The sequence below is a fragment of the Rubritalea sp. genome (assembly GCF_051252225.1).
In the GTDB taxonomy this organism is placed as follows: Bacteria; Verrucomicrobiota; Verrucomicrobiia; order Verrucomicrobiales; family Akkermansiaceae; genus Rubritalea.
The window spans coordinates 115,344-297,296 of sequence record NZ_JBPOGE010000003.1 but is presented as its reverse complement, the minus strand read 5'-3'; the positions used below and the strand labels follow the sequence as shown (position 1 = coordinate 297,296).

Here is a 181,953-nt window from a genome sequence, read left to right as displayed (position 1 = left end):
AATAACTGCTCTCTCTCAGGAAATTCGGCAGACTACGACGGCGGGGCGATTTATAATCGCACCTACTCCTCACCAACACTAAATAACTGCTCTCTCTCAGGAAATTCGGCAGACTACGACGGCGGGGCGATTTATAATCGCACCTACTCCTCACCAACGCTCACCAACTGTATCATCTGGAACAACCAAGCATCCGGCAGCGGCGACACCAACTCGGCCTCGGTTATAAACTACAGCGACGCCTCTGCCCCCAGCTACGGCTACTGCCTGATTCAGAATATTGACCTCTCAGCTTCTGGGAATAATTTCGATGGAACCGACCCGGGCAACAATCCACTCTTCATCCTTGATGTTGACCCAAGCTTAGCCCCCACCACTGCAGGAGACCTGCGCCTGAGAACCGGCTCTCCTGCAATCAACGCAGGTGACGGCATCAGCGGGTTCAGCACAAACACTACAACCTACGATCTTGTCGGCAACACGCGCTTCGTAGGCACCATCGACCTCGGTGCCTACGAAGGCGCCTACACCACCTTCGCCAACGACTTCCCCGCACTCAATGCGAACGACGACGCCAACGGCAATGGCCTCTCCAACTACCTAGACTACGCGATGGGCGTCGATCCCACGACCATAGCCGACTCAAACAGCGGCACTAAACTCATCGGGGACCGACTCACCTTCAACAGTCGAGCCTACGCAGCCGACGTGCGCTCAACCTTCAAAAAATCCACCGATCTAAGCACTTGGAGCCCAATGGTTGAAAACGTCGATTACACACACGTCCAAACAAACAACAACGGCGTGCAAGACCAAGTCACCATCCAATTAACCAACGAACTTCTAGCAGAACCAACGCTATTCTTCACAGAAGAGTTCACCACAGAGTAGTCTAAGCGAGAATGAAAAATACGGCGAGGAGCAGGCATTCAAGATGGCGGTTGAGCATCGCCGCAAAATGATGCGTGCGATCCACGATCAAGTCGCCTCCACCGATAGTCAGCGGATGCGCTCTGATTACATTTAAGGAGAGTTTGCGATGGAGTGAGTCTCCACTCCGAACTGAATGGGAGGTCGTGAGGCTCTGATGAACCTAAAAACAGTAGCTCCTGAATATAGGTTGAACGGTTCGATTCACCTTTTTATACGAGCACCGTAACTGAGGAATAACACAGATTTAACAGGATAGCGCCCAGCCCTCACTTCTTCCGCAACCCGCTATTCCCCAAGCTTCATTAAAATCACATTTGTCTCTTTTGGAACTCAGTTTGGTATTATATGCGCTCCGCTAGTGATAACAAAAACAAAAGCCAGACCCTAAGGCCTGGCTTTGTGTGTATAGATGGCATCCCGTAGGGGATTATCTTCGCTCCGCTCAGGGTCTACATGTTGCATTTTGCCCGCTGCAAAATGAAAAGAGGTCGCGTGAGGCACGCTGGGCAGTCGAACTGCATTCTCATCTCCAAACGCAAAAAAGCTCATCATTGCTGATGAGCTTTTTGTTAATTACATTTCTTAGAAAAGAAATGGCATCCCGTAGGGGATTCGAACCCCTATTGCCGCCGTGAAAGGGCGGAGTCCTAACCATTAGACGAACGGGACGCTTAATGGTTGCGCTGAGCGCGGGCGCAAAGAATCATGCTATAGCGTGCGGTGCAAGGTGAAAGTGGCATGAAATGTCTTTTTTTTAGATTTATGTGTTTCTAGGCGGTTTGGAGACAGTGATTCGCCTTGACCTTCCGCGAGGGAGGGGTTGTTATCCCCCGTCTGAAATTTTCAGATTTTCTAACTTAACTAACTACTCAACAATGACCAAAGTTCATTCGTCTTTCCGGGCCTTACTTAGGAGTTGTACCGCCATATTGCTTGGCGTGGCTTCGATTGCGCTCGCGCAAGATTTCACCGACAAGAAGATCAATTCCGTGCAAGTGCGCTATGCTGGTGCAAAAACAGTAGATGAGGCACGGATTCGTAATTTGATGTCAGTCAAGGCTGGTCAAAAGTTTAGTGCTGAAAAGCTAGATGATGATATCCGTTCGCTCGTGAATTCTGGTTTAGTTGATGATGTGACAATGTCTGGTGAAGAGCAAGGCTCTGGGATGAACCTCATAGTGAAGGTTGAGACTCGACCAGCTCTAGCGGGTGTTGGATTTGCTGGGAATGCTAAGTTTTCAGACGGAAAACTGGCGAAGCAAACCGAGCTGAATCCTGGCTTACCAATCAATGATGTGGCTATATACGAGGCTCGCAAAAAAATTGAAGAATACTACCAAGGCTATGGTTATTCAGATGTGAATGTGTCTTACCGACTTCAGAAAACAAACCGCACAGGATTTAGCGATGTGATTTTTGTGATTCAGGAGGGTGACGCCATTGTGGTGGAAGATATCAAATTTAACGGGAACAATGCTTTTTCTGATGCCGACTTACGCAGGGAGATGGAGACTAAGAAGAAGGATATCCTGTCCTTTATCACGAAGTCTGGTCGTATCGAGGCTGGTGCGTTGGAAGGTGATGAGGATCGCATTATCGATTTCTACCGGAATAAGGGTTATTTGAAGGCTCAGACATCAGGCTTTAAGCGTATGATGAGAGAAGAGGGAGGAAGTGAGTCGAGACTCTTTAGTAGTAAAGGTAAGGATAAGATTGAGCTGGAGATGGATGTTTATGAAGGTGTTCAGTATTCCATCAATCAGGTTAGCTTCGCGAACGGCATGAAGGTATTTGCTCCGGAAGATCTGATGCCTGTAATGACTCTGAATGATGGAGATACGTTTTCTTCTAGCAAAATGCGTGCGGACATTCGCACTATCCGTAGCTATTACGGTTCACGCGGCTACGCTGATGCCAATGTGGATCCAGATATCCAATACGCGAGTGGGAATACAGTGAACATCGTGTATTCAGTTTCAGAGGGTCGTCCTTATAAAGTTGGGCGTGTCACTATCGAAGGGAACAATAAGACGAAGGATAAGGTAATTCGCCGTGAAATCCCTCTTAAGCCTGGTGATAACTTTAATACAGTCGATGTGGAGACGACTCGCAAGCGTCTCGAGGGGCTTAACTATTTCTCAAACGTAGTGACGGAAGGGGCTCCATCTGATCAAGATGGCTACCGGGATATCAATGTGTTGGTTGAAGAGAAGCAGACTGGTCAGCTTAGTTTTGGTCTTGGTTTCAGTTCTATTGATAATATAGTGGGTTACGTTACAGTAGAGGAAACTAACTTTGATATAACTAATCCTTGGAAATTCCGTGGTGGTGGGCAGCGCATGAGCTTAAACCTTCGCCTTGGTACTGAAACTCAGGATTTCAGCCTTTCTCTTACTGAACCATGGTTCTTAGGTCGACGTCTGTCACTAGGTACAGAGATTTTCTATCTTGGTGCTCAAAATCTTTCTGATTACTATGATCAGCGTAATGTAGGTGCAGCTATTTCACTGCGTAAGCCACTTGGTAATCGTTCTTATCTGAATGCTTCGCTGCGCTACGAGAAGATCCGTGTTGATGTTGATGATGATGTGCCGTCGGACTCTCTCTTCCAGGATGTGGGGGGGCGCTTCACTCGCCCAGCGCTAAGCTTAAGTTATGTCTATGATAGCCGTAATGCGCTGCAGACTCCACGGAGTGGGCATAAGCTCGAAGCAGGAGCTACGACTATTCTTGAAGCGCTCGGTGGAGATTCAGACTCCTTTATTTTAGAGTTCGCAGCTCAGAAATACTGGAACCTTTGGTATGATTCTATTTTAGAAATCGCAGGGGAGATGAATTTGGTGGAAACCTCAGATGGTCCTACACCTATTTATGATCGCCAATTCCTAGGTGGTGCGCGTAACCTACGCGGTTTCGAATACCGTGATATTGGACCGCGTGACCCAGCTACTGAAGGTGTGATAGGGGGTAATACTGCTGCCTATGTCACAGTGGAGGTTACTTTCCCGCTTATTTCTTCAGTTCGAGGCGCAGTATTTACGGATGCTGGCTTTGTGAATCTCGATAGTTATGATTTTGATGCGAGTGATTACCAATCTGATGCAGGTCTTGGTCTGCGCATGAACTTACCATTTGGGCCAATTGCTCTAGATTATGCGATCCCAGTGCGTTCTCCTGACTCTGATGCTGACAAGGGTGGTCAGTTTAACTTCTACGTGGATTACGCGTTTTAGAGTTAGCTTTAAACTAATTTTAAAAGCTCACAGTTGTTTGGTTGTGAGCTTTTTTGTTTCTCTTTACAACGCAAAAAGGCGCAGCTGTGATGGCTGCGCCTTTGGCGGTATGATTTAGAAAATGTGTTTAGAAGCGGATAATGATGCCGAGTTCGACCGCGATGTAGTAGAGCTGTTGCGGCTAATGTCTGCGTTATATAGATTGATATTCAAGATCCCTTATGGACGGGATATTTCAAAGAGCTTTTCGGTGGTGCAGTACCAGTCAGGTGAAGCCATACGACCGATAGGGTGGTAGGATTCTTGATCAATGTGGCAAGTGGTGGGATCCATAAGTCCGGTGCGGACGTGGACTTTATGTACGATGCCGAGGACGAGACGGTTTGATCCTATTTCGATGGTACTGTGCTCAGTGCATTCGAGGGCGACTGGAGCTTCAGCTATGCGTGGTGTGGAGATGCTGGAGGAGTCGAGGAGGGTGAGAGTGTCTGTGTCGATTTCGCTTTGGCCGTAGGGTAGCGTGGCCGCGCTTTGGCTCATGGCTTCCATAACTGAGGCGTCGACTGTGTGGATAACGAATTCGCGTTCGCGGCGTATATTGCGCGCGGTGTCCTTAGGTATTCCAGGTTCTTTATTGCCTGGGGCGAAGATTACGAGAGGCGGACGAGAGCCGAAGCAGTTGAAGAAGGAGAAGGGGGCTGCATTGATACTGCCGTCTTCATTTTTAGTGGTGACCCATGCGATGGGTCGTGGAGTGATGACTCCTGCTAGGATAGAGTACGCTTTTTCACGGTGTTCGCCGTCGAGATCAAATTCAGTGGACTGCATGTAGAAGTGATAAGGAATCAGTGTGATGTAGCAAGTCACTAGAGTTCCAAAAATGCAGGGATGTTAGGAGTAGTGGATGAGGTCGTATATCTAGATTGTTTTCTGATTATCAATGACTAGCGGCTAATTTTAGGGTGGTCTGTCAGCATGTGGCTTTATTTTTTCTGTAAAAACGTATGCTTTTTCTCTTGCGCGCCGTCTGAGATTATGCATATTTCCGCCGTCGCCGAGAGGCAACACGACACAAGTGAAAGCAGGAATAGCTCAGCGGTAGAGCATCTCGTTTACACCGAGGCGGTCGGGGGTTCAAATCCCTCTTCCTGTACCACTTGTTCATTAAGCCAGCCTGTTATAAGGCTGGCATTTTTTTTAGCGACTTATCACACGCAGCGCACTATGGCACGGTCTATCAAACTCGGGGTTCTAGGTTCTGGATCTGGATCGAACATGCAGGCGATTCTGGATGCTATCGATGCGGGTACCTTGAATGCTGAAATCGTGATCGTCTTGAGTGATAACCCTGATGGTTACATTCTCGAGCGAGCAAGGAGGGCGGGGATTCCTGCAGGTGTGATAGATTGCGGTGGGTTTATGTCTAAGTTTCCGGATGAAAAGCAGGCTGAAGCGGCGCAACGGCTGAAAGAGGCAGGTGTGGAGCTGGTGTGTCTGGCAGGTTTTATGCGCTTAGTGAAGCAGCCTATGCTGGATTATTTCCCTCAACGTATTCTTAATATTCATCCATCATTGTTGCCGGCGTACCCTGGACTGATGGCGTGGAAGCAGGCGGTGAAAGATGGGGCCACTGAGAGTGGCTGCACAGTGCACTATGTGGATGCTGGTATGGATACGGGTCCCATTATTAAGCAGGTGCGTGTGCCGGTATTGGCTGATGATACTTCAGAGTCATTGCACGAGCGCATTCAAGTTGCTGAGCATAAGCTCTACCCTGAGGTTATCACAAATGTAGCGATTGGCTTGTAGTCGAGAGGCATTGGAGGGGGCTAGGGAATGTGTCGAGAGTAGGTGAGGTGAGTCAGAGCTTCTCAGACTTGGTATGCGTGTGGTAGCTTATTTGGCATGTTAGCAGGCATTGAGCTCGGAGGAACAAAGACTGTAGTTGCTGTTGCGGATGTCGATGGTTCGATAGCTGAGCAGTACAGATTTCCAACCACTTATCCAGAAGAGACGCTGAATGTGGCGACGCAGTGGCTGAAGCAGCGTGGGCGAGTAACTCGGCTCGGTGTTGCGGCTTTTGGGCCTGTTTCTGTAAACAAAGCGCGCGCTGATTATGGTCAGATTTTAACAACCCCGAAAGTGGGGTGGGTCGGTTATGATCTTGTGGCGCATTTAGAGGCTAGTTTGACTGGTGTGTCTATCGTACTCGATACTGATGTGAATGCCGCAGTTTTTGCTGAGGTTCGCTTAGGGGTGGCTAGAGGGCTCGAGAATGTGGCGTATATCACAATTGGTACTGGCGTGGGTGCAGGCTTTGTCGTGGATGGTAGCGTGCTTCACGGGGCGATTCATGCAGAGTTCGGGCACCTTCGTGTGCCGAAGCATCCTAAAGATGATTTCGAAGGTGTGTGCCCGTTTCATGGCGATTGCTTGGAGGGGCTTGCATCTGGAACTGCAATCAGGTCGCGGTGGGGAAAAGGTGGTCACGAGATAGCCGCTGCCGATAAAGCGTGGGATGTCGAGGCCTGGTATCTAGCGCATGGGGTGCAGGCTATCATGGCTGTGACAAGTCCAAGCCTAGTGATTGTAGGCGGTGGAGTGTCACAGGCTCTGGGGTTTCACGCGAAAGTGGAATCTATGCTGCGTGAATTAGCTGGCGGGTATTTTCCTGTGTTAGAGGAGGTGAAGCAATACATAGTTGCTCCGGCCTTAGGGCAAAACGCCGGCATTTATGGAGCTTTTTTGTTGGCTCAGCAATAGTGGTGAAATCAAACAGAAGGTTAGAGCTTCTCATCAGCCTACGCTTAATAGCCCTTGTTGAAGCGCTGCATTTCGCGTTGGGCTTCGCGATTTTCGACGTTTTCTTTGAGCGTATTACGCTTGTCGGCGTGGCTTTTGCCTTTGGCTACGCCAATTTCTACTTTGACTCGGCGGTTCTGCCAATACATGCGGAGGCAGATGAGCGTGCACCCTTTCTGCGATGTTTCTTGGTCAAGTTTAAGGATTTCCGCTTTGTGAACGAGGAGTCGACGCGGGCGGCGGGTTTGGTGCTGGAACCAAGTACCTGCGGTTTCCCATGGCTGGATGTCACAGCCAAAAAGAAAAAGCTGACCCTTTTCGATACGAGCGAAGGAGTCAGCAATATTGACTTTTCCGGCACGGATGGATTTCACCTCCGTGCCTTTGAGTTCTAGTCCAGCTTCGTAAGTATCGAGAATATGGTACTCGTGACGGGCTTTTCTGTTTTTAGAAATCTCGGCACTCATGTACTTTTCTCGATCTGGATAGCTGGTGAGAACGACTTATAGCTCAGTCGGAGCTTGAACTTTGATCTTACCTTCGATGATTTCGGTGAGAGCAATGTCTGCTGTGCCCATACTTGGGAGAGTATCAACGAGTGGTGCGCGGCCGCTGTTTAGTTGGCGTACGCGTTGTGATACTATATTAATGAGGACTTGTGGATCGGTGACGATCTCTGCTGCTTGTTCGACAAGTTCGCTTTTCATAGGTGTTCCTGGAAGTCGATTCACTGGCTTTGGTTGTTCAAACGGTATGATGTTTGATGGTTCCATAAGTCAGTTGTTCATTTGGTTGAGGCTTTTGCCTCCGGTGTGGAGAGAAGCTCGTTTCTTTAAAGAAATCAAGCCCAATCTGCGATTTACTCAGCATGATTGGGCTTGATTAGTAAAGTTAGGCACAGAACCGGAAAATTCCCCCCGAAATACCGGTCCTGGCCAGACGATCAACTTGCGTTGTGTCGTGGAAGAAACATGCATAGGAATCATTGTTTGTGCAAGTTCTTTTTGAACATTCCTGCTATTTTTTGTAACATTTCACCTAATCATTCGTTTGAGTCATGCGTCTCAATTCATTGATTCATATCGATTTCAGAGGATTAAGGAGTGGCTTTATGTTAGATTGAAAAAAGTTACAAAAAATAAAAATGCCGAGAGGTTACTCGGCATGAAGGTGTGCTTACGCGGTATTTGGCGGCTGTGAAGCTCTTTACTTTGTGATTTCAGTACCGATTCCGGACTTAGTGAAAATTTCAAGTAGTAGTGAGTGTGCTTGGCGGCCATCGATGAAGTGGACTTTTTCTACGCCGTTCTTGAGGGCGTCGAGCGCTGAGTTTATCTTAGGAATCATACCTCCTGAAATCGTGCCGTCAGCCATGAGTTGGCTTGCCTGCTCAGGGTTAATTGATGGAATGAGAGTTTCTGGGTCGGATGGGTCCTTCATTAGGCCTGGGACATCTGAAAGATAGATGAGCTTTGCGGCGCGGAGGTCTTTTGCTAGAGCTGCCGCTGCGAGGTCTGCATTTACGTTGAGGGGCTTTCCTGTGCCGAGCTCAGTTGCAAGCGGGGAGATGACTGGGACGATATTAGCATTGAGTGCTTCCTGCATTTTCTCTTTCTGAGAGCCCACAACTTGGCCAACTCGTCCGATATCAACTCGTTCGCCTTCATCGTTGGTGCCTTTGATGCGCTCTCCGATAAAGACGTCGGTTCCGGGGACTCCAACAGCTTTCCCTCCAAATTCGCGAAGCATTTCAACCAGTCTAGGGTTGAGGGTGTCACTCAGTGTTTTCTCAACGATCTCGATGGCTTCCGGGCTGGTGACACGGAAGCCGCCGACGAACTTCGCTTCGAGCCCCGCTTTTTTCATCGCAGCAGAAATGGCCTTGCCGCCGCCATGGACGACGACTGGGTTTACGCCAACTACCTCAAGGAAGACGATGTCACGCATGACCTTTTTCACCAATTCTGGGTTTTCCATAGCTGATCCTCCCATTTTTATGAGAAATGTTTGACCGCGGAATGACTGCAGGTAGGGCAGTGCTTCAATGAGTGTTGCGGCTTTTTCGGTGTATGCTTCGATGGACATAGTCTGTTTAAGGTTGCGAGTTGATTACTCTGCGAGCGGGTTTAGCTAGGATCATACTGAGTGTCCAGCCCGCCAGCAGTGTGAGTAGGTAGATAGAGATAGGGCTCCAATAGTGGGCCGTGTGGTAGAGAGTTAGAAAGAGAAGGAGCATCGCCATAGTGGAGATGACGAACGCGATATTTCTGCGCCATGCTGGATAGGCCAAGAGCCAGGCGCAGAGACATGCAATATCGGCAATCAGAATGCACTCTAGCCAAATAGGAATGCGGTGAAGGGTTTCTGCGCCAGCGGCGCGGGGGGTATACGCTAGTCGAGAAAGTTTCTGGTACGGGTTTCCGATAGCTTCGAATTGAGAGGACTTGCTGCCTGTAGCGCTGAGGATCGCTTCGGTCTGGGTCGCGCCGATGATGCTGGCTTCCCCGCTGAGTGCTGAGGTGAGTGTGCGTGGTGGGGAGTGTTCTTTCGGATTAATAAAATCCGGGTCTGGTGAGAATCTGCCAAATTGGTCGATAGGGATGATATTTCCTGTGTTGCCAATCCGAATCCAGGAGCCGAGCTGTACTTGCAGCTGGTCAGGTGTGATGCGGCAGTGCTGCATGAGTGCGAGGAGGGTGGAGGAAAATACGATACGCTTATCCCAGCGGGCTAGGAGTGGTGGGTTCTCGCTCACTTGTTCTGATTCGAGCTCGCTGAATCCGGCGTAGGTGTTTTCCGGGAATAGAACATTGGGAGCTACGGCGAGAGAGTTTACTACTGGGATTAGCTCGGTTTGACCGATGACTTGATCGAGAGGAATGGATGCGCTGAGAAATTCAGGTGGGATCGGGTCACTTTTAAAGTTTCGGCGTAATGGTGCGGTGACGACGACGCTTTCAAGGCCTCTCATTGCCGTGGCAAGGGTGTTCGTTTCTTCCAAATCCTTATCGGGCCAATGAAGGTGAGTGGTGATGAAAAGGCGTTGAACGCCTTGCTGTTTTAGGTTTGTCAGTGTGATAGCTAGATCCGCTGGATGATAGATCCCGAATGCGTTTACTTGTTCAGGATCGTCATCGATCTCACAGAAGACATATTCTAGCGCTGTATGCGAGGGGGGGGCTATTTTGCGGGTAATGCGGTCGCGTGAGCCAGCGGGTACTTTATCTTCGATTTTAGCTCCAATGCGGAAGCTTTCATTTTGAGCTGGAGAGAAAACAGAGTCAGCCCAATCGAGCTTGTGATTGGGCTGCCATAGAAAAAGTCCAAGCAGGCCTACCCCAAGAGCGATGAGGAAGAGGAAGACTTGGAATATTCGAAGCTGCTTCAACCGGCAAAGACTAGAAGTTGTATTTTTGTTTGGCCACATCGAGGACGGGCTGAATGGCATGTTCCACATCTGAGCCGGAAATCACTCCAGAAAGGAGGCGGCATGCGGGAGGAATGTGCTGAGCAAACCACTCTTCTCCCTTATTGGAGACGAGATTTCCATAGGCGCCGAGGGCCTGTAGCAAGCGCTGAGTCGCACATTTTTTGAAGATGTCATCAATGGGGCGCTCTTCGGAAATATCTTCCCATAGATCGAGTAGCTTTTCACGTTCTTCCTCGCTGTGTTCCATGTATGGATCATAGATCAGTGAGGCTAGATCGTATTCTTGACGGCCACGGCGCATACCTTGGAAATCAATGAGGAAGGCTTTATCATCATTGACGATGATGTTCTGTGATTGGAAGTCGCGGTGAACCAAGTGGCGGGCAGCAGCTCCGAGTGAATCTGCCATTTTGAGTATGGCAGGATCGTTACGAAGTACTGCTGTCTCACCGCTGCTCATGCCGAGGTGGATTTCGGCAAAGTTGTCATAAAAGTAGTCTTGTTCCCAGCGATAGAGTTCAGCATCAAACTGAGGTTGGAATTCGAGGTCTTTCGGTGCACGGGTGTAAAAGAGTTTATCGAGCTGCGTGAGAGCTGAGCGATAAATCGGCTCGCGGACTTCCCAAGGTTCATTCTTGAGGGAGAGCAAGTCTACTTCACCGAGGTCTTCGATTAATGCACAACGGCGTCCGGTGTTGTCATAGAGCACTTCCGGGACGTTGAGCTTTGCTGTCTTGAGGAATTTAGAAACTGGTAGGTAATTCGCGTTGTCGGCGCGTTCAAGGGTGTAGTAAATACCTATGTAGGTAGGGAATCCAGCTGGCTTAATGCGCACGATGGTGCGACCCGACCCACCTTTGACGATAGGCTCAATAATAACCGAATGAGTCGGTTCTAAGTTGAGGTGGGCGCGTGTGGCTGTGAGGAGGGTGTCGGTAGGCATCGTCGTAAATAGTTTTCAGTTAGCAGTGTTCAGTTGGCAGGCTGAAGTGGTGCGAGATTCAAGTTTCGAGATTTAAGTGTCAAGATCTACGTAGAAAAGCAAGCGGTAGTTTGTTGTTACTTTTCTGTATGTCGGAAGTGAGGCGCCTGTTTACAGGTCTTTGTGGCTGTGGGATCCAGTGGCAAATTCCCTGGCGACGCAGTCATTGAGCTCTGAGTTTGCGGCGACTCTAGCTCCAGGCCATATGATGGAATTGCGTATTTGTGCGCCCTTTTCGATAAGGCAGTCTGGGCCAATGAAACTGGATTCTATTTGGCAGTCAGCCGCTATTTGAGCACTGGGGTGAATCTGCGGGGTGTCATCGACCTGATTGAAGTGGGCTGAAAAATATTCTTCGCGGGTCCCCAGATCCTTCCAGCTTGCTCCATCGGCGATGTGTGCACCGAGCTTGCCTTGCTTAGCCAGTTCAAGAAAGGCTGGAACAATGGAGATTTTTTCGTTGGCAGGGATGAGTTCGAGAATGGCTGGCTCGATAATATAAATACCTGTGAACTGGTGCGTTCCCGGGTGGATACCCAGAGTGTGGCGCATGTCAGTGATCTTATCTCCATCAACTGCGACGTTACATGTGGGGCCATCTGAAAAGAGAGCGAGAGTAGCAATGTTGCTAGATTGCTGGTGTGTTTTCATTAGAGCTCTGAGGTCCAGGTTAGTGAGTATGTCGCCGTTGTAGACAAGAACGGGATCGGTGCCGATCCACGACTCTATATTTTTGATTCCACCACCAGTTTCTAAAAGTACACTTTCCTGAAAGAATTGAACGGGTGATGTACCAAATTTTTTGTTTGGGAATGTGTCAGTCCAGCAATGGGCTAGATAATGGGTGTTGATGGCAAAGGAATCAATGCCTGCAGTCTGGCAATGGCGCAGCACATGGTGCGCGAAAGGTTCATGCTTAAAGGGAATAAGCGGCTTAGGGACGCTTTCCGTGAGGGGGCGAAGTCGGGTGCCAAGGCCGGCGCCGAGGATGAAGGCTTTGTGGATGTCGCTCACTGGGGCAGAGTGTGGAACCCTGCTCCTTGTTTGTGAAGTGGGAATTTGCCCTATTAGCCATAAATAAAATAGCGAGTCAGGTCACTCTGCCGCTCTATTTTTATTTAACGTACCATGAATTCAAATTTTTAGTATCTGTGTCTGCGACGAAGGTTCATTAACGAGCCAACAGATCCGAAGGTGGAGGTGTTGGGTTCGGGGGCGACGTTGACATTGACGTCGAAGTCCAAGCCATTGATCCAGATCAGGTCACCTGTCCCACGAATGACTAAGCTTTCAATGAGTCAGGCATTTGTAATATTACCTTGTCCTGCGAATTCACTAAATTCGTCATCATAGCTAAATCTATCTGCTGAGATATCAGAGCTAAGCAGATATGTAGCATGAAACATATATTACATGAGATGGTTAACGCATGCTAAGGAGGTTGTTGCGGTCGTGGATTCGGTTCTTGTGTTTGTGACGCTGAGAGTTTACCTCGTAACCATGGCTCAAGCATTGTGGATGCGGCTGCGTGAAGTGCAGTGGAAGGATTATGATGTTTCGGAAGGATCTGCTGATCGTTTAGAGAAGGTTCTTCAAGATTTGGCTTCTCGTAAAAGAGCGAGAGCGATGAAAGCGAGTCACGATGTTTGGCGACTACTTTGCCGCAACGGGACTCATTCTGCCGCGGTTGTAGCACTTCCTTATTTGGCCGAGATTATTGAGATTTCGACCGAAGATGTGCAGATCGAGATCGCGGATTGCATCAAGTCGTGTGCGTCTGGTCTTCCTAGTGACTGTGTGTGGCGTGAGCGCTTTAAGTGCGTAGCGGGTAAATCTTTGCCGCACTTAAAGAGATTGAGAAGTAAAGGTGATTTAGAAATAGCATTGAAATCGGCGATTGAAGCACTTCAATGTCTATGAAAATGTGGGGGGAGTGTTGAATGGTTAAGCCGTTGTGACATTTTTTGTCAGATTAATATTCTAACACCCGTGTCTCATAGCTTTTCATCTTGTGTGGATGAGTGGTGAAGTGGTGTGATAAGGCAAGTGGATTTAAATGGAGGTAGTACCATTAGCTCCTTTCATCTGGGTCAAGGAGCCGACTCTTCTGACCTCGCGGCTAATTCCACACTTGTTCCGGAGCCTCCAGTTTTCTCTCTTTTGGGAATGACAGGGCTGGCGCTTATTCTTAGTAAGCGTGGAAGCTAGTTCACCCTCTCATTGTATGCGTTGCTCACATTTCTGGGTGGCGCATTTTTTGTTCGATATCACATGTGATTAATGGGAGTTAATAAAATAAACACATGTCCTAACATATATGTAGTATAAGTTTTGTTTTTTAGTTTACGAACGTTGTGGAGTTATTTTGTTTTTTAGGTAATACTGATCATTAGCGTAATTTTGATTGAGCAATTATTTGATCAGGATTTATCATTCCAAACCCTAATAACCTCCTAAAACAATGAAAAATAAAATCCTTCCAACAATTGTAGTGGCCATATGTGCTGGCTCCGCTCAAGCGGACTTACTGGTCACTGCCCCAGGTCTAGCTTCAGCTCGGTTTATAGCGTCATCCTCCACTTCTAACTCTATAACGCTAAATGTAGCTCCTGCTTCTGACCCTAGCGGTACTTACAGTGAATATAGAATCACAGGCATTGAATATGTTCTGAAGGGCGGGATTCCAGTTGGTGGTTCTTCTAAGAATAGTGGAGCTATCCTCGACTCTGAAGGGAAATCTGTATCATCAACGAATAAGGTGGATGTAGTAATATCTACTGACGGCAGCCAAAAGTATAGTGGTGAAGCTTCATTGAATGTAAGTTCCTATAAAGATAGCGCGAGTGGTAACTTTAGTTTCGGCAGTGATATTGTAGCAAATGATGAGCCTGTAACCATTACCGTAACGCAAAGCTTTTCTAATGATCAAGTACTCGCAGGAGATTATTCATATATCGTGATTGAGGGGAGTTATGTGGAGGATGGTACAAGTCCTGAAGGCTATATTAATCGTAAATCCTCAACAATGTCCCAGGTTTTGACATCCTCTGACAATGCCTCCATCGAATTCGGTGTGAGTCTGGCTTCATTGGACTCAGGAGATGAGGGCGAAGCTGGTGGCAACAATGGCTTCGGTAACAACGAAGACTTTATTGACGGAGGTAACGTAAACGCGATGGCTAATGCTTCCAAATGGGCGCGAAGTGGCAAGATCAATATCACTACTTCTGGTGAGGATATGGCGAGTCTCATGGATGATGATGAAAAATAATTACTAAAGGAATAATCTGATGAAAAAATTATTTTTAACAATCGGTGTGGCCATTAGCTCATGGAGTTCTCTTCAAGAGAATGTAAGAGCAGAGGCTTCTCAAATGGATGTGTTCAGTGTGTATAATATTTCGGATATACTGCACGATAGAGGGGTCTATACCATGGTTCCTAAAAGTGCGGTGATGCATGTCCCGCGTGGGATGGAGAAAAAACTGATTCGAAGCGGTGAAAGCCAATATGTGAGCTTTGATCAGTTCATGATAAAGAACAGTGTCTGGGTACACAGGATGAATGTGAGTGTGAATGAAGCTACAGGGAAATCTCCCATTGATCCTATTCGGCTCGAAGGGATGAGGAAATTAGGAAAGGTAGTGATCGCAGTGCATAAAGGAGAGCCGATTTCTCTGAAGCTCACTCCAGTTGAACCCATAGCGAAAGCAAACTAATGAAAGCAGCAAAAATATCAGGCCTTATGCTCCTCTCGATTGTAGCCTCGGCATCTGCTGAGCGTACTTACAGTGCCTTCGTGCGAGAAATCACCATTGAGTCAATCAACTCTGCTCCAGCAGACCCAAGTCAATGGGTGCAGACTCAGCATGATTCCATCACCATATCAGATCAAGATACTGAACCTGTACTAGGGGACTTGGTGTCCACTTACTCTATTGGTAAAGGTCTCTGGTTCGGGCTCTATGCTGAGAACTCTAGTGGAGACATTGAGCTTGTAGCTTCCAGAATTATTGGGGCGCAGCCAAGTGCCGCGATAACCGTGACTTCGCTAGATACGGCAAGTAATGCTGGAGGCGTCTATACTGAGCCTATTACACGTGCAGATATCCCATTTACTGTGTCTATTGATGTCACGAATATTAGTGATGACTCTCTATTACAGCAGACCTCCAACGGGGTGGATGTCGTGGAGGATTTAGTAACTTTCACTGAGTATCCTCCAGCCACCAAGTATATGAAGCTTACGCGTCATGTGGAGGTGCCTGATGAGTCTGACTCTAGCGTACAGATAGAGACGCTGACTGACACTGCCTACACGCATGGTGCCGGGCAGGTTTTTTTGACCCGTACTGACGACTCTGCAGATGTGACAGCACAGTCGTATTCTGACACTCAAGTTTTGAGTGAGTTGTCTGTGGGAGTCACTGACTATACCTCCGTAAGTGGTCGAGAAATTTACAAAGCACATGTAGTCCCCGATTATTCGTGGGATGGGAGTAATATTGAGGGTACAACATTTATAGAAAATGAAGCAGTAAGTATTCGTGTGTTGCCAACGGCCTACGCCGATGACCCTGTTGATGCCAATGATCGGCCAGTTCAGGGCGAACTTTACTTCTCATTACCGAATATAGAGTGGGCCGTGAAGCAGCTTTATCCGAGAAGTGAGACACGCATCGCTCTTTATACGGGATCTGTTTCGGGAGCTGCTGTAGCTTACTCAGATACCTATTTAAATCCGTCCAACGATAATATTCAAGATTACCCATTAGTGTGGGATCTCCAGCAAGAGGGAAGTGTGGTGGATCAAGATGGAATCACCTATACTGCTGTTATAGAAACTAAGACACCAATGGACTTGGATGGTAATGGCTCAGCCGATGACTGGGAAGAATTAGGGAGAGTTTCGTTTTCGTATAATCGAGTAATTAATATCAATGCTGTCATAGTATCTGGCGAATGATTCGAATATAAATTGGTTTCTGAGAATCATGGCTTTTAGGGGGGTAATGAGCTTCAGCTCAATTGATTGTCGATATGTTGTCACTGAGGGTGATTAGTCATCTTAGATCAGTCCTAGCACATCATGTCTTGAGGCATAGGATTGCGGTTTTCCGGAAACTCACCTCGCCAAATTCCAGGAATTGTGTTAATAGTCTAGCATCATGCGCGCTCTCCTTATTCTTCTCCCACTTAGCATCTTATCCCTCGTTGCCGCATTAGTTTCCTGCTCATCTCCGTCTCCTGAGGTGGTGATGGTAAAGCCCGTTTCTGGTAACGCCCAATTAGGCTCTACAGCGACTTACGTGAGCGGAGGGGAAAGTGGGGCTTCAAAGAAACGACCTGATGATTTGCTGAAGGAGGTGAATCTTTATAAAGACTACATTCCTAAGGGTACTCATGCGCGCCAGTATCGCCGCTCGATGAATCCTCGTTATATCACCATCCATAGCACACAAAATTTTTCTACAGGAGCAGACGCTCGGAGGCATTCGTTGGCTCTTAAAAACGGAAAGTTAAGAGCTTACAAGCGCAAGGGGGGAAACCGTATTGGTTACCTTGTCTGGCATTTCACCACTGACCAGGATATGGCTATTCAGCATCTGCCGACTAATGAGCAGGGGGAGCATGCCGACTTCAGTGGTCCGGGAAACCGTTTATCGATAGGCATCGAGATGTGTGAAAACCGTGGAAATAGTCGCTCAGAGACTATTGAGCGCACGGCGAAGCTGACTGCGTATTTGATGCATGAACACCACATCCCACTAAAGAATGTCGTGCCGCATTATCATTGGGCGCGTAAAGGGCTTTCTACCCCTCACAAAAACTGTCCGCACTATCTTATGGATAATGGGAAGCCTGGAGCAAAGTGGGCATGGTTTCAGGGACGTGTGAACCACTATTATAAGCAGATTTCAGGTAATCACCGTTACGTGAGCCTTTAGGGATCGAGAGGTAGAGGCTGCTGATCGTAGCGTGAGTGGTTATTCTAGACGGTGTGAGCTGAAGTTTGCTCTTCCAATTTGATGCAGCGTGGTTACCGAGAGCTATGGAGAAGGATATTTGGTATCAATGCGATCGTTGCTTAGCCTGCTGTAAATGGCCAGGGGATGTGCGAGTGGAAGACCATGAGATTGATGCCATAGCTGGTTTCCTAGAGCTAGAGGTGGATGACTTTATTCAAAAGTATACCCGACTTCGTATGAATAGGACTGGGCTTTCTCTAATCGAGAAGGATAATCATGAATGCATCATGTTGGAGAATGGTGGCTGTAAAATTCAGTCAGTGAAGCCTTTTCAGTGTAAGGGGTTTCCGAATCGTTGGAACTTTGATGGGTGGCAAAAAGTGTGCCAAGCTAAGGCCGTGCCGATGAATGAAGCGATTAGCCTGGGCTTAGTAGAAGACGAAGACCTTTCAGCAAATCATGTTTTACGTGGGAGCGATCTACCCTAGCTAAACAGGTGTTTTCTAAAAAAAATATAAAAAGCCTAAAAAGATCTTGCGCATAACGAAGGAGTGTGGTTTTTTGCGCCCGCGCTAAGCACTAACCATATGCGTCCCGTTCGTCTAATGGTTAGGACTCCGCCCTTTCACGGCGGCAATAGGGGTTCGAATCCCCTACGGGATGCCATTTTCTATATAAGAGAATGTTTATTAAAAAAAGCTCACTGGAAACAGTGAGCTTTTTTGTTTTGATTGAGAATGGAGTTCTAATGCTCAGTGGGTATTACGCATTGGATTGGAGTAAACCGTGTCCCTCAATCGCATTATTGATTGGGGTATTTCTGCTGGAGGATTTTTTTGTAGTCGGTGGCTTCTTGGCTTTTTCCGGCCTTGGTGAGTGAGTCGATGAGTTTATCGAGGGATGCCTTGTATATGCCGAGCTCGGGGAAGTTTTCTACGATGAGAACATAGTGTTCTGCTGCGGAAGTGAAATTGCTCTGTTGGTAGGCCGTATCACCGAGTGAGAGAAGTAAGCCGGCTTTTGATTGGCCAGAGGGACGCATGGCAAGGGCTTCTTCACCAACAGCTTTTGCGTCGTCAAGCTGTTTGAGGCCAATGAGGATGTTGGTTTTATCGAGCATGGCTTCTACCTTACGCGCGTCTTCGTCTTCTAGGGTCAGGAGGTTGTCGACTGACTGGAGGGCTTGCTTAAAGTTGCCGGTTCTGAGCTGAGATTTTGCGAGTAGACGCCAGACGACAGCTGGAGTTTTCTGGGGGACACCTTTTTCGCAGCCTTTCTCAAGGTATTTGGAGGCATCTGCGTAATCGCCAGCTTTATAGCGCTGGCTGCCTAGCCATCGGTAAACTGGGAGTGGGATCTGGTCGTTGAGTTCGATGCGCTCTGCGCTGTCTAGCGCCTTTTTAAGGCCGTCCACATCTTTGAGCGTGTAGCGGGCTAGGACTAGCAGCATGGAGGTCTGCTTACCATAGGCTGCGGCATCCATCTGCTTAGCTGCCTCTAAGTGTGGGATGGCATTTTTGAAATTGTCTTGTTTAAAATAGGCGGACCCGAGCCAGTAGTGGCTGTTCGCTTTGGTGCTTTCTTCGAGCTTAGGGTAATCCTTGAGCAGGTTTTCGAGACGGTCGATGACGTCATCGTAGTTTTTGGCATCGCGCTGAATACGAGCGCTGAGCTGGAGTGCCATGGCTGCGATTTGGCTCTTTGGAGCAGAATTGATTACTTTATCAAAATCGCGGAGAGCATTGACTCGGTCTCCGAGCTCCATGTTGGCTTGACCTCGTTTAGCGTAGGCATTGAAGATACGCTTATCTTCTGGAGCTAGTTTGATGAAGTCGCCAAAGGCGTCTCGTGCACCTTCGTAGTTGTTTGTTTCGGCGAGACACCATGCTTTTTTATAGAGCATGGATGGGCGGTTTTTATCGTCGATATACTTAGGGTTGATCGCATTGTAGGCCTCTGCAGCTTCTTTATATTCTTTATCTGCGTAGAGCGATTCGGCTTTCATGAGAAGCGCTTGGTGAATGTACTTACTGGTACCACGGCCTACTGCGTAGTTTTGGACAAACTGGTCAACCATTTTGGGGATGCGCTCAGCATCGATATTATAAAGGCTGAGGAGTTTGTAATACGCGGCTTCAAAGGCTGCGTCGCTCCCTGGGGTAGAGCGTTCGACATCGAGAAAGAAGTTAATCGCTTCTGGGTAATTTTTCTTTTGGAAATAGACTTGGCCCACGATGACGCCTTGCTTGCCGAGCTGCTCTTTGTCTAACTCTACTTTGGAGGAATCAAGTTGCTTGAGCACAGCGTCAAAATCCCGCTCTTGGTAATGGAGGCCAAGTAAGGCGATGTGTGCATTAGATTTCCAAGGAGACTGCACGCCTTCGATAGTGGCTTTAAAGTGCTTCTTTGCTTTGCCGTTCTCTTTGAGAGCAGCAGCAGCGACACCGGCATGGTAGTGGGTTTCAGCGGCTAGTTCGGGAGGTTGGTTTGGAGTGAGGAAGGCTTCATAGATGGGGAGGGCCTCAGCGTATTTTTTGTCAGCTAGGAGGATGTGAGCTTGGGCAATTTTCGCCTGATTTTTGTAGGGGCTATCAATCGGGCTGTTCGCTACTTCTTCGAGAAGTGGAAGCGCGCGTTTTTGATCGTTGAGTAAGAGGTAGCATTGAGCTCGGAAGTAGACGGAGCGCAGTTTGTCTTCAGGTTTGCTGGCGTTGTCAGCTGTGAGACCAAAGAGACGTGCTGCGCGCTGGTATTGTTTCGCGTTGTAGTTCTCATAGGCTAGGCGGTAAGCGGCTGCCGCGACGTATTGACCAGTACGGAACTTCTGGATGATCTGGTCGTAGATCATGCCTGCTTGCCTCGGCATGCCTGTATTGTGGTAGCATTCAGCGAGGTAGTATGTCGCAGCCTCTGCGTGTTTGTGACGAGGGTAGGCGCGGAGGTAGTCCTCGAGGATGGGGATGGAGCGCTCGAAGAGTGCCTTCTGCTGAAACTGGTCCTGTTCTACGACTGCTGCGTCGTAAAGCTGGCGAGCACGGATGAAGTAATCACTACCCGGATCCGTTTGGAGAGTTCGCTGAGCTTGCTGCGAAAAGGCGATGGCTGGGGTAAGGGCAATACCGAGACCGAGAAAAAGTGCGCGCATAGGACGGAGTGTGGAGTGAGATGTGGAAAGTGTGAAGTGCGAAAATGAGCCTGAAAGCAAGTGTTCTACCGCTCTGGTTGAGGCTTTTGGGTGGCGAAGGAGACGTTCCAAATGCCAGCTTTACGGCAGCGATCAATGACATTCACGATAGCTTGGTATCTGGTGTCGGCATCGCCTCGGATACGAATGGGTTGGTTTTTATTCACGCGAGCGAGTCGCTCCATTTTAGCCTGGAGTTCATCGAGTGTGTAGATGGTTTTCTCCATCACGATGGTGCCATCGCTGCGAATATTAACGAGCTCTTCAAGGTATCCACGAGTGGAGGTGGCGCCTTCTTCGGCAGTGGGGACGCTGACTTCTAGCTCGGTCTCGTAGTCGGAGAGCTGGTAGGTGACGATGAAGAAAATCAACAGTAAGAAGACCACGTCGATCATCGGCGCGAGCTGAAAGCCTGCTGGAGGCGGCTGGTTGTTACGAAATTTCATTTCTTCTGTGGGAAATGTGAACTGCTGTAAGCGAGTTTAAATGCCTTCAACGTCTGGACGAGTGGCATCGATAGGTGAAGGTACGGATTGTCCTTGGCGGCTAGTAAAAGCGAACTCTTCTTCTACAGTGCCGGTCTGAGCTTCAGTGTCGGCATAAACAGGTGTCGGTGTGGCACCTCTCCCTTTATTGTATTGAGCAGAAAGAATAGCCATGAGGTGGGTAGATGCAGCTTCGAGCTCGGCAATATATTTTTGTACTCGGCCTCGGAAAATTGAGTAGAAGATGAGTGCTACGATGCCGATGACAAGGCCGGATGCCGTGGTGATGAGAGCTTCTGACACGCCGCCCGCGAGTTCCATTTGTTTCACACCTTCGAAGTTGCCGGCTGAGATCTGATAGAATGATTTGATCATGCCGATGACGGTGCCGAGTAGGCCGATCATGGGCGCGATGGCACCAATGTCTGAAAGGTAGGAGATACGCTGGGTGAGGATGCCAGCCTGGCGGGAGCCTTCGGCTTCAGCGACTTCACGCACTTCTTTAAAAGAGACCCCAGAGTTTTGGGTCATGAAATCGAGGGATTTTTCGGCAACGCGTGAAATGGATTTATTCTCGCGGTGGCACTGTGCTACGAGACCGAGGTAGTCGCGTTTACGGATCATGGCCTCTGCTTGACTCATGAAGCGGTCACTGACCACAGAGTTACGACGGATGGTAATGAAGTAGAAAAAGACTAGAACCAATGTCATGATCGAAATCAGTGCCAATGGGTACATGACAATACCGCCCTTATCGACGACTAGGTCGTAGACGTCGAGTTCGACTGGGGCTTTCGGGGCTGCCTCCTGCGCTTGTGCGCTGATGGTAAGGAGGCTGAGAAAAGTGAAAATGTACTTCATCATTATGTGTGGAGTGTAGCGAGGCTTACGGTTGGTGCAAGTGCGGGCTTACCCACAGCGCCAGAGTATTTCGAGAGTAGTGGGTAATTCCCTGGATGAGTTTGAAAGCAAGTTGCTGGATAGTTTATGTGAGTGGCTGGATAGTTTATGTGAGTGGCTGGATAGTTTATGTGAGTGGCTGAGGAACTTAGCGGATGAGACTTCACATTTCACCAGTTGCCCAAATTTCAGTTGGCTGTATGCTGAGTATACGTTCACGGGAGATGCTGTCTTTCGTGAGAGGTGAGATGATGGATAAGAAGCCAAATTTTCGTGAGCGCATGCGCCAGATGACTACCGAGCCGGGAGTCTATCTGATGAAAGACCGTATCGGGAACACAATCTATGTGGGGAAGGCGAAGAACTTGAAGAAGCGGCTCTCGAGTTATTTTATGCCGTCGCGCAAGGTGAAGGCTGACTTAAAGACACGGTCATTGATCGAGTCGATCTGGGGTTTTGAGACTCACGCGGTAAGAAACGAAGAAGAAGCGCTGATTCTAGAGAGTAAACTGATTAAGCAATATCGGCCGCGGTATAATGTCAGTTTGCGCGACGATAAACGATTTTGGCTGGTGAAGGTGCAACTGCGCTTGGAGTTGCCGAAGTTTGAGCTGACGCGGCTTCGTAAGGAAGATGGGGCGAAATACTTTGGCCCGTTTGTGCATTCAGGTGCGTTGAAGGCTACTCTAGAGTGGTTAAATAATGAGTTTGGCCTGAGGACATGCGGTCAAAAATCTCCAGGGGCGCACGAGTATAAGCATTGTCATGCCGATGTGATAGCCAACTGTTCTGCGCCCTGTGTTGGGAAAGTGAGCATTGAGGAGTATCGTGCAAGGGTGATGGAGGCTGTGGATTTTCTGGACGGTAAAGGGAAGCGCTCTCGTTTTTCTGATTTACGGGAGCAGATGCAGACGGCGGCGGAGAAAATGGATTTTGAAAAAGCCGCAAGCTTACGCGATGTGATTCAAAACCTGGAGAAAACGCTCAGTCCTGCACGGCAGTTTTCACGCGGTAGGGGGGTGCCGACGACGGTAAAGCCTGTAGAGGATTTAGCGGAACTAGGCGATTACTTAGGATTGGCTAGGGCTCCTGTGGTGATGGAGTGTTTTGATATTTCAAATGTGAGTAGTACCCACATTGTGGCGTCTATGGTGCGTTTTCTTGAGGGAGCTCCGGATAATCAGAACTACAGGCGTTACCGGATGAAGACGGTCACTACTCAGGATGATTTCGCAAGTATGGCGGAGGTGGTGCGTAGGCGTTATAGTCGGATCGTGATGGAAGCACAGAAGGCCAATCAAGATTTTTTCGAAAGTAATCAAGAGCCACTTGTTCAAGCGCTGCACCGTCTAGGTGATGAGGGACTGGCGCCCATACGTTTGCCTGACTTAGTAATTGTTGATGGTGGTAAAGGTCAGCTTTCAGCCGCCTATGCAGAGCTGAAGGTTTTAGGCTTAGGTGAGCTTCCCATCGTTGGTTTAGCAAAGCAGCATGAGGAGATTTTCTTTCCAGGGGAGAGTGAATCATTACGGATCGACCACAGCCAAGGGTCTCTAAAGCTGATGCAGCGGATCCGTGACGAAGCGCACCGATACGCCAATAATTATAATGAATTATTGCTAAGGAAGCGAATGAGCGAGAGCTTATTAGATGATGTCCCAGGGATGTCTGAGCTGCGTAAGCGGGCATTGTTGACGCATTTTGGGTCGATCACTGAGGTCAAGAAAGCGAGTGAACGGGAGCTTCAGCAAGTGAGCGGTATTGGGCCGAAATCGGCGGAGCGGATAGCTGCGTGGTTCTCAGCTCATTAGAAAGAATACACAAGAATATGAATATCAAATCCCTTATGTCATCAGGGGTGTGAGTTATATTTGCGCGATGGCTATTTCAGCCGCGGCGGCAATGGCTAGTGACCAGTAGGTGATTAATGCACCACTTCAAAAAATGTCTCCGGAAATGCTTATTCCGATTCCCGAACCGTCTATTGCTGCGATGGTGGGTTTACTCTGATTAGGCTTAAGTTTTCGAAATAGGAAATGATTCTTAAGTAAATTTGATCAACCCTCATGCTTACGTTGCGGGGGCTTTTTCTTTGCTGGCACAACGGAAAGTGGGCTAACAGTTAGCAATACTTGGATTCACGATTGTACGTATCTTTTGAAGATGTGTATTTTGTAATACTACTTTCAGAGCCGTTTTTTTAGGATGAAGGACCTTAGGGGTCGCGGTGATGAAGCAGCCACACAGAATTAGATGATGAGACTAAAATCCCCTTATAGAGTCACGGCCCAAACCATGGGTCCCCCCAAGTATGAACGATTAGCGTCAGATGTAATAGACGTTGAAGAAAACCAAGCAGGGGGGGCAGACCGGCTTGTTATCGAGCAATCTAGTTCTACTCGACCAGGTGAGATCCCGACTATTGCTATGCCTAGGCAGGAGGCAGAGCCTAGCTTGACGAGTTTAGCTTTAGTTCTTCACCGGATATGACCTCTAAAAATCATGTAGTAATGAGCAGTCCTCTGTTTCGTTAGAAGCAGGGGGCTTTTTTACTTGGGGGTTAACTCAAACTTGGTGAAGAAGCGAGTAATCCCATCAGGAAAAAATTCCTCAAGAGCATTGGCGTAGTCTTCCGGAGAATCGAGTATGATATCGCCATGTGGACCCACGAAACGGGTGAGAGTGAGAGTGTCGCTTTGGCGACCATTAAAATACTGAGGCCATGTGAAATAAGCTTTGAAGCCATCGCGAGTGAGGAGCATGGCTTCCTTCGTGAGTCCGCCTTGTGCTGTGGTTGATATGGATGTGTGTGGCTCTTGCTGGCTAAGAAGAGATACTCCAGCGGTGTCAATGGGGAGACTGCCTCCGTGGAGGTATTCGAAGAGGCTGGGCATGAGGTCGAGGTGGTTTGCCTCGGATATTTCTGGGCCACGTCCCATGCTTTTGGGCCATTTAATTAGCATCGGAGACTGTACTTGTTCGTCTTCCAGCGAGGAAACGTGGAGCCAGCCACCGTGCTCTTGAAACTCTTCTCCGTGATCTCCCATGAAAATCACTATAGAGTCATCGTATTTACCTATTTTTTTGAGGTGTTCGCAGAAGTCTTTGGCTAGATGATCACCCCAAGCGAGAGCGTTGAAGTACTGATTTTTAATCAAGCGCGTGTCTTCTTCTGTGGGAGAAGATGGGAAAAAAGCGTGTTCGTAGTAATCTGGAAATGGAATATCAAAATCAGGGTGCCAGCTGTATTTGAAGTGCGGTGAGTCGATTGTGCTAATAGTAAAATGACCGCCTGGAGTTTGTTCGCTGATCTGTTTTTTGAGGTCTTCAAATACTATCACTTCACGTTCCGGGTAGCTCAGTCCAAAGGTAGCATCTCCTTCGACGCATTCACGTATCACGCTGAATGGCGTTTTTCCGTAGCCTATGAAATGGCAGCCCATGTCGCGAAATTCTAGGCTCTTTGCTGTGTGGATTTGGAGGTCGTAGCCCGAGTTTTTGAGGAGATGAAAGACGTCGAGGCCTGGCCATTGCTTGGCATGGGCAACATCGCGACTGTGCTCGCGCGCTGTAGCCACGCGGCTGGTGAAGGTGCTGAACCAGCTGAGATGAGTGCCATTGGACGCAGTCCATGTGTGGTCAATAGGCTGGGCTTCATTTTGAGCAAATTCGTAGAGGAAGGGCGTGATCTCAGAGAGTAAGGCATCCTGTCTGAATGATTCAATGAAGATGAGGTAGATGTCAGGCTTATGCTTAAATTCTATGGATTCGTGTTGTGTCTGCCAATGGTGCTGTCTGAACTCGACATCAAAATGGGCAACTCCATTTTCCGGACGTATCGGGGAGAGCTGGAGGCCGAATTCCTGGTATTCTTGCATCCAATTGCGACGCGATTTCCAGCTCATCCCAATTGCTTGCTCGATGGTGGCGCCGGTGAATCCTAGGACGATGAGTAAACTCATCCACATGGGCGCGAATTTCCACTTGCTGCCAAGTTTTGAGCACAAATAGGTAATACCGCAGAAGAGTAGAATAGTCCCACTGATGATGCCGAGGAGGCTTACAATGCTGAGGTCTACACCGCCGCCTCTAAGTTCACGGTCGAAGTTGAGTATCCCATCTGTCCCTAAGTTATTGAGGAAGAATAGGAAAGTTTGGTTCCAGAAACTGTGCATCACCAGATCGAGTACTATTGTGATAGGGGCGATGGAGATGATGGCCCAAATCCATGGGCGACTCCACCGCGGGCCGTTTTCAATCGAAAGCTGGATGATAAAATAGAGGATTCCAGTCAGTGCAAGTTGTGTGCACATGCGGTTGATGATGAGGCTGAACTTATGCATCGGTTCGAGCTCTTGCATGGCGTTTATCAGAGTGATGTTGTGCCAGGCTAGAAGGGAGTAGAGCGCTAGGAAAAAGGGACCGTTCGATGCTTGTGGGTGCTTGAGCCATTGCCAAATCTTGGATAGTTCGGTGCGTTTGGGGGCTGGGTGGTGAGAAATACGGATCGCGCCGAAGAGTACAATGGCTAATAGCGTGGCAGCCACGAGGAGGTACGCCCAACTAGAGAGAATGCCGAAATAGCCAAGGGCGATGATGACCCACAAACCGAACAGTGAGGTGAGCATCCAAGTTTTAGCTTTGTGTTGGATGAAGTCTCCAGAGCTGAGCCAGCGTGATAGCCCTCCCCAGATAGTGGAGCCTATAGCGGCTGAAATGAGCACGATGAGTACATGCGTACCGAAATTGTTTTCTCCTAGGTAGGGGGAAATTTCTCCATAGCTGTGATGCATGAAAAATGGCAGGACGCCAAAAAGTAAGCCGCTAAGCCAAAGTAGAGAGTGGAGAATTTTGTAGGGCATTATTCTTTTGGGTGTGGAGCCCCTTGTGCCCTTTAAAAGAGGATGTTCAAGAAGTTTGTCAAAAATGTCACCTGCTCTCGTTGTCGGCGCTTAATGAAAGAAAAGAGCTAAACATATAAGGATTCCTGGAAGTGCTTAATGTTAGTGTAATGTATAATTGGATGATATCTTATTGTGGTCTTCATGGTTGTTGACTGTTATCTGTTTGTGTGGTCTTATGGTTTGATTGATACCCCCCCTAATGTCATGCAGTATTTTTATGATCTATCTCTCTTAGATGTGCGAGGTGAGCTCGCTTCAGCGATTACAATTTTGTACCACGGCGAGGAAACTGGAGCCTTCAGTGGCAAGGTGACTAGCAAAACAACCGACCTCAAGAAGCTCTATGCTATCGAGATTGACCTAACAATGTATGCGATCCAGAACGATGGCGTGCATTCGTACTCGTTAATGCTCTTTGAAAAGGGGTGGAAAGAAGGTGTGTGGAAGAAGAAGTTGCTAGAGAAAAAAAGGTCTCTAGAGAGGATCACCACCAGGGTGAAGCTCAGTGCGAAAATGACGACTAATCCACCACACGAGCACCATCTATCCACCGCTTCTAATCGCTATATAGACTTTGCTCCGTACCCTGAATTAGCTGTCGGTCATAATGTTCCAGATGCTTATGTGCGAGAGTTTAATCAGCGTTTTGAAGGCTACTTGATGCGTAGCGAGCGCTCATTTGAGGACGTGCGAGCACTATTGAAGTCCTACGACTTGTCTGACCCTATTGACCATAGTTACGAGGATGTAGGAACGCGTGCCGCTGTTAAAATGGCAGCTTACAGTTTAGAGGACCAACATGCTGTCGCCTAGAGGCGAGATAGGGTCTATGGATTGACTTTTTTGAGAGCGGCTTTCAGTTTTCCTCCAATGGCTGATTCCATCACGCTGTCCCAGTTTTGTTCGTCATGGATATGAACGAGGGGCGGGAGTTTGATTAATTCAAGTGAGGCGTCTTTAATCGCCTTTTTTGTGGCTTCAAGTGTTTCGCTGCTGTTCCATGGAATGCCATCGAAAAACTTCGGTGCCGCTTTAGCTGTTGAAATAAGATAGAACCCATTGCTCTCGTTTGGTCCGATTACGCAGGTGTTTGTTTTTGTTTGCAGGAATGCGGCATTGATCCAGCGTGCGCCACAGTGGATACAGTTGGAGCCAATTACTGCGACTTTTTTATATCCCTCACTGAAGGCTTGATTAGTAGCCCTCTGTAACTTTTCTCCTAAATCACCATCTCCTTGTGGTTTAAAATCGATGGTGAAGGGGGGGGCATTTTTCTTTGGGGTAAAAATGAAGTCACTACTGCGCTTGATGACTTCACCGCGCAGTTCTGGGAGTAGCCAGAATGTCACCGCTTCTCCAGAATCATCTGGAGTGTGGCAAAATCGAACATGGGTGTTGGAGAGCCCTTCGAGCTGTTCTAGTAAGACATTCACCATGGCCTTGTAGCGACGTGCTGCTTCGTCATCTCCGGTGCTCGCGGCAAGCCGTGTCTTAACTTTACCGGCGATAGGTTCTTTGAGGAAAATGAGTAGGGCGTTCATTGTAAAAAAATGGGTGGGTTGATCATGGGAGTAGCGTGAACCTATCACAGAACTTGTTTGAATCTAGCAGCTAGATTTTCAATTTAGAGGGGATGTTTTACGCTCTCTCGAAATGGTGGTAAATTTTCTTGAGTTTGTAGGTGCGCTGACGATGCTGTCGGACGCAGATCATGGAGAGTAAAAAGAAGGTAGTTATCGCATGCGGAGGAACGGGAGGTCACCTATTCCCGGGAGTCGCTGTCGCCCAGGAAATGAAACGTCGTGGACATGATGTACGCCTTCTAATTTCTGAGAAGAAAGTGGATGCCGAGGCGTCTGCTAAATATGGTGATTTAGCTTTTGATACAGTCCCGGCTGTAGCGAAGCCAGCCACGCTGTCACCGAAGATGATTCCTTTTCTATGGAAGCTTTGGAAAACGACAAACAAGTGCAAGGCTCTGTTGAGGGGTTTCGAAGCGGATGCGGTGATTGGTATGGGAGGCTTCACGTCATTACCTCCAGTCATAGCGGGCAAGAAGATGGGAGCGCTTACGTTTGTGCACGACTCGAATGCAGTTCCAGGGAGAGCAAACCGCCTAACGGCGAAGTGGTGTGACAAAGTCCTATTGGGAATGGAGCAGGCACGGGCATATTTCCCGCATTCAGTAGTAGAAATTACAGGCACTCCAGTGCGGGAGGAAATTCATTCTCTGCCAAGTCGAGATGAAGCTTCGAAAAAATTAGGTTTAGACCCAGATCTGAAAACCGTCTTAGTGATGGGGGGGAGTCAGGGCGCGAAGCAGTTGAATAGCTTAGTGGTCGAAGCTTCGAAGGCGATGCCGGCTGTGCAGTTTATTCACATCACAGGCAATTTTGATTATGATCGCGTGATGACTGAGCTTGGTGATGACTCACCGAGTCACCATTTGATTAAATTTTGTGATGATATGGCGAGTGTGTACGCGATGACAGACCTCGCGATCATACGCTCTGGCGCCTCGAGTTTGAGTGAGATTTCGTATCTTGGTCTAGCATCGATCTTAGTGCCGTATCCATATGCTGCGGATGATCACCAAACGAAGAATGCTGAAGTTTTTGAACAAGCAGAGGCTGCAGTTCTTAGACAGGAAGTGGATCTTGATGCTGGAGTGTTAGTGGCAGATGTGACTTCAATTCTAGGAGAGACTGAAAAGTTAGTGAATATGAGTGCCGCGTCAGCTTCTCTAGGAGTGAAAGATGCTGCCACTCGTGTGTGCGCGATGGTGGAGAATGGTTAAGAATTTTTAAAAGGATATGAAGGGTTTTACAGAGAGATTGATGAGGCAAGACGAGCCGATGCGCGTGCACTTAATCGGTGTGGCGGGATCAGGAATGAGTGGTTTGGCTTCTCTGCTGTTAGGTATGGGGCACAAGGTGAGTGGTTGTGATCGTGTGACGAGTGCAGAAACCGGAAGGCTACAGCGTGCTGGATTGCAATTTCATAGCCCACATAGCGCCCACTCGGTCGAAGACGCGGAGGTTGTCGTTTATTCCTCAGCGATTCGTGATGAAAATGTGGCTCTAGCAGCGGCTAGGGAGCTGGGTATTCCTGCTGTTCGTCGAGCCGAGTGTCTCGCCGCGATTTTAGCTACAAAAGATGGAGTTGTAATTTCTGGTACTCATGGGAAGACCACTACTTCCGCGATGAGTGCGCATATTCTTCGTCGTGGAGCTGTTCACCCTTCTCATTATGTAGGTGCTGAAATTCCGGTGCTAGGAGTCAATGCGCATTGGGACCCAACTGGTTCGTTGATGGTCGCTGAAGGCGACGAAAGTGATGGCACGCTAGCTCTTTACCAGCCGAAGCACAGTATTGTTTTAAATGTGGAAGAGGAGCATCTCGACTTCTACAGTGGCATTGGCCATATCAAGGAGGTTTTCACTACCTTGTTAGACCGGACTTCCGGAAGTGTTATTTACTGTAAGGAATGCCCTGTTGCTACTGAGCTCTGCGCTGAGAGAGACGGATCTATTTCATATGGTTGGAGTGACGCAGACTTTGTCGCTGAGAATGTGATGGAACACGGGGGGGTGGTTTCCTTTGATGTGAAAAAACAAGGTGTTTGGATAGGTTCTGTGGAGCTCGGTGTTCCAGGGCGCCACAATGCTTTAAACTCTCTCGCCGCGATAGCTCTAGCAACTGAGTGCGGTGTGGCATTTAGCCATATTTCTCATGCTCTTTCCACTTTCGCTGGGGCGCGTCGCCGCTTTGAGACGAAGTACCTCAGCTCTCGGCTTCGTATAATCGATGACTATGGACATCACCCTACAGAGTTGGCCGCGACATTGCAGACTGCTAGATCGTTGAACCCGAAGCGGATCGTTGTTCTTTTTCAACCACATCGCTACTCACGGACGCAGAAGTTAGCAGATGATTTCGGCAAGGTGCTACAAGGTGCCGACCGAGTTTTTGTGACTGATGTGTACCCGGCGTCCGAGCTTCCAATCGAAGGTGTGACTGGGCAGACAATTGTCGATGCCGTGCACGCGAATGGCAATGTTAGAGCTGAAGTGGTAGGGCAAGTTGCTCAAGCGCACTATGTGGTGGGTAACTCCTTACGAGAGGGGGACATGTTAATTACTCTAGGAGCTGGTAATATTCACGAAGCAGGCACCAAGATCGCGAGAGATCAGAAGGTCGTAGAAGATCTGATGAATGAGTGTGGAGGAGGTAATTCTAAGGTGTCTCTGTATGAAGCCATGCGGAAACATACGACAATGTTAGTCGGTGGGCCTGCACAGTTCTGGGTGGAGCCTGGGACGTTTGATTGTTTCTCTAAAGTGGTAAAGTATTGCCGTGAGCGCGGTATCCCCGTGCGTGTGATCGGTCGTGGTTCTAATTTGTTAGTTCGCGACGGGGGTATACGCGGTGTGACGGTTCATCCATCCAAGGGGGCATTTGGTGAGGTTACGGTGGACGGAGACACTATCACTGCTGGGGCTGGTGTTCGCTTCAAGAAGCTAGCAAGCATTGCTCAGAAATCTGGTCTTACTGGCTTTGAGTGGATGGAGGGTATTCCGGGGAATGTCGGAGGCGGCTTGCGGATGAATGCTGGGGCGATGGGGACGGAGACGTTTGATCAAGTACTGGAAGTGACTTTTCTCGATGGTGATGGAGTGATCCGTACTCGCTCTCGTGAGGAGGTCGAGTCCCACTACCGTAATGTGCCAGAGTTACGCCGTAACTTCGCTCTGAGCGCTAAGTTTAAAGGGGTAAAGGCTTCAGCTGAAGATATTAAGCTCGGTATGGAAATCTCCATGCAGAAGCGCCGCAGCTCACAGCCACTCGCTGCGAGTGCTGGATGTATTTTTAAAAACCCGGAACAAATGCCAGCGGGGATGTTAGTCGATACGCTTGGCTTTAAGGGCGTTTCCGTGGGTAAAGCCCGAGTTTCACTGGAGCATGGAAATTTTATTGTAAACGATGGCAAGGCTAGTGCTAGTGAAGTACTCGAATTGATTGAAAAAATCCGGGCCCAAGCGCTTGCTGAAAAAGGTGTTGAGCTTGAGACTGAGGTTCAGATCATTGGTGAAGATGAATATGTTTTCTAATAACGGATATGAATAAGGAGATTAAAATTGCAGTTGCTATGGGTGGTCCTGGTTCGGAGCACAAGGTTTCAATCGCTACCGGCCAAGCAGTGCTTAAGGCGTTGTTAGACGAAGGTTGTGATGCGGTCGAATTAGTGATCGACACTCCTGAGGTGATCGCTCCTGAGGGAGTGGGCTTGGTGTTCAATACCATTCATGGGACTTTCGGTGAAGATGGCGAATTTCAGACACAGCTCGAGGCTCAAGGAGTCTCCTACACTGGGGCTGGTGCTGTTTCTAGCTTGCTGGCTTTCGATAAAGTGGCGAGTAAGAAGCGCTTTATAGAAAAAGGAGTTCCGACTCCAGCATCAGAGACTGTTGACTGTAGCGCAGGTGTGCAAATGCCCCAAATGCCACTTCCTTATGTAGTGAAACCGCCACGTGAAGGATCCAGTGTTGGTGTTCATATCGTTCATACGGAAGAGGAAGCTAAAGCCGCAATGGCTGATGCAGCTCAATATGGTGATGAGGTTTTAGTAGAACAGTTTGTGGAGGGTAAGGAGCTCACTGTGGGGATCGTGGATGGGGAAGTTTTTCCGATCGTCCATATTGCACCGCGCAGTGGATTCTATGATATGTCTAATAAGTACCCGTGGATGACTGGCGAGGGTGGGACTGATTATTACTGTCCTGCTGATCTCGGCGAGGAACTCACACAGACGGTGAAAGATGCAGCTTTAGCCGCGCACCGAGCATTGGGTGTTGAAGTCTACTCCCGAGTTGATGTACTGTTGGACTCCGATGGGAATCCCTATGTGTTAGAAGCTAATACTATCCCGGGGATGACCGAAAGTAGCCTTCTACCAAAAGCAGCGAAAGAAGCGGGTTACTCTTTCGGTAAACTTTGTTTGAAGATTGCAGAAGTCTCGCTGAATACCCCACGCTAATGTTTAAACGCAAGAAAACGAATACACGCTACACGCGCGCGAAACAGGACCGCATACTCCACTTGCAGGTAAGTTCTCCGCGTATCGTGATGTTTCAGTCGCTTCGTGCGATGCGTGGCGTTTTCAAGCTAGCATTGATTCTAACGCTGTTAGGAGTGGGTGGGGTATATAGCTATAACTATATTCAAAACCATTTTCTTACGAGTCCTGAGTTTTCACTTAGGCATCTTGAACTGAAGACAAATGGCTATTTGAATGAGAGTGAGGTCGCGAAGATTGCTCAGATCGATCCAAGTGGCACGGTCTTCTCTTTTGATATTGATGAAGCAGAAGAGCGTTTGATCGCACGACCTGAGATTGTTACTGCTGCGATTGAACGTCGTCTCCCAGATACTGTGAAGGTAACGCTAACGGAGCGTGTGCCAGTGGCATGGGTGGCGTGTCCTAAATTAGCGATGTCTGGCCGCAACCCTCTATCAGGAATTTTGATGGATGCTGAGGGTGTTATTTTCAAGTGCCAGGGGAATCTCTGGGAAGTGGCGCGCAACCTCCCTGTCATAGAAATCCAAGATGCTGTAAAAGAGGAGTTTCAGTTGGGGCTGCAAATGACGCATAAGGAAGCTGAGCGTGCTCTTTCCTTGGTTAATCTGATCAACGATAAAGTTCAAGGTGAGTGGGATGTGAAGCGAGTGGCTGTGGTTAATTTTTATAGTCTACAAGTCACTAGCAATGATGATGTGGAAGCGACATTTGGGATGTACGATCATGAAAGACAACTCAGTGACCTAGTTGCTGCACGCCGACACTCAGCAGATACGGGCCGCGAGCTTTCATGGATTAATTTGCTGCCCAAGCATAATATCCCTGGAAAATTTAAAGAACCGACGTCTATTTCGGACGACGGACTAACAAGTGTTAACGACTGAAGAGTTGTGAATTGAGTAGATGGCCAAATCAAAGATATACGTGGGTCTTGAAATCGGCACCAGCAAGACATGCATGGTGGTGGGTGAAGTAAAGGCAGACAATTCTGTTAAAATACTCGGTGTTGGTGAAACCAAAACTGCAGGTGTTCGTAAGGGAGAAATCTCTGATATGGCGCATGTGCGTACTTGTGTGCGCGAGGCTCTGTTAGAAGCTGAGGATGTCTGTGATGTAGATATCCGCAGCGTTTTTCTCTCAGTGACAGGAGCACACATTCAAGGGATCAATAACCGTGGAACATTCCGCCTTCCTGATGAGGATCAAGAGATCACTCCTGAGCACATGGGGGAAGCGAAAGAGATAGCGCGCGATATCGCTATTCCTTCGGACAATGTCTATCTGCATAACATCGTTCGGCAGTACTGGATCGATGGTAACGAGCAGGCTAGTAACCCCGTTGGGCTGTTAGGTCGTACGCTTGATGCGGATTTCCATATCGTCCATGGAGTTAAAAATCGGATTCAAAATAGCATCAAGTGTGTTCGTGAAATACCTTTAGATGTAGATGATGTGGTATTTGCCCCGATAGCCTCTGCGCAGATCGCATTGAACCGTCAGGATAAAGATTCAGGCGCGTTAGTGATCGATATCGGTGGAGGCACTACGGATTATGTTCTCTACCTTAACGGCGCTGTGGCTGCATCTGGCTGCATCCCAGTGGGTGGAGATCATGTGACGAATGATATTCACTTGGTGACTCAGATGCCTTTGTCTAAAGCTGAAAAAGTAAAATGCACAGAAGGTGACGCCTCTGGTGATGCTGCGCGCTCGGTCGGAACAGTTACTATTCCAGATGATAAAGGGTTTCCCGATTTGGAGATTAAACGCCAACTCTTAAATGATATTATACGTGGTCGTTTGGAGGAGACTCTGCAGCTGGTAAAAGCCAAGCTTCCTGATGGGGCTCTCGAGAAGGTGCAAACTGGTGTCTTTTTAACTGGCGGCACGAGCTTGATGCGTGGTTTCGGTGAGTTAGCGAACGATGTCTTCCAGCTGCCCGTGTACCGTCCTGAGCAGCCTGAGGTCAGCGGAATTCACGAGTACTTCCGTGATCCACAGTATTCGACCGTAGTAGGATTGATCCGTTATGCGCAACTGATGGATGAAGACCGGCCACGCGAAAAAGGCGGATTTTTTGGAAAACTAGCGAAGGCTGTTTGGCCATTCTAGTGAGGAAGTGATCGAAGCTTACAGGAGCTTCTTTGCTTTCTTAGTCTCTAGTGCCTTTTTGATTCGCTCAGCGTATTCTCCGCTGGGTGCGCCAAATTGAGGGAAATTGCTCAAGTGCTCGTAGATCGCTTGTTGGTGTTTTTCTCTGAGTACGGGATGTTGCAAGATGACTGAATCAAATGCTGCGATGACTTTATTCGCAGTGGTGGTGATGGCTTTGGTTTGAGCAAGGAGGTTCTCTTCTAGCATCTTGCTGTCATAGTTCTCGATAGTTTGCCTCTTATGTCCTGCATTGGCTGCTGAGGAGTGGCTTGCTGAGAGGACTGTTTCAGTTCTTGGGTAGAAGCTGCACATGAGGTTCCATGGATCACCTTTCCCGTCTTGGTCGCCCGCTTCACGGAAATCAGTGCGTAGGACGACGGCGGGGATGTCTGCAAATTTAGCAGTCATGAATTCAACAACGGTTCCTGAATCAAGCTCTGGGCCATCGAAGTGGAAAAGGGCAAGATCCGACTGAATGAGGCTCACTAGATCCTGGTCTCGAATAGCCTGTGGAGAAGTGTCTCGAAATTCTAGGTCTTGCGGGAGGATAGGAAGGTATTTGCCATTGGACTGGTCATAAATCGCTTTGGCGAGCATGGCGTTGCCAAGGAGATGCTTTTGGCTGAAGAGTTCGCCGGCGAAGTAGAATGTATAAGGAGGCATGGTTTTATATAGTTGTTATAGACTGAATAGCAGACTGCTGAGGTAAGAAGCTAGGCGATTTTTTGATTCGTTCTAGATGTCCTTATTATTAAGTTAGTGAGGGCTTGGTTAAGTGGTTTGTTCGTGTCGTGATCATTAATCGTGTTGTTGTAAGGTTTCTAACCCTCCTATTTTAGGTGAGTTAAGTGTTGTTTGCGTGCTTATTTTTGTCAAAATGCGATTAGAAGTGAGTTTGGCGTTGCAATTGAGTGGATTATGGGGATTGTGCGTCCTTTCAAATTCACTTTCTTATGACTGACAAGATTCGAAACATCGCAATTATTGCGCACGTTGACCACGGCAAGACGACGCTAGTGGACAAACTACTTGAAGCTGGTGGCGCTTATGGCGCTCACCAAGAAAAAGTAGAGCGTGCGATGGACTCCATGGATCTTGAAAAAGAGAAGGGTATTACTATTAAGTCCAAAAACACTTCCATTCACTGGAACGATCACACAATCAACATCATCGATACTCCTGGTCACGCCGATTTCGGTGGTGAAGTGGAGCGTGTGATGAAGATGGTAGATGGTGTTTTCCTCGTGGTGGATGCTTACGAGGGGCCACAAGCTCAGACTCGTTTCGTTCTTAAGAAGGCTCTTGCAGAAGGCCTTCACCCAATCGTGGTAGTCAACAAGGTTGACCGCGACTTCGCTCGCCCATCTGAGGTGCGCGACATGGTTCTTGAACTCTTCCTCGATCTCGATGCTTCTGAAGAGCAGTTCGAAGCTCCTTTCTTCTACGGTTCCGCTAAAAACGGCTTCTTCGTATCTGATCTTGAGAACGATGAGCAGAAGGACATGCTTCCATTGCTTCAAGGTATTATTGACAACGTTCCTGCTCCAGAAGCGAAAGCTGATGAGCCGTTCCGTATGCTTGTTTCTAACATTGACTGGGACAACTACGTAGGACGTGTTGCTCTTGGTAAGGTACTTTCAGGTAACATCCAAAAAGGTGACAACGCATGGCTTCTCCGCAAGGATGGTACTAAGGTTCGCAGTAAAATTACACGCGTATTCGAATACGGCGCAAGTGCTTCTGATGAGTCCACTGTCGCTGGAGCAGGTAACATTGTAGGTATCTCAGGTTTTGAAGATATCGACATTGGTGAGACCCTCGCTATCGAAGAAAATGCTGAAGCACTTCCATTCGTAAACATCGATCCTCCAACTATCACGATGCAGTTTAGCATCAACAATGGTCCATTCGCTGGCCGCGATGGAAAGCACGTGACATCACGCGCAATCCGCGAGCGTCTCGATCGTGAGATCAAGACGAACATCTCCATTGAGGTGTCCGATGCTGAGCACGCAGGTGTTTTCAATGTGTCCGCACGTGGAGCGATGCAGATCGCTGTTCTTGTTGAGACAATGCGCCGTGAAGGTTTCGAGCTTCTCGTTTCCCGTCCAAGCGTGATCACAAAGCGTGTTGACGATAAGCTCATGGAGCCGTTTGAAACTCTTTATGTAGAATGTCCTGATGATGCACTCGGTGGTGTCATGAAGACTATTGCTAACCGTAAAGGCCGCGTGGAGAACATGGGTACTAACGCACACGGAGCGACTCTTGAGGCGACTATTTCCACTCGTGGAATCATCGGTTTCGAATTTGAACTTCTTAACCTTACAAGCGGTCATGGCATCATGTCTCACCTCTTCAAGGAATATGCTCCACACTGTGGTGAGATCAGTACACGTTCTACAGGTGCTCTCATTTCCATGGCTACTGGTACTGCAATGCAATACTCCCTCGTTCCGATCACGGATCGTGGTAAGCTCTTCATCGCACCTGGTGATGAAGTGTACGAAGGTCAGATCATCGGTGAAAACCCGCGTAAAGTGGATCTCTCTGTGAACCCAGTAAAAGAGAAGGCTCTCACGAACCACCGCTCTGCTGGTAAAGATAACACGGTTACTCTCGCACCACCTATCGCTATGGGTCTTGAGCGTTCTATCGAATACATCAACGGAGACGAGCTCGTAGAAGCGACTCCTAACTTCCTTCGTATCCGTAAGCGCGTACTTTGTCCGAACGAACGCAAGCGCTCTGAGCGTCAGTCAAAGAGTGTAGAGGCAAACGTCTAGGGTACGTTCCATTCAATTTTAAAAGGCGGAGTCAGTAATGGCTCCGCCTTTTTTGTCTAAAAGTATAATGATCTCCTTTATCTTCTTAGTGGCCTTGGTGTGGGGACCTTATCCAAGGGAGGGTGTATCCCTAGCCCCTAGGAGGATTGCTTTGCTAAAAGAATATATTCATCAGCGTCAGTGGCATTTTGAAAGAAGGTGCAGAGACCGTCATAGAGTTGCCAGAGAGGGGCTGATATCAGTGCTGTGTGCTCGATTTCGAGTGACGATTTCTCCGCTAGCTTTTGTGCATGCGCTTGGAGGATTTCGATAGGGAGGGCGGTGAGTGAGTCATTTATTTCATCGATCAGTGAGGGGAAAAGGACTCGGACGTTTTCCCCGTCGACTCTTACCGGTATCGCTCGGCCCGCTGAAGAAAGTGCTGCGAGGGGGGAGTTTTGATGCTCATCGGTCGAGCTCACTATCTGAGATAGGAGTTCGCCCTGGTCTTCGATAGAGAAAACCTGACCATGGCCATTCCAGCGGTTTTCGAGCGTATGAAACAGCATTTCTGGATCGGCGGATTCAGCATTCCCAGCAAGTTGCTTTAGAATTTTTGGGTCAAAGCCGAGTTCTTTTACTAAGCTTACTACGAGCTCATCATCCTGAATGAGAGCATCAAGGTCGTCAGTTTGTACGCGAGTGAATGTAGTGATCATGAGTTGAGATGGTATTTTGCTGATTGGTGGCTTGCTTGTTGTTATACGGCTCTACATCTTTGTAAATAGATGATCGCTAGTAGAAAGCTGCAATACCCTGTAAATAGTTCACTTCACCAATACCTTTACCATTTCGGGCGGCATGCTGATATACCTCTAGTTTACGATGACTTGGTAAGATTCGTTGGGGCTATTCCTTACGATGATCCTAGTGGGAAGGAGACCTTATGGCTGACCGTGATGTATCCGCCTGAAGAGAATAAAGAAATTTGCGAAAAGCTCATTCGCATTTATACCGCCTTAAAAATTGGTGGGGACACTCCCTTGCACGAGCACCTCTCGGTAGATCGTATCGACTTTGGAGAGTTTGGTAATTCTCGCCCATTTCGGATTAAAATCACCAATCAGTTCAACGATAACTCAGATTACTTTTATGTGAAGGTGGCAGATGCCTCTCGTATTTTTGGGCTAGAACTCGAGCATGTTCTTTCGCCGAACAGAATTAACTACTTAGTGAATGGCAATACCTTGATCGAGGATCATATTGCGGGTGTCCCAGGTGATGCTTTTTTACGTGAGTATTTGGATAATCCTGAACTCAATAGAGTGCGTATTGCGAAAGAGTTCACGAAGTTCAACGAGCGTTGTTTCATTCGTTTACTAGGAGATATGCGTTCCGTGAACTATGTAGTCGATATCACTCCTGATTTTGAGGAAGTACAGTATCGAGTGCGACCTATTGACTTTGACCAACAGTCGTACGAGGGAAGTGGGAAGATTTATTTATCCTATAATTTCCGATCTAACAGGAAAATAACAAAGCTCAGCTTTGCTTCTCTCAATAGGAAGACGATTAGTCAGTATGCCGAGGAAGAACGCTCGCAAATGGCTCGTCGTGCAGCTTCTGAAAATCGGAGGCTTTCAGCTATTTTGAGTATTATGAAGCGGTCGGAGATTTGCCCGTCCGCGCACGTGAAGCGTCTAGGAAGTGAGCTTGATGTCATGCATAATACCAATAAATTTGCAAAAATTTCTACGATGGGTGAGCTAACAGCTGAGCACATATGCCATGTGTTAGGGATGCCCGATTTAAAATATTAGACCAATGGTTATTTTACTTAACAAACCTTACGGGGTTCTCAGCCAGTTTAATCAGAATCCTGATTTTCCGAGCCAGCGGACATTAGGCGAACTAAATCTGCCGCCAGAGCTTCATCCTGTAGGTCGTCTGGATATGGACTCAGAGGGCATGCTTTTGCTGACTGACGATATCAAGCTGGAAGCTACTTTATTAAGTCCAGATAAAGGTCATAAGCGTAGCTATTTAGTGCAGGTAGATGGCTTGCCGACAATGGCATCTATTCATGAGCTGCGCAGTGGTGGGGTCGAAATTAAAGGTCACCTTACGAAGAAGTGTCGTGTGGAGAGTCTTACTAATGCACTTAATCTGGAGGAACGGGAGCCAGCTGTCGATGCTGCGGCTGCGAAGCGCTCAAGTTGGTTAAGAATGGAGCTGAGTGAAGGGAGGAACCGGCAAGTGCGCAGAATGACGGCGAAAATAGGTCATCCCACCTTACGTTTGTATAGGGAGAGTATAGGCGGACTAGGTCTGGGTGATTTAGCGCCTGGTGAGTGGCGGTGTCTTAGTGGGGAGGAAGTTGAGAAACTCTGGGTAAAGTAGATGAAGTCTGAATCAGGGAATTTGGTCGGGATGTCTACCGCTGAGTGAGCTTGTCCGCGTCTTGGGGCTTGCTTATGCTAGATTTAATGTGTTAGACACCTTGTTTACCACTGATTTTAATATGGCTAAAGCACTCATTCTAGGAACTATAGGCGTAGGCATCGCTTTCTTTGTGAAGTATGTCTATAATACGTCTTCTGATAATGATATTTTCTTTAGGCTAGCTGTAACAGTTTTGGCAGGCCTCTACGCCGGGCTGCTATTTTTGATTTTTGTGCTGCCAATGATCTCTGATGGGATTTCTCGCTTAATCTTCAGTGACCCTAAAGGTGGTGCAGATGACGATGATCCGATGAGAGAAGCGAGGTCTTTGATGGCTCAAGGTCAGTATGTGGAGGCTTTGGAGGCGCTTCGCCAAGTCGTGATGAAGGAGCCAGATAACCGCTTTGCCTGGGCGGAGCTAGCTAAGGTTGAGTTAGCTCATTTGAACGATGCTGAGGGAGCTGAAGCTACGTTGAGAGAGGCGCTAGAGAGTCGAGAATGGCCTGAGGAAGATGCCGCATTTTTCATGTTTCGTATCTCTGAGGTGAATCTGGAGAATCTTGGTGACAAGGAAAAAGCGATACATGTGCTGCGCCAAGTGTGTGAGCTATTCCCCGAGACTAAATTTTCTGCGAATGCAACCCATCAACTTCGCGAGTTAGACGCTCTTTAGAATGCGTGTGTTAGGCAGAGTACTTCAATGTTCTGCTCGATTCCCTATCTTGGGGCCAGCATTGGCCGTCATTGCAGCTGTCGGCATAGCTGATAATGGTTTCTGGGGTTGGTGGTTTCTGCTTAGTTTTTCACTGGTTGTTGCATTTTTTGGTAGAAGGAATCTGTTAGGTTTTACGCTCTGTTTTGCTTTGCTAGGCGGAGGTCTGCACTGGAGTCGTCTTGAAAAGCAAAATTCCATAGAGCGTGAATACGGATCTTGGTGGGAGTTTGAGGCTGTTGTGGAGCAGGATCCGACTGGTCAGAGTGTCTTGGTGCGTAGTCTTGATGATGAGTTGGCTCGTGCGCGTCTTCGGGTGTGGTTAGGGCCGCGTGCGCATAGCCTAGAGGTGGGTGATGTGCTTTCGCTGAGAGGGAGAATAGTGGAGCCGAGAGAGAGACTAAATCCTCAAACATTTCCCGAGAAAACGTGGTTATACCGGCAAGGAGTGAGTGCTGCATTTGTTGCGCAGAGCTGGGAAGAAACACAGCACTCAGTATGGAGTCTGAAGCGAACGGCAGTAGAGGTGCGGGATTGGCTAAAGCAGCGCCTTTTAATGGGCGTCGACCCTAACAGTGTAGATTCAAAAATCATTGTGGCGATGGCTCTCGGTGAGCGACCGGTGGATGCGCAGGAGTTACTAGATGCTTATCGCTTGAGTGGGGCCATTCATGTTTTTGCTGTGAGTGGTCTCCACGTCATGATGGTGGGCGGGATGGTGGCTTTTATTCTGAAGATGCTAGGGATGCCTCGTTGGGCGTGGGTGAGCCTAGTTATCATCTCGATGCTTTTCTACGCCTTAGTGACAGGTTTAAGGCCGCCCGCGCTACGAGCCGCTGTGATGGGGGCGATTCTGCTGGGAGCGTGGGTGGTTGGAAGAAAGGTGGTTTTGGTAAATAGTATAGCAGTGGGAGTTGTGGTAGCTCTTTTGATAGATGGGCACATGCTGTTTCGACCTGGATTTCAGCTCTCCTTTGCCGTTTTGCTCGCGATAGCCTTGTTAGGAGAGGTGTTTGGTCGAGTATTTCACTGGGTTAGCTATATGGATCCGTTCTTACCCAGAAGCCTTTATACACGAGTGCAAGAGCTTTGGTTAATATGGAGGCGTAAAATCCAGGCTGGACTAGTTGTGGCGAGTAGCGCGTGGGTGGGTTCTAGTCCGTTTACATTTTTCCATTTTGGAGTGGTCACTCCGATGTCGATTATTGTGTCACTCCCAGTGGTGGCGTTACTTTATTGCAGTTTATGTTTGGGTGCTTTGTCTATTGTTTTGGGGGTGTTGTGGTCACCTCTTGGGGAGGCTTTAAACGTGGTGAACTCGAAGGTGGCTGCTAGCTCTCATGTGTTAGTTGACTTTGCATCTAAAGTTCCAGCGTCTCATTTTAAATCAGCTCCTTGGTCCCATGGTGAGAGGGTTGTTATTTATGCGCTAGAAGATGGGGCTTCGGCAACCTACCTAGGCATAGGAGGAGGTGTGATGTTAGACTTGGCAGATGAGCGCCAGTTTAGGAGAGAGGTTTTACCTAGTTTGGTCAAAAATGGAGCAAGAATTGATAGCGTGATACTGAGTCACGGGGATTATAGGCATATCGGGGGGAGCGCGGTTTTGATGGGAAATTATGCGCCTAAACAGATTTTAGTGGGGGATCGTAGTCGCGGGCTTAATGATGTATTTTCTACACAAATCCTCACCACTGCTGAGGCGGGTGGGAAGTATGCTTTGAGTCAAGAGAGCTATGTCGAAGTGATCCTATGGTCAGATCGAGTGGAGGGGGTGGCGGATGACCGCTGCCCAGTTTTTATGCTTCACTGGAATGGAAAGAGGGTGCTGTTTTTGCAGGATGTGGGATACCGTTTTGAGAATTGGCTTTTAGCATCGGAGCAAGATCTAGCTGCAGATGTGATTGTTTGGAGTGGTCATTCTAAGGATGAACTCTGGGGGGATGATTTAATTCAGAAAGTGCAAGCTAGATGGGTGATTGGTCCTAAAGCTCTCAGCACGAAACTGGCTGTGACTCAAATCGAGTTGCAGCAGTCTGGGGCTATTGAGATCAAAGAAGCCGAACAAGGCTTGAGTGCAGAAGGTTTTCGCAAGGGGCACTGGGAGTTAGATTAGATAGTACATAGTATTTTGGATTGGACATTGGTGGCTGAAATGCGAGTTTTCGCCTCCTAATCTCAAGTATCACTTTGACTAAAAACTTCAGTCTTCTGCTCGCGCTTCGCTACCTTAATCCACTACGGACCCATGTGTCTGTGATTACGCTCATTTCTTTAGCTGGTGTGGCCCTAGGAGTCATGGTGCTCTTGGTCGTTATGTCTGTCATGGCGGGGTTTGAAAACATGGTGAAGGAGCGAGTGCTCGGTGAGTCGCCCCACATTACCATCGCACGTGAAATGCCATGGGATATGCCGAATGCAGATGGCGTGGTGGAATCTCCTGAGCAGCAATGGCGAGATCTAGAGAGTAGGATGGAGGCTCTACCAAACGTAGAAAGCGCCTACCCTTTAGTGCGTGACTACGTCATTGCTTACATCGGCGATAGTGCGATTCCTGTAGCGATGCGAGGGGTGGATACTGAGGATGCTCAGGCCATAGCTGATTTAAAGAAACTAGAATTAGCAGGGGATGTGGATATGGGGATGGGAGATGTGGCTACCATTGGGAGTTCAGAGCATTCTGGCGAAGTCGCGATAGTCTCCTCGATTTTTGCAGATGATCACATGCTTCAAGTTGGAGATATGTTAGAGGTTTTCTCGAATAGAAATATTAAGCAGCTAAAGCCCTTGTTAGAGCGTAAGGGCTCACCCTCAGTGTATGAGCGGTTTTCTGAGGAGTTTGGGAGAGAGCGTGAGCACTTGTCGAGCCAGTGGCTTGAGAAAGACGGTAAAGAGCAAGTTCTGTTTGCTGAGCTTTTGAGCTTCCGTGAATTCATCGATGACTTACAATTCCAAAATGTGCGTAAGGGCGAGAGCGACTTGCTCACCGAGTTAGTCGAGCTGACGGAGTCGAGTGACTACGATGATGACTATAACTATTATGAGCTCGGTCGTCTGAAGCTGTTGATGGAGACTCTGGATGAGTTACAAGCTGTAGATGTCGAGCAACTTGACCGTGATGAAGATCTGCAGATCAACGAACTGGCTTTACCTAAAGAGGTGCGCATAGCGGCGATTTATCGTGCGGACCGTTTCGCGCCAGGTCCGCCATTGTTAGTTCCTCTGCATTTGGCGCAAGAGCTTGCAGGCGTGGGGACCTCCGGAGCTGTGAATGGGGTGGCTTTGCGCCTTAAAGATCCTTACATGGCATCTCAGGTGTTGGAGGGTGAAGTGCAGCCATCGGTGCCTATGGGGTGGTATCCAGTGACCTGGATGAAAGCTTTTGAGCAGCAATTCGCATTGATCAGTATGCAGAAAATCATGATGACTTTGGCTTTGTCCTTCATCATGTTGATTGCGATTTTCTCTATCAGTGCGGTTATGTTTACTGTCACTTTGCAGAAAAAGCGTGAGATTGGTGTGATGAAAGCCTTGGGGGCGACTCCAGGTCAGGTGACGAATGTCTTTGCTTTTCAGGGGGTGATTGTTGGGTTGATAGGTTCTCTTTTAGGTGTTGGTATGAGTTTGTTAGTGCTCAAAAATTTGGGTTTAATTCAGGGAGTTTTGCGTTCCATGGGCTTTGATCCTTTCTCTCAGTCCTTTTATGGAATGGATTCCTTACCTTATGAAATTAATGTGATGGAAATGGTGTTAGTTTCAGTCGGGGCATTTGTTCTCTGCGCGCTTGCCGCGTACGCTCCAGCATACGTGGCCTCTCGAACAGATGCGGCTAAATCACTAAGAAATCTCTAAGTAAGTATGAAAATTTGGTTGATAGAAAATGGTGAAAAGCAGGGGCCATATGAGACCTACGCTTTACGTGAACGTATAGAAGTAGGTGAGATTTCCGCTGATACACTTGCTTGGTATCAAGGGGCTGAGGGATGGGATAGGATAGATACTATCCCACAGCTTTCGCTTCTTTTTGAAGCGAAGAAAGAGGTCACGCCTCCGCCATTACCTGAAGTTACTCAGACTCCGAAACAAGCGCTTAAAGAGGCAATAGCAAGAGAAGTCGCTAAGGCACCACCTCTGCACATGACGCGGCGCCTCTTCGCGAGATTATTCGACTACATGCTTTATATCTCGCTGATATTTGTGTGCTTTCAAGAGCGAGCAATGCAGGCGATGATGGGGGATTCTATGCCTCAGTTTTTGGGGGTGGGGGTAGCCTACGTGATTCTTGACGGTTTGATGACTCACCTATGGAGGAGTTCACCTGGGAAGTTTCTATTAGGATTAAAAATTACAGATCAGATGGGTCATGCCATTCCTCTAAAAGGGTCACTTATCCGCTCCCTTAGGGCATGGGTTTTAGGTCTAGGGATGTGGGTGATGATGCCCTTTTCTCTAGCGATATCAGCCTTTATGGCGAAACGATTTGGCTATTTCCTATGGGATATGCCTCATCGTTATCGAGTATTAGCTCGGCCGTTTTCAGCGCTGCATGTCATCGCTTACATCGTTTGTGTGATCATTGTGAATGTGGTATTTAGCACACTCATTTCAGAGGACGTGATGGTTGAAATGTATAAGGCTGTCGGCTTGGAAGAGTGGATGCGGGAGATGAAACAGTAAACCGGCTTGCAGGGGCGGTTAGGAATCTTTACTTACTAAATGAGCATGCGCGACATTGTATATTTTGACTTAGAGACACAGAAAAGTTTTTCGGCTGTAGGAGGTGCGAAAAATAAAGCGAAGATGGGGGTCTCTGTCGCGGTGACGTATTCTACGAAAACGGAGCAATATCATGTGTATGGTGAAGATCAGATGGATGCTCTGGTTGAGCAGCTGGTTAAAGCTGATCTCGTAGTTGGCTGGAACCATATCCAGTTCGATTACCCAGTGCTTCAGGGGTATACTATCTATGACCTAGAAACTCAGACGATGAATCTGGATATGATGCTGAATCTCGAGCAAGAGGACAAACTAGGTTTCCGCCTAAAACTAGACTCTGCTGCAAAAGTGAGTCTAGGCATGGGTAAGACAGCAGATGGTCTAGATGCCCTCCGCTGGTGGAATGAGTATAAAAAAACTGGCGATAAGACCTTCATGATGAAGATCGCTGAGTATTGCTGCTTTGATGTGAAAGTCACAAAATGTGTGCACGAGTACGGTCTAGAGCACGGAGTGGTTCGCTATGAAGATAAAGCAGGCAACCCAGCAGAGGTTAAAGTAGATTGGAGCTAACAGCTCCTTATTTACTTTTGATGCCTCCGATGGGAAATTTTTCCCATCTTTGTAATGGCGAAACGGACGATTATTTAATTTAGTTGTTTCGTCGTGAAAGAAATCCTCGAATTATCACTAAATCCTTGGGTGTTGCCGTTCTCAGTGATGGTGGTGCTTAGTTGTGTCTATTGGCTGCTCGCCTTATTAGGCACAGTGGATACGGATGCGCTGGATATAGATGCCGATGCGGTCTCTGGTGAAGCTGGAGGGGTGTTTGCAAGTTTACTTCAGTTTATCAACGCCACTGAAGTGCCTTTGATGTTTGTGATAAGTGTGCTGAGTGTGAGTAATTGGTTACTTAATATAGCGGCAGTTCTCACATTTAATTCTGCAGGAGTATGGTGGATCGGACTCCTTACCTGGATTGGAACGTTTATTGTGGGATGTTTAATCGCGGCTGTTGTGACGAAGCCTTTAGTTCCTTTATTTAAATTGTTTAAAGCTGGAGAGGATGACGAGGAAGCTATTATAGGGGCTGAAGCAATAGTGGTAACTAGCAAACTCACAGATGAATTTGGACAAGTACGTGTACTTCGGAAAAAGGGCTCGTCTGCTCAAGTTCATTGCAGGCTTTCAAATGGCGAAGCTCCATTATTTAAAGGCGATACTTTAATGGTAATAGGGAGAGACGATGAAACTCAGTTTTATATTGGGAAAAAGATTTAAGGAAAAACAAAAGATAGTAAAATGATAGATATATATAATATAGCGTTGAATAGTCTGACTATTGCGAGTGTCGCTGACACTATTGGCAAAGGAGCCTTGCTGGGAGTAGGGTTGTTAGTCGCTTGCTTAGGGGCCCTGTTTTGGGCCTTCACGAACTGCTTTCGCAAGGTAGAAAAAGGAACTGCCCTTATCCGAACTGGCCTAGGAGAAACCAAAGTCACCTTCACGGGGATGATGGTGTATCCAGTGGTCCATCGCTCCGAGCAAATGGATATTTCGCTGAAGCGTATCGAGATCGATCGTACTGCTAAGAACGGCTTGATCTGTAAGGACAACATGCGTGCAGATATCAAGGTGGCATTCTTCGTTCGTGTAAATAATGTGAAGGAAGAGGTGATTCGTGTTGCTGAAGCAATTGGCTGTGAGCGTGCATCTTCAGAAATGGAAATCAGAATTCTCTTTGATGCCAAATTCTCTGAAGCCCTCAAGACTGTGGGTAAACAGTTCGATTTCATCCAGCTCTATGAAGAGCGTGATACATTCCGTGAGGAAATCTTGAAGTGTATCGGCACAGACCTGAACGGATTTGTGTTAGATGATGCAGCGATCGATTACCTAGAGCAAACTCCTATAGAGTCTCTAGATCCAGATAACATTCTTGATGCTGAAGGTATTAAGAAAATTACGGAGCTGACAGCAAACCAAGCCAAGCTTTCTAATCACATCCAGCGCGATAAAGAGAAAGTGATTAAACAACAAGATGTTGAAGCGCGTGAAGCTATCTTGGAACTAGAGCGCCAGTTAGCTGAAACTGAAGCTAAGCAGGAGCGTGAGGTGACAATCGCCCAACTTCGTGAGCAAGCCGAGACTGATAAGGTCCGTGAAGAAGAACATCAGAAGTCTGAACATGCCCGCATTTCAGCTCAGGAGGAAATCCAGGTTGCTGAAGAAAATATGCAGCGTCAGGTGATTGTAGCACAGCGTAATAAGGAACGTACCGATGCTGTGGAGCTTGAACGTGTGGAACGTGAGCGTCAGTTAGAAGGAATCGAACGCGAGCGTATCACCGAACTCAAGACTATTGAGAAGGAAAAGGCTGTTGAGATTGAGAAGAAGAATATTCAAGAGGTGATCAAAGATCGTGTGGCTCTAGAAAAGACTGTAGTCATCGAACAAGAGAAGATTAAGGACACCGAAGCCTTCGCAGGAGCAGACCGTCACAAGCAAGTGACAGTCACAACTGCAGAGGCACAAGCTGCTGAGAGTCTCATCCGCGAAGTCAAAGAGGCTGAAGCGCGTAAAGAGGCGGCCATTCTTAAGGCAGATGAAAATGCCTACGAAGTTCAGAAGTCAGCGGAAGCGAGCAAGCTAGCGAGTGAGATGAGGGCTGAGGAGCGCATTATCACTGCGGAAGCGGCTCTCACTGCATCTGAAAAAGAAGCGAGTGCTAAGAAGATGCTCGCTGAAGCTGTTACGAAAGAAACATCAGCAGCTGGTCTCGGTGAAGTGGAAGTGAAGCTAGCAGATGCTGAAGCTCTGAAGAAACAAGGCGCAGCTCAGGCTGATGTAGATTCACTGACCTACGCAGCTGAAGCGAAGGGTATCGAGCAGAAAGCTGCTGCGATGAAGCTCTTTGAAGAAGCCGGTCAGGATCACGAAGAGTTCAAGCTCAAGCTCGACAAGCAGAAGACTATCGAACTCGCAGAGATCGATGTCCAACGCCAAGTCGCAGAACAGCAAGCAGTAGTTATCGGCGAAGCGCTTAAACAGGCTAAGATCGACATCGTCGGTGGTGAGTCTGAGTTCTTTAATCAGATCACTAGTGCTGTTACTAAAGGTAAGGTTGCAGACCGTATGGTGGATAACTCCAAGGTACTCACTGACGTGAAGGAGACTTTCTTCAATGGTGACCCAGAGTACTTCAAGAGCCAGGTGGCAAGCTGGATCGATCAGTTCGGTATCGCTACAGAGGATGTCAAAAACCTCACTGTGAGCGCGCTCTTAGGTAAAATGATCCCAATGGCTGAAGGTGAAACTAGAAACAAGCTCGTTGGCCTTTTAGGTTCAGCAGAACGCTTCGGTCTAGCAAACACCCCAGCCTCAACGTTCCTATAGTTGCGGATAGTTCTTTACCGCGAAATACGCGAAAGTTTCGAAAACTTTGTGTAGAGTAGCGGTAATATTTATCCCACTTCACTGCTGATGAGAAGTCTATGAGCATTATATATAAAGAAGAAAGCTATGCCATTATGGGGGCGGTCTTTGAAGTGTATAAAGAAATGGGGAGTGGGCTGAAGGAGCTTGTGTATCATGAGTGTTTAGTTTGTGAGTTTTTATCTAGGAAGATTTCAGCGGTGCATGAGCCAAAGCTGGAATTGGAATATAAAGGACAGAAATTGCTAAGCTATGCAGAGCCTGATTTTCTTTGCTATGGGAAAATCGTAGTGGAATTAAAATCGGTAAATGGACTCAATGACGCGCATCGTGCTCAAGTGCATAATTACCTTAGAGCTTCAGGTTATAAGTTAGGTTTGCTCATCAATTTTGGGCATTATCCGCAAGTGGAGTACGAGAGGATTATAATAGATCCCCGAACGTTAGATGCGTGAAATGCATCATCCATTTTTCGAAATTTTCGCGTATTTCGCGGTAGAAAGAGCTGTCGGATTATTCCGCGGTTAGAAGAAAATGTCAGAAGATAATAAACAGTTAGAAGGTGGAGCTTACGAAGTGATTCGGGCTCGTTTGGAGAAGCAAGCGGTGGTTCTACGTGAACGACTGGAGGCTTTGAATGCCGAGCGTAAAGAAATCTTCGGTGCAGTAGAGTCGTCATTGATTGCTACTGAGCGAGTGACCACTGAGCACAATTGTGTGCCGCGTGATCTCATCGCTATTGGTAATAATCGCTTTCTTTTTGGCTACAATATCCAGTTTGGCCTTAAGCAAACAACAGATGTCGCCGATGTGTTTGCTGCGTACCAATATAAGCCAGAAGACCACACGTTTCATAAGTTAGATATTGCTGATGTAGTTTCTAATGGGGAGTTCTCTACTGACTTCGCCTATCTTTATAAGTATTACAAACAGACTGTCTTCGCGAAGTCGATGGTCATTGGTCCTAACCTATACATCGCTGTACGCGTGGGTAAGGAGATTAATGATATCAAGACCTTTAAGTTTGTTATCAAAGGTGATGGTACGCTGGATTATCTAGGGAACCGCTTTGATCATGAGTATGTTTTCCCTGAACAGCACGGATTTACTTGGAAGCGCGCGAATCGCGACATGCATCGCGCTGGCGAGCACCCACATATCTCGATTGAAGATAAAGTTTTTGTCGAAACGGTTGGCGGCGATCTAACCATCAAGATCGAAGACAACACAGCTGACGGTAAGGGGATCTATGAGGAAGAAGTTGAGGATCTGGACCAGACACTCGATGATGCGGATGTTTCTTATGCTATCGTCGGTCCACTGATAATCTTAAAAATTCTCCCTTACCGTGAGAAGCAATACCGCTACTTGGTATTTAACGAGAAAAACCAATCGGTGGATCGTATTGATGCGATTGGGGAATCCTGTGTTCTTCTACCAGAGGATCAGGGGATCATTTTTGCGAATGGTTATTACCTGCTGACTGGTGAGCTGAAGACCTTTGATCACGGGATCGAGCATATGCGTTTTGAGCGCAAGGTTAGTTCAGCGAATGGTGAAGATACTCTCTTTGCTTTTTATAACAGAACCAGTGGTGACTATGTGCTGCTCAATTATAATTTTATTGAACAAACTGTCGGGACACCCGTTCTCTGTAATGGGTATTCGATCTTTGATAATGGTGAACTGATTTATTTCAAAACTGAGGCTGAGGCACAAAAGCATCATACTCTACAGGTATGGCAGACGCCCATTCTTAGTGCTGATGCTGTAGCTGCTCAGGAACAAGATAAGACGAGTTACCTTTATAAAATTGGTAACCCTGGCTTGGTTTCAGCAATGGCAGAATGTCGCGAACTTCTGACGCTGTTAGATAAGGAGGATAACTACGCCGGTCTCTACATTGATTTAGTGAAGCAATCGACGATTTTACTCGATGGCTATTTCTGGATTTCAAATGAAGAAACCAAGAATCTAGCTGAGCCTTTAGCAGGGATTCAGCAGGCGGCGAACTCTGCGATTGAGGAATTTGATAAGGTTCAAACTTTGCGCAAGACTGCCGCGGAGCGGATAGAAGATATATCTGGGCGCTGTGAGCGTCTACTGCGCGATGCCGAGCATAGTCCACCAGATGACATTCTTGGGTTTGTAAAGCAGCTCGCTGGGCTGCGTACGATCCGAGGTGAGGTGATAGGGCTGCGTGAAATGCGCTACATGGATCTGCCTCGGGTAGAAGCGTTAGAAGAACGCCTGATTGCGGCTACTGAATTAGTCTCAGGGAAGACAGTGAGCTTCTTGTTAGAGCCTCAAGCTCTTGATCCATACCGCCTGAAAGTGGAGGAACAGCGCAAGGTGCTTGGTGCTCTTTCTAAAGTAACAGAGGCGGATGAGCTGGCAGAGTCGATCACTGAATCTGGGCTTGAATTGGAGATGCTGATCGATGTGGTTTCGAATCTAAAAATCGAAGATTCGACACAAACAACCGCGATCATTGAAAGTATTTCGAAGATTTATTCGATACTTAACGGTGTAAAAGCAGAGCTTAAGAATAAGCGCAAGGATCTATCTAAGAATGAGGGAGTAGCCCAGTTTGGAGCGCAGATGAATTTGCTCAGCCAGGCTGTGGTAAACTATCTCGACCTTTGTGATACTGCTGAAAAGACTGATTCTTATCTGACCAAACTCATGGTGCAGATCGAGGAGCTTGAGGGCAAGTTTTCCGAGTTTGATGAATATGTAGAGGAGCTCTCGACTAAGCGAGAAGAGGTTTACAATGCTTTCGAAGGGCGAAAGCAACAGCTGCTAGAAAAGAAAAGTAAGCGTGCGAATAGCCTGATGAAGTCTGCGGAGCGTGTGCTCAGTGGTATTTCTAACAGAGTTTCCGGGTTTAAAGAGATCAACGACATCAATGGCTACTTCGCTGGTGATTTGATGATTGAAAAGGTGCGCGACATCATTGCAGAGCTCATAGACTTAGGCGATAGTGTTAAAGCTGATGACATTCAGACTCGGCTTAAGACTGTCCGCGAGGACGCTGTCAGGGCGCTGAAAGACCGTAATGAGCTCTATGTCGATGGGGAGAATATTATCCAGTTCGGCAAGAATAAGTTCAACGTCAATACGCAAGAGCTCGAGCTTACGATCGTCCCACAGGATGAGGCGATGTGCTTCCACCTCAATGGTTCTGATTTCTTTGAGGAGATTAACGATCAAGAATTTCTCTCGACTCGTGGAGTTTGGAACCAGGAAGTGATTTCTGAGAATGCTTCGCTCTATCGAGTTGAGTACTTAGTGTACAAGTACCTTCAGTCTGATGCTGGTTCACAGTTAGCTGCTTTGGAGCCGGCACAATGGAAGGCAGATCTATTATTAGATGAAGTGCAAAAGTTCATGCAGCCTCGTTATGCCGAGAGTTATACCAAAGGAGTGCATGACATTGATGCTGCAAAATTATTAGAAGCTATTTTGCCGATTCACACCGGTGTTGGATTGTTGGCATATGAAGCCAAGGATCGTGCCCTTGCTATTCTGTTTTGGAATGCATGGAACGGAGAGCAGAAAGAGGTGCTTGCTGGTAAAATAAGAGCACATGCTAAGCGGAGAGAGATTTTTGGAGACAAGGCAGAGGGGCGAGAAGCGCAGTCGCTTGAGAATGAAATTCTTGAGTCACTTTCGAAATGGTCAGGGATCAGCTTGATCGCAGATGCTATTGCTGAAAATGCGGCAGCGTATTTGCTTGAGGAGCTATCAGGGAGTGAACATTTCGTTGTGGCTCCTGAGGCTGCTGACTTAGTGAAAAAATTTAAACATGGTCTGACCGTCAAACACGCAGAGAAAGCGTATCAAGAGACGTTGTTAGATTCTATTGTCGCGAATTATCAGATCAATAAGGATTGGTTAGAAGGGTTCTTATCTGATGCTGGCGATGTGAAAGAGTCTACTCTGATAGAGGCTGCGGCGCATTTAACCCGTGGAGGATTTGAGCAACGTGATGTGCTGAGTGTGCGTATTGGGGCTGAACTTACTGGAATGATTGGAGATCACGCACGCATCCAAGGCGGCATTTATCATCTCAACTATAATGATTTCACAGATCGACTTCAACGCTTCGAGCGCAAGGATGTTCCAGTCTATGAGTCCTACCAAAAACTTAAACAAGATTTGGTGGAGGAAAAACGTGAGAAGATGCGCCTCAATGAGTTCAAGCCAAAGGTCATGAGTTCCTTTGTTCGTAACAAGCTTCTTAATAATGTGTTCCTTCCACTGGTAGGAGACAATCTGGCTAAGCAGATTGGAACAGCGGGTAAGGACACTCGGACGGATCGCATGGGCTTGCTCTTGCTTATCTCACCGCCAGGTTATGGTAAGACGACTTTGATGGAATACGTGGCGAATCGCCTCGGGTTGACGTTCATGAAAATCAATGGTCCGGCGCTAGGGCATAATGTTGTCTCACTAGACCCAACTGAGGCTCCAAATGCTACAGCTGCGGAGGAGGTGAAGAAACTCAACCTCGCGCTGGAAATGGGTGACAATGTGATGATCTATCTGGACGATATTCAGCACACACATTCTGAATTTTTGCAGAAGTTTATCTCCCTGTGTGATGGACAGCGCAAGATCGAGGGTGTCTATAATGGTGTGGCTAAAACGTATGACCTACGTGGTAAGAAAGTGGCCGTAGTGATGGCGGGTAACCCTTACACAGAGACTGGAGGTAAGTTCCAGATTCCTGATATGTTAGCGAACCGTGCCGACACTTATAACCTAGGTGACATCATTGGTGGCCATGCTGAAGACTTTAAAGCATCCTACGTTGAGAACTCGCTTACTTCTAATACTGTGCTGAGTAAGCTCTCTAGCAGAAGTCAGAAAGACGTTTATGCAGTGATGCAAATTGCTCGTTCAGGTAGCCAGGAGGGTGTCGACTTCGAAGGGAATTACACTCCAGCAGAGATCGATGAAATGGTGCGTGTCACCAAGCATCTCTACCGAGTACGTGACTCCATTCTCCGAGTAAATCTCGAGTATATTCGTAGTGCCGCGCAAGAAGATGCCTATAGAACTGAGCCTTCCTTTAAGCTTCAGGGATCCTACCGAAATATGAACCGTATTGCCGAAAAGGTATTGCCGCTGATGACTGATAAGGAAGTTGAGGATCTGGTTCTTGATCATTACCAAAACGAATCGCAGACACTTACGACTGGCGCTGAGTCTAACTTACTCAAGTTCCGTGAAATGGAAAATCTTCTCGATGTTGAAGAACAGAAACGCTGGGAAGACATTAAGAAAGGCTTCAAGAAAAACCTCTTGTTAGGATCTGCTGGTGGCGAGAATGATCCAGTGGCGCGTATCGTAGCTCAGCTAACTCAGTTCAACGATGGCTTAGATTCTATTAAAAATGGTATCGTTAGTGCTGCTTCTCATTACGCTCAGCCTCAGAGCCTAGGTGAAACGACAATTTCGCAGCTAGAAAGAATTATTGCAGGGCTCAGAGCTGTTCCTGTGGAGGTAGATATCAAGATCGTTCCCGTGGAAGATGCTGATGGAGACGGTCAAAATGACGGGCGTATTTCTAACATGGAAAAGAGCCGTAAAGCTCCGATCGATATTGAGCCAGAAGTTAGACAGGGTGAATAAATTGAAGCTTGTGTGGCTTAATAAATAACGAGATAAGAAAAAAAATATGGAGTCTAACTTTTTTAATAACCAAGACACTTTTCGTCGTGGGGTTGTGTTGTTCTTAGCATTAGGGATTTCCGTGCTGTTTCTGTTCATGGTGAAGGACTTCATCATGCCGCTTTTGTTGGCAGGTATTTTTGCCGGCTTGTTAAGACCTGTGTACCGCAGAGTCAGAATTCTGTTTAAGGGGAAGGAAGCTCTCTCATCGATTGTGACCATTATTCTAGCGATGTTGCTCGTAGGGCTGCCATTGATTGCTCTTGGTAGTGTGGTGGTAGGCCAGGCGTATAAAGTGAGCGAGTCAGCATTTGAATGGCTCCAATCACAGGCAGAGCACACCAGTATCGAGGAGCGGGGGGCTTGGTTTGTACATAAGTTCCCAGAAGCTGCAGAGTTTCTACCTGAGCAGGAGAAGCTCGTAGGAATGTTAGGCCAAGCTGCTAGCAAGGTGGCAACGGTGTTTATGAAGAGTCTGACGAGCATGACTACAGGCGCCGCGGCATTTTTTCTGAACTGTTTCGTGATGCTCTATGGGATGTTCTTTTTCATCATCGACGGTCCGAAGCTCGTGAAGAAGATGATGCATTTCTTGCCGTTAAGCGCAGAGCACCAGGAGGCTATGTTAGGTCGCTTTTTACAGGTCACACGCGCAACTCTGAAAGGCTCGGTAGTGATCGGATTCATCCAAGGCGCGATGGGAGGGGTCGGACTTTATTTTGCAGGCATCGAGGGCGCCGTATTTTGGTCAGCCATCATGATGGTACTCTCTGTGATTCCTGGGATAGGAACACCGCTCATCTGGGGGCCAGCAGTTATTTGGCTGCTTATTCGTGGAGATTACACGGCAGGAGTTCTACTCTTCGCCTGGAGTGCAGGAGTGGTGAGCTCTGTGGACAATGTGCTTCGCCCAGCACTTGTCGGTAAGGATGCGAATCTACCAGATATTTATATTTTGATAGGTACTCTGGGAGGGATTTTCATGTTTGGCGCAGTAGGCCTTATTATAGGGCCAATTATTTGCGCACTCTTTGTGACCGTATGGAATATTTACGGTGTGGTGTACGAGGGTATGTTAGAAGAAAACTCAGAGCAGTCTGAGACTTAATCTTGAGTGATTTCTAATAGCTGAACTTCAAAGCATAGCGTGGCGAATGGTGGGACTTTTGAGTCAGCTCCTCTATCGCCATATGCGAGTGCTTGTGGGATGAAGAATTGATATTTAGAGCCTGGAGACATGAGCTGAATACCTTCTTTCCATCCAGCGATCACTTTCTTGACTGCAAAGCTTGCTGGAGTTCCCCGCTCGACGGAGCTATCGAAGACGCTGCCGTCAATGAGCGTGCCGTGGTAATGGACTGTCACTGTGTCAGCTGAGCTTGGCGTTTTGCAGTCGGTTGACTCTATGACTTTGAACTGAAGGCCTGACTCGGTTTGCTGCACGCCTTCTTTTGTTAGGTTGTTCGTTAGAAATTCCTCACCAGCAACTCGCAGGAGGCGCAGGCGCTCTTCTTTTACAAGCTTCATCGCCTGCATGTAGGTTTTCGCGTCGATCTTGCGGAGGGAATCGTTAGCCTTATCCGCGATGGCTTGTTCGACATGTTCCTTAAGTAGAACCTTATCGTTAAGGGCATCTGCTCCATTCTTCGCGCCGAGCTTGTAGCTCACGACTTCGAGTGCTTCTTGAGTAGTCATAGTGTGAAAAGTTACTGATCTAAGAGGAGGTCTTGGAAATAGAATTGTGTGTCCCATGCTGGTTTGGCTCCGCATTCTGGCTCATCTTCTTCATTGCTTGCTGGAGTGTAGAGCTTATCTACTTTTTCACCAAGTTTGATGGGTATAGCAGAGCTGAAATTTGGTGAGTCGTAGACGAAGGTGTGGAATTCTCCATTTTCGCCACAAGGGTCAACCTCTGAAGGAAGGTCGTTGAGGAAGTCTGCATCGTATTTTCTGCCTAGAAAACTCTTATCGAAATGCTTTCCATTGACGCAGACTACTATGGCTTTGATGCCAGACTCGATGATGCTTTTCGCCATGGTGCGCGTGTCCGCTTCCTTCCAAATGGGAAATGAAGTCTCTAGTTTTACGGCGTCCATTTGCTTTTGGCGGTAGGCTCTGAGGTCTTCTAGAAAGATATCACCGAAGGCGCAACGAGTGGCTCCCATAGTCTTGAGGTGCTCCATTTCAGTGGACAGAACTTGGTCATAGTCCTGCATATTACAGTCGCGCGGGATGAGTACTTTATGCAGTGGAAGACCGATTGCTTCGGCTTGAGCGTCGAGTAATTCTTCACGCACCCCATGCATGGAAATGCGACGGAATTCAGCGCTGAGGGAGGTCACTATTCCACCCAATTTTTCTTTTTGAGAAAGCTTGGTGAGCGCGTAGGCAGAATCCTTTCCTCCACTCCAGTGTAACCATGTGGTGTGCATGATTACTTTTGTGTGGCGCAGGATGCGTATGGTCAATCATTTTGAACTAGAGGAACTGGCGGATGCGTTCGCTAAATCTGTTATAGAGGTAACCCGTGGCGATGAGTGTTAGGCCCAGAGCGATGAAACTCAGGATGCGACCGAGAGTATTAAGCTCCATCACATCGACAAACATGACGTGGCAGATAGTCATCGCAAAGAGAGCCAAGCCACTGAGTCTGTAACAACGATCTTTTAGTAAGAGACCACCACAGAGCAGTGAAATAGCTAGTAGCGCCCAGCATACGGAGAGGCCATTCCCGTGGAAGTAATCTACCGTGTCTTGCGATGCGAAGATGACTAACAGCAGTAAGGTGAGTAACTTGCCAATGCTCTTCAGAGTTGCCCAGAATGGATGGGCTTTGAGGTCTGTAATGCGACCCATAGAGTAAAGAGGGATGGCTGAAAGCAGAGGGACATACTTGATGATGTCATGCTGTAGATCCATTGCGAGGAGCGAGGCGATGGGGAGTAAAAGATAGGTCGTACAAACAGCAAATCCGTAGGAGCGGAGACGCATTGCCCAGATGTAAGAAACGACCGCAATGATGGTGAGGAGGAGAGGATACTCTGCACATGCAAGAGCGAGCTGGAGAGTAAGTAGAACGCCAAGGAAGTTTCTAACTCCACCACTCCATTCAGTCTTCAGATAGCTGTCCGCAAGATAGATCTGAATACCAAGGAGACACGGAGCTATCCAGAGGTGGTTCGGAGAGCCGCAAATGAACCCGCTTAGTAATGCTTCTAGGGAGACGAGGTGAAATCCCTGAGTAGCTGTGGTGATGCTTACTCGTTTGGTAAGCCAGCCGATGGAGTTTCCTAATAGAGCGAGAGCTGCCCCCCAATAAATCCATGAGTCATTAGAAATATGTGGAGTGATGCTCTGATAGAGGTTGCAGGTCAGAAGCGCAGCAAATCCCCAGCTGAGAAAGTCTGTTTTATCTGACCAATCGCTCTGAGCCACAAATTGGACGTTAGAATGTATGAGTTCACGGAGCTGTTTGGCGAAATACCAGAACACCGCGAGTCCTAGTGGAGTCAGCCAAGCATAAGCTTGCGGGGTCGAGTGATCAAATTCTACTAGTCCAATGATTGAAACCACAGCCATGGCGAGTGGGGATAAAACAGCGAGATCACGAAGCCATTCTTTGTTTTTACAAACTAGGTAAGCTCCCCAGATTGTAACGAAAATGACGGAGGCTATTGCTAGTTGGTAGCTGGTATCACATTGCAGGATGACTCCCACGGTGAGTACTCCGTAACTTATGAATGCAGGGATGACTGCGCTGCCAGCCATATTCTCAGGGGTGTCTTTTAGCGTATAGCGAACACCGCCAGTATAGGCTGCTCCTAGAAGAAAGAGTGCTGAGTATGCTTGCCATGATGGAGGGACTGATGCGGTATAGTAAGACCCGAGGGCGGAAGCGATAGAGATCAAATAAACGAGGACAGAGCTGAGTTGTAGCCATTTTGACTTGGAGCGATGTCCTGCTGCTAAGAGAAGAAGAGCCTCAGCGCCAAGTATGATAAATCTATAAGGCCCTGAGAATTCCGTAAGGATGGCGAGTGTGCCTAAAAAGAGACCTTGGTATAGGTAGACACTGGGGAGGTTTTTTACGTTTTTCCAACGCAGCAGTGCGGCTCCGATAAGAAATGCAGAGCCAATGATGGCTGTGATGATTCCGAAATTTTCAATAGGTACGAGACTAGGGATAGAAAAGCAGACGAGGATCCATAAGGCGCCGTTGTTGAAGGCTGCTAGGAATTCTGTTTTGGCAACAGACGGTGTGTCTTTCTTGGAGATGACAAGAGCAGTAGTGAAGGTGGCCCAGTAGCATGCAAGGTAGCTATAGTGGATCAGAGGGTTTACATTTTGAGGGTAGAAGCCCAGCCAGAATGCGTGAGAGAGATAGGCGCCAATCACTGTGGTGAAGCCCACACTTGTCCACCGGTACTTAATGAACAAAATCATTCCGCTGGCGGATAAAAGTAGAGCCGAGAAGAGCGATAGCCAGTCGGCAGGATTCACGATAGTTCCATAGAAAGCCAGCGAGGTGGCGAGGACACTGATGATCTGAGAGCGTTTCCAAACGGCGTATCCCAGCATGACGCCAGCCCAGAGAGTGAGTAGTAATCCTGCAAGAATAGGGCTGGTTATACAGTGGAGGGACTCAGTGAAATGCGCGGCGTAAATCGTGTAATACCCCGTGGCCAGACCACCGGCAGTGAGTGCGCGACCATAATGCTTGAGTTTTTCTTTACGTTTTTCAAATCCCACACCAGTGAATGAAAGGAGTAAGGAAATGGCAAAGAAGAAGCTCGACTTCACCTCCGCTGGCGCACCAAAGAGCCAGTTCTTGTACGCATAGTTACTGAGGAATATAAGGCCTGTAAGAAGGGAGAGAAGACCAATGCGGACGAACCAAGTCTGTCCTATTTTTAGTTCGATGTTTTCCTTTACTGGTTTCTGTACAGGCTTCTGTACAGGCTTCTGTACAGGCTTCTGAGGTGGTTGTGGAATCGGTGGTGGTAGGATGACCTTTTCTTCTTCACGAGGCGCTGCTGGTTCGGGCAATGGGGGAGGAGTGCTGTTTGCCTTTATCGAAATGACTGCCTCACTTGGCTCTTTTTGTGAAGGCCTAACCTTTTGCTGAGTAAGTGGATCGATGAGACGCAGGGCATCTAATTGCTGCTGTATTTCACGACAAGCCTGCTTACTTTCACTGAGCTTTTTCCAGAGTTCGAGTTGTTTGAGCTCGATCGATGCCAGAGCATCTGAAGTGGAGTCTTCGGACATTTGGGCACTTTAGCAAAAGTCAAGGGGTCACAGGTATCGATTATTATGTTTCTAAAATCGATTTAACTGATGATATCTTTAGAGCTAGCTTCTTGTTTGACTATGTGCTGGGGCTCGCAGCAGTGAGAGTTTCTATGGGCGGTTAGCTCTTAGCTTTCATTTGCCTACTGAGTAGAGCCCAGCCTGACCAGAGAACAGCCATGATACAGAAATAGGCAATGATGGCAGGCGTGAGATCGTCCGAGCTAGAGAGAGAACCCGCTATGGCTACAATGGTAGAGTAGATCGTGCAGCTTGTAGCGAAAGCAGCTAGAAACTTGAGGAAAGGCATTTGGGTGGAGCCGGCTAGGCAGCTCGCCGCTTCAGGGAACATGGGGGCAGCTCTAGAAAGTAAGAGCACCATGACACTGTGCCGGTGAAATGTCTCACGCATGTCTTGGAGAGTATCTTCGTCCTTATAGATCTTATGTAACATGCGATAACCATAGATTCGGCAGAGAGTGTAGCCGCAAACTCCGGCAAGGGTGAGTCCCACAGCTCCACAAAAGGCTCCCCAGAATGGTCCTAACAAAAACCCTGCGAGACTTACTACGACAATTCCAGGGACTGGGATGAGGATGTCAGAAGTGAGTAGGCCAATGATAATGAGAGCGACCCAGAGTTTTGGCCATTGTTGGGAATCTTTGACTATTTGGACAATGTCCTCTTGGGTGAGTAAACCAGAGGTATGTAGCACTATGAAAATAAGTAGAAAGCCACTGATCAGAGCGAAAGCTGTTTTGAGAAGTGGTTTCATTAGTCTTTTTGATTAGCAATCAGAGCGTGTTATGCAAGTGTTTGTCTGATTTTTAGATCTATTTTTCGTAGGCGGTAGGAATGAGAGTGTGCTCGTTATAATGCATTATGGGAGTTTCTGTTTCAGAATCAATCAGTCTCAATGAGAAGGCTGAAGACGCTGATTTCTTCATAATCACATACTTCTCGGAAAAAGAATACTAGGGCATTTAGGTCCTGTTTTTGGGTGGAGTAGGCGACCATTGTTTTATCGACGAGATCCTCTCTCCAGTTGCCTGAAATGGTAATGCTTGAATCCATCATGAGAATGAACATCAAGAAGGAAGTAGGAGATTCGTTTTTCTGAAATAGAAGGAAATGCTGATTATTTGATATACGAAAAGATAATTAGGATGCATATCAAAATCTTCAGTTACTTTAAAAATAAGTATATCTGAATTGAAGATAGTAGGGTTTTGAACATCGACAGGGCGATTCTGAATCTTTATACAGCAAGGTATGAAACCCAATTCACGCATCAAAGGTCGACCCGCCCATGCCAAAGCGAATATCACTTGTGCGTGAACTAATAAACACTGTTCTGCTAAATATGAAAACCCTACTCACATTAATAACAATAACGTTTCTCTATTCATCTCACGCCAATGCATCTGAGAAGAATAAAGTAACTTGGGAATACAAAGTCGTCATTCTCAGCACAGGTCAAGCGACTGTTAACAAAGACGGCAAAAGTCTAACAACAGATGACATCAACCAGAACCTCACAGCATTAGGTAAACAAAAATGGGAACTAATTTCCATCCTACCAATTGAAGGAGAAGTCAACAGGGCTCTGTACTACTTTAAGCGACCAAACACCCCTTCATCACCTCCAGTTCCAACAAGATAACTTTGATCTGATAAGAAACGCGCCAAGAGCAATTTCAGAATTAGAACCAGCTCATCTTCCTATGGCCTCAAAATAGCCTTGCAGAACAAGACGCTGCACCCAATCCCCTCACCGTCGAGACGCGAACCATTTTCAATCTCCAAACATTAACCCAAAAACAAAGTACGCTGAGAGTTCGGTGATTGGTGTGCTTTACGATCTACAAAAAAATGAAATTCAGAATCATCATACCCACCCTTATCTTGTTAGCGACAGCGTGCTTTGCAGGTGAAAAAGAAAAAGCATTTGAAGAGTCATTCACCAAGGCAGTCTCAACGAGCGATGAAGCGATGGAGCAGCTAGTCGAATTCTCGCGTAGCACTCCGAAGCTTTTCAGAGATATGATTATTCAAAGCCTGAAAGAAGACAGGACGAAAAAAATCGAAGCGATTTCATTTTCCGCCCCAGCAGAGGATGCCGTATTTGAGTTCGAATATGAAGGCGTTGATTACACCACGAGTCTGCCTGTCATAAAGGAAATGATAATCAAATACGATATGACGAATGATAAGTCAGGCGTCGACGGAACGACATATCGATTAGGCCTCCGTGATGGCTCCTACAAAATAGTAGTATCCAAACCAAAATGAAGCGTAGATCAAGACGCAGCTATCAACTCCTTTCGCGCTGCGCGCTACAGTCGCGATAGTGCTCCACGATAAGAAAATGAACACACTAAGACTTTATGCATTCATAGCGTTGGCAACGATTGCTTGCAGTTGTTCGAAAACTGAAAATCCAAATGATGCATATGGCGTGCAGTCAAAGGTGTATAATTATTTTGACTCCCCGCAAAAAATCGTCTCTCGATCTGGTGCGGAATTCGAGGTCCATGGCTGGTTAATTCAAGAAGAAGGTCGATCCAATGAACAAGTGTCTTTGGCGTTAAGGTTACTTTGCAAATGGTTACCGGACACGCCGGTAGAGAAACAAGTTTATACCACTGCGAATGTTTTAGTTGATGGATACAGAGTCAGCGGAAGTGGACTCACGCATGCAAATAATGCTGGAATTGCAGAAGATGAAGAAGCTGGAATTCAGGTTTTTATTTTAGTCCAACCCTATATGCCTGTAAAATGGGATAAGGTAGAGATTCAATTCCAAGGAGCCACCCCAACAACACTCGTCATCAAAAACATCTAACCATTCGCTTCTGGACAACGTCGCTAACGCGCCGCGCTAGAGCTCACCGATTAGCTAAAAAATGAATCAGCCTACACTAACAACTGAGCGTTTACTTTTGCGACCATTTAGAGCATCAGATGCAAAAGACGTGCAGAGTCTTGCAGGTGATCGAGCTATAGCAGATACAACACTTCATGTTCCACACCCTTACGAATACGGTGTCGCCGAAGCATGGATAGATACACACGCTCCGGGCTTCTCCTCAGGAGATGTAATTACGTTTGCTATAACTCGAAGATCAGACGCTTGCCTACTCGGAGCAGTAGGAGTCACAATTAATAAAGCATCTAGCAGAGCGGATTTAGGTTATTGGATAGGATTTCCATACTGGAATAATGGATATTGCACAGAAGCCTCAGAGAGTCTCATTGACTACAGCTTTGAAACTCTTAAGATTAATAAGATCACGGCATATCATTTAGCTCGAAATCCAGCATCTGGCAGAGTTATGCAGAAGCTTGGAATGTTAAAGGAAGGGCTATTGAGAGAGCATTCATCACGATGGGGGAAGTTCGAAGACTTAGTGGCCTATGGGATACTTTACTCTGACTCAACGAATAGCTAACAAGCGGATGCACACCCGCCCACTATCCGCCTAGAATCTAATTTTTTATGACTACTATAACCTTTAACCCAGAATCAAAGTGCGCCTCCAGATAGTGGGTGATATTTGACGTTAGGCAATAATATGAAACATATAATCACAATTACCTTACTTATTTTTTCAATAAGTACAAATGGTCTTAGAGCAAATAAAGATGTCGAGGATTTAAGAAAAGAACATAGAAGTAAGAAGATAGAAATCAGAAGCTTGGAGATTGATATCGTACTATTAGAACTAGATGAAAAAATTAAGGATCTGAAGAAAGAGCGTGATAAACATAGGCTAAATAATATGCCGCTAGCTAAGATTAAGGTTGATCCAGCAACACACTTTTTTGAAGCTTGGCTCTATTGCCAATCTGCTGAAGAGGGAGACCCAGCTGAGAGCGAAGCTAACCTTAACAAGGCGATACAGATGTTAAGAGACATCAAACGTACTGATCCTGATTGGAAACCTCATATTGTTGAAAAACGACTAAAGTGGGCTTTAGACACGAAAAATAAGGAATAAACCTAACAAGACGCATCACCCAATCTCTGACCACGCCGTTTCAACCCAAATTGTTATGATAATTATAACCCTTAACCAAGTATCAACGGCGGCTCTCAGTCAGAGATAGGTGTGCTTTACGATATATGAAAGAAATGAATAGATACAGATCAGCGGTGGATTGGTGGCTTGGAGCAATCCTGATCGCCTGTCCTCTAGTATGTTTTGGACTCGGGTTTTACTTCCTTACATTTTCATTGAGCGCCGGAACTTGGACTATCGTTAGCGCTATAGCGGTTGCAGGAATCATTGCACTATTTTTGCCATGCCACTATACGCTTCACGATGATCATCTACTAGTGAGATCGGGTATCCTAAAAAAGAAAATTGAATATAAGGGAATCAGAGAAGTTGAGCTATCGTCTTGTCCGATCAGTGCACCAGCGATGTCTCTAAAAAGAATCAGGATTGAATCTGATGCGGGATCCGTTTTGATTTCACCAGTGAACCGTGACGAGTTCATCGGTATCCTAAGGGAACGATCTATCCAGACGGATCTGGACAATGCCTAACGGCGAGCCAGTCCTCTGCGTTCTGCTAAATAACCGATAATCTGAAACATCACAAACTAGTTAGACCGTAATGATGTATATGGAAAAAACTCTAGTCATAATAGGGTTTCTCGTCCTAGGTATGCTTACTGAGTTCGCTTCGGGAAAAATGAACCCGGCCAGCTTTCTGAGATTTTTATTCAGAAAGATTATACCCAATATATGTATTCTTACCAGTTTCGGTCTAAGTGTAATTTGGATAGTTGAAGCTATATTTTCTTAATCCATATTCCAAAGTATTTCTAATCGATCTATAACACTTAGTTTGTGTTGCCAGCATGATGAAAGAAACTAGCTCTGCAGAACAAGACGCTGCACCCAATCCCCTCACCGCCGAGACGCGAACCATTTTCAAAATTCACACATTAACCCAAAAACAAAGCGCGCTGAGAGTTCGGTGATTGGTGTGCTTTACGTTAGCTAGAAAATATACACAATGAAACTACTACTATTCGTCATCACTCTAGGTTTATCTATGGCACTTTATGCGGACAATAATCAGCAGTCTCTGAATAAGCAGATAGCTGAAATGGTCGATACTCTAGAAGATGGAAGTCCTCAAAAAATCAAAGAGTTCATTCAAACATATGCTATTCCAGATGAAATGGAGGGCGATTTTCCTATTAACCAAGAACTGATCACATTTTTCATTGAGCAGAAGAGAGACCCGCTACTTAAAGTCCTCCAAAGTCTCCGAAATAAAGATGCTGACCTTATTCAAAAGAACAATGAATACATATACGAAATTAACGGAGATGATTTTGACATAGCAAGAGACAAGCTGATTTTCGTTTACAGTCCATCTAAAGACACATTCCTTCTAAAAAACTGACTTAGCCAACAAGATGCTGCACCCAATGCCTTTACCGCCGAGAGTCGAACCTTTATGAAAATTCAAACATCAACCCAAAACCAAAGCGCGCTGAGAGTTCAGTGATTGGTGTGCTTTACGTTATGCTAAAAAATAAGCCGTCCCGACATTGAACACGAAGGTTCACACGGCTTCATCAAAGAGGATATTCTCAAGCTTGCCGCTGAAATAGGCGTTGAACTTTTCAGCTGAAGCGGGCAGCGTGCGCGGCATGCAGATGGAAGAAATTTCGAAACTTATTGCGAAGCGTCGCAGTATCAAACCAGCGTTGATGGATGCGGATCGTGAAATCTCACTAGATCTTTGGCATAGCTTGTTCGAAGCTGCGAACTGGGCTCCAACCCACGGATTAACAGAGCCGTGGAGATTTACGGTGTACTCTGGTGATTCACGTAGTGAAGTAGCGAAGGCTCTACAGAGTGCCTATAAGGCTGAAACTGCTGAGAGCGAGTTCCGCCCAGAGAAGTTTGAGAAAATGGGTAAGAATCCATTTCTAGCCAACTCGGTCGTCGCCTTAGTGATGAAGCGTGATCCTAAAGGGAAAGTGCCAGAGATTGAGGAAGTGGAAGCAGTAGCTTGCGCTGTTCAGAATTTACACCTAGCGGCGAGTGCTGTGGGACTTGGCGTTTTCTGGTCATCCCCGGCAGTCACCTACGGCGAATCATTTGCTGGATTTTTGAACTTAGAAGAAGGAGATAAATGCCTCGGACTTCTCTACGTAGGCTGGCCAAAAGAGGGAATGGAATGGCCAGTGAGCAAGAGAACTGACGCGATGGCGAAAGTCGTTTTTAAGCCGTAATTACTTTACTACCCAAGAGTAGCGAAAAAAAGTGCCAAGGGACTGCGGCAATCACAGACAAATTACCGTTGCTCCGATTAAGGCCTGGCGGGATTCACTTGCTGAGACTCCACAGCCCTTGACGAGGGAGGGTGTAGTAAGCCCCAGCGATGATTGCAAGAATTTCTTTTCCTAGGCTATTTCTGGGCCTGCGATAGAATGGCGAATGAGGAATTCTTCTGCTGCAGCACGGTAGGCTCTAGCGCCAGTACCATTAGGGTCATGTTCAAAAATGGTCATGCCGTGGGATGGAGCTTCGCCGATGCGAATAGTGCGCGGTATGACACTCTGATAGAGTTGCTCAGCGAAGTAGTTAGAGACCTCCTCGACAACTTGGCGGGACAAGTTTGTGCGGCCGTCGAACATCGTCATGAGAATACCCTCGATAGTGAGGTCCGGTGCGGCGCCAGATTCACGAATTTGTTCAATCACGTGAACGATTTTGGCAAGTCCTTCGAGACCAAACCACTCACACTGGAGCGGGATAATCACTTCATCCGCTGCTGCGAGTGAGGTAGTCATCAGTACGCCGAGTGATGGAGGTGTGTCGAGGATGCAGAAGTCGAAATCCTTATCTAGCTTCTTCTTATGGAGTAGTTTACGAAGGCGGGTGAGGTGGTCATCGCTGCGTGCGAGTTCGATTTCGACACCAGCAAGATCCATACCTGATGGAACGATGGAGAGGTTCTGAATACGTGTTGGAATAATCTTATCCTTCACTCTGGCTTCGCCGATGAGCGGGTAATACATGGAGCCCTCGCTGTCGGGTTCTATTCCGAGGCCTGAGGTTGCATTTGCCTGAGGATCGAGGTCGAGTAAGAGCACGCGCTGCCCGCGTTCTGCAAGTGCAGCAGAAAGTGAAATGGCAGTGGTTGTTTTTCCAACTCCGCCTTTTTGGTTGGCTATAGCGACTACAATCATAGTGATGAATAAATAACTGCGTGGTTTACGTTGCAGTACGTGTGGAGACTTGCATAAAAGGGGGCAGACACGGAAGAGAAAAGAAGATGAAGATCGACGAAAATTGGATCCGCAAGGTAGCGGGCTGGAAAGCGATGAAGGCGGGGAAGGAAATCTATGCCCGTGGAGTCGTCACGAAGGCGCAACAAAACGAAGGTCTCATCAATGGGGAGATCACCGGAGGAGGAAAACCGACACGCATCACTGTGCGTGTGCATTCCGATACGGACATCGACACAGTGTGCCCCAAGCTAGCCTGCAGACGTACTGGAGAGATCTGTGCGCATGCGGTAGCTGTGATGTTAGGAGTGATCCACGGTGCATCTCAGGAAAAGGCTCGCTCTCCAGTTGGCGGTAATTTTTCCGAACAGGCACGAGTGCCGTCAAATATCATAACAGCGAAAGTACTGCTGCCACCTCATTTTCCAAAAGGCTTACCAGAGGGAGGCCTGTCACTTCGGCTTATTGAGCGAGAGGGGGAGGCTCTCGCTGGAGACTTGAAGCTGGCCCAGTGGTTGGAGGTTTTCACCGGTGGGAAAATAGCGCCGATGCTTGGGCTCAAAGGGAAGCAAGCTCTGGAGTTTTTGAAAGTACTCGATGGTCACCCAGCAGTGTTCGCTGAGGAGCAAAAAGTGAACATTGGGATGAGTGGCGTGCGAGTTCCTATGCACATTGCTCTAGATGATGACCGTGTAGAGTTATCTATTTGTAAGTCAGTGCTGGAACATGGAAACCTCTGGTATGCAGAGGGTGATCTGTGGCTCTGGGATACGAATCAAAAAGTGCTGGTGGCGATTGACGTGTCGTCCGTTCTGAATGAGCGACAATGGCTGCGCATAGCGTCTGGGAGTTCGGTGTTTGTGCCCATGAAGTCACTTCTCACAGAGATGGCTGCTTGGCAGAAATTTGCACTCTGGGATGACGATACAGTGCTTGAACAGATCCCAGTCAAAGAAGGTCAGCCGAAATTTGTGCTAGAGCTGGAAGGCTCTATCGAGAAGCTCCGAGCAAAACTCCAGGCAAGTTACGCTAGAGGTGTGAATATAACTCTGGGGCTATTTGGCGCTGAGGAGGTGCATTTTCCTGTGGAAGACCCTGCTAGTGAAGGGCATTGGATCGAACGTAATCGCGATGCCGAGGACAATGCTGCAGGTATTTTGATGCGTTACGGTTTTCAGATCACAGGGGCAAAGGGCGAATGGGAACTCACTGGTGATGACGCGGTGATTGATTTCCTGACAGATGCTATGCCAGAACTAGAAAACCTCTGGGAAATTAAGACCGGTGGTAAGCTTAGCTCTATCAAGGGGAATCTGGTCCGAGTACGGCCTAATATGGAGGTGCAGGGGAGTGGTGAAGACTGGCTAGCATTTGATTACGGTTTCCAAACCGATAGTGGAAAAGATATCCCACGTGAAGCAATTCAGAAAATGTTAGCTTCAGGTCGACGCTCCGCGACGACTAAGAACGGCAAGCAGGTGGTGATGTCTAAGTTCGATGCCGAGATGGTAGAAACCGTGCTGCGCGACACCGATCCACGCCAGGAATCTGGGAAGTTTTATGTGGCAAAGAGCCAGGGCGCTTACCTGAAGCGCATTCGTGACTACTACCAAGGTGTTACCCATGAAGCCGCTGATCAAAAGATTTTAGAGAAGCTTCCCCCAGGGATTTCTAAAGCACTACGAGGTTATCAGGAGGAGGGCATCGCATGGCTCTATGAGCGCTGTGAGAACGAAAATGCTGCACTGTTAGCTGATGACATGGGTCTCGGTAAGACGCTTCAGACTTTATCCGTTCTCAGTCTTCGCCAACATAGAGGGAAGCCGTCGTTGGTTGTTTGCCCTACATCATTGTTAGGAAACTGGGCGGATGAAGCTGCGAAGTGGACACCTGATTTGAAGGTGAAGATAATGCATGGCCCTCAGAGGAAGGAGCACTTTTCTAAGTTAGATGAGTACGATCTATTGATCACCAGTTACGCGCTGGTTGCCCGTGATCTGGAGCAATACCAAAGATGTGAACTCAATCTCCTGGTGTTAGATGAAGCCAGTATTATTCGTAATCCGGATACTCAATCAGCAAAGGCTGTGCGTAAACTCACGGCAGATGCACGTGTGGCGCTTTCAGGTACACCGGTGGAGAATGCTGTGCTGGATTTATGGTCACTCTATGCGTTCCTGCTCCCAGGATATTTGGGGTCACGTGAAGATTTTAAAAGCCGCTATGAGCAAGCGCTGGCTGGCACTCAGCCAGATCCAAACGCATTGCGTAGACTGCGCTTACGGATAGAGCCATTTATGATCCGCAGAACTAAGGCTGAAGTGGCGAAGGATCTACCGCAGAAGCTAGAGCAGATACTCTGGTGCGATCCCTCGAAGCTGCAAAAAGAGGCATATCAAGAAATCCTCCGCCAAGGTGTCACTAAGGTGGACGAGCTGGAAGGTGGGCGTGCGCGGATGCAAATGCTTACTGTGCTGTTGCGTCTACGTCAGGCGAGCTGTGATCTTCGTCTCCTAGGTAGTGATCAGATCAAAGAGCAGGAGCTGGCTATGCTCTCCTCCAAGCTTGAGATGCTGGTGGACTTACTGAAAGAAGCGAAGCGTGGTGGCCATAGAGTTCTAGTATTTAGCCAATTCACCAAGATGCTTGGCATTATCCGTGAAACGCTAGAGAAAGAAGAAATAAGCTTCAGCTATCTTGATGGATCTACAAGAGACCGCGCAGGAGAAGTACGGAAGTTCCAAGAACCGAATGGTCCTGACACCTTTTTGATTTCCCTAAAGGCGGGTGGTTATGGTCTGAATCTTACTGCCGCTGATACGGTGGTCCATTTTGATCCATGGTGGAACCCAGCAGTTGAGGCGCAGGCGACTGATCGAGCTTACCGAATTGGCCAGACTAAGCCAGTGAGCGTCTACAAGTTGATCGCCCGTGGAACGGTAGAAGAGAAAATTCTCAAACTGCAGGATAAGAAGCGCGGACTCATAGGCGCGGCGATTGGGGATGAATCACAACCGATGATGAGCGGCCTCAGCGAAGCCGACATGCGTGATTTGTTAGGATAGTTATACCAAACTGAGTTCCAAAAGATACAAATGTGATTTTACTGAAGATTGGGGAATAGCGCGTTGCGGAAGAAGTGAAGGCTGGGCGCTATCCTGTTGAATCTGCGTTATTCCTCAGTCACGGTGCTCGCACCGCTCCTTCGTCACGCCTTGATTGACCAGGAAATCACTCCAGCATTAGTCTCTCTTGAATCGCAGAGTGGTATTATTCCTGTTTTAGATCGCGTACAGAAAGAGGAATAGGCTGAAAACGAGTAGTGAGGCCGAGACTGTAAGAAGGCCTGTCTGGCTGACTTGTGTGGGGGTGCTTCGTTGAGTTATACGTTCTCCGTAGGTCAAATACAGATATCTCTTCGACTCCAAATCTGAGTGCTGAAGCTTCTCGCCATGGGGGGATGAGTGTTTATTGTTAGTTCGTGGCATAACACATCCCTAGGGTTTATTGTTAAAAGAGATCCTCTCTCGCCACCTTAAAAAACGACACACACGAGTGGGAGAGGGTCTCCTCGTAAAGCAGAACTTTCTGCATCACTGATAAAGATCATTCCTCTATGGGGCCGATTTGTCGATTCCCCTAATTGGGGGGGGCTAGCTTAGCGAGGTGCGGGGGGGATGCTCTACGCTAAGCTAGCTATTTATTATAAGGCTGAAGGGCCTATGAAAATAAAGAGTAATTCAATGCATGGGCTGGTATGAAATAGCTAAATTACTGAAGGTTCTTAAAACCATTGTTATCCGATTTGTTATCGGTGAACTGGGATGAAACTAGAGCCACCTTAGCCTGTATTAGGTAGGTGGTATTTGGATCTAGCCTGGGAGAAATGTTCCTCAGAGCTGAGTAGGGTTGACCTCTTAGTCGAGAGGGTTTCGGGGGGAGAAAAGGGTTTTAAATAAATGTATGATTACAGTGTACCCCTAATTAGGGGTATAGGCTATCATTTTCTTTACTTATAACGAGTTGCGTAGTTTGCAGCTGCCGATCCAGTAGCGAAAGCGGCTTGTAATAGGAAGCCTCCAGTGGGAGCTTCCCAGTCTAACATTTCGCCGACAAGGTGGATGTTAGGGTGCTGATTTAACTCGAATCCTTCCGAAATATTTCCCCACTGAACTCCTCCAGCTGAGGAAATGGCTTCATCGATAGGTCGTGGTTGAGTGAGGGGGATACGACACTGCTTTACACATTGGGCAAGTGTCTCAGTATTATCAAATGGGCCGTGGAGATGCTCTATGATTGCGAGAGCTGCAGGGCTGAGCTTCCAGCGAAGTTTGGCTTCATGGAGGAAATTACGTTTCACGGACTCCATTTTCTTGACCAGTTGTTCTTTGGTAAAAGTGGGTTTGAGGTCGAGCGTGACATGTGGCTCTGCCTGTTTCCTAATAGCTGGACCGAGCCGATAGATCGGTCCGCCTTCGAGTCCATAGCGGGTAATGACGAGTTCACCTTGGCGAGATCGATCACCTGCGTGGACGGTCATGTTTTTTAGTGGTAGGCCTTCGGCTGCGTCTAAGACTGCTGTAGGCCAATCGACTTCCCAACCGCAATTAGCTGAGCTGAGTGGAGTGATAGATAGCCCGATGCGCTCTAACAAGTTCACCCATTTCCTGTCTGAGCCAGTGTTCGGCCATGACGCTCCTCCTAGAGCGAGGATGACAGAATCATGCTGAGCGCTGATTTGGTGGTCATCGTGTAAAAAGTGGAGAGTGTGCGGGGTCCCTTCAGTGATGCCTGTTAGTTGGTGGCGTACTTTAAAGGTAACGCCCAAGCGGCGGAGTTTTTCAATCCACCGGCGCAGCAATGGCGCTGCTTTCATTCCGATGGGGAATACTTTATTGGAACTGGCGACGTAGGTTTCAATTCCTAATTCGGCCGCCCAAGCGCGGAGCGCGTTATTATCAAAATCCTTGAGCGCTTGATAGAAGAAGTCAGGGAGGTTTTCAGATCCTTCGTAATAGTCGAGGAACTGTGGGAAAGTCTCACCATTGGTGAGATTGAGGCCGCTTTTTCCAGCGACTAAAAACTTGCGCCCCACCGAGCGCTTCGCCTCGTAAAGTGTGACTGATGCTCCCGCCTCAGCAGCCACCTCAGCAGCGCGTAGTCCCGCGGGACCACCGCCGATGACTGCAATGGAAGGAGAGTTCAGAGTTGAGTGTTTAAATGTTTTTTGACTCAAACTGTGGTGAGTTCCCTAAAATGGGATGTCGTCACCGTCGTCGAGGTCGGAGCGGAGATCCGCTGCACTTGGCTCTTGTTGGTTGCCAAATGGATTGTCGAATTTCGGCTCGTTTTGTGGCGCAGCTTGCTGACCTGACTGAGCGCCAGCTGCTTGGATTTTCCAGCAGTTGAGGTTCACATAGTAACGGCCATTATACTCGTTACCACGGATGTCGAAGTTGACGCTGACGTCTTGGCCTAGAGCGAAGTTGTCGAGCAAGGTACACTTATCTTTGACTATTTCAAATTTGATATCCTGTGGGTATTTGGCGTCGTTAGTAGTGACGACGAACTCACGCTTTGTGAAGCCAGAGTTGAAGGATTGAGTGTCTTCAATGACTTTGATTTTCCCGCTAATTTCGTACATGGGAAAGTCATTGCGGAATCGCTGCGCATTGTCAAAGCATGATCACCCGAAAACACGGATTTAGCTTTTTAGGAACTGCTGCCAACCGTCGAGTTCCTTGCTCGGGAGGAACTTCTGTTGAAGCGCGAGGGTTTGGGCATGGAGTTTCTTTTGAAAACTAGTGTCAGTGAAGGTGCGACGCAGCAGCGTGGCGAGACTCTGGGCGTTGTCCGTTTCGAAGTAGCCGAGGTAATCGTCTTCGAGGAGACCGATATTACCTTCGATACGGCTGGCGAGGACTGGAGTGCCGAGTACGATCGATTCCGAGACAGCATTGGAGCCGCCTTCGCAGTGTGAGCTGTTCAGCGTGTAGTCAGCTTGGCGCATCCAGCTGAGGTTTTCTGGATAGGGGACATTATCTAGCCATTTGAAACGTGGGTCAGATTGTTGCCAGAGTATCGCTTGTTGTGCCATTTCTGGTTCGAGCGCAGCACCGAGTGTGAAGGCGTGCATGTCGAGATCCGGTAGGAGCTGGATGGCTTTGTTAATGAGGAATGGGTTTTTTACCGGACGCAGGTGAGCTGGGAGTATGATACTATTGCTCGGTGGGGTCGAGACGGTTTGTTCTTCTGGAAGGAGAACGCTGGCTGGAACGAAGCTAGTCTTATGCAGGTATTTGGTGGGGACGGAGTTGAGCGAGGCTTGCTGCGATACCACGAGATGGTCGGCCAGTTCGAGGGCTTCGAAGAACTCTGGGTTCCCCGCGGGGAGTTCTTTGTACAGATCCGTTCCGGTTAGGTAGATGATGAGTTTGCTATCAGGACTGCAGACTTTGAAACGTTTACTTGTTGTCAGAGTTTTTGTGGCATGCAGAGAAATCATGACATCGGCACTGGGAGGCATGTCCGTGTGAATAGCTTCAGCGGTATGGCCTACAGAGGTTAACAGAGTTGCGATCCGTTTTGCTGTGATGGAGTTGCCTTTAGGACTAGTGAGGGGGTAGGAGCTGGAGATGAGGACGTGCACGGTGAGTTGTGTGTTGCAATTCTAAGTAATAAACCTAAATCAATTAGCTAGAATATCGAACTTTTACTTACCTCATTAATTATGGCTGAAATCCTACCGAACATTCTCACTCTTCTCATGCTTATAATGCTTCAGGCCGTTTTAGGTTTTGATAACTTGCTCTACATTTCTATCGAGTCTAAGCGCGTACCTGAGGAGAAGCAAAAAATGGTAAGAACCTGGGGGATTGGTTTAGCGATTGTTCTTCGCATCGTTCTTTTATTCGTGCTGATGTTTCTTATGGAGAAGCTCACCGCGCCATGGTTTAAGGTAGATACTTATGCAGTTTCTGGTTCCTTTGGGTTCAGTGAGATCATTACCCTCTTTGGTGGAGCATTCATCATTTACACAGCGATCAAGGAGGTGTTGCACATGGTGACGCTGGAGGAAGGCCATGGAAGTGACGCTAAGAAGACTTCAGTGGCGAAAGCGATCACCATGATTGTCGTGATGAATGCGGTGTTTTCCTTTGATTCTATTCTCGGGGCAATGGCGATTACGGAAGTCGCCTGGATCATGATCACTGCTATTATATTTAGCGGAATCTTGATGATCTGGATGGCGGACAAGGTTTCGTCCTTCCTCCAGAAAAATAGGATGTATGAAGTTCTTGGGCTCTTCATTCTCTTCATTGTAGGTATTCTACTGATTTCAGAAGGTGGCCATAAGGCACACCTTTCCTTCTTCGGTCACCATGTCGAAGCGATGTCTAAGGCGACATTCTATTTTGTGATCGGAGTACTTGTAGCCGTGGATATTATCCAAGGTCGCTATCAAAAGAAGTTGATGGCGAAGCAAGCTGCTAAAGTTAGGCTGTAAGTTGCTCTATTTGTTGTGAATACAGGCGTTGGTGGTTGGTTTTTGAGCCGTGATGGTTAGGAGGGTGCGCTTTATGTTGCTTCAGTCTGACGATTTTGCGCAATATATCGCAGGATTTCGTGGTAAGTATAACCATGAAATTGGTTTTTAATCGCGCAATAGCAGCGTGCGGAGTTCTGCTGGCGTATCCAGCCTCTGCAGCTGAGAGCGGGCAACAAGTATACCAGCAGTTCTGTATTGCCTGTCATGGTGAAAATGGTGAGGGCGCAGGAAACGGCACTTTTCCTCCACTAGCGCAGAGTGATTGGCTCGTGGGTTCTGCTGAGCGGGCGATTCAAATCTTATTACACGGGCTGGAAGGTCCAGTGGAAGTTGATGGGAAAGTATATAACTTAGCCATGCCTCCACAGGGGGCATTGAATGATGAGCAGATTGCCGCTGTGCTGAGTCATGTTCGGAGTAATTTCGGCAATAAAGAAGCGGGAGTGACGACCAAGCAGGTAGTCAACGCTCGTAAAAAAAGTGAATCCAGAGCCAAGCCGTGGACCGCGGGTGAACTGCTGAAAGCCTATCCTTTTCCGAAACAGGCGAAGGTACTGAAGGATGTGATCATGGAAGTGTACCACGGGAAGTGGGAGGCCTTACCTGATTTTAGTCAACTAGAGCCAGATGCTGTCGAAGAGGAGCATTATGGTTTATTCAGTCTTCGTAATGTTGCTAAAAAACAAGAGTTCGGTGTGGTGTGGCAGGGGGAGATCATGGTGCCTGAGACTGCGGATTACGGTTTTGAAATCCTCGTGGATGATGGAGCGCGCTTAAGTGTGGCTGGTGAGGAGCTTTTAGAATCGGATCTTTCTGAGGCGAAAGGTGAATGGAAAATCGCCAAAATAAATCTCAAGAAAGGGGCAAACCCGATCAAGCTAGAGTATTTTCAGCTGGATGGTGCAGCTAGTGTCCAATTGAAATTTTTTGGGCCGGGAGTTTCGGGTAAGCAGTTGCTGACGGACAAGCCCAAAGGAAGGCGGAAGAAGGTGAAAGCTCCAGTGATTGATTTGACGCCATCAAATGAAGAAGCGGTAATGTACAATAACTTCATCGCTGGAACGACTTCCAGAGCAATAGGAGTGGGATATCCCGGCGGTGTAAACATCGCGTTTAGTACAGAGAATTGTGCTCCAGAGCTTCTCTGGGGTGGGAAGTTTATCAGTGGAGGGCGCCACTGGACAGGGCGCGGGCAAGGCTCCGAAAGCCCACTTTCGAAAGATGTTATCAGCCTCACTAAGCAACTACCATATCGCAGCGGCCTGGCTGCGGATATTGACTGGAAAAAGCAGCCAGAGTTGCAGTATTTGGGGTATACCTTGGACTCCAAGAGATTCCCGACTTTTCAATATCGCGTGGGCGATGAGGTGGTTTTTGAAAAGGTCGTTCCTAGTAAAACAGGCATGAAGCGTCATTTGAAGATCGAATCTCAGGATGAGGGTTATTTTACAGTACTACTTGCGAACTCAGGAGCTCCTGAGGGTAAGAATACACTGTTAGTTGATAAGAAACTAAAAATTGAATCAGCTCAGGCAATTAGCAAAGGGCCGTCGGGATTCTACACCAACCTTCCTCTTAAGAAGGGGACGAACACATTTACTTTAAATTACACATGGCACTAAAGACATTACACACATTGGTTTGCGCGGCAGTTCTCGTCGCTGTGCCGGCTTCTGCACAGGTTAAAAAGAAAGATAAGCTGCCGGAGCAAAACTCTGAGCAAGACAAGTACTATCAGCGTGAGGTGATACCACTTCCAAAAGGTGAGGTGCTAGAGCTTGGTTCCATCGCGTTGATGCCAGACAAGGTGATTGCCGTAGGAACGCGCCGAGGGGAGATCTGGACCTGTAAGGGAGCTTACGATGATGATCTAACAAAGGTACAGTGGCAAAAGGCATTCTCTGGTGCACACGAGCCATTAGGAATGTTTTTCAAGGATGGCTGGCTCCATATTACGGATCGTGATGCCTATGGGCGTCTCCGTGACAACGATGGAGATGGACGTTTCGATGAATACCAAGTGCTGTCAAACAATTGGGGGATCAATGGTGACTATCATGAGTTTTCCTTCGGTTCCACTCCAGACAAGAATGGCGATGTATGGATAGTTCACTGTCTCACTGGTTCATCAAAAGCGAACTCACAGTGGTGCGGATGGGCTCAGAGAGTGACTCCAGAAGGTGGGTCAACGGAAGTGTGTTCAGGGATTCGCTCACCAGGAGGCATAGGCTTTAACGTAGAAGGTGATGCTTTTTATACAGATAACCAAGGGAACTGGAATGGGACATCGTGCATCAAGCACCTCAAGCCAGGGAGCTTTACAGGTAACCCAACTGGGAACATTTTTTACAAAGACGCTCCACACATGGGACCTCGTCCAGAGGATCCAGTTTCAGGTTCACGGATAGTGACTGAGGCTGAGCGTATTCCAGAATATGTTCCGCCGGCGGTTCAAATTCCACATGGTAAAGTAGGCCAGTCACCGACTGCTTTGATTACTGACAAAACTGATGGCAAGTTTGGCCCATTTAAGAATCAATTACTAGTAGGTGAACAGACGCATTCTCAGGTGCAGCGTGCTTATTTAGAACAAGTAAATGGCATTTATCAAGGGGCTGTCTGGAAATTTTTAGACGGCTTTGATTGCGGTATCGTACCCATGCGTTTGGCTGATGATGGTACGCTGTTTGTGGGTGGGACGAACCGAGGTTGGGCATCGATCGGGCCCAAGAACTTCAGCTTGGAGCGCGTGCGCTGGAAGGGTGTGACACCATTTTCCATGTTAACGATGGAAGCTGAGAAAGACGGCTTCACATTCACATTTACCGAGGCTCTGGATGCCGACATCGCCGCTGATGTAGAAAACTACAAAGCTACTGCGTGGACCTATATCTATCAGAAAACCTATGGTAGCCCAGAGGTGGATAAAGTGACGCCGAAGGTTGTTTCTGTAGAAGTAGCGAAGGACAAGAAGAGCGTGCGTGTCGTGCTTGATAAGCTCACGAAAGGGCATGTGCACCATCTTGATTGCTCGGCTTTACGCTCTGAAAAAGGCAATCCACTTTGGCATCCTAACAGCTACTATACGTTGAACGAGATTCCGAAGTAGTAGCTATTTAGCTGTACGGTAGTGAGCTCGGTCCGAGTTAATTCATTTTAGGGTCTGACCGGCGCACGAGCCAGCCTTCGTGTTTTGCTGGCGTGGTTTCTCCATCCGGATGTGATTGCTCGGCTAGCATTTGATTAGCTAGTGAAAATATGTCTAACAGCATGTTCATGTTTTTTTGGTTGTTCTCATAGATGATACTAGAAAGGCCAACCTCCACGAAGCGGCCAGAGTTATAGTCATTCGCAAAAATTTCATTATGAATACCAGGCTGAAGAGGCTGGGTCGTCTTCGTTTTCACTGAAGACTGAAGTGTAAATGTGAGAAATTCAGAAAGAGATGAGAGGTAGACAGAGTTTATATATGAATGAGTTCCATTTCTATTGGCTTGGTTCTTCAAATACCTCTCTCACTTTTAAATTTTCATGAAACTTCGACCGTTCGTATTTCTTATCGGGCTCCTTCCTCTATCTGCTTTTTCTGAAAAGAATGGTAGTATGAATGAGCTTACCCACCCACGGGTGCTTGTGAGCCCTGACGAACGCGGCGCATTGTTGCAAAAAATTGATTCCGTCGAGTGGACTGGAAATGCGTTTCGTAAGGTTAAGGCTAAAGTCGATTCTTACGTGAGTAAGGTAGATGAAGATCCTAAGTGGATGACCTCTCGCATGTTCATGAACTGGGAAACCGGCTACACGCAAGCGATCACCAAAGGGTCGCGGACGGTGGGCGGGAAAGGTTCTGCGCCAGTGCCAACACCGCGCTTCACGGGTGCGCGTGATTGGAAGAGCGACTACAGCCGCTTTAACCTCGAACAGGCCAAGCCGTTTAATGACAAGAATGGTCTGATCTGGATGCGTAATAGTAAGACGGGCAAGGGTGAGTGGGTCGAGCCTGCTCTAACAGGTCATAATATTGAGAACCGCAACGCGGGGATCATGAGCTTGGCGCAAGATGCAGCCTTCGTTTACTGGGTCACAGGTGAGGAGCGCTACGCCAAGTTTGCGACTGATATTCTTTGGACCTATATGGAGGGCTTTCAGTATACCAAACCACCTCTAGTCGCTGATGAAAATGAAGGGTCTATGCGGATCATCGGGTCGACATCATTCGAGGTGATTCACGATAACCTAGTGAATCACGCTGGGCTCACTTATGATTTTCTATTTCACTACATAGCAGAGCGCGAAGACGTGGATGGAGCGGTGATAGAGCAGTGTCTCAAGCGCATGGTGGACCGGATTATCGATGGCGGTGGCCGTGAGGGGAATTGGAATCTTCACCAAGCGCGAAGCATCGCCTACGCAGGTCTAGCACTACAAGATGACGCGCAGTATAGCGATGGGCGAGGTCGCCAATACTATGTTGATATCGTTCTCAATGCAGACCTGCCCCGCCAGAAGGGATTAATTGATGTGATTGGGGAAGGCTTTGATCTCAAGACAGGGATATGGCCTGAAGCTTCAGGCTATGGTTTTGATACCACGGCGAACATCATCGAGTTTGCCTGTCTGCTTGCAAATGACCCGCAAGGACGAGCAGCGCTTGAAACACCGGTGGTGCAGAAGGCGATGCTGGCACAGACCAAGCTGCTTCATCCAAATGGCTGGTCGAATGCAGTGGGCGATACGAGCTATAAGCGGGTGATGACCCGCGGGGCGGAAATGTTGCTTTCTTGGGCGATTAAAGAAAAGAAAATAGAGCTCGCGCAAGAGATGGCTGCCATTATCCAGCAGGAACTAGAGGCGAGCGCATATGATAGAAACCGACTCGATGGTGTGCTAGAGATCACCCGGTATGCAGCGGAACTTCCTGTTGCTGAGAATGAGGTGTTAGAACGCAGCCCGACCTATTTTGCTGAGCCTCTCGATATAGTGATGTTAGAAAATAGGTCGCCGAGTGGTGATCCTAAACGCGCGCTTTCTGCGGCTATGTTTGGCTCCAGAGGTGGGCACATGCATGCCAATGGATTGGCTGTGGAGCTCTACGGAGCAGGTCATGTGCTGGGAGTGGATCCTGGCAGAGGTAGCAGTTACTGGCAGCCTGATCACCGGAGATACTACTTGCAGATGCCAGCCCACAACACGGTCATCCCGATGGGTGATGCCAGTTATAATCCCAAAGATGATAAGGGGATCAGGCAAAAAATTGAAGTGGTCGAGCCCGCATTTGGGAAGGAGCCAGAGAATCCCCATTTGACCTATCTCACTTCGAGTTTCGAATTAACACGTCCAGAAGCTCAACAACAACGCACCCTAGCTCTTGTGAGAGTGAACGCTACGACAGCATTCTACTTTGATGTTTTCTCCTCGAAATTGCAGCAATCCAGTCAAGATGAATACCACGACTGGTTCTACCACGGGATGGCTCAGAGCATCCACGTTACTGATGTCTCTGGAGAGTCGATTGAGTTTTCGGAAAGCATGGAACTGACCCAGAAGAAGGGGAATATGGAGGGCTATAACTACTTTAAGAATGAGCAGTCCTTAGCCACTGCCGAAACTGTTCGCGCTACCTTTCCGTTGGAAGTCGGTAACGAGAAAGTGGCCATGGATCTTTGGATGTTAGGTGAAAAAGGGAGAACTCTATTTAAGGTAGAGGCTCCGCCAAATAGGGCTGCGCGTAACTATAGTAAGACCATCCAAGCGATGGCATGCCCTACTCTGCTCGTGCGCCAAAAGGGGGAAGCCAACAGTCAGCCATTCGTTGCAGTTTACGAACCTTACCTACAAGCCGACGGAGCTCAGGTTCGTAGTGTAACGAAGACTGGAGAGAACCTCTGGAGGGTGAGTGGCGAAAACTGGAGAGTAGATCTCAAGCTCATGGGAGCAAAGTTAGCGATGCGGGTCTTGGAAGATGAGGAATAGACGACATCGTTTTAGTATGCTCTGCATCGTGTTTTTTGTGTTGGTATTTCCCGGTCTAAAACATGCCCACTAAGACTTTAATGGTAATGGTGATGATGATGAGTGCTACAGGGTAGATGGTGGCGTAGTTGATCAGTGGAGTTTGTGAGGAGAATTTGCTCGTCAGCGCTCCTAAGCCGGGGGTGGAAGTCATGCTACCGCAAAGGGCTCCTAGCGCGCTCAGAGGTGACATTTTCATGAAGTAGGCTGCCACGATAATCGTTGCCACCATAGAGCCTAAGGTGATGAGTAATCCTAGTAAAACGAGGGCGATTCCGTATTGCTGGAATGTTTCTAAGAATGCTGCCCCACCCTTGACTCCTGCTGCCGAGATGAAGAAGACGAGCCCTAGATTCTGGAGAAGTAATCGAGGTTCTCTGGGAATGTGTGTCTCTAAGCTACCGATATGTCCAAAATGGCCAAACAGGAGAGCTACGATGAGTGGGCCGCCAGCTAGGCCTAGAGTGATGGACTCTGTGCCAGGAAGGGAAAATGGAATCATTCCTAGAAAGATGCCAAGGGTGATTCCTAGGCTGATGGAGAGGATTTCGGTACCTTCTTTTTTGCCACTCTGGTGCATGATCGCATCGGCGAATTTTTTAATAGCATCGGGCCTCCCAATCACTCTGATGTTATCTCGAATTTCCAGCGGCTCTTCTCGTTCTGGAACGAAGGTCAATCCGTACCGAGTGATCCGAGTAATCAGCACTCCGTAGTTTTTCAGTGGTTGGAGCTCTCTGATGGTTTTTCCGCAGAAATCCTTATTGTGGATCTGGAGCGTTTTTCGCTCTTGTTCGATGTCACGGATGAAGCGCCGCTCGCTACGTTTGCCGAGCAGTTCTATGGCAATCTCTAGATCTTCTGCGCGACCAACCATGAGAATGTGTTGGCCTTCGTGGAAGGAGTCTTCATAGGCCAAGGGGTGGAGGATTTGGCCTTCTAGCCTTCGTGCGATCTGACAACCATGAAGGTGTTTGGAGCCAAAGTCGGCGATGTTTTTCCCGATGACAGTGGGGTTACAGATTTCAACGAGGATATTCTGCAGGACTTCTTCTTCGACTTGGCTTTCAGCGACTTCTTGCTCGATTTTTTCGCTGAAGAGTAATTTTGGAATCACTTGAACGAACAAGATGATCCCAACGATTCCTAAGGGGTAGGCAAGACCATAACCCACAACAATACCTTGAGCTTCGCCTAGGGCTTCGGCTCCTGCCGCGAGCGCCGGAGCGCTAGACATGGCTCCCGCATAGATGCCAATGGCGATGTCTTTAGGTAGGCCCAGTGCTTGCTGACCTAAATAAATGATGAGACCACCGCTGCCCATGGTCACTAGAGCTAAGATGACTGGACGCAGGCCTTCTTTTCTTAGCGCTGAGAAAAAGCGACCTCCCGCAGCAATGCCGACGCTGTAGATAAAGAGAACTAAACCAATGCTGCCAACTCCCGTGGGAAAGACGTATCCGAAATGGCCGACAATCAGGGCAATGAAAAGCACCGCTGCTGAACCAAGCCGAAAACTCCCTATCCGAATGTTTCCTAGGATTAAGCCCAAGGAAAGCGTAGAAAAGAGGCAGAATAGGGGAGAGCTAAAGAGTAAGTGTACAGTTTCCATTCACTAGTTACTGGGGTGATATCTGCGGCGTGTAGTGAATGATAATCCACCAGTGATCAACCAGATTATGCTCAGGTGCATATAAACTATGATCACGTATCTAAGCTCAGATTTACTGGCTATTCCCAATATTAGAATAGTTCTTAATGACGTCTAATCTAGTGCTTTCAGCTTATGAAACGCATAGATATCCGCGCTTTCTCATTTGAGCTGATGAAGGGGGGATGATTTTATTTAATTTTCGGAGACCCGATGATAAGCTTGGCCTTTTGTTTGGCATCTGGCGTGAGTTTGGTGATTCCTAGGTATTGTTTGAAGAACCACATTATGTCGGAATTCGACCACTTAAGGGAATTCCAATAGAGGACTTTGAGGTCTCGACTGATGAACTTGATAGATCTTTTTCCAGGATACTTAGCGCGCTCGAGGTCAATAAAGCAGGAATTGATCTCAGTGGGGATGACTGGCGTTCCGTCAACGAAGGGAATGTTGAGATAGATATGTCGACCATAAAGGGCATTATGAATAATACCGGCTTGGTGAGCTTTTTTTACAAGATCGAGAATGGAGCGGAGGATTGCTCGGCGTTGAGCGCGTGGTGGCCAACCGTGTTGATCGTACCATTCGACTAGATTATTGAGTTCGCTCATCCCAGTTAGATTTTTTGATACGATTAGGCACTGGCGGTCCCCTTCGTGTTTACGGTTAGCGAACTGGAGGATACGCATGGTAGGGATTCCCGCGGATTGAAGTTTTTGGTAATTTCTCCATTCGATGGCGAAGGTGGGAATTTTTAGAAGCCTTAACAGCGTGTTAGTTGGGAAGTGATTTTGTTGCCGTTTGAGGTAGACGATCTCACCGCTGTTGAGAGTGATCCGGTGGACGTTGCTCCAGCTGACGGTTTTGTCTTTCCCTCTAAAATTACCTTCTTCCACAAGCTCACCTTCAGCTTGCCACCATGAGTCGAAGTCTGGATAGCCTGCTTGTTCGAAGATGCTTACCCATTGAGGATCGGTGAATGATTTATTAGTCATGATGAAGTAATCTGTAGTGGTGGTACGCGTTGAAACGATGAGCTCAGTAAAAGTTTTCTTAGCATATTTGTTATTCAGAGCAACCCGTTTACTTCAATGCTATAGTTAGGTCACCCAAGTCAGAGGATGCTGCATTTTTCTGAAGCGTGGTTCGATTCCACTTGAACCCCAGCGTGAGACCATCTCGCGCTTCGTGTTCCAGCGCTTATTATGGCATGTAGCTTCCCGCCGATTTGCTATGGCATTCTTGGTGCTCCAAATATTTAGAGGATGTAACACCTTTGATATGGCCGTAACGGTTTTCCTAACCGTTCGGCTGTGCACTCGCTGTGCATACAAGGGGGTAGACCTTTTATGGAAGCAACTCGACTGTGATCTAGATCTGGGGCAAGTTGTTCACTATGAGAAGTTCTCGCTCATGTGTGTAGTCTCCTTGGGGTGAGAAACTACCTGTTCATACGATTTGACTTCGCTCCGCTCAGTCTATGCTGGGAGGCTTGGCTGAATATGAAGCAGGAAAAATGACCGAGCATGAGCTATACGATTGATGTGGCTTGAGGGCGGCTTGATTTCTGTGATGCTAGTTTTTTTTGCTTCCCTAATACCTCTTCAATAAAGGGTGTTATTTTGATGATATACGTAAATTAAAGGATTTATTTTTCGGGTATCAGCTAATTTTATTTCACAACTTGACGTACGACGTAGTACCGATTTATTACGATGACACCCAAATAGATTCCCCATAATATAAAAGCTTTAAATATTATTGAATACAGAATCCTTCCGGCGTCCAAAGTTATAGCTTTGACCGGATCTCTAACACAGCGGATGAGCTTAGCTTTTGAGCTCGATGGAACCACTCGGTCTTAACAATTCACTCTTCCATTCAGCAACAGTGATGACTGGATCAGTGGATGGCGTTAGAGCGATGTCATTGGTTCGGGAATTATTGATAACTCCTATAATGGATCGATCGACGAAGTATCGATTTTTAGTGAAGAACTCACAGCTGAAGAGGCGAGCTTATTTTACGCTCATTAAACCCATATAGATGGCTCTTGGGAACAAGTTTCATCCTAGGATGGGTCAAGGTCAATCTATGTAATAACAAAACAAGTGATAGGAATGCTAACTATAAATCGAGAATTTAAACTAAGCACATTCATCGGAAATGTGCTGCTGTGCCTGATTGGATTGTTTTATTCCAGTTCCGCAGTTCATGCCGCGTCAGATCTAACCATCGCTAGTGATGGTACAGTCTCCAGTCTTGTTCTTTGGGACACAAACCGCCTAGCGAATGCTGGTGCTGGTGGATTCGAAATCGACAGTGGGGATGGCAATGGGTATCAAGATCCACAGAGTGTCAGCTACAATGGGGATGACGTGACTGTCACGGCCAGCGGTGGTTCGCCTAGTTATACCGTTCGTATTCTCGAGCGTGAGAAATACGTAGCGATTACCTTGCTGGATGCACAAGGCGTATCGGAAGATGATGGGAGTATTCTGCGGTTAAGCATTAAGCGGAGTGGTGATATCGGCGTAAAGAAATTTGATGACCTTGTTTCTATTGGAGGAAACTCAGCCTATACCAGAATTGAATGGGAGTATGCGTGGCATCAGCGTTTTAATGGAAGCGGTGGAGGGTTCGCGCTCTACGACGGCAGCCTATCAGATAGTGATCATGATCTGGCGCTGGCGGACATCTGGTCGACCGAGAGCGAGTCTGATATGCCTCGGCCGGCTGGTCAGACCAGCTGGACTCCCACCGATGTGCTGGCTTGGGTCGATCAATTTGCGACTAAGTTCTCGAATCAAACCAAGGCTGCGGTCCAAGCCTCCACAGAGGCAGAGCTGTATGCGATGACAGACGACTATGTGATTCCCAATGGATTTAAACGCGTTTACCTCCATTGCAACACTTGGCGGGGACAGTATTTCCTGACCGATCAAGTCATTGACGATGTGAACTTAGATGTATTTCCGAACGGTCAGAGCGATTTGAAGGCCTATGCGGATTACCTCGAGGCTAATGGGATACAACTGCAACTGCATAACTTGAGTTTAGGGATTGGTCTAGAAGATCCAGGCTACATTGTGGGCACTGTGGATCGGCGTTTGGCGAGTTGGGGTAGCGGCACATTGGAGTCCGAAATTACGGAAAGCAGCACCACGATCCAGTTCACCCCTGAAAGTGGAGTGGCTTATCCTCCGACTGAGGCTTGGGAACTCGAATGGTCGCTTTACATCCGTATTGATGAAGAGATTATTGGACTCACGGATATCGATACCTCGGGAAGTATCTGGCAGGCGACGGTCAGTTCCCGCGGCTACGGAGGGACTGATGCCGCTTCGCATGAGTCAAGTGCTGAGGTCGTTGGTATTTGGTGCCCTTATGGGAAAATGTTTGTTCCGGCCGATGATTTGGATCAACCCGATAGTCTGACGGATGAGATGGCTCAAAAATACGCTGCGTTGATTAATTATGCGGGGCTGGACCATCTCCATTTTGATGGAATGCGAATGCATGATTTTAAGCCATGGGTATCACGCGATCTGACCGGTCGTGTGTATAGCTATGTCGACCATCCTACCACGTCATCTCAGGTCGGAGATGTTATCCCTGCGAACTTTGAGTATGAGTTCAGTCAGAACCGGGAGAATAAAACGATCCTGTATCGTGAAATTGGTGTCAGTTTGAGAGATGAGCTGGATGCGACTGACGACTTTCAGGATTTAGCGATCAATTGGATGGGGGTTCATTTCCAACCTCAAGATGATATCATGGCCGACACGCGGGGAGTCGTGATGTCGAGACCCGCCAGTAGTAAGGGGCTTACGGTTGATCTGATGAAGAATCATGGATGGGCAGGTAAAACGCTGCTCTTGTTTCATCACTGGAAAACGATCGCTCCTGTATTGCACGACGATGATGTGGCCTACATCAGTGGGGTAATGGTGGAAGCGGATGGTGCGCACTACGAGTCTGAGGATGTGCTGGTGCTGGAGAGGGACGACAGTAATCAGTTTGTCTTCACACCTCACAGGGTGTTAGGGGGTGTTGACGATGAGATGTTTAAAATTAATCAGGAATATGGAACTGTCTGGCGCAGGCAGGTGATTAATGTCGGTGATACCTTGAGTGCCCTCAATAATCCGCATGCAGAGCAGGAACTAACTTTCTTTATTCGGAATCGATATGATGGGGATGCTATTTGGACGAATCCTCAGATCGAAATCGAAGGTTCGGGTTCGCTAGCAGTCATCGGAGATATAGATCCAGGGGAATCCTTAGAGTTCACCGGTGGAGAGACTGCCAATCTATTAGACAGTAATATGCGACTGATTCAGACGCTGCCCTTGCTGAAGTCATCATTTACCGTGCCTACGGGGGATGTCTCTATCAGCGTTCTGGGGAGTGGCAGTGCAGCGCTTGATATTCAATTTATCACCAAAGGCACGCCTTATGTGTTAAAGGCGAACGACAGTCTTCCAACTACGTATTCCGCATTGGTTGAAAATGGCGTAGGCAGTGGTAATTATGCTGCTGGAACGGTAGTAAACCTGCACGCAAATCCACCAAGTGGAGCCGTTTTTGATCAGTGGGTGGGGGATATTGCTACTGTTGCCAATGTCTATAGCCCGGATACAACGTTAACGATGCCTGACGATGGCATTGAGGTCGTAGCAGAATACGTTATGGCAGAGAATGTGGCGCTAGGTAAAAGTACCGAGCAATCATCCGAAGAAAGTGCTAACGATTCTGCCCTTGCGGTGGATGGAAATACGAGTGGTGACTTCGCCGATGGTTCTGTGACGCATACTGAGAATGAAGCGAATCCATGGTGGGAGGTGGATCTCGGAGATAACTATTATATCAGTGAAATCTGGGTCTATAATCGGACTGATGGTAACAGCAAATCCAGATTGTCGGATTTCACTGTTTCGGTTGAAGACAGCAGTGGGGCGACCCTCTGGTCTCAGACGGTAAGTGACTATCCAGATCCTTCTGTCGCACTCAATACTGGCGGCGTGTCTGGCAGTAAAGTCCGAGTGCAACTCAATGGCTCCAATGTATTACACTTAGCGGAAGTCGTAGTACTTAGCTACACGAATAAAGGGAGCTCCAATCTTGCTCTGGGTCAGAGCGTAACTCAATCGTCCACTGATCATGAGGGAGTGGCCGAGCGCGCTGTCGATGGCAATACTGATGGTGATTGGGCTGATGGTTCTGTGACGCATACGGAAAGTGAAGCTAATGCTTGGTGGGAAGTGGACTTAGGTGCTGACATTGATATCGGTGACATTGTCCTCTTTAATCGGACCAATAATAGTACGAAGAGCAGGTTGTCTGACTTTACCGTTTCGGTGATCGATAGTAATGATGTCACTACATTCTCTCAGTCGATTGCGAACTATCCTGATCCAACAACCACTATCAATGCTGACAATGCTGTCGGCAGCAAAATTAGGATACAGTTGAATGATACAGGTATCTTATCCTTGGCCGAAGTTAAAGTGTATGAAGGCACTGCTCCTGATATGCCAACCGCAAGCTGGTTGTTTGAAGAGGGGGAAGGAAGTATTGCAAGTGATGCGACTGGAAACGGACATCATGCTACGGTTGAAAATGCAACATGGGCGTACGGTGCATTAGATTTCAATGGAAGTAGTGCCCGTGTGCAGCTTCCAGCCTCAGCATTCGAAAGTATTAGTGATGAAATCACGATATCGATGTGGGTGTATGGCGCTGAAAGCCAACCAAGAAACGACACCGTTCTGTATGCGGAGGATGCTTTGGGAAATCAGGTTTTGAAAATTCACTTACCTTGGGGGAATTCCAAGATCTATTGGGATGCAGGTAGCAGTGAAGGCTATGATAGAATGATTGAACTCGCTGATGAGTCCGACTTCAAAGGTTGGTGGAATCATTGGGTGTTTACTAAGAACGTAGCCACACCCGGGTCGATGAAGATTTATCTCAATGGCGAATTGTGGCGGAGTGAATTTCTAACTACACAGGCCGTTGGTGAAATTGCGACTGTGACCTTGGGCTCCACTTTATTGGATAACTATTATGACGGGATGCTCGACGAGGTGAAAATCTATGATGTGGAACTATCCTTAGCGGAGGTCGAGGAACTTTATCAGAATACCTATCAGTCTAAAGCTGCCGAGGATTGGGATGGGGATGGAGCTTCAAATTTGAGTGAATACGTCGCAGGAACCGACCTTATGGATCCAAGTTCAATCTTCAAAGTTATTGATATGGTGCGAACAGAGGTCTCTGAATCCGAAAGTTCGATAGATGTGAGTTGGGCCTCTGTATCAGGAAAGAGCTATACCCTCCAACACAGTACCGATTTGATTGAATGGACAGATGTCACATCGGGGATCGATGCCGATCCTCCAGCAAATAGTGTCACGCACGAACCTGAGGGGCCGGCGGCCTTTTACCGTGTGATAATCGAATAAGCTCAGGGTGCCAGTTTCCGGCTGGCCCTCGTTTATTACTTTCCTAAGGCCTCGGCGATGAAGGGGACTGTGCGGGTTTTTTTGTTGGAGGCGACCACTCCAGGCAACTAGACCACATGTGCTGGGCGGTCGAAGCTTTTGGTCTTTAGTATATAGGGGGGAAGTTGTGGTAAGAAAGTCAAAGAGGACTTTTCAAAATGGGCTGGTTTCCCGAGGAGCTTGTGTGATTGTTATCTCCACATGCTTAAATCTTTTCTGACTCCCTCATGAATATGCCACTCTTCAAATTTAATTCATCACTAACCATTGCAACTATTTGCTCAAACTCAGAGGAATTTACAACTAGATGTGAGGTTTGTAACATATCTAGAGCTATTAGTTTATACGAAAACCTCCAGTTGTCTTTCATCAAGCCAAGGCTACTCACAGAATGGCCATACATAGCGAATGCTGGTAGGTATCATGACATTTTTCATCAAGATGTCGTAGATGAGCTGAATAGGAATGGTATTTCAGGATTAAAGTACCACCCAGTAAAAGTGGTTGGTACAGCAGTAGAGTCGATGCCTCCTGTCCCTACCTACTATATAGTAGAGCCCATTGGTTTGATTGATTTTATCATTCCTGAGGATGAATATTATCCGCCATGTGAGGGCTGTGGGATTTTGAAGCCAAGACGCTTTGGTGCTGTAAAAAAACCTTTTCAGTTCTTAGAGGAAACATGGGATGGCTCAAATGTGGTAAGGATCAGAAACCATTGGCAGCATATATTCTTCGTTGATCAAAAATTCATTGATATACTCAGGGTTCATGACTGGCATCATCAAGTTGCCTATGGGACAGCCAACAGAAAGTATGAGTCTTTGACCTTTGGTGGCAAAACAAGCCCGGGTGTAGGCGTGCAGGATATTGACTCTAACGATTGGTTTGAAAAGACCATGCGTAAGTTGAACGAGCTATAAGTTATGCTTCATGGTGAATATTGAATCGGCGACCTGCGGTACCGCATATCTGGCTGACCGGTAAAGGTGAGTCTACGGACTCGACGGTCGGTTTTGATTCCGCTGATTATTCTAAGAAGCTCGCAGGAACGGATTTTACGATAGAGGACCTGGCTATGCGCTCTCTCTACTGGCAAGATGCTGAATTTATTGGTGAGGATAAAATCAAAGGTCAGGACACGAAAATTGTGCGCGTTAAAAACCCTGATCAGCGTGGCCCTTACCAGTAGGTAAACCTTTGGATTATCCCAGAATCAGCAACGCTCATGAAGCTTGAGGGCTACAACTGGGACAGTAAGATTACCACTCGCTACCGTATTCTTAGCGTGATGAGAGATGAGCGCCAACGTTACGCCCTAGAAAAGCTCAAGATCGAGTCTCTGGACCCGAGCAACGGAAAGGTGAAGAGTTACAGTTACCTTGAGTTTTTTCCCGTTAAAAAACGAAAATTCACGAAGATCCGTGGGATTCGCTAGTGATAAGGGATTTTTTCCTCTTGGGTCGGTTCAGGTGAAATGATAAAAAAGTACATCTGAGTCTCAATTTAGGTTAGGTCACAAAGAGGTCATTTTTCTCAGGTAAGTTACAGCTGATGAAAAAACATTACCTAAACAAACCCGTCCTCCTCGCTTGCCTTTCTTTTACCTTAGGCCAAGTAAACGCTGAAAAGTCATCCGTCTTGATGGAAAAAGCGATATTCCTCCAAGAAACAAAAGAGGATTATCCTGCCGCAGTTGGCGTTTATGAAGAAGCGTTAAAAGAGTCCAAAAGAGAGAATAAGCAAAGCGAAATCCTGTTTCGTATGGCGGATACTTATGAAAAACTTGGTAAAGATGAAGAGCTATTAAAGACGCTCAAAAGACTGATCAAGACTGGAGACGCTAGAAACGAATGGGTCAAAAAAGCGGTTAAACTTGTTAAGGAATTAGATGAAGCCAAAGCACCTTCAAAGAAAGTAATCGCGGTACGAGATACGATTCTTAAAGCTACCGAGACGAGAGAGCGTCAACCTTTCCTCAATGTTTGTAGCAAAAGAATGCAAGAGGCTTTAACCGAGGAGCTTTTTGAAAGCTCATGCGACATGGTGACTCCATTGTTAGAAGTAGGCTATGAATTATCCCTAAAATCGGCTGATACCTCTGGATTATATCAAACTTATGTCTGGTGGGTTGAGTGTAAGGATTCGGCTAAAATTACTTTAACGATACTCTTCGATAGAGAGGGCTTAGTTGGAGGAGCCTATTACCGATAATCGATTCAACTTATGAGCCGTTGGCAAATGAAATCCCCAATTTGGCGCCATGGAGGCATCTTCGTAGCATCAGTGTTGCCTGTGCTCTTTTTGGGATGGTTTTTTCTAAAAAGTGCGGAGGATTCGTTAATTGCCGAAAGAGTTCGTGGGGACAAGCAAGCTCGACATATTATTAAGCTTAACGCCGAAAAAGCAGAAGATTCTATCGCTGACGTGAATCAGTATTTCTTTGAAATCTCGGAGGGCCCAAGCTGGTATGAAACTTTGAGCAAAGATTCTCGCATTGGTGGAATCCGGTGGCGTGATACTCAAGAAGTCATTCTTCAGCCACGATCAGCTGAAGTTTCTCGATGGTTACTTACCAAAGAGGAGAAGAGATTGGAGTTGATCGATTGGCTGGAAAATTCACGATTTCAATTTTCTCCTGCATACGTCCTCTTTGTGATTCAGGAATCGGGGTTATCGGAGCATTTCTCTTTGTTGGTGGATCAACTTACGTGGGAGTTAAACTCTGACGACCTCAGAGGTGTGTCGCTCGCAAACGGGATTGCCATTCTTTGGAACATTGAGGCGTTACCTGTGGTTGAAGGTAAATACCGCTGGCAAAAAGAAACTTACGAGGTGGCGGTTCAAGGTGTTGGCGAAAATGTCGGTCTTGTTGCCGTCTTAGCACCACTTTCATCTGAAAATAAACCGTATAAAACGATCCTTACCTTTTGCTGTTTGAGCTGGGTTTTAGGCCTTTTGCTATTCCTTCTTTTTTACTCTAGAAAAAAGGAACGCGAAGCGCATGAAAGTTTGGATCAACTATCGGCGGTGGCGCATGAACTCCGAACGCCTCTCACCGGAATGAAGTTGCTGCTGGAGCGGATCAAAAGCCAATACTCTGACATTCCTCACCTTGACCAAATTGAAAGTGAAAGACAGCGTTTGGAGGGGATCATGGAGCAGTTTTTAGTTCAGGGAAAACTTCAGAAAGGCACATTACAGCTTCGTGCCGAAAATTGGCAAAATTGGCTCAAAAATGAGCATGCGAGGTATCTTAATTTAACGAGGAATGACTTAACATTACATTTGGAGTTACTCCCTCAACACCAAACCAATGTTTATTTGGACTACAGTTTGATGAGTATTGTTGTCTCTAATTTATTAAAAAATGCCGAACAATACGGAGATGGATCAGAGGTGACGTTAAAAGAAGCATCACATGAAAATTCGGTTGGATTTGAGGTGGTTGATGCGGGTCTAGGAATGGATCAAGAATTACAAAAAAGAGTCTTTCAAAAATACGAGCGTGGAGAGATGTCGCTCTATCGAAATTCAGAAGGTTTAGGGCTAGGGCTCAGTCTGGCTAGAGACATTATTTCACACCATGATGGCCATATAGAAATCTTCAGTGAAGACGGTAAAGGAACACTGGTGCGGGTCACCCTCCCAAAAGAATAGAATCATGAGCGCAACAATCCTCATCGTCGAAGATGACTCCAGTATTCGGCAAGCTGTCGTAGAAGAATTACGAGCGCAAGGCTGGAAGGTTGAGCAAGCTATGGATGGCGAACTCGGGCTAGAGCTGGCGATGGGAAAAGCCTTCGACTGTCTTGTTCTAGACCTCATGTTACCCAGAATTCATGGCTATGAAATTTGTAAAAGCCTAAGACGAGAAGGAAAAGAGGTTCCCATTATAATGATGAGCGCATTAGGGGAGGAGCGAAACGTACTTAAAGGCTTTGAAGTCGGAACCACCGACTATCTGCGTAAACCGTTTTCTCTAGCGGAACTAGTAATGCGAATCAAAGTTCATCTTGGTGATGTAGGGGGAGAAACACTTGCGTTTTTAGAATATAAACTTCACCTCCAGACCTCGGCCTTAACGCTCCCGTCTGGGGATCAAGTTACGCTTACCAAAAAAGAAAAAGGGGTGCTGCTTTGCCTGATTCAAAAGAAAGGTCACGTGTTGACTCGCCAGGCTTTGCTAAACGAAGTCTGGGGGAATCACTGGACGCTTGGAGAAAGAAGTGTTGACCGCTGTATCAAAACACTGCGTCAAAAGCTCTCCGATCCAGTGGAACTCAAGACGATCCGCCAAGCTGGATATACTTGGGTTCAGAGCACTAGAGCTTAGGTAATAAAGGTATGAGTCTTTAACCTACAGTGGTAAAATAAGCCCGGGTGTAGGTGTGCAGGATATTGACTCTAACTATTGGTTTGAAAAGACCATGCGTAAGTTGAACGAGCTATAAGTTATGGTTTATGGTGAATATTGAATCGGCGACCTGCGGGTGAGCGTGTTCTGTGGCTCAGCGGGTTGGCTTGGTCGGTTTTATGTTCGTACGTGGACCTAGGGTTGCGCGCGTTGCGCTTACCCTAGGCTGGGTATGAGTGAGGCCTTCAGCCTCATGTTGGGAGAGGAGAGACTTCTTCGATGCCTGTAGGAGAGTGAAGTCAGTATCGGGCGCTTTGACGGCTCCTATATTTCGAACTTTTCGCGTCTTTCGCGGTATGAAATCTCAGTTACTTTCCTAGGGCTTCGGCAATGAAGGGGGCGGTGCGGGATTTTTTGTTGGAGGCGACGCGTTCGGGGGTGCCTTGGGCGACGATGGTTCCGCCTTGGTCGCCGGCTTCTGGTCCCATGTCGATGAGGTAGTCGGCTTCTGCCATGATGGCGGTGTGATGCTCGATAACGACAACCGTGTGGCCTTCGTCGACGAGGCGATGGAGGACTTCGATGAGCTTTCTTACATCTTCTTGGTGAAGGCCAATGGTGGGTTCCTCGATGAGGTAGAGGTTGGTGTGATTTCTCGTGACGTTACGGATGGACTTGCGTCCCTTAGTGAGTTCTGCCACGAGCTTGAGTCGCTGGGCTTCACCACCGGAGAGAGTGGGGGAGGGTTGGCCGAGTTTGAGGTAGCCGAGTCCTGTGTCATCTAACAGCGAGAGCGTGCGGTGGAGTTTGGTGTGATTTTTAAAGAACTCGGCGGCGGTAGAGATGTTCATTTCTAACACATCGCCGATGGTTTTTCCGTTGTAGAGAATTTCGAGTGTTGCTTGGTTATAGCGTTTTTCACTACATGCGTGGCAAGGCACCCAGGTGGTGGGAAGGAAGTCCATTTCTAACTTAATGCGTCCGTTACCCTTACACTCTGGGCACTGGCCTTCGGCATTGTTGAAGCTGAAACGGGAGGCTGTGTAGCCGCGCATGCGAGCTTCTGGGACGACGGAGAAGAGCTTGCGGATGTCATCGAGTATTTTTACATACGTCGCGGGGCAGGAGCGTGAAGTCTTACCAATGGGGGATTGGTCGACCTCGTAGCAGTATTTAATCTTCGTGAAGCCTTCTACTTTCGAATAGTAGTCAGAGGCATTCTTCGGTTTTTTAACAGCGTGAGGAAGGGTGCCGCGCATGAGGGAAGATTTCCCGCAGCCTGAGACTCCTGAGATGACCGTGAGGCGGCCGAAGGGGATGCGGACATCAATATCCTGGAGGTTGTTGTAACTGCAGCCAAAGAGTTTGAGCCATGCGCCTTTCTCTGCAATTTTGGGAATGCTGCGGCGTTTACCTAACAATGGGTGCTGGAGTGGGTTTGAGAAGGCGTGCAATGTCGGTGAGTCTGGGAACTCTTTGAGTGTTTTCTTGAGCTGAGATTTCTTGCCCGAGGTGTTTGCTACGATCGTGCCGCCATTGATGCCAGCGCCTGGACCGAGGTCGATGAGCTGAGTGGCGCGGCGCATGGTTTCCTCATCGTGTTCGACAATGAGGAGGGAATTCCCTCTTGCGCGCAGGGCTTCGAGAGTTTCTAACAGTTGCTGGTTGTCGCGTGGGTGGAGACCGATGGTTGGCTCATCGAGTACATAGAGCACGCCTGTTAGATTGGAGCCAAGTTGAGCCGCGAGTCTGATTCGCTGGGATTCACCGCCGGAGAGTGTGTCTGCGGAGCGATCGAGTGAGAGGTAGTTGAGGCCGACTTTTTCAAGAAATCGGAGGCGCTGGATGATTTCTGGGAGGATGTCTCTGGCAATGATTTTATCACGACCGGTGAATGACCATGTCTCTAACATGTTGGCGGCATCAGATACAGAGTGTCTGCTGAGGTGGGCGATGTTGTTGTCTTTGATGAAAACGAAGCGAGCGTTCTGGTTAACGCGATCACCGAGGCATTCGGGGCAGGTTTTACGGACTGTATCTTCGTCAGAACTATTCGAGCGGCTGAGCTCTTCCGCTATTTCAGCTTCAGCTTCTGAGTTGTATTCATTTGGCTTACTCTTCCGCTTTTTCTTTTTGCCCGTGCTTTCGACGATACTACCGTAGCCTCGGCATTCTGGGCACCAGCCTCTTGGTGAGTTAAAGGAGAAATGGTGTGGGTCGAGCTCTGGGAAAGAGATTCCAGTGACGGGTGAGACGCGGGCGGTGCTGTAGGTGTCTAACTGGAAGTTGTCTTCGTTGCTTTCGGTAGCGAGTGCACACTGGCCTTTCCCTAGGCTGAGAGCCTGGGTGAGTTGGTCGATATCTGGCGTGGTGTCATCTGTGATTACCGCGAAGATGTCGTGTTCCTTATAGCGTGCGAGGGCGGTAAAATCCTCAGTCGCGATGAGTTTTCCATCGACTAAGAGTAGTTCGATGCCCTTACGGCCGGCCGCGGATGCAACATCGGTATGGAAGCCTTTTCTGCCTCTAATGAGAGGGGCTAGCAGGAGTGTGCGTTTCTTGGCTTTGAACGCTTTATTGAGTTGTTCGAGAATAGCATCGACGGTTTGTGAAACGACAGCTTCGCCTGACTCTGGGCAATGCTGGGTGCCGAGCTTGGCGTAGAGGAGTCTGAGAAAATGAAAAATTTCTGTGACTGTGCCTACGGTGGACTTGCCGCCGCCACGTGAGACGCGCTGCTCAATGGCGACTGTAGGTGGGAGACCTTCTATCTTATCGATGTCTGGTTTCTCTAACTGCCCTGCAAACTGGCGGGCGTAAGGTGACATGGAGTCGAGGAAGCGGCGTTGACCTTCGGCGAAAATAATGTCGAAAGCGAGGGTGGATTTACCAGATCCAGAGAGGCCGGTGACGACGACTAGTTCATCGCGGGGGATGGTGAGGTCGAAGTTCTTAAGGTTGTGTTCGCGAGCTCCTGAAATTTTTATACTGTTAGATAGTTCGGGCGGAGTGCTCGGCGAGCCCTCCCTACCTCGGGTAGGACTTAGATCGTTATTAAGAGCTTTGGCGGTTTCAGTTTCGCTGGTGAGGATGTCTTCTGGTGTGCCATGGAAGACGATTTGGCCGCCATCAGTTCCTGCGCCGGGTCCTATTTCAATGAGGTGGTCGGCGGAGCGAATGATATCGAGGTTGTGCTCGATGACGAGGAGTGTGTGCCCAGCGTTGACTAGTGATTGGAAGACTTGGAGAAGCTTCTCGATGTCAGTGAAATGGAGGCCAGTCGTGGGTTCATCGAGGATGAGAAGTTGGCCGTTTTCTGTGACTTTCTTGGTCTTGGCGAGAAGTTGGCAAAGCTTGATGCGCTGGGACTCACCGCCAGAAAGTGTGTTGAGTGGCTGACCGAGGCGGAGGTAGCCTAGGCCAACATCGACGAGTGGCTTGAGCGTCTTCGCAATTTTTGTCTTGAGAGTGAGCGTTTTAGATTTGGCTTCTCCCTCAGAGATAGCAAAGAATTTGAGAGCCTCAGTGATGGTGAGGCTGAGGATGTCTGCGATCGATTTCCCCTGGAGTTTGATGTCGAGAGCTGAGCTATTGTAACGTGATCCATCACACTCTGGGCATGTGATGTAGAGGTCGCTGAGGAACTGCATTTCGACCTTTTCAAAGCCATTTCCCCAGCAGCGTTCGCAGCGGCCAGCGCCTGAGTTGAAAGAGAAGTAACCGGCTTTGACATTTTTCTCAGCGGCTTCGTCAGTGAGGGCGAAGAGTTCACGGATGGCATCGAAAGCACCTGCGTAGACCGCGGGTGTGGAGCGTGGAGTCTTAGTGAGTGGTGACTGGTCCACGCGCTCGACACCGGCAATGTGATCGATTCCTTTGAGTGATTTGATGAATGCAGGATCTTCCTCTGTGTTGTGAAGAAATGCTTTCTGGAGATTGAGGTAGATGACGTCGTTGGCCATTGTGGATTTCCCTGAACCCGAGACACCTGTTAGGCAAGTGAAGGTTCCAATAGGAATGGAGATCGTCTGATTCTCAATGTTGTGTTTGTGTGCGCCAGTGAAGGTGAGCTTTTTACGTGATTTGCGGCGCTTAAGAGGTGGCTCAATACGTTTTTCTCCAGTGAGGTAAGGGAGGGTGACTGAAGATTTGAAATTTGAGATTTGAGATTTGAGATCGCCAGTCACTGGACCGTGGTAAGTGATTTGGCCACCTTGCTCACCCGCGGCTGGGCCTATATCGAGGAGGTTGTCCGCCTGACGCATCACGGCTTCTTCGTGCTCAACGACAACGACAGTGTTCCCTTTGTCTCGCAGGTTATGCATGACTTTGATGAGACGGTTTACGTCACGGGCGTGGAGGCCGACGGTGGGCTCATCGAGTACAAAGAGGGTGTTAGTGAGAGCCGCACCAAGGCAGGTAGTGAGGTTTACGCGCTCGATCTCACCGCCGGAAAGGGTGCGGGCTGTTCGGTCGAGGGTCAAATAGCCGAGACCTACGTCGTTCAAGTAGCCAAGTCGGCTGGTGATTTCTGACATAGCATGTTTAAGCGATGTCGACTGGTGAGTGTGGCTTGAAGTGTGAAGTGATGAGTGTGAAGTGATGAGTTCTTCGAACCAACCTTTTAAGTCCCCAAGTGGAATGTGCCAGAGGTCAGGGAGGGTTTTGCCATTAATTTTAAAGCAAAGCGCATCGGGCTTGAGGCGGGTGGCATTACAGACGTGGCAATCTGTGTAGGCTCTATAGCGGGAGAGGAAAACGCGGACATGCATTTTGTATGCCTTGGTCTCCATCCAGTCGAAGAAGCCGCGGACTCCGTACCATTTACCAGCCTTCCAGAGCTTGTCGGCATTGCCTGTTTCTCCTTTGAGAATCCAATCTTGGTCCTTTTTGGGGATGAGATGCCAGGGGGTGTTGGTGTCGATGCCTTGCTCGCGTGCGCAGCGGATGAGGTCGTCCTTACACTCGGCTCCGCGTTCTCCCTCGAAGGGCTTGATGACGCCTTCGCGGATTGTGAGGGTCGGGTCTTGAATGGCCTTGTTGAGGTCAATGCCGATGATGCGACCGAAGCCGCGGCACTCTGGGCAGGCGCCGAGTGGGGAGTTGAAGGAGAAGAGTGAGGCGCTAGGTGGGCGCAGGGTGAAACCAGTATTTGCGTTTTTCCACTCTGTAGAAAAGGTGTTGAGTGCAGACTGATCTGTATTGAACTGGGAGAGAATGGAGCAGTTGCCTTTGCCGTAGTTGAGTGCTGCTTCTAGTGCTTCGTGTAATCGTGTTTTGTTAGGAGCGCTTAGCTTGATTCTATCCTGAATGATGATGGCTTGTGGCTCTCCCCAGGGTGAGTCGTCAGGTGCGTCATCGGTGCGGAGAATTTCACCCCCTTTAAGAACCCGGAGGTAGCCTTGCTGGCTGAGGAAGTTGAAGACCTCGGCGGTGGTAGCATCGGTTGAGATCGTGATGGGAAAGAGAATAAGAACACTCTCGTCAGCGAGGTTTTCATAGGCCCATTCGATGATAGAGGCGGGGGTGTCGGGCTTGATCTCTTCGCCGGTCTCGGGATCGAAGGCGCGGGCGAGTTTCGGGAAGATGACTTTGAGGTAGTCATTGAGTTCAGTGAGAGTGCCGACGGTGGAGCGGGTGGTGCGGATGGCATTTTTTTGCTCAATAGCAATCGCGGGAGGGATATTGTCGATACGGTCAACAATGGGCTTGTCCATGCGGTCAAGAAACTGGCGGACATAGGGTGAGAATGTTTCGACGTAGCGGCGTTGGCCTTCGGCGTAGAGGGTGTGGAAGGCGAGTGAGGATTTCCCTGAGCCAGAGGGGCCAGTAATGACCGTGAGCTGATTGGTTGGGATGTCGATGTCGAGGTTCTTGAGATTGTGTTGGCGGGCTCCTCGGATCTGGATGGCTGGGATGTTCTCTGGCACGTGGGGAGTCTAATCTCGATTGAGGCTAGAGCAATTAGGAATTAGGGGTGAGTGAGGGAATCTTTGTGGTTTTTTTTGTGGACCGCGAAAGTTGCGGTAAAGGTCGAGGATGCTGTACCACGAATCGTGCAAATTTCACGAATGGTGTGAGGCTGGCTTTCAGCCAGCTGGGAGGGCGTGATGGTTTTCCTAGGCTGACGCTTCGTTCTAGCCTAGGCGGGTATAAATTTCGCCGATGGCGAAAGGGGATGAGGTGTCACTGGGTACAGCTAGAGCTTTGGACAGAGTGCTCCGTGAAGGCTCAGCTGAGTGTGAGGGGGGCTTTTCCTAGGCTGGTATGCGTTTCGCCTTTGGTGAAAAGGATGAGCTATTTTCTAGGGACTTCGATGAGGAGGGGGGATTCAGCGAGGTCGGAGGGCGCGACGACTGGGGTGTCTTTTGGGAGGTTGGAGATGCTGCCATAGCGTTGCTCGATGAGAGCTGCGACTGTTGGGTCGTTGAGGTTATAAGAATCCATGCTGCGTGGTGTGCAGAGTTCGATGCCGGTGGCGTGTTTGTAAATTTTCCAGACGAGCTCTGAGCAATAGAGGTGTTCATCGTCCCAGAGGAATTTGAGGTCGTAGGGTTTATCGAGTTGTTGTTTTGCCCATACCTCAGCTTTGACGAGGTTGGCGGGAGTGATCTGGCTGGTGTCTTTGAGACGGCGTGCGTGAAAGCTGCGCGGGTGGCGCTTTATCCAGTCATCGAGTTTAGTGTATTTGACGGGTTGGACGGCTTCGAAGACCCACCATTGATCTTGGTCTTGAAAGACGACGCCGACATGGGTCCACTTTGACTCGGTGGCAGCTTTGATGGCATTGGCTTGGCCGCGGTGGCCGCTCTGGAACACGATATCCCCATCTTCAAGAGCGTAGGGATTGTGAGTACTGTATTGGCCGTAGCTGATAGAGAGAACTGCCGAAAGGGCGATGATGATAGGGAAGAAGAGTTTTTTCATAGGTGAACGCTAGTGGCTCCTAAACTCTAGGTTACTATTGCCTATCTGTCTTGCTCAAAAGAGAGCTTAAGAGTTATGATTGCTTATAACAGCACCCAAGCAATGGCTGCGACGAAGATAGCCAAGAAAAGCGTGAGAATAGGGACACTGATGCCAGTGTTTGCAGAGGCTAGATGAATGGGCTGGAGGGCCGTGGCAATGAGGAAACTAGGCTGGTTGAACTGTTGTTGGCGGCTGTGTTCAGCAGCTTCTATTTTTTTTACTATGGCACCGAGTTCATCTGCCATTTCAGCAGCGGTAGGGTAGCGTAGCTCGCGCTGAGGGTGGATGGCCTTGAGAATGATGACATCGAAGTCTTCGTAGGAGTCGCTGAGTTTTGAGGCTGAAAGATAAGGATAGGGGACGAGGCGACCTGTTAGTAGTTCGTAAAGCATGACTCCAGCGGAGAAGATGTCAGCCTTTTGGTCAATCCCGTGTGGGTCGCGCAGAACTTCAGGAGCTGTGTAGCCTTTGGAGCCGTAGATCGTTCCTCCATCATGTGTGTCGTCGAGTGGGCGTGATAGGCCAAAGTCGACAATTTTGGGGCGGGCCTCGTCATCGATGAGAATGTTAGCAGGCTTGATGTCGCGATGGATGAGTCCTGACCTGTGCGCGTGATCGAGGCCACGGCAAATCTCTGCAATGAGAATGGCCGCTTCTTTCATGTCGATCTTGCGTTTGTGTGCACTCTGGAAAAGGGTGCGGCCAGGGATGTATTCCATGGCGAGAAAAAGTATTCCGTCTACCGCCCCAAAATCGTAAATACGAACCAAATTCGGGTGGCTTAGTTTACCCATCGCCTTGGCTTCAAGTTTGAAGGCGTTGCGGAAAGAGGGGTCATCTCCAAATTCCCTGGGGAGGATCTTTATGGCAACTTCTCGATCAAGTTTGAGCTGCTTAGCTAAGTAGACAGCTCCCATGCCCCCCTTCGCTAGAAAGGAGTCTACTTGATAGTCAGTCAGTAGCTCATTGAGTTCTTCGGGTGATGGTGGTGTGAATCCGTTCGGCATCCTTGCTATGGTAGTGTCCTTATTTTAGGGGATGACGGGGGATTTAACGGATCATATGTAAGAAGGGAGAAAAGGAAAGTTAGTTTTTGGAGCCTTGTTAGAAAAAAGGAAAAACCCAGGTCACTGGTGTGAGCCTGGGTTTAAAATAGTTTAATGGAAGGGACTATTTATGAGGCAGATGTAGCTGTTGGCTCAATGCTGCTAGATTTGTTCGCTGACTTTGTTTTTGTTGTCCCATTTTTCTTCCATTCAATGAGGAAGGCAGCAGTATCAGTATCTTTTTTCGCACTCGCGAAAATGTCAGAATCGATCTGAGCGTACGCAATGGAAGTAGTTTTGCGGATCTCAATGCTGTCACCCCACGGAGTGCCGTCGACCCAGTTCCAATTTTTGTCACCTTCGGTGTAGGCTCCAATCCAGCATGCGCCCCATGACGGGATGATCGTCTTGATTTTTGCTACGTCATCCTTGTTTCCGAGAATAGCGAGTGTTGCGCCGTATTTTTTACAGAGCTGTTCCGCTTCCTTCCAGGTGATGTCGTCATTAATAAATGCGACTAGGCGTATTCCACCATCGAGTAGGACTGCTCGCTTTTCAGTAATGAGCTCACTGAGGGCTGGGTTTTTAGCCGTAAGTTCAGTAATGAATTGTTTTTTAAGGTCTTCTTCTGAGAGGGAGTGGGAAGCTTTGGTAGTTTCCGTAGGGGCTGGTGAGATACTTCCGCCAGTGGTCTCGAGCTGATTGTTAACCTTAGTCTGATTTTTATTTGCGGCCGTTGTGTTCGCAAGATCGCCAAGGGGTTTAATGAGTTTGTTTTTGGAAGAGTCATCAAAATAGACTTCGAGTTTGGATCCGTCTTCTTTGATGTGAATTTGATCAGGGGTTTCCGAGTTTTTTTTCTCTACTACAGCGATGTCTGCTTTTTTCGCTTCGTAGGCTTGCCATGCGTAGTAGATGCCCGCGGATAGAGCGACGATGAGAACGAAAGATAAGGGTCCGGAGCTCTTTTTCTTTACTTTTTTAGTCGAGACTGTGGTGCGAGCTGTAGAGGCACTGACAACAGCCCTAGGTACCGCGCTAGTAGCTTTTGGGGCGAGTTTCTGGCCGGTTTTTATGCGGCGGCGGACTTCACCCAATTTCTCTGAGAGTTCTTCTGCGGACTGGAAGCGTAATGCCGGGTCAGCGGCCATCGCTTTTCGAATCGTGCGCTCAAGTGAATTATCAAATTTTCCGAAGCGTTCGAGTGGTTGGTAAATTTGAGCTGGCATTTTTCCAGCGAGGAGCTCGTAAAGCATCACTCCTACTGCGAAAATATCTGTGGCAGCACCCACTTTTTCGGGAGCCGCGACCACTTCAGGAGCCGCGTAACCAGGGGTGCCGTAGATAACACCTGATTCAGTGTTGCCGGATGGGCGGGCGAGGCCAAAGTCACCAATTTTAGGGGTGCCGTCTTTGGTGATGAAGATGTTTGCTGGCTTGATGTCGCGGTGCAGTATGCCTGCTTTATGCGCGTCATAGAGACCATTTGAGATGCCAATGATAGTTTCTACCGCTTCGAGTTGTGGTAGCTGTTTCTGGTATGCGTGTTCGTAGAGTGTGGTGCCATCGACAAATTCCATGACGATGTAAAGCATGCCGTCCACTTCTCCAAAGTCGTAGACTCCGATGAGGTTGGGGTGGTTGAGGCGAGCCATGAGCTTTGCTTCAGATTCAAAGCCCTGGCGGAAAGTTTCATCTGAACCTAGTTCAGGTGGGAGGATCTTGACTGCAACTGGGCGGTCAAGAGATGTCTGTGTGGCTTTATAAACTGCACCCATGCCACCAGTGGCGAGAAGACAGTCGAAAGAATAAGCAGGGAGAAGCTGGCTGATGACTTTAACATCAGGTGCTTCAAAGGGGATAGCTTGAGGAATTTGATCGGACGACATTAGATTATAATTTACTAAGTAGATTAACTGGGCGAGTTACAAGAAACATTCATGGAAAGGTCAAGTGTACAAACATGTGTATAATGTAACATTTCTGTGAGGAACTTAATAACTCTAACAAGCGAAGGCGATTACTGATGAACGAGAATTTTATAATGGAAGATGTAGGGCGCGAGGGGATCGAGCGTATGGTGAAGTTATTTTACAAACAGGTGCCAGAGGATTCTATCTTAGGGTCGATGTACCCTAAGAATGATTTGGTGGGGGCTGAGGAAAGGCTTAGTGACTTTTTATTGTACAGATTAGCAGGTGATGAAACTTACACACAGAAGCGAGGACACCCTAGGCTGAGAGCACGTCACATGCCATTTCAGATAGGAATTCGTGAACGTGATCGCTGGGTAGCACTGATGGATACGGCGATGGATGAAGCAGAACTTTCAGAGGAAGCCAAAACGATGTTGCACGATTTCTTTCTGCAGATTGCGGACTTCATGCGGAATGTGCCCGAAGGAGGCGGAATTAATTTTCGTCCTCAATAATACTGAGAGTGAAGACTATTCTGGGGAGTGAGGTAACTCGACCGAATCACCGTGGTCTTGGGGAAGTAGTCAACAGGGCTCAACGCTGTTGCTCAGCACTCCGTGTAACACTAAGTATACGACGAGGCCGAATATAAGCCATTTTACGAGCGGTGAGAGTTGCTCTCTACCTTGGTGCTCCTTAGTATTATCCTCAGGACTGTCCATACAAGTGTGAGGGGTGGGATCGGATTTTATTCTCTAAAAGGAAGCTCTGAGGGTTTATTTCGACCAGCCTTTTTTGCGAGCGTATTGGTATTTTTCGATTCCACTGACGATGCCTTCGGCGATGCGCTGGCGGTATGAGCCTTTCTTAACGGCACGACGTTCACTGGAATTCTGCAAAAAACCACCTTCAACGAGAATGGCTGGGTTTTTCGCATTTCGGATGACGTAGTAGCGCGCAAATTTCACCCCTCGATCGTATGCCCGAGTTTTTGAGAGCATGGCTTCTTGCACATATTTCGCGAGTGATTTAGAGCGAGACGTGTAGTAGAATGTTTCAATGCCATTAGCCGCTTTTCGGTAGGTATAGTTGTAATGAATTGAGACAAAAATAGAATTTCCGTAGCGGTTGCCTATGGACGCGCGTTTTTGGAGGGAGATGAACACGTCGCTAGTGCGTGTCATCTTTGTGCGATATCCCTTACGCTTAAGCAGGTATTCTACTCGCTTAGCCGTATCGAGAGCGAGGTGTTTTTCGTAGACCTTGTCGTAGTTTCCGCCGATGTCCTTTCCTCCATGACCAGCGTCGATAACTACTGTGCTAAAAGCTCCCGCCGTAGCGACACCGCAGGATGCTATCAATAGGAGCGCGGTGAATAGGTGGCGGAGGGTTAGCATGAATTTTTGAAGGTGAATAGATGTAGTAGGGAAAAAGCTAGATAACTATACCATCAATTCGCATAATGGTGCCTGTTTGTCAATATTTCAGCTCTAGCAGCGTTACTGATAGAACCTAGGGTTTTGAGGGTTTCTTTCAGGAAAGTGAAATAAATTATTTTAGCCAATTACATCCGTTTTTTCAGGAGTGAGAAAGCCTTGTTCGATAAGGAATCCTTCTGCATTATCTAGTGTTTGCACAAAATACTGCTGGTTGACATTGAAGTTGAAGAAGGAGTGGGTGGCGCGGCTGAAGGGAAAAAAACGGGCGATGTTTCTCTTGGAGCGAAGCCGTTGGCAAAATTTGTCTACGGCCGCGACTGGAGTCACAGGGTCTGCATTGCCATGAAAAAATAGCATTGGTGGGAGTTTTCGGCGGATGTTTTTTGTTGGGCTGGTGCGGCGTGCATCCCTTTTATTCGGGAATAAGTCGTGTCCGATTCCACTCTTGGATGTGTCGATGATTGCGCTCCAAAGGATGAGAGCGTTGGGGGCTCCAGAGAAGAATCCGTCGTGTTCGATTTTTTTGTGCATGGCGGCACAGAGAGCTAGATGTGCTCCGGAGCCTGATCCGCCAGCAACAATTTTTTCGGGATCGATTCCTAGGAAGCGATTGTTTTTACGAATCCACAAGATCGCGGTTTGTGCATCGTTGATGGCATCCATGGGTGTAGTGGCATGTTTAGTTGAGGTTCGGTATTCAACAGTAATGCCTACGGCTCCATAGGAAGCGAAGTTGAGAGCTTGAGGCGCGAATTGGGTACTCATTGACTGGTCCCATTTTCCTCCATGAAAAAGCACTACTGCACAGCGGTGGTCGTTCTTGTTATGATCGCTGGGATAAAAGCAATGGAGGACGAGATCCCCCTGTTCACTACGTTTGTAGACGATAGTTTCTGCATCCTTGAGGAGTACTTCATCGCGTAAAACAGCGATAGGTGGGGTGGCAGAGGTATTGGCGTCCATATGTGGGAATGAAATTCATAGAGGTTTGAGTTTACCTCAGGGCAGATTCATTGTGCAATGCGCGGCATGATGCAATTCAGAATTTTTTGTTTACTCGTAATGGTGACCATCTTGGTAGGTGGAGGAGAGACTCACGCGGGCAATAATCCGGCTCTACAGGGTCAGCTAGACGAAGTGTATAATCAATGGCGGCAGGCTGTGATTAAAAAAGACTCTGCTACGTGGTCGCGACTGACAGCAAAGAATCGTCAGCTCGCAGTACGTAATCGCATCTATTCCGAAAGGAGAGAATTTCCCAAGGCTGTGTTTGATCTCCCAGCTGCGCCACCAAGCATATCAAGCCTTAAGGGGATCAGTGCTCACCATAAGGGAAGTACGGCTACTGCGGTGTACTTTGGTAAAGTGGACTTTGGGATAGGAGGGAAGCCAACTGACAATTTGCTGTTATTACATTTTGTGAACGATGCCGGACGCTGGAGGTACGATACGGCTGATTATATTAGTCTTCAATCGTTGCCGGATGTGAGGAAACAACTGCAGACTGGGGACTTGAGCTATGTTGAGCAAAAGGATTTCCAAGCGAGCGGAGTGCCGCCTCAGATGCCTATCCCTGTGGGCCCTGCGCAGTTTATTTCTAAAGTTTACGTTTTCTGTCCAGGGAGAGATGTGAAAGTGAAGGTCAATAAAATTTCTGATCATAGTTTTCAAGATACCAAGGCTGCTGAGATAGTAATTGGAGGCGCAAAAACGGGTTCCAATGAGGTGCAGTTTTCCACTAAGGCTCTCGAGGGTAGTACAGGTAAAGAAGCGCTTAGTATACGAGTGTACCTCCTTTCCACTGTGCAAGGAGTGAAGCCTGTTAAAGTGTACGAATATCAAGTGAACGAGGGTGAAACGGTAAAGCCATACGGTAGTGGCAACTTTATCATCGATGCGAAAATAGTGAAGGAGCTCCAAGGTAAGTAAGCATGTAGATTTAGTTTGGAGTCAGATAAGTGACCCTAGCTCAGCAATGGAGCAGACCCACATATTGTGATTGGGCGGATCAATAGAGAGTCACTAGCTCTGATTATCTCATTTTTTGACAGAAATGTTTGGTCAATGACTGGAGCTAGTTCTATGCTCTGGCCGTGCTCCAGATTGTATTCAATGAAATTAGCGCCGCAGAGATCTCCCGTTTAGATACTCTGGATCAACTTGACTTGCTCGATGCGTTTCAGGTGACTGAACAAAAATTAGAGAACCTCGATGGTGAGGATTATGCTAAGCTAGATCGTGATGGGAAAGAGCTGTATCGTTTCCGCACTGCTGAATACCGTATTTATTTTGGGATAGAAGAGGGTAATGTTATAGTTCATCGCGTATTGCATAAAAACACGTTCTCGGACTTTTTATTCCGCTCGAAGATGCCAGTGGGTGAAGATGAAGCGCTAAGTAGCTCCAAACATTTCTGGAAATTAATCGATGAAGGGCGTAATGCTCGCCAGCTCTAATTAGAGCGTGGGTGAATATGCTAGGTGACGCTAGCAGATTATCGCGTCGTTTGCGTCGATAATTGAAATTGCCTCTTCCTTCTTAAACATCTTAGCGAAAGTGCCTCCCATGTGGGCTGCTTCTAGTAATGTTTGCGTCGTGGCAACATCAGATACTGTTCCGTGGTCATTATATTGCACTCGAAATGGAGCGACGAATTTTTCAAACGCTTGGTCACTTTTTTCCATTTCAGCTTCGTAAGTGATCACGGGAAGGTGCTCAACGAAGTGTTTTTTTAGCTCTGCTTCAATCACACGAGGTATGGTTTCGTGGTACTGGAAGACTTTTGATAGAGGTTCTTCCGAAGCGCCTTCAAACTGGAGCGTGAAGGTGAAATCTGACGGGTCAGCGACCATGCTGACCTCGTATTCTTCTTCCTCTTGCGAAAAATTGAGACGGACGCCTACGTTGTAGAGCTCATTATCAAGAGGAGATTCGCAGTCCATGAGGACGATGTCTACAGGTAGCTCGTTTGCTTTAATCGCCTTGGCTAGATGGAGGAATACTGGTACTAGAACGTCGTCAGTAATGCGTTCCATTTCTAGGCAGCCAATCATGAAGTTCTGACTTTCCCAGATGCTCTCGTCCTTTATGGCATTAGGATCCTGAGTGTCAGTGTCTGATGGCGTTGCAGATGAATTTACTTGCTGCATATAAAATGGCGTAGTAGTCTAGAGTCTGGTTCTAGTGGGGAATTAATAGCACACTAGCAAATTTTTTCGGTGATGCCATAGGAATTTTAAGATTTCTTAATTAGCTCTCTAAATGAGCATATCCTTTTTTCTAAATATTTAGAACATCCGTTTGAGTGCGGGAATATCTTGCGTTTCTAGTGCTAATGGGCAATTATGGTTGTCTCTTAACGCTTTAATTCACAAATTCATTTGAAGATGTTTTTAAAAATATCTAAAGCAGTTAAAGTAATTCTGGATTATTTTTAATATTTATAGATAATACAGAATCAAGAAATAAGCAGCCCCTAATCAATGTCCACCGCAGAGAAAATTCCCGAATTTGCAGATCTCTATCTCCGACCAACGGAGAAAGAAGTAAATGATCAGCGCGAGCGCTACCGTCAGGCAGTGCGTATTGGCTTTGTTGAAATGGAGCGGATTGTGGAAGAGGTTGTTGTTCCTGAGTTTGAAAAAGTAGGCTGTATTTTGATTGATGCAGGTTATGATGTCGAAGTCGTAGTATTTGATACGGAATCATCCGTCTGTGACGATCTCTTTGTCTGTGGCGCTGGTTTACGTGTTTCACGTGGACACATGCACTCAGCCATTGTCTATACAGGTGATCCTTATCGGTTTGAGTTCACGCTACAAACACACAACTATTCGGGGCAAATCAATGAAATGGATGTGGAGTATCACAAGTTGACTCCAGATTGGTTTCATAGAAGTGTGATGCACTTTCTCTCACAAACTTTCCCTGAAGTGGATTTCTCTGAATTTGCACAGGTGGAGGAAGATAAGTGGAGACTCATGGAAGGGCCGTTCACTGTGAAACTTGAAGGTGAAGATGGCGATTATCAAACTATCGCTGAAGCTGAAACGATTGAAGAGGCTATGAAAATGGCATCGATGTTTTGCACAGCTTTCAATTCTGAGGATAAGTTGGTTCTCGAAGACCGTACAGGTCAACGAGTTTGTTAGACGGGTTGTCTGGTGGATTGGCAATCGAGATACCAAACAGGCGACACTCCTTGGGATAAGGGGGCTGTCACACCCGTGCTCAGTGAATTGATTGAGCTGAAGCCTCTATGTTTTGGGTCATTAAGACGTATTTTTGTTCCTGGTTGTGGATTAGGCTATGATGCACTTGCGTTGGCTGAGACAGGAAGTACTGTGCTTGGGTTTGATATTGCGCCTATGGCGATAGAGCGTGCTCGAGAGGCTGTGTCTGGGGATGTCGATCTGAAGTATGAGGTCGGGGATATATTTAAGCTATCAAAGGAGCTTATAGGCGATTTTGATCTAGTCTGGGAGCATACTTGCTTTTGTGCTCTAGACCCCAGTTTTCGCTCTCAGTATGTGGAGCAAATGTGGAGTGTTTTAAAACCGAATACAGCATTGCTCGGTGTCTTTTTCACGAACCCAGATGTGTCGCCCAATGGAGGCCCGCCCTTTGGTGCTACTAGAGAAGAAATCATAAAGTTTTTCAGCTTACGATTTTCGTTAGAGTGGGAGCGTGAACCCTCACGTTTTTATGAAGGGCGAGAAGGAAGAGAGCATGTGATACTGTTTCGTCGTCTTCCTGATCACTCAGATTATAGTCGTTTCTAAGCGGTTAATTGGACTTGGTTCCAAAAACTCCAATTTCTTATACTTGCGGTAAGAGGGAGATTTACGCAGAGTGTGTGCTAACAACTTTATAGTGTATGTTTAAACGACTCGGAAATCTTATTAAAGGCTTTTTTGGCCTCTTTGTTGGTGGTCTAGAAAAGCGCAGCCCAGAGGCTTTGTTAGACGTGGAGAAGGAAAACCTTCGCAAGCAGATAGCCCAATTTAATCAGGGTTTAGCGACCCATGCAGGCCTTGTAGAGAAGCTCATTTCTCAAGTAAAGAAACTTGATAAAGAAGAAAATGAGCTCCGCGCTAAGACTACTGCAAACCTTAGAGCAGGTAATCGACAACTGGCTGGTGAGTTTGCTATGAAACTTAAAAAAGTGGATGGTGAGCATGACGAGGTGAAGGTGCAGTTAGAAGATGCCGAGAAGCATTATAAGGAACTGATTCGTGCTCGTGATGTGTCTGTGAAGGAAGCGCGTACAAAGATCGAGGAACTCCGCCGCGGAATCGATGACATGAAGGTCAAGAAAGCGGTTGCTGAACTTAATGAAATGGCATCAGGTATGATCAATGAAATTGGTGGATCGGGTGATAATTTAAATCGTTTGAGTGAGATTGTGGAAGATGAGCGGACGAAGGCTGCTGGGCGCGCTCGCGTCGCCAAAGATAGCATGGATCTTACTGACATTAATATGAAGCAGAGTGAGCAAGATGCGCTAGCTGAAATGGCGCTGGCGGATTTCGCTGCTGCTGAAGGAATCGAGATAGAGAAAACAGATAACCAAGCTCCGCCAAAAACCGAAGGAACGAGCAGCTCCCAGAGTACGATGGGGCCAAGTGTTACTGAGTAGCTAACTTTAAATGAAGAGGAAGAGCGGTAAGTGGATTTTGTCCCTTACCGCTTTTTTGTGTTCAGCTCTAGGGCTGAGAAGTTGTTTGTCGTATTAGCGTTGCTTATGCTTATCATGTGGCGTGAATTCCATTGTTTGATCTTTCTGTATGCTGTAATTGTATAGGACTCTAACAGGTGTATTTTTGTTAGAGGTAATTTAATTCAGAAAACAAGATTATGAGCGATATCAGCAAGTGTCCATTTCATCAAAGTCAGCCGGATACGAAAACAAAGGAGAGTGCAGGAGGTGGTACTGCGAACAAAGATTGGTGGCCGAATCATCTGAGAGTGGATCTTCTCCGGCAACACTCTCAGAAATCTGACCCAATGGGGCTGGGCTTTGATTATGCTGAAGAGTTTAAGCAGTTAGATCTGGCTGCAGTGAAGCAAGACCTCTGTGATCTGATGACAGATTCTCAAGACTGGTGGCCGGCTGATTTCGGCCATTACGGTCCACTATTTATTCGTATGGCTTGGCACAGTGCTGGAACTTACCGTGTGAGTGATGGTCGCGGTGGTGGTGGAACTGGTAATCAACGTTTTGCGCCGCTCAATAGCTGGCCAGATAATGTGAGCTTGGATAAAGCACGTCGTTTACTTTGGCCGATAAAGCAGAAGTATGGCCGGAAAATTTCTTGGGCTGATTTAATGATTTTGACAGGAAACGTGGCTTTGGAGTCGATGGGGTTCAAGACCTTCGGGTTTGCGGGTGGACGTGAAGATATTTGGGAGCCTGAAAAAGATATTTATTGGGGCAATGAAAAGGAGTGGTTGGCGGACGAGCGTTATGAAGGCGATCATGAGGATTTAGAGAATCCACTCGCGGCAGTGCAGATGGGATTGATTTATGTGAACCCAGAAGGTCCTAACGGAGTACCTGATCCTGTGGCTGCGGCTAAAGATATTCGTGATACTTTTGCTCGGATGGCGATGAACGATGAGGAAACAGTGGCATTGATCGCGGGCGGTCATACCTTTGGTAAGACGCACGGTGCTGGCGATGCTGAGCATGTAGGCCCTGAGCCAGAAGCGGCAGGGATAGAAGAGCAAGGTCTTGGTTGGGCGAGTTCCTTCGGCACAGGTAAAGGTGGTGACGCAATCACTAGCGGCCTTGAAGTGACTTGGACAAGTACGCCGACTAGATGGAGTAATAACTTCTTCTGGAATCTCTTCGGTTACGAATGGGAGCTAACAAAGAGCCCCGCGGGAGCTCACCAGTGGATACCGAAAGATGGAGCAGGTGCTGATAGCGTCCCTGACGCTCATGACTCCACTAAGCGACATGCGCCGACCATGCTGACTACGGACTTAGCGCTACGTTTTGATCCGGAGTACGAAAAGATTTCTCGTCGTTTCCATCAAGACCCTGATGCATTTGCTGAAGCGTTTTCAAGAGCGTGGTTCAAACTCACACACCGTGATATGGGCCCGCGTTCGCGCTATTTAGGAAATGAAGTCCCAGCTGAGGAGCTCATTTGGCAGGATCCTGTTCCTGCAGTAGATCATCCTTTAGTGGAGGTTGCGGATGTAACCGAATTAAAGAGATCTGTGTTGGCGTCAGGTTTATCGGTTTCTCAACTAGTAAGTACGGCGTGGTCGGCAGCTTCTACTTATAGAGGATCTGATATGCGTGGTGGTGTGAATGGCGCACGTATTCGACTCAGTCCGCAGAAGGATTGGACCGTGAATCAGCCTGAACAATTAGCGACAGTGTTGGCTAAGTTGGAAACGATTCAGGATGAATACAATGACGCCCAGTCAGATGGTAAGAAAGTTTCTTTGGCTGATTTGATTGTGTTAGCTGGGAATGCCGCAGTCGAGAAGGCAGCGAAGGCCGCAGGTTTCCCTATCGAACTGCCATTTTTAGCTGGAAGAACTGATGCTAGCCAAGAGCAAACGGAAGTGGATTCCTTTGCCTGGTTAGAGCCAGATGCTGATGGTTTTATTAATTACCAACGCGCTAAGTTCGCTGTTTCTTCAGAGGAAATGTTGGTGGACCGAGCACAACTGCTGACGCTCACCCCGCCAGAATTGACTGTGCTCGTCGGTGGTTTGCGTGTGTTAGATACTAATTACGGTCAGACGCATATGGGGGTCTTCACTGAGAGTCCACAAGTGTTGAGCAATGACTTCTTTGTAAACCTGCTAGATATGTCTACCAAGTGGACGGCACTAGATGAGAATCAATTACTCTTTGAAGGCTGTGATAGAAAGAGCGGTGAAGCGAAGTGGACTGCGTCACGGGTTGACCTCATTTTTGGATCAAACTCCGAACTCCGTGCTTTAGCTGAGGTTTATGCGACGGATGACTCGAAGCAGAAGTTCGTAGAGGATTTCGCAGCAGCTTGGGTCAAGGTCATGGAGCTTGATCGCTTTGACCTGAAATGAAGTGAGTAACGCTTAATTAATAGAGTCGTGAGTCGAAGTGAAAATCATTAGCTGTTTCGGCCACGATTCTTTTAATATCCGGGTGAAGAGGGTTAAGGATGATGTTCGTTTCCTCCGGAATGAGAACGGAGGGGAGCGCCAGCGCGAGTTGACTGTTTGCAGAGAGCCAGTCGTCACCGATTTCTTGAGAGCTACGTGGCGCAGGGGATTCGCGCCAGTTCTTAGGTAGTGCTGAAATAGGGTAATGAGCGACGCAGTCCTTTGGAATGGCGACTTGGATGAGCTTGTAAATTTTCCGTCGGGCCAATGGAGTGGTGAGGTGGACTAGCATTTCGAGTGCAGCTAGAGCCCGACTGCCGCCAAGATAAATCACGGGTTGTCCGGGCGAGTTCCAGCGGCCGCCATATTTTTTAGCGCCTGCGCCAGAAAATGCATCGTGCGCCCAGCGTGGAGCGACGATACGGTAAGCATAGATGAACGCGTCATCAGCTTGAGGCTCAGCTGAATACTCCATGGTCAATTTGTCCGAGTAGGTTCTCTACTTCACGCGCTCCGTATTCTGTGTCAGCGTAGGTGAGTGGGCTCTCTCCAGCGGTGCCAGGGTTCTTGGCTTTGAGCCATTCACGTGTGGCTGCTGGAGTCTCTAGCGCCTCCATAGTGAGACCAAAGAGACGAGCTAGGCGAATGATGCGCTCACTCTCTGGAGTTTCTAGGCGGCCAATTTTCTTTCGACGGTGTAGAGTGGCTGGTGAGATCCCTAGGCTGCGGCCTAGTTCTTCTTCAGGTAACTTGAGCAGTTCCTGAAGAGCATGAAACTCAGTCATTGGGAGACCTTCACGAAGCCGTTCCACCAATGTTTTTTCTGAGCCGTAGGCTACTGCTGACTCATTAAGAACAGGAGGGTGTGTTTCTAGCTTTGGGAGGAAAGTATGAACGATGCTCTCTTTCATGTGAGATAGTATATTCAATCAGGTGATTTTAGTCAAGTGAGAGTTTTAATGGTTTCAAGTGAATGGGTTGATCTGTTAAATAAAAATACCCCTAAGTGCATGAAGCGCTTAAGGGCATTTTTGCTAGGGATGAATGTTTAAAAAAGGTCGCGTTAGCTTTGGCCTGTGAGTTCAGCCGTGGCTTTTTCGAGACCTTTTTCTTCGATTGCTTCTTCGGTGAAGCCATTGTCTTCGGCGTACTTGCGGACGTCGGCTGTGATCTTCATTGAGCAGAAAGTCGGGCCACACATCGAGCAGAAATGGGCGGTTTTGGCGCCTTCTGCTGGGAGTGTCTCGTCGTGGTACTCGATGGCACGAGCTGGGTCGAGTCCGAGGGCGAACTGGTCGCGCCAGCGGAATTCGAAACGAGCTTTAGAGATCGCGTTGTCGCGTTCCTGAGCTGCTGGGTGACCTTTAGCTAGATCGCCAGCGTGTGCCGCGAGCTTGTAGGTGATCACGCCTTCGCGCACGTCGTCTCTGTTTGGGAGACCGAGGTGTTCTTTTGGAGTCACGTAGCAAAGCATTGCGCAGCCGTACCAACCGATGTTTGCAGCACCGATGCCTGAAGTGATGTGATCGTATCCAGGAGCGATGTCTGTAGTGAGCGGTCCAAGCGTGTAGAATGGAGCCTCGTGGCACCACTCGATTTGCTTCTCCATGTTTTCCTTAATAAGGTGAAGAGGAACGTGGCCAGGGCCTTCGTTCATGACTTGGCAACTTTTTGCCCATGCGCGAGTGGTGAGTTCGCCTTGGATTTCAAGTTCCGCAAGCTGGGCGTAGTCATTGGCATCCGCGATGGAGCCTGGGCGGAGGCCGTCACCGATAGAGAAGGAAACATCGTAGGCGGCACAAATGTCGCAGATGTCATCCCAGTGGGTGTAGAGGAAGTTTTCTTTCTGATGCGCGAGCGTCCATTTTGCCATGATCGAGCCACCACGTGAGACGATGCCGGTCATACGGCGCGCTGTGTGGGGGACGAAGCGGAGGAGAACTGCTGCGTGGATGGTGAAGTAATCAACCCCTTGTTCTGCTTGCTCAATAAGTGTGTCGCGGAAGAGTTCCCATGTGAGGTCTTCGATCTTACCGTTCACCTTCTCGAGTGCTTGGTAGATTGGGACGGTGCCGATGGGCACTGGTGAGTTGCGGAGTATCCATTCGCGGGTGGCGTGGATGTTCTTACCGGTGGAAAGGTCCATTACGGTGTCAGCGCCCCATTTAGTAGCCCAGCGCATTTTTTCGACTTCTTCATCGATAGTAGAAGCTACAGCAGAGTTACCGATGTTAGCGTTGATTTTGATGAGGAAATTACGGCCAATGATCATTGGCTCGATTTCTGGGTGATTGATATTCACTGGGATGATCGCGCGACCGCGAGCCACTTCTGAACGGACGAATTCAGCTGTGATGAGTTTTGGAAGCTCAGCGCCAAAGGATTGACCTGGATGCTGGTGGTCCATGCGATTGCGGGATACCTGCTTGAATGGGTCGATCTCAGATGGACGAGGCATGTTGTAGCCTTCTGGTGTGTGCGATTTGCTTTTGATTAACTCCTTGATTGCATCGGATGCATCGTCTGGGAGTTCGTCGAGTGTTGGGTAGCGGTCGTTGACTGTCTTAAATTCTTCCACGCGGCCCATGTTTTCGCGAATCGCGATGAATTCCATTTCAGGCGTGATGATGCCTTGGTCAGCGTACCATTTTTGAGTCACAGGATGACCGGCGGATGCTTTGAGAGGTTGACGCTTGAGACCTGGGTATTCCTTAAGCTTGTTCTTGGAGGCTTTGCCCTCGTTATATTTTTCCGCGTGCTTGTCGGATAGGTAACCGTTGTCGGATGGAGTGACGTCACGGCCTTCGTATTCTTCTACGTCACCGCGGCCAAGAATCCAATCACGGCGGAGTGCTGGGAGACCTTCGCGTGGGTTGCCATTGAAATCTGGATCACCCCATGGACCGGCACAGTCGTAAACGCGGATTGGTGCATTTTTCTCAACACGACCATTTGGGTGCTCGGTGTCGGAAAGGCGGATTTCACGCATAGGGACTTGGACAGTTGGGTGAAGCTCGCCAGCGATATAGACGCGGGTGGAGTTCGGGAAAATGGTAGGATCTTTCTCGAGTGCTGCGAGTTCCTCGGAGTTGTCGATGTTTTCGATGAAGTTACCGGTGTAGTCGGCACGTGCTGAGGAGTTCTCAGGTGTAGGCGTGGATTCGTCTGGAGAGATCATGGTCGGAGTGTGGACTTAGAAGTTGAACGTGTGAAGTTGTTAGTTTTGCGAGCGAAATAAAAAAGCCTGTCGGCGCAGCGAACGGCGGACAGGCGTATTTCGTCATCTAGGATGAAATGCGACTCCCTTCGCCGGTGTTAGCCGTAGCAGGTTCGAAGGGTCATGTGCGGTGGTGCATATTCTCAGCCTCGGCGGCTCCCCTGTCTTGAGATGCAGTGTATTGGGCGAGAGGGAGGATGCAAGTGGATTTCTATAGACGATTTGTGAATAGGCTGGGGACGCTCTCATAAAAAAGCTCCTAGTGCAGGGAGCACGAGGAGCTTAGGCTTGAACTTGTAATAGAAAGGGGAGCTTGTGGATTAGAGATCGTCCAGATCGAGGTCGAAATCTTCGTCTTCGACTTCTACGGGGTCGCCGTCTTCTACGCTGACCACAAGATTGTGATCTTCAGCTTCAGCAGTGAAGTAGAGCGGAAGCTGTACCACGTTCTCTTCATTAAGGAAAATGGATGACTCCTCGACTTTGATGTCTTTAAGGAAGTCTGCTTTATGCTCAGGGTTTGCGAACCTAACGATGATCGTGCTTTGCTTCATTGAGTGTATGATAAAGTTGATGTGGAGAGGCTGTAAACTGTATTTCCATGCTGAATATCTAACTCTTTCCTAACTAGTGAATTTTAGGTGAAAACTCTGTCGAAATAATGAGGTTGAGATGGTCAATGAGTCTGAAATATCTTGATCTTAGTGAAACATTAGGCGAGAGCGTAGCTGAGTCTTCGTCCACCATTGATGTGCTCTATATGTATACAATGGGTGCCGGTGGGAATCATTTCCGGAAAACGGTCTGGCCACTCGATGACAAGGATCGCTTCCCGCTCGAGATAATCCTCCCAGCCGATAGCGAGTAGCTCTTCTGGAGTTTCCATGCGGTACCAGTCGAAATGGATGAGTTCGGGTGAGCAGTCCGTGTATTCATTGACCAGAGCAAAGGTGGGGCTGGTGACAGCCTCTTCTCTGCCGAGGGCTTGAGCGATTCCTTGGGTGAGGTGAGTTTTCCCAGCACCTAGGTCACCAATGAGGGCTAGGACGTCTCCACTAGCTAGTTTCCTAGAAATATGGGAACCGAAGTCTTTCATTGCTTCTGGAGAGTCGATTTCGACTGGGAAATACTGTTGCATAAATAAGTTTTTGAATTTTATTGAGATAAGTTCAAAAAAAATCTTGCGAAAAAGAACGATTTATGGTCAATTCCGCGCCCAGTCCGACACAACCCTTGTGTTGGCGTACCATTTTTAACCATTAACTTCTGTCAGACCATGGCATACGCAGTTTTCAAAACAGGCGGTAAACAGTACCGCGTACAAGCAGGTGATCAAATCGACGTCGAGAAACTCGACGCAACAGTTGATTCCGAAATTTCTTTTGACGAAGTTCTCCTCGTTAACGACGGCAGCAACACAACAGTTGGCGCTCCAGTAGTTGAAGGTGCAACAGTCAAAGCGAAGGTCGTTGACCAGTTTCGCGGTAAAAAAGGCATCGCTTTCAAATTTAAGCGTCGTCAAGGCTACCACAAGACAAAAGGTTACCGTCGTCACCTCACTAAGCTCGAGATCGTAAGCGTTGCTTAATCTCTTAATTAACCATTAACACAATCACTCACCATGGCTCATAAAAAAGGACAAGGTTCCGTTAAGAACGGTCGCGATTCACGCAGTAAGCGTCTTGGCGTTAAGAAATTCGGTGGCGAAGTTGTTACAGCAGGTAACATCATTATCCGTCAGCGTGGCACTAAGTGGAAGCCAGGCAAGAATGTTTACCTCGGCAAGGACCATACAGTTCATGCATATGTAGACGGTTCTGTTTACTTCGACAAAGATGGCAGCCGCGTTAACGTTGCTCCAGTAGAAGCTTAAGCGAATCAGCTAATATATTTTCCAATCGGTCTTAGGTTTTCCTAAGGCCGATTTTTTTTGCGTGTGCCCGACAGGGCGCACTTGAGGGTTAAAGTCCCTTGTGGGCACGGCAGAGAGAATCACTAGCTGAACGGCAAGGTTACCTACCGGGAGGTGTTGGCTGAAGGAAGCTGAAAACCCAAAATCAGCACGGAAGGTGTTTGCGTATTTGTTGCACGGATGAGTTGTGGAGGTAAGTGTGGATTACTCTGGGAGATCAGCGTTGGGGTCAACTAAGTAACTACTTGCATCGAGAGGTGTGTGAGAGCTAATGCATAAGTCGACCGAAGGCGTAGTAGTTAAAGTGCGAGCCAGAAGACTTGGTGTCTTTTAAAACTGTGATAAAGGAAGACTTGAACTGAATAAAGGCCCGAACGAAAAGAGGTCAACTGGACGTGAAATGGCTAACAATAGATAGAGGTTGGCAAGAAGCTTGAAATAGCTGAACCAGCAGTGAGATAAATAGACGGAATCTATAGGCTTGTGGCATGGTAGTATCACCGTATTTGGTTAGCAGCAGCGCATCAAAGTTGCAGCGAGCTACACTGTTGAAATTGAAGCCCCTTTTCGATGTAGGAGTATTATTTTTTCTGGAGCATTCTGGTTTGAGCCGATAATGGAGTTTGTTTTTTGCAAGTATCCCGAATGTGACTGTGAATTCTCATTGGGCAACTCCGCTTGTTCACGCAAAGCCCTCACTTATTTAGACTGTGTTTTTTTGAAATAATGGTGTGTGTTTCAGTGTTTTGATTTTGAATCCCGCTAGTTATTTAAAAACTTTCAGGAAAAATACATGAGATATAGTGAATATCAACTCGGTGAGAGTGGGGTGTGTTCGAATAATTTGCAGGGAAGGGGCTTTTGTGTAAGCTTCTGGATCTATGAAAGCTGTAGCTTATAAAGTTCCTGGTTCGGTCGACTGCAGTGATGCATTGCTCGATGTTATTCTTGAAAAGCCTCAGCCTGTGGGGCGTGATATATTAGTTAAAGTGGAGGCCGTGTCAGTAAACCCTGTTGATGCTAAATTGCGCAATGTGCGGCCACCGTTTGATGGCGATACCTACGCTGTTTTGGGGTTTGATGCTGCGGGAGTGGTTGTTGAGGTGGGTGATAGCGTTAAAACCTTCAAAGTAGGAGACCCTGTTTTCTATGCTGGCTCCTTGGTTCGTCAGGGTACGAACAGTGAATTTCATTTGGTGGACGAGCGTATTGTAGGGCATATGCCGATTTCTATAGGATATCCAGAGGCTGCTGCGCTTCCGCTCACCTCATTAACGGCGTGGGAAATGTTATTCGATCGCTTGAAGGTGGACTGTCCCACTGCAGATGGGGCAGGAGTAATCCTTATCATTGGTGGGGCCGGAGGTGTCGGCTCTATTGCTATCCAATTACTACGGGCGCTGACTAACCTAACCGTGGTCGCTACAGCATCACGTCCAGAAACCCAGGAATGGGTGCGTGAGTGTGGGGCGCATCATGTCATCAACCACCGTGAACCATTGCCGGCTCAGATTGAGGCGCTTGGTCTAGGAGCTCCGGGTTTTGTATTCTCTACTAACCAGACGGATAAGAATCTTGATGGGATCATTGAACTGATCGCTCCACAAGGGCGCTTTGGATTGATCGATGACCCAGGTGATCTCTCGATTATGCCATTCAAGAAGAAGGCAATTTCGCTTCACTGGGAGCTGATGTTTACGCGGTCATTATTCGAAACTCCAGACATGGAGGAGCAAAGTAAGATCCTCAACGAGGTCTCCAAGCTCGTTAATAGTGGCAAAATTCGCTCTACAGCCACTGAGGTGGCGGGAAAGATTGATGCGGCAACTCTACGTGAAGTTCACGCTAAAATCGAAAGCGGAACCTCACGCGGCAAAACAGTGTTGACTGGGTTTTAGAGTGCGGGTCGAGTGGTTTTGACTTTGGCTTTGAGGGCCCCAGCTAGATTGTAGAGGCCAAAGTAGGTGCGGTTCAAATAGAGCGCATCAGCATCTCCTCGAGCTGAATTAAGTGCTTGGAGTTCTTTGTCGTCACGTGTGCGATCACCAAAATCAGCAAGCTCACGGAAGTATGACTCGTCACCAAAGTCGAATTCTTCGTGCTGGAATGGGCGTGAGAGTAAGTCGACGGATTCATGGAAAATGCCAGTGAGTTTCTTCACTGCTGAGGGGGAGTCATTGGGTAAAAGGAGGCCGATCTCGTAGAGAAGTTCTTGAAACTTCTTAGGGTCATTGAAGATCTCCGGTGCCATGAGGCTAAAGTATTGTTTGTAAAATGTGTCGGGGAGTTCTTTGACGCAACCGAAGTCGAGAACCCAAAGTTCATTTTTATGGACTTTAAAGTTTCCTGGGTGAGGGTCGGCGTGAAAGACGCGGAGTTCGTGTACTTGGTGGTGGTAGAAATCCCAGAGTGATTGGCCGATCTGGTTGGCGAGAGCTTGGTCGGTATTACGCTCGAAGAATTTATCGAGAACTTCACCAGGCACCCAGTCCATTGTTAGAATGCGGCGGGTGCTTAATTCTGGATGGAAGTTTGGGAAGCGGATGCCAGTAATATGTTTTGATTGTTCAGCGAGTTCTTGAGAGCGCCGGAGCTCGAGAAGGTAGTCGGTCTCCTCGGTGAGTCTTTCTTCGACTTCTTTGAGGTAGGGGTTGATCGAAGCGGCATTCAACTTGAATAGACGCATGGCCAGTGGTTTCACGATGGCTAGGTCTGAGTGTATACTATCAGCGATACCTGGATATTGGACCTTGATAGCGTATTCGTGATCGTTGCTATCTGCTTTATGGACTTGGCCGATAGATGCTCCGGCGACGGCTGTTTTACTAAAATTGTCGAATAGCTTGTCGGGTGTTTTGCCGAGTTCCGTTTGGAATGTTTTTGCTACTAGCGGGTAGGAAAGTGGTGGGGCTGAGTATTGAGCTTTCGAAAACTCACGGACGTAGGGCTCAGGGAGGAGGTTTCGATCCATGCTGAGCATTTGTGCGAGCTTTAAGGGGCCGCCTTTCAGCTTGCTGAAAGTTCCAAAGGCTTCGGCCGCGGTGGCTTCGTGAAATTCGCCCTTGGTTTCCTTGCCGGTGATTGCTCTTTTTCCAGCGAACTTGAGGTAGTTCATGCCTACACGTGCTCCAGCAGCGGTGAGTGAAGCGGCGCGTCCGAATTTGTGTTTCGGGATAGAGGTTTGCTCTTTCATGTTATGTTAGAGTTGGATGCGGCGCAGCATGAAGCGAGCGAGGTCGAGGGCTGAGTCGAGGACGCCTGAGTGCGCGCTATCGACGAAGAAGCGAACGGACTTTTCGATGAGAGCATCAGTATCTTGGAAGCTTTCACTGGTGTCTTTACGGTAGTAGTCGATCAAGAATCGAAGTTGCTCGAACAGACCTTTTGCATAGAGTTCATTGAGTTTTTTACGATCAGCGATTTCACCGTTGGCAATGCCCTCTTGTATCAGCTCATCGGCCCATGAGGTAAATGATGCACGCATTCCTTTGAGCGAGCTTGGAGTTAGTTGCTGGAGGTGTGGAAAGCACTCGGTGATACGTGACCGATGGTTTTGGATGTGGCTGAAAAAAGTGTAATAGAAGGCGAGTAACTTCTGATGTGTAGAATACTCTGCATAGTCGTCGTCAGCTATCAGAACTGCGACTGTGTCGTCGACAGTAGATTGCCAGTAGCGTGCTTCAAGTGATTCGAAGGAGCTATAGCGTGTGTGGAATTCACCCTCAGTGAGGTCAAATTTCTTACAGAAAGCATAGACAGATTTTGGTCGTTCACCTTCGGTGAGTGTGTGGTCCCAATAAAATCCCTCTATGCTTTCAGCTGTGGGTATCTTTCGCGCTGCTTGCTTCTTCTTCGCCGTTTTTTTTGCCGCCATTTGCCAATGTCGTACGGAAGTGGAAATTTTCAAGTGTTCTACCGCATTTTAAATAAACAATATATAATTAATAACAAATACAGTAAACGGCATTAACTGTGCTAGAGTGTTAGGTGTGAAAGTACTAGTGACAGGGGCAAATGGGTATATAGGTCTGCGGCTGATCCCGTCACTGTTAGATGCTGGCTATGAAGTAGTGGCCCAAGTTCGTAATATCTCACGCTTTCCAATGAAGGATTTTGAGGCGTGGAATAGTATGCTTACGTTGATAGAGGGGGACTTTCTTAAGCCTGAAAGTTTGCCAGAAATAGAAGTTCTAGAAGGTGTGGAGAGTGCGTACTATCTTTTGCATTCGATGGGGGCTGGGAGCCATTTCGCGGAACGCGAGCGTGAGTGCGCTGAGAATTTTATTGGGTGGTTGAGCGAGTCAGGTTGTCAGCAAATAGTGTATTTGGGTGGGATTGCTCCGAGAGGTGAAAAGCTTTCAGAGCATCTTTCATCGCGCATGGCTGTGGCAGATATTCTTTCAGCCTCCGGTATAGATCTAACGACGCTTCGTGCTTCTATTATTGTGGGTTCAGGGAGTGCATCATTTGAGATTATCCGTGACTTGGTGGAGAAGCTTCCTGTGATGTCGACGCCGAAGTGGACACGGACGAAATGCCAGCCGGTTGCAATTCGTAATGTGGTTAATTACCTGTTAGGAGTGATTGATCGTGGGATACGTGAGGAATGTGCTGGGAGGTCATTTGATATCGGGGGGCCAGAGGTGCTGACTTATCAGCAAATGCTCCAAGGTTATGCTCGCGTACGCGGGTTATGGCGGATTGTGCTTCCTGTGCCATTTCTAAGTCCTAAGTTGTCGGCGTATTGGCTGTATTTTATGACGGCGACTAGCTTTCCCTTGGCTCGCGCATTAGTGGGGTCCCTTCATATACAGACGACATGCGAAGACCACGAGATAGAAGGCATCATCCCGCAAAGTTTATTGTCCTATGATGAGGCTATTGAGTTAGCGCTCTCGCGGGTGGCTCAGAACCGTGTGCCTTCGGTTTGGTATGATTCGATGGCTTCAGGTAAATTTGATGCTCGGCATATTAGTAATGTGAAGGTGCCGGAGCATGGGGTTCTCCAAGATAAGCGTGAAGGTGAGATAATGGCACATCGAGAGGATGTCATCCAAGCAGTTTGGAGTATTGGTGGGGAGCGTGGCTGGCCGAGTATGGACTGGGCGTGGCACTTGCGCGGGATACTTGATAAGTTAATGGGGGGCTCAGGAATGCGTAGAGGTCGGCGTGATCAATGGAAGTTACGCACTGGCGATGCATTGGACTTTTGGCGAGTGGTCGTAGCAGATAAGGATGCAGGTAGATTGATCCTCTATGCTGAAATGAAGCTCCCAGGTGAGGCCTGGTTGGAGTTTATTGTGACTAAAGATAGTTTGAAGCAGCGAGCAGTGTTTCGGCCTCGAGGTTTATTTGGTAGGCTTTACTGGGCGTGTACGTATCCATTTCATCTGATCATTTTTCCTCGTATGCTTAAACAACTGGCTGCTGGTTGGAGATATTAAAAGAGTCTTGATCTTGAGTTGTGGTGGCTAGTTGTTAGTTTGCGCTATGCTCCGTTGGTTTTCTGTTTTAGTCGTATGGCTGCTGTCTTTGACTAGTAGTTTCTCTATGTACACTTTTTCGATGAAAGGGGGGCGCGAGTTGAAAGGCAGTTTGCGCTATGTAGTGGATAAGGAAGTTTACATAGTTGGTGAGAACGGAGTGACTTACAAAGTAGCTTTCAATAAATTAGAGCCCCCAAGTTTAGTCTATGTAAATGGCTGGATTCGCAAGAAAGGGGGGACGAGTAATTATGCTAGCTGGATAGACACGTCAGGTGCGGGCTTTAGTTCGTCATGGCCGCGCACAGTGTATGCGCCAAGTCGTATCGACATAAAAACGAAGTATGAGGAGTTTAAAAAAGGCCATTACGTTTACGAGAGTGCTCACTATAGGTTTGTCTCAGACTCTAAACTGGAGCCGAAGGTGGTTCAGCGCTTTGCTGTATTGTTCGAGACAACCTATAAGTTTGTGATGGAGCTGCCTCTAAATGCTTCAGGGCGTTATTTAGAGAAAGATGAAAAGTTTAAGATCTATCTGTTTGGGAGTTACAAAAACTATGTGAGGGCTGGTGGCCCAGCTGGCTCAGCTGGGGTATTTCTCATACGATCACAGACGGTGATGGTGCCGCTACAAGTTTTAGGACTAGAGAATCGAAGCGGCAAATGGGTGTTTGTTCGCGATAAATCTAACAAAGTGTTGTCTCATGAGTTACAACACCAGCTTACAAGTGGGACTAGTTTTCCTGCGTGGTATATTGAGGGGAGCGCTGAGTATGTGGCGTCCACGCGATACACACATGGCGCGTATCATGTAGTGAATGGAAAGACGCGAGTGTTTAGTTACGTGCGCTCAAAGGATGGACTGCCTGATGGTTCTGGTCGCCGGCTTGGAGGGAGAGTTGAGATGATGTCGCTGGAGGAATTTATGGATCTGAGCTATCGGAGGTTTGCTGGAATACAAGCCAATCAGAACTATGCTGTTTCGCTGTTATTGACTTATTTCTTCTACCATGAAGATGGCAATGGTGATGCCGCTGGCATGAAGGCATACGTTAAGGCTCTCCAGCAAGGTAAGCAGGAGAAAGAGGCTCGGAAATATCTACTGCGTGGCAGGACACCGGATCAGCTGCAAGAGCAATTTCGTCGATTTTGTTCAGCCAAAGGGGTCGCTATTGATTTTGATTAAGAGTCAGTTAGGCGTCGAGCTCGTCTTCGATGAATGCTTCTACTAGATCTGTGAGGTCTGTGAGTGCTTCGAAGTATTCTTCTTCGATGCCGGAGAGGTAGTTGAGCTCAGTGTCGGTATATTGACTGCGATCTTCAGAGGCTGCCTGGCACCACTGGCTAGAGTTGAACGTGTCAACAATAGTGGATGCGCCGATGAGTTCAAAGGAGTTGATGACACGACTGTGGTCGACTGAACTTAGCCAGAATTCGTTGAGTCCTTCACCTTCTTCGATAAGTTTGACAGTATCGAGAATGTCGATGAGTGCACGTTCTTCGCGGGTGAGGTCGCGCTCGTTAGATTCTTGTTCAAGGTTATCGACGAGGACTTCTACTTCGTCACTGAATTCTGTTTTATCGAAAATGCTCATAGTATGAAATGCTTAGATGAGCATCCATACTGACAAGTGTCATAGGTGCGAGGATTTTTTGCAGCTTTCGGCTAACAGTAGTTTAGAGGCCACGTGGATGGCGGACATAGTAGCCTTTGAGTCCTCGGCGCTCGGGCTTCCAGCGTGGTCCTGTAGAATTCCATGTGCCCCCAGTATCAAAGCGGAGACCACAAATTTCCATGAAGACGTGGCCTTTACGAACGTAAATAGTAACGTGATCGCCGTAGCCTTTTTTTCCGTAATCAAAAAACTCCTGAGAGACGAGCGGTCGACCATTGAGCTTTCCTCCTTTATGGAGAATGTAGGAGACGGCTCCGGAGCAATCGTAGCCCGAGTCATTGTAGCTTCGGTGCCCGCCCCCGTATTTGTAGGGTTTGCCGACTAGGCTGTTCGCTGCAGCGATCATTTTATGAACGCTTTTAGGGGCCTTTGGGGGGGCGTGTGCTTTGCCATCGGGACCTATGTAAACTGTCTTGCCGTGGGCGAAGCTGTGGGAGAGATGAGTGCTATCTGCTTTGATCTGTGATGAGCAGGAACTCAGTAGAAGAGCGACCGCTGAGCATAGTAGGAGCAGGAGTTGTAGGAGTCCTATACGAAACATGTCACTAAGATAGGTGGATATTAAGGGCACGTAAAGCAGTTGGTTTACTGAGTAGTGAGGAGTTTTGATGATTATGAATATAATTTACACATATCAATGAATGAAACTAATTCATAATAAATTATGGAATAAATAATGTTGGCACACCTGTTGCTTTCAGAGCGTTGGTTACATAGCGCGCCATAGCGCTTTAAAATGATAAATACACAAAACTATGAATAATATTAATATTACAGCACTTGCCGCTATGAGTTTGATCACTGGATCTGCTCTAGCTGGAACTCCTGAGCCAGTGGTAGTTGAGGTTGAACCAGCGAGTTATGTTTCTGGTACCTTAGATCTAACTTATAACACTCACTTCATGTCCTATGGTTTAGATGTGTGGGGTGCTGGTCAAAGTTGGAGTGATGGTACTTTTAATCCATCGGTTAACCTAGATTACGCAATCACTGATGATCTAACATTTAGTATAGGTACTTGGTTAGATATTAATGGTTATGGCGCAGATAGTATTGGTGGTGATGTTCAGGAAATTGATTTTTGGGGTGGACTTGGTTACGGCTTTGGTTCGCATTCCGTGAGTCTTACGTACCAGACTTGGGTGTATGGTGGAGAGGTTGAGCAGATTCTTGATTTCGGTTATGGTTACGACCATTGGCTTAATCCATCTGCACTAGTTCACTTTAGGCTTACTGAGGGTGCAAGTGGCGGCGAAGACGGAGTTTACTTTGTGTTTGGTGTAGAGCCAGGCAAAGAGTTTGAAAGTTTCTCCCTCTCCTTCCCTGTAGCTATTGGCTTCACTCCTACTGATGGTTTCCACGGTGGTGATAGTGGATTTGGTTATGGTAGTGCAGGTGTCCAGGCTAGTTATCCAATCGGTCGTGGTTGGGCAATCAATGGTGGAGTTACTGGTTGGTATACCAATGATGATGTGACGCCTAGCAACCCTGACGAAGCCTTCGTAACAGGAAATATTGGTATCTCCCTCGACTTCTAATCATTGGGGGTTTTATTTTGCAGCGAAAACTTTGTTGTTCTTGAGCGGGTTTACTTAGTTTTCGCTGCATTATAATCCCTTATGTAAATTTAAATTTAATAAAACTTATGAAAAAATTATCTAGCTTGTTTAAAGCAACATTAGCGGTGGGTGCGAGCACCATGCTAGCGAGTCAATCGGTACAAGCCGATGATACTGTCAAAGTTGGGGTGCTTCATTCCCTCAGTGGTACAATGGCAATTTCTGAGACATCTCTTCGCGATGTACTGCTGTTCACTTTTGATGAAATTAATGCCAACGGCGGTGTTCTTGGTAAGCAGATTGAAGCTGTTGTTGCGGATGGGGCGTCAGATTGGCCTTTGTTTGCAGAGAAGGCTGAGCAGCTATTAGTACAGGATAATGTTGCTGTAACTTTCGGTTGTTGGACGTCGGTTTCTCGTAAGTCTGTGCTTCCTGTCTATGAGAAGCATAATGGGTTGCTCTTCTACCCGGTGCAGTACGAGGGTGAAGAAATGTCTCCTAATATTTTCTATACTGCGGAAGCAGTGAATCAGCAGGCTATCCCTGCTGTAGATTTCCTTCTGAATGAAGGGTATAAAAAGTTTTACCTCATTGGTACTGATTATGTTTATCCGCAAACAACGAATCTCGTTTTGTTTGAATACTTGAAATCAAAAGGTATTCCGGTTGAAAATATCGGTGGTGGTTTACGTGAGGATGCTGATGGTAATGTGATTAGTGCAGGTAACTATACCCCATTTGGTCACAGTGATTTCCAGCAAATTGTGGCAGATATTCGTAAGTTTTCCGCATCTGGCGATGCGTGTGTGATTAATACTATCAATGGTGACGCTAATGTTCCTTTCTTTAAGGAATTTTCAGCTTCAGGTTTGAAGTCTGAAGATTGCCCAGTGGTTTCCTTCTCTCTTTCTGAAGATGAGTTTCGCTCACTACCAGCAGAGGATCTTGTTGGTCACTTGGGGTGCTGGACATACTTCATGTCTATCGATTCTCCTGCTAATGCGAAATTCAAAGCTGACTTTCAGACTTGGTTAGGAAAGACAGATGTTACTGGTGTGGTTAAAGAGAACCGCGTGACGTGTTCACCTATGGTTCTTTCCTACAATGGTGTGTATCTCTGGAAAGCCGCTGTTGAGAAGGCTGGCAGTTTCGAGCCTGAAAAGGTCATGGAAGCGTTAGAGTCCGGGATTAGCTTTGACGGACCTGGCGGCACGGTGACTTCACAGAAGAATCATCACCTTACCAAGACTGTTTACATGGGCGAAACTCTTGAAGATGGTCAGTTTGAGATCATCGAGACTATTAAGGATGTAAAGGGTGAGCCATTCCTTAAAGGTACATTTAGTAAATAAGTCTATCGTTAGTTTAGTTATTCATAACAAAACAACTTTCTATAGTTAGGCTATTTTACTTGCCCTGTTGTACACATAGTGCAGCAGGGCTATTTTTTTGTTACGTGAAGGTTTTTTAGTTAGTCTGATATGATCTCAGTAGCTGGCATGAATGATGCTTATGCTATAACGAGAGTTACTCATAAAATGGATTTCTCCCAATAATGATTAGTTATGAGAATGTTTAACCTAAAATTTCCAGTTGTTATTCTAATAACAATTCTTTGCTTTATTGGTGCGGCTCAGGGCTTGGATGCTGATGAGGTTGCTCGAAAATCTCTTTATCAGCTCATTTTAGCTGAAGATAAAGAAGCTGAGACTAAAGCGCTAGCAGAGCTAAACGAGCTGGGCGACCCAATCATTATTGACGTTGTTGAAGCTTGGAGGGTTGGCAAGATTCAGGCTTCTGAGGAGAAGCAAGAGGTCTATTTAGAGGTAGGTCTGAACCAGTATGAGAACTTACTTACGGCCTCACTGGTGACGCCTGCTCCTGATAGTAAAAAACAACGAGCTTCTCGAAAGTTACGTAAGGAGTTGAGTCGTATGGTTGACTTGTTAGATTTAAAATCTCCAGATAATGCAAAAAGAATCTATTCTGCTGAAAAATTAGGGATGGGTCAAAACCCTGATTATTTAGATGTTCTAAGAGAGCTAACTGACAAACAGACTAACTCAGGAGTGAAGGAGGCTTTCCAAAAAGCGGTGGCAGTTTCTTTACTTAAGAATGGGACCGAAGAGGAGAAGTTAGAGTCAGTAAAGGTGCTAGGAGAGTTACATGCCTTTATGGCCAGGGATTTACTGGCAGCAATGCAGAAAGAGGCTGTGCTATCTAAAGATCAAGAGTTAGCAAAAGCTTGTGCAGTATCCATAAAGGAAATCGATGGTCGTCAGAAGCTCTTAGACTGGGTAGGGACATTTTTTAGAGGCTTAAGTACAGGGTCTGTACTGCTTCTCGTGTCCTATGGGCTTGCAATCACCTTTGGTCAAATGGGAGTGATTAATATGGCGCATGGTGAGTTTATTGCCATTGGAGGTTATAGTGTTTACTTAGTGCAAGACTATGTGGTGCAGAATTACGGTGCAGACTCTGTGATGTATGAATGGTATTTCATTATAGCGTTACCATTTGCGTTTTTAACGACTGCTATAGCAGGCGCCTTGTTAGAGAAGGGTTTGATACAGTTTCTCTATAAAAGGCCCTTGGAGTCATTGCTCGCGACGTGGGCTGTATCAATGATAATGCAACAGGCTTTACGTTTGTATTTTGGAGCAGCAAACGTTTCAGTGTCATCTCCTGAATGGTTATCAGGTAGCTTAAATGTTGGCGGTATCTTGATGTCCTACAACCGCATTATGTTGATAGCGTCTGCAATTGTCGTGGTGATAGTGACTCGTTTATTATTGAGTAAGACTAACTGGGGCTTGCATGTGCGAGCAACAATGCAGAACCGTCAGATGGCATCAAGTCTTGGTGTGCCATCAAGTCGAGTGAACATGTTGACCTTTGCGTTTGGTTCGGGTTTAGCAGGGCTAGCTGGTGCATTCATTTCACAGATTGGTAATGTGGGGCCTTCAATGGGGCAGACCTATATTGTGGATAGTTTCATGGTCGTGGTGGTTGGCGGTGTAGGTAATTTGATCGGAGCTGCGATTTCCTCGATGGGTATAGGCATGGTGGATCAAGTTCTACAGCCGCTGTTAGGACCTGTTATGGGTAAGATCTCTGTGCTCTTCATGATTATCATCTTCCTACAGTTTAAGCCTGGAGGCTTGTTCCCTGCACGTAGCCGCAGCCTCGACGATTAATTTTACAAGTTCGATCAATGAATAGATTACTACCATTCGATAATAAAGTTGAGCAGATCATACTGGGTCTACTTACTGTATTTATTATAATATTCCCGATGCTGAACTTCATGTTCCCTGAGGGTTCAGCACTCCACGTGTCGAGCTTTCAGCTGAGTGTGTGGGGAAAATATTTGTGTTATGCTGTGCTGGCTGTGAGCCTCAATTTATTGTGGGGATATACGGGGCTCTTGTGTCTCGGTCAGTGTTTGTTTTTTGCTTTAGGAGGCTACGCTTTCGGTATGTACCTAATGTTGATGATTGGAGACTTAGGTTCTTATAAAAGTAGCTTACCAGATTTCATGGTGTTCCTAGGTTACAAGGAATTACCTATACATTGGAAGCCCTTCTATAGCCCATGGTTCGCCATTTTTGCTGCGATGTGGGTTCCAGGCCTAGTAGCCTTCTTATTTGGTGTTCTTGCCTTTCGTTCGAGAATTAAAGGAGTGTATTTCTCGATCCTTACCCAAGCGCTTACCTATGCAGCCGCTTTGCTATTCTTTCGTAACGACTTCACTTTTGGCGGTAATAATGGATTCACGGACTTTAAGTTCATTTTCAGTCACGATATCAATAGTGACGGAGTCTCTAGAGGGTTGTTCTGGGCATCTGGAATTCTTCTCATAGGAGTCTATTACCTGATCGCATGGTTACTGCAGTCCAAGTTTGGCTTAGTGCAGAGAGCTATTAGAGATTCTGAAAACCGGGTGCGCTTCTCAGGGTATTCAACAACTCACTACAAGGTATTCATTTTTGTGCTAAGTGCGATGATCGCAGGTCTTGCAGGAGCGCTCTACGTACCACAATCGGGGATTATTAATCCTAGCGAGATGTGGCCAACGAAAGGCTTAGATATTGTCGTCTGGGTAGCTGTTGGTGGACGAGGATCGAAGTTTGGACCGATTATTGGAGCTATTCTAATCAACCTTTTGAAGAGTTTTGCAACGAGAGTTTATCCTGAGAGTTGGCTTATTATCTTAGGTTTCGTCTTCCTATTTGTGGTATTATTCATGCCGAATGGGGTGGTGGGCTTGTGGGCTCAGTTGAAGAGTAAATATAAGTTCTTCCAGGGATCTAATAAGTCTGATGGAGCAGTACTAAGTAATTCTAACTAACGATTTTTCTGATGTCTCATTCCGCATTATATAAGGACACAGACTTGGTTCTATCGATCGAGTCAGTCACGAAATCCTTTGATGGTTTCAAAGCAATTAACGACCTTAATTTTTATTTAGGAGAAGGTGAGTTACGTACGATTATCGGGCCAAATGGCGCGGGTAAGAGTACATTCATGGATCTTATCACAGGCCGTACTCGACCAGATTCTGGGACTCTCACGTATCATCAGTCAGATGGACATGATCTCGATCTGACTAAACTGCGAGAGTACCAAATAAATCGGTTAGGGATTTCGAGGAAATTCCAAACTCCTAGTATTTATCAGCATCATACCGTGTATGAAAACATCGTACTATCACTCAGCCATGATCGCTCTGTATTTAAATCGCTCTTCTACAAGGAAAGTGCTGCGGACAAAGAGGCGATAGAGGAAGTGCTAGAGACTATTCGTTTAAAGGATATGAGGAATGATCAAGCGGGCTTGTTATCGCATGGTCAAAAACAATGGCTAGAGATAGGGATGTTGCTCGCCCAGAAGCCGAGGATTCTATTAGTGGATGAACCTGCGGCGGGTATGAGTGATGAGGAAACTGAGCGTACGGGGGAATTACTGCTTAGCTTAGAAGGCAAGCACAGCATTATGGTGGTGGAGCACGACATGGAGTTCATTCGTCAGATTGCACGGAAGGTAACTGTGCTGCACCAAGGGCATGTTTTGAAAGAGGGGAGTTTCTTGGATGTGGCCAATGACCCTACGGTGAAGGAAGTTTACTTGGGGAGACAGAAACACGAATAACTAGAAGAAAACCATGGATAGTACTGAGGGAATTAAGTTAGAGCTGAAGGACGTTAATGTGTTTTATGATGGGTCACGGATTTTACGTGATGTCAGTCTGAAGCTTCCAGAAAACTCTGTGCTCGCCTTATTGGGGAGAAATGGAGTGGGGAAGACGACTACTCTAAAGACGATCATGGGAATTGCACCTTCGAGCAGTGGTGTGATCAGCTTCGATGGTACTGATATTCAATCATCACCCGTCGAGAAGCGTTCGCGTGCAGGTATTGGTTATGTCCCGCAAGGGCGTGACATCTTCCCGAATCTCACAGTTTGGGAAAACTTAAAGATTAGCCTGAGTGTTCACGGTAAGGAGGCTTGGGAAAAGCTGGATGAAGTTTACACGTTGTTTCCCGTGCTTCAGGAGATGAAGGGACGTAAGGGGGGGGTTCTCTCAGGTGGCCAACAGCAACAGTTGGCGATTGGTCGAGCACTTCTGACGAATCCTAAAGTTCTTTTGTTAGATGAACCTACAGAAGGGATTCAGCCATCGATCATTGATCAGATTGAGGATGCTATTACTTACATTAAGAAAAATCACAGTATTAGTATTCTGCTAGTGGAACAGTATTTGGACTTCGCAAAGGCATGCTCAGACTATTTTTGTATCATGGAGCGAGGTGCCGTTGTTCAAGCGGGGGAAATATCTAAGTTGACTGATGAGGTGATTGCTAAGTATTTAGAGGTTTAAAATATCATGCATCTTACACCTAGAGAGCGAGAAAAACTAATGGTCGTGGTAGCGGCCGATTTGGCCCGTAGACGTCAGGGGCGTGGGCTTAAGCTAAATTACCCAGAAGCTGTAGCTATCATAACCTACGAAATTTTTGAAGGAGCTCGCGATGGAAAAACTGTGGCTCAGCTTATGGATGAAGGGACTCGGATATTGTCACGCGATGATGTGATGCCTGGTGTGGCTGAAATGATTCATGACGTCCAAGCCGAGGCTACTTTCCCTGATGGCACAAAGCTGGTAACCGTACATCACCCGATACAATGATACCTGGAGAAATAATATGTGCAGATACAGATGAGTTGTTAGATGCTAACAACTCTCTAGAGACTTTTGTCACAGAAGTGAGTAATTCTGGAGATAGGCCCATTCAGGTGGGGAGTCATTATCATTTTTATGAGGTTAACAATTTTTTGTTATTTGAAAGAGAGAAGGCTCGAGGCTTTCGTCTGAATATCCCCGCAGGTACTGCAGTGCGTTTCGAGCCAGGAGATTCAAAGGAGGTCGAGCTTGTTGCTCTTTCTGGACGTAGAGAAGTCTGGGGGCTTCAGGGGAAGGTGAATGGAAAGTTAGAAAGCTAGAATCATGCCGTTAAAACTCACAAGGAAACAATACGCGGAGCATTTTGGACCAACAGTAGGTGATAAGGTTCGCCTAGGAGATACTGAATTATTTATCGAAGTCGAGCGTGACTACATCGCTGAAGCTGCTGGTTATGGTAATGAAGTGAAGTTTGGTGGAGGGAAGGTAATCCGCGATGGCATGGGGCAATCCTCTCAAGCTCTCGATGCTGAATGCTTAGATTTGGTCATCACGAATGCCACAATTCTCGATCCAGAGCTTGGCGTGGTGAAAGCTGATATAGGTATCAAAGCTGGGAGAATTGTCGGTGTTGGACATGCAGGCAACCCAGATATCCAAGATGGGATTGGCTCCGTGATAGCAGACCCGAGTACGGGTGAATTTGATTCCATGGTGATAGGCGCGGGTACAGAAGTGCTCGCTGGTGAAGGGAATATCATTACTGCCGGTGGCGTGGATTCTCATATTCATTTCATCTGTCCACAGCAGATTGACGAAGCCTTGTGTAGTGGTGTCACCACAATGTTAGGTGGAGGCACTGGGCCGGCTACTGGGACAAATGCAACTACATGCACTCCGGGTGCGTGGAATATTTATCGCATGTTAGAAGCTGCGGATCATTACCCGATGAATCTGGGTTTTCTTGGTAAAGGGAATTGCGCGACCAAAGAACCACTGCGTGAGCAGATCATGGCTGGAGCGATAGGGCTGAAGTTACATGAAGACTGGGGTACGACTCCTGCCGCGATCGATACCTGTCTGAGCGTCGCTGATGAGATGGACGTACAGGTAGCCATTCACACGGATACTCTGAATGAGTCTGGTTACCTTGAAGACACCCTCAAAGCATTTGCTGGTCGTACGATCCATACTTACCACTCCGAAGGGGCTGGCGGTGGTCATGCACCAGATATTATGAAGGTGTGCTCGCACCCTAATGTACTGCCCTCATCCACAAACCCTACTAGACCGTTTACCGTAAATACTATCGATGAACATTTGGATATGTTGATGGTGTGTCACCACCTTGATTCGAAAATCCCAGAGGATGTGGCATTTGCTGAGTCCCGTATAAGGCCTCAGACGATAGCGGCGGAAGATATCCTGCACGACAGAGGAGCGATATCGATGATTTCATCTGATAGTCAGGCGATGGGTCGCGTAGGAGAAGTCGTGATGCGAACTTGGCAGACGGCACATAAGATGAAGGTGCAGTTTGGTAAGTTAGAATCTGAGGAGCATCCTGCTGCAGATAACTTCAGAGCATTGCGCTATATCTCTAAGTACACGATTAATCCTGCCATTTCTCATGGGATTGCTCATGAAGTGGGTTCTTTAATGGTAGGGAAGCTTGCCGATATGGTGCTTTGGAAACCGATGTTTTTTGGCGTAAAACCAGAAATAATTCTTAAAGGTGGTATGATAGCCTTGGCGAACATGGGAGATCCTAATGCATCTATTCCAACTCCTCAGCCATGCTATTACAGGCCTATGTTTGGAGCGCATGGAGCGGCTAAGTATCAAACATCTGTGACATTTGTGAGTAAGCTGTCATTAGAAAATGGATTAACAGATCGTGTCTCGCTACAGAAAAGATTGGTCGCTGTCGAAAATACCAGAAAGGTAACGAAGTTAGATTTAATTTATAATGATGCGATGCCAGACATAGAGATCGATCCTGAAACCTACACGGTCACAGTGGATGGTGAGGTGATCACCTGTGAACCAGCCGAAGAACTACCTTTAGCCCAACGTTACTTCCTCTTCTAGTGAGTTCGAAGTGTCAGCAAGTGGTGATCCAGTCGCTTTGGCAGCAGCCTGAGCCAAATGTATTGCGCGTGTTGTTGTTAGATCGCCATGTGTTGGCAAAGCGCCGTTGGAGGACGCCAGTGGGTGAGGAGTTGGAAGTGATTTATAATCTTTCTTCAGCTACGGCGCATGGGCAATTGTTATTAGGGTCTGATGGCCATTGTTATAAGATCCAGCAGACTACTGAGGGAGTGATTGTTATCCCGATGCCACAGTCGTTGGAGATGGCCGCGAAGCTGGGTTGGTATTTAGGAAACCAACATTTGGGTATTGAAGTGAGAGAGAATGAACTGGTGTTAGAGGATGTTCATACACTCGCTCGATCCTTAGAGAAAATAGGTATTCCATTTAAAAAGCGAGTGGATGTTTTTCTCTGCGCCTTACACTCTAGTCACAGCCATTGAAGATGCAGGATCCACAGAATTACAAATGGCTAGCAGTACTGATGCACTACAGTGATGGAGTGTTACCCGTTGGAGCTTATGCGCACTCGATGGGGCTCGAAGGTATGGTGCAAGCAGGTGTGATTCAGACGGCTCAAGATCTGGGCAAGTTTCTTGAATACGATGTGATGGATGCCCTCAGTCGAACTGACATCCCACTGGCTGGACATGCGTGGCGGCAGGCGGATGATCCTCCTGCACTAATGACGTTAGACGAGCTCTCATTAGCTGCTCGTCCTTCGCGGCAGTTACGTGAAGCTGCGAGTAAAATAGGCAAGCAGCAGTGGCGCATTTATCAGCAAACTTGGGCAAAAGAGAATGCTGAGGTAGATGCTATATCATGGGAGTATTTTCAGAGCCCTGTGGTGATGGGCTACATTTTTAATAGAGAGCAGCTTCCTATCGAAGCTGTGGCATGGTCATTAAGCTACCAGACATTTTCATTACTTTTACAGGCTGCTTTGAAATTGATTCCGATTGGTCCGAGAGCAACGCAAGCCTTGTTGCATAGTGCTATAGAGGCTGGTAGTGAGAGGTTTAATCGTGCGCTTAAAGTGCCGCAAGATGAAATAGGTGCATCAAATCCAATGTGGGATTTGGCGTCCGCTCAGCATGAAAAAGCACCCGCTAGAATGTTTTTATCCTAATGAAAGAGTATCCCAATAATGCAATTCGCGTAGGTATCGGTGGCCCAGTAGGTTCTGGTAAATCCACTCTTTGCCTAAAAATCTGTGAGCGCTATGGCTCAGCGCGCAATATGGCTGTCATCACCAATGATATCTATACGCAAGAAGATGCTAAAATGCTGATTCGGCATAATGCTCTGCCAGAGGATCGGATAGTTGGTGTCGAAACCGGTGGCTGTCCACATACTGCGATCCGCGATGATATTTCGATGAACCTGGATGCGGTGGATGAGCTGGAGAAGCGCCACGATGGATTAGAGTTTGTCCTGATTGAAAGTGGCGGTGATAATCTAACAGCAACCTTTTCTCCAGAACTAGCAGACGTATTCATTTATGTCATCGATGTGACAGAAGGGGATGATATCCCAAGAAAAGGTGGTCCAGCGATCGCGCATTCTGATTTTCTAGTCGTGAATAAAGTGACACTAGCTCCTTATGTAGGTGCGAATGTGGAGCAAATGCATGTAGACTGTACGAGTAAGCGCAGTGGAAAACCATTCGAAATGATGGATCTAAAAGATGGGAAAGGTGTAGACGAGTTCTTTGAATGGTTTGATCGTGCCGTACTCTTTACAGATATCAATTTAGACTAAGTGAGACGATAAATGTTAGCTTCTAGCATACAATCTAAAGCTCAATTGAGGTTCAAATACTCAGAGCAAGGCGAGCGCACACAATTAGTTGCGCGTCGTCTTGGTGGGCTTTGTCATGCGAGTAAACCCTATCACGATGGGAAGCATTTATATCTGCAAATAGTTAATCCTACTGCGGGATTGTTCGCAGGCGATAGTCTGGAAATGGATTTCAGATTAGCAAAGGATTGCCGGGTTTCACTTACTTCACCAAGTGCCACGCGTTTCCATACGATGAAGCAGGGTGAGCATGCTGACTTTACGCAAAACATCGAGGTAGGGGAGAATGCTATACTCGATTACTGGCCTGAAATGGTCATTGCTCAGCGAGGCTCTACGGTCCATCAGCAAACAAAAATCCAGTTAACTGAGAGTTCGCGGATGCTTTTGTTAGATAGTCTGGCGCCGGGAAGAGTGGCACACGGCGAGGTGAATGCGTATAGAGAGTATTCGAATGCTTTCGATCTAAAGCTGGGAGACCGCTTGTTGGTCAGAGAACGAATGACACTCACTCCAGTGAACGGAGAATGGCAGCTATTGGCTCCAGCGTGGAGTCAGTGCTATGTCGCTTCGATCTGGTGCTATGACAAGTCGTCTTTAACTCAGTATTCAAGTTTCCAAGATGAGGTGCTAGCTATCCCGACAGACTCTTCTGTCCTGTGTGCATTTTCGTACTTAGGAGATGGACTTGCAGTGGTCAGAGTACTTGCAGAGAATGCCATTGAATTTCGTAAAACAACTGAACTTGTGAGAGAGATTGCTCTGTGTCATATCGTTCGTGAAGCTCTAGATTTTAGAAAAATATAACCGATATAAACCAATGAAAATAGAAACACTGAAAACTCTTGTGCCACTTACTTTGCTGGCAGTATCTCCATCACTTCTCGCTCATCCTGGTGCTCCAGGCCACACCCATGGAGGTACGGAGGAATGGCCTTTCCCAGATTTCAGTTGGCCAATGGTAATTGCTGGATTGTCGATTGGCGTCATAGCTCTAGTCATTTACTACTACCGGAAGAGCCAGTCTGAATAAGCGAATAGGATGCAAATGATTCTCGGACTACGCGACTTGTTAGATGATGAGAGTCGGGTTTGGAATATCGAGATTGAAGAGCTTCTTGGAGAAGTCTCCAATGACGCCGAGCGGATCTTCTGAGAGTAATTAGATGAGGTCGTCTACAGCTCAGAGAAAAAAAGTATAGTTCACTCTAATACATTCGCGGCAAAGGTTGCAGGTTAGAAACGTTAATAGCCTTACTCCTCATTGATTGAATTTAGCTCGTTCCCAAAGAAAAGTAAGAAATGAAACCTTTCTGGTTCAACTCTGTTGAAAAAACGATCAATTACAGGGTGCAGGGGGATACATAAGAGCCTCACTTTAAGATAAGTGAGGCTCTTCGAGTGAAAATTTTAAACTCAGATATGGAGTGATATTTACTTCCGCTTACGACGAAGAAGTAATGCGCTTGAACCAAGAAGCAGCAGTGATGTGGAGCTTGGCTCTGGAACAGCTGTCACCTCAGGCGTGCCGAAAGGAGCCACTTCAGAAGGGCTTCTGAATTCAAACATGAACAAAGCGGGTTCATTAAGGCTTAGTTCTTGCTTACCTAATGTAAATGACTGAGATACAGCCTCCTCAATAGTTAGGTATGATGCAGCGTTGTTAGGGTCGTTGAAGTTTGAACCATTTCCATTGTCTCCAATAAGTGTGGTAGCACCTTGATCAGTGACAAACAGGTTTGAGCCTGCATTTGTTGTTATTGACTCGAATTCAGAGTTTTGAATTAAATTAAACTGATTGTAATCGATATCTAGCGAAGTTATTTGCACTTGGTGAGATAGAAGACTCGCTCCTACTTGCTCTGTAGCTCCAATGAATGAACCGCTGGTGTACCAGTCAAATCTGATGTCAAAAGAGAGATTGTCACCCAGTGCCAGAACGCTAAGAGTAGCAGCATCAGTCAAATTTTGAGAGTTGGTGGTGCGTGCAATCATAATGTTACTTCCTATGTTACTGCCATTGTCTGAAACAAAGGTAACTTTAAGTTGACCATATGCCGAACCTTCTGAAGAAATGTCGAATACAGCATAATCACCTACTACAGTGCTTGGATCATAGTTAGCAGATGTGCCAGAACCAGGAACATCAGATGTAGTACCAACGATCTGAGTCTGAATACCTGAAATCTCAAGACTTGTAATAGAGGCCGTTAGAGCGTTTGACATGCCAAGTGTCACTAGTGCGGGGAGAATTTTTTTAAATATCATTATGATTTATAGTTATGATAGGAGCGAATTTTAGTATCGCTTCTGCCGCTACATATCTGTTTTTTTTAGAAGAGCAAGTGGTATTACAAAGGTATTAAAAATAAGGGTCTTAGCCTGTTTATACTGTGTATGAACGATTCTCATAGATTCTACAGAAAGTGCATAAAGGTGTATGCATACAAAAAAGCGCAACCGGCGTGGTTGCGCTTTTGAATAAATAGTTAGAGTTCGTTAGATCGCTTAGATCAGGCCGTGGTAGGCTTGGATCGGCTTGACTTCGAACGCTTTGTTTTGAAGTGAGCGAATCGCGAGAACGGATGCTTCAGCTGCAGCAAGGTTGGTGCAGTGAGAGATTTTGTTCGCTACAGCGCCTGAGCGGATACGGATTTCATCTTCACGCGCTTCGTGGCCGCTTGGTGTGTTGATGACGAAGGAAATGTCACCATTTTTCATCATGTCGATCACGTTCGGGCGTTTCTGCTCAGCGAGCTTGTAGACGCGCTCAACTGCAATGCCATTTTCCTTGAAGAACTTGTAGGTTCCGCCGGTGGAGTAAATGGTGAATCCTAGCTCTTCGAGCTCCTTAGCCACTGGAATGGAGTCTGGCTTGTCGCGGTCATTGACTGAGAAGAATACGTTGCCACCGGTTGGGAGAGGGTTGAATGCAGAGATCTGAGCCTTCGCATAAGCAAGGCCTAGGTCAGCATCGATTCCCATTACTTCACCCGTGGACTTCATTTCAGGTCCGAGCACGATGTCTACACCTGGGAATTTCGGCCATGGGAAGACAGCTTCCTTCACACAGTAGTATTCAGGGAGCACTTCTTCGGTGAATCCGAGCTCCTTGAGTGTCTTACCAGCCATCACCTTAGCGGCGAGCTTAGCAAGTGGGATACCGATCGCCTTAGAGACGAATGGCACTGTGCGGGATGCACGAGGGTTGACTTCGATCACGTAGAGTTCCTCGTCCTTCACAGCGAACTGGATGTTCATGAGGCCGCAAACTTCAAGCTCGCGAGCGAGGTCTTTAGCTCCCTTAAGGATCTGGACCTTGATGTTCTCAGAAAGTGATGGAGCTGGAATAACGCAGGCGGAGTCACCTGAGTGAATACCTGCAGCTTCGATGTGCTGCATGATCGCTCCAACAACAGATGTTTCGCCGTCAGAAATACAGTCAACATCCACTTCGACTGCGCCTTCGAGGAAGCTGTCCACGAGAATCGGACGGTCTGGTGAGACGTCAGCTGCTTCGGAGATGTATCTGCGGAGTTCCTCGTCAGTGTAGACGATCATCATGCCGCGTCCACCGAGGACGAAGGATGGGCGAACGAGTACTGGGTAACCGATGCGGTCCGCGATAGTGACAGCTTCGTCTGGAGTGACTGCTGTGCCGGCTTCAGCTTGCTTGAGGCCGATTCTGTCGAGGAGAGCGGAGAAAAATTTACGGTCTTCTGCGAGCTCGATAGACTCTGGAGAGGTGCCGATGACTGGCACTCCGTGGCGCTTAAGGTCAGCCGCTAGGTTAAGAGGTGTCTGGCCACCAAACTGAACGATAACGCCGTCTGGTTTCTCTTGATCACAGATGTTGAGTACGTCCTCAAGTGTGAGAGGCTCGAAGTAGAGCTTATCAGAAGTATCGTAGTCAGTGGAAACTGTCTCAGGGTTAGAGTTGACCATGATAGTCTCGTAACCAAGCTCCTTGAGTGCGAAGGATGCGTGGACGCAGCAGTAGTCAAACTCGATACCTTGGCCGATACGGTTAGGGCCACCGCCGAGGATCATGATCTTCTTCTGGTCGTTCTCACGTGCTTCATTTTCGTCGCCGTAAGTGGAGTAGAAGTAAGGAGTGTATGCTTCGAACTCAGCTGCACAGGTATCTACGAGGCGGTAGGTAGGAATGATGCCATGCTTCTTACGCGCTGCGCGGACCGTATCCTGATCGGTGCCTTGAAGGTGAGCGATCTGGTGGTCGGAGAAACCGTATTTTTTAGCCTTACGAAGTTCATATGGCGATTCGAGAATGTCTTCTTTCGCCGCAATTGCTAAACCTTCGTCAACGATTTGCTTGAGGTTCTCAAGGAACCAGCGATCGATTGCTGTGGCTTCGAACACGTCTTCAACGGACCAGCCGTTATCGAAGGCTGTCTTGAGCCAGAAGATACGCTCTGCATTAGGTACGTGAAGTTTACGCTCAATGTCATCGCGTGAAGGCTTATCCGCGTCTTTACCATCGAAACCAAAGCCTAGGCGGCCAGTTTCGAGTGAGCGAAGAGCTTTCTGCATGGACTCCTTGAATGTACGCCCGATTGACATGGCTTCACCCACAGCTTTCATCTGTGTGGTGAGAACCGAGTCTGCAGTTGGAAATTTTTCAAATGTGAAGCGTGGAAGCTTAGTCACACAGTAATCGATCGTAGGTTCGAAGGATGCTGGAGTGACGCGAGTAATGTCGTTCTTAAGTTCATCGAGGGTGTAACCGACTGCGAGCTTGGCTGCGATTTTCGCGATCGGGAAACCAGTTGCTTTAGAAGCGAGAGCTGAGGAACGAGAAACGCGTGGGTTCATCTCGATCACGATGCAGCGCCCCGTTTCAGGGTCGACTGAGAACTGGATGTTAGAACCACCAGTCTCGACACCAATTTCGCGGATACATGCGAATGAAGCGTCGCGCATGATCTGGTACTCACGGTCCGTGAGGGTCTGGGCAGGAGCTACAGTAATGGAATCGCCTGTGTGGACACCCATTGGGTCAAAGTTTTCAATGGAGCAGATCACTACACAGTTGTCAGCGCAGTCACGCATGACTTCCATTTCGTATTCTTTCCAGCCGAGGAGGGATTCTTCTACGAGAATCTCACTTACTGGGGAGAGGTCGATACCGCGTGCACAGATCTCTTCGAATTCTTCTATATTGTATGCAATACCACCACCTGTGCCACCGAGCGTGAATGCTGGGCGGATAATGAGAGGGAAGGAGCCGATTTCTTCTTTGATCAGATGCGCATCCTGCATGTTGTGGGCAACACCTGAATGCGGAAGATCGAGACCGATCTTGAGCATTGCTTCCTTGAAGCGGAGACGGTCTTCGCCTTTGTCGATAGCATCAGCATTAGCGCCGATCATTCTGACATTGTGCTTATCAAGGGTGCCTTCCTTGAAAAGGTCCATGGAGCAGTTAAGCGCAGTCTGACCACCGAGAGTAGGTAGGAGTGCGTCTGGCTGTTCCTTGACGATGATCTTCTCAACGACTTCGGGCGTGATCGGCTCGATGTAGGTGCGGAATGCGAACTCCGGGTCGGTCATGATGGTGGCCGGGTTGGAGTTGACCAAGATTACTTCATAGCCCTCTTCTTTAAGAGCTTTGCAGGCTTGAACGCCTGAGTAATCAAATTCGCATCCTTGGCCTATAATGATAGGGCCGGAGCCGATAACTAGAATTTTTTTAATCGAAGTGTCCTTTGGCATGAAAGTAAGTCGTAAATTGACGTGTTCATGCCTAAGCTGGCGGACTTTGTAAAGAATTGCTTGCGGCTTTCTTGAATAAAGTTATTCGGGAAATGTGAATAACCTGTGAGTAGCTGTGAAGGAGCCTGTTTTTAAACTCGGAAAGAGCTTAGGGAAGCTTAATCAATTTTATCCATTTCCGCAAAAACCATGAGTCCAGCAGAGGTGTTGATTGTGGAAATGACGGTGATGTCCTGGGATGTGCCTATCTTAGAAATAGAGTTGTTTACGACAATCATGGTGCCGTCTGGTAGATAGCCGACACCTTGGTGATCTTCCTTGCCTGTCCTGACGATAGCTAGATGAAGTTGGGCGCCGACGGCAAGCTTGGGTTTCAGTGAGTCTGCTAGATCGTTAATGTTAAGAACTTTTACATCTTGTAGGCGTGCTACCTTACTGAGGTTGTTATCCGTAGTGAGAAGTTTTGCGTCCAGCATGCGGCTGATCTGCATCAGGAGGGAATCATGGCTCTCATCAGGGCCTGATGTAGTGGCGTCGTGGATGTTGACTTTGATTCGCTGTGAAGTACTCAGGTCTTCTAGGCAATCGAGACCACGTTGTCCTCGCTGACGGCGGCCAGGGGAGGGGGAGTTTGACATGACTTGAAGCTCTTCTAGCACGAAGCGAGGGACGATTAGGTTGTTCTCGAGAAAGCCCGAGTTCATCAAAGACGGGAGGCGTCCATCAGTGATGACGTCTGTGTCTAAGAGTAGAGCTTGGCCTTTTTGGTTTTCCTGACGAAAGCGTACATAGGGGATGATGAAAGCAAAATCATCTTGATTGCTGCGTAGAGCAAGCACGGTGCCGATGAAGCCGAGAGTGGCATACATTGTGACATTGAAAGTGATGATGAAGTCACTTGGTTGCTTGATGATGCTTTCGAAGGTGACGGTGAAGAGCTCGCCAATTTTCACAGTGGTTAATAACCATGCGCAGAAGAGACCTATGACCAGACCTAGAGTGGCGGTGGAAAATCCACGGATGGTGAATTGCTTCATCAGGCTCTCAACCATTATGAAAAAAGCTCCTACTGCGAGGCCCACTAAGACTCCAGCCCACATGTATTCTGGGCCAAAACTCTGGAACGCCAAGGCACTACCAGCTAGCTCGCAGACTAACAGGTAGAGCATGCGAGTGATGTTTACAGAGGTTTTTGACTGTTTTTTGACCACAATAATGTCGGAGGGGAGAAGTTCATACTGTGGAATTGTTGGGGGGCTTTGCAAGCATAAGATAATGTTAGGTCAAATCATTGTACTTGCCTGAGGTGCTCTCTGGTCTATGAATTTCTGAAAATTTATGAGTGCTGTTAAATTGATCGCAATGGTTGCAATGACCTCTGATAGAATTATCGGAAAAGGAAATGACCTCCCGTGGCATCTACCTGAGGATCTCAAACTCTTTAAAAGAACGACGAGTGGGCACCCCATTGTAATGGGTAGAAAGACTTATGAGTCGATTGGGCGGCCGTTGCCAAAGCGGCAAAATATAGTCATCACACGCGACCACTCATGGAGTTCAGAGGGGGTTGATGTGGTCTATAGTCCGGAAGAAGTGAGAGGTCTTACTTTACAGGATGAGACAGTATTCATCATTGGAGGGGCAGAGATTTATACTTTGTTTTTAGAGCACATTGACGAGCTGTTAGTCTCGCATGTCTATGCAAGCTACGACGGCGATACACGCTTCCCTGAGTTTGAGCATTTCTTTAATGCTTATGAAGTCGTTGAAAAGTACGATGACTTTGAGCTTAGACGCTACACTAAGTCTTGATTTCCCTCGTGGCGAGTAGTCTCGTTTTCCGAGGCACGCCTTGTGATTCTAGTCTCAAATGTGTTGTGCCAGCTCGCTGCCAGAGCTGGGCATTCATGCAGGAGAGAGATCATGTCAGAGTAGTTAGACTTCTGGTGGTGCATGAGTTGGTTCACTGCATCGATACTCCAGTGAGGTGATGGTCTGTCTACTAGAGTAATTATGGAGTTTGGTTCAACATTACCTTTTTCGAGCACTCTTAGATACCAACCTGTCTTTCCAGTTTCTTGGACTCTTAGGGCAAGTTCTTTCAAGTCGTAACGCTTCGCGAGCTTCCAGCATGGCTGACGTGGCTGAGTGACTTCTAAAATGGCGCTTCCGACACGATAGGTGTCGCCAATGCAGACCATTGTTTCTAGTTGTCGGACGGTCGTGAAATTTTCTCCAAACCCGCCATTTTTCAGCTCTAGTCCGAGTGCTTTTTCCCAGTATGGCAGGTGTTCTGAAGGGTAAACACAGATCGCTTTGTCGCAGCCTCCGTGAACGAGTTCGTCAGCATGTTCATCCCCTTCAATTCCAAATTTCGTGAGCTTCACGGAGGGGCTAGTTATCGGTTTTTTGTTGATCGCACTCGACCATTCTTTTTTCGATAAATAAGAACTCTCAAGAGCCTGGAAGTTCTCTATTTTACCCGTTTGGATGCTGAGTACTTTTGGAGAATAAATCACAGGATGAATTGGGGATTAGTTTATTTGCATGCTTTAAAACTTTTTTTAAGCCTTCTAACAAGCGAATAAGAGTGGAGGGATGAGAGAGATTTATGGGAAAGATGAGGTTGTTTTTTGAGGTGGTGAGACGACTGGAATACAGCTAGCCCGTAGAGCAATCAAATCATGACTTTCCATGTGCCGTCGGGCTTTTTCCAGAACTCGTGCAAAGGTGCACCAGTTTTATCAACGTGGCGGACGGTGAAGCGCTCGTGGCTGACCTCGAGGTGGGTGAATCCAGCGACTCCTTCAGTGAAAGGTCCGCGTTCTGTATTTGTCCGAATAGGTCTGATAGGGGCTCCTCCTCCTCCGGAAATAACAAAAGAGGTAGGGTGATCTTCAAGCTGCAGGTGTTGAAGGTCGTGCTCGTGTCCGCAGAAGTAGAAATGCACTTTGTGCTTACGGAAAAGAGCATCCCATTCTTCGATCATTTCAGGGAAGTCTCCATACTTGCCATTACTGTAGAGTGGGTGGTGGCCGTTGACTACTAGCCAAGGAGCTTTCCTCGGTTTAGCGAGTTCATCTTTTAGCCATGCTAGCTGTTCTGCCTTTTCCTCAGCGGTGAGTTGGTCGCGCTTGTTAGAATAGTTTGAGTCCAGACAGAGGACGGTCATGAGAGGTTTTTCGGCAGGACCAATATCGAGACGATACCATTTAGCCGGCATATTCCAGCGGGTTCCAGGCTTGAATTTTGAGTATCCCAGCTGAGCCTCTATTTTCACCTTGGGTTGGTCGTCATACTCGTGATTGCCGAGAATAGCGTGACAGGGGCCAGGGAAAACTGACTTAGGGTACACTTCGGAGAATTGGTTTTTCCAGCGCGAGCATTTCACGCCCCCATTCATTTTCCCGTAGAAATTGTCACCCAGGCAGAACATGGCGTCCGGACTTACTTTGCGCTCCGCGAGATAGGTGGTCATGCCCTTGGCGACCGCTTTCTGTTGGGTCATGTCCTTAGCGTGTCCCCAGTCACCGATCATAGTGAAATGGTAGCTCCCTGGACCTGAACCGATAGCGGGCGCAGCGAAACTTGGTAGTTTTCCAGTGAGTAGGGCCGCGCTAAAGCAGAAGGTTTGCTTTAGTGCTGAGCGACGCGAGATTGGGTTTGAGCTCATTGATCGTGATGTTGAAAGGAGGTGCTTGGTATTTGGGTGATGCGTAAACTAGCAGAGGTATGATCATCAGCCAACTCAGTGGTTGAGGCCCATATACGTGACTATGATTGGGGTTCTTTCGAAACGATCATTAGCAGCTTGATCAGAGCATCGACAGACTGCCAAGAGGCGGACTCTTCCATCGTGTGGTAGTCGGTAGTCGGTATTTGAATAGTAGTGCCATCGACCAAGCCGTTTGAGGCTTCTACGATTCTCCCGAGCTCTGTACTGCCAAGTGAGCGCGGCTGCTTACCTTGGCTGACGAGGCATTCGTTTGTGCTTTCTATATACTTGTCCTTGTAAATGTAGCTGATGTTATTTTCTTGGCAGAGTTCCTCGACTCGCTCGGTGGAGTGCTTATTGAAGGCTGCATTGGCGTCTTTTTGTCTCAGAACGAGCAATTGTTCGTTTGCCGCCTCAACGTCCGGGAAGGGGCTGGTGTCGATTACGAAAAGGTTATTCGTAGATCCGCCAAATCTACGGAACCACTCGAGTAAGTAGCGCCAGCTTTTTCCGGCTTCTTCTGCAGCAGTAAAGAAAACAGTGCCTTCGAAGCCGAGAGTGAACAAGTGAATGAGAATCGCCGCTGAGATGACATTATCCAGCTGCCCTTCAAGTCTGCCATCACTGATGCTGAGCTTATCTTTGAAGGCGATAGGTGTGCCAGCGACGATTCCTGAGAGACCTTCGATTTCGAAAATAAGGTTATTTCTGAATTCGCAGATTGATGTGTCGTTGATGACTCCATTCCCTAAGTAAGCGCCGGACCATGGTTCATAGGCAAATACCTGTTCAGACTCAAAACGCTCGGTGATTTTATTCATGAGCTCTTCTGAAACAGCTGTATTCAAGAGGTCGGTGCGGTTGCCCGTGACGAAGGCTGCGTACTGGAATTCGTTTGGCCCGGTACAGATGAGCCCGTGCCGATCAATGTGGGCGGAGAACATCGCGCTGGTTGGGTTTTTCCCTTGAGCGACTAGTAAGCCATCGTACCAAGTGACTTTTGCACCGCGCTCCTCCAGTTCGCGTTGTAGTACTCTGAAAAATGAGTGTTCGTAACCTACAACACTCGGGTGACGAATGAGGATTTTGAGGAGGTCAATAAATTCGGTGCTTAGCATCTTATAGTCTAGTGTGTGTGCCTAAGATGCTTGAATGCAGAGTGCGTGAGCAAGCATTGAATTAGTGATCCGTATGAATATGATCGGCGAGGAGGTCACTAGCAAAGTCGTTTTCAGTATCGCGCCAGACGGCGTGGATGTGATTTCCCTTATTCTGGACGTTGACGACTTCCACGAGAAAAGTGTCAGACTGGATGCGATAGTAGTATGGGCTTCCTGGAGTGAGGCTGCCCGCCCAAGCGAAGCGCAGGCTTTGCTTGTCTGCTTTCACCTTTTTCATGGTGTCCTCAGTGAGTTCCTGGCGGTGGCGATTGGCAAATTCTTCGATGAGAGCGAGAAATGCTTTTTGTTGGCTCGCACTCATTTCTTGGGCAGTCACACCAACGGGCTCTAGCTGATCGATTTTACGCTGCGCTCTTGTGAGAATCTCTTTAGGCGGCTTAGACGTGTACACCACTGGTTTATTAGATTCTGCTAGGGTTGCAGCTAGGGCGCGAGCAAGGTCTTCCTCTGCGGCGAGCGGGCGAGTGCCTTTCATCTTGTGGTCGATTTTGATCTCAGCTGGATTCGCGGCAAAAAAGGATGGAGTGAGTGAAGCCGGTTTGCCATCCACTACGGTGTAGTTGAGCGAGAGGTGATGACCTTCAAAGCGCCAGCCCCAAGTGCCAATGGCAGAAGGTTCGCCGAAGATCGTCGTGAAATACGCCTTAGAGTTTCGAAAGTCGGGGCGTTTCTCGACCTCCCCTAGAAAGGCTTCGAGAGCTATGATGGTGTCGACTTTCTTTAGACCTGGATCACTGAGTGCTGTTTTGAGAAGTTTGCGAACGAGTTCGATTTGCTGTTCGGAAAGCTCTTCGAGCGGGATGCCTTTTCGCTTAGTCGGTACGTATGCCCAGTTTTGGCGTTCATCAGCGGTGAAGGGGAAGTTGGCTTGTTTAGCATCTTCCTTGTCCAGCGATGCGAGGAAGCTGTTAGCTGCTGCCGCCATTTCGGTAGAGACGTTGCTGAGCTGGTTAGAGTCTTGTGCGTGGAGCGGTAGGTGAGTAAGCAGGATAATGCTGAGAATTCTTTTCATAACTTTAGTCATACGTGTTTTTGAGTTATGGACTTACGGCCTTCGTTAGGGAAGTTGTTTCTTTTTATTACAGATGAGTTTGGTTAGCCTCTAACTTATGCGCTTAAGTTGGCGCATGGGAAAGGGCGAAGCTATTGAAAGCGTTGCCGTATTCTGATTGGATCACTCAGTATTAGGGCGTCGTCTCTATGATTAACAATCACTGAGTACTCTTTTGGAAATCGAGGTTTTCGATTTCTGCTTTGGCTTGGCCGATGAGGAAGAGGGAGCCTGCGATGAGGATGGGTGATTCTGATTTTTCAAGCTGTTGGAGGCAGCTCGCGAGGTTTTTGTGGAGAGTGTGGGAGGTGTTTGGGGAGAGTTTGGAGAGAGCTTCTGAAGTGAGGCTGCGGGGGGAGTCGATTGGAGTGAGGTTGATGGAGTAGCTGATCTCGCTGAGCTTATCTAGGACAGTGCTGGCTTCTTTGTCATCGACGGCTCCGAAGACTAGTGTCGCCTTTTGGTTAGGAAATTCGGATTTCCAAGTGGCGACTAGGGCGTCGGCAGCATGTGGATTATGGGCGCCATCAATGATGATATGTGGCTCGGTGCTGATGGTTTCGAAGCGGCCGGGCCACTGGATGTTAGCGAGGGCGTATTTGACTATGTCGAAGTCGAGCTGGATGCCGAGTGCGGTGACCGACTCGACTGCGAGCTTGGCGTTCTCTGCTTGGTGCTTGCCTGCGAGGTTGATGCTGTAGCCTAACAAAGGGCCCTCGATAATGCTGAGTGGGGCGTGGCGCTCGTCTGCAACTTCAGCAATCACTATAGCGGCATCGCGTTCTTGTCTGGCTGAGAGGACGGGTTTCTGTTCGCAGATGATTCCGGCTTTTTCGCCTGCGACTTTTTCGAGGGTGTCGCCGAGCCAATCGGAGTGGTCTAGTGCGATTGGGGTGATGACGCAGACATCGGCTGGAACTGCGGTGGTGGCATCGAGCCGGCCGCCCATGCCGGTTTCGAGGATGATAAGTTCGCACTCGGTTTCTTTGAAATACTTCATCGCGACTGCGAGAGAGAGTTCGAAGAAGGTGGGATGGTGCTCCCAGTCGGCGACGAGTTCCTTGATTTCGCAGAGGTGTTCTAAGACCTTGTCTTCTGCAATCATTTCACCGTTCACGCGGATGCGTTCGCAGTAGGAAACGAGGTGAGGAGAGGTGAAGAGCCCACAGCGTATGCCGGTGGCGCGAGCTAGAGCGTCGATGATAGCGCAGGTGGAGCCTTTCCCATTGGTGCCAGCGACATGAATGACCTTGGTGTCCCTTGTTGGGTTGGCGAGAAACTGGCGCAGGAGCTTTTTGGGGGCATCGAGTCCTAGCTTGATGCCAAAGTTCTGAGTCGAGTAGAGCCAGTCGAGTGCTTCATCGTAATTCATGGCAGTATTCTTTTTCCTCTTTCGCTGGAGATCCTGTGGATGGTTTAGTTGGGAGTAGTTATAAAAAACGAGCAATGTGGGTTAGCACATTACTCGTTTTCAAAAAGAGAGTTTTGTTAGCTCACGAGCTATGCCTTAGGCATCATGTAGCTGAGGAGCTGACCGAGCTTTTTCTTCACATCTCTGCGGCGAACGATGGTATCGATGAGGCCGTGCTTGAGCATGAACTCTGCAGTTTGGAAGCCAGGAGGAAGGTCTTGGTGGGTGGTTTCCTTGACCACACGTGGACCGGCGAAGCCGATCATGCATTTCGGTTCAGCGAGGTTGATGTCGCCAATTGTCGCGAAGGATGCAGTGACACCGCCTGTAGTAGGGTGGGTAAGAAGTGAAATGTAGGGAAGTCTGTGCTCAGAAAGTCGAGCTAGGGCTGCGCAAGTTTTCGCCATTTGCATAAGCGAGAGCATGCCTTCTTGCATACGTGCACCGGAGGAAGAGGAGATGATGATGACGCCGCGCTTTTCTTTGATGGCAGTCTCAATAGCACGGGTGATTTTTTCTCCAACAACGGAGCCCATGGAACCAGCGAAGAATTTAAAGTCCATGACGGCGATCATCGCTGGGTTGCCATTGACTGTGAGGCGACCAGTGACGACTGCGTCATTGAGCTCAGTTTTCTTACGGAGCATGTCGATTTTTTCCTCGTAGTTGTGGAAGTTGAGCGGATTCTTAGAGTAGAGTCCTGCGTCGATTTCTTCGAACGTTCCAGCATCGGCGATGGATGCGATGCGCTCACGTGAACCGAGCAGGAAGTGGTGATCGCAGCTCGTGCAGACTTGATCGTTCTGTTTGAGGTCAAGCGTGTGAATCATGGCGGAGCACTCTGGGCATTTAATCCAGAGGTCGTTAGGCATGTCTTTTTTCTTGTTACTGCGAAGTTTTGGTCTTTCGAAAATTCCCATAGCGATAAATTGTTTGGCTGAGAGGCCGCTTTAGTGGATGCGAGACTAGCCACGGAGTGCTGTGAGTACAACAATGTTTTCAAGCTGAGGTGCGTGTTTTCTCAGAGTGCTGGCGCAGGCTTCTGCGGTGGAGCCTGTGGTGAAGACGTCATCGATGAGAATGACTGATCGGAAATGCTCTGGGATACGTCTTGCGGTGAAGGCATTTTGTAGGTTTTTTAGCCGATGCTTACGGTCTAACTTCGTCTGGGTTTGGGTGTTTCGAGTCCGTTTGAGGACCTTTTTATTTGGAACCTGAATGAGTTTGGACAGTGCTCGGGTGATTTCCTCAGCTTGATTAAATCCGCGTTGCCAGTTGCGCCGCCAATGGAGCGGGACAGGGACGAGGAGTGGGGTTGGGAGGTTGGCGAAGCGAGGGTCGGAGAAAAATGTGTTCGCGGAATAACGAGCCAACTCTGTCGCTAGGTAGAATTGTTTCAAGTATTTCAGATCGATGATGAGCTGGTGATTTTGATTGGTGTTACGCAGAGCTGCTCGGGCGAAATCAAAGGAGAAATCGAGATTGTGGCAATTCGGGCAGAGAACCATCTTGGAGATTTTGCCATCAAACATTTCGCCACATTGTTGGCAGAAGGGGTCTTCTATCAAAGCGGACTCCCTGAAGCATGGGTCGCAAAGATAGCGGCCATTGCTGGTGCTTACCGAGCAATGGTGGCAGGAAGGTGGGTAGAGATAATCGAGCGCCTTGTTTAGGAGGGGCTTAATTTTCGAGGACGTAGATAAAACACGAGACACAGAGCTGTTAGCACGAGAGTGAGGAGTGGCAAGATGCCGTCCATGATGCTGTCGTTATAGAGTAGAGCGGGAGCTTCACCTGTAGAGTCGGTGAGCCTGTTCGTAAATTTTAGAGCAAATATCCAACCTGTATGAAGTCCGATGGCGATCCAGAGTTTGCCAGTCTTTAGTCGGGTGTATGCGAGGGTAGCACCGACGACGAAGAGGGTGAGGAAGACGCCGAAGAAGCTAGATGCGGTGAGGAATTTTTGGCCGATGAGACCGAGCATTTCAAAACCAGCGAGGAGGTGGCGCGGATCTGTGACGGAAACGCCTTTTGGTGGTGAGAGGAAGTGGACTGCGGCGAAGAAGAGCGAGAGGCCTATGATGGTTTGTGCTGCATTCAGTTTACGCATGAGGACATCATAGAGCACGCCACGGAAAAGCCATTCCTCTAACAGGGATACGATGATTGCGGGAATGATGGCTTTTTGGATCGCTTTTCCTAGCGAGAACTTGGGGTCGATTTCCGTCCATCCGAGTTGGTAGAGGGTTATGACGAGTAGTGTCAGGAAGCCTGCTGAGAAGAGCAGGCCCATGCCGATGTCTTTCCAGCCTTGTTTGCCTGGATGGATGCGCTGAAGGAATGGTGCTTTGACTGATGTTTCGCCTTTGCTGCGAAGACTCCGGATGAGTGGGTAGAGCAGAATGAGGGCGCAGGCCATTAATGCGCGGTTGAAGTAGCGGGAGAACTTCGCGCGTTCGCACTTGTTTGCTAGCCATTCCATAGGTGAGGATAAGTCACTTACTGCGGCTTCAGCTGCGAGGTCCTTTCCCCACCCGTAGAGGTGTGGTGCTAGCAATGCTGCCCCGAGAAAACTGAGGGCAATAAAGAGGAAGAGCTTCACTAGCTCGTGTTGAAGGAGTCGAGTCACTGGTGTGAGACTAAGCTAATGTTGGAATTTGTGAATACACAATCGCTGGAAATGTTGGAAATCTCATTGCCAAAAGGGTGCGCGCTAGCTTGGATGCAGTGACGCATGAGTGAAGCAAAATCTAAGGCTCAAGTATTCGGCGCCCGCTTATTCAGTACTCTGTTGCTGATAGCAATTGTGGGCGGTACTTTTGTGAGCATGAATCCTTGGGCGTATTTAGCCCTAGTGAGTTTTCTGTCTATTGCAGCAAGCCATGAGCTTTTTCGAATGTTTTCGATCAGTGGGTTACCATGCCAACAGAAATGGGGGCGCACTATTGCCATCCTTTACACACTCACGGTAGCATCGATGTTAGCGTCACATGGGAGTGATGCTCTTCAGACCTTAGCATTTGTCGATGGGACTGCGGTTGCTCTGGTAGTGCTAGTGAGTTTTATTGTTCAGTTACGTGAGCCGATTGAGGGCAAAAAGCCTCTCATCGCGGTGGCTAGCACTGTATTAAGTTTCCTCTATGTACCTTTTCTTTTTAGTTTCATTGGTCGTTTATTATTCGTGCCTGCCGCTGAGACAGTACCTGAATTTTTCCATGGTGTGCCGGGGGCTATGTTAATGCTTTGGCTGATCTGTGTGACAAAGTTCACTGATATCGGCGCCTATTGTACGGGTTCCTTGATCGGAAAGCACAAGATGATTCCCCATATTTCCCCAGGGAAGACATGGCAGGGGTTCTTTGGGGCGATAGTCTGGGCTGTGGCAGTCGGCTGTGCTGTCTATGCTATTGGTTATGATTCGCTCCAAAATTTAGGTGGTTGGACGCATGTGGTGGTGTTGAGTGTGGTTCTCTCACTGCTCACTGTGGTTGGCGATCTGGCTGAGTCGGTGATCAAGCGCAGTCTCGAAGTGAAGGATAGTGGGAATACCCTCCCTGGGATTGGTGGTGCTCTCGACTTGATCGATAGCCTGTGTTTCACAGCGCCTGCGTTGTATTTTTATCTTTGTTGGGTGGTTTAAAGAAAATTGACGATGAAGCGAAAGAAAGTGGTTTTGTTAGGCTCTACGGGGTCGATAGGTACGAGTACGCTCAAGGTAGCGGCTGAGATTCCTGAACGGATGGAGATTGTCGGTCTAGCAGCGGCGAATAGTGTGGAGGCTCTGGCGCGGCAAACGCGCGAAACTGGGGCGAAGCATGTAGCGATTTATAATCCTAAAAAGGAAGCCGAGCTACGTGCTGCAGTGGATAGCGATGTGCATGTGTATGTCGGCTTGGAAGGCTTAGTGAAGCTCGCTGAGCTAGAAGGCGCTGACATGGTGCTAGTCGCCATTGTCGGGACGGCTGGTTTGCATCCGGCTCTTGCAGCGATCGAAGCTGGCAAGGAGCTCGCGGTGGCGAGTAAGGAAATTTTAGTAATGGCAGGCGAGCTAGTGATGGCCGCTGCAGAGCGAAAGGGAGTAAAGGTTCTTCCCGTTGATTCTGAGCACAATGCCATTTTCCAATGTCTCGAAGGCCACGATGGTGGTCAGAAGGAGATTAGCCGTCTGATTCTCACTGCTTCCGGTGGACCGTTTCGGACCTGGGAGGCTGAGAAGTTAAAAGATGTAAAGTTAGAGCAAGCGCTGAAGCATCCGACATGGGTAATGGGGCGCAAGATTACGATCGATTCCGCGACGTTGTTTAACAAAGGCTTGGAAATGATCGAGGCTCGTTGGTTGTTCGGTGTGGAGATGGATCGCGTGGATGTGATTGTGCATCCTCAGAGTATCGTTCACTCGATGGTCGAATTTGCAGATAGTAGTGTGCTGGCGCAGTTGAGCACTACGGATATGTGTTTCCCTATTCAGTATGCGGTAACTTACCCTGAGCGGGTGAGCAATGGACTAAAGCCATTGAATTTTGCCCAACTTGGTAAGTTAGAGTTCGAAGCTGCGAGACGCGATGTCTTCCCAGCGATCGATCTAGCTGTTCGTGCTGGTACCGAAGGAGGTACTTTGCCCGCGGTTTATAATGCAGCTAATGAAGTGGCGGTAGATGCTTTCATCGAGCAGAAGATTGGCTTCACGGATATTTGGCGCGTTGTTGAGCAGACAATGGATGCTCACGAGGTGAAGCCAGGGAAGTCGATCGATGAGTTGATCGCAGCTGACGCAGATGCGCGCCAGCTGGCGAAGGGCTTCCTCTAAGCTGGTGGTTTGTCCGTTGTGTGAGACTTACTAGGAGTGTGTCTTTTTCTCTTAATCGATAAGAATTTTAAGAGGAGGTGGCTGACTACAAGCATGAGTTAGTTCTCTAGAATTTATCTTTGCGCATTACGGTGACATCACTGTGGTAGGCGATGACTGCATAATGGTCCGTGTACTTGGTGCAGACAGCTTCTAAGATAGCATCAGCATTTTCGGGGCTAACAATAGTCTCTATCTGTACGTTACGGCCTTCCCAATCGGACGCGTTCACGCCGCGTGAGCCTTCACCTTCACAGGCCGTGAGTGTGTATCCAGTGGCGCCGTGAGATTTGATGAGTTCAATGAGCTGTTCTTTGAGCAAGCGTTCGCCGATGATGGTGATTTTTTTTAGTTTCATATTTTTTTAGCTACAGAAGGTTGCGATTTTAAGGAAGAGAGGGATTCCGAAGAGTAGATTGAAGGGGAAGGTGATGCCAAGAGCTAGTGTGAGGTATATCCCCGGGCTTGCTTCTGGTAGAGCAATCCTGACCGCGGCAGGGGCAGCGATGTAGGATGCGCTACCTACCATGGCTCCGAGTACAGCTGCTCCACCGGGGCTCATGCCGATCATGCACGCTGCGACAGTTCCTAGGGTGCCGTGAATCACTGGGAGGGCGCAGCCCAGGAAGATGAGTTTCCATCCAGCTTTACGCATGTCTCTCATTCTTCCTGCTGCCACAGTGCCTAGTTCGAGTAAGAAGATGCAGAGCACACCTTTGAATGGATCTATGAAGAGTGGGGCGACTGATTGCATTTTATCTGCACCGCAGACGGTTCCGATGATTAAACCTCCGACGAGTAGGAAGATGCTTTTACCAGCTAGGACATCGTGAACGGCTTTGCCTAAGTTTCCGCTACCACTGCTACGCGCAAGGATGAGACCGATGATGATTCCTGGGACTTCTAAGATTGCAACGAGCGCGGCTAGATAGCCTTCAGGCTCGAGCCCAAAGGCCTTTGCCGCCTCAATCGAAGCTAGGAAGGTGACTGCGGAGACCGACCCGTAGTGGGCGGCCGTGGCTGCTGCGTCGGTCTTGCTGAGTTTGCCGACCTTTCGCATCAGAAAAAAGGCGGAGAGCGGGGTGATGATTCCCAGAGCGAGAGTTAGTGCTGCTGGCCAGAGTAATTCTGAGAAGCTCGAAAGCGAGACTGCTATCCCTCCTTTGAAGCCGATGGCGAGTAGGAGATAGATGGAGAGACTCTGATAAACTGCATCTGGTAGTTCGAAGTCACTCTTCACCCAGCGGGCGATGGCTCCGAGTACAAAGCAGAGAACGATAGGTGATATTAGATTTTGTAGAGCTAGTTCCATGGTGCGTGGTTGGTTGTCACGCGAGCTCTTAAGCGGATAATTTAGTCATGTAAATAAAAACATGAAATAAATGTCATGTTTTTAAGGGTGCGAGTAAATCGCAGATTTTAACATGTGACTCTAGTGGGTGGCGTAGATGGAAGTTGAGATTGACTGTGTAGTTGTTACGTCGTCCTTCGCGCTGCTTGATGAGGGCGCCAGCATCAACCATTTCGGCTAGTATCCTCTGTACTGCACGCTCTGTAATACCAACATGCTCGGCGAGATCACGGATACGCAGAGAAGGGTCCTGGCTTAAGCAGAGTAGGATATGTGAGTGGTTCGTGAGAAATGTCCAGTTGCGTGGAGCTTCTGATGGTGGCTGACTCATGTTGAAGAGTTAGCACATGCATGACATTTTATACAGGTATAAAATGAGGGGAGTTTGATGGCTTTCTTGTTTTGGAGGAGGTTATCACATCTGATGTTTTTTGATCTGATAATGTTCGTCGAGAGTTGGTGGTACGTGACTCTACTCTACATAGCACTCGCCATAAGCAGGGGGCTCGTAGTAATGCTGGCTATTCTCTAATGGATGCCCAGGGCTCTTGGTTTGAAACATCTGTCGCGATCTCGGCATCTGCGTCCTTGTTGTTGAAAATAGCGAGGAGCTGAGCGTCTTCGTCTCCTACATTATAAGAGCCGTGGATGACTCCCGCTGGGATGTAGACGACCTCACCCGGTCCGAGGAAGCGTTTTTCTTCTCCTATCCATTGTTCGATAGAACCACTGAGAATGTAGAGAAATTCTTCTCGATCTTGGTGGTAATGGAAATCGTGACCGAAGCCTGGCTTAATAGTACCACGAATGAGGAGGATGTCCTTGGACGGTGCGCCTTGCTTGAGGAGATGATGGGAGAAGAACTCATTGAGCCCCATGTCTGCTGGCTCGGCGATGATGTCTTTGTCTTCGATGAACATGATCGTTATTATTTAGCGTAGTAATCGATGACGAGAAGTTTATCCAAGACGGGCTTAAAGTTCGCGACGAATTTCTGGTGCTCAGGATGCGGCGAATATTTATCGAGGTCTTCCTGGTTTTTAAAGGTCACGAAGAAGCAATGAGTAAAGCCTTCTTCTTTTGCTTCAGGTCTGGTGTTAGTGCCCCATTCTAGATCTTCAATGGATTCAATTTTTCCTTTGAGGTCTACGAATTGTTGTTCAATCGCAGTGATTTGCTCAGGCTTGACGTCGTCCTTGAATTTAAAAATGACTACATGGCGGAGAGGCGCTTCTGCGGAAGCAAATTGGAAAAGGCAGACGGTGAAGAGTACGGTGAGTAATTTTAGCATAGGTGACTCTACTACCATAGAATAGGTGGTTTTCCACGGATTAGTGAAAAACTCTTCCGGGAAAGTAGTGTTTCTAGGGGTGGGGTAGTTCTAGGTGAGCTCCTAGAATTTGGCCGTGCCGAAGAAGATTTGAGGGGCGTTAGGCCAAATGCATTATAAATTTACGTGAAATAGCAAAATTCCCCTTGTAAAAGGGTGGGTTCTGACTAGGGTGCGCGTCCCATGGCCAGAAAAGCAGGTAAAGCGAAGACACGTAAGTCCGTAGCTAAGCGCTTCAAAGTCACAGGTACAGGCAAGATTCTTCGCCGTAAACAAGGTAAGCGCCACATTCTTCAAAAGAAGAATCGTAAGCGTAAGCGTTTCCTCGGAAAAGCTGCACTTGTTTCGCCCGCAGATATCAAGAGAGTGAAAGCATCGCTTCCATTCCACTAGGCCCATACCGGTGAACTAGAAACGCGAGCACAGACTCGCCCTCTCGCGAATCGAGAGGAACTCCACGTAGCCAGTCTCACATTGTGAGGATGCGATCAAACGAGACTACGGGAGTAATTATAAGAAACAGTTTGATCAACAAAGGAAAAGAAAATGCCAAGAGCAACAAACAGTCCGGCAAGCCGCGCCCGTCGCAAACGCGTATTATTACGTGCGAAGGGTTTCCGTGGTTTCCGTTCCAAATTATACCGCTATGCGAAGGACGCCGTCATCAAGGCGCGTCAATATGAATACCGTGACCGTAAGAAACGTAAGGGCACATTCCGCCGTCTCTGGATCCAGCGTATCTCCGCTGCTTCCCGTGCACAGGGAATCACTTACTCACGTTTCACAGAAGGCCTCAAAGCCGCTGCAATCGAAGTCGACCGTAAGATCCTTGCTGATCTTGCAGTAAACGACATCGCTTCATTCAACGTTATCGTTGAGCAGGCTAAAGAAGCTCTCGCGAAGAAGCACGCTGTTTAATTAGCAAGCGTTCGTATTCACGAAACAAATCTTATAAGCAGCCACTTGGTTTTACCAAGTGGCTGTTTTTTTGTGAGGTAGACCGTGTGAATACGCATTGCCTAGAGGAGGCATTCGACATTGGACACTTCGCGGTAGTCTTACGTTCTTTAAAGTGTCTAATGTCTAAAGTCTGGCTTTGCATCGAGTGGGCTCGATGGTAGATGAAGAGCATGATCACAAAGAAAATCAATCTTACGGCAAAAGCAGGCAAAGAATCCGAGCTCGAAAATGTACTCAAGGGCATGGTGCTAGGTTCTAAGCCGGAAGCTGGCTGTGTGGTGTACGATCTTTACCAGCAGAAGACTGCACTCGGTGAGTTTTTCCTCATCGAAATCTGGGAGACTGCTGAGCATCTCGATGCGCACAAGCTGACCCCACACTTTGAGAACTTTAAGGCTGTAGCGCCTGAGCTGATCGAGAGTAAGTCTTCAGAAGAGCTCAATAGCTTTCTTTAGTTTTAGTTATCTAAGTTACTCGTGAGTGAGAGTTAAAGCTCACGAGAAATGTTTTACTCTCAGCCATTTGGTTTTTCCGAATGGCTTGTTTGTTCTATTCTTAGTGCAATAGTTGATAGTGCTGTAGGCGCGTTGGCTGTGGAGTTAAAACCATTGGACAGAGCGGGGGATTTATGGCACGGCTTTGCCGTCCATGAAGCAGGAACTCGAAACAATCCAAGTTGACGCTCTCAGCGCCATAGAAGCCGCCTCTGATCAGAAGACTCTGGATGAGGCTCGTGTCGCATTTCTCGGTAAGAAAGGTCGCCTCACTGCAGCCTCTGCCGCGATGAAGGATCTGCCGAACGAGGAGAAGCCTGCGTATGGTCAGGCGCTGAATGTGGCGCGTCAGGCGATCACTTCTGCAATCGATTCTAAGCTTGCCTCACTCCAAGAGGAAGCTGACAAGAAGTCAGTGGACGGGATCGATCTCACACTTCCGCCGCGCGAGTTACTCGAAGGTGGACTGCACCCGCTTACTTTAATCAAGGATCGCGCTATTCAGATTCTTCGCCGTATGGGCTTTGCTCTTGCTGATGGCCCAGAGATCGAGACTGAATACCATTGTTTCGATGCCCTGAATACGCCGGATGATCATCCAGCACGCAACGAAAAGGATACTTTCTATTTCGACAGCGGAAAGCTTCTCCGCACGCATACTTCATCTGTGCAGATCCGCACTATGGAAAAGGCGACTCCACCAGTGCGCATTATCGCACCAGGTTCCGCTTACCGTCGTGACGAGATAGATGCGACTCACCTTTCAGTTTTCAACCAGCTCGAAGGTTTGTTCGTGGCTGAAGATGTGAAGCTTGGAGATCTCAAGGGAACGCTTGAGTATTTCCTTCGAGCACTTTTCGGGAATGAAACTGAAGTACGTTTCCGCCCACACTTTTTCCCATTCACTGAGCCGAGCTTCGAGATCGATGTGAAACTTCACGTGAAGGGCGAGGCGCCAAAATGGATCGAAGTCGCAGGTTGTGGTATGGTCGATCCAGCTGTGTTTACTTCACTTGCTGAGCAGCGTGGGGATGACCTTTTTGATCCTGAGAAGGTGACAGGTTTTGCCTTCGGCATGGGCCTTGACCGTCTCGCGATGATTCAGTGGGGGATTAAAGACATCCGTCTTCTTATCGATAACGATACTCGTTTCCTTAAGCAGTTCGCCTAATCGGGGAGCCTCGTTTATCGAGGTATTTCCAATGTGAAGGAAGATCCGCCATCTGGTGAATCTTGGTAGCTCAGTTTACTTTGCATAGACTGGGCTAATCGCAGCGACAGCGCTAGCCCTAGTCCGACACCGGGTTGGGTTTCAGCAGCTTTGTCCGCTGATTTATGAAACGCCTGGAAGATTTTCTTCCTCTCTGCTTTTGGGATTCCTGGGCCGTGGTCGCGCACGGTGATTTGCCACGTGTTTTTAGACTCCTTGAGCTCTAGATGCACGTGCGGAGGCTCTGAAGAGGGAGCGTACTTGGCGGCATTATCAATGAGGTTGAAGAGGATGTGCTCGAGTTTGCTGGTATCTATAGAGGGAGTGAAGGCGGCTGGGTAATGAGTTTGGAGTTCCAGTCCTGCAGAGTCTAAGCGCTCTCGGAAACGAGGGCGCATGGGGGATACTAGCTCTAAGGCATCGCCAGTGACGAGTTGCGCGCTTGCGCTGCCGCGTTCGATTTGTGAGAAGATTAGAACATTTTCAACGAGGTGCGTGAGTCGGTCAGATTCACGAGAGAGCACCTTGAGGTATTCCCCACTTTTTTCTGGTTTGTGTGCCTTATTTTGAAGGATGTCTGTGTAGAGCTTAAAGGTGGTGAGTGGTGTGCGGAGCTCGTGGGTGACGGCCGAAACGAAGGAGGCGCGACGCGCACTGAGGCGGAGAATACCTCTGATCAGAATAGCACCAGCAACGAGGGCGACAAGAGCTCCTGCCCATGCGATCCATAGTGAGGTGTCTAACTGAGTACTAAGCTCGCTAATATGAGGGGTGGTCTCGTTAGTGACGAGCAGGAAAGGAAGAGACACTAGAGCGAGCGGGTTCTCTGCCTTTAGCTGTGGAGAGGTGGGGGTGAGTTCGGCTTTGGGGAGGAGTTCTTTGATTTCCGATAGCATCGCTGTGGATAGGGCTTGGTGATCGAGCCATGCCCCTTGATTCGCCTGTTTGTTAGCGTAGCGGATGGAGCGCCAGAGGAAGAGCTCATGGTTATGCCAGAGTGATTCGAATGGGCTGATAGAGTTCGGGGCGAACGCGCTGTCGGCCTGTCTCACTTGAAGCTTTTGTGAATTGTCTACAGCGATACTGTTATTGGTTTGAAATGCTTTGGAGCGAGCAGTCTTCTCGTTGACGTTTTGTGCTACTTGGTAGTTATCGACTTCGTACTTGGATCCGCTTTTCCATGCGGTTGGGATAGACTCTTCGGTTGCCTTCTGGGGCGGTGAAGTATGTGCAGAAGTGCAGAATGAGATCTGTGTGGGGAGGGCTGCAATGAGCTGTTCTTGGGCGTTAATTCCTGCGGGGAGATTGCTGGCTCCTACTGTGATCTGCGAGCTGCCATTTACTTCAAAACGGCACTGGATCGCGCTTTGGTAGATTCCATCGATACGAGTGCTGAGGTAGGAATCGACTGGGATTTGATTTTCAGCGAGAAGTAGGCCTGCAGCATAGGCGTCTAGTCTCCAAAGTGAGAGGCGAGTGCGCTCTTCTATATCTGCTCGAGCTTCGGCGTAGAGTTGATCTGCTTTGGCTCGAGCGCTGATTTTTTGATGCTCTATGCTTCGGTACGTGAGCCAGCCCATACCGGTGATGACGGCAAGGGCGCAGATGGCAAGGGGCGCCCAAATGATCATTGTGCGATTGGGTTTCATAGCTGGGCGTTGGGGTGAAACTGGTAGCCTTTTCCGCGCGCCGTAGTGATGAGTTGTTGCTGGGAGTCGCGTAGTTTCTGTCGCAGATTCATGATGTGTACGTCGACTGTGCGCGTCTCTGTGTGCTGTGGTTGAAGCCCCCAGACGTGCTGAAGTAGCTCTGCTTTGGAGACGATACGGTTCTCAGATTGCGTGAAATATTGGAGCAGCTGCGCTTCTTTTTCTGATAGGTGAGTTTCTTCCTCTGAGGGAAATAGAATTTTACTGTGCTTGAAGTCTATGGTGGCGTGACTGAGCTGAACTGTTTGGTTGTTTTGAACGCGTTCGCAACTCCGGCGCAGTACCGCGTCCACGCGGGCGAGAAGTTCCTTCATGCTGAAAGGTTTGACTACGTAGTCGTCTGCTCCGTGAGTGAGGCCGTGGATACGATCCCTTTCTTCCCCTCTAGCGGTGAGCATGATGACTGCTTGGCCAGGTCTTTTTTTTCTTAGAGCTTCAAGAATGTCAAAGCCTGAGGGGCCGGGCATTACTACATCGAGTAACAAGAGATTGTAGCTGCACTCGAGTGCTGCCTTCATTCCTTGGTGCCCATCGGCGGCTTCGATCGTCTGGTAACCAGCGTATTGGAGTATGTCGACGACCCCATTTCTAATAGCGGTGTCGTCTTCTATGACGAGAATGGTAGGAGTCTGCACTGGCTGAGCGGTGGGGTTTACGAGTTACGTGTTTAGTGAGGGATAGCATCTCTTAGAGCCAAGTCCCATCAGAATTGTGGGTCTACTGAGGCTTAGCTGGGAGCGATTACTTCTTAGTGAATTGGTAGCCTAGTTTCTGGGCTTGCTGGCGGGTTGTCTGGACGATGGCTTGATCTAGTGTGGCTTGTTCGCCGTCCTTTTTTTTTGCCTGATTTTTAGAAATGTAGGTAAGGCGCTGCGCATTAAGTTGCTTGATAGAAGTCTGGATTTCTGAGCGCTTGTCGGTGATCTCTTTGATCTTAGCGTTGAGCTGTGCGTCATTGAGATCTCTAAATTCTTCTGGGAGTTGTTGCTTGGTTAGAGTTTCTGGCTTGAGCTGGTTGTGTTCCACTGCGTCGACGAGATCCCAAGCTGAATTACAGTAATTCTGGGTGATTTTTGTGTTAGATCGCTGGAGTGCCGCACCTGAAGAGGCGTAGGCTTCTGCATGGCTGTCTGCTTCTAATTGTTTGAGCTTTCCGCTTTCACCGTGGACGCCATAGGGGATATAGGTGTCATTAAGTTTCTTATTGAGGTCTGATATTTTTGCATCTTGCGGAGCTTTGATATGGTTTACAGCCTTGTCTTTATTGATGGTGAGGTACTGCCCTCCTGCTAGTGCTGCTCCATCATTCCATTGACCTACTATTCCTTCCTCACGCGTTCCACAGTGAATCGTATTTACTAGGATGCCTTTTTGCATTCCGTCTCTGCAGGCTTTGTGCGCATTAACTGGGCCTTGAGTGAATGGCTCATTTCCTGCGATGAAGATTGTTTTATATGCTTTAGGGTGGGAGTTCCATTGGAGGTCGGCTAGAGCGCGCTGGATGGTAGCTCCACAGTATTCTTCTCCACCACCGGTCGTGAGTGAAAATAACTTTTTGCTGACTTCGTCGAGGTCGCGGGTGAAGGGCTGAACGAGTCGGATGTAATTCGTCTCAACGGAAAGTGCGTTGTTGCCATACTCGTAAAGGGCCACTTCTACATGGGGGTTCATGCCATCACACTCCGCGTCGGTGAAGCCGTTGACTACTTTCCAGAGCTGCGTCTTCGCTTGGTTTATCAGTCCTGACATGCTGCTCGATGTGTCGAGAAGGAGAGCGATTTGGATGCTCGGCTGAGGATCTTCTGGTGGAGAGATCGTTTTAGCTTCTGCATTAATGAAGAAGGCTAGGCTTAGGCTGAGGAGTATTTTTATTTTCATAACAGCTCCAGTATGGGGCTGCTATGACTGTGTAATGTAAAAGCTGTGTAAAAAGGTATTCATGAGAAGTTGGGCTTTTTTAATCTGGAGCTTTACAGGTCTTAGGTTTTTTCTTATATTAGCTGTTCATGGCTAGTAGTGTAATTATTCAAGATATCTTGTCGAGAAAGGCTGCAGGCGTAGAACGTATGCTGCATCGACAAATGCGTATTCAAGAAAGACTAGCCGATAGAGTCGAGCATGAGCCAGAGCTGATGGCACTAGGGATGCAAAAGGTGCGGTCTCAATTAGCCAAGCCAAACTGCCCTGCCCGAGCTATTTACCAAGAATGGGAAACCATCTTATCTACCCAAACTGCTGAATGTATCGCCAGCTTGTTACGTGACACCTCCCACGATACCGATCAACTCAGAGCATGTGCTCCCTTTAGTTTGAGTTGATTTTTGAAATCGTCTGAAGAAATCGACACAGGATTTTTCTCTCTTTAATGAATTTTTGCTTTAGTTAGGGGCTATCAGCTGGGGGTGTCACAGTGGCACGGCATCTGCTGATTGTATATTAAACCAACGAAAGTGAGCAGATGAGCACACAGCGTGAATTATTTGAAGAAGATCTAAGTATCGCATTGAGAGCCGCAGCAGAAGCGTACGACCGTAAACGATTTGTTGTCGTTGGGTCTGCGTCTATTTTAGCCTCACATCCAGAGGCGCCTGGCTATTTACGTCTCTCCTCTGACATCGATATGTTTCCCTTGAGGAAATTGAAGACTGAGACATTTAAGAGCGGAGATGATATGGTCGGTCAAGCGAGCCAGTTCGAATTTAACCATGACTTTTATGTCGAGCGTGTGGGTGACTGGACGATGCTCTCACAGCCAGCAGGCTGGTTGGAGCGCTGCGTACAGTTCAAGGTAGATGGGATTACTGGGTATTGCCTGGCTCCTCTAGATTTGGCTTATAATAAGACCGAAGCGGGAAGGAAAAAGGACATCGATTTTGTCGCCGGTATGATAGCGGAGAAAATTATTAGCCGGGAGGAACTCGGGATTTTTATTCAGTCTGAATGCCCTCACCCAGATTTATTGCCGACCGTAGAAAAGCGATTTGATCTTGTGTGCGCTGAGCTAGACAAAGTATAGGCGGTTTTACCGCTGAGATAAAGTTTACAGGGGCGTTGTGCCCCCAGTCGCTAGCATCCGCATTTTCTAAGTGAGGCGATAGCATTCATTGCCGTGATGATTAGGATAGAAATTGCTATATAAACTAGTGGCCAGGCCGCGTGTGAGCGCAAAAAGAATTCAGCGAGAAGAGCGCCACTCATCGCTCCCGTGGCGTAGAGGATATTAGTGCAGAAGAGGTTGCGATAGGGGGGCGTCTGAATCTTATTCGTTAATAAGAGCACCGCATTGATGAAAAAGCTGAGTGAGGCAAAGCCGATCACAAAGCCAGTGGAAATCCTAAAGAATGTGGGGTCGAGTCCTATTGGTTTTGCCATATCCTCAAAGGCTGCAACGGAGATCGGCCAAGCGGCAAATTTTGAAACAGTAAAGCGTACAAGAGCAAGACCAGCGAGGATATTTAAAGGTACTAATATTTTCTTCATCACTGGGTAAGAACACTCTTCGCTTACTTTTATTTCTTAGTATATTTGGGAATAATTACTTGAGATCTCTCTGTCTCCACGATTCCCCGCGTTCAAGGGTCAGATACTTTGTATTTTAGATGAAGGAGGGATAGCCGCAGAATGATTGACATTTGGGGCGATTTCCTTCAGTGAAAGCGCATCAAGTTTCGGGTTCATTGGCGGTGATTTCATCGTGCAGGAACCTGACTCCTAACACATCAATCTTAACACCGCTTCGCCTAGCGAAGTATTGTCTCATGAACGTATCTTTCAATTGGCTCAACGACCACCTCGACCTTAGCGATCACAGTCTCGAACAACTCGATGATCTTCTCACTTTTGCAGGTGTGGAAGTAGAGGGGACTTCTCAGACTGGTGTTCCATCAGATAAAATCGTGGTCGCCCAGATTGTGGAGGCTGTGCCGCATCCAGATGCCGATAAGCTAAAGGTGACGAAGGTTGATGCTGGCGAAGGAGAGCTACGTCAGATTGTTTGCGGTGCGAAAAATTATAAGGTCGGCGATAAAGTTCCTTGTTGTCTTCCTGGTGCGAGCCTTGGTGATTTCACCATTGGTGAGACTAAAATGCGTGGAGTCGAGTCTAAGGGGATGCTAGCTGGAGCTGGTGAGATTGGTCTTGTTGACGAAGAAGATGGATTAATGATTCTTCCTGCGGATGCTGAGATAGGTAAGCCACTCGTGGAGATGTTCGAGTCCGACACGATCATCGAAGTGGAAATAACTCCGAACCGTCCCGACCTTCTCAGTCACAATGGAATGGCGCGTGAGCTTTCCGCTCTGACTGGAAAAGCACGTAAGCCATTTGATCAGCCAGTTCTCGAAACGACTACCGCGACTGCTGCCGTGAAGATCTCTGCAGAAGAGCGTTGCCCGCTCTATACTGCGACTAAAATTTCTGGTGTCAAAGTCACCGAGAGCCCAGCGTGGCTCAAAACAAAGCTTGAGGCAATCGGTCTCCGCCCGATCAATAACGTGGTGGATATCACGAACTTTGTGCTCCACGAACTCGGTCATCCGCTCCACGCATTTGATGCGGCTAAGGTAGAGGGGTCGCTCGATATTCGCCTCGCAGCGGATGGGGAGAAGTTCGCTGCTCTCGACGGTGGTGAAGTGGAGCTCAACTCCGAGGATCTTCTGATCTCTGACGCTGCTGGGAATGCGCTCGCGCTTGCAGGTATCATGGGCGGTGCTCATTCAGGAGTTTCTGAGGGAACGACTGATGTCATTCTCGAGTCGGCGTATTTCACACCTTCCTTCATTCGCCGCAGCTCACGCCGTACTACACTGAGCTCGGATTCTTCTTACCGTTTTGAACGTGGTTCCGACCCGCAAGCCGTGCTTAACGCAGCAGCGCTCGCTGCTAAGTTGATTGTGGAAATTGCTGGAGGCTCCATCGAAGGAGCTACTGAAGTTGCCGGCGAAGCGCCTGTACTCACGCAGCCAGTGACTCTAAACATTGCTAAGCTCGAGCAGCTCATGGGTGGGTCTATCACACTCGATGCTGCGAAAGATATTCTTACCAAGCTCGGTCTCACCGAAGGAGCTGATAATCTATGGGAAATCCCAAGCTACCGTCTCGACCTTCAGCGTCATATCGACCTCGTGGAAGAAATCGCACGTGTGCATGGTCTCGATAATGTCGAAAGCCGCTTCGTCGGAGCTTACGTGGACGAAAGCGATGTCGATAAAGCCTACGATTACCAACTTCAGCTCAAACAGCAGCTGGCTGCACTGGGTTTCTACGAGACACAAACAATCAAGCTGATTGCTGAGCACTCTAACGACAACATGGTGGCGCAGATGTGCGATGCTCTCCCACAGCGTCCGCTGATGGATGGTGACCTCGTTAAAGTAGCTCTGCCACTTTCTGAAGATCACGCTGTGATGCGCCCGAGCCTCGTGCCAGGCCTCGTTGCAGTCGCTGCGCGTAATATCCGCCAAGGACGTAAGTCACTTCGCTTCTTCGAAATGGGCAAACAGTTCCGCAATGCTGGCGGTGGCAAGGCGAAGGATTTGGAAGCTGAGTCACTTTCCCTACTTATTTCAGGAACAGACGCACCACTCAACTGGGCGAACAAGGTTCCAGCCATTGCTGATCTCTACGACCTCAAGGCGGTGATCGCTGCTGCACTTCCAAAAGCGGTTGTTCAGCTCAAGGAACGCAAGCGTGAGGGCTTCATCCTCGCTGCTGACGTTCTGGCTGATGGTAAACCTATCGGTGCCTTTGCTCAGCTCACTCCAGCGCGCTGTCGTGAAATTGATGCCAACAATCCAGTCTACGTGGCTGAGCTCGATCTCTCGAAGCTTCAGCAACTTGCTACTGGTGTTGAAAAGGTAGATCCGCTTCCACAGTTCCCTGGCTCTAGTCGTGATGCCGCGATGGAAGCACCGATCACACTTGAGAATGCTGCGATCGAAAATGCGATCAAGAAGCACAACGAAGCGCTTCTAGTCGACTTCCATTGTTTCGATGTTTTCACCGACGCAACAGGAGAGAAGCTGGCTGCTGACAAGAAATCTGTTGCCTATAGCTTCACTTATCGTTCCGCAGACAAGACACTGAAAGCGAAAGAAGTCGATCAAGCGCACCAAGCTCTCCTCGACTACCTCGCGAAGAGTGTGAAAGTGACTTTCCGTTAGGTTGGATCATTTCTGTCACTAGCTGTGGTTGCTTGTGACTTCAGATGAGGAGCAATCTATCAACCCCGCCTGACGCTTAGGGTAAGGGTGTGGATGGTTATAGCTCACCACTGAGGGGAGGACTTGAGAGTGATGCACTCACCGCTGTACGGATGGGTAAACTCTAATATTGATGCGTGGAGCTTGAGCTTGCCGTGTTCGGTTTCAGATCCGTAGAGGGTGTCGCCAATGATGGGGGAGGCTAGTCCTTGCTCGTGAGCTGCGTGGACACGGAGCTGGTGGGTGCGGCCAGTGATGGGTTTGAAAAGGATGCGAGCGTGGCCATTTTCATTTCCTAATAACTCCCAATCGGTGATGCCCATTTTGCCGTGGACGGGATCGTAGATCTGGTGAGGGCGGTTGTCGGGATCGAGTCGGAAGGGGAGTTCGATGTGGCCTTGTTTGACGTGAATTTCACTTTCTAACAATGCGATGTATTCTTTGCGGGTTTCGCGTTGTTCGAATTGGCGGGAGAGGTGTTTCAAGCTCGCGGCATCTAGAGCAAAGAGCATGATGCCAGAGGTGTCCATGTCAAGTCGATGGACTGCTGGGTAGTTGGGCGCCTGTGGGAATTCCTTTAGCACTCGGGAGGTCAGAGAATCTTCAGCATGAATACCTTTTCCTGGCACTGCGACGAGACCGCTGGGTTTATTGATGGCGACGAGAAAATCGTCTTGGTAGAGGATGTCGAGAGAGGGGCTCATGTTATGGGATGCGGTAGTGTCCGGTGAGTGGGCCTGTGATTTTTTCGTTGAAGAGTACATCATTTTCGATGACGCCGATGCCAACATTGTGGATGAGTGCCCAGTGGCCTGAAATGCCTTTTCTATCACTCACAATCATGATGTGTGGGGTGACCCCGCCGATAGAGCAGGTTAGGATGTCTCCAGGTTGGTAGTTTGTGGCTACTTTCTTGAGATTTAACTCCCAGCCTTGTCTTCTAAAATAGACTTGTAAGTTAGGTACACGCCTATGGTCAATATTGGGATCAGGTTCTGTCAGTCCCCATAGATTTGGGTAGGCATCAAAATTTGCAGACATGTCTTCATATATCACTTGTTGTAGATCGATACGCCTGGCCTTCCGTAAACTCCGGATAACCACATCTGTGCATACTCCTTTTTCAATAGGAAGATCGCCTTTAGGGTACTTTAAGGCAACATAGCTGGGGTCATAGGCCGTAGTTTTACCAATTTGCCAACGGGTGGCAGAAAGTATTTTGCGCTGGCTTCTGGTGAAGTGACTGTTTTCTGACGAGCAGCCTACCGTGAATAATAGGCATAGAGTGAGAGTGTGTATGAGAGCTCGAAGCATTTCTGAAATCTGGATAACTATCTTCGAGCTATTATACAATGATCTTAGTTGAAGGTGCATTCATGAATAGGGACGGAGTGCGTATCAAGAGTTGAGTTTATATGGATATTAGGCTTACTCTTGGGCTATGGAAAAAGAAGCCTTGTTTGAACTCGCATTTGAAAAGTTTGATGCTGCCAATTCTCTAGACCCTCGCATATGGGAGGCAGATGGAATGTCTTATCCGCAAGAGCTCTTTTTTTCTGAGCAGCACACGAAGTGGGTGGAGAAGTTAGATCCTGAAGCTTCTGATGCGCTGTTGTTAGCGTCGCGCTGTCAGCATATCTGCCGCTGGGAAATCCCGCGTAAGAGTTACACGATGGATCGCACGGGCTACCTTACTTGGCGCAGTGACTTGAAGAAGTTTCACGCAGTGAAGGCTGGTGAGATACTTAGAGAAGTCGGCTACGATGATGCCGTGGTGACACGCGTGCAGGATCTTAATCTGAAGAAAAATTTGCGTAAAGACCCTGAATGTCAAACGCTAGAGGATGCGCTGTGTCTCGCATTTATGGAACACCAATTCGATGACCTTATTGACGGTACTGATGAGGAGAAAATGGTGAAGATTGTACAAAAAACTTGGGGAAAAATGAGTGAGAAGGGGCATGCTGAAGCACTCAAATTACCATTGTCAGCGCAGGCTTTGGAGATTGTTCAGAAAGCTCTGGCATAGTAGCTGCGGTAGCGGAACGAGACGTAAACTAACATAGATCGTGTAATGAGCGGTCTTGAAGGCACGTTCTATAATCTTAGTCTAGTTTCTGGAGGAGTAGATTTGAGCGTTAACCTATTTAGATAGATTAATTAAATCCTTCCCTAAAGGGTGATTGCGAATCCCCCTATTTAGAGGGTAAATATTTTGATCGGTTAGATAGTGCTGGCTCGAATGAGTCTCATGCGGTAATAGGAAGGGCATGAAATGTATCATTTTTGGGGTAGCTCTTTCTCTAACGGCTGCTTTGAACGCAGAAGAGGTTGCCGAGGAATCGGTTGAGATCATAGAGATGGCTGAGAATCCAGAGTGGGAGCAGTTAGAGAGTGCCGCTAAAGCTTATGTGAAGGCATTCAATGACAAGGACGCTGGAGCCATTGCTGGATTATTCGCGGATGAGGGTGAGATTTTATTGTCCGAGGATGTGAAGGTTGCTGGGTACGATGCTATTGAGCAGTACTATACGAGGGTTTTTGATAGTAATCCTACAGCGCAAGTTGGTTTGGAAGCGACTTCGGTCAGTTTTGAGACCCCAGAGTTGGTAGTTGAGGAAGGTGCCGTTGTTTTTTCTGAGGGCGAAGAAATTGTGACTACTTTCTATTATGCTGCTATTATAGGAAAGCAGCAGGACGGTTCATGGAAGATTATCCAAAGTCGTAATAGAGAGGTGTTAGACTCTGAAGCTAATCAAGCGCTTGACGAGATCGGCGGAATAGTCGGAGAGTGGGTTTCAAAGTGGGATGATTCGAGCTACAAAGTTGATTTTAAATGGGATCCTTCAGGAGCATGGATAGTGGGGGACGCTCGCTATATTTCTCCAGATACTGAACCTATGCACACCACTATTCGGATTGGTTGGGATGCTGCTGCTGGTCAGCTAGTTTCTTGGTCTTTTGATTCGCTTGGAGGTTACTCAAAGTCAACATGGTCGAAGAGCGATGGAGAGTGGACAATGGATGCCTCTGGAGTCAATGCGCAAGGAGAGCTCTCTACGAGCAAGCAATCTGTGGTAGTAGAGGTAGGAAGATCAGTGCGCTGGAAGTTCACCGAGCGTGTCGTTGCAGGTGAAGAAGAAGAAGATTTTGAGATGCGCTTGGTCAAGACGCCGCCAAAGCCATTTACAACCCCAAAAGGAGAATAATATGAAGGCAATGAAATGTATTTTAACACAAAGTTTGTGGCTAGGGTCTAGTCTCACTATGATGACTTTACCCATGCTTGAAGCAAGGGGAGTCTCAAGAGATGGAGGTAAAAGGTCTAGTGGTGCTCGTTCTGTACAAAGGCCTTCCAAGGCGCACTCAGTTCAACGCCCATCATCGTCTTCTTCATCAAAGCGTTCACCGATGACCAGTTCCAGGCCGAGTTCACGGCCGAGTGTTTCGAGGCCGTCGGTGCAGCCGTCTCAGCGCCCGAGTGTTTCGAGACCATCAGTGCAGCCGTCTCAGCGCCCGAGTGTTTCGAGACCATCAGTGCAGCCGTCTCAGCGCCCGAGTGTTTCGAGACCATCAGTACAACCGTCTCAGCGCCCAAGTGTTTCAAAGCCAACTACACGGCCTTCGGTTAGGCCCGGGGATACCAAGTATACTAAGCCTAGTGTGGGCTTGGATGGCCGTCCAATTCAGGGTAAACCATCCCAGCTGCCCGCTGCTAAGCCTTCAACTAGACCCGGAAACGGAAGTATTGGCAATAGACCTTCACAACCAGGTGGAGGGGATATAGTGAATCGACCGAAACCAGGAAATAGACCTTCGGTTGGTCAGCCAATTGCAAAACCGCCACTCAGTGGCCGCCCGCCGGGATCAGGCAAGCCAAACCGCCCAGATTGGGGGAGTAGACCTGGTGTGGGACATCGACCAGGTGGTGGGAATAATATAAATATTGGAAACAGTGTTGATGTGAATTTTAACCGAAATGTGAATTGGTCCGTAGATTCTAAACATTGGGGTGGCAGACCATGGTGGGGCGCAGGATCTTATTACCCATGGCATGGCGGACATTGGGGATACGGATACCATCACAGACCATACTATTACCCAGCAGGTAGAGCTGTCGCTTGGGGGCTCGTAGGTTGGGGCTTAGGAAATCTGATCTTTGATTGTGGATACTCTAATTACTATAATCCATATCCAGCCCAGACTGTTGTAGTCTATAACGATAGCGGAAAAAGCAGTGACTTTAATTACTCAGAACCAGTGACGGTGGCTGCTGAGCAGGCTGTCGAACAACGCTCAGATATGAGCCAAGAGGAGAGTGATAGTTTTGCGACAAAAGCTAGTGACGCCTTCGAAGATGCGCGAGTTGCCTTTAAAAAGAAGGATTACCTCACAGCATTGAAGAAAACTGACGAAGCGATTAGCTATGACCCAGGTGACACAGTACAGCATGAGTTTAGGGCTCTTTGTCTTTTCGCTCTGCAGAGATATGCCGATGCGGCATCGGTGCTAAATTCTGTGCTTTCTTCAAGCCCAGGCTGGGGATGGGAAACCATGATTGATCAGTACGAGTCATCAGCGACTTATGAATCACAGCTGAGAGCTCTGGAGGAATATGCGAAGAAGTCTCCAAAAGCTGCCGATGCTCAGTTCTTACTAGGCTACCACTATATGACTGAGGGCCACTTGAAGGAGGCATCAGCGGCATTTGAGAAATGTGTTCAATTACAGCCTCGTGACCAAGTTGCTCAGCAGCTTCTCCAGTTGACTAAAAATTCGACGACCGGTGATACTGATGATTCAGAATTACCCGCTGATTCAACGAAGGAGTATAATCCACCACCATTGGATTCTATTCATGGGAAATGGACCGCAAAAACTCCCACAGGTACGATTGTGCTTACCATCAGTGATGACGACAAATTTGTCTGGAATTTCGATGACGGCAAAAAGCCATTTAAGATGGAGGGTAATGCCAGCATGGATGACGGATTGTTAGTTCTTAGTGATGAAGAAAGCCAGATCGTAGCAGCTATTGAAATGAAGGGAGATTCGACTCTCAATTTCATAATAGCTGGTGGTGCCGAAGGTGACCCAGGGGTTAACTTTAAGAAGTCATAATTTATGAAGTCAGCATAGCGTCCTGTCTGTCGATTAGTGTAGCTTCTCTCGGCAGCGGGGCGTCTATGTTTTATCAGAGGTCTGGTCTATTTCCAATAGGCCTAGGAAAAGAAGCTTTTAATGATCCACTGATAGAGGTGGGAGCCTAGAAAAATGCCTACAATCCCCATGATGCCCGAGAGCACTGGGGGAGCAGGGATTGGGAGTTTAAGGGCTGAGAAAATGACTCCAACGAGGAGGCCTGTAAATGTGGCTAGGAGGATTTCTTGCATAGCTAGGTAGTTTTAAATGTTAGGACCTAGTGTTATGTATTCTTAATCTGGCGGCAAGGTCGATCTGCTAGCTTGATTCTACCGAGATCCAGACGTAGAAATGAGCATGGCTGTGGCATTCAAAGAATGGATTACTGTATGTGAGGCTCTAGGTAATGGAGTGCAGAATGTGATTATCCGTAAAGGTGGGATTCACGAGGGTAAAGGTGGGTTCGAGTTTATCTATGATGAGTTTTATCTCTTCCCAACCTTATTCCATAAACAATCACAGCAAGTGACAGAAGGAGCGCGCCAGTGGATGCCTCAGATAAATAAGAAGGTGTGGGATCTCGGCGAGCTCGTTCGCATTAAGTATCGTTGTACTGTTGAGAAATGCGAGCTAGTTACTGACTGGCAGAAGGTGCTAGAGCTGGAGGGGCGACACGTCTATTCAGAAGACTTGCTGCGAGAGCGCTTTGATTGGGAAGGCAAGGGAATGAGTGCGGGCTGCATCAATGTTGCTTACGTCAAAACTGAAGTGTTATCAGAGCCTATCGATCTAGCCTACAGCAAATCCCACGGTGGTTGCCGAAGCTGGTTGGAGATATAAGTCTACTTGTTCGGTACGACCCAGGCGTCTAGCCAGGTTTGCTCGGTCTTTTCGAAGCCCAGATCGAGTAGCCGTTTTTCCATATCTGGAAAGTGTGCGGCACCGTAGAAGATACCTATTTTGGTTTGTTTTTCCTCTTGGATTTGCTCGGTCATTACATCGAGACATTTTTGGTTACGGTCGTTGATGATGACATTGTCTCCAGCAATTTTTGACATGTTGCTATCACCATCGCCAAGAGTGTCCATCATCATGCGCTTGAGTTTGTTCGCATCTTTCGTAAGGAGGGCCATGAGCAGAGCTGCTGAGCTGGGCTGTTTCTTACTGGGGTTTGCGACAAGTGCTTGTTGAATTGCAAAGCCTAGAATGGACTCTTTGCGCTCTTCTTGAAGTGCTTGGAACTCCGCGATTGAGAGGTCTGCGTGAAGTAGGTTTTCTGCTGTGTAATCGATTCTGTCTTTTTGGCCACTGAGCTTGAGAAGCTGCTGCGCCTTTTCATAGGCTGTGCCGAGGAATCCGAGGGCTCCTTCACCTTTGGCTGTTTGGGGGATTGGCCGGCCTTCACCTAACATTTCGCCGCCGATCATTTCAAAAAGGACGACTTGGTAGTTTTTGAAATTCTTATTGAGGGCTTCGTAGTAAACTTGATCCGCAATGTGGACGGCGCCAATGAGATCGACAGTGACGACTCCTCGTGTGTAGCGAGTGACCGCTGTTTGGAGGCTGAGATCATTCTCACGGCGATGCACCCGGATGAATTCGGTGTCTTGTTCTTTCTCCTCGGTGAGGACTTGCTGGCTGATTTTTTCATCGGCGCGCAGCAGATAACTGCAGAGTAAACCAGCGGTGAGTGTGAGGATGAAAAATTTCATAAAGGAATGAGGTGAGTCTAGTCGCAAAATGCTGAGGGGTCAAAGTATGCTTCAGAAAGTACTTAGAAAGGCCGTCTGGTTTTATACTCGTTGCATTGAGTTTAGTGACTCTATGCTATTGCTGTGAAAGATAAACTAACAGTTCACCGAGGACGGGTAGATGACTTGACCAGGACGACACACGTCTCAGGTGGAGGTGAGAGCTCTACAAGTACGACCCATATAGCTATATTGAAAGTAAATGGACGTCATTGTGAACATAGATCAAGTTGCTCCTATTCCGCTATCTGAGGGAGACGTTGTTAAGTTCGTGGGAAGAGATGAAAGAGGGCTGCTTCGAGTTTGGGCGCTCCAGAATGAAAGTACAGGTTGGGTGACGGAGGTGGTGCAATCAAATGGTCTTATGGCGGGCTGCTTGATTGCATTTATTGTGATTTGGGTGATGATCGCTTTGGCTATGACAGTATTTTTTGCAAGTGTTCTGCTTCCACTTGCTATATTGCCACTAGGAATGGCCGTTTTTGGAGTTTACTTCGCATATAAGAGTATATCGTCAATATCTCAGTCGAAGGCTGTGTCTGAGCAAGCACATACCATGCTAAAGCGTTCATAGAATCTTAACAATAAGCTCATCCTAAGAATTCTCGCTTGCCATGGGCAAGTTCGGCTGGGATGTTGGGGAGTAGGTTTCTACTTTTTAGAAACGAATCGAGACGCGTATGGCATCCCAAAAGAATAGAGTGCGAGGTGAGGAACCTGAGAGCAGTTTGCCTTCATGGTTTAATGAAGTGGCAGGCATTGCTTTGATCGGTATTGGGATTATTCTCACGCTTTCACTGATCACTTTTACCCCGCACGATATGCCTATTTGGGGAATTGGGGGAGTGGTGGACAATGAACCAAATATCCCACGCGAGAATTCCATCGGTGTGGTGGGGGCATTATTTGCCTATTTTATTCTCTTTATTTTTGGGGCAGCAGGTTACCTGCTTCCTATTGGTTTGCTTTGGTTAGGGATAGCTTATGCCTTTATGGGAGCTCAGTTTTCCAAGCGCACACTGATTGGTTTGATTTGTTTCGTGCTTTGTGGTTCGTGTTTGCTCGCTGTGACTGAGCTGCTCGAGGGTTGGTCGCGGGCGAATCATTTCATGGGGCCAGGTGGGTTTGCTGGTTACTGGTTAGGCTCTAAAGTGTTAGAAGGTCTTTTGAATAAGACAGGCGCAGTGATTTTGCTAGTTGTGCTCTACTTGATCGGGATGATCATGCTTACCGGCTTGCACCCTATTCAGTTTAGTAAGGTTTGCTGGGTGAAGTTTAAAGAATGGCGTGTGAAACGCGCAGGTGACAAAGAAAGGAATGCTGAAAAGAAACAAGAGCGTGCCGCCCGCGAGGCTGAAAAGCTAGCTCGCCAGCAGGAACGCGATGCCGCGAAAGCGGAAACGAAGGCGAAGTCTGAAGCAGAAAAAGAGCGAGTTAAAGAGGTTAGGGCGAAGAAAGCAGAGGTTGCCCAGATTGCGAAGAAGGAAGATGAGAAGAATAATCCTCAGGTTGAGATGGTACTCAAGGAGCTTCCAAAGCCTAAGATCGTAGATTCCTCACTGCGCAAAAAACCAAGGATGGATCCCGGTTCTAAGCCGTTTGACAAGAAAGCGCTGGATGGTGGGTCGCTTTCTACTGATGGGTTTGAAGGCTACGAACTTCCGGGGTTTGATCTACTTTCTTACGATGAATCTGAGCCAGAAGATGAGGGTGCTGACCAAGGAGAACTCCTCAGTATTCAGAAAACTATTGTTGATACGCTCAAGGCATTTGGTGTCGATGTAACAGCGGGTGACATCACCCGTGGCCCAACGATTACACGTTATGAAGTTTACCCTAGTATGGGTTTACGCGTGAGTCGGATCACTCAGTTAGAGGCTGACATAGCACGAGCGACTAAGGCTGAGCGGATTAATATTCTCGCGCCGATTCCAGGTAAAGACACGGTGGGGATCGAGATTGCGAATGATAATAAGGTGGCAGTGCCGCTACGAGAGCTTTTACAAGACGAGTTGTTTACCTCAGCTAAGAAGAAGATTCCATTGGCTCTAGGTAAGGATGTCTACGGTAATACAGTGATCGGAGATCTCGCAGCGATGCCTCACTTATTGGTAGCAGGTGCGACGGGTGCAGGTAAGTCGGTCTGTATTAACTCTATCATTACATCCATTCTGTTTAAGTTTAGCCCTGAGGAATTACGCTTCATCATGGTGGATCCCAAGGTGGTGGAGATGCAGGTTTATGGTAAGCTCCCTCACTTAGTGGTCCCTGTAGTGACTGATCCGAATAAAGTGGTGGCGGCTCTGCGCTGGGTGGTGAATGAAATGGAAAAGCGCTATCGCCTTTTTGCGAAGTGCGGGGTGAGAAATTTTGATAGTTACAATAGTCGCCCGCTTCCTGAAAAGGAAGTGGAGCCAGAAGTAGTCGAAGAAGAAATAGATGAGAATGCTGCTGAGGAAGAGGAGGCGGATGCAGAAGTGATCGAGTCCATTGCTCGAGCACTAGAGGACGGAGATCTGGGCCCATCATCAAACAGTGATTATGAGGATGAGCTTGATTCGGACGAAGATGAGATGCCGGATCGTTTTCCTTACATTGTAGTGATTATTGATGAGCTTGCCGACCTTATGCAGACCGCTCCAGCGGATGTAGAAATGAACATCGCACGTATCGCTCAGAAGGCACGTGCTGCGGGGATTCATTTGATCATTGCCACTCAGACCCCTCGTGCGGATGTGGTCACAGGTATTATCAAAGCAAACATTCCTAGTCGTATTGCCTTCCAAGTTTCTTCAGCGCTCGATTCTCGTGTGATTCTCGATACTAAAGGTGCTGATAAGTTAGTGGGTAAAGGGGATATGCTGTATCTTCCTCCAGGCTCAGCTAAGCTCGAGCGAGCTCAGGGCGCTTTCGTTTCTGATGAAGAAGTGGAGGCGATTGTTGAGCATTGTTCGAATCAAACAGCGCAGAAGTTCGAAGAGTCTATTCAGCAATCGATCGAAAAAGGTGGAGCAGATGCTGATAGTAATGATGTTTCTGATGCGGATGAAGAATGTTTGCTGAAATGTATCGAGGTCATTACTACGGAGCAAAAGGCAAGCACCTCACTATTGCAGCGCCGTTTACGTCTCGGGTATACCCGTGCAGCACGGATGATGGATATTCTTGAAGAGCGCGGAATGATCGGTCCCGCAGACGGAGCTAAAGCTCGAGATATCTATATTTAAGTGAGACTACAATGACCTCAGGAGTGCTATGTCTTAGCTAAGTCTATGCGGGGTAACGAATATTTGGATCTAGATCTAATTTCCTGAAAATGCTTGCTTTTTTAGGAAAGCGCGCACATAGGTCGCATCCTATCGGGTGGACTAACCGCCTTGGCCGCCATTGATTTATGTTGAATAGGTATTAATCAGACGCGGCGTAATAGCACAAACGAACTGATTATGACTGACGTAAAATTTACGGAATTGGGACTATCCCAACCCCTTCTCGACGCTGTACACGGCCTTGGATACGAGGCTCCATCCCCTATCCAGGCTCTCGCCATCCCCAAAATCCTCGAAGGTCACGATATCGTGGGCCTTTCTGAGACAGGCTCTGGTAAGACTGCCGCTTTTGTTCTTCCAGCCCTGCAGTTGATTGATCCTGAGATCTCTCGCCCACAGGTTCTAGTACTTTCTCCAACTCGCGAACTCTGTGTACAGATTAGTGAAGAAGTTGGTAAACTTAGCTCTAAACTTCCTAACGTACACTCCACACCAGTATACGGTGGCGCTCCTATTGATCGCCAGATCCGCAGCCTTCGTGGTGCGCAAATGGTAGTAGGCACTCCTGGTCGCTTGATGGATCACCTCCGTCGTGGCACTCTTCGTACTGACGATCTCAAGCTCATCATTCTTGATGAAGCTGACCGCATGCTCGACATGGGCTTCCGTGATGACATGGAAGAAATTCTTGGCCAAGTGAAGGGTGACTATCAGACACTCTTCTTCTCAGCGACAATGAACAAAAACGTTGAGCGCCTCATGTCTAAGCTTGGTAAAAACCCACAAAAAGTGGAAGTCGCCAAGAAGGAACTCACTGTGGACCGTATTGCTCAGTCCTACTACGAAGTGCGTAACCGCTCTAAAGTAGAGGTTCTTTCCCGTCTTCTTGACATGGAAGCATTCCGTCTCGCTGTTGTTTTCTGTAACACGAAACGTGCAGTGGATGAGGCTACTGAAGCTCTTCTCGCACGTGGTTTCACTGCAGATCGCCTGCACGGTGATATCACTCAGCAAATGCGTGAGCGCGTACTCAACCGTTTCCGTGATGGTAAGGTTGAGCTACTCATCGCTACTGACGTAGCTGCTCGTGGTCTCGACATCGATGAAGTCGATATCGTAGTAAACTACGATCTTCCGCAAGATCCTGAAGATTACGTGCACCGTATTGGTCGTACTGGTCGTGCTGGCCGTACTGGCCGCGCTGTATCATTCGTTTTCGGACGCGATGTTTACCGTCTCCAGAACGTAGAGCGTTACACTCGCAGCAAGATTGCTCGCGAAAAAGTACCTTCTCAGGAAGAAGTTGAAGGCAAGCGTGCTGATGTTCTTTTCGAAAGCGTGAAGCTGAAGCTCGAAGAGCAAACAAAAGGCGCACCATTTATTAACTACGTAGACCGTTTGCTCGAGCAAGGTTACGCAGCGACTGACATCGCAGGCACACTTTTCGGTATGATCCGTGAGTCTGTCGGCCGTGAAGGTGAATCAATCCAAGAAGACCGTCCAGGTGGTGACCGTGGCAGTGATCGTAATGATCGTGGAGACCGCCGCGACCGTTCTGATAGAGGCGAGCGCCGTGGACGTGACCGTGGAGACCGCTTTGAAAGAGGAGAACGTCGCGAACGCGGTGGTGACTTTGATCGTGAATCCCGCCGTAGCGAAGTTGCTTCAGGGATGAAGCAGGTGTTCCTCGGAATCGGTGGTTTACTCGGTGTGAAGCCAGGTGAGATCGCTGGTATGATTTACAGCACATGCGATGTGCAAGGTAACTCACTCGGTAAGATTCGTATCTTCCCTAAGCATTCACTCGTTCAGGTTCCTGAAGGTAATGAAAATAAAGTGATCGATGGTCTCAAGGGGCAAAAGCTTCGTGGTAAGCCATTCCCATGTCGCCTTGATCGCGATTTGTAAGAACTTTTACTAGTTACATTCTGGCACGCTTTAAATGCCAGTTAGAATTTTCAAAAGCACATCTAGATTCTAGGTGTGCTTTTTCTATTTTCGAATGAGAGGGTTAACTCTGAAAAGGCTGGCCTGTAATTAGCCTTAGGTGGTTATTCCAAGCTGTTAGCCCCAGTGGAGCTTCTCTCTTAGTGTCGAGAAATAAGAGCGGTCTTTGAGTCGGAGGAGGTGTAGCTGGTGGTTGGCTTTTTTGATCCGGACCCGCGCATCACTAGGCAGCTCTATAACATCTCGACCATCGATAGAGTAGAATGAGTTACATTCTGAGCTTTCTGCAGTAACCAGTTCCACTTCAGAGTGCTCATCTAACACGAGTGAACGGTTAGTCAGTGAGTGGGGGCAAATGGGAGTGATTACGAAGGCTTTTGCGATGGGCGATAGTAATGGTCCTCCAGCTGCTAGAGAGTAGGCTGTGGAACCCGTTGGAGTGGCGACGATGAGTCCATCTGCATGGTAGTGGTTGAGCAGATCTCCATCGATATAGGCGTCTAAAGAGATGAGTCGGCCGGTCTGACCTCGAGAGAGGGTGATTTCGTTCACCGCGAAGTCGGTTTCGATTCTGCCGTCTGTGTAAATGACGCTAGCTTCTAACAAAATTCGAGGAACAACTTTGTAGGACCGGGCTAAGAGTTCTTCTGCAAAAACGTCGATTTCATCTAGTTTACATGAGGTAAGAAAACCGAGTGTTCCGATGTTGATTCCGGCGAGAGGTGTGTTGGTAGGGCCAATACGATGGGCGGCATTTAGCATGGTGCCATCACCACCTAAGACAGCTATGACGTCACAATTCATCGCGAGTTCTACAGCGCTGAACGTGGTCTGAGCTCCGATGATGGAGGCGGTGTCGTCTTCAAGCTCTGTGGTGATACCGTGTTTTTCTAAAGCGGCAACGAGAGAGGTGATGGCGACGGCTGCACCTTTTTTGTGCGGGTTGGCTATAATGCCGACTTTCATGACGGGAGTGTGGAGTTAGATTGGGGAAGTTTCAAGTGCCCATTGAGTCCGTTGTAGATACAAAAAACGCGCTCTGAGCTCAGAGCGCGTTGGAAAAGTAATAGAGGTTACTCGCTAATTAAGCGTGGCAGCCTTCGCCTGTGACGTTTGCGTATTTTTCAGAAACGACATCCCAGTTTACGATGTCGAAGAATGCAGCGATGTAGTCAGGACGACGGTTCTGGTAGTTGAGGTAGTATGCGTGCTCCCAAACGTCGAGGCCGAGGATTGCTGGGCAACCACATGTGTCAGCGAACTCACCCATCATTGGGTTGTCTTGGTTCGGTGTAGAGCATACTGCTAATGTGCCGTCTTCTTTAGCGCAAAGCCATGCCCAGCCTGAGCCGAAACGGGTAGCGCCCGCTGCTGCGAATGCTTTTTTGAATTCATCGAAAGAGCCGAAAGCTGAATCGATAGCTTCTGCCAGCTTGCCGGATGGAGCAGAAGCGCCACCTGGAGCAATGATTTTCCAGAAGAATGAGTGGTTGAAGTGCCCTCCGCCGTTGTTGCGAACTGCTGCTTGTTTGTCTGCAGGAACTTTGTCGAGCTGCTGTACGAGCTGGCAAATTGGAAGTTCTGCGAGTTCGCTGCCAGCGAGAGCTGCGTTGAGGTTAGTGACGTATGCGTTGTGGTGCTTGGAGTGGTGGATCTCCATTGTGCGAGCGTCGATTTTTGGTTCGAGCGCATCGTATGCGTAGCCGAGTTCAGGAAGTTCGTATGACATAATAATTTTAGTGATGATATGTTTTGCGCCGCTTGCTCAGTGTGTTACCACATCGAGCAGTAAAGCAGATGCCGTTAGTATGTGATGGGATCATAATT

At 47.9% G+C, this 181,953-nt stretch carries 161 protein-coding genes, 3 tRNA genes, 1 other RNA gene, 1 pseudogene and 1 riboswitch; of the genes and pseudogenes, 95 read left to right on the top strand and 71 right to left on the bottom strand.

What is annotated here, in order from left to right:
* A partial coding sequence (locus ACSHX2_RS05400; RefSeq protein WP_435691335.1) for a choice-of-anchor Q domain-containing protein occupies positions 1 to 891 on the top strand: 891 nt, incomplete at its 5' end.
* Positions 892 to 1,527: 636 nt separating this feature from the next.
* Here the strand turns inward: ACSHX2_RS05400 and ACSHX2_RS05395 are convergent.
* A tRNA-Glu gene (locus ACSHX2_RS05395) sits at positions 1,528 to 1,602 on the bottom strand.
* Between the two features lie 206 nt (positions 1,603 to 1,808).
* On the opposite strand from ACSHX2_RS05395, the gene bamA reads away from it, so the two are divergent.
* Positions 1,809 to 4,166 (top strand): outer membrane protein assembly factor BamA, encoded by a 2,358-nt coding sequence (bamA, locus tag ACSHX2_RS05390; protein WP_435691333.1) that lies wholly within the window; start codon positions 1,809 to 1,811, stop codon positions 4,164 to 4,166.
* A 219-nt stretch (positions 4,167 to 4,385) separates the two neighbouring features.
* Here the strand turns inward: bamA and ACSHX2_RS05385 are convergent, their stop codons facing one another.
* A complete protein-coding gene (locus ACSHX2_RS05385) occupies positions 4,386 to 4,994 on the bottom strand; it encodes a flavin reductase family protein (RefSeq protein ID WP_435691331.1) in 609 nt (202 codons plus the stop codon).
* A 253-nt stretch (positions 4,995 to 5,247) separates the two neighbouring features.
* On the opposite strand from ACSHX2_RS05385, the gene ACSHX2_RS05380 reads away from it, so the two are divergent.
* From ACSHX2_RS05380 to ACSHX2_RS05370, 3 genes are all read left to right on the top strand, one after another.
* Positions 5,248 to 5,322 (top strand) — tRNA-Val (locus ACSHX2_RS05380).
* Positions 5,323 to 5,390: 68 nt separating this feature from the next.
* The gene (purN, locus tag ACSHX2_RS05375; RefSeq protein ID WP_435691329.1) at positions 5,391 to 5,975 is read left to right on the top strand and encodes a phosphoribosylglycinamide formyltransferase; all 585 of its coding nucleotides are present in this window, start codon (positions 5,391 to 5,393) and stop codon (positions 5,973 to 5,975) included.
* Positions 5,976 to 6,071: 96 nt separating this feature from the next.
* Positions 6,072 to 6,929 (top strand): ROK family protein, encoded by an 858-nt coding sequence (locus ACSHX2_RS05370; protein WP_435691328.1) that lies wholly within the window; start codon positions 6,072 to 6,074, stop codon positions 6,927 to 6,929.
* A 44-nt stretch (positions 6,930 to 6,973) separates the two neighbouring features.
* Here the strand turns inward: ACSHX2_RS05370 and smpB are convergent, their stop codons facing one another.
* The 6 genes from smpB to ACSHX2_RS05340 form a co-directional block, all read right to left on the bottom strand.
* The gene (gene smpB / locus ACSHX2_RS05365) at positions 6,974 to 7,435 is read right to left on the bottom strand and encodes an SsrA-binding protein SmpB (RefSeq protein ID WP_435691326.1); all 462 of its coding nucleotides are present in this window, start codon (positions 7,433 to 7,435) and stop codon (positions 6,974 to 6,976) included.
* Positions 7,436 to 7,471: 36 nt separating this feature from the next.
* Positions 7,472 to 7,741, bottom strand: coding sequence for a DNA-directed RNA polymerase subunit omega (locus tag ACSHX2_RS05360; protein WP_435691324.1), 270 nt, complete (start codon positions 7,739 to 7,741; stop codon positions 7,472 to 7,474).
* A gap of 433 nt (positions 7,742 to 8,174) precedes the next feature.
* Positions 8,175 to 9,053, bottom strand: a complete 879-nt coding sequence (argB, locus tag ACSHX2_RS05355; protein ID WP_435691322.1) for an acetylglutamate kinase — start codon at positions 9,051 to 9,053, stop codon at positions 8,175 to 8,177.
* A gap of 7 nt (positions 9,054 to 9,060) precedes the next feature.
* Entirely contained in the window at positions 9,061 to 10,356 is a 1,296-nt protein-coding gene (locus ACSHX2_RS05350; RefSeq protein ID WP_435691320.1) for a hypothetical protein, read from the bottom strand.
* A 10-nt stretch (positions 10,357 to 10,366) separates the two neighbouring features.
* Positions 10,367 to 11,341, bottom strand: coding sequence for an aminoglycoside phosphotransferase family protein (locus ACSHX2_RS05345; RefSeq protein WP_435691318.1), 975 nt, complete (start codon positions 11,339 to 11,341; stop codon positions 10,367 to 10,369).
* Between the two features lie 150 nt (positions 11,342 to 11,491).
* The gene (locus ACSHX2_RS05340; RefSeq protein ID WP_435691316.1) at positions 11,492 to 12,394 is read right to left on the bottom strand and encodes a sugar phosphate nucleotidyltransferase; all 903 of its coding nucleotides are present in this window, start codon (positions 12,392 to 12,394) and stop codon (positions 11,492 to 11,494) included.
* 399 nt (positions 12,395 to 12,793) lie between these two features.
* Between ACSHX2_RS05340 and ACSHX2_RS05335 the strand changes: the two genes are divergently transcribed.
* From ACSHX2_RS05335 to ACSHX2_RS05305, 7 genes are all read left to right on the top strand, one after another.
* Positions 12,794 to 13,300: a hypothetical protein gene (locus ACSHX2_RS05335; protein ID WP_435691314.1), complete on the top strand. Its 507-nt coding sequence runs from the start codon at positions 12,794 to 12,796 to the stop codon at positions 13,298 to 13,300.
* Between the two features lie 541 nt (positions 13,301 to 13,841).
* A complete protein-coding gene (locus tag ACSHX2_RS05330) occupies positions 13,842 to 14,651 on the top strand; it encodes a hypothetical protein (RefSeq protein ID WP_435691313.1) in 810 nt (269 codons plus the stop codon).
* Positions 14,652 to 14,670: 19 nt separating this feature from the next.
* Positions 14,671 to 15,099 carry a hypothetical protein gene (locus ACSHX2_RS05325; RefSeq protein ID WP_435691311.1) on the top strand — a complete coding sequence of 143 codons (429 nt, stop codon included), beginning with the start codon at positions 14,671 to 14,673 and terminating at the stop codon, positions 15,097 to 15,099.
* Positions 15,099 to 16,346 (top strand): hypothetical protein, encoded by a 1,248-nt coding sequence (locus tag ACSHX2_RS05320; protein ID WP_435691309.1) that lies wholly within the window; start codon positions 15,099 to 15,101, stop codon positions 16,344 to 16,346. The genes ACSHX2_RS05325 and ACSHX2_RS05320 overlap by 1 nt, the downstream gene beginning before the upstream one ends.
* Positions 16,347 to 16,548: 202 nt before the next feature.
* Entirely contained in the window at positions 16,549 to 17,328 is a 780-nt protein-coding gene (locus tag ACSHX2_RS05315; RefSeq protein WP_435691307.1) for a peptidoglycan recognition protein family protein, read from the top strand.
* 65 nt (positions 17,329 to 17,393) lie between these two features.
* Positions 17,394 to 17,837: a YkgJ family cysteine cluster protein gene (locus tag ACSHX2_RS05310; protein WP_435691305.1), complete on the top strand. Its 444-nt coding sequence runs from the start codon at positions 17,394 to 17,396 to the stop codon at positions 17,835 to 17,837.
* A gap of 103 nt (positions 17,838 to 17,940) precedes the next feature.
* Positions 17,941 to 18,015, top strand: a tRNA-Glu gene (locus tag ACSHX2_RS05305).
* Between the two features lie 136 nt (positions 18,016 to 18,151).
* On the opposite strand, the gene ACSHX2_RS05300 is transcribed toward ACSHX2_RS05305, so the two are convergent.
* The 3 genes from ACSHX2_RS05300 to ACSHX2_RS05290 form a co-directional block, all read right to left on the bottom strand.
* Positions 18,152 to 20,494, bottom strand: a complete 2,343-nt coding sequence (locus ACSHX2_RS05300) for a tetratricopeptide repeat protein (protein ID WP_435691303.1) — start codon at positions 20,492 to 20,494, stop codon at positions 18,152 to 18,154.
* A 65-nt stretch (positions 20,495 to 20,559) separates the two neighbouring features.
* Positions 20,560 to 20,979 (bottom strand): ExbD/TolR family protein, encoded by a 420-nt coding sequence (locus ACSHX2_RS05295; RefSeq protein WP_435691302.1) that lies wholly within the window; start codon positions 20,977 to 20,979, stop codon positions 20,560 to 20,562.
* A 36-nt stretch (positions 20,980 to 21,015) separates the two neighbouring features.
* Entirely contained in the window at positions 21,016 to 21,882 is an 867-nt protein-coding gene (locus tag ACSHX2_RS05290) for a MotA/TolQ/ExbB proton channel family protein (RefSeq protein WP_435691300.1), read from the bottom strand.
* 191 nt (positions 21,883 to 22,073) lie between these two features.
* Between ACSHX2_RS05290 and ACSHX2_RS05285 the strand changes: the two genes are divergently transcribed.
* Entirely contained in the window at positions 22,074 to 23,729 is a 1,656-nt protein-coding gene (locus ACSHX2_RS05285) for an excinuclease ABC subunit UvrC (protein WP_435691298.1), read from the top strand.
* A gap of 738 nt (positions 23,730 to 24,467) precedes the next feature.
* Here the strand turns inward: ACSHX2_RS05285 and ACSHX2_RS05280 are convergent.
* Positions 24,468 to 26,780 carry a sulfatase-like hydrolase/transferase gene (locus tag ACSHX2_RS05280; RefSeq protein ID WP_435691296.1) on the bottom strand — a complete coding sequence of 771 codons (2,313 nt, stop codon included), beginning with the start codon at positions 26,778 to 26,780 and terminating at the stop codon, positions 24,468 to 24,470.
* 246 nt (positions 26,781 to 27,026) lie between these two features.
* Between ACSHX2_RS05280 and ACSHX2_RS05275 the strand changes: the two genes are divergently transcribed.
* The gene (locus ACSHX2_RS05275; RefSeq protein WP_435691294.1) at positions 27,027 to 27,635 is read left to right on the top strand and encodes a hypothetical protein; all 609 of its coding nucleotides are present in this window, start codon (positions 27,027 to 27,029) and stop codon (positions 27,633 to 27,635) included.
* A gap of 14 nt (positions 27,636 to 27,649) precedes the next feature.
* On the opposite strand, the gene ACSHX2_RS05270 is transcribed toward ACSHX2_RS05275, so the two are convergent.
* The gene (locus tag ACSHX2_RS05270; protein ID WP_435691292.1) at positions 27,650 to 28,363 is read right to left on the bottom strand and encodes a TIGR04282 family arsenosugar biosynthesis glycosyltransferase; all 714 of its coding nucleotides are present in this window, start codon (positions 28,361 to 28,363) and stop codon (positions 27,650 to 27,652) included.
* 170 nt (positions 28,364 to 28,533) lie between these two features.
* On the opposite strand from ACSHX2_RS05270, the gene murG reads away from it, so the two are divergent.
* Genes murG through ftsA form a run of 5 tightly spaced genes read left to right on the top strand, consistent with a single transcriptional unit; the run spans position 28,534 to position 35,013 of the window.
* On the top strand, positions 28,534 to 29,619 hold the full coding sequence (gene murG / locus ACSHX2_RS05265; RefSeq protein ID WP_435691290.1) for an undecaprenyldiphospho-muramoylpentapeptide beta-N-acetylglucosaminyltransferase: 1,086 nt from the start codon (positions 28,534 to 28,536) through the stop codon (positions 29,617 to 29,619).
* A gap of 16 nt (positions 29,620 to 29,635) precedes the next feature.
* The gene (murC, locus tag ACSHX2_RS05260; protein WP_435691288.1) at positions 29,636 to 31,933 is read left to right on the top strand and encodes a UDP-N-acetylmuramate--L-alanine ligase; all 2,298 of its coding nucleotides are present in this window, start codon (positions 29,636 to 29,638) and stop codon (positions 31,931 to 31,933) included.
* Positions 31,934 to 31,941: 8 nt separating this feature from the next.
* Complete coding sequence (locus ACSHX2_RS05255; RefSeq protein ID WP_435691286.1) at positions 31,942 to 32,859, top strand: D-alanine--D-alanine ligase; 918 nt, start codon at positions 31,942 to 31,944, stop codon at positions 32,857 to 32,859.
* Entirely contained in the window at positions 32,859 to 33,785 is a 927-nt protein-coding gene (locus tag ACSHX2_RS05250) for a cell division protein FtsQ/DivIB (protein ID WP_435691284.1), read from the top strand. The genes ACSHX2_RS05255 and ACSHX2_RS05250 overlap by 1 nt, the downstream gene beginning before the upstream one ends.
* Positions 33,786 to 33,804: 19 nt before the next feature.
* The gene (gene ftsA, locus ACSHX2_RS05245; RefSeq protein ID WP_435691282.1) at positions 33,805 to 35,013 is read left to right on the top strand and encodes a cell division protein FtsA; all 1,209 of its coding nucleotides are present in this window, start codon (positions 33,805 to 33,807) and stop codon (positions 35,011 to 35,013) included.
* Between the two features lie 18 nt (positions 35,014 to 35,031).
* Here the strand turns inward: ftsA and ACSHX2_RS05240 are convergent, their stop codons facing one another.
* Positions 35,032 to 35,718: a nucleoside 2-deoxyribosyltransferase gene (locus tag ACSHX2_RS05240; RefSeq protein ID WP_435691280.1), complete on the bottom strand. Its 687-nt coding sequence runs from the start codon at positions 35,716 to 35,718 to the stop codon at positions 35,032 to 35,034.
* A gap of 290 nt (positions 35,719 to 36,008) precedes the next feature.
* On the opposite strand from ACSHX2_RS05240, the gene typA reads away from it, so the two are divergent.
* A complete protein-coding gene (gene typA / locus ACSHX2_RS05235; RefSeq protein ID WP_435691278.1) occupies positions 36,009 to 37,841 on the top strand; it encodes a translational GTPase TypA in 1,833 nt (610 codons plus the stop codon).
* 137 nt (positions 37,842 to 37,978) lie between these two features.
* On the opposite strand, the gene ACSHX2_RS05230 is transcribed toward typA, so the two are convergent.
* Positions 37,979 to 38,539 (bottom strand): DUF1877 family protein, encoded by a 561-nt coding sequence (locus ACSHX2_RS05230; protein WP_435691276.1) that lies wholly within the window; start codon positions 38,537 to 38,539, stop codon positions 37,979 to 37,981.
* A 69-nt stretch (positions 38,540 to 38,608) separates the two neighbouring features.
* Between ACSHX2_RS05230 and ACSHX2_RS05225 the strand changes: the two genes are divergently transcribed.
* From ACSHX2_RS05225 to ACSHX2_RS05170, 12 genes are all read left to right on the top strand, one after another.
* Positions 38,609 to 39,640 (top strand): hypothetical protein, encoded by a 1,032-nt coding sequence (locus ACSHX2_RS05225; RefSeq protein WP_435691274.1) that lies wholly within the window; start codon positions 38,609 to 38,611, stop codon positions 39,638 to 39,640.
* A 4-nt stretch (positions 39,641 to 39,644) separates the two neighbouring features.
* Positions 39,645 to 40,220 carry a pseudouridine synthase gene (locus ACSHX2_RS05220; RefSeq protein WP_435691272.1) on the top strand — a complete coding sequence of 192 codons (576 nt, stop codon included), beginning with the start codon at positions 39,645 to 39,647 and terminating at the stop codon, positions 40,218 to 40,220.
* Between the two features lie 121 nt (positions 40,221 to 40,341).
* Positions 40,342 to 40,935, top strand: coding sequence for a tetratricopeptide repeat protein (locus ACSHX2_RS05215; RefSeq protein WP_435691270.1), 594 nt, complete (start codon positions 40,342 to 40,344; stop codon positions 40,933 to 40,935).
* Between the two features lie 7 nt (positions 40,936 to 40,942).
* Positions 40,943 to 43,090, top strand: coding sequence for a ComEC/Rec2 family competence protein (locus ACSHX2_RS05210; protein WP_435691269.1), 2,148 nt, complete (start codon positions 40,943 to 40,945; stop codon positions 43,088 to 43,090).
* Between the two features lie 74 nt (positions 43,091 to 43,164).
* A complete protein-coding gene (locus ACSHX2_RS05205; protein ID WP_435691267.1) occupies positions 43,165 to 44,826 on the top strand; it encodes an FtsX-like permease family protein in 1,662 nt (553 codons plus the stop codon).
* A 6-nt stretch (positions 44,827 to 44,832) separates the two neighbouring features.
* The gene (locus tag ACSHX2_RS05200) at positions 44,833 to 45,651 is read left to right on the top strand and encodes an RDD family protein (RefSeq protein ID WP_435691265.1); all 819 of its coding nucleotides are present in this window, start codon (positions 44,833 to 44,835) and stop codon (positions 45,649 to 45,651) included.
* A gap of 45 nt (positions 45,652 to 45,696) precedes the next feature.
* Positions 45,697 to 46,263, top strand: a complete 567-nt coding sequence (locus ACSHX2_RS05195) for a ribonuclease H-like domain-containing protein (RefSeq protein WP_435691263.1) — start codon at positions 45,697 to 45,699, stop codon at positions 46,261 to 46,263.
* A 93-nt stretch (positions 46,264 to 46,356) separates the two neighbouring features.
* Positions 46,357 to 46,971, top strand: coding sequence for a hypothetical protein (locus ACSHX2_RS05190; RefSeq protein WP_435691262.1), 615 nt, complete (start codon positions 46,357 to 46,359; stop codon positions 46,969 to 46,971).
* Between the two features lie 21 nt (positions 46,972 to 46,992).
* The gene (locus tag ACSHX2_RS05185; RefSeq protein WP_435691260.1) at positions 46,993 to 49,086 is read left to right on the top strand and encodes a flotillin family protein; all 2,094 of its coding nucleotides are present in this window, start codon (positions 46,993 to 46,995) and stop codon (positions 49,084 to 49,086) included.
* Between the two features lie 98 nt (positions 49,087 to 49,184).
* On the top strand, positions 49,185 to 49,580 hold the full coding sequence (locus tag ACSHX2_RS05180) for a GxxExxY protein (protein ID WP_435691258.1): 396 nt from the start codon (positions 49,185 to 49,187) through the stop codon (positions 49,578 to 49,580).
* 79 nt (positions 49,581 to 49,659) lie between these two features.
* Positions 49,660 to 54,765, top strand: coding sequence for a DNA repair ATPase (locus ACSHX2_RS05175; RefSeq protein WP_435691256.1), 5,106 nt, complete (start codon positions 49,660 to 49,662; stop codon positions 54,763 to 54,765).
* 46 nt (positions 54,766 to 54,811) lie between these two features.
* Positions 54,812 to 55,912, top strand: coding sequence for an AI-2E family transporter (locus tag ACSHX2_RS05170; protein WP_435691254.1), 1,101 nt, complete (start codon positions 54,812 to 54,814; stop codon positions 55,910 to 55,912).
* On the opposite strand, the gene ACSHX2_RS05165 is transcribed toward ACSHX2_RS05170, so the two are convergent.
* The 5 genes from ACSHX2_RS05165 to ACSHX2_RS05145 form a co-directional block, all read right to left on the bottom strand.
* The gene (locus tag ACSHX2_RS05165; protein WP_435691252.1) at positions 55,909 to 56,499 is read right to left on the bottom strand and encodes an FKBP-type peptidyl-prolyl cis-trans isomerase; all 591 of its coding nucleotides are present in this window, start codon (positions 56,497 to 56,499) and stop codon (positions 55,909 to 55,911) included. The two genes, ACSHX2_RS05170 and ACSHX2_RS05165, sit on opposite strands and share 4 nt — an antisense overlap.
* A gap of 11 nt (positions 56,500 to 56,510) precedes the next feature.
* Positions 56,511 to 57,236 (bottom strand): ATP-binding protein, encoded by a 726-nt coding sequence (locus ACSHX2_RS05160; RefSeq protein WP_435691251.1) that lies wholly within the window; start codon positions 57,234 to 57,236, stop codon positions 56,511 to 56,513.
* Positions 57,237 to 57,282: 46 nt separating this feature from the next.
* Positions 57,283 to 60,072, bottom strand: a complete 2,790-nt coding sequence (locus tag ACSHX2_RS05155) for a DUF2339 domain-containing protein (protein WP_435691249.1) — start codon at positions 60,070 to 60,072, stop codon at positions 57,283 to 57,285.
* Between the two features lie 142 nt (positions 60,073 to 60,214).
* Positions 60,215 to 60,868 (bottom strand): TVP38/TMEM64 family protein, encoded by a 654-nt coding sequence (locus tag ACSHX2_RS05150; RefSeq protein ID WP_435691247.1) that lies wholly within the window; start codon positions 60,866 to 60,868, stop codon positions 60,215 to 60,217.
* Between the two features lie 128 nt (positions 60,869 to 60,996).
* Positions 60,997 to 61,185, bottom strand: a complete 189-nt coding sequence (locus tag ACSHX2_RS05145) for a hypothetical protein (protein ID WP_435691245.1) — start codon at positions 61,183 to 61,185, stop codon at positions 60,997 to 60,999.
* Between the two features lie 271 nt (positions 61,186 to 61,456).
* On the opposite strand from ACSHX2_RS05145, the gene ACSHX2_RS05140 reads away from it, so the two are divergent.
* The 8 genes from ACSHX2_RS05140 (at position 61,457) to ACSHX2_RS05105 (ending at position 66,354) form a co-directional block, all read left to right on the top strand.
* Entirely contained in the window at positions 61,457 to 61,756 is a 300-nt protein-coding gene (locus tag ACSHX2_RS05140; protein WP_435691243.1) for a DUF4177 domain-containing protein, read from the top strand.
* 209 nt (positions 61,757 to 61,965) lie between these two features.
* Positions 61,966 to 62,385 (top strand): hypothetical protein, encoded by a 420-nt coding sequence (locus ACSHX2_RS05135; RefSeq protein WP_435691241.1) that lies wholly within the window; start codon positions 61,966 to 61,968, stop codon positions 62,383 to 62,385.
* A gap of 76 nt (positions 62,386 to 62,461) precedes the next feature.
* Positions 62,462 to 62,938, top strand: coding sequence for a hypothetical protein (locus tag ACSHX2_RS05130; protein WP_435691239.1), 477 nt, complete (start codon positions 62,462 to 62,464; stop codon positions 62,936 to 62,938).
* 61 nt (positions 62,939 to 62,999) lie between these two features.
* Entirely contained in the window at positions 63,000 to 63,545 is a 546-nt protein-coding gene (locus ACSHX2_RS05125; protein WP_435691237.1) for a GNAT family N-acetyltransferase, read from the top strand.
* Between the two features lie 123 nt (positions 63,546 to 63,668).
* Positions 63,669 to 64,094 (top strand): hypothetical protein, encoded by a 426-nt coding sequence (locus tag ACSHX2_RS05120; RefSeq protein ID WP_435691235.1) that lies wholly within the window; start codon positions 63,669 to 63,671, stop codon positions 64,092 to 64,094.
* Positions 64,095 to 64,228: 134 nt separating this feature from the next.
* Positions 64,229 to 64,645, top strand: coding sequence for a PH domain-containing protein (locus tag ACSHX2_RS05115; protein ID WP_435691233.1), 417 nt, complete (start codon positions 64,229 to 64,231; stop codon positions 64,643 to 64,645).
* A 475-nt stretch (positions 64,646 to 65,120) separates the two neighbouring features.
* Positions 65,121 to 65,516 carry a hypothetical protein gene (locus ACSHX2_RS05110; RefSeq protein WP_435691231.1) on the top strand — a complete coding sequence of 132 codons (396 nt, stop codon included), beginning with the start codon at positions 65,121 to 65,123 and terminating at the stop codon, positions 65,514 to 65,516.
* A gap of 214 nt (positions 65,517 to 65,730) precedes the next feature.
* Positions 65,731 to 66,354 (top strand): nitroreductase family protein, encoded by a 624-nt coding sequence (locus tag ACSHX2_RS05105; protein WP_435691229.1) that lies wholly within the window; start codon positions 65,731 to 65,733, stop codon positions 66,352 to 66,354.
* Between the two features lie 29 nt (positions 66,355 to 66,383).
* On the opposite strand, the gene ffs is transcribed toward ACSHX2_RS05105, so the two are convergent.
* An RNA gene (ffs, locus tag ACSHX2_RS05100) (signal recognition particle sRNA small type) lies at positions 66,384 to 66,478 on the bottom strand.
* 47 nt (positions 66,479 to 66,525) lie between these two features.
* Positions 66,526 to 67,314, bottom strand: coding sequence for a ParA family protein (locus ACSHX2_RS05095; RefSeq protein ID WP_435691227.1), 789 nt, complete (start codon positions 67,312 to 67,314; stop codon positions 66,526 to 66,528).
* Positions 67,315 to 67,400: 86 nt separating this feature from the next.
* On the opposite strand from ACSHX2_RS05095, the gene ACSHX2_RS05090 reads away from it, so the two are divergent.
* A complete protein-coding gene (locus ACSHX2_RS05090) occupies positions 67,401 to 70,418 on the top strand; it encodes an SNF2-related protein (protein ID WP_435691225.1) in 3,018 nt (1,005 codons plus the stop codon).
* A 944-nt stretch (positions 70,419 to 71,362) separates the two neighbouring features.
* Here ACSHX2_RS05090 and ACSHX2_RS05085 read toward each other — a convergent pair.
* Genes ACSHX2_RS05085 through ACSHX2_RS05075 form a run of 3 tightly spaced genes read right to left on the bottom strand, consistent with a single transcriptional unit; the run spans position 71,363 to position 74,002 of the window.
* Positions 71,363 to 72,589, bottom strand: a complete 1,227-nt coding sequence (locus ACSHX2_RS05085; RefSeq protein WP_435691223.1) for an NAD(P)/FAD-dependent oxidoreductase — start codon at positions 72,587 to 72,589, stop codon at positions 71,363 to 71,365.
* Positions 72,590 to 72,604: 15 nt separating this feature from the next.
* Positions 72,605 to 72,997, bottom strand: a complete 393-nt coding sequence (locus tag ACSHX2_RS05080) for a DUF3127 domain-containing protein (protein ID WP_435691221.1) — start codon at positions 72,995 to 72,997, stop codon at positions 72,605 to 72,607.
* 60 nt (positions 72,998 to 73,057) lie between these two features.
* Positions 73,058 to 74,002 carry a glycosyltransferase gene (locus ACSHX2_RS05075; protein ID WP_435691219.1) on the bottom strand — a complete coding sequence of 315 codons (945 nt, stop codon included), beginning with the start codon at positions 74,000 to 74,002 and terminating at the stop codon, positions 73,058 to 73,060.
* An 81-nt stretch (positions 74,003 to 74,083) separates the two neighbouring features.
* Between ACSHX2_RS05075 and ACSHX2_RS05070 the strand changes: the two genes are divergently transcribed.
* The 3 genes from ACSHX2_RS05070 to ACSHX2_RS05060 all read left to right on the top strand — a co-directional run bounded on the left by ACSHX2_RS05070 (position 74,084) and on the right by ACSHX2_RS05060 (position 78,011).
* Positions 74,084 to 74,860: a TerC family protein gene (locus ACSHX2_RS05070; protein ID WP_435691217.1), complete on the top strand. Its 777-nt coding sequence runs from the start codon at positions 74,084 to 74,086 to the stop codon at positions 74,858 to 74,860.
* Positions 74,861 to 74,994: 134 nt separating this feature from the next.
* On the top strand, positions 74,995 to 76,524 hold the full coding sequence (locus tag ACSHX2_RS05065; protein ID WP_435691215.1) for a c-type cytochrome: 1,530 nt from the start codon (positions 74,995 to 74,997) through the stop codon (positions 76,522 to 76,524).
* Complete coding sequence (locus ACSHX2_RS05060) at positions 76,515 to 78,011, top strand: hypothetical protein (protein ID WP_435691213.1); 1,497 nt, start codon at positions 76,515 to 76,517, stop codon at positions 78,009 to 78,011. The genes ACSHX2_RS05065 and ACSHX2_RS05060 overlap by 10 nt, the downstream gene beginning before the upstream one ends.
* Positions 78,012 to 78,048: 37 nt before the next feature.
* Here ACSHX2_RS05060 and ACSHX2_RS05055 read toward each other — a convergent pair whose 3' ends face one another.
* Positions 78,049 to 78,309, bottom strand: coding sequence for a hypothetical protein (locus ACSHX2_RS05055; protein WP_435691211.1), 261 nt, complete (start codon positions 78,307 to 78,309; stop codon positions 78,049 to 78,051).
* 124 nt (positions 78,310 to 78,433) lie between these two features.
* Between ACSHX2_RS05055 and ACSHX2_RS05050 the strand changes: the two genes are divergently transcribed.
* Positions 78,434 to 80,875 carry a heparinase II/III domain-containing protein gene (locus ACSHX2_RS05050; RefSeq protein WP_435691209.1) on the top strand — a complete coding sequence of 814 codons (2,442 nt, stop codon included), beginning with the start codon at positions 78,434 to 78,436 and terminating at the stop codon, positions 80,873 to 80,875.
* A gap of 55 nt (positions 80,876 to 80,930) precedes the next feature.
* On the opposite strand, the gene ACSHX2_RS05045 is transcribed toward ACSHX2_RS05050, so the two are convergent.
* Positions 80,931 to 82,526 carry an aspartate:alanine exchanger family transporter gene (locus ACSHX2_RS05045; RefSeq protein WP_435691207.1) on the bottom strand — a complete coding sequence of 532 codons (1,596 nt, stop codon included), beginning with the start codon at positions 82,524 to 82,526 and terminating at the stop codon, positions 80,931 to 80,933.
* Positions 82,527 to 82,756: 230 nt separating this feature from the next.
* Positions 82,757 to 83,560, bottom strand: coding sequence for a lipopolysaccharide kinase InaA family protein (locus tag ACSHX2_RS05040; RefSeq protein WP_435691205.1), 804 nt, complete (start codon positions 83,558 to 83,560; stop codon positions 82,757 to 82,759).
* Between the two features lie 1,125 nt (positions 83,561 to 84,685).
* On the opposite strand from ACSHX2_RS05040, the gene ACSHX2_RS05035 reads away from it, so the two are divergent.
* From ACSHX2_RS05035 to ACSHX2_RS05005, 7 genes are all read left to right on the top strand, one after another.
* On the top strand, positions 84,686 to 89,032 hold the full coding sequence (locus ACSHX2_RS05035; RefSeq protein ID WP_435691203.1) for a galactose-binding domain-containing protein: 4,347 nt from the start codon (positions 84,686 to 84,688) through the stop codon (positions 89,030 to 89,032).
* Between the two features lie 266 nt (positions 89,033 to 89,298).
* Positions 89,299 to 89,994: a hypothetical protein gene (locus tag ACSHX2_RS05030; RefSeq protein ID WP_435691201.1), complete on the top strand. Its 696-nt coding sequence runs from the start codon at positions 89,299 to 89,301 to the stop codon at positions 89,992 to 89,994.
* Between the two features lie 20 nt (positions 89,995 to 90,014).
* A complete protein-coding gene (locus ACSHX2_RS05025; protein WP_435691199.1) occupies positions 90,015 to 90,263 on the top strand; it encodes a hypothetical protein in 249 nt (82 codons plus the stop codon).
* Between the two features lie 36 nt (positions 90,264 to 90,299).
* Positions 90,300 to 90,509, top strand: a complete 210-nt coding sequence (locus tag ACSHX2_RS05020) for a hypothetical protein (protein WP_435691198.1) — start codon at positions 90,300 to 90,302, stop codon at positions 90,507 to 90,509.
* A gap of 116 nt (positions 90,510 to 90,625) precedes the next feature.
* The gene (locus tag ACSHX2_RS05015) at positions 90,626 to 91,285 is read left to right on the top strand and encodes a tetratricopeptide repeat protein (RefSeq protein WP_435691196.1); all 660 of its coding nucleotides are present in this window, start codon (positions 90,626 to 90,628) and stop codon (positions 91,283 to 91,285) included.
* A gap of 27 nt (positions 91,286 to 91,312) precedes the next feature.
* On the top strand, positions 91,313 to 92,731 hold the full coding sequence (locus ACSHX2_RS05010) for a sensor histidine kinase (RefSeq protein ID WP_435691194.1): 1,419 nt from the start codon (positions 91,313 to 91,315) through the stop codon (positions 92,729 to 92,731).
* Positions 92,732 to 92,735: 4 nt separating this feature from the next.
* A complete protein-coding gene (locus tag ACSHX2_RS05005; RefSeq protein ID WP_435691192.1) occupies positions 92,736 to 93,407 on the top strand; it encodes a response regulator transcription factor in 672 nt (223 codons plus the stop codon).
* A 389-nt stretch (positions 93,408 to 93,796) separates the two neighbouring features.
* On the opposite strand, the gene uvrA is transcribed toward ACSHX2_RS05005, so the two are convergent.
* From uvrA to ACSHX2_RS04985, 4 genes are all read right to left on the bottom strand, one after another.
* A complete protein-coding gene (uvrA, locus tag ACSHX2_RS05000) occupies positions 93,797 to 99,358 on the bottom strand; it encodes an excinuclease ABC subunit UvrA (RefSeq protein ID WP_435691190.1) in 5,562 nt (1,853 codons plus the stop codon).
* Positions 99,359 to 99,725: 367 nt separating this feature from the next.
* A complete protein-coding gene (locus tag ACSHX2_RS04995; RefSeq protein WP_435691188.1) occupies positions 99,726 to 100,355 on the bottom strand; it encodes a YiiX/YebB-like N1pC/P60 family cysteine hydrolase in 630 nt (209 codons plus the stop codon).
* 83 nt (positions 100,356 to 100,438) lie between these two features.
* Positions 100,439 to 101,404 (bottom strand): serine/threonine-protein kinase, encoded by a 966-nt coding sequence (locus ACSHX2_RS04990; protein WP_435691187.1) that lies wholly within the window; start codon positions 101,402 to 101,404, stop codon positions 100,439 to 100,441.
* Between the two features lie 167 nt (positions 101,405 to 101,571).
* The gene (locus ACSHX2_RS04985) at positions 101,572 to 103,332 is read right to left on the bottom strand and encodes a protein kinase domain-containing protein (protein WP_435691185.1); all 1,761 of its coding nucleotides are present in this window, start codon (positions 103,330 to 103,332) and stop codon (positions 101,572 to 101,574) included.
* Between the two features lie 137 nt (positions 103,333 to 103,469).
* Between ACSHX2_RS04985 and ACSHX2_RS04980 the strand changes: the two genes are divergently transcribed.
* Positions 103,470 to 103,874: a globin gene (locus ACSHX2_RS04980; protein WP_435691183.1), complete on the top strand. Its 405-nt coding sequence runs from the start codon at positions 103,470 to 103,472 to the stop codon at positions 103,872 to 103,874.
* Positions 103,875 to 104,135: 261 nt separating this feature from the next.
* Here ACSHX2_RS04980 and ACSHX2_RS04975 read toward each other — a convergent pair whose 3' ends face one another.
* Both ACSHX2_RS04975 and ACSHX2_RS04970 read right to left on the bottom strand, forming a co-directional pair.
* Positions 104,136 to 104,756: an N-acetylmuramoyl-L-alanine amidase family protein gene (locus ACSHX2_RS04975; protein ID WP_435691181.1), complete on the bottom strand. Its 621-nt coding sequence runs from the start codon at positions 104,754 to 104,756 to the stop codon at positions 104,136 to 104,138.
* 159 nt (positions 104,757 to 104,915) lie between these two features.
* Positions 104,916 to 105,761: an alpha/beta hydrolase gene (locus ACSHX2_RS04970; protein ID WP_435691179.1), complete on the bottom strand. Its 846-nt coding sequence runs from the start codon at positions 105,759 to 105,761 to the stop codon at positions 104,916 to 104,918.
* A gap of 99 nt (positions 105,762 to 105,860) precedes the next feature.
* On the opposite strand from ACSHX2_RS04970, the gene ACSHX2_RS04965 reads away from it, so the two are divergent.
* Together ACSHX2_RS04965 and ACSHX2_RS04960 are read left to right on the top strand one after the other, a co-directional pair.
* The gene (locus ACSHX2_RS04965) at positions 105,861 to 106,727 is read left to right on the top strand and encodes a hypothetical protein (RefSeq protein WP_435691177.1); all 867 of its coding nucleotides are present in this window, start codon (positions 105,861 to 105,863) and stop codon (positions 106,725 to 106,727) included.
* A gap of 164 nt (positions 106,728 to 106,891) precedes the next feature.
* Complete coding sequence (locus ACSHX2_RS04960) at positions 106,892 to 107,254, top strand: hypothetical protein (RefSeq protein ID WP_435691176.1); 363 nt, start codon at positions 106,892 to 106,894, stop codon at positions 107,252 to 107,254.
* Between the two features lie 30 nt (positions 107,255 to 107,284).
* Here the strand turns inward: ACSHX2_RS04960 and ACSHX2_RS04955 are convergent, their stop codons facing one another.
* On the bottom strand, positions 107,285 to 107,947 hold the full coding sequence (locus ACSHX2_RS04955) for a hypothetical protein (protein ID WP_435691174.1): 663 nt from the start codon (positions 107,945 to 107,947) through the stop codon (positions 107,285 to 107,287).
* 333 nt (positions 107,948 to 108,280) lie between these two features.
* Between ACSHX2_RS04955 and ACSHX2_RS04950 the strand changes: the two genes are divergently transcribed.
* The 4 genes from ACSHX2_RS04950 (at position 108,281) to katG (ending at position 112,865) form a co-directional block, all read left to right on the top strand.
* Complete coding sequence (locus tag ACSHX2_RS04950) at positions 108,281 to 108,949, top strand: hypothetical protein (RefSeq protein WP_435691173.1); 669 nt, start codon at positions 108,281 to 108,283, stop codon at positions 108,947 to 108,949.
* A gap of 12 nt (positions 108,950 to 108,961) precedes the next feature.
* Positions 108,962 to 109,579 carry a methyltransferase domain-containing protein gene (locus ACSHX2_RS04945; RefSeq protein ID WP_435691171.1) on the top strand — a complete coding sequence of 206 codons (618 nt, stop codon included), beginning with the start codon at positions 108,962 to 108,964 and terminating at the stop codon, positions 109,577 to 109,579.
* Between the two features lie 95 nt (positions 109,580 to 109,674).
* On the top strand, positions 109,675 to 110,436 hold the full coding sequence (locus tag ACSHX2_RS04940) for a PspA/IM30 family protein (RefSeq protein ID WP_435691169.1): 762 nt from the start codon (positions 109,675 to 109,677) through the stop codon (positions 110,434 to 110,436).
* Positions 110,437 to 110,654: 218 nt separating this feature from the next.
* The gene (gene katG / locus ACSHX2_RS04935) at positions 110,655 to 112,865 is read left to right on the top strand and encodes a catalase/peroxidase HPI (RefSeq protein ID WP_435691167.1); all 2,211 of its coding nucleotides are present in this window, start codon (positions 110,655 to 110,657) and stop codon (positions 112,863 to 112,865) included.
* Between the two features lie 16 nt (positions 112,866 to 112,881).
* On the opposite strand, the gene ACSHX2_RS04930 is transcribed toward katG, so the two are convergent.
* The 5 genes from ACSHX2_RS04930 to tsaE all read right to left on the bottom strand — a co-directional run bounded on the left by ACSHX2_RS04930 (position 112,882) and on the right by tsaE (position 117,259).
* A complete protein-coding gene (locus tag ACSHX2_RS04930) occupies positions 112,882 to 113,379 on the bottom strand; it encodes an RES family NAD+ phosphorylase (RefSeq protein WP_435691165.1) in 498 nt (165 codons plus the stop codon).
* Entirely contained in the window at positions 113,363 to 113,815 is a 453-nt protein-coding gene (parS, locus tag ACSHX2_RS04925) for a type II RES/Xre toxin-antitoxin system antitoxin (RefSeq protein WP_435691164.1), read from the bottom strand. The genes ACSHX2_RS04930 and parS overlap by 17 nt, the downstream gene beginning before the upstream one ends.
* Positions 113,816 to 113,967: 152 nt before the next feature.
* Entirely contained in the window at positions 113,968 to 116,082 is a 2,115-nt protein-coding gene (gene thiC / locus ACSHX2_RS04920; RefSeq protein ID WP_435691162.1) for a phosphomethylpyrimidine synthase ThiC, read from the bottom strand.
* Between the two features lie 106 nt (positions 116,083 to 116,188).
* A riboswitch (TPP riboswitch) is annotated at positions 116,189 to 116,294 on the bottom strand.
* Positions 116,295 to 116,441: 147 nt separating this feature from the next.
* Positions 116,442 to 116,675, bottom strand: a complete 234-nt coding sequence (locus ACSHX2_RS04915) for a hypothetical protein (protein WP_435691160.1) — start codon at positions 116,673 to 116,675, stop codon at positions 116,442 to 116,444.
* A gap of 158 nt (positions 116,676 to 116,833) precedes the next feature.
* A complete protein-coding gene (gene tsaE, locus ACSHX2_RS04910) occupies positions 116,834 to 117,259 on the bottom strand; it encodes a tRNA (adenosine(37)-N6)-threonylcarbamoyltransferase complex ATPase subunit type 1 TsaE (protein WP_435691158.1) in 426 nt (141 codons plus the stop codon).
* A gap of 138 nt (positions 117,260 to 117,397) precedes the next feature.
* On the opposite strand from tsaE, the gene rplU reads away from it, so the two are divergent.
* The 3 genes from rplU (at position 117,398) to ACSHX2_RS04895 (ending at position 119,931) form a co-directional block, all read left to right on the top strand.
* Entirely contained in the window at positions 117,398 to 117,709 is a 312-nt protein-coding gene (gene rplU, locus ACSHX2_RS04905) for a 50S ribosomal protein L21 (protein ID WP_435691156.1), read from the top strand.
* 33 nt (positions 117,710 to 117,742) lie between these two features.
* The gene (rpmA, locus tag ACSHX2_RS04900; RefSeq protein ID WP_435691154.1) at positions 117,743 to 117,994 is read left to right on the top strand and encodes a 50S ribosomal protein L27; all 252 of its coding nucleotides are present in this window, start codon (positions 117,743 to 117,745) and stop codon (positions 117,992 to 117,994) included.
* A gap of 920 nt (positions 117,995 to 118,914) precedes the next feature.
* The gene (locus ACSHX2_RS04895; RefSeq protein WP_435691152.1) at positions 118,915 to 119,931 is read left to right on the top strand and encodes a zinc-binding alcohol dehydrogenase family protein; all 1,017 of its coding nucleotides are present in this window, start codon (positions 118,915 to 118,917) and stop codon (positions 119,929 to 119,931) included.
* On the opposite strand, the gene ACSHX2_RS04890 is transcribed toward ACSHX2_RS04895, so the two are convergent.
* Positions 119,928 to 121,226: an ABC1 kinase family protein gene (locus tag ACSHX2_RS04890; RefSeq protein ID WP_435691150.1), complete on the bottom strand. Its 1,299-nt coding sequence runs from the start codon at positions 121,224 to 121,226 to the stop codon at positions 119,928 to 119,930. The genes ACSHX2_RS04895 and ACSHX2_RS04890 overlap by 4 nt on opposite strands.
* Before the next feature lie 6 nt (positions 121,227 to 121,232).
* Complete coding sequence (locus tag ACSHX2_RS04885; RefSeq protein WP_435691148.1) at positions 121,233 to 121,907, bottom strand: TetR family transcriptional regulator C-terminal domain-containing protein; 675 nt, start codon at positions 121,905 to 121,907, stop codon at positions 121,233 to 121,235.
* A gap of 115 nt (positions 121,908 to 122,022) precedes the next feature.
* On the opposite strand from ACSHX2_RS04885, the gene ACSHX2_RS04880 reads away from it, so the two are divergent.
* Together ACSHX2_RS04880 and ACSHX2_RS04875 are read left to right on the top strand one after the other, a co-directional pair.
* A complete protein-coding gene (locus tag ACSHX2_RS04880; RefSeq protein WP_435691147.1) occupies positions 122,023 to 123,477 on the top strand; it encodes an SDR family oxidoreductase in 1,455 nt (484 codons plus the stop codon).
* A 106-nt stretch (positions 123,478 to 123,583) separates the two neighbouring features.
* Positions 123,584 to 124,702 carry a hypothetical protein gene (locus tag ACSHX2_RS04875; RefSeq protein ID WP_435691145.1) on the top strand — a complete coding sequence of 373 codons (1,119 nt, stop codon included), beginning with the start codon at positions 123,584 to 123,586 and terminating at the stop codon, positions 124,700 to 124,702.
* Between the two features lie 7 nt (positions 124,703 to 124,709).
* Here the strand turns inward: ACSHX2_RS04875 and ACSHX2_RS04870 are convergent, their stop codons facing one another.
* Both ACSHX2_RS04870 and ACSHX2_RS04865 read right to left on the bottom strand, forming a co-directional pair.
* Positions 124,710 to 125,111 carry a hypothetical protein gene (locus ACSHX2_RS04870; protein WP_435691143.1) on the bottom strand — a complete coding sequence of 134 codons (402 nt, stop codon included), beginning with the start codon at positions 125,109 to 125,111 and terminating at the stop codon, positions 124,710 to 124,712.
* Positions 125,112 to 125,193: 82 nt separating this feature from the next.
* Positions 125,194 to 125,733 carry a peptidoglycan endopeptidase gene (locus tag ACSHX2_RS04865; RefSeq protein WP_435691141.1) on the bottom strand — a complete coding sequence of 180 codons (540 nt, stop codon included), beginning with the start codon at positions 125,731 to 125,733 and terminating at the stop codon, positions 125,194 to 125,196.
* A gap of 214 nt (positions 125,734 to 125,947) precedes the next feature.
* Between ACSHX2_RS04865 and ACSHX2_RS04860 the strand changes: the two genes are divergently transcribed.
* The 14 genes from ACSHX2_RS04860 (at position 125,948) to ACSHX2_RS04795 (ending at position 137,859) form a co-directional block, all read left to right on the top strand.
* Positions 125,948 to 126,730, top strand: a complete 783-nt coding sequence (locus ACSHX2_RS04860) for a hypothetical protein (protein ID WP_435691140.1) — start codon at positions 125,948 to 125,950, stop codon at positions 126,728 to 126,730.
* A gap of 107 nt (positions 126,731 to 126,837) precedes the next feature.
* Positions 126,838 to 128,103 (top strand): urea ABC transporter substrate-binding protein, encoded by a 1,266-nt coding sequence (gene urtA, locus ACSHX2_RS04855; protein WP_435691138.1) that lies wholly within the window; start codon positions 126,838 to 126,840, stop codon positions 128,101 to 128,103.
* 219 nt (positions 128,104 to 128,322) lie between these two features.
* Positions 128,323 to 129,948, top strand: coding sequence for an urea ABC transporter permease subunit UrtB (urtB, locus tag ACSHX2_RS04850; protein ID WP_435691136.1), 1,626 nt, complete (start codon positions 128,323 to 128,325; stop codon positions 129,946 to 129,948).
* A 17-nt stretch (positions 129,949 to 129,965) separates the two neighbouring features.
* Complete coding sequence (gene urtC / locus ACSHX2_RS04845; protein ID WP_435691135.1) at positions 129,966 to 131,102, top strand: urea ABC transporter permease subunit UrtC; 1,137 nt, start codon at positions 129,966 to 129,968, stop codon at positions 131,100 to 131,102.
* 11 nt (positions 131,103 to 131,113) lie between these two features.
* Positions 131,114 to 131,902 carry an urea ABC transporter ATP-binding protein UrtD gene (urtD, locus tag ACSHX2_RS04840; protein ID WP_435691133.1) on the top strand — a complete coding sequence of 263 codons (789 nt, stop codon included), beginning with the start codon at positions 131,114 to 131,116 and terminating at the stop codon, positions 131,900 to 131,902.
* 13 nt (positions 131,903 to 131,915) lie between these two features.
* The gene (urtE, locus tag ACSHX2_RS04835; RefSeq protein WP_435691131.1) at positions 131,916 to 132,632 is read left to right on the top strand and encodes an urea ABC transporter ATP-binding subunit UrtE; all 717 of its coding nucleotides are present in this window, start codon (positions 131,916 to 131,918) and stop codon (positions 132,630 to 132,632) included.
* A gap of 6 nt (positions 132,633 to 132,638) precedes the next feature.
* Positions 132,639 to 132,941: an urease subunit gamma gene (locus tag ACSHX2_RS04830; RefSeq protein ID WP_435691129.1), complete on the top strand. Its 303-nt coding sequence runs from the start codon at positions 132,639 to 132,641 to the stop codon at positions 132,939 to 132,941.
* The gene (locus tag ACSHX2_RS04825) at positions 132,938 to 133,255 is read left to right on the top strand and encodes an urease subunit beta (RefSeq protein ID WP_435691127.1); all 318 of its coding nucleotides are present in this window, start codon (positions 132,938 to 132,940) and stop codon (positions 133,253 to 133,255) included. The genes ACSHX2_RS04830 and ACSHX2_RS04825 overlap by 4 nt, the downstream gene beginning before the upstream one ends.
* A 4-nt stretch (positions 133,256 to 133,259) precedes the next feature.
* Positions 133,260 to 135,026, top strand: coding sequence for an urease subunit alpha (locus tag ACSHX2_RS04820; protein ID WP_435691125.1), 1,767 nt, complete (start codon positions 133,260 to 133,262; stop codon positions 135,024 to 135,026).
* Positions 135,026 to 135,469 carry an urease accessory protein UreE gene (locus ACSHX2_RS04815; RefSeq protein ID WP_435691123.1) on the top strand — a complete coding sequence of 148 codons (444 nt, stop codon included), beginning with the start codon at positions 135,026 to 135,028 and terminating at the stop codon, positions 135,467 to 135,469. The genes ACSHX2_RS04820 and ACSHX2_RS04815 overlap by 1 nt, the downstream gene beginning before the upstream one ends.
* 2 nt (positions 135,470 to 135,471) lie before the next feature.
* A complete protein-coding gene (locus ACSHX2_RS04810; RefSeq protein ID WP_435691121.1) occupies positions 135,472 to 136,155 on the top strand; it encodes an urease accessory protein UreF in 684 nt (227 codons plus the stop codon).
* On the top strand, positions 136,155 to 136,787 hold the full coding sequence (ureG, locus tag ACSHX2_RS04805) for an urease accessory protein UreG (RefSeq protein ID WP_435691119.1): 633 nt from the start codon (positions 136,155 to 136,157) through the stop codon (positions 136,785 to 136,787). Before ACSHX2_RS04810 ends, ureG begins: the two co-directional genes overlap by 1 nt.
* A gap of 12 nt (positions 136,788 to 136,799) precedes the next feature.
* Positions 136,800 to 137,633: an urease accessory protein UreD gene (locus ACSHX2_RS04800; protein ID WP_435691117.1), complete on the top strand. Its 834-nt coding sequence runs from the start codon at positions 136,800 to 136,802 to the stop codon at positions 137,631 to 137,633.
* A gap of 13 nt (positions 137,634 to 137,646) precedes the next feature.
* Positions 137,647 to 137,859: a hypothetical protein gene (locus ACSHX2_RS04795; protein ID WP_435691115.1), complete on the top strand. Its 213-nt coding sequence runs from the start codon at positions 137,647 to 137,649 to the stop codon at positions 137,857 to 137,859.
* Positions 137,860 to 138,260: 401 nt separating this feature from the next.
* Here the strand turns inward: ACSHX2_RS04795 and ACSHX2_RS04790 are convergent, their stop codons facing one another.
* The 3 genes from ACSHX2_RS04790 to ACSHX2_RS04780 form a co-directional block, all read right to left on the bottom strand.
* A complete protein-coding gene (locus tag ACSHX2_RS04790) occupies positions 138,261 to 139,094 on the bottom strand; it encodes a PEP-CTERM sorting domain-containing protein (RefSeq protein WP_435691113.1) in 834 nt (277 codons plus the stop codon).
* 240 nt (positions 139,095 to 139,334) lie between these two features.
* Complete coding sequence (carB, locus tag ACSHX2_RS04785; protein ID WP_435691109.1) at positions 139,335 to 142,559, bottom strand: carbamoyl-phosphate synthase large subunit; 3,225 nt, start codon at positions 142,557 to 142,559, stop codon at positions 139,335 to 139,337.
* Between the two features lie 158 nt (positions 142,560 to 142,717).
* Positions 142,718 to 143,824 (bottom strand): PIN/TRAM domain-containing protein, encoded by a 1,107-nt coding sequence (locus ACSHX2_RS04780; RefSeq protein WP_435691107.1) that lies wholly within the window; start codon positions 143,822 to 143,824, stop codon positions 142,718 to 142,720.
* Between the two features lie 73 nt (positions 143,825 to 143,897).
* On the opposite strand from ACSHX2_RS04780, the gene ACSHX2_RS04775 reads away from it, so the two are divergent.
* The gene (locus ACSHX2_RS04775) at positions 143,898 to 144,371 is read left to right on the top strand and encodes a dihydrofolate reductase (protein ID WP_435691105.1); all 474 of its coding nucleotides are present in this window, start codon (positions 143,898 to 143,900) and stop codon (positions 144,369 to 144,371) included.
* Here the strand turns inward: ACSHX2_RS04775 and ACSHX2_RS04770 are convergent.
* From ACSHX2_RS04770 to ACSHX2_RS04730, 9 genes and pseudogenes are all read right to left on the bottom strand, one after another.
* Positions 144,356 to 145,078, bottom strand: coding sequence for an MOSC domain-containing protein (locus tag ACSHX2_RS04770; protein ID WP_435691104.1), 723 nt, complete (start codon positions 145,076 to 145,078; stop codon positions 144,356 to 144,358). The two genes, ACSHX2_RS04775 and ACSHX2_RS04770, sit on opposite strands and share 16 nt — an antisense overlap.
* 158 nt (positions 145,079 to 145,236) lie before the next feature.
* Positions 145,237 to 146,232, bottom strand: a complete 996-nt coding sequence (locus tag ACSHX2_RS04765; RefSeq protein ID WP_435691102.1) for a metallophosphoesterase — start codon at positions 146,230 to 146,232, stop codon at positions 145,237 to 145,239.
* A 101-nt stretch (positions 146,233 to 146,333) separates the two neighbouring features.
* Positions 146,334 to 147,392 carry a peptidase M42 gene (locus ACSHX2_RS04760; RefSeq protein WP_435691100.1) on the bottom strand — a complete coding sequence of 353 codons (1,059 nt, stop codon included), beginning with the start codon at positions 147,390 to 147,392 and terminating at the stop codon, positions 146,334 to 146,336.
* Positions 147,393 to 147,453: 61 nt separating this feature from the next.
* A complete protein-coding gene (locus tag ACSHX2_RS04755) occupies positions 147,454 to 148,467 on the bottom strand; it encodes a DUF3500 domain-containing protein (RefSeq protein WP_435691099.1) in 1,014 nt (337 codons plus the stop codon).
* A gap of 199 nt (positions 148,468 to 148,666) precedes the next feature.
* Positions 148,667 to 149,878 (bottom strand): bifunctional folylpolyglutamate synthase/dihydrofolate synthase, encoded by a 1,212-nt coding sequence (locus tag ACSHX2_RS04750; RefSeq protein ID WP_435691097.1) that lies wholly within the window; start codon positions 149,876 to 149,878, stop codon positions 148,667 to 148,669.
* 128 nt (positions 149,879 to 150,006) lie between these two features.
* Positions 150,007 to 150,837, bottom strand: coding sequence for an acetyl-CoA carboxylase, carboxyltransferase subunit beta (gene accD, locus ACSHX2_RS04745; protein ID WP_435691095.1), 831 nt, complete (start codon positions 150,835 to 150,837; stop codon positions 150,007 to 150,009).
* A gap of 45 nt (positions 150,838 to 150,882) precedes the next feature.
* Positions 150,883 to 151,317 carry a ComF family protein gene (locus tag ACSHX2_RS04740; RefSeq protein ID WP_435691339.1) on the bottom strand — a complete coding sequence of 145 codons (435 nt, stop codon included), beginning with the start codon at positions 151,315 to 151,317 and terminating at the stop codon, positions 150,883 to 150,885.
* A 147-nt stretch (positions 151,318 to 151,464) separates the two neighbouring features.
* A pseudogene (locus ACSHX2_RS04735) lies at positions 151,465 to 151,632 on the bottom strand (double zinc ribbon domain-containing protein); the annotation flags it as partial.
* Positions 151,587 to 152,546 carry a lysostaphin resistance A-like protein gene (locus ACSHX2_RS04730; protein WP_435691093.1) on the bottom strand — a complete coding sequence of 320 codons (960 nt, stop codon included), beginning with the start codon at positions 152,544 to 152,546 and terminating at the stop codon, positions 151,587 to 151,589. The gene ACSHX2_RS04730 and the pseudogene ACSHX2_RS04735, both read right to left, overlap by 46 nt.
* A gap of 105 nt (positions 152,547 to 152,651) precedes the next feature.
* Between ACSHX2_RS04730 and ACSHX2_RS04725 the strand changes: the two genes are divergently transcribed.
* Together ACSHX2_RS04725 and ACSHX2_RS04720 are read left to right on the top strand one after the other, a co-directional pair.
* Positions 152,652 to 153,557: a CDP-archaeol synthase gene (locus ACSHX2_RS04725; protein ID WP_435691091.1), complete on the top strand. Its 906-nt coding sequence runs from the start codon at positions 152,652 to 152,654 to the stop codon at positions 153,555 to 153,557.
* 12 nt (positions 153,558 to 153,569) lie between these two features.
* Complete coding sequence (locus ACSHX2_RS04720) at positions 153,570 to 154,724, top strand: 1-deoxy-D-xylulose-5-phosphate reductoisomerase (RefSeq protein ID WP_435691089.1); 1,155 nt, start codon at positions 153,570 to 153,572, stop codon at positions 154,722 to 154,724.
* Between the two features lie 106 nt (positions 154,725 to 154,830).
* On the opposite strand, the gene ACSHX2_RS04715 is transcribed toward ACSHX2_RS04720, so the two are convergent.
* From ACSHX2_RS04715 to ACSHX2_RS04695, 5 genes are all read right to left on the bottom strand, one after another.
* Positions 154,831 to 155,121: a P-II family nitrogen regulator gene (locus ACSHX2_RS04715; RefSeq protein ID WP_435691087.1), complete on the bottom strand. Its 291-nt coding sequence runs from the start codon at positions 155,119 to 155,121 to the stop codon at positions 154,831 to 154,833.
* 6 nt (positions 155,122 to 155,127) lie between these two features.
* Positions 155,128 to 156,075 carry a sodium-dependent bicarbonate transport family permease gene (locus tag ACSHX2_RS04710; protein ID WP_435691085.1) on the bottom strand — a complete coding sequence of 316 codons (948 nt, stop codon included), beginning with the start codon at positions 156,073 to 156,075 and terminating at the stop codon, positions 155,128 to 155,130.
* A gap of 73 nt (positions 156,076 to 156,148) precedes the next feature.
* The gene (locus ACSHX2_RS04705; protein ID WP_435691083.1) at positions 156,149 to 156,445 is read right to left on the bottom strand and encodes a helix-turn-helix transcriptional regulator; all 297 of its coding nucleotides are present in this window, start codon (positions 156,443 to 156,445) and stop codon (positions 156,149 to 156,151) included.
* Between the two features lie 190 nt (positions 156,446 to 156,635).
* Complete coding sequence (locus tag ACSHX2_RS04700) at positions 156,636 to 157,034, bottom strand: cupin domain-containing protein (protein ID WP_435691082.1); 399 nt, start codon at positions 157,032 to 157,034, stop codon at positions 156,636 to 156,638.
* Between the two features lie 8 nt (positions 157,035 to 157,042).
* Positions 157,043 to 157,405: a Dabb family protein gene (locus tag ACSHX2_RS04695; protein ID WP_435691080.1), complete on the bottom strand. Its 363-nt coding sequence runs from the start codon at positions 157,403 to 157,405 to the stop codon at positions 157,043 to 157,045.
* 222 nt (positions 157,406 to 157,627) lie between these two features.
* Here ACSHX2_RS04695 and rpmI point away from each other — a divergent pair, with 222 nt between their 5' ends.
* The 4 genes from rpmI (at position 157,628) to pheS (ending at position 160,069) form a co-directional block, all read left to right on the top strand.
* Positions 157,628 to 157,837: a 50S ribosomal protein L35 gene (gene rpmI / locus ACSHX2_RS04690; RefSeq protein ID WP_435691078.1), complete on the top strand. Its 210-nt coding sequence runs from the start codon at positions 157,628 to 157,630 to the stop codon at positions 157,835 to 157,837.
* A gap of 153 nt (positions 157,838 to 157,990) precedes the next feature.
* Positions 157,991 to 158,362, top strand: a complete 372-nt coding sequence (gene rplT, locus ACSHX2_RS04685) for a 50S ribosomal protein L20 (RefSeq protein WP_435691076.1) — start codon at positions 157,991 to 157,993, stop codon at positions 158,360 to 158,362.
* 203 nt (positions 158,363 to 158,565) lie between these two features.
* Complete coding sequence (locus ACSHX2_RS04680; RefSeq protein WP_435691074.1) at positions 158,566 to 158,859, top strand: putative quinol monooxygenase; 294 nt, start codon at positions 158,566 to 158,568, stop codon at positions 158,857 to 158,859.
* A 193-nt stretch (positions 158,860 to 159,052) separates the two neighbouring features.
* Positions 159,053 to 160,069, top strand: a complete 1,017-nt coding sequence (gene pheS, locus ACSHX2_RS04675) for a phenylalanine--tRNA ligase subunit alpha (protein ID WP_435691072.1) — start codon at positions 159,053 to 159,055, stop codon at positions 160,067 to 160,069.
* A gap of 14 nt (positions 160,070 to 160,083) precedes the next feature.
* Here pheS and ACSHX2_RS04670 read toward each other — a convergent pair whose 3' ends face one another.
* The 3 genes from ACSHX2_RS04670 to ACSHX2_RS04660 all read right to left on the bottom strand — a co-directional run bounded on the left by ACSHX2_RS04670 (position 160,084) and on the right by ACSHX2_RS04660 (position 163,695).
* Positions 160,084 to 161,757 (bottom strand): sensor histidine kinase, encoded by a 1,674-nt coding sequence (locus ACSHX2_RS04670; protein WP_435691070.1) that lies wholly within the window; start codon positions 161,755 to 161,757, stop codon positions 160,084 to 160,086.
* Positions 161,754 to 162,452, bottom strand: a complete 699-nt coding sequence (locus ACSHX2_RS04665) for a response regulator transcription factor (RefSeq protein ID WP_435691068.1) — start codon at positions 162,450 to 162,452, stop codon at positions 161,754 to 161,756. The genes ACSHX2_RS04670 and ACSHX2_RS04665 overlap by 4 nt, the downstream gene beginning before the upstream one ends.
* A 106-nt stretch (positions 162,453 to 162,558) precedes the next feature.
* Positions 162,559 to 163,695: a vWA domain-containing protein gene (locus ACSHX2_RS04660; RefSeq protein ID WP_435691066.1), complete on the bottom strand. Its 1,137-nt coding sequence runs from the start codon at positions 163,693 to 163,695 to the stop codon at positions 162,559 to 162,561.
* A 128-nt stretch (positions 163,696 to 163,823) separates the two neighbouring features.
* On the opposite strand from ACSHX2_RS04660, the gene ACSHX2_RS04655 reads away from it, so the two are divergent.
* Both ACSHX2_RS04655 and ACSHX2_RS04650 read left to right on the top strand, forming a co-directional pair.
* Entirely contained in the window at positions 163,824 to 164,135 is a 312-nt protein-coding gene (locus ACSHX2_RS04655; protein ID WP_435691064.1) for a hypothetical protein, read from the top strand.
* A gap of 140 nt (positions 164,136 to 164,275) precedes the next feature.
* Positions 164,276 to 164,833, top strand: coding sequence for a DUF6036 family nucleotidyltransferase (locus ACSHX2_RS04650; protein WP_435691062.1), 558 nt, complete (start codon positions 164,276 to 164,278; stop codon positions 164,831 to 164,833).
* A 50-nt stretch (positions 164,834 to 164,883) separates the two neighbouring features.
* Here the strand turns inward: ACSHX2_RS04650 and ACSHX2_RS04645 are convergent, their stop codons facing one another.
* Complete coding sequence (locus tag ACSHX2_RS04645; RefSeq protein WP_435691061.1) at positions 164,884 to 165,297, bottom strand: hypothetical protein; 414 nt, start codon at positions 165,295 to 165,297, stop codon at positions 164,884 to 164,886.
* A 278-nt stretch (positions 165,298 to 165,575) separates the two neighbouring features.
* Between ACSHX2_RS04645 and pheT the strand changes: the two genes are divergently transcribed.
* Positions 165,576 to 167,978: a phenylalanine--tRNA ligase subunit beta gene (gene pheT, locus ACSHX2_RS04640; RefSeq protein WP_435691059.1), complete on the top strand. Its 2,403-nt coding sequence runs from the start codon at positions 165,576 to 165,578 to the stop codon at positions 167,976 to 167,978.
* 104 nt (positions 167,979 to 168,082) lie between these two features.
* Here the strand turns inward: pheT and ACSHX2_RS04635 are convergent, their stop codons facing one another.
* Together ACSHX2_RS04635 and ACSHX2_RS04630 are read right to left on the bottom strand one after the other, a co-directional pair.
* A complete protein-coding gene (locus ACSHX2_RS04635) occupies positions 168,083 to 168,721 on the bottom strand; it encodes an RluA family pseudouridine synthase (protein ID WP_435691057.1) in 639 nt (212 codons plus the stop codon).
* Between the two features lies 1 nt (position 168,722).
* On the bottom strand, positions 168,723 to 169,331 hold the full coding sequence (locus tag ACSHX2_RS04630; RefSeq protein WP_435691055.1) for a DUF1287 domain-containing protein: 609 nt from the start codon (positions 169,329 to 169,331) through the stop codon (positions 168,723 to 168,725).
* 127 nt (positions 169,332 to 169,458) lie between these two features.
* Between ACSHX2_RS04630 and ACSHX2_RS04625 the strand changes: the two genes are divergently transcribed.
* The 3 genes from ACSHX2_RS04625 to ACSHX2_RS04615 all read left to right on the top strand — a co-directional run bounded on the left by ACSHX2_RS04625 (position 169,459) and on the right by ACSHX2_RS04615 (position 173,138).
* Positions 169,459 to 170,046, top strand: coding sequence for a DUF4202 domain-containing protein (locus tag ACSHX2_RS04625; protein WP_435691053.1), 588 nt, complete (start codon positions 169,459 to 169,461; stop codon positions 170,044 to 170,046).
* Between the two features lie 241 nt (positions 170,047 to 170,287).
* A complete protein-coding gene (locus tag ACSHX2_RS04620; protein ID WP_435691051.1) occupies positions 170,288 to 171,226 on the top strand; it encodes a YybH family protein in 939 nt (312 codons plus the stop codon).
* A gap of 577 nt (positions 171,227 to 171,803) precedes the next feature.
* Positions 171,804 to 173,138, top strand: coding sequence for a tetratricopeptide repeat protein (locus tag ACSHX2_RS04615; protein ID WP_435691049.1), 1,335 nt, complete (start codon positions 171,804 to 171,806; stop codon positions 173,136 to 173,138).
* 101 nt (positions 173,139 to 173,239) lie between these two features.
* Here the strand turns inward: ACSHX2_RS04615 and ACSHX2_RS04610 are convergent, their stop codons facing one another.
* On the bottom strand, positions 173,240 to 173,410 hold the full coding sequence (locus ACSHX2_RS04610; RefSeq protein ID WP_435691047.1) for a XapX domain-containing protein: 171 nt from the start codon (positions 173,408 to 173,410) through the stop codon (positions 173,240 to 173,242).
* Between the two features lie 106 nt (positions 173,411 to 173,516).
* Here ACSHX2_RS04610 and ACSHX2_RS04605 point away from each other — a divergent pair, with 106 nt between their 5' ends.
* Positions 173,517 to 173,999, top strand: coding sequence for a DUF1802 family protein (locus ACSHX2_RS04605; RefSeq protein WP_435691045.1), 483 nt, complete (start codon positions 173,517 to 173,519; stop codon positions 173,997 to 173,999).
* Between the two features lie 2 nt (positions 174,000 to 174,001).
* Here ACSHX2_RS04605 and ACSHX2_RS04600 read toward each other — a convergent pair whose 3' ends face one another.
* Positions 174,002 to 174,871, bottom strand: coding sequence for a hypothetical protein (locus ACSHX2_RS04600; protein ID WP_435691043.1), 870 nt, complete (start codon positions 174,869 to 174,871; stop codon positions 174,002 to 174,004).
* A gap of 241 nt (positions 174,872 to 175,112) precedes the next feature.
* On the opposite strand from ACSHX2_RS04600, the gene ACSHX2_RS04595 reads away from it, so the two are divergent.
* From ACSHX2_RS04595 to ACSHX2_RS04585, 3 genes are all read left to right on the top strand, one after another.
* The gene (locus tag ACSHX2_RS04595) at positions 175,113 to 175,484 is read left to right on the top strand and encodes a hypothetical protein (protein ID WP_435691041.1); all 372 of its coding nucleotides are present in this window, start codon (positions 175,113 to 175,115) and stop codon (positions 175,482 to 175,484) included.
* 106 nt (positions 175,485 to 175,590) lie between these two features.
* Positions 175,591 to 178,137, top strand: a complete 2,547-nt coding sequence (locus tag ACSHX2_RS04590; protein ID WP_435691039.1) for a DNA translocase FtsK 4TM domain-containing protein — start codon at positions 175,591 to 175,593, stop codon at positions 178,135 to 178,137.
* 219 nt (positions 178,138 to 178,356) lie between these two features.
* Complete coding sequence (locus ACSHX2_RS04585; protein ID WP_435691037.1) at positions 178,357 to 180,087, top strand: DEAD/DEAH box helicase; 1,731 nt, start codon at positions 178,357 to 178,359, stop codon at positions 180,085 to 180,087.
* A 156-nt stretch (positions 180,088 to 180,243) separates the two neighbouring features.
* Here ACSHX2_RS04585 and ACSHX2_RS04580 read toward each other — a convergent pair whose 3' ends face one another.
* Positions 180,244 to 181,092, bottom strand: coding sequence for an NAD(+)/NADH kinase (locus ACSHX2_RS04580; protein ID WP_435691035.1), 849 nt, complete (start codon positions 181,090 to 181,092; stop codon positions 180,244 to 180,246).
* Between the two features lie 118 nt (positions 181,093 to 181,210).
* Complete coding sequence (locus tag ACSHX2_RS04575; protein WP_435691033.1) at positions 181,211 to 181,855, bottom strand: superoxide dismutase; 645 nt, start codon at positions 181,853 to 181,855, stop codon at positions 181,211 to 181,213.
* Positions 181,856 to 181,953: the final 98 nt, after the last annotated feature.

Excerpts from the sequence above, each read along its gene's own strand:
- ACSHX2_RS04705 (WP_435691083.1), bottom strand. The coding sequence starts at position 156,445 with ATGAGTCAGCCACCATCAGAAGCTCCACGCAACTGGACATTTCTCACG.
- ACSHX2_RS05035 (WP_435691203.1), top strand. The coding sequence starts at position 84,686 with ATGCTAACTATAAATCGAGAATTTAAACTAAGCACATTCATCGGAAAT.
- bamA (WP_435691333.1), top strand. The coding sequence starts at position 1,809 with ATGACCAAAGTTCATTCGTCTTTCCGGGCCTTACTTAGGAGTTGTACC.
- ACSHX2_RS04820 (WP_435691125.1), top strand. The coding sequence starts at position 133,260 with ATGCCGTTAAAACTCACAAGGAAACAATACGCGGAGCATTTTGGACCA.
- ACSHX2_RS04915 (WP_435691160.1), bottom strand. The coding sequence starts at position 116,675 with ATGAAGCAAAGCACGATCATCGTTAGGTTCGCAAACCCTGAGCATAAA.
- ACSHX2_RS04595 (WP_435691041.1), top strand. The coding sequence starts at position 175,113 with ATGGACGTCATTGTGAACATAGATCAAGTTGCTCCTATTCCGCTATCT.
- ACSHX2_RS05130 (WP_435691239.1), top strand. The coding sequence starts at position 62,462 with ATGAACACACTAAGACTTTATGCATTCATAGCGTTGGCAACGATTGCT.
- ACSHX2_RS05020 (WP_435691198.1), top strand. The coding sequence starts at position 90,300 with ATGAAGCTTGAGGGCTACAACTGGGACAGTAAGATTACCACTCGCTAC.
- ACSHX2_RS05280 (WP_435691296.1), bottom strand. The coding sequence starts at position 26,780 with ATGCCCTACAAAATTCTCCACTCTCTACTTTGGCTTAGCGGCTTACTT.
- ACSHX2_RS05300 (WP_435691303.1), bottom strand. The coding sequence starts at position 20,494 with ATGCGCGCACTTTTTCTCGGTCTCGGTATTGCCCTTACCCCAGCCATC.
- urtE (WP_435691131.1), top strand. The coding sequence starts at position 131,916 with ATGGATAGTACTGAGGGAATTAAGTTAGAGCTGAAGGACGTTAATGTG.
- ACSHX2_RS04710 (WP_435691085.1), bottom strand. The coding sequence starts at position 156,075 with ATGGAACTAGCTCTACAAAATCTAATATCACCTATCGTTCTCTGCTTT.
- ACSHX2_RS04895 (WP_435691152.1), top strand. The coding sequence starts at position 118,915 with ATGAAAGCTGTAGCTTATAAAGTTCCTGGTTCGGTCGACTGCAGTGAT.
- carB (WP_435691109.1), bottom strand. The coding sequence starts at position 142,559 with ATGCCAAAGGACACTTCGATTAAAAAAATTCTAGTTATCGGCTCCGGC.
- urtD (WP_435691133.1), top strand. The coding sequence starts at position 131,114 with ATGTCTCATTCCGCATTATATAAGGACACAGACTTGGTTCTATCGATC.
- ACSHX2_RS05040 (WP_435691205.1), bottom strand. The coding sequence starts at position 83,560 with ATGACTAATAAATCATTCACCGATCCTCAATGGGTAAGCATCTTCGAA.
- ACSHX2_RS05110 (WP_435691231.1), top strand. The coding sequence starts at position 65,121 with ATGAAACTACTACTATTCGTCATCACTCTAGGTTTATCTATGGCACTT.
- ACSHX2_RS05180 (WP_435691258.1), top strand. The coding sequence starts at position 49,185 with ATGAGCATTATATATAAAGAAGAAAGCTATGCCATTATGGGGGCGGTC.
- ACSHX2_RS05225 (WP_435691274.1), top strand. The coding sequence starts at position 38,609 with ATGATCGCTAGTAGAAAGCTGCAATACCCTGTAAATAGTTCACTTCAC.
- ACSHX2_RS05240 (WP_435691280.1), bottom strand. The coding sequence starts at position 35,718 with ATGCCTCCTTATACATTCTACTTCGCCGGCGAACTCTTCAGCCAAAAG.
- parS (WP_435691164.1), bottom strand. The coding sequence starts at position 113,815 with ATGAAAGAGAGCATCGTTCATACTTTCCTCCCAAAGCTAGAAACACAC.
- ACSHX2_RS04875 (WP_435691145.1), top strand. The coding sequence starts at position 123,584 with ATGTACACTTTTTCGATGAAAGGGGGGCGCGAGTTGAAAGGCAGTTTG.
- ACSHX2_RS04965 (WP_435691177.1), top strand. The coding sequence starts at position 105,861 with ATGGTGACCATCTTGGTAGGTGGAGGAGAGACTCACGCGGGCAATAAT.
- ACSHX2_RS04990 (WP_435691187.1), bottom strand. The coding sequence starts at position 101,404 with ATGCCGAACGGATTCACACCACCATCACCCGAAGAACTCAATGAGCTA.
- ACSHX2_RS05070 (WP_435691217.1), top strand. The coding sequence starts at position 74,084 with ATGGCTGAAATCCTACCGAACATTCTCACTCTTCTCATGCTTATAATG.
- ACSHX2_RS05165 (WP_435691252.1), bottom strand. The coding sequence starts at position 56,499 with ATGACTACTCAAGAAGCACTCGAAGTCGTGAGCTACAAGCTCGGCGCG.
- ACSHX2_RS04580 (WP_435691035.1), bottom strand. The coding sequence starts at position 181,092 with ATGAAAGTCGGCATTATAGCCAACCCGCACAAAAAAGGTGCAGCCGTC.
- ACSHX2_RS05335 (WP_435691314.1), top strand. The coding sequence starts at position 12,794 with ATGAGATGGTTAACGCATGCTAAGGAGGTTGTTGCGGTCGTGGATTCG.
- ACSHX2_RS05115 (WP_435691233.1), top strand. The coding sequence starts at position 64,229 with ATGAATAGATACAGATCAGCGGTGGATTGGTGGCTTGGAGCAATCCTG.
- ACSHX2_RS05140 (WP_435691243.1), top strand. The coding sequence starts at position 61,457 with ATGAAAACCCTACTCACATTAATAACAATAACGTTTCTCTATTCATCT.
- ACSHX2_RS04810 (WP_435691121.1), top strand. The coding sequence starts at position 135,472 with ATGCAGGATCCACAGAATTACAAATGGCTAGCAGTACTGATGCACTAC.
- ACSHX2_RS04700 (WP_435691082.1), bottom strand. The coding sequence starts at position 157,034 with ATGTTCATCGAAGACAAAGACATCATCGCCGAGCCAGCAGACATGGGG.
- ACSHX2_RS05290 (WP_435691300.1), bottom strand. The coding sequence starts at position 21,882 with ATGATGAAGTACATTTTCACTTTTCTCAGCCTCCTTACCATCAGCGCA.
- purN (WP_435691329.1), top strand. The coding sequence starts at position 5,391 with ATGGCACGGTCTATCAAACTCGGGGTTCTAGGTTCTGGATCTGGATCG.
- ACSHX2_RS04980 (WP_435691183.1), top strand. The coding sequence starts at position 103,470 with ATGAACGAGAATTTTATAATGGAAGATGTAGGGCGCGAGGGGATCGAG.
- ACSHX2_RS04790 (WP_435691113.1), bottom strand. The coding sequence starts at position 139,094 with ATGATATTTAAAAAAATTCTCCCCGCACTAGTGACACTTGGCATGTCA.
- ACSHX2_RS04985 (WP_435691185.1), bottom strand. The coding sequence starts at position 103,332 with ATGTCGTCCGATCAAATTCCTCAAGCTATCCCCTTTGAAGCACCTGAT.
- thiC (WP_435691162.1), bottom strand. The coding sequence starts at position 116,082 with ATGATCTCTCCAGACGAATCCACGCCTACACCTGAGAACTCCTCAGCA.
- ACSHX2_RS04620 (WP_435691051.1), top strand. The coding sequence starts at position 170,288 with ATGAAATGTATCATTTTTGGGGTAGCTCTTTCTCTAACGGCTGCTTTG.
- ACSHX2_RS04860 (WP_435691140.1), top strand. The coding sequence starts at position 125,948 with ATGAATAATATTAATATTACAGCACTTGCCGCTATGAGTTTGATCACT.
- ACSHX2_RS05050 (WP_435691209.1), top strand. The coding sequence starts at position 78,434 with ATGAAACTTCGACCGTTCGTATTTCTTATCGGGCTCCTTCCTCTATCT.
- rpmA (WP_435691154.1), top strand. The coding sequence starts at position 117,743 with ATGGCTCATAAAAAAGGACAAGGTTCCGTTAAGAACGGTCGCGATTCA.
- pheS (WP_435691072.1), top strand. The coding sequence starts at position 159,053 with ATGAAGCAGGAACTCGAAACAATCCAAGTTGACGCTCTCAGCGCCATA.
- ACSHX2_RS04950 (WP_435691173.1), top strand. The coding sequence starts at position 108,281 with ATGTCCACCGCAGAGAAAATTCCCGAATTTGCAGATCTCTATCTCCGA.
- ACSHX2_RS05385 (WP_435691331.1), bottom strand. The coding sequence starts at position 4,994 with ATGCAGTCCACTGAATTTGATCTCGACGGCGAACACCGTGAAAAAGCG.
- ACSHX2_RS04775 (WP_435691105.1), top strand. The coding sequence starts at position 143,898 with ATGAGTGCTGTTAAATTGATCGCAATGGTTGCAATGACCTCTGATAGA.
- ACSHX2_RS05015 (WP_435691196.1), top strand. The coding sequence starts at position 90,626 with ATGAAAAAACATTACCTAAACAAACCCGTCCTCCTCGCTTGCCTTTCT.
- ACSHX2_RS05010 (WP_435691194.1), top strand. The coding sequence starts at position 91,313 with ATGAAATCCCCAATTTGGCGCCATGGAGGCATCTTCGTAGCATCAGTG.
- ACSHX2_RS04655 (WP_435691064.1), top strand. The coding sequence starts at position 163,824 with ATGGCTAGTAGTGTAATTATTCAAGATATCTTGTCGAGAAAGGCTGCA.
- ACSHX2_RS05125 (WP_435691237.1), top strand. The coding sequence starts at position 63,000 with ATGAATCAGCCTACACTAACAACTGAGCGTTTACTTTTGCGACCATTT.
- ACSHX2_RS05045 (WP_435691207.1), bottom strand. The coding sequence starts at position 82,526 with ATGGAAACTGTACACTTACTCTTTAGCTCTCCCCTATTCTGCCTCTTT.
- ACSHX2_RS04765 (WP_435691102.1), bottom strand. The coding sequence starts at position 146,232 with ATGAGCTCAAACCCAATCTCGCGTCGCTCAGCACTAAAGCAAACCTTC.
- ACSHX2_RS05345 (WP_435691318.1), bottom strand. The coding sequence starts at position 11,341 with ATGCCTACCGACACCCTCCTCACAGCCACACGCGCCCACCTCAACTTA.
- ACSHX2_RS04940 (WP_435691169.1), top strand. The coding sequence starts at position 109,675 with ATGTTTAAACGACTCGGAAATCTTATTAAAGGCTTTTTTGGCCTCTTT.
- argB (WP_435691322.1), bottom strand. The coding sequence starts at position 9,053 with ATGTCCATCGAAGCATACACCGAAAAAGCCGCAACACTCATTGAAGCA.
- ACSHX2_RS05185 (WP_435691260.1), top strand. The coding sequence starts at position 46,993 with ATGATAGATATATATAATATAGCGTTGAATAGTCTGACTATTGCGAGT.
- ACSHX2_RS05320 (WP_435691309.1), top strand. The coding sequence starts at position 15,099 with ATGAAAGCAGCAAAAATATCAGGCCTTATGCTCCTCTCGATTGTAGCC.
- ACSHX2_RS04590 (WP_435691039.1), top strand. The coding sequence starts at position 175,591 with ATGGCATCCCAAAAGAATAGAGTGCGAGGTGAGGAACCTGAGAGCAGT.
- ACSHX2_RS05150 (WP_435691247.1), bottom strand. The coding sequence starts at position 60,868 with ATGAAACCACTTCTCAAAACAGCTTTCGCTCTGATCAGTGGCTTTCTA.
- rpmI (WP_435691078.1), top strand. The coding sequence starts at position 157,628 with ATGGCCAGAAAAGCAGGTAAAGCGAAGACACGTAAGTCCGTAGCTAAG.
- ACSHX2_RS05195 (WP_435691263.1), top strand. The coding sequence starts at position 45,697 with ATGCGCGACATTGTATATTTTGACTTAGAGACACAGAAAAGTTTTTCG.
- ACSHX2_RS05065 (WP_435691215.1), top strand. The coding sequence starts at position 74,995 with ATGAAATTGGTTTTTAATCGCGCAATAGCAGCGTGCGGAGTTCTGCTG.
- ACSHX2_RS05005 (WP_435691192.1), top strand. The coding sequence starts at position 92,736 with ATGAGCGCAACAATCCTCATCGTCGAAGATGACTCCAGTATTCGGCAA.
- ACSHX2_RS04885 (WP_435691148.1), bottom strand. The coding sequence starts at position 121,907 with ATGGCGGCAAAAAAAACGGCGAAGAAGAAGCAAGCAGCGCGAAAGATA.
- ACSHX2_RS05200 (WP_435691265.1), top strand. The coding sequence starts at position 44,833 with ATGAAAATTTGGTTGATAGAAAATGGTGAAAAGCAGGGGCCATATGAG.
- ACSHX2_RS04750 (WP_435691097.1), bottom strand. The coding sequence starts at position 149,878 with ATGAATTACGATGAAGCACTCGACTGGCTCTACTCGACTCAGAACTTT.
- urtB (WP_435691136.1), top strand. The coding sequence starts at position 128,323 with ATGTTTAACCTAAAATTTCCAGTTGTTATTCTAATAACAATTCTTTGC.
- ACSHX2_RS05215 (WP_435691270.1), top strand. The coding sequence starts at position 40,342 with ATGGCTAAAGCACTCATTCTAGGAACTATAGGCGTAGGCATCGCTTTC.
- ACSHX2_RS05135 (WP_435691241.1), top strand. The coding sequence starts at position 61,966 with ATGAAATTCAGAATCATCATACCCACCCTTATCTTGTTAGCGACAGCG.
- ACSHX2_RS05285 (WP_435691298.1), top strand. The coding sequence starts at position 22,074 with ATGAGACTTCACATTTCACCAGTTGCCCAAATTTCAGTTGGCTGTATG.
- ACSHX2_RS04585 (WP_435691037.1), top strand. The coding sequence starts at position 178,357 with ATGACTGACGTAAAATTTACGGAATTGGGACTATCCCAACCCCTTCTC.
- typA (WP_435691278.1), top strand. The coding sequence starts at position 36,009 with ATGACTGACAAGATTCGAAACATCGCAATTATTGCGCACGTTGACCAC.
- ACSHX2_RS04865 (WP_435691141.1), bottom strand. The coding sequence starts at position 125,733 with ATGTTTCGTATAGGACTCCTACAACTCCTGCTCCTACTATGCTCAGCG.
- ACSHX2_RS05255 (WP_435691286.1), top strand. The coding sequence starts at position 31,942 with ATGAATAAGGAGATTAAAATTGCAGTTGCTATGGGTGGTCCTGGTTCG.
- rplT (WP_435691076.1), top strand. The coding sequence starts at position 157,991 with ATGCCAAGAGCAACAAACAGTCCGGCAAGCCGCGCCCGTCGCAAACGC.
- ACSHX2_RS04930 (WP_435691165.1), bottom strand. The coding sequence starts at position 113,379 with ATGGAGTATTCAGCTGAGCCTCAAGCTGATGACGCGTTCATCTATGCT.
- ACSHX2_RS05330 (WP_435691313.1), top strand. The coding sequence starts at position 13,842 with ATGAAAAATAAAATCCTTCCAACAATTGTAGTGGCCATATGTGCTGGC.
- ACSHX2_RS04680 (WP_435691074.1), top strand. The coding sequence starts at position 158,566 with ATGAAGAGCATGATCACAAAGAAAATCAATCTTACGGCAAAAGCAGGC.
- ACSHX2_RS04890 (WP_435691150.1), bottom strand. The coding sequence starts at position 121,226 with ATGAAAGAGCAAACCTCTATCCCGAAACACAAATTCGGACGCGCCGCT.
- ACSHX2_RS04725 (WP_435691091.1), top strand. The coding sequence starts at position 152,652 with ATGAGTGAAGCAAAATCTAAGGCTCAAGTATTCGGCGCCCGCTTATTC.
- ACSHX2_RS05175 (WP_435691256.1), top strand. The coding sequence starts at position 49,660 with ATGTCAGAAGATAATAAACAGTTAGAAGGTGGAGCTTACGAAGTGATT.
- ACSHX2_RS04755 (WP_435691099.1), bottom strand. The coding sequence starts at position 148,467 with ATGAAAAGAATTCTCAGCATTATCCTGCTTACTCACCTACCGCTCCAC.
- ACSHX2_RS05120 (WP_435691235.1), top strand. The coding sequence starts at position 63,669 with ATGAAACATATAATCACAATTACCTTACTTATTTTTTCAATAAGTACA.
- ACSHX2_RS04970 (WP_435691179.1), bottom strand. The coding sequence starts at position 105,761 with ATGGACGCCAATACCTCTGCCACCCCACCTATCGCTGTTTTACGCGAT.
- ureG (WP_435691119.1), top strand. The coding sequence starts at position 136,155 with ATGAAAGAGTATCCCAATAATGCAATTCGCGTAGGTATCGGTGGCCCA.
- ACSHX2_RS05155 (WP_435691249.1), bottom strand. The coding sequence starts at position 60,072 with ATGTCCGAAGACTCCACTTCAGATGCTCTGGCATCGATCGAGCTCAAA.
- ACSHX2_RS05220 (WP_435691272.1), top strand. The coding sequence starts at position 39,645 with ATGGTTATTTTACTTAACAAACCTTACGGGGTTCTCAGCCAGTTTAAT.
- ACSHX2_RS04645 (WP_435691061.1), bottom strand. The coding sequence starts at position 165,297 with ATGAAGAAAATATTAGTACCTTTAAATATCCTCGCTGGTCTTGCTCTT.
- ACSHX2_RS05370 (WP_435691328.1), top strand. The coding sequence starts at position 6,072 with ATGTTAGCAGGCATTGAGCTCGGAGGAACAAAGACTGTAGTTGCTGTT.
- ACSHX2_RS05315 (WP_435691307.1), top strand. The coding sequence starts at position 16,549 with ATGCGCGCTCTCCTTATTCTTCTCCCACTTAGCATCTTATCCCTCGTT.
- ACSHX2_RS05270 (WP_435691292.1), bottom strand. The coding sequence starts at position 28,363 with ATGAACGCCCTACTCATTTTCCTCAAAGAACCTATCGCCGGTAAAGTT.
- ACSHX2_RS05095 (WP_435691227.1), bottom strand. The coding sequence starts at position 67,314 with ATGATTGTAGTCGCTATAGCCAACCAAAAAGGCGGAGTTGGAAAAACA.
- urtA (WP_435691138.1), top strand. The coding sequence starts at position 126,838 with ATGAAAAAATTATCTAGCTTGTTTAAAGCAACATTAGCGGTGGGTGCG.
- smpB (WP_435691326.1), bottom strand. The coding sequence starts at position 7,435 with ATGAGTGCCGAGATTTCTAAAAACAGAAAAGCCCGTCACGAGTACCAT.
- ACSHX2_RS04670 (WP_435691070.1), bottom strand. The coding sequence starts at position 161,757 with ATGAAACCCAATCGCACAATGATCATTTGGGCGCCCCTTGCCATCTGC.
- ACSHX2_RS04715 (WP_435691087.1), bottom strand. The coding sequence starts at position 155,121 with ATGAAACTAAAAAAAATCACCATCATCGGCGAACGCTTGCTCAAAGAA.
- ACSHX2_RS04795 (WP_435691115.1), top strand. The coding sequence starts at position 137,647 with ATGAAAATAGAAACACTGAAAACTCTTGTGCCACTTACTTTGCTGGCA.
- ACSHX2_RS05090 (WP_435691225.1), top strand. The coding sequence starts at position 67,401 with ATGAAGATCGACGAAAATTGGATCCGCAAGGTAGCGGGCTGGAAAGCG.
- ACSHX2_RS04975 (WP_435691181.1), bottom strand. The coding sequence starts at position 104,756 with ATGCTAACCCTCCGCCACCTATTCACCGCGCTCCTATTGATAGCATCC.
- ftsA (WP_435691282.1), top strand. The coding sequence starts at position 33,805 with ATGGCCAAATCAAAGATATACGTGGGTCTTGAAATCGGCACCAGCAAG.
- ACSHX2_RS04760 (WP_435691100.1), bottom strand. The coding sequence starts at position 147,392 with ATGCTAAGCACCGAATTTATTGACCTCCTCAAAATCCTCATTCGTCAC.
- ACSHX2_RS05230 (WP_435691276.1), bottom strand. The coding sequence starts at position 38,539 with ATGATCACTACATTCACTCGCGTACAAACTGACGACCTTGATGCTCTC.
- ACSHX2_RS05360 (WP_435691324.1), bottom strand. The coding sequence starts at position 7,741 with ATGGAACCATCAAACATCATACCGTTTGAACAACCAAAGCCAGTGAAT.
- ACSHX2_RS04650 (WP_435691062.1), top strand. The coding sequence starts at position 164,276 with ATGAGCACACAGCGTGAATTATTTGAAGAAGATCTAAGTATCGCATTG.
- ACSHX2_RS04610 (WP_435691047.1), bottom strand. The coding sequence starts at position 173,410 with ATGCAAGAAATCCTCCTAGCCACATTTACAGGCCTCCTCGTTGGAGTC.
- ACSHX2_RS04720 (WP_435691089.1), top strand. The coding sequence starts at position 153,570 with ATGAAGCGAAAGAAAGTGGTTTTGTTAGGCTCTACGGGGTCGATAGGT.
- ACSHX2_RS04630 (WP_435691055.1), bottom strand. The coding sequence starts at position 169,331 with ATGCTTCGAGCTCTCATACACACTCTCACTCTATGCCTATTATTCACG.
- ACSHX2_RS05295 (WP_435691302.1), bottom strand. The coding sequence starts at position 20,979 with ATGAAATTTCGTAACAACCAGCCGCCTCCAGCAGGCTTTCAGCTCGCG.
- ACSHX2_RS04830 (WP_435691129.1), top strand. The coding sequence starts at position 132,639 with ATGCATCTTACACCTAGAGAGCGAGAAAAACTAATGGTCGTGGTAGCG.
- ACSHX2_RS04600 (WP_435691043.1), bottom strand. The coding sequence starts at position 174,871 with ATGAAATTTTTCATCCTCACACTCACCGCTGGTTTACTCTGCAGTTAT.
- ACSHX2_RS05275 (WP_435691294.1), top strand. The coding sequence starts at position 27,027 with ATGCAGTATTTTTATGATCTATCTCTCTTAGATGTGCGAGGTGAGCTC.
- ACSHX2_RS04635 (WP_435691057.1), bottom strand. The coding sequence starts at position 168,721 with ATGAGCCCCTCTCTCGACATCCTCTACCAAGACGATTTTCTCGTCGCC.
- ACSHX2_RS04625 (WP_435691053.1), top strand. The coding sequence starts at position 169,459 with ATGGAAAAAGAAGCCTTGTTTGAACTCGCATTTGAAAAGTTTGATGCT.
- tsaE (WP_435691158.1), bottom strand. The coding sequence starts at position 117,259 with ATGCAACAGTATTTCCCAGTCGAAATCGACTCTCCAGAAGCAATGAAA.
- urtC (WP_435691135.1), top strand. The coding sequence starts at position 129,966 with ATGAATAGATTACTACCATTCGATAATAAAGTTGAGCAGATCATACTG.
- ACSHX2_RS05325 (WP_435691311.1), top strand. The coding sequence starts at position 14,671 with ATGAAAAAATTATTTTTAACAATCGGTGTGGCCATTAGCTCATGGAGT.
- ACSHX2_RS04995 (WP_435691188.1), bottom strand. The coding sequence starts at position 100,355 with ATGAAAAAACTCTTCTTCCCTATCATCATCGCCCTTTCGGCAGTTCTC.
- ACSHX2_RS04825 (WP_435691127.1), top strand. The coding sequence starts at position 132,938 with ATGATACCTGGAGAAATAATATGTGCAGATACAGATGAGTTGTTAGAT.
- ACSHX2_RS04660 (WP_435691066.1), bottom strand. The coding sequence starts at position 163,695 with ATGAAAATAAAAATACTCCTCAGCCTAAGCCTAGCCTTCTTCATTAAT.
- ACSHX2_RS05170 (WP_435691254.1), top strand. The coding sequence starts at position 54,812 with ATGGAGTCTAACTTTTTTAATAACCAAGACACTTTTCGTCGTGGGGTT.
- ACSHX2_RS04870 (WP_435691143.1), bottom strand. The coding sequence starts at position 125,111 with ATGAGCATTTTCGATAAAACAGAATTCAGTGACGAAGTAGAAGTCCTC.
- ACSHX2_RS04605 (WP_435691045.1), top strand. The coding sequence starts at position 173,517 with ATGGCTGTGGCATTCAAAGAATGGATTACTGTATGTGAGGCTCTAGGT.
- ACSHX2_RS05060 (WP_435691213.1), top strand. The coding sequence starts at position 76,515 with ATGGCACTAAAGACATTACACACATTGGTTTGCGCGGCAGTTCTCGTC.
- ACSHX2_RS05080 (WP_435691221.1), bottom strand. The coding sequence starts at position 72,997 with ATGTACGAAATTAGCGGGAAAATCAAAGTCATTGAAGACACTCAATCC.
- accD (WP_435691095.1), bottom strand. The coding sequence starts at position 150,837 with ATGGGAATTTTCGAAAGACCAAAACTTCGCAGTAACAAGAAAAAAGAC.
- ACSHX2_RS04575 (WP_435691033.1), bottom strand. The coding sequence starts at position 181,855 with ATGTCATACGAACTTCCTGAACTCGGCTACGCATACGATGCGCTCGAA.
- rplU (WP_435691156.1), top strand. The coding sequence starts at position 117,398 with ATGGCATACGCAGTTTTCAAAACAGGCGGTAAACAGTACCGCGTACAA.
- ACSHX2_RS05250 (WP_435691284.1), top strand. The coding sequence starts at position 32,859 with ATGTTTAAACGCAAGAAAACGAATACACGCTACACGCGCGCGAAACAG.
- pheT (WP_435691059.1), top strand. The coding sequence starts at position 165,576 with ATGAACGTATCTTTCAATTGGCTCAACGACCACCTCGACCTTAGCGAT.
- ACSHX2_RS05030 (WP_435691201.1), top strand. The coding sequence starts at position 89,299 with ATGAATATGCCACTCTTCAAATTTAATTCATCACTAACCATTGCAACT.
- katG (WP_435691167.1), top strand. The coding sequence starts at position 110,655 with ATGAGCGATATCAGCAAGTGTCCATTTCATCAAAGTCAGCCGGATACG.
- ACSHX2_RS04800 (WP_435691117.1), top strand. The coding sequence starts at position 136,800 with ATGTTAGCTTCTAGCATACAATCTAAAGCTCAATTGAGGTTCAAATAC.
- ACSHX2_RS04955 (WP_435691174.1), bottom strand. The coding sequence starts at position 107,947 with ATGCAGCAAGTAAATTCATCTGCAACGCCATCAGACACTGACACTCAG.
- ACSHX2_RS05160 (WP_435691251.1), bottom strand. The coding sequence starts at position 57,236 with ATGCACACCACATGGTTACACTGGAGTGGAGGAAAGGATTCTGCCTAC.
- murG (WP_435691290.1), top strand. The coding sequence starts at position 28,534 with ATGGAGAGTAAAAAGAAGGTAGTTATCGCATGCGGAGGAACGGGAGGT.
- ACSHX2_RS04695 (WP_435691080.1), bottom strand. The coding sequence starts at position 157,405 with ATGCTAAAATTACTCACCGTACTCTTCACCGTCTGCCTTTTCCAATTT.
- murC (WP_435691288.1), top strand. The coding sequence starts at position 29,636 with ATGAAGGGTTTTACAGAGAGATTGATGAGGCAAGACGAGCCGATGCGC.